Here is a 230,686-nt window from a genome sequence, read left to right as displayed (position 1 = left end):
GGTGGTCCATGCCGCTGTTGTTGACGATCTCCCAGACCTCGTATGTGCCGACTTCTGAGTGGATCATGGCGGCACTGGTCATGCTCTGGAACGAGATGCCGTTGATGTACCCCCTCCCCTGCCCCATGCTGAGGGTGAGGCTCTGCTTCTTGAGCATGGCGGTGTTCATGACGACCCGACTGGCGCCCGGATTGATGACGGAGGGGATGGTGTCCTTCACCGGGGCGCCCTCGCACTTCATGGTGAGGAGCGTGATGGTCGGCGACGACATCATTCCCTGCCGGGCATAGGGGAGGGAGAGGAGGCGGTAGGTTCCCGCAGTCGCCGATGCCTTCACGAGGATATCAAGCCGTTCGCCCGGCGAAAGGAGGATCCGGGAGAGGGGATAGGGACGGTCGAGGAGCCCCCCTTCGGTCCCGATGACCTGGAGCGCGTGCCCTTCGAGGGAGAGGTTGTAGAAGCGGGCGTTGCTGGCGTTGAGAAGCCGCAGCCGCCGCACCTCGCCGGGCCGGACCGAGAGGACCGGATTCACCTGGCCGTTCACCATGACGGTGTTTCCCTCCTTGCCGTGCATGAACTCCATCGTGGAGGTATACGGCTCGGGGACGCCGCCGGAGATGGTAATATCCTTGAGGATCAACGTATGGGTTGTGATGCCGGCCAGCACGTTCGTCTCATCGGCCACGATGAGGGCTCCCACCATGCCGCCCCAGTACTGTTCAGAGACGGCGCCATGCACATGGGGATGATAGAAGTTGAAGGTCCCGCCCGGCTGCTTCGTCAGGTTGTACTCGTAATAATCCGACTCCCCCGGCATGAACATCCGCATGACGTTGTCGGCATACCCCTGGGGGGAGACATGGAGACCGTGGGTGTGAATGTTGGTGTGGTAGCGCGGATGGCCAAGGATATTAGTACCGCCGTTCATCGGGAGGGAATTCTTAAAATTGATCCGGAGGATATCCCCCCTCGCCACCGTGATGGTGGGGCCGGGAAAGATGCCGTTGTAGGTGAGAAGCTGCGCCGTGGTGCCGTTGATGCTGACCGGGGCCTGACACGCCTCCAGGGAGATCACCCCCGCGCGGCCGTCCAGCACCGGCGGCTCCTTAAGCGTCCCTCCCGGCGGGGGATTGATGGTGCCGCTCCCCGAACCCATCATCCCCCCTCCCCCCATCATGGCGGCGCGGGCAAGACCGCTGCCAAACGTCACGGCACCCGCAGTGCCGACGGCTGCACCGACGATGAACTCTCTGCGCGTGATTTTTCTGGTCGCCATAATTTCCCCCTCTGCGTGCGTTAATAATGCCTAATTATACATGGCACATTTCCACAAACAACCAAACGAGAAAGAAAAACCGTCCGGCAGCTTCAGCCACCGGACGGCTTCAATTGGCAGGAAATCGGGAGAGGGTGCTACTCGCCGCTCACGTCGAGGGCGGCGATTCGCAGCGACGGTGCCCCCACGCTGCCATAGAACCGGAGATCGTTGCCGACCGCTTCGACGCTTCGAAAGAGATCGAGGATGTTCCCGGCGATGGCGACCCCCTTGACGGGGCGGGCGACCCGGCCATTCTCGATGAGGAAACCGGAGGCCCCCACGGAGAAATCGCCAGAGATGGGATTAGCCGTGTGCATCCCCATGACGTCGGTGACGAGGATTCCCCGGTCGATGCCGGCACAGAGCCCCTCCAGCGGCATCGTTCCGTTCTCGATGAAGAGGTTGGAAATCCCCATGTGCGGCGGCGACTTGATCCCGCCACGGCTGGCGTTGCCGGTGGACTCACACCCCTCCTTCATGGCCCGGAGGGTATCGTAGAGGTAGCCGCGGAGCACGCCATCCTCCACAAGGACGGTGTTGCGCCGCGGAACTCCTTCGGCATCGAACGGAGCGGTGCCGGCGCCGCCGGGAAGGGTGCCGTCGTCGCGGATGCGGAGCAGCGGCGCAAAGAGCCGCTCCCCCTTCTTGCCGGCCAGGAGCGACTTCCCCTTCTGGACGTTCTCGGCCAGAAACGCCGGGGCGAGGATCTCCAGGATCTCGGATGCGACGTAGCTGTCGAGAACCGCTGGGCAGCGCATGGTCGGGATCTTCCCGGCGCCGAGGAGCCCCGTTGCCTTCGCCGCCGCCCGCGCGGCGATCGGCTCCACGGCCAGGTCGGCAAACCGGTTGCGGAAGTCGAAATCCCACCCCATCTGGGACTGGCCGTCCTCTTCGGCGATGGCCGAAACGCTCGCCGAGACCGAGGTCCCGCGGTAACTCCCATCCACGCCGCAGGAGTTGACGATCCGCATCGCCACCGTCGACTCGCTGTAGGCGGCCTTGCGGACCTTCCTTACCCGCGGGTCGGCCGCCAGGACCAGCCGCTCCAGCGTCAGGGCGCGCCCCACCTTCTCTTCTTCCGCAACGGCGGCCAGCCCCTCGTCGAAGAGGTCGGAAATCTCGGGATAGTCGGCCGGAGACGGGAATCCGTGGAATTCGTCGGGGGTCTGGGCCGCTGCCCCCACTAGGGCGTTCTCCACCATGCGGGTCAGGTCCGCCTCGTCCATGCTCGTGGAAAAGGAGAACCCCATCCCCCCCCCCTTGAGCACCCGGATGCTCACCCCCACCGGCTCCGCGCACTTGAACGAGTCGACCTTCTGCTCCTTCACCTCGATGCTCAAGGTCCGCGACGACGCCGCGGTGATCTCCCAGCCGTCCAGCGGACGGGCCTCCAGCAGGGCCCTGACCGTATCGATTATCCGACTCGTCTCCATTGGATCTCCCTTCTCGCGTCTCTTGCGCCGTTCACAGGTCCAGGATCATGGCGATCTCGTCGCAGTCGGGGAACTTCACGCATTTCATGCAGTCGCCCCAGACCTTGTGGGGGAGTTCCGACTTGTCGACGATCCTCATGCCGAACTTGGCAAAAAAATTCGGTTTGTAAGTGAGGCAGAAGAGCCGCTTGAGCCCCAGGGTCCGCGCCTCGTCGATGCATGCCTGCACCACCGTGGTTCCCACCCCCTTGCGCCCCGCATCCTCGGCCACCGCCACGGAGCGGATCTCCGCCAGGTCTTCCCACATGATATGGAGGGCCGCCGCGCCAAGGAGCCGTCCCTCCTCCTCCCAGACGTAGAAATCGCGTATCGACTCGTAGAGTTCGGAGAGGGAGCGGGAGAGCATGTCACCCTTGCTGGCGAAGTGGGTGAGGAGTTTCTGGATCTCCTTGACGTCGTGAATCTGGGCCTTGCGAAGCATGGCGGAGGATCTCCTTCCGTATGAAGAGGGGGGATTTGCGGTGACTAGTGGCGGCGGTCGACGACGTAGCAGCTCTGCGGGGATTTCTTGGCGAGTTTCTTGAGCTCCGCCGCCACCTCGGCAACCTTGGCATAATGCTCGATCTTCGGGGAATCGGTCGGGACGATGGCGACGGCGACGCCCATGAGGGGGATCTTCTCCTCATTCCCCTTCCGGTCGTGGGCCACGTAAAATCCGTTGAGCTTCTCGACCTCGTCGAAGAGCTCGGAGGCGATGGCGGCGAAGTTGTCGATGATCCGCTGGGCAACCGCCTCCGCCTGCTCCTCCGGCACGATGAAGACGAAGTCGTCGCCGCCGATGTGGCCGGCAAACCCTTCTCCGGCCTCCTTCACCGCGTTGGCCATGATCCGGCCGAGCATCCGGAGCACCTCGTCGCCATGGGCGAAGCCGTAGACGTCATTGTACTGCTTGAAGTGGTTGATGTCCACGTAACAGACCGCCATCGGCCTGCCAACCGCCTGCTGGATGGCCCGCTGGATCGAGGTGTTGCCCGGAAGCCGCGTGAGGGGGTTGTTGTCGAAGACCCGCCGCAGCCGCCGGAGCGAGAGTGTTATCCGGGTGAAGAGTTCCCGCGCGTTCAGGGGGAGACTCACGTAATCGTCGAGGGGATATTCCTCCCAGTCGAACGCCTCGGCAAAGGGCTCGGGGATCATCCCGATGACCGGGATGGTGCTGAAGAAAAAATCCTCCTTGAGGCTGTGGATGACCGCCATGAGCGCCTCGTCCGGCGCCGACAGGTCCACGAGGACCACGTCGGGGGGATCGGAGTAGATGAGCCCCATGACGCTCGCCGGCGCGGTGAGGGTAACCGCCTGGTATCCCTTGCTCTGGAGGCGGAGCGCGACGTTGCCGTCCACCCCCCGCTCCCCCGCCACGATGATGATCCGCAGGCTATTCCTCATCGGCCGATTGTATCTCCAGGCTGAAGTTTCTCGTTTCCACCAGCTTTTCCTCGAACTCTTCCACGATGGCCGCCAGCCCCTCTTCGGTGAGTCCGAGCCGCTCCCACGCCGCCGGCTGGATGCGGGGGACGTACTCGTCGCCGCTGAAACCGAAGCCGCTGGCCTTCACGAGGACATCGGCACAATGCACCACGGCGGTCTTCACATGGTGGGTGGCGGCGCGGGCCACGTCGTGATGGCACGCCACCGGCTCGCTCAGCTTGTCGGGAAGGTACCAGCTCCGCACGAGCCACTCCCCGATCTCGGCATGGTCGGTGCCGAGGTGCTCCCGTTCCGCCTCCAGCATCGTCAGATTGCGCTCCGCCATGAGCCGTTCGATGGCGGCGTAGTCGTTCGGGCATTTCTCCTTGATGATCACCTTGCCGATGTCATGGAGAAGGGCCGCGGTGGATATCTCCTCCACCTCGGGGAGCTTCAGATGACGGGCGATGACGTTGGCCGCCACCCCCGCCCCCAGGGAATGCTCCCAGAGCCCGACGATGCTCTTCCCCATGATCTCGAAGATGGATGAGCTGAGGGCCAGACTCTTGATGACGTTCACCCCGAGGAGGATCAGGGCATTAGAGATGGTGGAGACCCGGTAAAAGCCGTAGGATGGGGAGTTGACGAGCCTCAGCACGCGGGCCGAGAGGATCTGGTCCGAGGAGACGAGACGCGCCATCTCCTCGATGGTGGACCTGCGGTTCTCCGAGAGGGCCTGGAGCCGGGAGACCACGCCCGGAATCGTCGGGAGGGAACTCGTCTCGGCGATGATCTCGAAGATCATGGTCCGCTTGTCAGTCAATCCCGCCTCCCATTGAACGGATGATGAGGGTGCGGTACATCCCCTTGAGGCGCTGCATCAGGGGAACCGTCTCCACCTTGCTGAAACGCCGGTCCAGCTCGGCCAGCAGCTCGTCGAGGCTTTTCTCCCCCTCCATCGCCACCGGCCGTCCTTCGACGGTCAGCATCCGGATCCCCTGGTTCCGGAGACGCTCGATGAGGGATACGGTCAGGACGGTCCCCTTGCCGCAGATCGGCGGTCCCTGGGGAGCGTCGACGCGCGTTACCGGCCGGGCGAGGACCATGTCAGGCTCGGCGAGGGCTATGGGAATGGTCTGCATCGCGCGTCTCCTTGGCGGAGAGAAAGTCCGGGCAACCTACACCGCGGCCTTTCGCCCTTCTTCGATCATTTCGCGGGCGTGCTCCCGGGTCCGGTCGGTGATGGTGACCCCGCCGAGCATGCGGGCCATCTCGGCCACCCGCTCCTCGTCCTCAAGCGGCGTGACGGCGGTGGCGGTGCGCCCCTCCGCCACCTGCTTCTCCACCTTGTAATGGTGGTCGGCAAAGGCCGCCACCTGGGGAAGGTGGGTGATGCAGAGCACCTGCTGCCTGCGGCTCACCCGCTTGAGCTTTTCGCCGACAAGAGCCGAGGTGGCGCCGCCGATGCCGGTGTCGACCTCGTCGAAGATCAGGGTCGGCACGTCGCTCTCGGGAAGGATCTGCTTGAGCGCCAGCATCAGGCGCGACAGCTCGCCGCCGGAGGCGATGCGCGACAGGGGCTTGGGAGTCTCGCCGGGGTTGGGGGAGAAGAGGAACTCCACCCGCTCCATCCCCGTGGCCCGGGGTTCCGGGTATTCCTCGAAGGCGGCCTCGAACAGGGCGTGCTTCATGGCGAGCTGGTGGATCTCCCGCTCCATGGCCTCCTTGAGTTCCCGGGCCGCGGCGCGGCGCCTCGCCGAGATTTCCCTCCCCTTCTCCGCAAGCTCCGCCTTCAGCCGCGCCAGGGCCGCATCGAGCTCTCCCCGGGCCTGTTCGCGGTTGGCGAGCGCGTCGAGCTCGCGGGTAACCTCCTCGCCGTAGGCGATGATCTCCGCCACCGAAGGGGCATACTTTTTCTTGAGGCGGCGGATCAGGTCGAGCCGCTCCTCCAGCCGTTCCAGCCGTGCCGGGTCGGCCTCGACCCGGGCGGCGTAATCCCGCAGGGTCAGGGCCGCGTCCTCAAGCTGTGCCGTGGCGGTTTCAAGGGTTTCAAGCAGCGGCCCCAGCGTCGGGTCCACAGAAGTTATTTCGGCAATCCCCGCCTTGACTTCAGCCAATTTATCGAGGACCGCCCCGTCTCCGCCATAGAGGATCTCGAAGGACTCCTGGCTGCTCCGCAGGAGCTTCTCGCCATGGACGAGGAGGCTCCTCTCCCGCTCCAGCTCCTCGTCCTCGCCGGGAGAAAGGGCCGCCGCCCGGATCTCCTCCGCCTGGAACGAAAGCAGGTCGAGTCGCCGGGCCACCTCCCGCTCCCCCTCCTCCATCTCCCGGAGACGGGCCTCGATGGCCCGGTACTCGTCGAAGAGCGCCGTGTAGGCGCCCCGCAGCGGCTGAAGCCCCGCGAAGCCATCCAACAGCGTCAGGTGGTTTTCGGGGCGAAGCAGCGTCTGGGACTCGTGCTGACCGTAGATATTGACCAGGTCCCGGGCGATCTCCGCAAGCATGCCGAGGGTCGAAAGCCCTCCTCCGACGAAGACCCGGTTGCGCCCGGAGCGTGACACGATCCGCTTCACGAGGAGTTCCCCGTCGCACTCGATCCCCATCTCCTCCAGCCGCAGCGACAGCCGCGAGTCGGAGGGAAGGAGAAAGAGCGCCTCCACGGTCGCCTCCTCCTCGCCGGTACGGATCAGATCGGCCGAGGCACGCCCCCCCATGATGAGGGTGACCGCGTCGATAATGATCGACTTTCCCGCCCCGGTCTCTCCGGTCAGGATGGTCAGTCCATCGCGGAACGGGACGTGGAGCGAATCGATGATGGCGAGATTCTTGATGGAAAGGTCTGTGAGCATGGGAACAATTCGCGGAAACACGGATGTAGGGGCAATTCATGAATTGCCCCTACCCTGGTCACCTTTCCCCCCATTTCAATTTCGTCCTGAGCACCTCGAAGTAGTCCTTGCTCCCCGACATCACGAGCCGCGTCCGGTGCTCGGCCCGGCGCACCCGGATGACATCGCCGCACTTCAGCTTCACCCCCACCTGGCCGTCGAGGGTAAGAAAGACATCCTCGTGCTGCGAGATGAGGCGCACCGTTACCTCACCATCGGCCTCCAGTACGATGGGGCGGTTGGTAAGGGTATGGGGGCAGATGGGGGTGAGGGTCAGGCACTCGAGGGCGGGGTGGACGATGGGGCCGTTGGCCGACAGGGAATAGCCGGTGGAGCCGGTGGGGCTCGAAATGATGAGCCCGTCGGCCTTGAAGGTGGTGAGATAGCGGCCGTTCACCACCGTTTCCAGGTCGACGATCCGGGCGAGGGCCCCCTTGTTGATCACGACATCGTTCAGCACCCGGTGGCAGGAGATTTCCCTCCCGTCCCGCTCGACGGTGGATACGAGCATCATCCGGTGCGAAACGCGGTAGTCACCCGAAAGGCACGCCTCGAGGGAAGGGTATAGTTCGTCGAGGGTGATTTCCGTCAGGAAGCCGAGGCTCCCGAGGTTGACGCCGAGGATGGGTATTTCGCGGGAGCCGATGAGCCGGGCCGCGGAGATGAGGGTTCCGTCGCCCCCCAGCACCACTGCCATGTCGGCCAGGGCCGGGATCTCTTCGGCGGCGATCCCCGACCTCCCCCCCAGGTGGCGGGAGAGATGGCCCTCCACGAGGGGGACCAGCCCGCGCCCTTCCAGCCAGGTGATCAGCTCGTCGGCAACCCCCTGGCAGCGGGGGTCGTGAACCTTGGCGAAGATGGCGATTTTTTTCATCGTCCCGGCCCTTTGATTATGGTATAAGAATGGAATTTACTAGCACAGTTTAGGGGGCATGTCCAATGGAAATTCCCCCGTCTGGCAGGCCGCCAGTGCGGCGTTCAGCGCCCCTCCGACGTCTCTCTTTTCCACCAAGGTGACCCCATGCACGATGACGCGCTCCTCAACTCTCCCGACCCTGCCGAACTCGACGCCCTGATGCTCATCATAAAGTCATTCCTTGAGCATCTGGAGTACACCCTTGGCAAAGACAAGTACTCCGCCACCCGGCACGACATCTTCAACGCCCTCTCCTACGCCGTCCGCGACCGGATGGTGGAACGGTGGCTCGACACCCAGCAGGCCTACTACAACGAAGATCCGAAACGGGTCTACTACGTCTCCATGGAGTTCCTGATGGGGCGGACCCTGGAGAACAGCCTCGTGAATCTCGGGCTCCTCGAGCAGTTCCGCGAGGCGATGAACTCCCTGGGGTACGATCTGGACCAGCTCTTCGATCAGGAACAGGACGCGGGCCTCGGCAACGGCGGCCTCGGACGGCTCGCCGCATGCTTCCTCGACTCCATGGCCACCAAGGGAATCCCCGGCTACGGCTACGGCATCCGCTACGAATACGGCATCTTCCGCCAGAACATCGTTGACGGCTCCCAGGTGGAGATTCCCGACAACTGGCTCCGCTACCGCAACCCCTGGGAACTCGACCGGCAGGAGCATCTCCACCCGGTGAAGTTCTACGGCCGGGTCGTGGAGCGGAAGGATGCCGGGGGGAAACCGGTCTTCGACTGGGTCGACACCGAGGACGTCATGGCCATGGCCTACGATACCCCCACCCCCGGCTACGGCACCAACACCGTCAACACCATGCGGCTCTGGACCGCCAAGTCGACCCGGGAATTCGACCTCGCCTTCTTCAATGAGGGGAACTACATCCGGGCCGTCGAGAAGAAGATGGTCACCGAAAACATCTCCAAGGTCCTCTATCCGGCCGACAACGTGCCGGAAGGAAAGGAGCTCCGCTTCAAGCAGGAGTATTTCCTCGCCTGCGCCACGGTCTACGACGTCATCTACCGCTTCCGCAAGACCCACGACGACCTGCGGCTCCTCCCGACCAAGGTGGCGATCCAGCTGAACGACACCCACCCCGCCCTCTGCATTCCGGAGATGATGCGGCTGCTGCTGGACCACTACCGGCTCGACTGGGACACCGCCTGGGAGATCACCACGAAGACCTTCGCCTACACCAACCACACCATCCTCCCCGAGGCGCTGGAGAAATGGCCGGTCTGGTTCTTCGAGCATATCCTGCCGCGGCATATCCAGATCATCTACGAGATCAACGACCGGTTCCTGGCCGAGGTCCGCAAGCGGTTTCCCGGTGACACCGGCAAGCTCCAGCGGATGTCCCTCATCGAGGAGCACTGGGAGCGCAAGGTGCGCATGGCCAATCTCGCCATCGTCGGCAGCCATTCGGTGAACGGGGTGGCGGCGCTCCACACCGAGATCCTCAAGGAGAGCGTCTTCCGCGATTTCTACGAGATGTTCCCCGGACGGTTCAACAACAAGACCAACGGCATCACCCAGCGCCGCTGGCTCAAGTGCGCGAACCCCGGCCAGGCGGCACTCATCACCGACGTCATCGGCGACGGATGGGTAAAGGAGCTCTACGAGCTCACGAGGCTTGGCGACCATGCCGCCGACCCCGCCTTCGTGGCACAGTGGCGCCAGGTGAAGCGGGAGAACAAGGAGCGGCTCGCCCGCTACATCCTGGACCACAACTGCGTGCAGGTGAACGTCGATTCCCTCTTCGACTGCCAGGTGAAGCGGATCCACGAATACAAGCGGCAGCTGCTCAACGTGCTCCACGTCATCACCCTCTACAACCGGATTAAGGCGAACCCGGCCGGCGATTTCGTCCCCCGCACCGTCATCTTCAGCGGCAAGGCGGCCCCCGCCTATTTCATCGCCAAGCTGGTCATCAGGCTCATCAACGCCGTAGGGGATGTGGTCAACAACGATCCCGAGATCGGCGACCGCCTCAAGGTCGTCTTCCTCGCCAACTACAGCGTCTCGCTGGCCGAGAGGATCTTCCCCGCCGCCGACCTGTCGGAGCAGATCTCCACCGCCGGCACCGAGGCGTCGGGAACGGGGAACATGAAATTCGCCCTCAACGGCGCCCTCACCATCGGCACCCTGGACGGCGCCAACATCGAGATCATGGAAGAGGTGGGACGCGACAACATCTTCATCTTCGGCATGAACGCCGCCGAGGTGGAAGAGCTGCGCCGCAAGGGGTACAATCCCCGCGACTGGTACGGCCGCAACGCGGAGCTCAAGAAGGTCCTCGACATGATCGCCGAGGGGCGCTTCTCCCCCGACAACCACGACCTCTTCCGCCCCATCGTCGACACCCTCCTCAACCAGGGTGACTACTACATGCTCCTTGCCGACTACGCCTCCTACATCGCTGCCCAGGAAGAGGTGGCCCGCCTCTATCTGGACCAGGACGAATGGGCCCGCAAGGCGATCCTCAACTGCGCGGGGATGGGGAAATTCTCCAGCGACCGGACCATCGCCGAATACGCCCGCGAGATCTGGGAGGTGGAGCCGATGGAAATCCGCCCCGTCCTTGAGTTCCGTCAGCACGACGGCGTGACGGAGAGCTAAACGGCCGCCCCGATGATGGACCTCTTCGACACCAGCGCCGCCGCTGCAACGGCCAAGGACGCGCCGCTCGCCGAACGGATGCGCCCGAGGACCCTCGACGAGTACGTGGGGCAGGCGCACCTGCTGGGGGAGGGGAAGCTGCTGCGCCGCCTCATCGAGTCGGACACCCTCACGTCGCTCATCTTCTGGGGCCCTCCCGGCTCCGGCAAGACGACCCTCGCCCGGATCATCGCCAACGCCACCAAGTCCCACTTCATCTTCTTCTCCGCCATCCTTTCGGGGGTGAAGGAGATTCGTGAGATCGTCAAGGAGGCCGAGGAGGAGAAGAAGTACCGGGGACGCAACACCATCCTCTTCGTCGACGAGATCCACCGTTTCAACAAGAGCCAGCAGGACGCCTTCCTCCCTTACGTGGAAAAGGGGACCTTCACCATCATCGGCGCCACCACGGAGAACCCCTCCTTCGAGGTGGTGGCGCCGCTCCTTTCCCGCTGCAAGGTCCTCGTCCTCAATCCGCTTGCTCCCGAAGAGATCGAAGCGATCCTGCGCCATGCCCTGCAGGACGAAGAGCGGGGGCTGGGCAGCGCCAGCCTTGCGGCAAGCGACGAGGCCATCGCCTTCATGGCCGAACAGGCCGGAGGCGACGGGCGGGTGGCACTCAACACGCTGGAGACGGCGGCGCGGCTGGCAAAGGACAACGCCATCGACCTCGAGACCGTCCGCGAGGCGCTGCAGAAGAAACCGCTCCTCTACGACAAGGGGGGGGAGGAGCATTACAACGTCATCTCCGCCTTCATCAAGTCGATGCGCGGCAGCGACCCCGACGGCGCCCTCTACTGGCTCGCCCGGATGATCGAGGCGGGGGAGGACCCACTTTTCATCCTCCGGCGGATGGTGATCCTGGCCAGCGAGGATATCGGCAACGCCGATCCCCGGGCGCTCCAGGTGGCGGTGGCGGCGCTGCAGGGATTCCAGTTTATCGGGCTGCCCGAGGGGCGCATCATCATGGCCCAGGCCGTGACCTATCTCGCCACGGCACCCAAGTCCAACGCCTCCTACGCCGGGATCAACGCCGCCCAGGCGGAGGTCAGAAAGAGCGGCGCCCTCCCCGTGCCGATGCACGTCCGCAACGCCCCCACGAAGCTCATGAATGAACTGGGCTACGGCAAAGGCTACCGCTACGCCCACGACTACGAGGAGGGATACGCCTTCCAGGAGTATCTCCCGGAGCGGCTGGCCGGGACGGAGTTTTACTCCCCCCGAGGACACGGCTATGAAAAAACGATCAAGGAACGCATGGAATATATTCGCGGGATGAAAGAGAGGGACGAGGGATGAAACGAATCGGGATTCTGACAAGCGGCGGCGACTGCTCCGGCATGAACGCCGCGATCCGGGCGGCGGCACGGACGGCGCTCCGCATGAACATCGAAATGGTCGGTTTCCGCAAGGGGTACCTGGGGCTCATGAAGGGGGATTGCCTCACCCTCGACAACAAGGCGGTATCGGGCATCCTCCATCGCGGCGGCACATTCCTCCAGTCGGCCCGCTCCCCCGAATTCCGCACCCCGGAGGGTCAGCAGCAGGCCCTTGCCATCCTGAAAGAGCTCGGCGTCGAGGGGCTCGTGGTGCTCGGCGGCGACGGCTCGCTCACGGGGGCCCTGGCGCTCCACCGGCTCGGCTTTCCCGTGGTCGGCATCCCCGCCAGCATCGACAACGACATCCCCTACACCGATATGGCCATCGGCGTCGACACCGCCCTCAACAACATCATCTACTCAGTCGACTGCATCAAGGACACCGCCAGCTCCCACGCCCGGGCCTTCGTCATCGAGGTGATGGGGCGCAACTCCGGCTACCTCGCCTCCATCGCCGCCATCGCCACCGGCGCCGAATACGCCCTGGTCCCGGAGCGCGCATACAACCTGACGGAGATCTGCCAGCAGCTCCGCGCCCGTTACGAAGAGGGGCGGGACAACGCCATCATCATCGTTGCCGAGGGGGCGGGGCATGCCCAGGAGGTCGCCGACAGCATCAAGGACGCCATCGGCTTCGAGACCAGAGTGACGGTCCTCGGCCACTACCAGCGGGGGGGAGCACCCACCGTCTTCGACCGGCTCCTGGCGAGCCGCTTCGGCAAGAAGGCGGTGGAACTCCTCGTTTCGGGGACCAGCGGGATCATGGTCGGGCTCTCCTGCAACTCAATGCTCGCTACCCCCCTGGAGGATGTGATCAGGGGAGAAAAGCGCCCCCAGGACGAGGTGCTGCGGCTGGCAGAGGTACTGGGAATCTGATCCGCAGGGACTCTCAGCTCCGGAATGCGAAACGGGCGACTCAAGGTCGCCCGTTTTTTAGTATCAGCACTTCCGTCTCTTCTTTCAGAGGAGTCCGAGAATTTCGCCATGCCCCTCCAGCCGGGCCAGTGCCGGCAAGTCGGCGCGATAGGCCACAAACGGAACCCCGGCAGCAGCGGCAGCCTGGCAGTCCACGGCCGAGTCCCCCACGAAAAGGGCCTCGCGGGGAGCTATGCCGAAGTGATCGAGAACCTTCAGCAAAGGTTCGGGATGGGGTTTCGGCTTTGCCACCTTGGCGGCGGTCATAACGACGTCGAAATAGGAGTCGAGATGGAACGACTGCAGCACCATCTCCATGGAGGTCGAACGGTTGGTGCAGACCCCGAGCCCTACCCTTCCCTGCAAGGCGTCAAGGGTTTCGCGAAACCCCTCTTCCATGACCATGAGGGGGACGAGGTCAAGGTAATCGATCTCTCCGGCGCAGCGTAGGGCTGCCTCAAATTCCTTCGCGTCGGGGAAAAGGTAGGCGAGCACCTCGCGATTCGCGTAGGTGTGGAGGACCCGCATCTGCTCCTCGTTCCGCCGGTCGAGGGGCGCCCGGTCCATCATCGCCATGATCCGCTGGTAAAAGGCCAGATTGGCCTCAAAGGAGTCGAACATGACCCCGTCGCAATCGTAGATTACCGTCTTGTATCGCTGCACAGAAACCTCAAAAACCGTCGACGGGATACGGAGTGCGGAGTGCAAAACAAAGGAGCTCTAGTGCTCCCCCTCGCCCCCGTCCTCTGGTCCCCTGCCCATTTTCTCAAGATATTCCTCCCACTCCATGGGAAGAAGGTATTTCTTCCGGTTGTTGCACTCCTTGCAGGCCGGCACCACGTTGCCGCGGGTGCTCGTGCCGCCGCGCACGATCGGCACCAGATGATCCATGGTCAGCTCATCCGGCGGGAAGCTCATGCCGCAGTAGTGGCAGAGGCCGCGGGCGACGCGGTTTTTCCACCACTGGCTCCGCCGCAGTTCCCGGGCCTTCTCCTTTTCCCGTTTTACCTGCTGTTCAGAAATCTCGACAATAAAGTAACTCACGTGCTCCGCTTCCCGATATTCGCCGGCTTGGCCGTGGTGCCCGTAAATGCCCGCGCTCTGCGCTATCGGCGCATCAACCGCTCGGCCTCCCGACGGAAGTCGTCGATGGCTCCGCGGGCAAGGGCATCGCACCGCTCGTTTTCTGCGTGGCCGTTATGCCCCCTGATCCAGGCCCACTCCACCTGATGACGTGCCGTCAACTCCAGGAGCCGTTCCCACAGGTCACGGTTCACAACCGGCTCCTTCTTGCTGTTGACCCACCCCTTGCGGATCCACCCCCGAAGCCACTCCGTCATCCCCTTTACCAGATACTGCGAGTCGGTAGTGACAACAACCCGGCACGGTCGGCTGAGGGCCTCCAGCCCCTTGATGGCGCCAGTCAGCTCCATCCGGTTGTTGGTTGTCATCCCCTCCGCGCCGGACAGTTCCTTTTCCGTGGTCCCGTACCGGAGAATGGTTCCCCAGCCACCGACTCCCGGATTGCCGCTGCAGGCGCCGTCGCAGAATATCTCAACCTTTGCTGACATAAGCCCCCTCAGTCTTCAGGAGGTCCGCTATGGCGGTCATCACCCGCTCCACGATCAACTGGTGGGTCTCTTTGCAATCCTCACGCTCGTAGAGATCGAAAAAATCGAGAGGAGCCCCGAAACAAACCGCTGCGTCCTGGCCAACGCCGGGAAACTTCCAGCGGTTAAGCCCCACGAGCGCCGTCGGAATGACGACGGGGCGGGTATCGTAAATGATCTTGCCAACCCCCCGGTTTCCGGGACCGAGCACACCGTCCTTGTGGCGCGTCCCTTCAGGGAAGAGCATCACCTTCTCATGTTCGAGGAGCTCATTGATGACCTTGCCGGCCCGGACGTCCCGCCCCCGCTTGACAGGGAAGGCCCCCCACGATGAATAGAGCCATCCCTGGAAACGCTTGCGGAAGAGCTCCTCCTTTGCCGGAGCCCATAGCATCTGCATCGGATAGGACCTGAGAATTGCCCAGGGGAGAAAGATGGTTTCGTAGGCAGAGATGTGATTGGACGCAATCAGGACGCCCCCCTCCCGGGGGACATTTTCGATTCCCTTGATGCGGAAGCCGTTGATGGTTGATGCATAGAAACCGACAACGTGAGCGGAAAAAGTAACCCAGATGCGGCGAAAGAATGAAGCGTTCAAGAAAACCTCGGCAGAATTGAATGCTCTGTTTATAGCATTTTTCCCGAAAAACGGGCAACAGGGAACATGCGCCCATCCAGACAAGCGGTTACGGGCCCTATCCATAAAAAAGGGGGAGATGTTGCCATCTCCCCTCTACAGGACTGCTTCTTTTCGCCATTATTGTTCGGAATAAACGGGAGGCTACCCCTTTGCCTTGTTTTTCAGGAAACTACCGAAGACGAGAGATACATACTCTTGCATCGAGAAGCGTCACAACACCATCCCTATCGATATCGAGCACGGGATTCTTGCTCCCCCTCCCGGCCAGGATCAGGTTAATGTCATCAACTGTGACAACCCCATCACCATTAACGTCACAGGCTCCCGCCGGCGATGCTCCCGCAGCGTTCCCCCCCACACTGAGTTGGACCGCCGTCAGGCTCTCCACCACCGTGATGGTGAATGTCTGATATGCTGACAATCCTTTCGAATCCCGCGCCCTCACGGTTACCTGGTATTTTCCGCTGTTGCGGGGCGTCCAGGTGATGAGCCCCGTCGTGGAATTGATCGACATTCCATCCGGCGAGGAAGTGAGAGAATAGGTAATAACGCCTCCGTTGGAAGCGACCGCCTCGACGTCATACCGATAGGTCTGATCTTTCACCGCGATGGTGACAGGGTTTGAGGTAATCATAGGGGCATTGTTACTGTTCGAGGACCTCTCCGTAATGACCAAATTGTAGCTCTGGGTGGCAGAGAGCCCGGCCGAATTCGTAACTTTCACTGTCACCGGATAGGTTTCCGTCCTGGTCGGTCTCCAGTAAATCAGGCCGCTCGTCGGATTAATGACCATTCCGGATGGCTTCATAATCAGAGAATAGCTCAAGCTATTACCGCCAGGGTCAGACGCCTTCACCTGATAGTAGTAATAACCCTCTTCATAGCCGATGGTTACCGGAACGCTGGTTATAACCGGTGCCTGATTTGCCGCCGCGCTATTGACCGTCAAAGTAAAGGTTTGGCTTGCGGTGAGGGCACCGGGGTCCGTCGCCGTAACCGTCACCGTATAGGTTCCAGCCACGGAGGTTGGCCACGAGATCAGGCCGGTGCTGTTGACTGTCATCCCAGGAGGATTGCCCGACAATGTGTAGCTCAAGGGTTGATTTTCCGGATCAGATGCCATCACCTGGTAGCTGAAGGCTGTCGGGGCAGTGATGGTAGCAGCAGGGATTGCTGTCATGCTCGGAGCAAGGTTGGATGCTGCGTTCACCGTGAGGCTTACCGTGGCGCTGGCGCCGCTGTAGTTGGTGCTGTCCGTCGGCGCAAAGCTGACGATCAGAGTCTGCGTCCCGGCGGTGTTCATAACGGCGCCGGAGGCCGGGGTGTAGGTGTAGGTCCCACCAACGCTTGCTGTGGCATTGAGCTGTGTGGCGGAAAGGACCGTGCCGACTATTACCGGCGAAGGGGTGGCCCAGGTAATGGTCGGGGTGGCCTTGTTCACCGTGAGAGTGACGCTCGCGGTGGCGCTGTTGTAAGTCGTGGTGTCAGTCGGCGTGAAGGTGACGCTCAGGGTTTGCGTCCCGGCGTTAAGCACCGTCCCCGCTGCCGGGGTGTAGGTAAAGGTCCCCGCCACGCTCGGAATAGCGCCCACGGCCGGGGTGTAGACGAAGGTTCCCGGAACGCTCGCCGTGGCGGCAAGCTGCGTTGCCGTGAGCGACGTCCCATAGGTGATCGCAGCCGGCGCCGCCCACGTGATAGTCGGCGTCTGCTTGTTGTTCACCGTGAGGCTTACCGTGGCGCTGGCCGTGGTGTAGTTGGCGCTGTCGGTCGGCGCGAAGCTGACGCTCAGGGTCTGCAGCCCGGCGGTGTTCATGACGGCACCGGAGGCCGGGGTGTAGGTGTAGGTCCCTGGAACGCTTGCCGTGGCGTTAAGTTGCGCCGTGGAAAGGGCCGTGCCGACTATGATCGGAGACGGAGTGCCCCACGTGATGGTCGGGGTGCCCTTGGCGATTACCAGGGTGCCCGTGACGCTCCCCGTGTAGTTCGCGTCGGTCACGGTGGCCACGACGGGGTAGCTTCCCGCAGCGGTCGGGGCCGTGCTGCTCCCGTTATAGGTGATGCTGACGCTCTTGCCCGCCGGGTTGGTGGTGGCGGTGACGCTCTTCGCCGTGCCATCGTAGGTGGCGCTCAGTCCGCCGAGGGTGACGGTGGCCGCAGCCGGGTTCACCGTCAGGGTGACGTTTGCGCTGGTTGTGTTGTAGTTTGCCGCGTCGGTCGGCGTGAAGCTGACGCTCAGGGTCTGCGGCCCGGCGTTCAGGGAGGCGCCCACGGCCGGCGTATAGACGAAGGTTCCCGGAACGCTCGCCGTGGCGTTAAGTTGTGTGGCGCTCAACGCCGTGCCGTAGGTGATCGCCGTCGGCGCCGCCCAGGTGATAGTCGGCGTCTGCTTGTTGTTCACCGTGAGGCTTACCGTGGCGCTGGCGCTGCTGTAGTTGGTGCTGTCCGTCGGCGCAAAGCTGACGCTCAGGGTCTGCGGCCCGGCGGTGTTCATAACGGCGCCGGAGGCCGGGGTGTAGGTGTAGGTCCCTGGAACGCTTGCCGTGGCGTTAAGTTGCGTGGCGCTCAACGCCGTGCCGACTACGACCGCGGAGGGGGTGCCCCAGGTGATGCTTGGGGTGGCCTTGGCGATTACCAGGGTTCCCGTGGCGCTCCCCGTGTAGTTCGGGTCGCTGACGCTGGCCACGACGGGGTAGCTCCCCGCCGCGGTCGGGGCCGTGCTGCTCCCGTTGTAGGTGATGCTGACGCTCTTGCCCGCCGGGTTGGTGGCGGCCGTGGCGCTCTTCGCCGTGCCATCGTAGGTGGCGCTCAGACCCCCTAGGGTGACGGTGGCGGCGGCTTTGTTCACAACCAGACTCACCGTGGCGCTGGTGCTGCTGTAGGTCGCCGTGTCCGTCGGCGTGAAGGTGACGCTCAGAGTCTGTGTCCCGGCGTTAAGAACCGTGCCCGCGGCCGGGGTGTAGGCAAAGCTCCCCGCGACGCTTGCCGTGGCGTTAAGTTGTGTGGCGCTCAACGCCGTGCCGTAGGTGATCGCCGTCGGCGCCGCCCAGGTGATCGTCGGGGTCTGCTTGTTGTTCACCGTGAGGCTTACCGTGGCGCTGGCGCTGCTGTAGTTGGTGCTGTCCGTCGGCGCAAAGCTGACGCTCAGGGTCTGCGGCCCGGCGGTGTTCATAACGGCGCCGGAGGCCGGGGTGTAGGTGTAGGTCCCTGGAACGCTTGCCGTGGCGTTAAGTTGCGTGGCGCTCAACGCCGTGCCGACTACGACCGCGGAGGGGGTGCCCCAGGTGATGCTTGGGGTGGCCTTGGCGATTACCAGGGTTCCCGTGGCGCTCCCCGTGTAGTTCGGGTCGCTGACGCTGGCCACGACGGGGTAGCTCCCCGCCGCGGTCGGGGTCGTGCTGCTCCCGTTGTAGGTGATGCTGACGCTCTTGCCCGCCGGGTTGGTGGCGGCCGTGGCGCTCTTCGCCGTGCCATCGTAGGTGGCGCTCAGCCCCCCTAGGGTGACGGTGGCGGCGGCTTTGTTCACAACCAGACTCACCGTGGCGCTGGTGCTGCTGTAGGTCGCCGTGTCCGTCGGCGTGAAGGTGACGCTCAGAGTCTGTGTCCCGGCGTTAAGAACCGTGCCCGCGGCCGGGGTGTAGGTGAAGCTCCCCGCTACGCTCGCCGTGGCGTTAAGCTGTGTGGCGCTCAACGCCGTGCCGTAAGTGATCGCCGTCGGCGCCGCCCAGGTGATAGTCGGCGTCTGCTTGTTGTTCACCGTGAGGCTTACCGTGGCGCTGGCGCTGCTGTAGTTGGTGCTGTCCGTCGGCGCAAAGCTGACGCTCAGGGTCTGCGGCCCGGCGGTGTTCATAACGGCGCCGGAGGCCGGGGTGTAGGTGTAGGTCCCTGGAACGCTTGCCGTGGCGTTAAGTTGCGTGGCGCTCAACGCCGTGCCGACTACGACCGCGGAGGGGGTGCCCCAGGTGATGGTCGGGGTGCCCTTGGCGATTACCAGGGTTCCCGTGGCGCTCCCCGTGTAGTTCGCGTCGGTCACGGTGGCCACGACGGGGTAGCTCCCCGCCGCGGTCGGGGCCGTGCTGCTCCCGTTATAGGTGATGCTGACGCTCTTGCCTGCCGGGTTGGTGGTGGCCGTGGCGCTCTTCGCCGTGCCATCGTAGGTGGCGCTCAGACCCCCAAGGGTGACGGTGGCCACGGCCGCGTTCACCGTCAGGGTGACGTTTGCGTTGGTTGCGTTGTAGTTTGCCGTGTCGGTCGGCGTGAAGATGACGCTCAGAGTCTGTGTCCCGGCGTTAAGCATCGTGCCCACGGCCGGGGTGTAGGTGAAGCTCCCCGCTACGCTCGCCGTGGCGTTAAGCTGTGTGGCGCTCAACGCCGTGCCGTAAGTGATCGCCGTCGGCGCCGCCCAGGTGATCGTCGGGGTCTGCTTGTTGTTCACCGTGAGGCTTACCGTGGCGCTGGCGCTGCTGTAGTTGGTGCTGTCCGTCGGCGCAAAGCTGACGCTCAGGGTCTGCGGCCCGGCGGTGTTCATAACGGCGCCGGAGGCCGGGGTGTAGGTGTAGGTCCCTGGAACGCTTGCCGTGGCGTTAAGTTGCGTGGCGCTCAACGCCGTGCCGACTACGACCGCGGAGGGGGTGCCCCAGGTGATGCTTGGGGTGGCCTTGGCGATTACCAGGGTGCCCGTGGCGCTCCCCGTGTAGTTCGCGTCGGTCACGGTGGCTACGACGACGTAGCTTCCTGCCGCGGTCGGCGCGGTGGCACTGCCGTTGTAGGTGACGGTGACGGTCTTGCCTGCCGGCGTGGTGGTGGCGGTGACGCTCTTCGCCGTGCCATCGTAGGTGGCGCTCAGTCCGCCGAGGGTGACGGTGGCCGCGGCCGCGTTCACCGTCAGGGTGACGTTTGCGTTGGTTGCGTTGTAGTTTGCCGCGTCGGTCGGCGTGAAGATGACGCTCAGAGTCTGTGTCCCGGCGTTAAGCATCGTGCCCACGGCCGGGGTGTAGGTGAAGCTCCCCGCTACGCTCGCCGTGGCGTTAAGCTGTGTGGCGCTCAACGCCGTGCCGTAGGTGATCGCCGTCGGCGCCGCCCAGGTGATCGTCGGAGTCTGCTTGTTGGCTGTCAGTGTGAGAGTCTGGCTGGCACTCAGGTTGCTCGTGTTAGTCGCTGTTACCGTAACGTTGTACGTTCCCGCTACGGTCGCCGCCCAACTGATGAGACCGGTGCTGCTTACGGTCATCCCGGCAGGATTGCCGGCCAGACTGTAGGTCAACGTCTGGGCCTGGGGATCACTCGCCACCACCTGATAGCTGAATGCCGCCCCCGCGTTGACAGTGCTCGGAGTAATCGCGTTCATGGTCGGAGGCAATGAGGATGCTTGGCTGACAGTTACCGTAAAGCTTTGCTGGGCAAAAAGACCCAGAAGATCCGTAACCTGGACTACAACGTTCTGCGGGCCGACCTGCGCTGCGGTGGGAATCCAGCTAATCGCCCCCGTCGTTGGGTTAATCACCATCCCTGCCGGTGCCACCGGCAAACCAAAGACAATCTTGTCTCCCTGAGCAAGGTTCGCGTCGGTTGCGGTAGCGGTGTAGGGATAGGAAACGCCAACATAGGCACTCGTAACCGGAGACGACGTGATGACAGGGGCAACATTAACGTAGGCAATAAAGAGATTGTAGGTCTGGGTAGTGCTTAATGATCCGTCGCTCACCCTGATGGTTACCGTATTATTACCGGTCTGATTCGACGCGGGGGTCCAGGCAATGAGGCCGGTTGAACTGATCGTCATACCGGCGGGAGCAACATCGAGAAAATACGTCAGTTTGGTACCAGCATCCGGGTCCACGGCGGTCACCTGATAGCTGTAAGGTTGCCCTTCCGTGCCATTCTTGCCAGGAAACGAGGTGATGACGGGGGGATGGTTGCAGAGCACCAGCTTTGCGCTGATGCTAGAAGGGAATGCCTCGTCGCTGCCTAGCTGGCTTGTCATGCTGAAGTCAGCGACAGAATTGACCAAGTAGGTCCCCTGGACCGTCTGCTGCACTGCGCCGGCTGCAAGCTGGGGGATGCTCCAGTTCACGGTACCGGTGACGGCATCGTACGCCCCCCCGTTCGTCGCCGACGCAAGTGATATATTAGAAGCAAGTTTTTCGGATATCTGAAGGTTATCAAGGGTAGTGACTGAGTTTCGCGTATTGTCAAACGTGTAGGTGTTGGTGAAGTTCTGTCCGTAGTTGACACAGGTACCGACTGTCCCCTTTGCCAAGTAAGGAGACTTGGTCGGGTAAAAATCGTCGGTAATCGTAAACGAGGTCGGCGTCGTGGGGGCAATGGTCAGGTCCCACTGAAGAGCGAATTGCTTGTCGCCGTTATCGAAGGCGCCGCCGGCGACGGTGTAGGGTCCCGCAAAATTGTCGAGGTTGTAGGGGGTGGTTCCGTTGGCTAGGTTCGGCTTGAACTGGGCGTTGTCAACACCGTAGCGGCTGGGGGGGACCGTTGCACGCTCCACAAGCGTCGTCCCGGCCCCAATCGCGTCGGTGGCAGTGGCAAAACTGGACTGGTACGCCCTGCCGTTGACGATCGTCGCGTTCTCGAAGAGATAGGCGCCGGTCTTGAGATCGTAATCCGAGTAGCTGAAGAGATGGAGGTCGAGGGGGGCCGCCGTGAGGTTGGTGATGACCACTTTTTTGGTGAGCGTCGAGCGCCCCGTAGTCCCGCCCATCAGCCCATAGGTCACGGCCATCGTGAACCGGCCGGCCTTTTCGGTAAAGGTCAGGGTCACGGAAGAAGCCGTCTGGTTACTGGCAACGACGGTGAAGGGAGCCGCAGCATCAAGTGCATCGCCGCTCACTTTCACCTCGGGCGAGGTCGTCCCGACCCGGTAGTAGAACGCCTGCTGACTTATCCGTTCGGCGTTGTCGAATACCCAGGAGTAGACGCCGGGACTCGATCCGGCCAGCGAGGAGTCATTCAGTGTCACCGTCGAATTTACACTGCTGAGAGTCCAGTCGGCAGCTTGTGCCGTTGGGACAAACACCGCCACCAGCAGGAGGCAGAGCGCCACAAGCATCCATTTAATTTTCTGTGCACAGTCCATGATTTGAGTACCTTCTTCCTTTCAAGACCTCGAACGAATCATGCTATTACCAGTCGTATGTCATCCGCGAACTGCTGTGGTCTCCACATTGTCTGGCAGAGGACCAGCAATTCCCTTCGTTGTAACTGAAGGGAGTGCTCGCCTTTTTGAATCCCCTGAGAAGAGCGGTATTGGTATTGATGATATACGGATAGGGGTCCGGAGTAGAGGAACCGTACCCGTAGGCGATGAGCCGCGACCTCTTGTTGCCGTGCGGAATGACCGAATGGCATGACACGCAGGGGACACCGGAATAGCTCTTTCCATCAACGGTATAGGAGTCTTGATGATCGCCCTCGGCATGAACGTTGTTTTTCCAGCTCCCTCCCGAATAGAGGGGGTGACAGTTCACGCAGAAGAGGTCAGTGGACCAGGTGTTCGTGCCGCTTCGCAGGTCGCCGAGGGACCAGAGCTTCCCGTTCCGGTCATAGGGCCAGTAGACCCGAGGACCGTTGAGAAGATATTGGGTCGGCGTCACCCCTGCCGTTGTCGGGGTTGCATGGCAGTCGCCACAGGCCATGGTCTGGTTCCCCACGCTGCTCCACGTCGTGGTCATCTGCTGGATCGTCAGATTTTTAGGAGCGTAGGAACCGGCCTGAGCGTTGAGCGAAACCTGGACCGGATGGGCCGAGAGGTTATTGGGATTGAGCTCCATCGGTTGATCAGTAAGGGGAATGTTCGATTTGCTGATTACAGGGCTGACACCGGTCGGCGCGGCTCCGAAAGCATTGTAGGAGTGGCACCGGTAGCACGCCTGATACTGTTTGGCCGCAGGATTCACTGGTGTGAACGCCGTGATCTGGGTCCAGAGGGGGGCGTTTCCGGGCTGGACACCGGCAAGCATCATCCAGCTGGCAAGATAGGAGCCGTGCTTGTCGTAATGGACGGTGGTCTTATGGCAATTCAGACAATCCCTGAAGGGGGCAAAGACATAGGTATTGGAGACCGGATCAAGCACCATTTGGTGGCAACCGGTAACCGGTTGGGCGCCCGGGTCACCGTAACAGCTCAACTGCCGGGGAGCCAGGGTAAGGTTATGGTGCCGTGTCACGTTATTTGTCGAAGGGTGACACGTACTGCAGTCGTTAAATGTGAGGGCTTGGGTTTCCGTGCTCCCAAGCACACCGAAGAGTGCTGCGACCATCAAACCGAGACCGACCGATGCACTCACCCTCTCTAGCAGATTTGCCTTCATATCGCCTCCTTATTTAATCAAGCAGGATCTTGATGGTTGCCTTCTTCCGCAATTCCATGGTGTGAACATTCAAGCGTCTTTCATCGTCAAAACGTTGCAGGTAGCGGGCAATAAACTCCCTCACTTCCGGCAGTGGCCGTACCGCTCCCGGCTTCCTCTCCAGCACCTCTATGAGGTGGAAGCCGTACTTGGTTCTGACCGGCTCGCTCACAGCACCGATTTTAAGGGAAAAGGCAGCGTTGTCGAACTCGGGAGGCATGTAACCGCGGGCAACATAGCCCAGCTCTCCCCCCGCTGAAGCTGAAGCGCACGCCGATGCCTCCTTGGCTACCGCGGCAAAGTCCTTCTCCCGGACAAGCCGGTTACGGATTTCCCGAGCTTTTTCCGCGGCCCGTTCAACGGCATCGGAGGTACTGCCATCAAGCGTGATCAGGATATGCCTCACCTTAATCTGTTCCGGGACGAAAAAGCTTTTCTGATTTTCCCGGAAGAACTTCTCCACTTCTTTATCAGACACGGGAATGCCGATGATCTTGCTGCTTGCGAGGTATTCGTCGTAACGGACCCCGTCGCGCAATTCAGCCATGTAGACATCGAGGGTCTTGCCCCTCATCTGGGGGCCTTTGAGAAACGCCTCTTCGCTGGGAAACTTTCCCTTGAGCTCCTGCAGCTTCCTGTCCGCCTTGGCGTCAAGATCGGCGACAGGAAACCGACCACTTACCTGCCGAAGCAGTTCTGCATCGATGAGGGCATCGAGCGCCTTTCTCCTCTGGCGTTCCCCGATCTTCTTCGGGTTCTGTGCAAAACCTGTTGCCTTTCCTTTGTTCGTCAATGCGGCCAGGTGAGCCACCAGAGTCTCTTCGTAAATCGGCGCGTCATTGACGATAGCAACAACTTTCTTCGCATCCTTTCCCTCATCCGCACCGGCAGGCGCCGGGACGAGATTGGACACCGCCAGCACCAACATCATGAAGAATCCATATACAAACAATCGTCGCAGTCGCATCGTTCTCTTCCTACCCGTTCTCGTTACGGGGCAAGCTTCGTAATGGTAATGTCGGCCGTGGTCCCAACCTCACCGCGCGGAGTGAATGCGAGCGTCGTTTGCGCTTCGTTAAGAGTAACCGCGACGCCCAGGTCCTGGAGAGAAGAGGTGAACGAGTAGGCAAAAACCCGTTCGAAATCCCTACTATTCCCCTCGGGAGCATTTACCACTACCCGTTCCAGGCCGTTGTTCTTGACCTGTACCGAATAACTTCCCTTGCCGAGCATGATTGATTGCATATCGAAACGGGGCGGACCATTTTTCCTCACGAGATGGAGCTTGCGGGTTTCTACCGTAGCGGCCGCGAGATCAACCAACCCCCAGCCGAAGTACTTGTCGCGCCCGGGATTACCCAGATCCTTGGCGGTGTCGTCAAGTTTCAACCTTACTTCATCGGCACGACTACCATCACCGTTCGCGTCAGCGATGCCGGTGGAGAGAAGCACCGCAGCAGCCCCTGCAACGTGGGCTGCCGCTTGGGAAGTGCCTTCAAGGAATCCATAGCCGCCTCCCCTAACCGTCGACCTGATGACGGTACCCGGTGCGGCAAGTTCGACTTTTGCGCCGTAGCTGGATGCTAGGGGAGACTGGACATTATTCATTCGAAATATGGCACGCTGATCATTCTGGTCTGTGGCCGCAACGGCAATGACGGAATCGAATGCAGCCGGAACAGAAACGATTTCCCGGTCGTCATTCCCTGCAGCAGCCACCAGGACAATACCTGCCTTGTAGGCCTTGTCGCACACGTCATGGAGCGGCTTGAAAATACCGGGATAGACAGAATAGATGTCGCCAGAGAATCCTAAGCTAAGATTGACCACGTCCATCTTGTTCTCGATGGCCCATTCAATTCCCGCGACCAGCGTAGCCATATCCCCACCGGTATCGTTGGCACCATAAACCTTAACGGCATAGAGCGACGCTTCCGGCGCCACGCCGACAACGCCGGTGCCGTTGTCCCGCGCCGCGATGATACCGGCCACGTGAGTACCGTGGCTCTGGGAATCGTCATCATAAGGATCAGCATTGTTTGCGACAAAATTGTATCCACCCCGGTAATTGTCCTTGAGGTCGGGATGGTTGTAGTCAATTCCGGAGTCGACAATGGCGACCTTGATCCCCGCCCCTTTGAATCCGCGGGCGGCGGCGACATCGGAGCCGATCCGCAACACTCCCCACGAATCGACGTATTCAGGAGGGGGGGCGCTGGTCGGCTCGGTCGGCCGGATCAGGGTAAACTTAATATTGTCGACGACATATGCAACCGAGGGATCTTTCTTGAGACGTGTAATCTCCTCCTCGGGAAGTTCCGCCGAAATGGCGTGGATCTGCCGGTGCGTCCGGTTAATACGGCCTTTGGCAGCATATACCAGGTTTTCTTCATGATCCGCAGGGGGACGATGGAATCCGACGATCACTTTCTTTGTGGCTGCAGAAACATTCAGCGGCAGGAGGAGCAATACACCCGTTACTGCCACGAGCAAGGCGCGTAAAACGTTCATATGTGTACCTCATAATCGATACGATACAGCCATCAACCAGAAAAAATGGGGATAGGGAGGTTTCCCTCCCTATCCCGGGGATAACAGAAGTTACCGCTTCGTCTTCTTACCTGCAGCGGTGACCAAGTTGCTGACCGGTCCGTACAGAGTCTGGACGGTAACCGTGCTGCCGGCCTTAAGGACAGGATTCGTCACAACGATCTTCGTATCACTCCAGAACGAGATCGCGCACGCGCTGCCGTCGGCGGCAAAGACACCGAGACCGGTGGTTGCGTCGGTGGGCGGAGCCTGACCGAAGCCGCTGCCGGTGATGGTGACGGTGCTGCCGATGAGGGTAACCGACTTGATGGCAAGCGCCGGAACAACGGTGACTCTCGTCAGGTTGCTCTGTTTGTCCCCCTTAACTACGAGCAGGTCATAGGTACCGACCGGAAGGGCCGGGATGGTGGCCTGGATCTCGCTCACGGTGATCGAGGTCGGCTGAACGGTGACGGTGGTGGTACCGTTCGTCAGGGTAACGGATGAAGTAAAGTCGACGCCGTTGCTCTGGTTGGTGAAGCTTCCACCGGTGATGGTGATGGCGTTCGCCTGGTTGGCGGTAAGGACCCTGGTGCTCAGATCGGTAATGAACGGAACGACGGCACCAGCCGGCGACGGATCGGTCGCATACTTCTTGAACGTACCATGGCAACCCCAGCAATCGAAGTCAGCGCCGACGTGGCCGTAGCCAAGCGGCATGGCGCCCGGAATAACGTTCGCTCCGGTCACGGTGCCAGAGGGGCCAGCACCGGAAGGATTCTCGATGTTGTGGAGCGACTTGACGCCATGGCAGCGCTCGCAGGTCCGGATATCGAGGAAGTTGGCATCGCCGGGAGCACCACCGTGACACCAGGTGCAGAGGCCGACAGAAATCGGCTGACCGGTGACGGTGGTCGGAGCGCCCAGGCCCGTCCCATGGTGGTTGTCAGCGTTGCTCTTGATATCCTTGGGTCCCACAGTCGGAGATGCCGCCGCTGCCTGGTGGCACGCCGCACAACCACCGTAATTCTGCGGGGCGGTAGGATTGTTGCCACGCCACTTCGTCTCGGGAGTCACCGAGGACTTGGCGTAGGTCGGAATGTAATGGCCGTCAAGCGGATTGTCGATGAAGCTGCCGTGGCAGAACTTGCAGTCTTGATTCTGGGCGGCAACCGTGATGTGGTGCGGAGTTTTGGAGTGACAACGGAGACAGTCCCTGAAATCGGCAAAAGTGAACCCACCCGCACCGTCGGGAATCAGCTGGTGACAGCCGGTAACCGGGTTAGCGGTGGGATCGCCATAACAGCTCAGCTGACGCGGCGGCAGCGTCAGGTTGTGGTGCCGGGGGACCACGACCGTATCACTGATGTGACAGGGGGCTGCCTGAAGACAGTCCGAACGGGTCAGGGCTGAGAATGTAGTGTCGTAAATACCCCCATTCTGGTTCACTGGCGGGGGGGGCACTACGGCCCAGTTGACAGCGGCAAAACCCAAAATTGCCGTTGCGGCGAGTGACAAGCTAATCAACGCCTTTCTTTTCATCCTTTCTGCTCCTTTCGTTAATGTGCTGCAAACCAATACAACGAGGTACGAACGCTCCTTTCTGACTATCACCTCCCTTACCTTGGTTTGACGTACGGTCCCGACTCGGGCACTCAAATAATTCCATCGCATACTTCAGCGGAAAGCATTCGAGCTGAGGGAACCAGCCCCTTCCGCTCCAAAGTCACAATCCCCTGGAAATGAACCGGGGAACACTACGGTTTGCGCAACACGGGCGCAGGGTCGAGACAAGCCCGGAGTTTGAATGGAGATCAGCACAGGAAGAACAAGCGACATGAGGGCAACAGCAAAAACAACATGTAATCAAATCATAGGGAACAGACAGCGCGTGATTTTCCCGGAAAGCCCGAGTCAATGAGCAACCTCACACTGCTTAAAAGTATACGCATTTTAAACACCGCTTCCAAATTATCAACAAAAAATTTAACACTACAAATGTCGGTTCTTTGACCAGCCACCACTCCATCACCCCCAACATTCCGGTATCGTTAAACTTTGCATGGTTAACCATAAAGACAGCCAGAGAAAATATAATTTCAGCCTGTCATAATTCTGTCATTTAACGATATGCGCCGCCAAATAACGGCATGTCGAGCACCCATAGCGTATGGGCAGAAACGAAATAAATAAGCAAACACTAATTATCTCAGGGTCTTTTCCGGGTACGGTAATTTATTAGACATCACTAACCTGCAACAACCACGCCCACTAACAAAGTGCAGCCTGGAGCAAATACAAGAATGAACGCTCCGTCAGGGAAATCCGATACCGTCAAGCACCGCCAGGCATCTCGGACAACGGCTATTTTCGACGTTAATGGATTCGACGAGGAAGCCGAAGCGGGAAACAAGGAGTTCGCCACACGCAGCACAGAAGGTGTTTTCGCCGCGCAATCCAGGAACATTCCCTTCATAGACATAACGCAGTCCCGCATCCAAGCCGGACTGCCGGGCTTTTTGGAGGGTTTCGGACGGAGTTCTCGGAAGATCGGTCAACCGGTAGGTGGGATAAAACTGGGTTACATGCCAGGGAGTCTCTGCACCGACCTTGTCTACAATGAAGTTGGCCAGCGATTTCAGTTCATCGTCAGAGTCATTGAGGTTGGGAATGATCAGGGTGGTCAGCTCGACCCAGATGCCGAGTCGTTTGTATTCGAGGATCGAGGCAAGCACCTCGTCGAGCATCGCATGAACGACTTCGCGGTAGAAACGATCGGAAAACCCTTTGAGATCGATGTTGGCCGCATCAAGATACGGGGCGATATGGGCAAGTGCCTCGGGTGTGATGTAACCATTGGTCACAAAAACATTCTTAAGGCCGTGACGGTGGGCGAGAACCGACGTATCGTAGGCATATTCGAAGAAAATGGTTGGTTCGGTGTAGGTGTACGAGATCGATCGGCATCCGGCGGCCAATGCCCTGCTGACGATCTGTTCGGGGGAAAGGTCGTTTCCTGCGACGGGAAACGTGTTTTGCGTTACCTGCGAAATCGAGTAGTTCTGGCAGTGAAGACAACGGAAATTGCACCCGACGGTGGCGATGGAGTACGTACGGCTTCCGGGCAGAAAATGAAAAAGCGGCTTCTTTTCTATGGGGTCGATGTGCTCCGCCACCGCTTTGCCGTAAACCAGAGAATACAGTACCCCCCCACGGTTTTCTCTCACACCGCATATGCCGCGTCCCCCGTCTCGAATCCGGCAGCGAAAGCGGCACAGGGCACAATCGACGCCCCCCTCCCCCACCTTGGAGTAAAAGCTGGCTTCTTTCATCCCGGCCTCGCGACATGAATCTCTATTGGAGGAGTATAACAGGTCAAGGAAAGGAGACAACGGAGGCCACGCACAAACCTCGGTTGGAGATTGGTGGACTGGATCCAATTTCGGGGGCCTATGACGAAAAAAAGCGGGTGTGCGCTTGAAGACTCCCGGTGAGGACAAACTTCGTTATAGCCAAACAACCACCCCGTTTACCATCGATTGCACGATGGTTGATCGTATCGCATCTCCCATCTTCCCTCCTCCATTCAAATAGCGATTTAACATAAGCCGCCCAGAGTCTTGCAAACTACTGTTTTAGCGCATCTTTTAACGCAAAAACTGCTTGCAACGCACCTCCGCGTTTCCTATAGTTACAGTACATGAAGAAATCATTCGGAAAGGAGCAGACGCGATGAAATGCCCTATCTGCAACGATTGCACGGGGATCGAAATCGACATGCACGCGGACGGCTATGCCGACAACCTGCTTGAATGCACGCGCTGTGGCACCATGTGGATCGAAGCGTTCGAGGAGAAGATACTGCTGAACAGCAAGGTTGCCTGAGGAAAGGCAACCCGAGGAGGGGTGAGAGGTGGACTCCGAACGAAAAGGCCGGGCGCCGGCTCACCTCTCCGGCAGAGGGAAGAGACAGCTAAAACATGAACCTTCGCATGCTGATGTTAAGCAGGATCCCCACCCCGACCATGGAAGTAATCATGGAGGTTCCGCCGTACGAAAACAGCGGGAGCGGGACGCCAACGACCGGGAATATCCCTATCACCATCCCGATGTTGATGACGATATGCCAGAAGAGCATGGCGGTGACCCCGACCGCCATGAGGCTCCCGAACCGGTCGTTGCAGCGGCTGGCAATGTGGAGCCCCCAGAATACCAGGAAGAGATAAAAGAGGAGTAATACCAGACACCCGATGAACCCCCACTCCTCTGCAAAGACCGAAAAGGCGAAATCGGTGTGCTGCTCGGGGAGAAACCGAAGCTGTGCCTGTGTCCCCTGCATGAACCCCTTCCCCAACACCCCGCCGGAACCGATGGCTATCTTGCTCTGAATGAGGTGGTACCCGCTGCCGAGAGGGTCGCGCTCGGGATCGAGAAAATTGAGTATCCGGTTCTTCTGGTAATCCCGCAGATAATAGTGCCAAGCCAGATAGATGGCAGGCACGGCCGAAACCAGGCACGTAACAAGCGCCGAGAGCCTTACACCCACATAGGCGAACATGGAGCAGGCGATGAGGATGACGAGGATCGCCGTGCCGAGGTCCGGCTGTTTCATGATCAGCAGGGCCGGAATCCCGAGAAAAAAGGATGGATACGCAAAATCCTTCAGGGTCACCCCCCCCGCGGTCGAGTAGTTCGAGAAAAAGCGGGCCAGAGTCATGATAGTGACGATTTTCATCGGCTCCGACGGTTGGATGCTGAAAAAACCGAGATGGAGCCACCGGGTGGCCCCCATGGAGGTTTTGCCCACCACCAGCACAATCAGGAGCAGGAAGCAGAGCAGTCCATAGAACCAGTAGGAGACATCCTCCAGCAGGTGATAGTCGAGGCTGCAAACCACCACTACCAGAAAGAGTCCGGCCACGATCCAGTACAACTGTTTTACGAAAAACGGCGTACCGGCTACGGCGTAGGACGCCGATGCGCTGTAGATATTGACGACCCCTGCGGCACAGACGACGAGCACTATGCCAAGAAGGGTCCAGTCGAAGTTGGTTATCAGTCTCCTGTCGATCATCGCTTACTCTTCCTTTGACGCCGGGGGAGACGTCTGCTCTTCACCCGCCTGCTCCGCCCCGTCCCCCTCCTCGGACGCCGGGGCCTTTCCCGCCTTGACCGGTTTCGAGGCGGCCTTTTTACCCTCAAAGTATGCCCGCAGGATATTTCCCGCAATGGGGGCGGCGGCAGAGCCCCCGTGCTCGCCGTGCTCCACCACCACCGCCACGGCTATTTCCGGCTTGTCATAGGGGGCAAAGGCGACGAACAGGGCGTGGTCGCGGTACTGATAGGGGATCGCCCCTTTCTTGTCCCGCTGTTTGACCACCTGCGAAGTCCCGGTCTTTCCCGCCACCCGCACATCATAGAGCCGGGCCTGGCCGCCGGTCCCTCCCCCTTCGTTGACCACGGCAAGGAGCCCCTCTTTCACAAGACGGATACTGCGTGGGCTGATGCCCGTCCGGGTCACGACCTCCGGCTTGAACTCCTGGAGAATTCTCCCCTCCTGATCAATGATCCGCTTCACCAGATGGGGGCGATAGACGGTGCCATCGTTGGCCACGGCACCGATCATGGCCGCAAGCTGAACCGGCGTCATCAGGACGTACCCCTGCCCGATCGCCGCCGGCAGCGTGTCGCCCTGGAACCATTTTTTCCCAAAGCGCTTTTCCTTCCAGGCGCTGTCCGGAATCAGGCCGGCCTTTTCGTTTTCAAGACCGATCCCCAAGGGGGCTCCAAGGGCAAACTTGCGGGCGTAAGCGGCAATACGGTCGATGCCGAGCTTTTCACCGAGCTGGTAAAAGTAGACATCGCACGACTCCTTCAAGGCCCGCTTCAGGTTAACGGTCCCGTGGCCCCTCTTTTCCCAGCAGCGAAACGTGTTATTGCCGAGGACATAGGCCCCCCTGCAGACCGATGAGGTATGATCGTCGACGACCCCCTCCTCCAGGCCGGCAAGGGCAGTGATGATCTTGAATGTCGAACCGGGAGGGTACTGCCCCTTGAGAGCCTTGTTTTCCAGCGGATGGCGTTTATCCTCGAGATACTCCTTCCACTTGTCCGGCGGCATCCTGCCGGCGAAGAGCGCCGGATCGAAACCGGGATTGCTCACGAAGGCGAGAATCTCGCCAGTATTGACATCCATGGCGACGGCGGCGCCGGCCTGTTCGCCGAACCCCTTCTCCGCCGCCGTCTGAAGGGCCGTATCGATGGTCAGGACGAGGCTGGAGCCCCCCACGGGAGCAGTCTCAGAAATGGTCCTCAGAACACGGCCACGGGCATCCACCTCGATCTGGCGCCCCCCGTCCCGGCCATGCAGCAGCGTCTCCCAACTCCGCTCGATGCCGCTCTTGCCGATATAGTCGCCGGAATTGTAGCCGCTGGTGGTATCCTTCTTCAGCTCTTCCTCGGAAACCTCCCCGATGTACCCGAGGAGATGGGCCGCGAGGGTGCCGCTTTCGTACTGACGAACCGGCTTCATCTCGATCTCGATGCCCGGAAGCCAGAGGCGGTTTTCCTCCAGCAGTTCCAGTTGGTCGCGGGTGATGCCCGATGCCAGTACGATCGGAAAATACCGCGCCCTTCCCTTCCCCTTTTCCCACTTGTCGAGGAGTTCGGAACGGTCAATATCGAGATATTTCGACAAACGGTCGAGAAGGGCGTCGCGGTCCTTGACCTCCTGGGGGATGACGGCAACGCTGAAGGACGGCCGGTTGGTCACGAGGACCCCCCCATTGCGGTCGAAAATCGTCCCGCGGGACGCAGCCACCGGAACCAGCCGCAGCCGGTTGCTTTCGGACTGGCTCTGGAGCTCGTCGGATTTGACGATCTGCAGATACCACAGGCGGGTCAGAAGAAGGAAAAAGAGTGCCGCCGCGAAGATGGAGAGATAGGCAATATGCCGCTTCGCCCCCTGGCTTTCGTGAATCAGGCGATGACCATTCATCGGATGTCCCCCGTGCGCGCCAGGGGCGAAAAGGTGAACACGACCGAGGCAACGAGGGCGTTAACGAGTCCCTGGGGGACAAGGCTCTGCAGGAGGGTTTCGTAAATTCCCTCGGCAGCGGAGAAGAGGGCGAGGAGCAGCAGGTTGAGCAGAGCGTTGCCGATGGTTGCCGCAAAAACCCCGAGGATCATGAGGGAGCGGCGGTCGGTGAAGAGCCGGTCGGCAACGGTGCGCAGCACCAGGAAGATAATGAGATAGGAAAAACCGTTGAGCCCCAGATAGAGGCCGCTGAAGCTGTCGTGGACAAGACCCAGAAAATACGCCGCGACTCCCCACCCGACCGACTCGCGCAGCCCCATGTAAACGATGAAGATGATCAGGAGGTTCGGCTGGAAGGGGTCCGCCACGAATGCGGGAAGGAGCGTAATCTGCAGCACGAGGGCCGCAAAGACAAGAATGGTATACCAGATGTATTTAATCATGGCCGTTCTGCATGAGAACAAGGACTTCTTCGAGTTTTGCCATATTGACGGCCGGTTTCACATCGATGGTCTGGAAGATGCCGTACTCTCCCTTCTTGACCATGGAGACTTCGCCGATAACGAGCCCCTTGGGGAATATCCCCCCCATCCCGGAGGTGACGAGGGTGTCGCCCACCTTCACATCCTCCTCGCGCAGCGAAAACTCCAGCGAACAGAGCCCTCCACCCTTCCCCTTCACCACCCCCCGCGCCCGGGAACGCTGGACAACGGCGGCGATGCCGCTGGCGTGATCGGTCAGGAGCAACACCCGGGCACTCCCCGAAGCAACCTTCACCACCTGTCCCACCACGCCGCTGGCCGCGACCACCGGCATCCCCTCCTGAAGTCCGTCGACGGCTCCCCGGTTGATGACGAGGGTCTTGAACCAGGGAGAGCTGTCCTCCCCGATGACCGCCGCCGCCACGGAAGAGGTCCTGAGGGTTCCCTTGAGGTCGAGCAGTGCCCTCAGGCGGCTGTTCTCCTGGGCAGTCTCACGCCCTTCAAGAATCCGGACATTGAGGAGCTTCACCGACTGGCGCAGCTGCTTGTTTTCTCTCCTGACATCGACCAGATCGACGTAGTCGCTCCAGACCCCTCCGACGGCAGCGCCAATCCTCTCCCCGACGTTGTGCACCGGGGCAAAGATGTCCATGACGGTCCGCTCGAAGGCATTGGCATGGTCCCGGTCCCGCAGGTTGAGGGAATAGAAGGCAAGGGCGACCACAAGGGCCACCCCGGTGATGATGGGAAAACGGTATCGTTTGATCAGTTCCAGCATGGGGCTCAAGGGACCGGCGGGCTTGGCGGAAAGGGGAGCTCCGCCGCGCTAGTCGAGGCAGAAGGGCGATCCCTCAACCTCCTCGTGGCGAATCTCGTCCACCGGCGACTTTTTCCCTTCGCCGGCATAGAGTCTGTTGGGTGCATTGAAGACGATGCCGTCCACCGTCCCGATGTTCTTGTACGCATGCACCACTCCCGGCGGAACGATCACGGCAAGCGGGGCGTCCACACCGGCGTAGATGGTCTGGCGAATCCCGAAGGTGGGCGAATCCCGCCGCGCATCCCAGAGATAGACCTTGAAGTTGGCGGGGCCGATGAAGCAGAACCAGTCGGTCTGGTCGACATGCTCATGGGGGCCACGGGCCACCCCCGGCTGGGTCATGGAGAGATACGCCATGGCCGGCATGGTCTGGGGATCGGTCTCATCGCTGCGGAACAGCTCGGCGAGCCATCCCCGTTCATCAAGATACTTGGCAAGGGGACGGACGGTGACGTCGTGGATCTTCCCCTTCGCAAACCCGGTTCTCTCGGACATCAGCTTCTTCCTCCGCACAGTTCGGTTTCGTTATGGACCCGGACCAGATAATCCCGGTATGAAGATTTCGGGGTGTTGGCAATGGCGGCAGCCATCCCCTGGCAGTCGATGTATCCCATCCGGAGCGCTATTTCCTCCAGACAGGCGATCTTGAGCCCCTGGCGCGCCTCCAGTGTCCCGATGAAGTGCGACGCCTCCAGGAGGCTCTGATGGGTTCCCGTGTCGAGCCAGGCGATTCCGCGGCCGAGTTTCTGCACCATCAACTCCCCCCGTGTCAGGTACTCCAGGTTCACGTCGGTGATCTCCAACTCCCCGCGGGCCGACGGCTTCAGGTTCCGGGCGATGGTGCTGACCCTGCCATCGTAGAGGTAGAGCCCCGGCACGGCATAGTTGCTCCGCGGATCCGCCGGCTTTTCCTCGATGCCGATGGCCCTGCCGGCGCCGTCGAACTCCACCACGCCATAGCGATGGGGGTCGTTCACGTAGTAGCCGAATATCATCGCCCCGCTGGAGAAATCGGCCATGGCGCGGTCGAGCTCCATCTTTCCGTAAAAGATGTTGTCCCCCAGGATGAGGCAGACGGGGTCGCCGGCGATGAATTCCTCGCCGACGAGAAATGCCTGGGCGATCCCCTTGGGCTCGGGCTGAACCTGGTAGCTGATGCTGATCCCCCAGCGGGAACCGTCACCGAGGAGCGCCTGGAACCGCGGGGTGTCGTGGGGGGTAGAGATGATCAGGATTTCGTTGATCCCGGCCATCATCAGAGTGGCCAGGGGGTAGTAGATCATCGGCTTGTCGTAAACCGGCTGGAGCTGTTTGCTGGCAACGAGCGTAAGAGGATAGAGGCGGCTCCCCGCCCCGCCGGCGAGAACAATGCCTTTCTTGATGGCCATCACGAATCTCCGGAATGGGAAAATTGGACCAAAAACGTACTTGGAACGGTCAGTTATAGCACGGCTGCCGGAAAAGCGTCAAACGGTATCTCCCCCCGCCGCTTCACCGGCGCGGTCACCACCCTCTTCGGCAAGGATCAGCTGGGCGGCGGCGAGCAGATCGTCGCAGACCGGCACCTGAGGAGGCACCAGGGAGGCCTCTGTCACGCCGTAGCCGGTCCGCACGAGGATCGGCCGGCAACCAGCGGCCAGCCCGGCCTCGACGTCGATCGCCTTGTCACCCACGAGCCACGACCGTCCGAGATCGATGCCGTGGGCCGCGGCGGCGGCAAGGATCATGCCGGGAAGAGGCTTGCGGCAGGCGCAGTCGACCCGGTAAGGCCCGACGCCGTGGAGGGGGTGATGGGGACAGAGGTAGTAGGCGTCGATACTGGCGCCCGCCGCGGCCAGCTCCCTGTCCACGAAGCGGTGCAGCCGGTGAACCGCCTCCTCGTCGTAGTAGCCCCGGGCGACCCCCGACTGGTTCGTCACCACGACCACGAAAAAACCGTCATCCTTGAGGAGCCGGATCGCCTCGGGAGCGCCAGGGATGAACTCGAATTCTTCCGGCTGGTGGAGATACGCCTTCTCCACGTTGACGGTGCCGTCGCGGTCAAGGAAGACGGCCCGTCGCAACTCCTCGCTCCTCACGTCTCACTCCTGGCCGTAACAGTTAAGAATCTTCTCGATGATGGTGGTCGTCGAACGGCCGTCAACAAACTGCACGAGCTCCACCCGACCGCCGTAAGACTCCACCACATCCTTGCCAACCACCCCTTCGGGGGTGTAATCCCCCCCCTTGACAAGCACCGCCGGCCGGAGGGTCTCGATGAGCCGAAGCGGCGTATCCTCGTCGAAGATCACCACGAAGTCGATGCAGTCCAGCGCCGCCAGGATGTGAGCCCGCTCGGCCTCGCCGATGAGAGGGCGCTTCTCCCCCTTGAGGCGGCGCACCGAGGCATCGCTGTTGAGCCCCAGAACCAGTATATCCCCGAAGCTCTTGGCCTTCTGCAGGTATTTCACGTGCCCCACGTGGAGCAGGTCGAAACAGCCGTTGGTGAAGACGATCCGCCGGCCCAGCCCCTTTGCCGTCGCAATGATCTCCGCGAGGACATCAAGGTTCTTGATCTTGGAGTCGCTGTCGCCGTGGAGGTAACCGAGGGAGCCGACGATCTCGGCAGGAGAGACCGTGGAGGTCCCCACCTTGCCGACCGCCACCCCCGCCGCCACATTGGCCAGCCGGGCGGCGTCGGCAAACGTGGCCTTGCCGGCCAGGGCCATCCCCAGAAGCGCCAGCACCGTATCGCCGGCGCCGGTCACATCGAAGACCTCCCGGGCGAAGGTCGGGATATGGACCACCGCTCCCCCCCTCAGGAAGAGCGACATCCCCTCCTCGCTGCGGGTGATCACGAGAGCCGTCAGGTCGGCCGTCTCCAGAAGCCGCGCTCCGGCCCGGCAGAGGCTCTCCTCGTCCCGGATGGCGATTCCCGACGCCACCTCGGCCTCCTTGCGGTTGGGGGTAAGGAGGGTGGCGCCCCGGTACTTGGCGTAGTCGTTCCCCTTCGGGTCGATCACGACGGGGATTCCCCGTTCTTTGGAAAACGCGATGATGGCGGCGAGGAGCGACGGGGTGAGAACCCCCTTCAGGTAATCGGAGATGAGAATGACGGCAAACTCATCCCCCCGTTCCTCCAGAAAGCCGACGATCCTGCGCTCGTAGTCGGCACCGATATCCTCCCGCGATTCCCGGTCGATCCGGACAATCTGCTGATTGGCGGCCAGCACCCGGGTCTTGCGGCTCGTGGTCCGCTGCGGATCCTCGAAGACTCCCCCTACATCGACCCCCTTGCCGGAAAAGGCGTGGAGGAGGATCGTACCGTTCTCGTCCCCTCCGACGACGCTGGCCACACTGACCCTGCAACCCAAGGCGACGAGGTTGTTGGCCACGTTCCCCGCCCCCCCGATCCGGATCTCCTCACGGGTGACATCCACCACCTGCACCGGCGCCTCGGGGGAGATCCGCTCCGCCTTCCCCCATAGGTACTCGTCGAGCATCAGATCGCCGATGACCAGGGCCTTGATCCCCCCGGCATGGGCGAAGAGCGATTCAACGTCTTTGCGTTCCATGGATAGCTCCGTCTCCGCGCTACCGGCCGAGCCGGTCCAGTATCCCCGCCGCAAAGAGCGGGATCATGATCTCGTGGTGTCCGGTGATGGTGTAGCCGCGCCCCATCCCCGACGTGGGCCGTTTCACCACGTTCTGGAGGGGGCGGTAATGCTGCTGCATGTCGAAGTTGGCGGTGGAGAAGTGGTCCACGTGGTGCCCCAGGTTCTGGGCGATGGAGAGGGCCTTGAGGAAGACCTCCGGCAGGAGCACGGCGCTCCCCACATTCAGGTAGACGCCGCCGTCGCCCAGATCCGCCACCACCGAGGTGAGGAGCCGGAAGTCCCGGAAGGTCGCCTCGCCGATGACGGCGCCGTCGGCCTCGGGGTGCTGATGGATAATGTCGGTGCCAACGGCCACGTGGACCGTGACCGGGATGTCCCGCTCAACGCAGGTGGCGAGAAGGCTCCACTCCCGGTGGGGGTTTCCGTTTTCGATGATGAAGCGCCCCACCGCCTCGCCGTACCCCATCCCCCGGGCGATCCCCGCCTTGAGGGCCCGGTTGATGTCGCGCCCGGTCTCCTCGGCCATGCCGAAGGTGCCGCAGTGGAGCACCGCCCCCACGTCCTCGCTCGTCTCGCCGATGAGCGACAGTTCGTAGTCGTGGATCGAACCGGCTCCGTTGAGGGCGACGGCGGTGATGACGTCCGCTTCGATCAGGGTCTTCAGGACCGGCTGGAGCCCGCACTTGATGACATGGGCCCCCATGGCGAGGATCACCGGTTTCCCCTTTGCCCGGGCACCGACCACCGCCTCGATGACGCCGGTCAGGGCTTCGGCGCCAAGCTGCGCCGGCATCGCTGCCAGCAGGTCGGCAACGCCCATCCCCGCCGAGACCGGACGGGCAAAATCCCGCGCAATGCTCACCTTGTTCTTTCGCTCGGCGAGGGGATAGGTCTGGACTCCGGAGAGATCAACGGGACGGTATTTCATGGAAAGAGCCCCTTTTCTACGAGGTCGCAGACGATGTGGATCAGGGTGATATGCCCCTCCTGGACCCGGGGGGTGTCCAGGGTCGGCACGGTCAGCTCCAGGTCGACCAGATCCTTGATGGTGCCGCCGTCGCGCCCCAGGAGCCCGACGGTCAGGCAGCCCCGCTCATTGGCCAGATCCAGCGCCAGATTGACGTTTTTCGACGAACCGCTCGTGGAGATTCCCACCACCACATCCCCCTCGTCCGCCAGGGCCTCCACCTGGCGGCGGAAGACGGCGTCAAACCCGTAATCGTTACCGATGGCGGTGAGGATCGAGGTATCGGTGGTGAGGGCGATGGCCGGCAGCCCCCGGCGCTCCATCTTGAAGCGGCCGACGATCTCTGCAGCGAAGTGCTGGGCATCGGCCGCCGAGCCGCCGTTTCCCATGACGAGGAGCTTCTTGCCGGCGCGAAACGCGTCGATGAGCATACCGGCAAAAACGGCCACCCGCGGCGCCAGTTCCCGCTCCACTATTTCCATCACCTCGCGGTGGGTACGGAGCTGGTTCGTGATTTCTTCAAGCATCGCATCCTCCTCGTATCTCGCCTACTGTAGCTGAAACGGGATGACCATGTCACCCCGGTATTCAGGCGACGTCTCCGGCGCGGTAGCAACTCTCCTCCCGCCAGCGGATCGCCTCCTCAAGCCAGCTGAACGGCCGGGCTCCCTCTACCCCGGGCACGGCGAGGCCGTCGACCCCGGCCACGATGGTCGTCTCACCCTCGTCCGCCACTGCCCGCGCCATCACCCGGCGGAGTTCCCCCGCGGCGAAGAACCGGGGAAGCGTCTCGATGGCGATGCTGCGATGAAGAGAGTGGTATCCCGCCTGAAGGAGCGCCTTGTGCAACGCTCCGTGGACAACGACGGTGAAGCGGTGCCCCATGCGGGCGCCGCGCAGGAGCACAGAGAACCTGGCCCGGACCGCCTCGGGGTCGGCATCCTTGGGCCAGTAGACGCAGAACGCCTCCTCGCGCCCCCAGCGGTCCTCGTAGGTCGCGGCGCTTCGGCGCACGGTCTCCTCGCGTCGCGCCGCGGAACCGAGGGGGACATCGTCGACATAGGTCACCGTCACCCCTTCGGCCGCACAGGTCAAGAATCCGCGGCGCAACGCCCGGCGGGAATAATCCTTGAGGCACCAGACGCCGCCGTCCAGCTCCTCGTCGAATCCCCCCTGGCGCGTCACAAGCTCCTTCTTGACGAGAAGCGCCGCAAACGAACCGTGGGCAACCTCGACCTCCACCGGCGCGGTGCGCCCGTTCCTCTCCCGTTTCTGGCCGGAGGCGTGCTCCAGCCGCGGCACCACCAGCCCCACCTCGGGGCGGGCGGCGGCAAGCTCCAGCATCGGTTCCAGCCACCCTTCGGCAACGACGGTAGTGTTGCGCACGATGACCACACAGGAGGCCTCAGCCCGCTCCAGACCACGGTTCACCGCCTTGATCAGCCCCTGATTGGCGGTGGTCTTCAGGAAAAGCGCCCGCTCTCCCAGCACCTCGGCGAACTCTTCCAGGAGCCGCTCGGTTTCCCGGTCGCTGCCGTTGTCGAGAAGGATGATGCGGGCCGTCGGTGCCGTCGCCATGAGGGTGACCAGGCAATTGCGGGTTTCCACCGGCCGGTTCCAGACCGGCAGAAGTATGTCGACGTCAAAAGGTTCCATGGAGCGGGGGTGCGTCCGGGACGGCACGGGGTGGAGCGGGTATGGTCGCGAAACGGATGAACCGCATGGACGGAACCGCGGCGGAAGGATCATCCCTCCACCGCGGCGTCGATGCGGTTCCCAAATCAAATCGGCCGGGTGCTGTCCGGCCTGGTGCGGAGTATCAGGAAGAGACGGCCACCCGCCGGAGCAGGTTCAGCTCGTCGAGCACCTTGCCGGAGCCGAGGACAACGCAGGAAAGGGGGTCCTCGGCGGTCACCACCGGCAGTCCCGTCTCTTCGCGGAGGAGCGCGTCCAGATTGCGGAGCAGGGCGCCGCCGCCGGCGAGCACGATCCCCTTGTCGACGATATCGGCCGCCAGTTCGGGGGGGGTTCGCTCAAGACAGATCTTCACCGCCTCCACGATGGCATTCACCGGCTCGGAGAGCGCCTCGCGGATCTCGTCGGAATTGATCTCCACCGTCTTCGGGATGCCGGAGACGAGATCGCGCCCCTTGACCTCCATCGGCCGGACGTCGCCGCCGGAGTAGGCCTCGCCGATCTCGATCTTGATCAGCTCGGCGGTCCGGTCGCCGATCAGGAGATTGTACTTGCGCTTGATGTACTGGACGATGGCTTCATCCATCTTGTCGCCACCCACCCGGACGCTCTTGGTGTAGACGATCCCCGCCAGGGAGATGACCGCCACCTCAGTGGTGCCACCGCCGATGTCGACGATCATGTTGCCGCTGGCCTCGGTGATGGGAAGTCCCGCACCGATGGCGGCCGCCATGGGCTCCTCGATGAGGTAGACCTCCCGGGCGCCGGCAGACTCGGCCGACTCCTTCACCGCCCGCTTCTCCACCTGGGTGATGCCGGAGGGGACGCAGATGACGATCCGAGGCCGGACCAGGGTCTTGCGGTTGTGGACTTTGTGGATGAAGTAGCGGAGCATCTCCTCGGTGATGTCGAAGTCGGCGATGACCCCGTCCTTCATGGGACGGATGGCAGTGATGCTCCCCGGCGTGCGGCCGAGCATCTTCTTGGCCTCCATACCGACCGCCAGCACCTTCTGACTGCCGCCATTCATCTTCTGGACCGCCACTACCGACGGCTCGCGGACCACAATCCCCTTTCCCTTGAGATAGACGAGGGTATTGGCGGTGCCGAGGTCGATGGCGAGGTCGTTGGAGAAGAGCCCGAACAGCGCATCGAATATTTTAAGCATGGGTTAATCCTTTCATTCATGCAGATACATGAGCTTTTTCGAAGCGTTGGATGGTAACAGAAAGGCTCCGGCCATGCAAGGGGGAAAACGGCAGGATATTGTATATATTGCTTTTGCGCACCGACTTATAGTAGTATGCTGACCCGTTATTTTCAGGGGTTTTCACCGAAATCACCCGCCACAAAAGGAGTCCTCGCGAATGCTCGGCATCATGCGGAAGTACAAACAATCCATCGTCATCAAGGTCGTCTTCGGCATCATCGTCCTCTCCTTCATCGGTACCATTTTCCTGGTATGGGGGAAAGGCGACCAGGCCCTCACGCCGTCGAGCTATGCCATCAAGGTCGACCGGACGAAGATCAATTACGAGGAGTTCCAGCGGACCTACTACCGGCTGCGCGACATCTACGCCCAGATCTACGGCGGAGCCATGACCCCCGAGGTGGAGAAGCAGCTCAACCTCAAGAAGCAGGCTATCGACACCATCATCGAAACCACGCTGGTGCGCAACGCCGCCAAGAACATGGGGATAAGCGTCTCCAAGGACGAGGTTCAGAAGGCGGTTGCCGCCATCCCGAACTTCCAGAAGAACGGCTCCTTCGACTTCAGCCAGTACCTCCAGATCCTGAGCGCCAGCCGCATCACCCCGAAGGACTTCGAAGAGAGCCAGAAGGAAGAGCTCATGGTCCGCAAGGCCCAGGAGAAGATCAAGGCACGGGCCCAGGTCTCCGACGACGAAGCCCTGAAGCTCTTCAGGAAGAAGAATGATACCGTCGACCTCCTCGTGGCCGCCGTCTCCCCCGACGACGTGAAGGGAGAGATCAAGCTCACCGACCAGGAGTTGACCGACTTTCTCGCCAAAAACGCCCTCGAATTCAAAAGCTCCGAAAAGATCAGCCTGGCCTATGTCCGCGTGGAACCCACCAAGGGGGCCGGAAACGTGAGCGTTTCGGAAGCGGATATCCAGTCGTGGTACCAGAAGCACATCGACCGCTACCAGGGCAAGAACGGCATCCTCCCCCTCACCGAGGTGAAGGACAAGGTAACGGAAGACGCCCGGCGCTTCAAGGCCGGCCAGCAGGCCTACGAGACAGCGGCAGAGGCCGTGAACAAGAGCAAGGCGGCGGGTGACCTCGCCGCGGTGGCCCGTGCCCTTGGCGCCAGGGTCGAGGAGACGGCCCCCTTCACCGCCCAGCAGCCGGTCCCGGCACTGGCGGACGATGCGGAAGTGGTGAAACGGGCATTCCTCCTCAAGCAGAACGAGCTCGGCGGCCCGGTGGAGACGCCGAAGGGGATCTACATCCTGAAAATAAAGGAGCGCCAGCCCGCCGAAGTTCCTCCCCTTGCCCAGATCCGCGCCCGGGTCGAGGAGAAGGCAAAGGCGGCGCGGGCCGTGGAGCTTGCCAAAAAACGGGCCGAAGAGATCCAGACAAAGCTTGCCAAGGGGGATACGGCGGGGCTGAAACTCCAGCAGACCGGAAGCTTCGTCTTCGATCCCAAGGGGAGCGTGCCGAACGCCGCCCCTTCCGCCGACCTCATGGAAGCCGCCTTTACCCTCACCGACAAGACTCCCGCCCCGTCGGCACCGGTGAAGGTGGGGGGACGGTGGATCGCCTTCCGGCTCAAGCAGCGCACCGAGCGCAACGCGGCGGCCTTCGCCGGCGAAAAGGAAAAGATCAAGCAGCAGATTCTGCCGCAGAAGCAGGAAGAGGAGCTCCAGAAATGGATCAAGGAGCTCCGGGCCAAGGCCAAGATCGAGATCAACCCCGCCCTGAAAGAACAGTAGCCTTCGGCGGCGCCGCGTCCCCTGCCGGGCGCGGCGCCCCCCCCGCTTCCACTGATACCGCCTCAGTCAACACAACCGGAAAAAAGGAGTCACCACCATGGCAAACCTGGTTCTCACCACCGACTTCCCCGACCTGACGCTCGCCGGCCGCGGCAAGGTCCGCGACATCTACGACCTCGGGGATGCGCTGCTCATCGTCACCACTGACCGGATTTCCGCCTTCGACGTCATCATGAACGAAGGGATTCCCGACAAGGGATATGTCCTCACCCAGATCTCCGCCTTCTGGTTCCGCCAGATGGAGGACATCATCCCGAACCATATCATCTCCACCGACGTGAAGGACTTCCCGTCCCCGTGCCAGAAGTACGCCGACATCCTCGAGGGGCGCTCCATGCTCGTGAAAAAGGCGACTCCCCTGCCGGCCGAGTGCATCGTCCGCGGCTACATCTCCGGCTCCGGGTGGAAGGATTACAAGGCGACCGGCGCCATCTGCGGCATCCGCCTCCCGGCGGGGCTTGTGGAGTCGGACAAGCTCGAAGAGCCGATCTTCACCCCCTCCACCAAGGCCGAGCTCGGCACCCACGACGAGAACATCTCCTTCGACAGAATGGTGGAGCTGGTGGGTAAAGAGACCGCCGAGAAGGTACGGGACATCACCATCGCCATCTACAAGCGGGCCCGCGACATCGCCGCCACCAAGGGGATCATCATCGCCGACACCAAGTTCGAGTACGGCATCTACAACGGCGAGCTGATCATCATCGACGAGTGCATGACCCCTGACTCCTCCCGGTTCTGGCCCAAGGAGAGCTACCGGCCGGGGGGGGCGCAGCCGTCGTTCGACAAGCAGTTCCTGCGGGACTACCTCGAAACCCTCGACTGGAACAAGACCGCCCCCGCGCCGCCGCTCCCCGCCGAGATCGTGCGAAAGACCGGGGAGAAGTACATGGAAGCCCTCGTCAAGCTGACGGGAAAGGGGAAGTAGCCGCCACCGGCTCCTCCCTGAGCATGACCGAAAAAGCCCCGACCGTTGCCGGTCGGGGCTTTTTTGCGTGCGACAGTCCGGGCGGCTACTCCCCGGCAGTGCCGAGAACCTCCCGCAGCGCCCGTCCCAGCTGCTCGACGTTATAGGGTTTGCTGACGGCGCCGCTGAAGCCGTAGTCGGCATAGCGCGCCATGATCGGATCGCTCGAATAGCCGCTCGAAACGATCACCTTCGCGGCGGGGGCCAGTTCCCGCACCTTGGCCACCGCCTCTTTTCCCCCCATCCCGCCGGGGATCGTCAGGTCCATGATGACGGCAGCGAACGGCGCCCCCTTCTCCAGCTCCTGCCGATAAAGCCGCACCGCCTCGACACCATCGCGACAGGTGACCGCCTCGTAGCCGAGAAGCTTCAGGGCAACTTCGACCATGTCGAGGATAAAGTCGTCGTCGTCCATCACCAGTATGCGCCCCGCATCAGGCGTTCGACCGGCCGGTGCCGGTTTCTCCGACGGGGTCGATTTCTCCACGGCGGGGAGCTCAACGACGAAGAGGGTTCCCCGCCCCGGCTGGGAATCGACCCGAATCACGCCATCGTGGTTCCTGACGATTGAGTAGACCGTGGCGAGCCCGAGGCCACTCCCCTGCTGCTTGGTGGAGAAATAGGGATCGAAAATCCGCGGGAGATACTTCTCCGGGATGCCGACTCCCGTGTCCTCGAAGGAAATCCTGACCTTTCTCCCCGCTTCGGCCGTCCTGTCGACGTTTTCCGCCGTGATGGCGACGACGCCGCCGTCCGGCATGGCCTGGTCGGCATTGAGCACCAGATTGTTGATAACCTGGCTGAACTGGCCGACATCGGCATCCACCAGCCAGAGATCGTCGGAGATGGAAAACGTGCAGCGGACATTGGAGCCCCGGAGCGCAAAGCTGGCCGACTCCCTGATCAGTTGCGCCAGTGACGTCACCTTCTTTACCGGCGCCCCTCCTCGGGAGAAGGTAAGCAATTGCTGGGTCAGGTCGCGGGCCCGTTCCGAGGCCTTTTGGGCCCGTTCGAGGAGGGGGTGGGCCTCATGGTCTGACGTGACGATCATTCGGGCCAGGGATATGTTACCGAGGATGCCGGTTAGCATATTGTTGAAATCATGGGCGATTCCCCCGGCGAGAACCCCGAGGGATTCGAGTTTGCGCGCCCGGAAGAGCTCCTCTTCGGCCTCCTTCTTCTCCGTCATGTCCCGGAAGACGAGCACCACGCCGAGAATTGCCCCCGAGCGGTCGCAGATCGGGGCGGCGGAATCGGCGATGACCCGCTCGGTGCCGTCGCGGCCGATGAGCACCGTGTGGTTTGCCAGCTCCACCACCCGGCCGGTCCTGAGGACCTCGTCCACCGGGTTCACCAACGACTCACGGCTCTTTTCGTTGATGATCGGGAAGACCTCACTCAGGGGGCGGCCGGCCGCTTCCTCCTGCTTCCAACCGCACAACTGCTCGGCAACCGCGTTGAGCAGCACCACCCGCCCCGCCGTGTCGACCGAAATGACCCCGTCGCCGATGGAGCGGAGCGTCACCGCGAGAAGCTCCTTTTCCTGCTCCAGGGCACGCTGGGCTTCCTTCAGTTCGGTGACGTCCGCAATGATCCCGACCAGCGCATGGAGGGAGCCATCGGGATTCTCGAGCCTCTTGCCGGAGAGGTACCCCCAGAAATCGCTCCCGTCGGCCCGAAGGTAATGCCGTTCGGTGGCGACATGATCAATCTCGCCGGCGATGAGCCGCCTCATCCGGCAATCGCCGACCTCCCGCTCGGCGGAATGAAGCCGGTCGTGATAGCGGCTGCCGACCAGCTCCTCGAAGGGGCAGCCGAACATTTCCGCCATTTTCCGGTTGGCAAACGTGATGGTGCCATCGGCGCCGACGATGATAATTCCCGCCTGGGAGGTCTCGAAGATGACCCGGAGTTGCCGCTCGCTCTCCCGCAGGGCATCCTCGGCGCGGATCCGATCGGTGATGTCGAGCATCACCCCCACGAGACCCCGGAGCGTACCGCCGTTCTGCAGGATGACGGACTTGTAGAAGATCACCTCGTGGAGCAGGCCGTCGGCGTAGCGGACCTTGGCCTCATAGACCTGGGTGCCGCGCTCCGCCATCAGCTCCAGGTCCGCCCGGTGGTAGATCTCGGCAAGCTCGGGAGGAGCTATGTCGTGGACCGTCGCGCCGATGATCCGCTCCTTCGGGATGCCGAGAAAGTCGCTGAACGCCCGGTTGCAGTTCTCGTAGGCCCCTGCGGAATTTTTGAAAAAAATCGGGGTTGGGATCGACTCGATGATGGAGTTGAGCAACTCCCTGCTCTCGTAGAGTTCCCGGTTGGCCACGGCGAGGGAGGCCTTGGTCTCCTCAAGTTCCCGCAGCCGCTCCTGCAGCTCCGGGTAACAGCTCGGAAACGCACCCGTGCCGAAACCGTGCGGGCTCTTCTTTTCCGTGTTCTCACCATCAGGGAGTTTCTGCATAGGTCCTCGCAATTTTCACTGGCGGGGGCAACGGCATCGTGCCCGCGCGATTGCGGCAGCACTTTGGAACGCCGAACAAATATGATACACTCATCGGGAACATTGGGCATCCGTTGCAGTTATTTTTTCGGTCCGCAACAAATTCATCCGCTTCTCCGCCCGTCACCGGGCGATGGGAGCCGAGACGGAGTTCACACGCTGGTGAAACAGACTGTTCTGGTTGTCGACGACGACGATGATGTCCTTTTTCTTGTGGAATATGCCCTCAAACGCCTCGACTTCGACGTCACCTGCATGTCCGACGCCGCGCAGGCCCTTGAGGCCTACCGGCGGGAACTTGCCGACGGCCATCCCTTCGACGCCGTCATCATGGATCTGAACATCCCCGGCAGCATCGGCGGCAAGGAACTCGTCGCGCGGCTGCGGGAGCTGGACCCGACGGCCCGGGCCTTCGTATCGAGCGGCTACCCTGACGATCCCTGCATGACCGACTATCAGCGCTTCGGTTTTACCGGCGCCATTTCCAAGCCGGTGACGTACGAGGAACTGCTCGCGTCGTTCGTTCCCGCCATGCGCCCGATGGCGGAATAAATTCATACCTCCCTCGATCCGGCGACTCATCCCCTGCCGCGGAGCCGTTCCGGAGCCCCACCCTATCTGTTCTTGCGCCCGTTTTCCCCCTGCAGGTAGTCGCCGAGGAGGGAGCGGCTGTGCTCGTCCTCGTGGCAGTAGACACAGAGGTTTTCCCAGTTGCTCCCGTCGGGGGGGTTGAAATCGTGGTTGCCGTCCCGGTGGTGCACCGTCAGCAGGTGCAGATTGTGGAGCTCGAACTCCCGCCCGCATTTGGCACAGATCCAGCCGTGGATCTTGAGGGACTGCTCCCGGTAGTTGGCCGGTGCCGTTTGCTCCCCCTTCATGCGGCGCACCATCTCGTCCAGTTCGGCCTGGGACTTTTCCGTCGGCTTTCCCGGCCGCCGGGGCCTGAATGACATCCCCATTAGAGCTCCTCCCCCGCCGAGTGCCTCGCCACCCCCCCCTGCTCCGCAAAGTTCGCCAGCACCGACCGGGCCGTGTACAGGGTCAAAAAAGCCAGCGGCGTCTCCCAATCCTTATTTCAGAACCGCCCGATACAGGGCTTCGTACGCCACCGCCTCCCGGTGGGGGGCGTACTGCTCGCGAACGACCTGCTGGCCGTTGGCGCCGAGGTGTCGCCGCAGAGACTCGTCCCGGGCCAGCAGCCGCGCCTTTTCGAGAAATTCGGCCTCACCGCGGTAGAGAAGCCCCGTTTTCCCCTCCTTGACCACCGACATGTTGCCGTCGATGAACGACGCGAGGACCGGCTTGCCGAAGGCCATCGCCTCCAGGACGCTGTTGGCCATTCCCCCCTCGAACTGGGAGGTGTTGAGCACCACATCGGCCCGCCGATACAGGGCACCGATGGAGTTGTGGGAGACCTCGCCGAGATAGCGGGCGAAGGGGGTGTGCCCGATCTCCGCCAGCACCCGGCTGCCGTAGGTACCATCGAGGATCGGTCCGGCCACGAGGAGCCTGACCGCCGGCGTCTCCCGGTGGAGATCCCTCAGGGGGGGGAGGGAAAACATGACATTTTTTACCGGACGGATTCCCGCCGGAAGGAAAAACACGAGCTCTTCCCCATCAAGGCGCTCCCCTCCCCACGAGAATTCTTCCCCCGGCAGCTCCACCCCCTGGGGAATGACATGGGTTTTGTCGGCCAAAGGGGGGTGGTGGTCCGCGAGGCGGCATCGGACGCACTTGTGGAAGGCGACGATGGCGGCTGCATCGCGAAGCACGTCGAGCGTCTCGCCACGGCGTCCATCCTCCAGAGCCTCATAGACATCGGAGCCGGTAAGGGTGACCACAAACGGAACGCCGGCGGCCCGAGCGCTCTCCCGCGCCACCCGCCCCCCGTGGTAGGCGTGGAAGGCGTGGATGATGTCCGGCTGCGTGCGGCGCAGCTCCCGCGCCATCTCTTCGGCCAGCATGACATCGAGGGCAAGGACCTGCGCCGTGCAGCCGACGTCGGCAAGGTGGCGGGCGATCCGGTCGACGGTGACCGCATTGCCCCGGACGGGGGGATGGTAGTAGGGGGTGATCAGAGCGGCGTTCATCGGCCCGGGGCTCTCCTTTCGAGCCGTTGATACTAACGCGGAGCGCCTGCCCAACGCAAGGACAAAGACCTTGCGCGACCGCTTCCGCCCATGCTATTTTTGCCGATATTTCAAGGGGAATCACCATGAAGATCACCATCCTCGGCAGCGGCACCTCCACCGGCATCCCGATGGTCGGCTGCCACTGCCCCGTCTGCTCGTCCACCGACCCGCGCGACAAGCGGACCCGGGCCTCCCTTCTGGTCGAAACGGAGGGGAAATACATCCTGATCGACACCTCCCCCGACCTGCGGCGCCAGGCGCTCCGGCACCACATTCCCCATATCGATGCCGTCCTCCTCACCCACCCCCATGCCGATCACATCAACGGCATTGACGACCTGCGCGGCTTTCACTTCATCCACCGGCGCGTCGTTCCGTGCTACGGTAGCGGCGAAACCATGAAGGCGGTGCAGCGGAGCTTCTCCTACATCTTCCGGGGACAGGAAGCGGCGGGCTATGCGCCGCTCCTCGACCCCCACGTGGTCCATGAGCCATTCTCGCTCTTCGGCCGGAGAATCATGCCGATCCACCTCTACCACGGGACCATGCACGCCACGGGATACCGGATCGGCGCTGCCGCCTACCTCACCGACTGCAGCCGCATCCCCGAATCGTCCCTCGCACTGCTGGAGGGGCTCGAACTCCTCATCATCGACGGACTCCGCTACACCCCCCACGAAAACCACTTCAACATCGACGGAGCCCTCAACGTGATAGGGCGGCTGCGGCCGAAGCGGTCAATCATCACCCACCTCACCCACGAGGTTTCCCACGCCGACGGAGCACGACTTCCGGTCGGGGTGGAGCTGGCATACGACGGAATGGATCTGGTCGTGTAGTGACCTCTTGAAAAAGCGGGACGTTGCCGCTATAAGTGACAAAATTGCGTTTACGCACGGGGCCCCATGTACAAAGATATCCGTCTCCACGGCCAGATCTTCGACCGCTTCGAGTACTACGCCATCGTGGCGGGGGAAGATGCCCACCAGCGCTATTTCTTCAATGCCGCTGACGGAGCTGATGGAGAGCTCCGCTTCTTCTCACCGGGGAACGAGTTCGTCATCAGCCGGGAGGGGATCCGCCACGCGGGCAACGGCGGCTCCTTCTGCGAATACATGTTCGGCGTCGACCAGCCGCTGGCCGATCTCGCCAAGGCCGAGGTCATCAACCGGCTCATCGTCTACGGCGCCCACGCCGGAGAAGAGAGCGGCCCCCTCCTCTTCAGCGAGCGAACTGGCGGAGAGCTTGGCTTCGAGAAAATATTCTTCGAGGGGAACGCGGTAGTAAACTACTTCTTCTTCCTCTCGTCGACGCGCCTCCCCGGCTCCCTCCCCCACCAGCAGGAAGCCCTTGTCCGGACCATCGGCAAGGCCCTCAAGCGCTCGCCGGCAGTGGGGAACCAGAACGAAAACGCCCTGATCGCCGAGGTACTCGGGCTCCTTGACGACCCGAAGGCCCTCTTTTTCCTCTTCAAGTTGATCAACACCCCTCACCGGGAGTATTACGAAGCCTTCCGCCACCTTTACTTCAAGAACAAGAAGATTGCCGACCACGACTTCGCTATTCTGACCGGGATCGCCGCCCGTCACGACATCGACCGCTATCAGCAGGAGCGGATCCGCATCGACGTCATGTACAAGCACCAGGCCAACCGGCGCATCGTGGACGAGTACAAGAACATTTTGATCGACTGCCAGCGCAGGAGGGAGATCACCAGCCTGGAAAACGCCCGGCTCACGCGACTCAAGACGCTGTCGGTCCGCAACAAGATTCCCGGTGCCCTCTTCTACGCCCTCGACGAGGTGCTCAAGGAAGACAAGAAGCTCGTGGGCCCCGAAGAGCAGGACTACATTGCCGAGACCCGGCAGGTGCTGGAGGGACTCTTCCTGGGGGAACGGGAGATCGAGAGCGCCATCGACAACGAGGATGCCGTCAAGCTCCTTTTCGCCAAGAAGCGGGCCGCCGAGAACCGCGACCACACCTTCGAGGAAATCCTCCTCGAAGCCAGCAAGGCATGCGACGAAAAGATCCGCGACGGAGCCGACATTTCGCTGCTGGAGGGATTCTCCCGGATCATCACCTACTTCGACCGCTACGACGCCACGTCCCAGGTGGTAAACCAGCTGGCCTTCATGGAGAACGTGCGGATCACGGAAGAGATGCTGCGGAGCCTTCTCGGCAACCGGGAGGCCTTCGAAGAGCTGCGGCCGGGGCTCTTCGGGGAGATCTTCATCGCAGATCTGCTGGACAACAAGTACCTGGGGAAATACGGGAGACAGAAGGTGACGACCCTGGTGAGCGGACTGCGCCTCGTCAAGGAGAACCGGCTCGCCGTCTCGGATCTCCTGGAGCGGCTGCATGCCACCGACCGGGAGGAGCGCCTCGCCATCACCCTTCTGGAATGCGTCCGCGACCGGATCAGAAACTTCTACTCCAAGTATGCCACCAGGGCCGACCAGGAGACCCTGCATCGCGAGGTGAGCGAAGACCTGCGCAACCGCAAGGTTATCAGCGACGAGATTCCGGAGCGGATCTTCGCCGAGACGATTCTCACCATCAAGAAAGAAGCCATCTATCTCCACAGCCTCCTCCCCCGCATCGTCGCCGACCGCGACATCGCCCTGCGGGAGGACTTCCTGGAGAACTCCGGCCTCGACCGGTTCTACGTCGAGGAACTGGAGCGCGAATACTTCGAGCTGAACGAACTCGACATGGAACAGCTCTACCAGATCCGCAAGGGACTCAGCTGATCACCCCCTCGTCCCCCTTGACTTCCCTTCCCCCCATCACCTACACTGCCTCTGAGTATATTTTCTACACTTAGAGGTTCCCATGGAAACCCCGCAGACCCACCTTGCCGCGTATGCCGAGCGGATTGCCGGCTATGGCAAGGAAAACCTGGAAGAGATGCTCCATGCGCTGGCGGAGGGTGTCCGCCTCGTCACCGGGCAGGACCGCGTCAGGATCTACCTGGAAGACCTGACCCGCGGGGTGCTTGCCTGCGTGTACGCCTCGGGCCCCCTGGCGGAGGAGATCCGGGGAGTGAGCTTCCCGATCATCTCCCGGGAGGTGACGGTCTCCAGCGTCTTCGTCGCCCAGTACGCCACCGACCTCCGCCACGATCCGGGCCGGGGGAGCACCTTCGACAAAGGCTTTGCCGAGCGGTTCGCCATCGGCACCTCCTACCTCCTCCCCATCGTCAGCCAGGGGAAATCGATCGGCGTGGTCTGCATCGACCGCTTCCAGACCGGGGAATTGCTCACGGGAAAAGACAAGGCGCTTCTCGGCGAATTCGTCACCTCCGTGGCCGACCGGCTCGACTTTGCCCGCATCTACCACCAGCAGCTCCTCCTCGCCCGACGGGTCGAGGAATACAAGAAGCGCGAGGCCGCCTCCTTCATGGTCCAGTCGGCGGTGCGGCTCATCGACAAGCTGATCCTCGCCTCCGTACTGGTGCCGGTCACCGCAGCCGACGGCACCGCCCACCTCGCCGTCCTGGCAAGCCACTCGGAGGATCCCCGGATCAAGGGGCGCTACGAAGCCGAGGGAAAGATCGACCTGCAACCGGGAAAGTCCCTCGTTTCCCGCTACATTGACGGCAGCGCGGTCATAACCGACGAGCGCTTCCTGCGCCCCCTCTTCATCCCCGATCTCACCGAACAGTCGCTCCAGAAGCGCGCCATCATCGAGGAGATGGCGCTGCGCTCCCTCTACATGGTCCCCCGCTACGACCCGTCGAGCCGCCGGCTGATCTGCCTCGTAAACTACTTCACCCGCGAGCTCTACCGCTTCTCCGACTTCGAGATGGGATTGCTGCAGACCCACGCCGAGATGGCCGAGCGGGTGATGAACGAAATCGGCGGCGAACACCTGGAAATCCGGGTCCTGGCCGAGATTACCGAACTGCTCCAGGAGCGGAACGAGGAGCTTTCCCCCTTCCTCACCAAGGTTCTGTCGAAGGCGACCGAACTGATCGGCGCCGACACGGGGAGCATCGCCATCGTGCAGGAGCGGGACGGGGAAAAGTGGCTCGTGGTGGAAGACGAGAACGGCACCATCGTCGGGGCGAAGAACAAGGAGTGGCTCAAGAAGTACATCCCTCCCTTCCGGGTCGGCGGCCACGAACTCCCCCCCGAAGAGCGGAGCCTCACCGGCTTTGTCGCCTGGGCGAAGCAGCCGCGGAGCATCGCCCAGGTGGACGAAGAGCAGCAGGGAGAGGGATTCCACCGCTCGATGCACGAACTGATCAGGAGCGAGATCGCCGTGCCGATCATCTGCGACGACGAGGTGATCGCCGTCATCTGCCTCAATTCCCTCAAACCCGCCTATTTCACCGAGGAACACACACGGATCCTCCAGATCGTCGACCGGCTCACGGCGCGGCACATCTCTGACCTGCAGCGCATCGAGCGGCTCCAGAGCGAGGTGACGCGGCTGAAATCCGATGTCGCCTACAAGGACCCGCAGGTCTCCTCCTACCGGCTCGGCAACATCATCGGCAACAGCCGCAAGGCCCAGGAGATCGTCGACTTCATCGAGACCGTCTCCGGCCCCCTCTTCAACCGGATCACCCTCTGGAGCAAGAACGTCCTGCAGGAGGCGACCATCGGCCTCCCCTCGATCCTCGTCCTCGGCCAGACCGGAGCCGGCAAGGAATTCTTCTTCAACAACCTCTACAACAAGCTGAACGAGATGTACCGGGAGAAGCTGAACCCCAACGGCCAGCTCCCGGTAAAAAAGACCAACATCGCCGCCTACAGCGGAGAGCTGACCTATTCCGAGCTGTTCGGCCACAAGAAGGGGGCCTTCACCGGCGCCTACAACGACCGCAAAGGGATTCTCGAAGAGGCGGCGGGAGGGATCGTCTTTCTGGACGAGATCGGCGATGCCGATCCCAAGACCCAGGTGCAGCTGCTGCGCTTTCTCGACAACGGCGGATTCGTGCGCCTCGGCGACAACCAGGAGCGCTACAGCCGGGTGCTGCTGGTGGCCGCCACCAACCGGGACCTGATGGAGGAGATCCGGAAGGGAAACTTCCGGGAAGACCTCTATCACCGCCTCTCGGAGCTCTCGATGCGGGTGCCGTCCCTGAACGAGCGGCGGGAGGACATTCCGGACCTCGCCACCCACTTCCTCGGCAAGCTTTTCCGCACCTACCGGGGCGAAGAGCCGAAGGAGGATGCCCCGACCCTGACGGTCGACGCAAAACGGCTCCTGATGAACCATCACTACCAGGGGAATATCCGGGAACTCCGCAGCATCCTGCTGCGGGCGCTCTTTTTCCGCACCGGGAAAGTACTGACCGCCGACGACATCCGTCGCGCCCTCGCCGCCGGCATGCGGGAACTGCCGGCAGCCAACGCCGCCGAAGAGTTGAACGAACGGCTCGCCACGGAAATCATCCGCAAGATCGAAGGGGGAGAAAACTTCTGGGAGGCGGTCTACGAACCATACTCCCGGAGCGCCATCCCGCGGGACGCGGTGCGGCTCGTCATCGAGCGGAGCAAGGCCGTGGCAGGAGGAAGCATGCCCCAGGTGGCCCGGCACCTGAAGGCGGTCAACGGCGAGGTGGAAGGAAACGACGAAGAACGGAAGCGGTTCTACAAGTTCAAGAATTTTCTCTACAAGACGGTGAGGATTTGATGGGCCTCCGAGCCGCCACCTGAACAGGGACAGCCCACGGCTGCCGGACACGAAAAATGCCCCGGAACCTATCGATCCGGGGCATTTTTCTTCTCAAACAAATTTGTATTTGTCGTTTAGCTATTTCTCTTCCGTGCGTAGCCGTACCCTGCCAATCCGAGGAGGCCGACGCCGAGAAGCACAACCGTCCCCGGTTCCGGAACGGGGGCCGCGTTCGGCGTCACGTCGACCACCATCCGGCCGAAGGAGAAGTCAACTTTAGAAGAAAGCAGGACGGAAGAGATCGCCACGTCCGAATCGATGCCGAAGAATTTCGCCCCGCCGATGCCGCTGACCTTCTGGTAGAGGGCGGTGCCGTCCGTACGGAGCATCATGAGGAAGATATTAAACGGCTCCGGCTCCATCTCGAGACCGAAACCGTACACCGGACCGGCGAAGGTTCCCGTGACGGATTTCGCCCCGTTGGTATAGAGGATCCGCGGAGTTTCGCCGCCGGACCAGGTCGCCCAGCTGGTGGGAACCTGGCGCCCCTCCAGGGCCTTGTCAAAGGAGAGAGTTCTCCCCGCCGGAGGCCCCGGAAGCGAGATCGGACTCCCCGCCGAGAGCGTTGCCCTATTCGCGACCTGACCTGCTAGATCGACATCCGCAAAGTTCCCGACCACCGCTTCCCAGGTGGGACGGTCGCTGAAGGTGACGATCAGCGCGTTCCCCTGGGAAGGGATCAAACAGGTCGCCACCGCGACCGCCATCAGTAATGTCATTAAAGTCTTTTTCATTTCCGTTCCCTCCTCACCCCGATTAAAGCTTCACTGCCAAGATAAAGCAGCTTTAATGCCAACGCATAACCATATGTTTTTGTGTGACATTTACAAATATCACCAAAACAGTGCATGGTGATTGTGTAAACTTTTTCCCAATGTGTCCACCTCTTCCACACCGGACAACCCATAAAAAACCATCGATATTAAAAGATGTTACCGTCTCTCTCATGCATAACTTGACAACAAGGCGCTTGTTGTCGAAATATTTTACAACAGAACGCAAAAGCGCCCCGTGCCGGTCGGCACGGGGCGCTTGACATCAGCACGCCTCTCCTTCAATCACCCCCGTCGCCGCAGGTACGCCACAAACTCGTCCCGGGAAATCTCCTTTTTCCTCACCAGGTGTTCCACCTGGCGGCTCAAGGCAATCCGCTCGCCATCCTTCATGGCATCCTTCACCATGACAAAGAAGGGGACATTGCGGACCTGGGGGAAGAGCCGGAATCGCTCCATCAGTTCGAAGGCCGACATATCTGGAAGCATCACGGAACAGAAGACCAGGTAGGGGCGGCCCGTGGTGGCAAGCGCCACGGCCTCCTTGCCGGTGTAGGCGTTCACCACCTCGAAACCGAGGGAAGTGATCGCCTTGGCAACGTTTTCCTCGCCCCGCTTGGAGACCACCATTACCTGGAGGTCCCAGGTATCGACATCATCGGTCAGGCCAAGGACCGTCAATTTCTTCATCAGGTAGTCGGGGTCGATGGGAAGGGTGAAAAAGCCGGCGACCGGAAAAATCCCGCCGACCTTTCCTTCCTGGCTGAGGTAGACCGGCAGCACCGGGACGTCGCGGGTTGCGGGGTTCCCCTTGAGATCGAGGAGAATCCCCCATCCGTCATTGGCAAAGGGGGATACGTCGAGCACTGCGCCAAGGGGCTTCACATCTCCGAATTCGGCAATAGCACGGCAGACCACGCGGTATCCCGCATGCTGCAGATAGGCACGCACCGTGGCCGAACGCTCTTCCTCGCACCCCAACCCCATCAGCCAGATTTCAGGTTGTCGCTCCGTATCGCTCATGGCATCTCCTGCATGTGCACCAAACAATGAATTTGAATGCCTTTTCTTAATGAATAAAGTAGCAAATTTTGTCCTCTCTGCAAGGGGGAAAGAGCAGTCTCGTTGAAAATATGCGTTTCTTGTGCTAGCGTCACCCGAACACAGGAACGACGTTCACGGGAGGAACCCATTATGCCAAGCACCGTTTACTTCGCCGACATGCGCGCAGGTCACAAGGAAAACCTCTTCGCCAAGATCTCGAAGCTCATGCTGCTTGCGGGAGTGAAGGAACGGATCGCAGCGGGGGACCTGGTGGCGGTCAAGGTACATTTCGGCGAACGGGGAAACCACACCTTCATCCGTCCCATCTTCGTCCGCCGGGCGGTGGATGAGATCAAGGGGTGTGGCGGCAGGCCCTTTCTCACCGACTCGTCCACCCTCTACCCTGGCGAGCGGAAGGAAGCGGTCTCGGCTCTCTCCTGCGCCATCGAGAACGGGTTCGCCTACGCGGTGGTCGGCGCCCCTCTCATCATGTGCGACGGGCTGCGGGGAAACGCGGCGACCATGGTTGAGGTGAACGGCGAGATCCTGAAACAGGTCCCCATCGGGAGTGAAGTGGCGGAGGCCGATGCCCTGGTGGCGCTCTCCCATTTCAAATGCCACGAGCTCACCGGCTTCGGAGGGACGCTCAAGAACCTCGGGATGGGATGCTCCAGCCGCGAGGGAAAGATGACCCAGCACTCCACCGTGGCTCCGAAGGTTGCGGAAAAGTACTGCACCGCCTGCGGCCTCTGCCTGAAGGCCTGCGCCCACGACGCCATCGCCATCATTGAAGGGAAAGCCCAGATCGACCCGACGGCCTGCGCCGGCTGCAGCCGCTGCATCACCGTCTGCCCCACCAAAGCGGTCCAGATTCAGTGGAACGAAGCAGCCGATCTGGTCATGAAAAAGATGGCCGAGTTCGCCAAGGGGGCGGTTGCCGGCAAGGAGCGGAAGACCCTCTTCCTCAACTTCATCACCCAGGTCTCGCCAGCCTGCGACTGCTACGGTCATGCCGACGCCCCCATCGTGAACGACATCGGCATCTGCGCCTCCACCGACCCGGTGGCCCTGGACCAGGCGTGCGCCGATCTGGTCAACAACGCCCAGGGAAACCAGAACACGGCCCTGGAAAGCGGCCATGAGCCGGGAGGCGACAAGTTCCGCGGCGTTCATCCGGACATCGACTGGGAGGTGCAGCTGGAGCACGCCGAGAAGATCGGCATGGGGACGCGGGAGTATGAGCTGGTGAGGGTCTGAGAGCGCCCTGAACCACACCGGAAACGAAAAAAGCAGCCTCCTGACAGGGGCTGCTTTTTTCGTTTCCGGCAGAAGACACCTTACGCCTTGGACCAGGCCAGATCGTGCACGGCAATCGGCAGTGCAACGTCATTCTCCGTCCGCTCCACGAGTTCCACGAGCTTCCAGCAGTCGGTGCGGGCAAGGAGTTCCCTGACGAGCTTGTGGTTCATGTCGTGGCCGCTCCGGATGGCCTTCACATGGCCGAGGATCGGGCAGCCGGCAAGGGAGAGGTCGCCCACGGTGTCGAGGATCTTGTGGCGAACGAATTCGTCGTTGAAGCGCAGACCTTCGGGGTTCAGGACCCCCTCGTCGCCGATGACCACGGCGTTATCCAGGGAACCCCCGCGGGCAAGGCCGTTGGCCTTGAGGGTCTCGACCTCGGCAAGGAAGCCGAAAGTGCGCGCCGGTGCGAACTCTGCGGCGAACTCATCCTCGGCAAGGGTCATGCTCCGGAACTGGCTCGCCACCGCCGGATGGCTGAACTGCATGGCGAAAGAGACCTTGAAGAAACGGGACGGGATGATGGTGACCTTTTTCTCACCTTCTGTGACGGTGACCGGTTTCTTCACGACCAGGTACTTCTTCGGCCGGGCAAGGGTCTTCACCCCGGCGGAACGGACCGCCTCGACGAAGGGAGCAGCGCTCCCGTCCATGATCGGAACCTCCGGACCGTCGATGTCGATGTGGGCATTGTCGACGCCGAAGCAGCGCAGGGCCGCCATCAGGTGCTCGACGGTGGAGACGACAGCGCCGTTCTTGCCGATGGTGGTATTAAGCCGGGTGTTGACCACGTTGGCAGCCACCGCCTCGATGGAAACCGGCGGCACAAGGTCGACCCGGTGGAAGATGATACCGGTCCCGGCTTCGGCCGGGCGCAGGGTAATGGTAGCCTCCCGCCCCGAGTGGACTCCGATGCCGGCGAGAGTGATCTTGTTCTTGACTGTTTTCTGCATGGCCATGGCTGGCTCCTTGGGCATTGTCAGCATACGTATTATCATACCCATGAGCAAAGAACGGGCCAAACGATGACTTATGAATTTATCACTGTATATTCAACACATTGAGAGAGAGCGACACCCTAACGTCTCCCATCTGAGAGATGGCGGTGTGGCACAGCGACCACGACTTATGTTGCAGAAATGCAACAATAATCAGAGTCGACCGGAGCGAATGATGGCCACCACCCACCAGAGTCCGATGAAGCCGGCGATGGTGTAGCCGAGGAAGGCAAACACGGGGAACCCCATCAGCTTCGGTCCCTTGTCGGTCTGCATGACGATGGAGGAACCGACGATGAGGGCGGCGATGATGAGACTGGAGGAGAGACGGTTGATGGATTTGTCGAAGTCCCGGAGCGCGCGGTCGAGTCCCCGGTGTTCCAGGTCGATCTTGAACTTGTTGCGGTTGATCCGGTTGAGGAACTCCTTGAGATCCCGCGGCAGGTTGCGGGCGAGCGTCACGTAGGAAAGGAAATGGGAGCCCATCTCCCGCATGACCTGGCGGGGAGAGACCCGGTCCTTGACCGCCTTTTTCATGAACGGTCGCAGGTGCTCCACCATGTCGAAGCAGGGATCCAGCTCCCGCCCCATTCCTTCGATGGCCACCAGCGCCTTGGAGAGGAGCATGAGATCGGGCTGGAACTTGATACGGTAGGTGGTGATGATCTCCAGAAACTCGCGGAGCATCCGCCCCACTTCGATCTCGTGAAGGGGAAGCTCGTAGTAGCTGTCGATGAAGGCCGAGAGGTCGCGCCGCAGCGCCCGGGTGTCGAGGGAATCGGTGATCTCCCCCGAGTAGAGAAGCAGCGAGATCACCTCGTCCACATCCCGCTGGACGATTGCCAGGAGAATGTCGGTCAGGTACCCCTTGAGCTGGGCATCGAGGCGTCCCACCATCCCGTAGTCGAGGAGGCAGATGACGTTGTCGGGGAGGATCAGGACGTTCCCCGGATGGGGGTCGCCGTGGAAGAAGCCGTGGGTGAGTACCATCTTCAGGAAGGCATCGGCGCCACGTCGGGCGATGAGCCGCCGGTCGAGCCCCGCGGCATCCAGGGCCGCGGTGTCCGAGACCTTGATCCCGTTGATGTACTCCATGGCCAGGACGCCGCGGGCGGTCTGGTCCCAGTGAACCCTCGGGAAGTGGAGGGTGGGGTCGCCGGTGAAGTTCTCGGCGAACTTCTCGATGGTATGCCCCTCCCGGGCGAAATCCATCTCGCGCCTGATGGTGCGGGCGAACTCCTTTACGAGCCCCACGGGGTCATAGATTTCGCTCTGGGGGAGGTGCCGCTCGGCCAGGGTGGCGATCCCCATCATGGCGTCGATGTCGGTCTCCACGAACTCCACCACGCCGGGGCGCCGGACCTTGACCACCACCTCCTCGCCGGAGAGGAGCCGTGCCCGATGGACCTGGGCGATGGAAGCGGCGGCGAGAGGTTCGGGATCGATGAACGAGAAGCACTCTTCCGGTTCGCGCTTCAGTTCGGCGCGGATCTGCTCCAGCACCGCCTCGAAAGGAAACGAGGGAACCTGGTCCTGCAGCTTGGCGAACTCCAGGATGAAATGCCGGGGGATGACATCGGGGCGGGTGGAGAGAATCTGGCCGAGCTTAACGAAGGTCGGCCCCAGCTCCTCCAGCGCAAGCCGCAGCCGCTCGGCCGGCGAGAGAAGCGCGATCTCCGGCTCGGAGCGACGGACGAGTTTGCGCCACCGGGCAACGAACTGAGAGAGCCCCATCATTTCCAGGGCGTGATCGAAACCGTATTTGAAAAGGACCCGAACGATCTGGCGGTAGCGCCGCAGACTCCGGATGTTGCGGTTGAGCTGGATGAAGCTCAGCATTCGCATCCCGGGTCGGTGATGTTCAGCTTTGCCTCCAGAGCCTCCACCCTCCTGGCGAGGCGATCGTACTCCTCGCGGGGGACGAGGCCGAAACGGTCGATGGCCCGCTTCACTTCCACGTCAGCCATCTCGGCGACCCGCTCTTTCGTCTCGGCAGCCATCTTCTGAAGCTTGTCGAGGAAGACCTTTCCCTCGTCCTCGCCCACCTTGTACTTTTCCTTGAGATCCGTCAGAAGCTCCTCGGCCTTCTTCTGGGAGAGGGACATGACGCCGAGGCCGGTCAGGACCGCCTTTTCAATGAGTTCGATCATGGGGATTTCCTCCGGGGAGTGGGAATATGCATCGTCATAAAAATAGCAGGGAATGGCCGAAAGACAAGCGCTCGCTGGCGGGTGCCGCTTATTTCCTGAGCAGCCAAAGGATGAACGAGAGGAGCACCGAAACGATGATACTGGTGGCAAGGGGGAAGTAGAAGGTGAAGTTGCTGCGCCTGATGTAGATGTCGCCGGGAAGCCGCCCGAGCCAGGGGATCTTGCCGGCGAAGGTGAGCACGACGCCGATCAGGGCGATGACAAGCCCCATGGCGATGAGGGATCTGCCGAAACCGTGCATCAGCGCTTCTCCCCCCGGGGGTGGTAGCGGTCCTTCTCGCTGTAGATGCAGCCGCAGTACTGCTGGCGATAGAGCCCCATCTCCCTGGAGATGCGGATTCCCTCCTGCCAGCCGCGACGGTAGTCGTCGTAATGGAACGCCACGCCGTGGCGCGCCGCCGCCCGCTCGGCGCAGGCTATGATGTCGTCGTGCCGCTGGTAGCGGCTGTAGAGGAGGGTGGAAGAAAACGCCCCGTAGCCGAGTTCCGCCGCAGCGGCCGCCACGGCGTCCAGGCGGGAGAAATAACAGTAAAGACAGCGCTGGGCCGGATCCTGGGCCACGGCGCCCAGAAACTCCTCCAGCCGGTATTCGTCGCGGTACACGATATCGAGTCCGACCCCGGCGGCATATTCCCGGACGGTATCGAGGCGCCGCCGGTACTCCAGATAGGGGTGGATGTTGTGGTTGAACCAGAATCCCGTCACCGCCTTTCCCTGGTCACGCAACTGACCGACGGGGTAGATGGCGCACGGGGCGCAGCAGATATGGAGCAGAAGCTTCATCGTCATGTCACCGGTACGTTGTGTTTTCGCCCATCTTACCCTACTGGCCCAACGGGACTCAACCCCGGATTTCATGGAGGACCGACGCAGGGAGAATTTCCAGAAAAAAAGGGAGACAGCACCGCTGCCCCCCTCTCGATCTCTCTCGTATAACGCGCCGCTATCGACGACTTACCTGCGTACCCTTCTCCAAAGCCCTGCGCCCAGCAAACCGGTCCCCACGAGTAACAGAGTCGCCGGCTCGGGAACCGGGGTGTTGCTCGGTGTATCGGCTATCCAGCCGCTCCCGCACTTAATACCTTGGACATGGGCCGCCGTGTGAAATGCCTGGGCATTCTTAACCGTGCTCAGGAAGTTGAAATCACCCGCCACCAGATCGCTAATTCCGGTGATCGTGTAGATCGCGTCCTGTCCACCCTTGAAGCGGCTTCCCGGTTTCTGATCCCACGCGAACAGGATATCGAACAGTCCGCCCCCGCCAGCCTTGAACTTGTCGCTTCCCCATACCACAACATCTGCAGCGTTGCTGCCGGACTGGAACGCGATGTCAAGATCAGACAGGTTTTTGGAAGGATTGAAGTTGAACGCCCATCCTTCCTGGGATCTTGAGGGTTTCTTCACATTGGCACCGGCAACGAATTCGGTCTGCGACTTGAGGAGATTCTCCAGCTTGAGGGTAACGGTGCCGGGAGTTCCGAGATCGTCGAAGGTCGCCCGCAGCCATGGAGCGGAGCCCGACGGAGTGACCCCGTCGTAGACAAGATTCAGATCGTAGCTGATGACCGTCGCAAAACCCGGAACGGCAGATACCGCCAACAACATCGCAACAACGAGAGAGATGCAGAGCATGATGCGCGTCTTCATGACTTACCTCCTTTCACTACCTGTGCGGCTTCCGCAGAGTTTATTGCTATACCGGTACTTCTCTGACCCTGCCAACTTGTACACAGTTCAAGCAACTTAAATGCCACGAGGCAACACACCGTAATAATTACAATTTTTATCAGGGCATAAATAAATATGTAATTTTTATCGACACAATCCGCAAAATCAGGCGCCGGCCCGGGGGATACACGGCAACAAAAGAGCCGTGGTAGCGGGTCTGCCATTTGTCAGATAATCCGACACGAATGCCGACAACTCAGCGTAAAGGGAATTTAGTGGCTGGCGCTACGGAATTCGAAGCGCCAGCGCCTCGCGCGCCAGACGCACCGAGATCTTCCGCTTGGTGGAAAAGGCGAAGCGCTTGATCTCTTCCAACGCCTCGATGAGGGAGGGGACGTCGCGGCGGACGTGGAAGAGGAGATAGTCGATGACATCGGCCGGGAGGATTATCTGCCGGTCCTCGGCGAGCTTTTTCATGATCAGGCGCCGGGAGTCCTCGTCGGAGATGTCGACCCGCGCCACGAGCCCCCAGAGGAGCCGGGAGATCAGGTGACCGTCCAGATGGGGAAGTTCCTTGGGGGAGTAGAGGCCGGTTACGACGATGGGGCGGCCGGCCTGGTAGAAATCGTTGAAAAGCTGCCAGAGCTCGATCCGGACGCTCTGCTGGTCAGGTATCAGGTGCAGGTCGTCCACCAGCAGAGCCGGGGCATTACGAAACCGCTCCGCCAGCAGCGACACCTCCTCGGCCGGATACTCGCCGCCGTAGATCTCGTCCACATCCTTGAAGGAGATGCATGGCACGGTGGCGAGCCCCCCCCGCGTACTGCAGGCCGAGCCGACGGCCATCAGAAGGTGGGTCTTGCCGGAGCCGGACGGTCCGTGGAGGTAGAGGAGGTTCTCGGTCCCCCCCGGATCGACGAGCCGGTGGGCAAACTGCAGCGCGGTGGCATTGCCGGAGCAGACGACGAAGTTGTCGAAGCGGTACTTTTCGTGGACGGGAAAATCGAATACCAGTTGCATGGAATACAGCTCTAGAAGAGGGTGTCCTGGGGAGATTGCGGCGCCACGCGGCCGAAATGCTCATAGGCGGCCTTCGTGGCCACCCGCCCCCGGGGGGTGCGGTTGATGAAACCGTGCTGGATGAGGAACGGCTCGTAGACATCCTCGATGGTGTCGCGCTCTTCGCCGATGGCGGCGGCGATGGTGTCGAGCCCCACGGGGCCGCCTCCGAACTTGTCGATGATCGTCAGCATGATGGTCCGGTCCATCAGATCGAATCCCATCCGGTCGATCTCCAGCAGCGCCAGGGCATCGTCCACCACCGCGGAGGTGATGACTCCATCGGCCCGCACCTGGGCGAAGTCGCGGACGCGGCGCAGGAGGCGGTTGGCGATGCGCGGCGTCCCACGGCTGCGACGGGCGAGCTCCGCCGCCCCTTCAGGCTCGATGCCGATGTTCATGATGCGGGCCGAGCGGCTGATGATCGTGCCGAGCTCGGCGTCGGTATAGAATTCGAGCCGCGAGATGACCCCGAACCGGTCGCGCAGCGGCGAGGAAAGGAGGCCCGCCCGAGTGGTGGCCCCCACAAGGGTGAACGTGGGAAGGTCGAGCTTGATGGTCCGGGCGCTCGGTCCCTGGCCGATGATGATGTCGAGCTGGAAATCCTCCATGGCCGGGTAGAGGATCTCCTCCACCACGTGGGAGAGGCGGTGGATCTCGTCGATGAAGAGAACGTCGTGGGGTTCCAGGTTGGTGAGGATCGCCGCCAGGTCCCCCGGCCGCTCGATGACCGGGCCGGAGGTGGATTTGATGTTCACCCCCATCTCGCAGGCGATGATGTTGGCAAGCGTCGTCTTGCCGAGTCCGGGGGGACCGTAGAGCAGGACGTGGTCCAGGGCCTCGCCGCGTTTGCGGGCCGCGTCGATGAAGACCCGCAGGTTTCCCTTGGCCTTCTCCTGCCCGACGTAATCGTCAAGGGCGCGGGGGCGCAGGGAACTCTCGGCGAGGAGTTCCTCATCGGTCGGTTCAGGTGAAATGAGTCTGGTCATGACGGGAAATACCGCTCCGGAAAAGTTGCCCCACGGTATACCAGTTGGGGCGAAAGGTCAAGGAAGGCGAAGGCCGGAAGAATCAGCGCATGAGCCTCTTGAGGGCCAGCTTGAGTACGGTCTCCATCGGGGTTTCCGCCGGGATGTCCAGCTCCCCCATGACCTTCGCCACCACTGCCTCCTTGTAGCCGAGGTTCACGAGTGCTGAGATGACGTCATCGACAATCCCCGCGGCGGCAGGAACTGAAGGTGCCGTCTGGGCCTGCGCCGGTTCCAGGCCGAGCTTGCGCACCTTCTCCCTCAGTTCGAGGATGAGCCGCTCGGCACTCTTCTTGCCGATCCCCGGAATGGCGGAAAGGCGGTTCTGGTCACCGTTCATGAGGGCGCCGGCCAGCTCTTCGGCCTGAACGTTGGAGAGGATGTCGCGGGCAAGCTTCGGCCCGATGCCCGACACGGTGAGCAGGAGCTGGAAGAACTGCTTTTCGAGGGGGGTCCGGAAACCGTAGAGGTGAATTGCATCTTCCTTGACGTGGGTGTGGATATGGAGAGTCACCTCCGCCCCCTCGCCGGGAAGATCGAAATAGGTGGAAAAGGGGACCTGCACCCGGTATCCCACCCCCCGGACATCGATTATGAGATGGTCCGGTGCCTTGAGGGCGAGTTTTCCGCTGAGGAGTGCTATCATCGTCTTCTCCTGACGTTGCTCTGCAGCAGGGTGCCGGTCATGGTCCTGAGCAGCGCCGAATTGGCATGGCAGATGGCCACGGCGAGGGCGTCGGAGGCATCGGCCTGGGCAATCTCGGGGAGCCCCAAGAGCGCCTTCACCATCTGCTGTACCTGGTCCTTGCCGGCATGGCCGTACCCGACCACCGCCTGTTTCACCTGCATGGCGGTATACTCGGCAACGGGGAGGCCGGCATTCACCCCGGCGACGATGGCAGCCCCCCGCGCCTGCCCCAGCTTCAGGGCGCTCTGGGCGTTGCGGGCGAGGAAGACCTGTTCCACCGCCATGGCGTCGGGGCGGTATTCTTCGACGACTGCCGTCAGCCCCCGGTAGATCTTCTGGAGGCGGATGGCGAATTCGTCATGGCTGTCGGTGAAAATGGCGCCGTTGTCCACATGGGTGAAGCGGTTGCCGATCTTCTCGATGATGCCGTAGCCGGTGATGCGCGAACCGGGGTCGATGCCGAGGACTCTCATGGGAAACCATTCTGCCACAGAGGGGATGGGGAACACATCGAAAAAAGCGCGGAAGGAAAGTCCGGGCTTTCACTTCCGCGCTCGTTTCCGCGGGCTGACGGAAAGGGAGACCTCCCTTTCGCCTCATCTACATGAGCTTTTCCATCTCCTCCACCGAGATGTCGAAGTTTGCGTAGACGTTCTGGACGTCATCATTGTCTTCCATGCGGTCCATCAGCTTCAGCATGTTCTCGGCGTTCTTGCCGTCGAGCTTCACCATCGTCTGGGGGATCATGGTGATCTCGGCAGACTCGTACTTGAAGTCGGCATTTTCGAGCGCGGTGCGGACCTCTATGAAGCTTGATGGGTCGGTGAGGACCTCGTACTGCTCTTCCTCGTCGGACACATCCTCGGCCCCGGCCTCCAGCGCCGTTTCGAAGAGCGTATCGAAGTCAACCGCCTTGCCGAAGACGATCAGCCCCTTCTTGTCGAACATCCAGGAAACGCAACCAGTCTCCCCCATGTTGCCGTTGCACTTGGTGAAGATGCTGCGGACCTCGCCCACGGTACGGTTGCGGTTGTCGGTCATGCACTCCACGAGGACCGCCACGCCGCCGGGGCCGTACCCCTCGTAGACGATCTCCTCGTAGTTCACCCCCTCCAGTTCGCCGGTCCCCTTCTTGATGGCCCGTTCGATATTGTCCTTGGGCATGTTCTCGGCCTTGGCCTTGTCCACGGCGGAGCGCAGACGCGGATTGCCGTTCGGATCGCCACCGCCGAGCTTGGCTGCCACGGTGATCTCCTTGATGATCTTGGTGAAGATCTTTCCCCGCTTGGCGTCGGCGGCGCCCTTCTTATGCTTGATGGTACTCCATTTATTATGTCCCGACATTCGTGCTGCTCCTCCTGAAAACGGTGTGGGGCCTGAAACCGGCAGATACTACCACGGGAAAATCTTGGTTGTAAAGGGCGAAAGTTCGTGCAAAAATAGGCGAAATGCAGTTTCGGCACCACCCCATTTCCTGCCAGCGAGGTGATCCGTCATGTCCCTGTTCGTCCGCATTTCCCGTCTGAGCCTCCCGCTTCTTGTCATGGGTGCGGCAGCATGCGCCACGGTGCCCCCCTCAGCCACCAACGGACGGGAGCTCCCGCCAATCCTGGCCCAGGACGAAATTTTCCGCCCCTATGTCAAGCTCGGCACCGTTGAGGTAACCCGCGAACGCTTCGGTGCCATCGACGATCTCCGCAACGAGGCGGACGACTGGGCCAACGAGGCCCTGGAGACCGAAGCGGCCAAACTCGGCGCCGATGCCGTCATCCTCCCCGAGATCCGCGGCGAGAAAAGCTCCTACCTCTTCTTCCCCGTAACCGAGATCAAGGCAAAGGGGGTTGCGATCAAGTTTCGCTGATCGCACCTCCCCTCCTCTTCCGGAACAACCGCTTCCGGGAAACCTGCGCCTTTAAACCTTCCCCTTCGGCACACCACTCGAACTGAACCCGCCGCATCAATAAACCACGTTTTACATTTTATCACGACAGTACAACAACAAACACATCATCGACACGCGTCACCCAACATACTGTTTTGATTGGAAAATATACGTGTCACGATTTTTTATTATTTTTATTGCTTGACGACTATAAAACATGGTGTTAAAAATTATTTCAAAATATAACAACGTTTATAAAACGTCATCATCCCTCTCGATCAAGAAGGGACATCATGAACAGGGAAAAGAGTTCATACGCGGTTCAAACGGTAGAAAAGGCGCTGGACATCCTTGAGGCGCTCACGGAAGAGAGCCGCCACGCTACCCTTCCGTACCTCGCCGAACGACTGGAACTCTCCCGAAACAAAGCGTTCCGCCTCCTGGCAACCCTCGAAAGCAAGGGGCTGGTCGAGCGGGACGACACCACCGGCATCTACCGCCTCGGCATCTCGTCGGTAGAGCTGGCCCAACGACTCCTCAACAGCACCAGCCTCATCCGTCACGCCCACCCCGTCATGGAAAAACTGGCGCGCCGACACGACGAAGCAGTATACATTGCGGTCCTCAAGGGAGAAGAGGTCCTCTTCCTCGACATGGTCGACTGCGAGCAGGCGATCAAGACCGCCCCCCTCGTCGGCAAGCGCTTCCCCTTCTTCACCAATGCCGCCGGCAAGGCCATCAAGGCCCTTGAATCGGTGGATCTTCTCGAAAAACTCCTCAAGAAACGCGGCAAGAATAACGGCATACCCGACCCCGTCCGATTCCAGTCCGAACTGACCAACGTCCGGGAGCGCGGCTTCGCCGTCGACGTTGACGGCCTCGGCGACGGGATCGTCAGCGTCGCCGTGGCGGTGAGAGATTATGCCGGCAAGGTGATCGGAGCACTCACCGTGCTCGGGCCATCATTCCGGATGATAACCTCCCGCCTCGAAGGCGAGCTCATCCCCTCCCTCAAGGAGGGCGCGGAGACACTTTCCCTCAAGTTCGGCTACGCCAAGCTGTAGGTATCGCAAGGAATTGCAGGGACACAAAATCATCGAAAGGAGGGGTGCACGGGAAGAGAAGGCTGGACATCGACAATGGTAGCGAGCGGGACGCCGCTCAGCGCGATGAGATTCATTGGAGAAAGGAGTAACAAACCATGGCAGACAAACAGTACGACTGGGCGGCAATCGCCAAGAATCCCAAGTTCGTCGAGCTCCACCGCAAAAAAACGACCTTCCTTATCGGCTGGTGGGTGTTCTCGACCGTCTTCTACTTCCTCCTCCCCATCGGGGCGGCCTACGCTCCGGGGCTCTTCAAGATCAAGATCATTGGCAACATCAACTTCGGGTATCTCTTCGCCCTCTCCCAGTTCTTCGTCTCCTGGGGGATCGCCATGTACTACGCCCATGTGGCCAACAAAGACTTCGACCGGCTCACCCGTGAGTTGGTGGATGAACTCAGGTAAGGGAGGAGGATCGCGATGAAGAAACTGATTGCTGGCATTACACTGGCCCTCTCGCTGGGTTCCTTCGCCTTCGCCCAGGAACCGGCCAAGGCTCCCACCGGCGCCGCGGGTGCTCCCGCAGTCGCCGCACCGGCCACGGCGCCGGCCGCCCCCGCGGCCACCGCTCCCGCACCGGCGGCACCACTCGCCAAGGCAGCCGCACCGGCCGAGAAGAAGAGCGAACTCAAGGCCAACCCCTATGTCACCATCCCGATCTTCCTGATCATCATCGGCGTCACCATGTGCGTCGTCGTCTGGTCGGCCAAGAAGACCAAGTCCGCCGCCGACTTCTACACTGCCGGCGGCGGCATCACCGGCACCCAGAACGGCTGGGCCATCGCCGGCGACTACATGTCGGCCGCTTCCTTCCTCGGCATCTCCGGCATGATCTCACTCTACGGCTATGACGGCTTCATGTACTCCGTCGGCTGGCTCGTCGCCTACATCACGGTCCTCCTCATCGTGGCCGAGCCCTGCCGCAACGCCGGCAAGTTCACCCTGGGCGACATCCTCTCCTTCCGCACCGAGCCGAAGCCGGTCCGCGCCGTCTGTGCCCTCTCCGTCGTCGCCGTCTCCACCTTCTACCTCACCGCCCAGATGGTCGGCGCCGGAAAACTGATGCAGCTCCTCCTCGGCATCCCGTACAAAACCGCCATCATCGGCGTCGGCATCCTGATGGTGGGCTACGTCGTCTTCGGCGGCATGACCGCCACCACCTGGGTCCAGATCATCAAGGCCGGCCTCCTCATGTCCGGCGCCGGCGTCCTCTCGGTCCTCGTCGGGATCAAGTCCGGCATGAGCCCGCTCCAGTTCTTCACCGACATCGCCACCAACCCCAACATCGCGGAGCACGTCCAGAAGGTGGTCCTGAAAGACCCCGTCGCCGTGGCCGGCTTCGACTACGGCCAGCGCTTCCTCGAGCCGGGGCTCTTCCTCAAGAACCCCCTCGACCAGATCTCCCTCGGCATGGCGCTCGTGCTCGGCACCGCCGGCATGCCCCACATCCTGATGCGCTTCTTCACCGTCCCCACCGCCCAGGCCGCCAGAAAGTCCGTCATCGTCGCCATGTTCATCATCGGCACCTTCTACATCCTGACCACGCTGCTCGGCTTCGGCGCCGCCATCCACCTCTCGCCCCAGGGGATCCAGAAGGTCGACAAGGGTGGCAACATGGCCGCCATGATGCTTGCCCAGAAAATGGGGGGTGACATCTCCCCCTTCCTCGGCGACCTGCTCCTGGCCTTCCTCTGCGCCGTCGCCTTCGCCACCATCCTCGCCGTCGTCTCGGGCCTGGTCCTGGCAGCCTCCGCCGCCATCGCCCACGACATCTACGTCAACGTCATCAAGGATGGCCACGCCGACCAGCACGAGCAGGTCATGGCCGCCCGGATCACCTCGCTCTGCGTCGGCGCCGCCGGCATCCTGATCGGCATCGCCGCCGAGAAGCAGAACGTCGCCCACCTGGTGGCCCTCGCCTTCGCCGTCGCCTCCTCCGGCAACCTCCCGGTGGTCGTGATGTCGCTCTTCTGGAAGAAGTTCAACACCGCCGGCGTCATCGCGGGGCTGGTGACCGGCACCGTCATCTCCATCGTCCTGGTGATGGTGTCGCCCAACATGACCTATCCGAAGAAGGTCGCCGCCGACGCCCAGAAGGTGGTCGCCACCCTGGAGAAGAAGCAGGCCGGCGGAACCATCCTCTCCGAGAAGGAGACGAAGGAACTCGCCAAGGCCCGGACCGATTACGAGACCAACAAGGACGGCACGTCGATCATCGGCCTCGACAAGCCGCTCATCGACCTGAAGAACCCAGGCATCATCTCGATCCCCATCGGCTTCCTGGCCGCCATCCTCGGCTGCCTCGCCTTCCCGAGCCGCCGCTCCGAGGAGATGTTCGACGAAATCTACGTCCGCCAGAACACCGGCATCGGCATCGCCAAGGCGGTCGATCACTAAGATCATCTCACTCTTTCTGTGCTGCGATCCGGGGGGAAGGGAAACCTTCCCCCCCTTTTTATCTCTGTTCTAATTTCACCTCCCAACCACCATGAACGCCCCCACCAAACCCTCCTCCGAACACCGCAACGCGCACGCCGTCATAAAACAGACAAATCAATATCATCTCAAACGTAAATAAACATGCATTTTGTCATTGGTTGATATTTTTATTATTAATTTTGAAGTGTTATATGTTTTTTCCGGCATAATAAATATTTTTCTTGCATCAAAATATACAAGCGTTATATTTTATGCATAATCAAAACTATAAAATATTGTTATTTTTATGCGTCTACGCGCCACATCAGCATCACGAGCACAGCTCGGCGATCATTTACCCATCACGAAAGGAGGAGTTTTACCGGCAGGTTGAAATGAATGGGGCGGGACGCCGCTCCAGAATTGGATTGCACACAGAAAGGAGTAACTACCATGGCGGAAAAAACCTACGATTGGAGCGCCATCGCCAAGAACCCCAAGTTCATCGAGCTCCACCGCAAAAAGTCCACCTTCCTTATCGGCTGGTGGGTCTTTTCGACTGTATTCTACTTCCTCCTCCCCATCGGCTCGGCGTACGCCCCCGGCCTCTTCAAGATCAAGATCCTCGGCCGGATCAACTTCGGGTACCTCTTCGCCCTCTCCCAGTTCTTCGTCTCCTGGGGGATTGCCATGTACTACGCCCATGTGGCCAACAAAGACTTCGACCGGCTCACCCGTGAGCTGGTGGATGAGCTGAAGTAAGGAGGAAGATCATGAAAAAGCTGCTTGCAGGATTAACCCTTGCCCTCTCCCTGGGCTCCTTCGCCTTCGCCGCCGAGCCGGCCAAGGCCCCGGCAGCCCCGCAGACCATGGCGCCCGCAGCCGCCCCCGTGGCAGGCCAGGCGGCCACCGCCGTCCCGACGGCCCCCCTCGCCCAGAAGGCAGCCGCACCGACCGAGAAGAAGAGCGAACTCAAGGCCAACCCCTATGTCACCATCCCGATCTTCCTGATCATCATCGGCGCCACCATGTGCGTCGTCGTCTGGTCGGCCAAGAAGACCAAGTCCGCCGCCGACTTCTACACTGCCGGCGGCGGCATCACCGGAACCCAGAACGGCTGGGCCATCGCCGGCGACTACATGTCGGCCGCTTCCTTCCTCGGCATCTCCGGCATGATCTCACTCTACGGCTATGACGGCTTCATGTACTCCGTCGGATGGCTCGTCGCCTACATCACGGTCCTCCTCATCGTGGCCGAGCCTTGCCGCAACGCCGGCAAGTTCACCCTGGGCGACATCCTCTCCTTCCGCACCGAGCCGAAGCCGGTCCGCGCCGCGGCGGCCCTCTCCACCGTTGCCGTCTCCACCTTCTACCTCACCGCCCAGATGGTCGGCGCCGGAAAACTGATGCAGCTCCTCCTCGGCGTTCCCTACAAGAGTGCCATCATCGGCGTCGGCATCCTGATGGTGGGCTACGTCGTCTTCGGCGGCATGACCGCCACCACCTGGGTCCAGATCATCAAGGCCGGCCTCCTCATGTCCGGCGCGACGCTTCTCTCGATCCTCGTCGGGATCAAGTCCGGCATGAGTCCGCTCCAGTTCTTCACCGACATCGCCACCAACCCCAACATCGCGGAGCATGTCCAGAAGGTGGTCCTGAAAGACCCCGTCGCCGTGGCCGGCTTCGACTACGGCCAGCGCTTCCTCGAGCCGGGGCTCTTCCTCAAGAACCCCCTCGACCAGATCTCCCTCGGCATGGCCCTCGTACTCGGCACCGCCGGCATGCCCCACATCCTGATGCGCTTCTTCACCGTCCCCACCGCCCAGGCCGCCAGAAAGTCCGTCATCGTCGCCATGTTCATCATCGGCCTCTTCTACATCCTGACCACGCTGCTCGGCTTCGGCGCCGCCATCCACCTCTCGCCGCAGGGGATCCAGAAGATCGACAAGGGTGGCAACATGGCCGCCATGATGCTTGCCCAGAAAATGGGGGGCGACATCTCCCCCTTCATCGGCGACCTGCTCCTGGCCTTCCTCTGCGCCGTTGCCTTCGCCACCATCCTCGCCGTCGTCTCGGGTCTGGTCCTGGCAGCCTCCGCCGCCATCGCCCACGACATCTACGTCAACGTCATCAAGGATGGCCACGCCGACCAGCACGAGCAGGTTAAGGCCGCCCGGATCACCTCCTTCTGCGTCGGCGCCGCCGGCATCCTGATCGGCATCGCCGCCGAGAAGCAGAACGTCGCCCACCTGGTGGCCCTCGCCTTCGCCGTCGCCTCCTCCGGCAACCTCCCGGTGGTCGTGATGTCGCTCTTCTGGAAGAAGTTCAACACCGCCGGCGTCATTGCGGGGCTGGTGACCGGCACCGTCATCTCCATCGCCCTGGTGATGGTGTCGCCCAACATGACCTATCCGAAGAAGGTTGCCGCCGACGCCCAGAAGGTGGTCACCACCCTGGAGAAGAAGCAGGCCGGCGGGGCGGTCCTCTCCGAGAAGGAGACGAAGGAACTCGCCAAGGCCCGGACCGATTACGAGACCAACAAGGACGGCAAGTCGATCATCGGCCTCGACAAGCCGCTCATCGACCTGAAGAACCCGGGCATCATCTCGATCCCCATCGGATTTCTGGCCGCCATCCTTGGCTGCCTCGCCTTCCCGAGCCGCCGTTCCGAGGAGATGTTCGACGAGCTTTATGTCCGCCAGAACACCGGCATCGGCATCGCTCAGGCGGTCGACCACTAACAATCGCAGCAGATATGGTACAATCGGGGAAGGTTCGCCTTCCCCGATTTTTTTGTCCCATCGTACTCCATGGCAGGAGGTCCCAGCGCCCGATGCAGACCGCAACCGAGAACTCAGCCAATGCGCTCCTGGAGCAGGTACGCGACTTCGTCCGGTTCCTGGATCGCGACGAAATCGTCCGCGTCCTCTCCGCCGTCCGGGACGAGTTCGTCCGGGAGATGGAGTCGGCCCGGGAGCTGGCCGACCGGGAGCGGCGTCTTCTCACTGAAGCCGCTTCAGAGGCGGAGTACGGTCGGCTGCGCGGAATCCACGACGAACTGAACGCCCTGGAAATGGAGCGGTTTCTGCGGATAAGCTCGGTGGCGAACCTCCACACCAACTGCACCGAGTACCGCGACCGTCTGGCAGGGCGGGCGCTCCACCTGGTGGAACGGGAGATGGAGGAAATTGGGAGGGGAGAACCGCCGCGCCCCTACGCCCTCTGCAGCATGGGGAGCGACGGTCGTGCCGAGCAGACGCTCATCACCGACCAGGATTACCTGATCGTCTACGGCGATGGCGGCGGGGAGGCGTCCGACGGATGGTTTCGGGAGTTTTCGGAACTGCTCGTGGAACGGATGGCGGAGATCGGGTTCAAGAAATGCACCGGCGACATCATGCCGTCGAACCCGACGTGGCGCGGCTCGCTGGCGCAGTGGAACCGAAAGCTCCTCGCCATCGTCCGCTACGAATACGAAGACTACGCCAAGAACCTCATGGACCTCATCGTCCTCTCCGACGCCCGGTTCGTCTCGGGCGACCGGGGACTGGCGGACGCTCTGGTCGGCACCATCCGTTCGCTGGAGCAGGATTACTTTCAGGTCTTGTGGGGAATGGCCAAGGCGGCCACGGAGATGAAGCTCGCCCTCGGCTTCCTGAAACGGCTCTGGACCGAAGGATCGGGCGAACACAAGGGGGAATTCAATCTAAAACTTCTCGCCTGGGCGCCGCTGGTCATGAACGTCCGGATTCTCGCCATCAACCAGGGGATTCCGGCCACGAACACCGTGGAGCGGATCGCCCTCCTGCAGCGGGAGGGGAGCTTCTCGCCGGCCTTCGCCCAGGGGCTCAGCGACGCCTACGAAATCCTCACCCGCCACCGGATTCTCCTCCAGATCAAGGTAATCAAGGGGATCCAGGACAGCTCCTACTACCTGAACCCCTACACCCTCTCTCCCGACGAGCGGGAAGCGATCCGTCAGGCGCTCCTGCGGATCGAAGACCTGCAGCGGACAATCCATACAAATTTTTCGATCATGTAGGAGAGAGTCCGGCAGATCATCACTTGACCTGCTTCCAGCTCCTCAAGCCGAACAGCCCTCCCCCTCCGGCCTCCAGAACCTTCGTGATGACCCCCGATGATTTGGTAATATACTTGTATTCCAACTCCGAACTCCCCCCTGCCCTTACAATGGCGGGAGCCGACGCAATACCATCCCCCAGTGACATCCCCGATGGCGATACCTGCTGCCCGCCGGAACTCACCGTATCGTTGCTCGCGACCATGCCGTCGCCGTTCACGTCAAAAACCGGCCGGGGCGGGGTGCCACCGGTATCCATGTTCAATTCCATCAGCCAGCTTGTGCCGCCATAACCGCAGGGGGTCGTGTTGGGAGAAAAGCTGGTGAATATGATTTTTCTGGATCGTGCGATGGAGTCGGTGATTACCCGTTCTCCGGCCGGCAGATCGACGTACCAACCACTATTCGTGCCTATCGGATTATTGGTCACGACGCGCCAACTGTTCCCTCCAAGGTCGACCTGGGAGAGGGCCTGAGCGGTCAGGTCGCTACGTGCGAGCATCGCTCCATTTGCCTTCTGGGTATTATTGGGATTCACCGTCAGGTTATAATCATACACCCCATAAAAGCTCTGCGTGTCGGTATTGGTGAGATCCCCCGCCTCGTAGTACTTCCCCGTACCGAAGAAGACGATCTGAAACCCACCGCGCAGCACCACGTCAGGCGCGGTCGTAATCGGCTGCGTTCGACTAAAGCCGTTGATCGCCCGGAAAAGGGCAACCGGTGAATTCCCCGATTTCCAGGGGACATCCCACTTGCCCGGATCGGAATTCGTGACATCGAATTTCCAGAGATCGCCCGTAAGATCCCCCGCGTAGAGATAATCGACATAGCCGTCGCCATCCACGTCGATGGCGGCGGGGGTAGCAAGGCCGTTTGGCGAGACGCCGCTGAAGGGAGAGGTATCAACCACGATTTCACTGACGATTGCCCCAGTGGCAATATCGACGAAAATCAAGGATGCGGCCTTTCCGGACGTGGTCCCTTCGTAACCGTTGGCCAGTGCGGCCACCCACCGGAATCCCTCGGGCTGGGACTTATCTCTGACCTTTATGATCAGCGGAGTGGCGAACGAATAGCCCAGCCCGTTGGAAGAAGAGGCATTAAATTCCCACAATGGTACCGGGTTCGCCGGGTCGGTGATATCAAGGGCAAAATAACTCTTCCCCCCCTCGCGGAGTCCGACAACGGCCACGCTATGCCAGTTGGGGGTGGAATCGGGGGTCCCGCTCAGGTTTTTCGAGGCGAAATAGGCATCGCCGATGGTGATCGGGCCGTTGACATAGTTGGTGTGGCTATAGGGAACATTTCTCAGGAGCTTCAGCTTCGGCAGCAGACTGTTCGGAATGAAGGCCCACTGCTCGTTGCCATTGTCGGCGTTGAAGGCATGCAGCATCCCGTCGTTGGCGCCGGCAAGAACGAGCGACTGCCGGGAAGCATTGTTCCTCTTGAAAGTCGAATAGTTATGATCGGTATAGAAACCGTCCGGCGCCCCATAGACCACCGGCGAGGAATAGGTGATATCGCCGAGCTTGCTGGGGCGATTCCGGTATCCGGCCGGATTGGTGTCGCCACGCACGTAGCCGATCATGGTGGCGGTGCGCGAGGAAGAAAAATTCATGAAGCCGGCGGGCGAGAGGGTCGCCGCGTTGCCGGTGGTAAAATCGATCCGCCTGGAGCCGCCGGTGCTCGCCGTATAGATATTTCGGGATGTGTTGCCGTTGAGAAGCGATGCGGCGTCCCAGCTGCGGGTGCCGACATCGCCGGTTGTCTGGTTGATATTGAATGCTTCCAGGTTGCCGCTCCAGTCGCTGGAATTGAAGCTGGCCCGGTACAGCTTGGTGCTGGTCGTCAGATATGCCGTGTTGACCGCCGCGGCGCTTGCAGACGACACCATGCCGATAATGCTGGTGACAACCGTGTTCAGGGCGCTGGCAAGGGCGGCCTCGTTGGCGGCCGTGAAATACTGCCCCCCGCCGTTTGCCGCCGTGGTCTGCAAAATCGGGGAGTTGACGTCGAATCCGACGGTGTAGGTGGTGATGGTGGAATTGGGAAATGCGGCCACGGCGGGATGGGTATGCATGTACTGCGCGACATCCGGAAGATGGGTCGTGGTGAGCCTCACGTCATCGTTGGGATTCCAGCCGTAGGAGCTGAAATCATCCTTGTAGCGGTTGTCCCCCGTCGGTTCGCCATCGGTCACGATGATGGTGAAGCTTTGCTGGCAGCTGGCAGTGATGGGGCTCGTATAGGTAACTCCGCTGTTATAGGAAGATTTCCCCCCCTTGAAATACTGCCATATCTCGGCAAGTGTTTCTCCCAGCGGGGTGTAGCTGTCCGCCGAAATGCCCTGCATGGTTGCATCAACGTTTGCCGCGGTGAGGCCGCCGCATGGCATGACAACCTTGCCGCCATCGGCGTTAAGACCAACATAGGGGTTGAAAACCGTCAAGCCGAACCTGATCCCGGGGAACGACTTGACCAGGTTGCTGACAACGGTTCGCGCGGATTGGATTTTTGGTGTTCCATTCACGTTCTCCGTCATGCTCAGGGAGTTGTCGAGCAGAATCATAATGTTGAGCTGATTATTGGTGGTCAGATAGAGGGGTATCTGAGATACCGCCGCCAGGGCAACGGCCGCCGCTATGAAGAGAAAAACAACCACGGTCATCACGCAGGTGCTTTTCCTGAAAAGATTGGATCCGGTTCCCATCCCGCTCTCCCGTCAGTATGCCGCCGTCGTCACGACCTGAACCTGCCTCGTGACCGTCCCGTCCTTGTTTATCCCCTCGGCCGTGATCCGGTAATAGTGAACTTTCGCACCAGCCGCCGCGGAAAAGCCCAGCTTGGCGCTCTCTCCTCCCGCATATGATGGCGGGCCATCCTTGAGGTGCTCGATGTAGTAGCGGTACGAGCATTCACCCGACGAGCTGTCGCTGGTGGCGATCGACCACGTGGCAGCGTCAGGCGTTGTCGGTGTCAGGTAGAAATAGGGAGGGGGATTCGCCATGTTCTCGGGAGGACCGTTGCCAAGCTCGCCAAGTGCGGCCCTCACCCCTGCCTCGGCGGCATAGAAAGACTTTTGCGACTCCTGGTAGCTCCGGCTCAGGAACATCTCGAACAGGGTGGTCCTGTGGAGGATCGCCACCAGGATCGACAGGACCATCAGAAAGATGAGCGCCATGACCAGGGCCACACCCCGCTCGTTACGCGCGGGGGACTTCATTGCAGCTTGTCCCGCATGACCAGGTTGCGCAGGGAAATCGTGCTGCTCATCGTCATCCTGCGATACCCGCCACCGCTGTAAACCACGCCATCCCCCTGGGGACCCGTCAGCTGGAACGGCTGCGATCCGCCATAGCGGGGATCGGGGTTGGCCGTCCGTGCGATGATGCTCACCTTCAGGGCCCTAAGGTTGTTGATGTCGTGATTGGCATCATCTTTAACCGGGGCGTTGAGCCATACGCCATCCTTGAACTGGTACCTGATCTGCAGATCCTCGATGCCGGTGGCGACGATGTGGGCTTGCGGTGCCGTTGAAGACTCTTTGATCAGGTTGCTATTGCTATCGACATGGTATTGCACCCACTTGACCCCCAAAGTGCTGAGATTCACCACCTTGCAGCCCACCCCGTACCCACCTGGCGGGAAGATGTTGATGCCGGCATTTGGCGGATTATACTCCCAATTGCTGCCGGAGCTGTGCTTCAACGTGTCGTTTTTGGAACTTGGGGTAGTGGAAACCTGCAGCATTGACGCCGGCTTGGTCAGATCGGTGGGGTCGTAGATGAAAAAGAGGTCTCCCTGAGCGAATCCTGAGGCATCGCTGACCGGCGTGTTGACGGATGAGTCCGGATGGTTGGTGGCAATGGTCACATCGGGGACCGTTGCGGGATCAACGGTCTGGTAACGGATGAGGATGCTGTCCGTATTGCTGGCAGCACCGGTCACACTGTTCGCCTCGACTATCGCCCAGGAAACGACGGCATTGGCGGATTTTGAATAGACATTGATCTTCAGGTTGCCGAAATCCATGAAGCCGTAACCGGCCAGCTTCAGCTCCCGCTCCAGGTCGTACATGGCCAGCCGCGCCTGCTGCTGCATCCGGATGGTCACTTCGCGCACGCCATACTCGGTCAGGCCGGTGATGAATACCGTCGTTATCCCGGCGGAGACTATCGCGAGAATGACGATCACGACCAGTATCTCGACGAGAGTGTATCCCTTTTCGGAGGAGAAATCCGGCATGCTCACCACTCTCACCTTAGTAGTCGGTCCGCTTGACGGCGGTAAATGTCCTTGTGCGGGTTCTGCCGCCATCGCTCCAGCTGACGGTGGCGGTTATGGTCTTTACCCCGCCGTTTTCCGTAATTCTCCACTGCCTGGCAAAACCGGTAGCGGAAATGTTAGATGACGTGTAATCCACGAAGCCCGTCGTCGCTCCCAATCCGTTATAGCTCACGGTGCTGACACGTTCCAGCATGTCCTGGCCGAGGGTTGCGGCAGTAGTCATGTTTCTGGTGAAGGTCCCTGAAAAGGCGGATGCCCAGAACACCACAAAGACACCGAGGAATCCCACCACCAGCAACACCATGGCAATCAGCAGTTCCAGCAGGGTGAACCCCTGCTGGCCTGCCAGTGCGTTATGAGTCGCCCCTCTCGACCGCATCATTTCAACGTGTTGGCAACTCATACGAGGCACATTTCAGCTCCGCGGCAGTCAACTGGTCCATCATCTCCTCTGCTGAAGCCGGCGATGGTACGTCCACAAACTGCCGTTCCATGCACTCTTCATGACTGCGATACGTTTCAGCCTTTTGGGCCACGGAAACGAGATTCTTGACGTGCGGCTGCCGTTCCGCTGCCGACTTCCCTCCCGTCCCCTTGGCCGCGCGAGTCTTCATTACCCTCACCGGCAGCTTTCGCCTCACAGACCTCTCCTTCTCACCGGAGACGAAATCCTTCCGGTCAGGATTATCCGTGTAATAGACGCTGCCATCCCGGGAACTCCCCTTGTAGACTACCGTCGGCGGCGTTTCCTTGACCGGAGGGATCGCAGGGGGCGTGTCGACAGCTTCACCTTCTTCCCCTCTGTCAGACTTGGCATTTTTGTCAACATCGGACGGCTCGGTCTGAAGCTTCACCTCGACCTTGGGCAATTTAACCGGTTCTGTCCCTGCGGTCCCCGTTTCCTTGCTCCCCTGCGGTTCAGCCAGTCTCACCTTTATTTTCTGACCCGGGATCACAAAACCGTTTTTCCTGAAAGCCATCCCGAACTCGTTCAATTGCGGAATCTTACTGTGGCACATATCGCAGTTCACATTGTACTTACGGGCAAATGCCGACATGGCGTCCGCCGTTCCACCACAGCAGATCAACGCAAGTGCCAGCACCATGGCCGAACCGAATGTCAAATACTTGCCCATCACCCCTCTATCCTTGCCGCCGTCGCCGAACTCCGGCGAGGTCAGGAGCCTTCTCTCTCGCCCCTGACCTATTGACGTCATTTAATGCAATATCTTTACCTTATATAACCCAAACCGTCACAATTTTGTATTCATTTCTGGCTTTTCCGACCGGGTCCGACCGTGCCTCCGGGATGATCCGGCGGCAACCAGACTCTTGCCCTCAGCCCCCCCCTGTGCTACAAAAATGAAACACTATTTCGAGCGAGGTACCACCCCCATGCCCATCGCCACCAAGATCGCCGGTTTCATCTCCAAATCGTCCTGGATCAGAAAGATGTTCGAGGAGGGAGAGCGGCTGCGCCAGATTCACGGCGCCGACAGCGTTTTCGACTTCACCATCGGCAATCCGGACGTGGAGCCCCCCCGGGAGTTCCAGGAGGAGTTCCGCCGGCTCGCCGAGAACCCCATCCCCGGCATGCACCGTTACATGAGCAATGCCGGCTACCAGGAGACCCGGACCGCGGTGGCGGAGGTCCTGGCGGAGGCCGCCGGCTTCGCCGTGGGCGCGGAGCACGTGGTGATGACCTGCGGGGCGGGCGGCGCCCTGAACGTGGTCCTGAAGACGATCCTCAACCCGGGGGAGGAGGTGATCATCCTCACCCCCTACTTCGTGGAGTACAAGTTCTACATCGACAACCACGGCGGCGTGCCGGTGGAGGTCTGGACCGACCGGACCACCTTCCAGCTCGACCTTGCCGCCATCGAGGCGGCCATTACGCGGAAGACCCGGGCGATCATCATCTGCTCGCCCAACAATCCCACCGGCGTCATCTACCCCGCCGAAAGCCTTGAGGCCCTCGGCGGCATCGTGGCGAAAAAGGGACGGGAGTTCGACCGGCAGATCTACGTCGTCTCCGACGAGCCCTACGCCCGCATCTCCTACGACGGCAAACACGTCCCGAACATCTTCCGGCATATCGAGAGCTCGGTCATCGTCACCTCCCACAGCAAGGACCTGGCCCTCCCCGGCGAGCGGATCGGCTACCTCGCCGCCAACCCCCGGTCGCGCAACGTGACGCAGTTCATGGAGGGAGCGGTCTTCTCTAACCGCGTCCTCGGCTTCGTCAACGCCCCGGCCCTCATGCAGCGGCTCGTGGCGAAGCTCCAGCGCGCCTCCGTCGACATCGGCGAGTACGAGGCGAAGCGCAACCTCTTCTGCGACAGCCTCACGGCGATGGGATTCGAGCTGGTTCGCCCTGACGGCGCCTTCTACCTCTTCCCCAAATCCCCCCTCGCGGACGATGTGGAGTTCGTGAAGCTCGCCCAGAAGCACCTGATCCTTCTCGTTCCCGGCGCCGGCTTCGGCGCCCCCGGCTATTTCCGGGTCGCCTACTGCGTGGACAAGGCGATGATCGAGCGGAGCCTCCCCGCCTGGCGGGCACTGGCACAGGATGCCGGACTGAAGGGGTAGAAGTCCCGTCTCTCCAGCACCGCTGACAAAAATAAAGGCCGCCTGCCGTAATGACACGACAGGCGGCCTTTGTTATCTGCCGGGAAAGGAGCCCCTTACCCCCGACCGAGGGCCTCCAGCATCGCCGCCCCCATCTTCGTCGGGCTGGTGGAGACCACCACGCCGCATTCGGAGAGGGTGCGGATCTTGTCCTCGGCCTTCCCCTTGCCGCCGGTGATGATGGCGCCGGCGTGCCCCATCCGCTTCCCCGGAGGGGCGGTGACCCCGGCGATGAACGACGCCACCGGCTTTTTCATGTTCTCCTTGATCCAGTGGGCCGCATCCTCCTCCGCCGTCCCGCCGATCTCCCCGATCATGAAGACCGCCTCGGTATCCTTGTCCTCGTTGAAGAGCGTGAGGGTATCGATGAAGTTCATCCCGATGATCGGGTCTCCGCCGATGCCGACACAGGTCGACTGGCCGAGCCCCGCCTCGGTGATCTGCTTCACCGCCTCGTAGGTGAGGGTACCGCTGCGGGAGACGACGCCGATCTTTCCCGGCTTGTGGATGTAGCCAGGCATGATCCCCACCTTGCACTCGCCCGGGGTGATGACGCCGGGGCAGTTGGGCCCCACGAGCCGCGTCCTGCTCCCCTGCAGGATCCGCTTCACCGGCACCATGTCGCGCACCGGGATCCCCTCGGTGATGCAGACGGCCAGCTCCACCCCCGCATCGGCCGCCTCCAGGATGGCATCGGCGGCCCCCGGCGGCGGCACGAAGATCATGGAGACGTTGGCGCCGGTGTACCGCACCGCCTCCTCGACGGAGTTGAACACCGGAATCCCCTCGATGTGGATCCCCCCCTTGCCCGGGGTGACGCCGGCCACGATCTTGCTCCCGTAATCGCGGCACTGCTGGGTATGGAAGAGGCCGCTGCGGCCCGTGATCCCCTGGACGACTATCTTCGAATTCTTGTTGATGAGTATGGACATGTGGATTCTCCGTGGCTTGAAGTTGTAGGGGGACCCTATCCCACCAGCATCTTGACGATCCGCTCCGCCCCTTCGCCGAGGTTGTCGGCGGTCTGGACGTTGAGCCCCGATTCCACCAGCAGCTGCTTCCCTTCCTCGACCTTGCTGCCGTCCATCCGGACGACGATGGGGAGGGTGCAGTGGACCTCGGAGGCCGCCTCGATGATCCCCTGGGCGATGACGTCGCAGCGCATGATCCCGCCGAAGATGTTGACGAAGACCCCTTTCACGTCGTCATCCTCCAGGATGATCTTGAACGCCTCGGCAACCTTCTCGCGGGTCGCCCCGCCGCCGACGTCGAGGAAGTTGGCCGGCTCGCCGCCATATTCCTTCAGGACGTCGAGGGTCGCCATGGCGAGGCCGGCGCCGTTCACCATGCAGCCGATGTTGCCGGTAAGCTTGATGTAGGAGAGATCATACTTGCCGGCGTTGATCTCCAGGGTGTCGAGCTGGGAATAATCCATCATGTCGGGATATTCGCGGTGGCGGAAGATGGCGTTGTCGTCGAAGTTGATCTTGGCGTCCATCGCCATGAGCCATCCCGCCCTGGTGACGACGAGGGGGTTGATCTCCACCAGGGAACAGTCCTTCTCCAGGACCACCTTGTAGAGGTTGAGCATCAGCTCCACGCAATCCTCGCAGAGGCTACCGGAGAGCCCCAGGGCCAGGGCGATCTTGCGGGCCTGGTAGGGACGGAGCCCGGTGTACGGGTCGATGGTGAGGACGTGGATCTTCTCGGGGGATTTCTGGGCCACCTCCTCGATATCCACCCCCCCCTCGGCGGAGGCGATGAGGCAGTAGCGCGAAGTGGCGCGGTCGAGGGTGATGGAGAGGTAAAACTCCCGGGCGATCTCCACCGCCTCCTCCACGAGAATCCGGCGGACCTTCAGCCCCTCGGCGCCGGTCTGGGGGGTCACGAGCCGCTTGCCGAAGAGCTCCTTGCCGTAATCCTGGGCCTGCTCCGGGTGATGGACGAGCCGCACTCCCCCCGCCTTGCCGCGCCCCCCCGCGTAGATCTGGGCCTTGATGACGCAGCGCCCCCCCATCTCCTTGGCGGCGCGCTCGACCTGGTCGGACGTGAGCGCCACCCGCCCCCGCGGCACCGGGATGCCGTAGGAGCTCAGGATTTCCTTCGCCTGGTATTCGTGGATGTTCATGCTACCCCCCTTTTAGTGGTAGTAAAGTTTTTTATGTATACCATAAATTAAAACGGATCGGTAAGACATTTTGTTCGGACCGCATATCCCGACAAAACAGTTTACAGAGCCTGCCGCAGCCTCTACTATACTACCAGATTATCGAACGGGAGGGAGCCGTGACCGGCACCGACGTCGACGGGCTCGTCGCCCGCGGAATCAAGGCCGCCAATGGCGGCAACACCACCCTCGCCCTCGAATGCCTCGAACAGGCGGTGAAGCTGCGGAGCACCCCCGTGGCCTGGACCTATCTCGCCTACTGCCTGGCCCGGGAGCGGCAGCAGGTCGATCACGCCATCAGGATCTGCGAGGAAGCGATCCGGAAAGACCCCCGCTCTTCCTCCCATTACCTCAACCTGGGGAGGATCCACCTGCTGGCGGGACGGAGAACCGATGCCATCCGGCTCTTCCGCCAGGGGATGCTCTACGAAAGGAATCCCCACATCGAGGCGGAACTGCGCCGCCTCGGCCTCCGCAAACCACCGCTCCTCGGGTTCCTCGGGCGCGAGCACCCTCTCAACAAATATCTCGGCATCATCCTGGCGAAGTTGCGGCTCAGGTAACGGAGGTCACCGCCATGGTCAGTTATCTGGAGATAACGAGCAGGAGCCGGAGAAAATTCGTAAAGTGTACCCGCGCTCATGCCGATATGAATAGGGGACAATTGATACGTCAGAGGAGTACGATCGGGTGTTCCCCGCGAATCTCCCCCTCATAGCCATGGGACTGCTCCTCGGTGGAGTCGCGGGTTTTGCGATGCACCGCGCCGACTTCTGCATGGCGGGAGCATTCCGGGATATCTTTCTCTTTCGGCGCACCGTCATGCTCCGCCCGCTCCTCCTTCTCGTGACGGCGAGCATGGTGCTGTTCGAGGTGGCGCGGCTTGCGGGGTGGCTCCCCCTCTATCCCTTCCCGCTCCTCGGTACCCCGTCGGTGGCCAATCTGGCGGGGGGATTCGCCTTCGGCATCGGCATGGTGCTGGCGGGAGGGTGCGTCGCGGGGACCCTGTACCGGGCCGGTGCCGGAAGCGTGACGGCGGTGGCGGCCCTGGTCGGGCTGGTAACGGGAAGCGCCCTGTTCGCCGCGATTCACCCCTGGTGGAAACGGTTCGCCGATGCCACCGCCCTGCCGGCCCTCGATGTGACGATCCCCCGTCTGGCCGGCGTCGAGCCGTACCGGGTGATCGTCCCCCTTGCCGCAGCGGCGGCGCTCCTCTTTCTCCACTGGCGGCGCAAGGGGCTCTGGAGCCGGCCGGCGATCGTAGAAGGATATCTGCAGCCGTGGAAAGCGGCGCTGATCCTGGCGGTCATCGGGCTCTGTTCCGCCGTAGCCACCACCATGCCGCTCGGCATCACCACCTCCTACGCCAAGGGGGGGGCCTGGCTGGCATCGCTCTGGATTCCCGGCTGGGTCGAGGGTGCGGGGTATTTCCGTACCCTTCCCCTCGACCTCGCTGCCGTTACCCCCCTGGGGCACGTGCCGCTGCGGGGAGGACCGGCACCGGTCACGGACGCCCTGGCCCTTGTGCAGATCCCGGTCATTGCCGGCATCGTCGGGGGGAGCGCCCTTTCGGCGCTTCTCATCGGCGAGTTCCGGCTCTACGTCCGCCTCCCCGCCCGCCACTACCTTTCGGCTCTGGCGGGGGGAACCGTCATGGGGGTGGCGGCGCGCATGGCTCCCTCGTGCAACATCTGGCACCTGGCGGGAGGGGTGCCGATCCTGGCCTGGCAGAGCATCCTGTTCACCGGCGGACTGCTCCCCGGGGCGTGGCTGGGAGGAGTCATCCTTACCCGTTTTGTCACGAAGCGATAGTTCGGAGCGTACTTATTCAGACAGGACAGCGCATGGAAACGATCGAATTCGACATCCGGGGGCAGGTCTGCCCCTCCACACTCCTGACGGCCCTCAGGGAGATCAACCGGTATCGGAACGCCCTCAGAGAGGGAAAGTGCCGGGTGGCCTTTCTGACCGACAACCGGGACGCCACCATCACCATCCCCGAAACGGCGGGAAGCATGGGCTACCATGTCCGCGTGACGAAGGAAGCGGGGCACTACCTCGTGACCGTCGGCCGGACGGAATAGAAGGGAGACGCAGATGGGGTTCGTAAAAGTTCTTGAAACGCTTCTCGGCGATCCCTTCGGGACCGCCGAGATCCGGCGGCTCACGCGGGAAAACGCGGAGCTTGCCGAGCGCGAGCGGAGGGCCACCGGCTACATCCGCGAGAAGACCAACCAGCTGCTGACCACCATCGGGACCCTTCCCCTGCGCCACGAAGAGCTCGACAACGCCAGCCTCATCGAGACCGACCCCATCGGCATCGTCTGCCAATCGTTCGAACAGATCCTCGAACACCTCAAGGAGATGAACGTGGAGTTGTCTCTGGCCCACGACGAGATCCAGGGGGTCTTCGACTGTGCCGGCGCGGCGATCCTCGTCATCGACAACACCATGCGGATCCAGGCCTTCAACTCCCGGGCGCGGGAGATCTTCGCCCTGGACGGCGAGGAGTTGCGCGGCAGAAAGTGCGCGGAGCTCATCTGCGGGGACACCGTCCCCTCCCGGGAGTGCCTGTTCAACAAGATCATGCGGAGCAGACGCCCCGAGCACCTGGACGATCTGGAGTGCAGGGGACGCTGGTTCAACGTGAGCGGTTCCCCCCTCAAGGACCGCTTCGGCGACGTGAAACAGATGGTTCTCATCTACAACGAGATTACCGAACAGAAGCGGATGCTCGAGGCGCTCCGGGACAAGGAAGGGATCTACCAGCTGATCCTCGACAGCTCCGCCGAGCTCTTCCAGAGTGTCGCCCCCGACGGGTCGCTCATCTACGTGAACCGGGCGTGGCGCGAGGCCCTCGGTTACTCTGAGGACGAGATTGCACTCCTGTCGGTATTCGACATCGTCCACCCCGACTCCCACCCCCACTGCCGGGAGCTGTTCATCCGTCTCCTCCAGGGGAGCCGGCCCGAACAGACCACCCTGACCCTCGTCTCGAAGGACGGAACCCCCGTGACGCTGGAGGGATCGGTTTCCTGCAGCTTCCGAAACGGAAGGCCCTGCGCGACCTGCGGCATCTTCCGCCTGGCTGCGACCGGTGCGCTCGCTGAAGATCCCCCCCGGAGCATCCCCTCCTTCGTGCGGAACGGCTCCTGACCGCGGCACAAGCCCCATGACGGTCCCCCGGTCGCCATCTCCCACCGGCAGCCTTTCCGCCGACCGCTTCTTCACCCACTCCCCCGGGACGGTGATCCGTTACCGACTCCATGGCACCGGCCCCCAGCCGGTGCTCTTCGTCCATGGTTTCGCCGCCGCCCTTACCACCTGGGACGACATCGTTCCTCTCTTCCCGCCGCACCGCTTCACCCTCTACCTCATGGACCTCAAGGGGTTCGGCTTCTCCTCCAAACCGCGGAGGGGCTCCTACGCACCGGAGGAGCAGGCCGCCGTGCTCCTCTCCTTCATGGAGGCGGTGGCGGTCGACGGAGCCGTGCTTGTGGGGCACTCCCTCGGCGGCGGCATCGCCCTCCTGGCCCTCCTCAGGGCGATGACGGAGGGGCGGGCGCGCCTCGTCTCCCGCCTCATCCTCCTCGACTGCGCCGCCTATCCCCAGCGGCTTCCCCGCTTCATGCGCTGGCTGAAGATTCCGCTGATCGGCCGTCTCGGCATGGCGCTGCTCCCGCTCCGGACACTGGTCCTCGCCTCGCTCCGCGCGGTGTTCCACGACGAGCGCGCCATCACGCCCGAGCGGATCAGGCGCTACGAGGGGTGCTTCGGCCGGAGCGGCATGGCCCGGGTGCTGATCCGGACCGTGCAGGAGCTGGACCGCGACGGCTACCAGGGGGTCGTCGCCCGGTTTCGCGAGATAGCGGTACCGACCCTCATCATCTGGGGGAGCGAAGACCGGATCATCCGGCTGGCAAACGGAAAGCGGCTGCAGCGGGAGATTCCGGGGGCACGGCTCGCGATCATCCCGGAATGCGGCCACAACCCCCACGAGGAACGGCCGCGGGAGACCTACGGGGCGATTGCGGATTTTCTGGGCGGGGACGAAAAGGAAACGGCGGAGAGATAATGAGTGGGGGAAGCGGCAACCGCGGGGGTGTGTCGCTACCTGGCGTGGAGCTCGGCGATGAAATGGCGGAACGCCTCTTCGCCGGCAATGAACTTCATGATCTGGATCCCCATGCCGCTCTTTTTCACCAGATGGATCACCTGGGGGGGGACTTTCTTGGTCCACCGGACCATACCCTCGCAGAAGACCGATTCGTCCCCCGGCAGGGTCAGCTCGATCTGGATGCGGGTACCGGGGGGGCAGAGGTTGGTGGTCTTGATGAAGAGGCCGTGGGCCGAGACATCCTCGGTGAAGGCGAGCCGGCTCGGCTGGTCGGTTCCGAAACGGAGCGACAGCCGTTTCTTGTGTCTCGTGATGTCCCGCTTGTCCGCCATGCTGGCCTCCGCTCACCGGTAAAATGGCTATCGGCGTATGCTAGCACAGCTTTATGGCGTCTACACGCAAAAAAACGGGCTTCCTTCCCCTCCGGTCCGCCTCAGTGCATTCTGGCCCATCCCACGCACTCCCCTCACCCGGCCTTCGGCCACCCTCTCCCGCCGGGAGAGGGTTTGACTATCCCTCGCTCTTAGGGAAAGCACGCCATTCATCAGAATCAGTCCACATCCGCGAACTTCACGAGGGTTCCCCGCTTCGAGCCGTAACGGAAGACGGTGATCCCCTTGCACCCGCGGGCGTAGGCGCGGAGAAACGCCCGCTCCACCTCCTGCGGCGTGGCGCGGCGGGGGAGGTTGATGGTCTTGGAGACGGCGTTGTCAGTGAACTCCTGGAAGGCTGCCTGCATCTCGATGTGGTCCTCTGGGGGGATCTCCAGGGCGGTGCGGAAGAGCCGCTTCACCTCCGCCGGCACCCCCGTCACCCGCCCCACGCTCCCCCGCCGCTCCACCTCCCGCATCAGCTCCTCCGAATAAAAACCGCGCTCCCGCGCCATCCGGACAAAGTGCCGGCTGACCTCGGAGAGTTCCGTGTCGAGGACAAGCCGCTTGTAGGCCACGGCAAAGAGCGGCTCGATGCCGCTGGAGCAGTCGGCGATGGTGGCCAGCGTCCCCGTGGGGGCGATGGTGGTGACGGTGGCGTTGCGCAGCCGCGGCATCCCCGGCCCATCGTAGATGCTCCCGCCGAAATTCGGGAAGGCTCCCCGCTCCCCCGCCAGGGCGGCCGACGCGGCCCGGGCCGTGTCACTCACGAAGCGCATCGTCTCCCGGGCCAGGGCGAAGGCCCGCCGGTGATTGTAGGGGATGCCGAGGAGGATGAGGGTGTCGGCCCACCCCATGACGCCGAGGCCAATCTTGCGGTTCCCCGTGTGCATCGCCTCGATGGCGGGGAGCGGGTAGACGCTGGCGTCGATGGTGTCGTCGAGGAACCGGACCGCCGTGCGGATATCGGCGGAAAGGAGGGTGCGGTCGATCTCGCCCTCCCGCACGAAGCGGGAGAGGTCCAGGGAGCCGAGGACACACGCCTCGTAGGGGAGGAGCGGCTGCTCGCCGCAGGGGTTGGTGCTCTCGAAGGGACCGAGGAGCGGCGTGGGGTTCGCCGCGTTGATCCGGTCGATGAAGACGAGCCCCGGATCACCGCTCTCCCAGGCGCTCGTGGCGATCTCGGCGAAGACCTCCCGGGCCCGGAGCCGCCCCGCCTCCCTGCCGGTGCGGGGGTTGACGAGGCCGTACTCCCGGTCGTCGAGCACCGCCGTCATGAACGCGTCGGTGGCGGCCACCGAGATATTGAAGTTGGCCAGCTCGGCGGCGGCCCGCTTCACCCGGATGAAGTCGAGGACGTCGGGGTGGTCGACCCGCAGGATTCCCATGTTCGCCCCCCGCCGCGCCCCTCCCTGCTTGATGACGTCGGTGGCGGTGTTGTAGATCTTCATAAAGGAGACCGGACCGCTGGCAATGCCGCCGGTGGAGCGGACGATGTCGGCCCGGGGGCGCAGCCGCGAGAAGGAGAAACCGGTGCCGCCGCCGCTCTGGAGGATGAGGGCGGCGTTCTTGAGGGTATCGAAGATCCCCTGCATCGAATCCTCCACCGGGAGGACGAAGCAGGCGGCCAGCTGGCCGGAAGGCTTGCCGGCGTTCATGATGGTGGGGGAGTTGGGGAGGAAGCGAAGATCGGAGACAAGTTCGAAGAACCGCTCTTCCCACCGGGCGGTATCGCCGCCGTAGCGGGGCTCGACCGCGGCAACGGTGCGGGCGATGCGGCCGAACATCTCCGCCGGGGTCTCCACGACCCGCCCGTCGGCATCTTTCAGCAGATAGCGGGCCCGGAGCACTCTGAGGGCGTTTGCCGTGAGTTCCATGGAAGAGAGTATACTGCACTTTTCGGAAAACTCTGTGGCGGGGTGAGGGGTAACTACCGGAGAGTAAAGGTGAAGGTGGCGCCGTGGTCCGGCATGCTGTGGGCGGTGATGGTTCCGCCGTGCCGTTCGATGATCCGCTGCACCGTGGCGAGCCCGATGCCGGTGCCGGGGAACTCCTCCTGGTCGTGGAGCCTCTGGAACGGCTTGAAGAGCCGGCCGAGATCCTTCATATCGAAGCCGGCGCCGTTGTCGCGGACGAAATAGGTCGTGGTCCCGTCGTTCACCAGGGCGCCGAACTCCACCCGCGGTTCGGGAGCGCGGCGGGTGTACTTCCAGGCGTTGGCGAAGAGGTTGTGGAGCGCCACCCGGAGCAGCGCCGGGTCCCCCGTTGCCGAGAGGCCGGAGGCGATCACGGGCTCCACCTGCCGCTGCGGCTCGGCCTGGCGCAGCTCGCTGGCAACCTCCGCCGCCAGTGCACTCAGATCGACCTCGTCGCGGCGCAGCTCGCGGCGGGCCACCCGCGACAGGACCAGCATGGCATCGATCAGCTGCTCCATCCGCTCGCTCCCCTCGACGATGCTCCGGACAAAAAACCGGCCGGTGTCGTCGAGGCGCTCGCCATAGCTGTCCTGAAGCGTCTGCACGGCAACGGAGACCTTGGTGAGGGGGGTATTGAGGTCGTGGGAGAGGGAGTAACTGAACGCCTCCAGTTCGCGGTTCTTCGCCGCCAGGTCGGCCGCCCGCCGCTCCAGTGCGGCATTGAGCTGCCGGATCTCCTCCTCCAGTCGCCTGCTCGCGCGGACGTGACGCCAGACATACATGATGAGGAGCATCTGGACGCCGAAGAGGACGAAGTGGGTGCCAACCTCCAGCAGATGCGGCATCCCCCTGTCGCGGACAAAGTTCATCCTGACGACGACCGTGTCATAAACCGTGTCGATCAGCCAAAACAATGAGAGCAGCATGAGGGTCGCGAAGACCAGGGACTCTGCCCTTTTTCGTCGTGCTATTCCGTCTTTTGGCACTGGAATGGATCTCCCCCTTTGCATTGCAGCCGAGGTGAACGCCGCCGCCACCCCGCACGATGCGGGACTTCCGCTTCCATTCACGTCAAGGCAAATTAAACAACATACATAATACATGCCAGTTTGGCCGTGGAGGACCGTCCCGTTCAGAACCGGCTCCCCCCTGCTTTTTCAGTCCGCCGTGGTACACTGGGTGAAATCCCCGCGGGAGCGATTCCATGACACCGCAGTTTCACCCGAGTCTCGTGAACGGCCCCTTCGACGACCCGGCGCTCTATGTCGACTTTCTCTTCGAGCGGCGCGCCCTCCTCTTCGACCTGGGCGACATCACCCCCCTCTCGCCGCGGAAGGTGCTCCGCATCTCCCATATCTTCGTCTCCCACACCCATGTGGACCACTTCATCGGCTTCGACCGGCTGGTGCGGCTCTGCCTCGGCCGGGAAAAGGAGCTCCACCTCTTCGGCCCCCCCGGCTTCGTCGGCCAGGTGGGGCACCGGCTCGCCGGCTATACCTGGAATCTCGTCGAGAGCTACCCCACCGACTTCACCGTCGTCGCCACCGAACTCCACGTCGACGGCACCTTCCTGACCGATTCGTTCCGCTGCCGGAAGATGTTCGCGCCGGAAGGCGAACGCCACGGCCGCCATGAGGAGGGTGTCATCCTCGACGAGGAGGGTTTTCTGGTGCGGGCCGCATTCCTCGACCACGGCATCCCCTGCCTCGCCTTCGCCCTGGAGGAGAAGAACCACGTGAACATCATGAAGAACCGGCTGGACGAACTGGGATTGCCGACGGGGGCGTGGCTGAAGGAGCTGAAACGGGCGATCCTGGCCGGAAATGAGGATGGGGAAGCGGTGACGGCCCGATGGCGGGAGGGGGACGGCTGGCGGGAGCGGACCCTTTCGCTGGGCGAGTTGCGGCGGCAGGTCGCCCGCGTCGTCGCCGGCCAGAAGGTCGCCTACGTGACCGACGCCGCCCCGACGCGGGAAAACGGGGAGGCGATCGTCGCCCTGGCGGGGGGAGCGGACCATCTCTTCATCGAGACGACGTTTCTCCACCACGAGGCGGAGCGGGCGGGCGAACGACGCCACCTCACCGCCCGGCTGGCCGGCGAGCTCGGCCGGCGTGCCGGTGCCGCCCGGGTGATTCCGTTTCATTTCTCGCCGAAGTATCGGGATAGGGAAGAAGCGGTGCGGCGGGAGGTGGCGGAAGCGTTCAATGACGAGGGATGAGGCGGGAAGGGGTCAGCGTGGCGAATCGGCGAGGCTGATGCGGGGAATGAGGCTTCGGTCCAGTTCCTCCATCCGCTCCGCCCCCAGGTGCACGAGGGTTTCGTGGATCTTTCGGGCCGACTCCGCCAGGGCAGCGGCATCCACCCCCCGGCAGACCGGCGCCACCTGATCCAGCAGACGCGCGGCGGAATCGAGCAGGAAGAGCGCCCCGCGGTAATTCCCTTCGCGCCAGTGGTGGAGCGCCACCGCCACCTGCAGAACCCCCTGGTAGAGGGAGCGCACCGCACGCTGCTCGCCGGCCCAGAGCTCCTCCAACGTTTCGTGGCAGTCGAACCACTCCCCCCGGTTGAACTCCTCGATCCCCCGCCGCAACTCCTCCGGCGGCGGGCCGGCACAGCTCTCGTCGCAAAATCCGTCGTTCATGGCCATCCCCTTCGGTACACGGTCACGTCGATCATACTGAGGAGATACCAGGAGATGGCACTTTTGCAAGGAAGGGAAAAACCGGGGGAAAGCTCGACCCCGGCACCACGCCGGGAAGGCGCGGTGCCGGGGAGAAACGGAGGGGGATCACTTGCCGCAGCACTTCTTGTACTTCTGGCCGCTGCCGCAGGTGCACGGATCGTTGCGTCCCACCTTGGTGCTCGTGGCGGGGCGGGACTTGACGCCGACACCATCCACGAAGTACCAGGCGCCGTCGAGCTTTGCGAACTCGGCAAGCTCGTGGTGGGTCCGCCGCACCTCGCCGTCACGGTAGCGGGCGACGAACTCCACCTTCCCCGCGGTATCGTCGGGGCCGCCGGCCTGCGTGGCGACGATCTCCAGTCCCTCCCACTGGGAGCTCTCGGCCCACTGCCGGGTCCCCTTCTCGTCGAAATCGGCGCGGTGGTCGGGGTGGGTGGTCTCGAAGATGTAGCCGGTCGCAACCGTGGCATAGGCGGAGTAGCGGGAGCGCATCAGCTCCTCGGCGGTGAGGGCCGCGCGCGCTCCGGTAACAAGCGGTTCGCAGCAGTCGCCGAAACTCTTGCCGGTGCCGCAGGGGCATAAGGTCGTCATGGGTAACTCCTCGTATTTGTTGTGATCGGCACCCCACGCTTCCAGATGGCGGCGGGCGCCGGGAGTAATACATACCGTGCCATCCCACTCCGTGTCAACCGTTTAGCAGGTGCCCCCTTTCAACGGAACGGCACCAGAAAGAGCGCGTCGAGAAACGGCCCGACCCGCTCCCGCTCCACGGTTGAGAGTGCTGCAACCGGCACCGGCCGGACAAACCGCCGCAGGAAGCGCTTCTCCCCGAAGCCAAGGGGAGGATTGGGGCGGCCGAGGCGCGGGGGGATCACGTCCCGGGCGATCCGCAGCCTCCCGACGCAGGAGCGGAGCGCCGGATTGAGCATGAGGGAGGCATCGGGGGCCAGGCCGCAGCCGCCGGCGGTCTCCCGGCCGAGGTAGAGGACGAAGTTCGGCTCGTCGTCCCCCCCTGCCGCCAGCTGCCGCAGCCGCTCCACCTCCGCCGGGACATCGGGCAGGGCCCCGCGGTGCGCGAAGAGGAGCGGCCGGAGGGAGCTCTCCCCCACCAGCGCCATCAGCTCGTCGATCCGGTAGGTCCGCGCCCGGGGGTGGAGCAGGGCATCGGCGATGCCGCTCTCGAAGGAGAGTTCCGGCGCGTCACTTACGTAACTCCCAAACCGGGAATCCCGGTCGGCGCGCCGCAGGAGGCGCTTCACCGCCGGCACATCCTTCACCCCCAGCAGCCGCAGCGCCTTGCGGATCGACTCGGCCCCCCGCCGCGCCCCCCGGGCATAGACCATGATCCGGAGAATCCCCCCCGGCGCCAGCCGTCGCTCCAGCGCCCGCAACCCCGCCAGCGGCTCCTCCAGATGGTGGAGCACCCCGAAGCAGTCGATGAATCCGTACTCCCCCGAGGCCGCTGCCGGATCGAGGATGTCACCCCGCTCCCAACCGATGCCGAAGCGGCCGTGGAGGAGGGCATGGAGCCTCGCCCGCCGCAGGTTCGCCCGGGAAAGGTCCAGGGCGGTGATCGGCACGCCGGGGTTGGCGACGGAAGTCGGATAGGGGGAAAAGCTTCCGCACCCGGCCAGGAGGATGCGCCGGGCGGCCGCAGGCGGCAGGACGCCGTTGAAGCGGGCGTAGAGAGAATCGAGGTTCAGGGCGTAGGTGTCGCAGGGGCGCACCGACGCCAGGAGGGGATAGCGGGGATAGGGGTAGCGCTCGTAGTGCCGGCGGATATCGTCGTTCATCGGTTGCAGGTCCCGTCACTCTACCATGTCATGAGGTTCAGGGCTTTCTTGAGAATCAGCAGTACATCCTGAATGGTGATCGCCCCCTTCGGGGTGGGGGTCGGTTTGCCGTTCACCAGGGGGTAGACGTCTCCCTCCGCCAGCAGGTCAGGCGTCGGCGTCTGAAGTCCCACCGCCACCCTGAGGGCCAGGATGACGTCGGCGACGGTCACCTGCCGGTCGTGGTTCAGATCGCCCGAGTGGGGGCCGGGATAGACATAGATGGTAACATCCTTCGTGGCGACAAGGGCGCCGTCGCTCACCGCCACCGTCACCGGGACGGTGCCGATGAAGGGAGAGAAGGGGGTCCAGGAGATGACGCCGGCAGGGGAAACCGTCATCCCCGGCGGAGCCTTGGGAAGGGTATAGGAAAGGGTTGTTCCGGGGTCCCGGTCGCTGGCGTTGATCTGCCACGAGGCCGGCTGGGCCTCCATCACGAAACCGGAAAGCGACGTGACCGACGCGATGACCGGCGGATGGTTGCAGAGCGTCAGCGTCGCGCTGGTGCGGGACGGAAACGCCTCGTTGCAGACGAGTTGGGACGCCATGGTGAAATCCGCGGCAGAATTTACCAGAAACGTCCCCTCCACCGTCTGCTGCACCGCACCGGCTGCAAGCTGAGGGATGCTCCAGTTCACGGTGCCGGTGGCGGCATCGTAGGTTCCCCCGTTCGTCGCCGACGCAAGGGATATGTTGGGGAGGAGTTTTTCGGATACCTGAACGTTATCGAGGGGGGTGGCTGTGTTGCGGGTGTTGTCGAACGCAGAGGTGGTGGTGAAGGTCTGACCGTAGGAGACGCAGCTGCCGGTTGTGCTCTTGGCGAAGTAAGGTGCCTTGGTCGGGTAAAATTCGTCGGTGATCGCAAGGGAGGTCGGCGTCGCGGGGTCGATGGTCAGGTCCCACTGGAGGGCGAACTGCTTGTCGCCGTTATCGAAGGCGCCGCCGGCTACGGTGTAGGGTCCCGCAAAATTGTCGAGGTTGTACGGGGTGGCTCCGTTGGCCAGGGAGCCCAGGAACTGGGCGTTGTCGACGCCGTAGCGGCTGGGGGGGAGCGTTGCACCCTCCACGAGCGTCGTCCCGGCACCGATCGCGTCGGTGGCGGTGGCGAAGCTGGATTGGTACGCCCTGCCGTTGGCGATCGTCGCGTTCTCGAAGAGATAGGCGCCGGTCTTGAGATCGTAATCCGAATAGCTGAAAAGGTGAAAGTCCAGGGGAGCCGTCGTGAGGTTGGTGATGACCACCTTCTTGGTGAGCGTCGACCGCCCCGTCCCGGCACCACCGCCGGCCAGATCGTAGGTCACGGCCATCGTGAACCGGCCGGCCTTTTCGGTAAAGGTCAGGGTCACGGAAGAAGCAGTCTGGTTGCTGACGGCAACGGTGAAGGGAGCCGTGGAATCAAGCGCATCGCCGCTCACCTTCACCTCGGGCGATGTGGTTCCGACCCGGCAGTAGAACGCCTGCTGGTTCATCCGTTCGGCGTTGTCGAGCATCCAGGAATAGACGCCGGGGCTCGATCCGGGAAGTGATGAGTCGTTGAGAACCACCGTGGAATTCCCGCTGGCAAGGGTCCAGTCGGCGGCAAACACCGGAGCCCCTCTCCCGACCAGCCAAAGAACCATGATTGGTGCAAAAACGGAGCGCCTCATCCCAGACCTCCCCCTGCAGAATCGTTCACAATCTTTAGGTGATACCACAGGACACCGCTGGATTGCACGGCATTAATCTTAAGCCTGCAGCGGCAGGCGCCGCACCCGGAACTTCCTGACCAACTCCGCCGGATGGTAGGAGAGCTTGGCGTCCCGCAGCCCCGGCACTCCCAGGTCCTGCTCGCGGTTGGTCCAGGTGCAGTCGGTGAACAGGAGCCGGTTGAACTCGCGGTCCACGAGCTGCGCAGCCCCCTCCATGAAGGGATCGGCCTTCTCGAAGTGACAGACCGCCGTCTGGCGGTTGAGCCGTTCGCCGAGGGCAAAAGCGGCCACCCTCCCCTCCACCAGTACCACCACCCCTTCGAGCCCCAGGCCGCCGGCCAGGGCCAGAGCCTCCTCCGCGGCCGCCGTTTCCGGATCGACGGAGGAACTTCCCATCTCCGTTCGAACCCGGTGCCACTCTTGCAGGAGGTTCAGGCAATCCTCCCGGAACCCCTCGCGGTAGAGTTCCACGGTGTAGGGATGCCGGACGGCAAAGTAACTGATCCGGTTTCTTTTTTTGTGGAAGCGGTTGCCGGGGAGCTCGGCCAACTCCTGCCGCCGGTGGAGGTAGTCGAAACTGTCCCGGTCCTCCGTGACCTGATACCCGCCGCCGGCGAGATGGCGCTCGACGAACTCCCCGTCGGCACCGTAGAGGGTCATGCCGTCATCGAGCAGGGTCTGTGTCGCAACGGAGACGGTGCCGGTGAGGGGGGGAAGGAAGTATGGCGCGCCGTCGTACCCCTGGCCGATTACCACGACCGCATCGCCCACCATGGTCAGCCGATAGGCGTGGGGGGCACGGAAGAGGTAGAGGTTGGCGAAGGTAAGCTCGGAAACCCGCGGCTGGAGCAGGGCAAAGACGGCATCCAGCAACGGCTTGTCGGTGAGCGCCAGCGGACGTGCCGCGGGGTAGTCGGGGATATTGGTCGGGGTCTCCATGAGGTGAGTATACCATCGATACCTCCGGCGCCAAAAGACTGAGAAGACTCTCACCATAAACAACAACAATTTTACAAGGTTATATGGTAAGGTAACAAACAGGTTTTATCACTATCACAGTATCAAAACAGAAAAAGGCAAACCATCCTAAAGGGTGGGACGCAAAGCCGACGGCCTACGTCACGCGAATCGTGATATGGCGGCAGGGTTGCCAGGCGCAGGACACCACCACGGGATGCCGTTCGCATTGAATGCCTTCGGGGGGTGCCGGCCGCCACCACACCATGCTGGACGCTGCTTCGAACTCCCCTCTGTCTCGTCCCCGTCTCATGTTCCCCTCGTGCCTGCCACGTCCCCCCCGTGATGCGTTCTGCCGCCCATCCGCTGCCGCGATGATCCATCCGCTTCCCCACGGCCGCAGCGGACGCCATCGAAACAAAAAAGGAGTCGCATCATGGGGAGTTTTCGTAAGGCAGTCATTGGAGCAGTCACCATCCTCTTCGTGGCACTGGCGGCAGGGGGGGCCGGCGCCACGGACATCTATGTCGACACCAATAATCCGCAGGCCCGCGATGCCAATCCCGGCACCCAGGCCTTGCCGCTGAAAACGGTGTCGACAGGGGCGTCCCGGGCCAACGCCGGCGACACGGTCTGGGTCTCCTCCGGCACCTACCGGGAGTACGTCTACCTGCCGCGAAGCGGCACCGATGCCAGTCACCCCATCGTCGTCCGCGGCATGCCGGAGGCAACCGTGGAGCTGAAGGGATCGGACCTGGTAACGGGGTGGGAATCCTTCAGCGGCACGATCTGGCGCAAGTCGAGCTGGACGGTGAACAGCCAGCAGGTTTTCGCCGACGGGGTCCCCCTCCAGCAGATCGGCACCACCTCCCCCTTCAACACCATCTTCTGGGGAACGACCCCCATCCTGCCGCCGACGGGGACCGGCACCGCCGACATGCCCCCCGGCTCCTTCTACTACGACCAGGCCGCGAAGATCCTCTACGTCCGGCTGGCTGACGGCTCCAGCCCCGCCGGCCACACGATGGAGGCATCAACCCGCAACACCATCCTCTCCGGGGCGGACGTGAGCTTCATCGAACTCCACGGGTTGAAGTTCTCCCATTCCAACGTCTCGTCGGTCCCCTACATGATGGGGATGGTGAACGTATCGGGGCAGTCGTGGGTGATCGCCGACTGCTCCTTCACCTACGGCGATTTCGCCGGCCTGAACATCACGGGGAACGGGCACCGGATCCTGAACAACGTCTGCAACCATAACGGAGACGTGGGGATATCCATCAACGGCTCGGACAATGCCCACAACTGGGCCGCCTACGCGGGGCGCCCCCCCCAGGACCTCGTACTCGACGGTAACGAGACCAGCTCCAACAACTACCGCGGGTTCTACGTCTACTACCAGTCCGGCGGGATCAAGGCCGCCACCTCGTGCAACGGGGTGCGCATCTCCCGGCACACCTCTCTCTCCAACGGCGGACCGGGGATCTGGATCGACATCTCCTGCCAGAACATGACCATCGAGCGCTCCGTGCTCAAGAACAACACCCGGGGGATCGAGTTCGAGATCTCCGATCAGGGGCTCATCGCCAACAACCTGATCGCGGGGAACGCCAACCAGGGAATCTACGTATCGGCCTCCAACAGCGTCACGGTCATCAACAACACGGTGGACGGCAACGGCTACGGCATCGTCCTCCACGGCATGCCCCGCCCGGAGCACCCTGAGCTCAAGAACAACACGGTGCTCAACAACATCATCAGCAACAGCGGCACGGCCGACCTCGTGATGTACGCCGATCCCGTGGCGGCAACCGGCAACAGCTCGGACTACAACCTCTTCTACCGCGCTGGCGGCGGCGTGGCGGTCTCCGTCACGTCAACCACCTCCTATGGCGTCAATTACCGCTCCCTCGGCGCGTATATCGCCGCCACCGGCCAGGATCCCCACTCGCTGAACGCCGACCCGCTCTTCGCGGCGAGGGCCGGCGGCGACTTTACGCTCCAGGCGGCATCGCCGGCGATCGATTCCGGCAGCAACAATCCGCTGGCGGGAACCCTGGATCTGCCGGGGAATCCGAGAATCATCGCGGCCAACGGAGGCGCGACACCGGTCATCGACCGGGGAGCCTATGAAACCGCGGCGACGCCGGCCCTGGCGGCTCCCACGTCATTGCGGATCGTGAGCGTCAACTGAAGCACGCCATCCCGGTGCCTCATGGTCGAGGTTCCCGCCGGATTGACAAACGGTTGACACGGCCCATACTGGGTAGCGGAATCTGCGGGGAGCGCGGCCGACCTTCTTCTCTTCCGGCCGCGCCCCCCCTATTTTCGGCGATTACCTGGGGGTGCCGTGCGCAAACGGTTGCTGCTCATCACTGCCATCACCCTGCTCCCCTGTGGCATGGCCGCCGCCGGCGACCTCTACGTCGACGCCGGCCACCGGCGGGCCAGCGACCGCAACGGCGGGACGAAGCGCACCCTCCCCTGCAGGACCATCTCCGCCGCCGTGGCACGGGCCGGCCCCGGCGACACCGTCTGGATAGCCGGCGGCACCTACCGGGAGACGATCACCCTCCCGCGGAGCGGAAGGGGCCCCCGCTCGCGGATCAGGCTCTGCGCCGCGCCGGGGGCGGAGGTGACCATCAAGGGGTCCGATCCGGTCACCGGTTGGCTCCCCCAGGGAAGGGGTATCTGGAAGAGGAACGGGTGGCCCGTGAACAGCCAGCAGCTCTTCGTTGACGGCGCCCCCCTTTCCCAGACCGGCGCAACCTCGCCGTTCAACACGATCCGGCGGGGAAACCAACCGATCCTCCCCACCCGGGGAAAGGGAGCCGGCGACATGGCGGCCGGCTCGTTCTTCTACGACGTGAGGGAACGGGTCCTCTACCTCCGCCTCTCCGACGGCTCCGACCCCAACCGCCGCCTGGTGGAAGCGTCCGTCAGAGATCATATCATCCCCGCCGGCGACGCCAGCTTCATCGAGCTGCGCAACCTGAAATTCTCCCATTCGAACATAAGTTCCGTGCCGCGCATGATGGGGATGGTGAACGTGGGCGGGAAATCGTGGGTGGTGGCGGGATGTTCCTTCACCTACGGCGATTTTGCCGGGCTGAACATCACCGGGGAGGGTCACCGGATCATCGGCAACGTCTGCAACCATAACGGCAATGTGGGGATCTCCCTCAACGGCTCCGACGGGGCCCACGGCTGGAGGCCCTACCCGGGGCGACCGCCCCAGGATATCGTGCTGGAGGGGAACGAGACCAGCTACAACAACTACCGGGGATTCTACCCCTTCTTCCAGGGGGGAGGACTCAAGGGGGCCAACTCGTGCACCGGCATCCGCATCTCGCGGCACACCGCCGTCGGGAACAACGGAACCGGTCTCTGGTTCGACATCTTCTGCCGGGAGATCACGGTGGAAGCGTCTCTCGTGAAACGCAACCTGCGGGGGATCGAGTTCGAAATCTCCGACGGGGCGCTCCTCGCCGGCAACCTCATCACCGGCAACACGCTCCAGGGAATTTACATCTCGGCCTCCAGCGGTGTCACCGTGGAGAACAACACCCTCACCGGCAACGGGTACGGAATCGTCGTCCACGGCCTGCCGCGACCGGAACACCCGGAACTCCGCAACAACCGGCTGCGCAACAACATCATCGCTGAAAGCGTGACTGCGGAGCTGGTGATCTACCACCACCCTCCCGAGACGGCCGGCAACAGCTCCGATTACAACCGCTACTACCGGCGCGGGGGATCGGCGAGAATCTCCTGGACCCACACCCCCCGCTACGACATCACCCACCACACCCTTGAGTCGTTTTCCCGGGAAACGGGGCTGGAGGCCCATTCGCGCTGGGATGGTCCGCTCCTGCCGGAGACGGCTCCAACGCCCTGACTGCGGTAGACTGCTACCCTCCTTCCCCGCGGGAGAAAAGCCTGCTCTTGCGGACCCTCGCCAGGCGCTTGGCCAGAGTGTACATCGGCTCGCTCAGGGAGACCACACCGCGGCTCAAGGCGTTTCGGCACTCCTCGAACGTTCCGATGAAGGTGACGTCCTTGCCGCCGAACCCTTTCTTGAACTGGTACCCCCCGGGATTACCCTCCGGATCGATCCCCCCCATGTCGTAGGTACGGCACCCCTCCCCTTTAAGCCATTCCAGCGCCCGCCAGTACAGAAGCGGCGAGGCGTTGGCCTTGAGCCCCGCTTCGGTGGCGGCCACCGCGATGGGAAAACTGGTCCCCCCCAGGCACGAGACGACGAATGCGCCAACCGCCTCACCCCTGTCGCAGGCCACTAAAATCTGCGGCTTCTCGATTTCGGGCAGTGTCTCCTGGAGCTTTTCCCACCGGCCGATATCCACATCGGTCAGCAGTCCCTTGCGGCTGAGATGGGCGCGGTAGACCGTCTTGAACTTTTCGTAGTAGTCGAGCGCCGTCCCCTGCCGGACTTCAAGGGCGGTACGCTCCGCGTTGGCCAGGTGCTGGCGTCTCGTCCTCTCCAGATTCCCGCGGACCTCCGGCAGGGGGACCGAAATGTCGATCATGATGGTTCGGTAGTCCCCTGCCTGCCGGGCCTTGGAAAAGCCCCGTTCCGCCAGCATCCGCCGCGCCTCGGGGAATTCGCTCCCCACGATGTTGGGGGAGATCCGCAGAAGCAGCTTCCGGCGCTCCACAAATTCGTTCTGCAGAGCCGCCAGCGCCGCATCGAAAATCTCAAGGGACGGCGCCCTCCCCTGCCGGCGCCAGAGAGGCCCCCAAGCCACGTAGGCGATGCCGCGGGCGATGAGCGGGGTCGCGACGATCCGGGCCTGGGCCAGCGCCACCACCTCTTCCCCGCGGCGCAGGACGAGGCGGCTCACCTGCTGGCCCGGACAGACGCTTTCCGGGAAATCCCACGTCTGGATGATCGTGGCGTCGTCGAAGAGCCTGAGCAGCGACGACCACTCCTCCCGCGTGACCCGGTCAAACTCTGCCGTGTATCCGCTGCACCGCGTCACGGCCACTCCCCCTCCTTGGCGGACCAGACGACGATGTATCTCCCCAGCACCTTCAGGTAACGGGCGGTCCCCACCCTCTGCATCCCGGACTTGACGAGGCCGTGGTAGCTGGCGGTATTCCAGGTTTTGCAGGAGGCATAGACGTACTGCATCCCCTCCCTCTTCGCCACCCTGAAGCCAAAGCGGTTCAGGGTGGCGAACACCCCCCTGCCACGGAACTCCGGACGGGTGAATGCCGCGCAAAGAACGCCGTCCCGCGGCGTAATGGTAAAAAACTGAAAGTATTCCCGGCAGTTGTCGGATGCCCGAAAAATCCAGATAAAGCCCGCCACCTCATCGTTGCAGAGGGCCAGGCAGAGCTCTCCGCCGTCGCTGAACATCCTGAGAAGGTAGTCGAGGTAGTGCTGCACCACCTCTTCCGGCATGTGGCGCTTCCTCACGATGGACCGCAACTGCTCCAGATGCCTCGCCGGGATATCCTCGCGCCGGACATGGTGCGCAATCGCGATCCCGCTCTCCGTCGGCACGGCCTCCTCCGGCATGGCATCGACGTCGAAACACAACACGTGCTCGCTTCCGTAAAAGAGTTCCTGCCGGATCATCCCGGCACCGCGACGCACCGTCTCCGCCACGCCGTCTTCCCGGACATTCCAGAGCAGCTTCTGCAACATAAGGCGGTATCGATTCATCGTTGTCTCCCGTAACCGGCAGCATCCGCCGTCATCCTTCCCCTCCCGGCGGGCTGTCGGTGGCGGCAAAAAGCCTCCCCCTGATGGTTCGCGTCACGCACTTGACGAGGTCGTACATCGGCTCGGCCACGGTCATCACCCCCTTGCTGAGCAGATTCCGGCTATCCTCGAACGTCCCGGGGAACGAGACGTCCCGCGCCCGAAACCCCTTCTTGAACTGATACACCGCCGGATTATGCTCGGGGTCGATCCCCCCCAGGTCGTAGGCGCGGCACCCTCGCTCCCGAAGCCACTCGATGGTGCGCCAGTGCATGAGATACGACGCGTACAGCGGCCGGCCGGCCTCCGCGGTCGCGGCCAGGATCGGGAAACTGGTCTCGCCCAGGGCGGAAACGATCAGCCCGGAAACCGCCCCCCCCTCGGGACCCACCAGGAAGACCTCCGGCTTCTCCCCCTCGGGGAGCACCTCCTGAAGTTTTCCCCAGCGCTCCAGGTCCAGATCGGCCCGCAACCCCTTTCGCCGGAGCATGTCGCGGTAAACCGGCAGGAATTCCCGGTAGTAACCGGGCGACGTGCCATGCCGCACCTCCAGGCCACGCATCTCCGCACTGGAGAGATGCTGGCGCCATTTCTTCTCCAGATTCCTGCGGATGTTCTGGAGAGGAGCGGCGATGTCGAGCATCAGGGTCCGGTACTCGCGAACCCGCGCGACCTTGCCGAATCCGCGCCGCTTCAGGATCTCCATTGCCCTGGGCCACTCGCTCACCACGATGTTCGGGGCAACCCGCAGCAGCAGCCCGCGGTCCGCCGCATATTCGTGCTGCAGCGCCGCCAGGACCGCGTCCAGCACCGCCGGGTCCGGCGGCACCCCCCGCCGGCACCAGAGAGGACCCCAGGCCACATGGGCCATGCCGCACCCCACTCCCGGTATGGCCTTGATCCTGACCTGGGCCAGGGCCGCCACCTTTCCCTGATGGCGCAGGACGAGACGGCTCGCCTGCTGGGCGGGGCAGATGGTTTCCGCGAAATCCCAGGCGTGGATGAGCGTCGCATCGGCAAAGAGCCGGAGAAGCTCCCCCCATTCGTCCCTGCCGAAGCGGTCGACCTCCACCGTGAATCCTGACGGAATGCTCATCGGGAGCCTCTCCCCCATTCCCCGCCGCGCCCTACCCGCTGCCGGACGAGCTGGCCGCAGAGTTTCGCCACGAACACCGAATTCGTCACGACGTAGCGTCGCCAGAGCCTCCCCGGCTCCTGGCAGAGCCGGAACAGCCACTCCAGTCCGTGACGCTGCATCCAGGCGGGGGCCATCTTCTTGTGGCCCGAGATGAAGTCGAAGGCCGCACCGACGCAGACCTGGACCCCGTCGATGCTCTCCCGGTGGGCGAAGGCGAACTGGTCCTGGAGGGGACAGCCGAGCCCCAGGAAGACCAGCCCGGCGCCGCTGCCGTTGATGCGCGCCACCGTCTCCCGGTCCTCCTCCGGGGTCAGGGGGCGGAACGGAGGGGATTCGCCGCCGGCAATCCGCAGGGAGGGGAAGCGCTCGCGAAGGCGGGCCTGCAGCGCCTCCACCACCGCCGGGAGGCTTCCGTACAGATAGATCCCGACCCCCTCGGCGGCGGCGCGGCCGCAGAGCCGCAGCATCAGCTCCGGGCCGTAGACCCGGTCGGAAAGACGGGTGCCGTGGAGGAGGTTCAGCGACCAGCGCACCGGCTGCCCGTCCGGCGCCACCAGGCTGAAACTGTTGACCTTCTCCCGGAGCTGCGGGTCGCCGGCGGCCGTGACAACGCCATGCACCGGGAGGGCGGTCACGATGGCCCCGGCTCTCTCCCGCGCGGAGGCCATGATGACCTCCGCCGCCTCATCGTAGGTGGTGGCGCTCACCCCGACACCCAACACGGGATATTTGACCGGCCATGAATGCAACGCCGTCATCGCTTCCATCCTCCTGCGACAGATTCACGCATCGCCCACCCCGAGGGAGCGGTACACCGCCCGGGTCTTCTCGGCAAGCCGCGGCCAGGCATACTGCTCCTGCACCTTGCGCCATCCGGCGTTCCCCATCGCCTCGCACGCGGCGGGGTCGGCCAGCAGGCGAGCAACGGCGTCCGCCAGCTCCCGGGGGTCCTGGCTCGACAGGAGCCCATTTTCCCCCTCGTCCACGACGCAGGCGATGGGGCCGATCCGGCCGCCGATCACCGCCTTGCGCTGGCTCCACGCCTCGACGAACACGCCGCCGAAGCTCTCCTGGGCGGAGGGGAGGCAGAGAAACTCACAGGCGGCCAGCGCCGCGGTCTTGGTCTCCAGGTCCACTGCGCCGAGATTCAGGTACCGGGGGTCGTGGAGGGTCCCGAACAGTTTCCGCGATTCGGCAGTGGGAGGCCCTATGAAGACGAACCTCACGTCGGGGTGCTTCTCCCAGACCCGGGGGGCGGCGGCAGCCAGGGCGGCGATCCCCTTGTACCGGCACTGCTGGCCGAGATAGAGCACGAAACGCCCCTTGATGCCGTAGCGTTCCCGGAACTCCTCCGCCGAAAAGCGGTCCGCCAGGAGGGGACCGATGCCGGTCACGTGGACCCGCTCCCCGTCGACGCCGAATTCCCTCACCAGCGTCTCCCGCTCGAAGGCCGTCAGCGCCACCAGGGCGTCCGCCTCCCGGTAGATCCGGGCGTATTCCCGGTAGCGGGGACCCTTCCACCGGGGGTGGTGATTGGGGGTGAGGACGAACGGGACCCCGTGGCGGCGGGCGAAATCGAGGGCGGCCCGGGCGATGAACTCCCTCCCGATCCTCGTGGCGTGCACCAGGGTCGGGACCTCGACCCTCCGCTCCATGAACTCCTCCATGAAGCCGGCGAGGTTGCGCACGGCCGGTCCCATGAGCAGGTAGTAGCTCAAGGCCCAGGGGAGCATCCGCAGGCGGGTCGCCTGGGAGAATCCCATCCTGAGCACGTCGATCCCCTCCACGTCGCAGCGCGCCTCATCCTCGGAGAGGACCGTGCTGAACCGGAGCCAGTCCCTGCGGTTGCGCCAGGTATGGGTCACGACCCGGACCCCGTGGCCGCTCCCCTGCATCTCCTTGGCAAGATGATGGAGATGCACCTGGGCCCCCCCGAGGGACGGGGGGTACATGCTGCTGACGTAGAGTATGTTCATAGCGCTTCCTGCCGGGATTGCGGCATCGGCTCCCCCCTCACGAAAAGCTCTGCCGCTCGCCCCGGAAGTCGAGGCGGTCGAAAAAGCGCGTCTGGGGAAAGAGGGTGGGGGAAAGGAGGAAAAGGCTCTCCCGCGTGTAGCCGGCGGCCTTGGCAAGGAGACAGCGCCGCCCCTCGGCGTCGGCCCGGTTGCCGGTCAACCGCGACCAGAGCAGGCACGGCACGTTGACCGCCAGGGCCTGCCCGATCCTCCCGAGACAGGCGGGAAGCGTCGCGGCCAGCCCCCCCGCCTTGTGGTCCAGACAGGCATAGTTGACCCCCTGCCGCAGGGAGACCCACCGCAGGTACTCGCCGGTCAGGCGGTAGGGGGGGATGACGTGATGGACCACGGCCTGCGGCGCGTACCACATCTCGTACCCCTTCGCCTTCACCCTCCTGAAGAAGTCGGTGTCCTCGCACCCCTTCGACAGCGATTCATCGAACATCCCGACCTCGGTAAAGATCGTGCGGTCGAGGAGGACATTCCCGGTCCCCGGCAGGCTCTTTCCCGTCAGCTTTGCCGCTCCCGTGCCATGGTCCGCTTCTCCCAGAAGGGAGCGGCAGTGGGGCGAAAGCGCCGCCGCCGTGCCGGCGGCCAGGTCGAGGATCACCCGTCCCCCCACGCAGGAGGCTCCGGCGGCGGTGGGGCGCACGAGCTCGCCGAGCCAGCGGGGGTCTGCCCGCTGATCGTCGTCGAAAAAGGCAAGCCAGGTGCCGGCCGCTTCCCTCACCCCCCGGTTCCGGGCGGCGGCCACCCCCTGCACCGGCTCGAACAGATACCTGACGGGGCACCCGTCCGTGGCGAAGCGGCGGACGACCGCCGCCGTCTCGTCGGTGGAGGCGTTGTCGACGACGATGATCTCGTGCGGAAACGCCCCCCCCCGATCCTGGGCCGCCAGGCTGGCAAGGGCGTCGTGCAGGAGCCCCGCCCGGTTGTAGGTTGTGACGATGACGCTTATCTCCATCCCGTCACCCCTCTGCCGCCACCGGCCTGCGGAAGGCCAGATAGGCCATCGCCCAGAAGATCGTGAAGGTTGTGAGGCTCGGATAGGGGGTGACCGTTTCGAGGATCCCCCCCAGGATGGCGAAGATCACCACGGAAAAGATGAAGGCGTAGCCGGTGTCGCCGCTTCTCAGCGCGTAGACGGCCGAGCGCCGGAGCGCCTCCCCCAGCATCAGCAGGTGAACGGCAAGCCCGGCGATTCCCAGTTCGAGGACCTGATCGATATAGGTCGAGTGTCCGATCCCCACGGACCACCCCTGGCTCGCTGACACCTCGTAGACGTGGCGGACCCCCCAGAATCCCCCGAACCCGTAGCCGAGCAGCGGACGCTGCCGGGCGTAGAAGAGGAGCTCCTCCCACAGGTCGGTCCGGCCGGTCAGGGTGCGCACGTCGCTGTCGCCTCTTCCCAGGAGAAACATCTTGCCGATGGCCGGGAAGAGGGCATCGCCGAAAACGAGAAACACGACGCAGAGGAGCCACCCCGAGAGCCCCAGGAAGATCAGCTTGCGGGAAAGCCGCGCGGTCAGAAGCCAGCGGGCGGCAAGGGCCACCAGGGCGCATGCCAGGGAGGTCCGCGACCTAGAGAGGATGAGCAGCGCGAAGCCGGCCGCACCCGCCCCCCACAGGAGCCACCGGCGCCGTCCCCGGCATTCGGCGGAGAAGGCGGCAATGATGAGGAAGGCGCAGTCCACCCCCACGGCATTGGGATGGTACAGCCCGGAAAAGCGGTACCCCGCCTGAAACGGATGAAAGGCGCCGCTGGCAAGCTCGGCACAGAGCCCGACCGCCATGTACGCGGAGGTGACCGCGACCAGAAACTCCATCATCGTGGTGGCCGGCAGGCGCGACACCACCGCCACGATGGCAATGAACATCATGGCGAAGGCGATGAAGCGCCGCACCGTCAGGGCCGGGTCCTCCGCCCAGGCCACGCTGGCCAGGGCCAGAACGAGGTAGAGCACCATGGTCCCGCCGAGCACCCCCCGCACACCCAGGGGCTCCCCCCGGTTGCGGCAGAGGCTGAAAAGGCCGGTCAGCCCGAGGGAGACCAGCAGAAACTGGCGGAGGGCATTCCCCGTCTCGTACCCCTTGGCCACGTCGGAAACTTCCTGGGAGAACCCCTCGATCATGCCGGAGCGGTACTGCAGGGCGAAAAAGACGATGGTGATGAGCAGGAGCATCACCCACGGAAAGCGCTTCTCCCTGGTGACGCCATCGATCGTGACGGAATTTCCTCCGCTCATGGGCCGCCCCCCGCTTCGTTCCCGGCCGGCACCGCTCCCCCCGTCGCAGTGAAGCTGCCGATGCGCCGCAGGTACTCCACCCAGCGGTACAGGGACGACAGGAGATTGCCGAGCAGCAGCCCCCACGCCACCCCCAGGGGGCCCAGCAGGCGCATGAGCCAGAAACCGGCCGTCACGGTCACCAGCAGGACGATGACGTTTGCCCGGAAGATGACGTCGAGCCGCTCCATGAGGAAAAGCCCGCAGTTGGGGGGGAGAGAGAAGACCTCGAACGTCTGGCTCAGGGAAAGGAGGGCAACGACGAGGCCAAACCCTGCGTACCGGGCGCCGTAGATGAGCCGGAGCAGCTCGTCCCCCCAGGCGAACATCGTGACGCAGAGCAGGGTCATGCCGGCCGCCAGGACGAGGGTGCTCCTCGCCAGCAGGCGGCGTACCGCCGGGACTCCGTCCGTGGTGAATGAATGCATGGTCTGGGGCGCCAGGAAATTGCCCACCCCGATGATCAGGGGATTGGCCAGGAACGCCACCCCCATGCAGGCGGCAAGGATCCCGGCCGCCTCCACCCCGCGGGAGACGGTGATGAGCCAGGGATAGAGTTGGGCGCCGGCCAGGGAGGCAACGCCGCTGGCCAGGGACCACTTCCCGATCGCCCAGTTCATCCGGAGGTCCGGCAGGATTCTTGTCCGGTCGAAGGAGTAGTACTGCCGCGCCGTTGCCCCCCACACCGCCACGGCCCCCCCGCACGCCAGGGCGACCGCCCCGTAGGCGCCGGCTGCCGACAACTTCCCCATTCCCGCGAGGAGCAGAAGCGCCGTCATCTGCACGCCGGCCACCACCAGGTCCATCAGGAGGGCCGCAGAGAACCGGAGCCGGGAGAAGAAGATCTGCCGCCCGTACTCCCGCACGAGGACGAAGGGGGTGGCCAGGGCGAGCAGCGGCATCACCGCAACCATTCCGGGGCTCCCCAGGCCACGGGCGAGCAGCGCCCCCGACACCGCCAGCAGCAGCGCCGCCGCAGCGGCGAGGTGGAGTTGGTGAACCAGGCTGCTGCCGGTGTATGCCGCCCGTTCCCCTTCGGCAAAGCGGACGTTGAAAAAGGTGTAGGGGGAGGAGATGGCGGAGCTCTGCACCGCCTGCAGGACGATGAGAACGGTGAACCCAAGCGAATAGAGACCGAGCTCTTCCCGGGAACCGCTCCGCGCCACGATGACGCCGGTGAGGAAGTTGGTGACGCTGACGACCCCCTGGTCGGCAAGGGTCACCCCCCCTTTGCGGGCCACCGCCCCCGCCACCCTCCCCCACCACGACCGGAGACGGATGCCGGCAGGAAGGACGGCGATATAGCCGGTCTCGCTTTTCATCGGTCAGGCACCCCTTCGAGCCGGGGCGGGGCGTCAGCGGCGGCGCTTTCCCCTTCCGCCAGCACCTCGCGGTAGATCCCGAAAATCCGTTCTCCCTTCCGCGCCCAGAGGTACTCCCCGGCCCGGGCCAGCGCCCCTTCCGACAGCCGGTCGAGACGGCTCCGGTCCCGGGCCAGCGAGACGATGGTCTCGCGCAGCCGCCGGACCGTCTCGCCGGGACGGGTAACGGGGATCTTGACCCCGCACTCCGGCGTAACCATATCGGCGCACCCCTGGTGGTCGAAGCAGAGCACCGGCAGGCCGTGGCTCAGGGCTTCCAGCACCACGGAACCGGTGGAATCGCGCATGGAGGTGAAGACCTGGAGATCCGCCCACGAATAGAGCGCCTGGAATTCATCGTAGGGGAGCCACGGGACCCAGCGGCAGAGGTGGTCAACGCCCCAGGTCTGCGCCTGCCGCCGCCACCGCCGCTCCAGGGGCCCCCGCCCCACGATGCGAAGCTCCACCGGACAGTCGCCGGGAACCTCCCGCAGCGCCTCCAGCAGCAGATGGAGCGCTTTCTTGTGGATAAACGAGCCGCTCCAGAGCATCCGCAGCGCCCCCTGACGGTTGTTTGTGCGGGGGGAAGCGGCGGATACCGAGGTCGTCCCCAGTTCGTTCATCGGAATGGCGCTGACCCCGTACTGCTGCTCGAACTCCGCGCGGGCCAGCGAATTCCCCGTGATCAGCGCGGCGGCCCGGCGTGCCGCCAGGGCGATCCGGCGGCCGAACCGCAGCTGCACCAGATTGCCGGCCGCGCGCGCCCCTTCGCTCACGGCGCCGCACAGTCCTGCCCGAGGGAGAAAGCGCCACGGGTAATTCTCCACCCCCCCCACCGGCCCCCAGACAAAGGGGATGCCGAGCCGCCAGAGGTAGCCCGGCTCCCGATACGAGGTGAGGGTCACCTGGTGGGCAAGATCGAAATGGATCTCGTCATGGAGCTTCGCGGCGAGGTGCCAGGCCCGCCGCTGCCAGAGGGTGTAGGCCAGATACGCCAGGAGGCGGGTCCGGAACAGGAGGAGCTCGAACCGCGTGTATCCCAGAGGGCAGAAGTGGAGGGAGGGGATTTCGCCGTGCTCGGCCAGCCACCGCTCCATGGCCTCCACCGGCGCATGGATAGCCCAGACGTCGCAATGCCGGGCGATGGCCCGGGCATGGTGCCACCCGACGCCGAGCTCCGAGCCGGCGTCGGGACTGCAGGAGTAGGCCCCCAGCAGGACCCGGAGACGCCGGGCGGGGTCCGGACGGTCCCCCCTGTCCACCGCCTGACCGCTCTCCTCTTCCCTGTCAGCCGTTTCCTGCTCCGGCGGGCAGACGGCCGTCCGAACGCCATGCATCAGAGGCTCCCTCCCCACCACGCCAGGTGTCTGAGTTTTCTCACCACCCCTCCCCACCCGCTCGCCTTGAGGGCGAAGAGCGGCAGTCCGTCTCCGGAGGTGACCTGAAGCCGCTCCCCGGCGAACCGCCCTCCCGCCGTCATGCCGGCCCCCCACGCCGACCGGTAGCCGGCCTCCTCTGCCAGATGGCCGGAGCGCCGGTCGAAGCGGCCGTAAGGATAGGCCAGTGCCCGGACCGGCCGGCCGAGGCGGTTTTCGAGCGTCTCCCGGGAGCGGACCAGCTCGTCGAGGGCGGCCCGCCTGCCGCAGCGGCTCAGGTCGGGGTGGGTGCAGGTGTGGCTCTGGAACGAGATGCCGTAGCGGGACATCTCCTCCGCCTGGGACCACGTCAGGAGGGGGACGGGACGGGCGGGCTCCCAGCGGCGCAGGGCTCCGGGGTAATCGGTCACCAGGAAGACCGTGGCCGTAAAGCGGTACTTCTGGAGGATCGGGAAGGCCTCGGTGTAGTTGTCGAGGTAGCCGTCATCGAAGGTTATGGCGATGCGGCGACCGGGGGCGGGACTCTCCGCCGCTGCCCCGCTGCCGTCGAGCGTGACAGTCGTGAAGCCGTGGTCGTGGAGATATTTCATCTGGGCGGCGAAGGTTTCCGGCGCGACGGCCAGCCCCGCCGGGTCCTCATCGCGGGTCGTCCGGGCCACCTGATGATAGAGCAGCACCGGCAGGTCGTCCCGCCGGGGCAGAAACGCTCTCGCACGACTCATTGGACGCCCCCCCGTCGCATCAAATTCTTCACCACGGACAAAATCAAGCGGCCCCCACCCCTCTCAGCACCGCGGGGATCGTCTTGACCAGGATTTTGATGTCGAGCCAGAGGGACCACCGGTCGATGTATTCCATATCGAGCTCCATCCAACGGTCGAAGGAGATGTTGCTCCTGCCGCTGATCTGCCAGAGGCAGGTGATCCCGGGACGGACGCTGAAGCGGCGCCGGTGCCAATCCTGATCGAACCCCTCGTAATCCCTCACCGGAAGGGGGCGGGGCCCCACGAGGCTGATATCCCCCCGGAGGACGTTGAACAGCTGGGGCAATTCGTCGATACTCGTCTTTCTGAGAAATTTTCCGAGAGGGGTAATGCGCGGATCGTTCCTGATCTTGAACACCGGCCCCCCTGCCTCGTTCAGATGTTCGAGGCAGGCCTGCCGCCGTTCGGCGTCCGCCACCATGGTCCGGAACTTGTACATCCGGAATCGCCGCTTGTTGTGCCCCAGGCGTTCCTGGGCAAAGAAGACCGGGCCGGGCGAGGTGATCTTGATGGTTGCGGCAACCAGTGCCAGAAGCGGCGCGAGCACGAGGAGCAGCGCCGTGGAGGCCAGCAGATCCAGGAACCGCTTCGCGACGATCGGCCACCCTTCCATGGCACCGGTGGCGAAGGTGATGACCGGATCGCTCTGCAGTTCCTCCGTCGTGGCGTGGGCTACCTTCAGACTGAAGAGATCCGGGGGGATGCGGACGATTATCCCCTGCTCCTCGCACTGGCTGACCACCAGAGACCCCTGCTGGTAGAGGGATTTCAGGGGGAGAAAGATCGCCACCTCGTCAACCACGGTGCTGCGGAGGAAACCGGGGAGTTCCCGGAAGTCGGCGACCAGCGGGTACCCCGAATCCCGGAATTCGCTGCTCCGGGGCCAGTCGCCGCCGTCGACGAAGCCGATGATCCGGTACCCCAGTTCCGGCTCCCCCTCGATCTTCCGGGCAAAGGCGACCGCCCGCCGGTTCGTGCCGACGATGACGACATGGCGCAGATTCCTGCCGCGCACCCTCAACCGTTCGAGCAGGCTCCTCATGAGCAGCCGACTGGCCACCGTCGCGGCGGCGCTTGCGGACCAGAAGGCAAAGGCGAAGGGGATGGTGATGAGAGAGATATTGAAGAGGACTCCGAGCAGATAAATCACAGCCGACCCGACGGAGACCGCTTTCAGGACATCCAGGACTTCGCTGTCGCGGGTCGCGAGGCGTTTCGAGGAGTAGATGTCGAAACCCTTGAAAACGAGGCTCCAGACGGCCATGAAGCCGGCAAAGCCGATGGCATTCTGGACCTTGACCCTCATGGCGAAAAACTCTTCGACAGAGAGCTCCGGGATGGGCCAGGCCACCATGGCGGCCGCAGTCATGAAACTGCCGACAAAGACAAGGAGGTCGAACCCCTTCAGCAGGTTCGCCAGAATCAGTCGTTTCGTCGAAGTCATGGTGGCACCTCCTGTTGATTCGCTGCCACAGCGGAGCGCCCCCATTGCCAGACCGGCCCGCAAAGGAAAGGTCTGCCGTTGTTAGTCGCCGATAAAGCCGATATCGACAGCGGGGGGGTGACGTTCCTGCACCGGTTTCGTACTCCGCAGCATGCCCGGCAGATACTCGTTCCCGAACGCCGCCCCGATCCCGCTCAGAAGCCCGAGCACGACGCCGGCCAGAAGGTTGAGCGCCACGTGCGGCTTCACTGGCCTGGGAAGGACCGAGGGGGGCTGGATCATGCTGATGTTGGCGATCTTCTGCTGGTTCAGGTCGGACGAGATGCGCGTCTCCTCAAACTTCCCCCGATAGAGCTGGTAGTTTCTCTCGTTTTCCGCCAGCTCCCGCTTCAGGTCCAGAAATCCCTTTTCACGCCGGTCAAGGCGCCTGATCTCATCGTTAAGCTGCCCCAGCAGGAGCATGGCCGTCTTATGACGCGACTCCAGGGAACGGCGTTCGGCTTCGCTCCTGATGATCTCCTTGTTGACGTCCAGGTAGACCGTGTTGCCGGTCCTCACCTTGCGGCGGATATCGTTCTCCTCCTGGGCCAGGTACTCTTTCACCAATTGCACCTGCCGACGAATGTCCTGCACCTGACCGTTATTCTCGCTGTACTTTTGCAGCAGCTCCTGCTCCCGCAACTGCAGGGAGAGCAGCTTCATCTTCCCCTCGGTGACGGCCCTTCCCCGCTCAGTCTCGGTGTGGAGATCGGGATTGTCGGTAAAGCTCCCCAACTCCGCCCGGAGAGCGCCAAGCCGCTTCTGCAGCTCGCCGATCTTGATGGCGGAGTCTTTCAGCACGGCATCCATCTCCGCCCGCTGCCGAAGCAGCAGCGTCATCTGTTCATCGTACGAGAAGACGCCGTTGCTCTGCCGATAGGCTTCCAGCCGCTCTTCCGAGCGATGGAGGCTTTTTTCATAGTCCTTCAACTGCCTGTCAAGGAAGCCGGTCTGACCGTCGCTCAGGACCTTCAGATGCTTCTCCTTGTACAGCTCCACCAGCAGGTTGAGCGCCCGGACCGCGAGCTTGGGGTCGCGGTGGCGGAAAGAAAGCTGGATGACATTGGATTTTCGGACGGCTTCCACGGAAAGGCTCCGGGCAAATCTCTGGCGGGCATCGTCGAGGGAAAGCGCCGATCCGGCCTGGAACCGCCGCGGATACAGCGCGGAAATGGTGAGGGTCTCTATGACCCGTTCGATGAGGTCGGTGCTGTTGAGAATCTGAATTTCCGAATTCAGCACCTCTTCGGGGGTGAGCGCAATGGCGGGTTTCAGTTCGCCGACTTCGGGATGGTAGGCATACTCCCTCCCGAACTTCACCAGAAGGGTCGTTCGGGCCTCGTACGTCGGGGGGGTGAGGACGGTGACGGTCGCCACGACCAGCACCACCGCCACCAGAACGGATACGAGGAGACGTTGCTGCCGGAAAAGTACGGCAAGAAGCTCGCGAGCGGTAATGTCCTGCAGGTTCTGGCGCACTCGGCCTCCATGCATGTTCGCCCGTGCGAGGTCAGTTCAGCGGCAGATAGAGGGGAAGCGGGATGTTTCTCCGGAGGTACTGATCGACCCACTGGTTCACGTTGGCTATGGTTGATTTTGGAACGTACACGATGTCATAGGGGTGGAGGACGATGTCCTGGCTCAACTCCGTGCCGTCCAGCACCCTGTCGATGTTCAGGGTCATGATGGCGGGCCGGTTGTCGGCGCCGCGCCGGATGACGAGGACCTCGGCGGAGCCGGCGGTCTCCTTGAGCCCTCCCGCCTGGGAGATCGCCTGCATGGCGGTCATGCTCCCCACCAGGGGAAACACCCCCGGTTTGTTGAGCTCGCCGTCCACATACACCCGCTGGTCGCTGAACGAGCGGACGATCACGACCACCTCCGGATTTTTGAGTTCCTTCCGGTAGAGCTCCGCAAGGCGGCCCATCAACTCCGCGGGGGTCAGGCCGGCCGCGGGGGTATCGTGGATGAGCTGGAGTGAAATCTTGCCGTCGGGGCGGACCGTCATCTGCTCATTCAACTCGGGATTGTAAAAGAACTTGATGTCGAGCTGGTCGCCGGCCTGGATGCGGTAATCTCCCCTTGCAGGAGACTCCCCCGTTTCTCTCGCGGAGACGGGAGGGATGCGGGAGGGGGGTGAGGCGCAGGCTCCCAGCAAGAGGGAGAGGATAAACGTCGACCACAGACTTTTTTGAAGAGCCGCTATCTGCATAGAAATCCGAATCGCCATTGCTGCAGGTTGTGTTCAAACGGAAGACTGCCAGCCAAACTCCCGTGCCCGTCGCAATCTGCGGCTGGAACAATGGGACTGTGGCAGAAACTGGCGCCGACCAAACGGGTCGGCGTGTGTGATTATGTGCCCGCAAAACTTAATTCATATCAATTAGCAATTTATTAATTTTATACAGCACAGCCGGAGCGAGTCAAGATTGCGAACCTAAAAACAACAACAAAGAAACAAAAAAGAGAACTAATCGCGGCATGTTACCAACAGACTTGCGACCTAATTTGAACTACGTCATCCGTCGGCACACGCAGGCGGGGAGAGAGGCGGAAATAAATGCCCGTAAGGAGTCTATCTGCTCGAAAAAGGATGCAACGTGAGGGGAGTGTCGGTTGTCCGTGAATTCGGCATCCGGAGGATGAACAAGATCAACTGGGTGAAATGCCGATACCAATTCGCCCATGTATTACGCCGATGGTAAAGGCAACCTTCGAAAAGGGGAGAAGATACCCCTGGGGGGACGGTACGGCGTCCCAACGAACCTTCTCTTTCAACAGGGCTCGAAGATGCTCATTGTCCGTTGCGATATCGAAGGAGTCGGGACCGTTACCCTTTCCGTAGGTTACCACGATCGTCCCCGTGTACCCTTCCAACTGAGCGGCGTCCTCCGGCGTCAGTGAGCTCTCCACCATCCCCTTCAGGGCCTTCGCGGCAACTGAATAGTACTGGCGCGTCTTGACAATGATCGACTGCATATTCATGGTGTTCATGAAGGCATGGTTCATCTGCATCATCTGGTTTGTCCCGGCCGAGAGAGATGGCTCCGCCTGCAGGGAAGCGCCAGGATCGGTTCCGGCAGTGGCCGGTTCCGGCGCTGAAGGCGTCTGGTGTTTGGTATCGGCATCGGGAGAAGAGAGCGTCTCTGGGGGTGAGGGCAGATCATCATGGAGCACCGGACCGGTACTGGGCGTAGGGATGTCGGTGGGGGGGGATACGGGAGCATCGTCCGCAAGGAGTGAAGTATTCAGGTCCACAATCCAACGGTTGGTCTGAATATCGGCGACAGGCCGCGTGGACGCAAAGCGAGAGAGCAGCAGCGCAACTGCCACGTGCAGGATAACCGAGGCGATGAAAGTCCTCTGAAACGTCATGGGCCCAAGGGATTGACGGCGGGGGCGCCCCCCGCCGTCTTCGTGTCGGTTCAACCGCTAATCGGCATGGGGTTGCAGCATCAGCTTGACCATCGCCTCCTTTTCCGCATCGGTTACCGCCATCCCGGCGGCATTTTTTGTCGCCACAAAGTTCCCCTGGATGGTCATCAGGGCGGCGATAAAGCTCAATTCCGCCGTCTGGCGCTGGGTTGAGGTGGGCTGGGCATTGTTGTCCCAGATGGAGAACTTAGTCATTTCGGCAATGCTCACATCCTCCTGCAGACCGAGATAGGAGTTGAATGCAGCAGACGGTGTCATGTGACTGTAATCGCGACGCTGGGATGTCCAGGTTCCACCATTCTGCTGGCAATGCATCATGTCCCAGTACTGGGTATTAGAGCAGGTGCCAAGCCAGTTTTGCATCATGGTCGGAATCGGTGGCGTCGTCCGGGTGTACGTGACGATGCCGCCGTTAGCGATGAGCCCCACCAGCCATTTCACCATGACGACCTGTTGCACCGGCCAGTTTTTCTGGGTTCCGGTCGTATCGCGGAACGTTCCGAAATCGGTGGGGAGGACGATACCCGAAAGGGTGGTTGTAATGGCAGCTTTCAGGGCGGCAATGTCTGCTCCTGATGCGGCGATGGCACTCTGGAAGGTGGTCCAGGCATTCTGGTAAAGGGTGTCGATGGCCTGCTTGATCGTAGTCAGGTTGGAGCCGGGGTGACTGGAGAGGTAGGCATCGGGATCCGAGTAGAAATCCTTATACTGGGTGTCGATTGCCGCCGATGCCTGGGCCAGGGCCGTGGCGGCGGCGACAAATTGGTCCACCTGGGTACCGGTGGCACCAAGGACCTTCAGCGCGTCAGTGTACTCGGCGACCATCTTGACCATGCCAACCTTCCGGTGAAATGCCGACATGGAACTATCGAGGGATTTCATGACAGTTGAGGAAATGCCACCCATATAGCCGCTGGCCTGGGCGGCGTCGCCAGCCGCCTCGTGGGCATTGGTGATGACTCCCAGTTCGATATCGGCACAGGCAGCGGCGTCCATGAACACATCTGCCATGAGCCCGCCTGCCTTTTGCATCTCGTCCTGGGCGGCACCGGCGGTGGTGCTTTCGACGGCATTGAAAAAGCCTTCAGCAAAATGCTTCAGGGTCTTCTTCGTTCCGTCGGGGTTATAAACCAGGCACTTCTTGAGCGCAGCAAGCTTGGCGGGGGTAGCGCCGTTGGTGGCCACATACCCCTCAAAGCCACTCCCCCCCAGGATTGCGGCTTTGCCGAGGTTTCCAAGGGCAACTATGTCCGAAGGAGTTACCTGGGGAGAGCGAAGGAGCACGAGGAGATAGGCGGCAAGGACCGGATCGTCGCTCCCGGCCAGTTCGGCTCCTTTAAGGAATGCGTCGGCCTGGACCGTGGCCAGGTCATTGATGCCGATCTTGTTGGCGTTGCCGGCCGGCGGAGCGGGAACGAGCCCCTTGCGGACAATCACACCGTTTGCATCCTTGATCGTGAAGACGAGAAAATTGACATCGGCATTCGTCGGCAGCGTCGAGAGCGTAAACGACAGCTTACCGGAGGTATCGGCCGTGGCCGACACGGTCTGAAGATCGGAGAGGGTGCCGTTACCGTTGAGCTTGCTGACGGTAACACTGTAAGAACCAGCGGTAAGGGCCAGTGCGCCCTGCACCCCCGCCACAAGGAGTGCTGCGGCGGCACCGATGACCCTGATGATGTTTCTCTTCATAGTGATCCCTCCAAAACTGTTAATTCAGTCCGCTACTTGGCACTCCCCTGGACGGTTCCCGCGGGACCACTCCCGCCGGAACTGCTGCCGGAACTGCCGCCGCACCCCGCCGTAAGCATGAGCACACCGAGAAGACAGGCGTAACCAGCTGCAACCACAATCCTTTTCTTCATCGTTTACCTCCATTTATTGGATTATCCGGTTCAGTCGGATGGGGGAACACAGGGGGGGCATGGCAGAAAACGGCTGGCTGCAATGCGACTCCTTGCAGCCACGCCGCGGTCGGATAGTTACTCTTTCGGATTGGGCCGAAAAAACTTTAGTTAATTTGTGGGGAACAGACAAAAAAAGGATACGGCAGGGTTACTAGATCAACAGCGAAAAGGAATGGCGTTTTCTCCTGGGGTCAGAGCAGCACCACCAGCACCACCCCGCCGGCGATGACCGAGAGGTTGCAGACGGCGGAGATGCCGTGGAGACGGGAGAATTCCCGGCGCAGGGGGTGATCCTTGGGGGTGGTTTCGAAGGAGGGGATCTGCTGCTTGAGGACGGCGGCCTTCGGCTCGACGTAAAAAGCCTGGAACGCCGTGACGGCGAGCATGAGGAGAAGGAGGGCGGCGCCGGGAATCCAGTGCCGGCCGCGCACGACAAGGAGCGCAGCCAGGGCGGCACAGCCGCAGGCGAGCCCCCAGCGAAAGTAGCCGGGGAAGAGGTAACCGACGATCCGGCCGGCAGCGTCGCGGTTTTCGACCTTGAAGATGATCGGCGTCAGCAGGAACGTGAAGAGGGCGGCGCCCCCCACCCAGAAGGAGACGGCGAGGCGGCAGAGGGAGACGAGAATGGTCGAACTCATGGGGCTTCCCCTTCCAGGGCGTAGGTGTCGATGATCCACCGGGCGATGCTGCGTCGGCCGGGGAGAGAGGCGGGCATGTCGGCGGCGCAGAACCAGCGGGCGTCCTCGATTTCCGTCGGATCGCAGCGCAGCTCGCCGCCGGCGTAGTCGGCCACGAACCCGGCCATGAGCTGGCTCGGGAAGGGCCAGCACTGGCTTCCGACGTACCGGATGTTCGTCACCTCCACCCCCGTCTCCTCCCGCACCTCGCGGCGGGCGCACTCCTCCAGCGACTCGCCGAAGTCGAGGAAGCCGGCGACGAGGCCGTAGCGTCCTTCGGGCCACTCGGGCTTGCGGGCCAGGAGGAATTCGTCGCCGCGGCGCACCAGGATGATGGCACAGGGGTGGATGTGGGGAAAGTGTTCGGCGCGGCAGGGGGTGCACCGCTTCCCCCAGGTGCCGGGAATCGGCTCCAGGGGGCCGCCGCAGCGGGGGCAGCAGCGGCTGTTGCCGCTCCAGTGGAGAAGCTGGCTGGCCATCCCCCCCAGGGTGAGGGAGACGTCGTCGAGGTGGTCCGCCGCGGAGTTGAACGGCTCCAGCACCAGCGGCGCCGGAAGCACCTCCTTGGCGGACATCCGGACGGCACGCAGCGGCTTCCCCCCCCACATCCCGAAACGGATCGGTTCATGCTCGGTGGTGAGCCACTGGGGACGTTCTCCCTCGGGGAGGAGAAAACGGCCCCCCCGCTCTTCCACCACCAGGGCGCTCCCCCGGATGACGAGCCAGAGGCCCGGTTCGCCGTCGTCGGGGAGGCCGGGGGGGGTGGGGACAAAGCCGTCGGCGAGAAGCGTGGCATTGAAGGGAAGATTGACCGTTTCGGGGTAGCGCATGGGATGCCCTCCTGGGAAAAATCAAGGATACCCTCCGCGCGACGGCCTTGCAACATGAACTTGGCGCACTACAACTCGATCTCGGCGCCGGCGCCGGCGAGCGCCTCGATGCGCTCCGCCCCTCCCCCTCTCAAGAATTCGCCGAAATGCCGGTCCCTGCCGCAGACATGGTCGACGAGCCAGTTGAAAAGGGTCCGGCCGGTCTGGATCACCATGAGGTTCGATATGCCGCTGGTCTCGATCTCCCCCCGGAGGGTGGCCAGCTTCCGCTGTAAGACGGCGTGGGCCTCGCGATGGAACCCCGCGTCGGGATAGTGGTGGGTCCGGTGCAGCTCCTCTTCGTCGCGGAAGTGGGCAATGACATAGTCATCGAGAAACCCGAGCAGGGACAACAGCTCCTCTTTCCCCTTCCCCGCCCCGATGGCATTCATCAACGTCTCGAACCGGGCGAAGAGCTCCCGGTGCTGGCGGTCCACCTCGTCGATCCCCACCGCGTAAGACTCTTTCCATTCCACAAACATATGTTCTCCCCCTCCCGGCACGGGACCAGTTATTTACGGATAAAGTTCTTACTGTTTCATATCGGAGGAAACGGCACAATCTTGACCCGGCACGATGAAGAATCCGCCGGCTGAGGTAAGGGAGGAAGACCGGAAATCAGAGCGTGAAGAAAAAGGTTGCCCCGGCGTCGGGCGCGGACTCGGCCCAGATGCGGCCGCCGTGGCGGTGGACGATCCGCTGGACCGTGGCGAGGCCGATGCCGGTCCCGTCGAAGTCGGCCTGGTTGTGGAGACGCTGGAAGGGGTTGAAAAGCCGGTCGGCATGAGCCATGTCGAAGCCGACGCCGTTGTCGCGAACGAAGAAGACGCGCTCCTCCCCATCCCGCACGCCGAATTCCACCACGGCGCCATCCCTCTTGCCGGTATATTTCCAGGCGTTCCCCACGAGGTTCTCCAGTGCGATCCGGAGCAGATGCTCGTCCCCGAAGACCTGCGCCTCCCGGGAGACGACAAATTCCACGTGCCTCCCCTGCCGGTTCTGCCGGAGTTCCTCGGCGACTTCCCGGGCAAGGTCGCTCAGGTTGACGCTGCGGCAGTGGATTCCCGCCCGGGTGACCCGGGCCAGCTTCAGCAGATCGTCGATGAGAGATTCCATCCGTGCGCAGGAGGCAACCACCCGTTCCAGTTGCACCACCCCCTCGGGAGGAACCGTTTCGCCAAAATCCTCCAGGAATGCCTGGGAGAACCCCTTGGCGTGGCGCAGCGGCGCCCGCAGGTCGTGGGAGACGGAGGAACTGAACGACTCCAGTTCATGGTTGGCTGCCTCCAGGGCCTCCTTCTGCAGCTCCAGGTCGGCGGCGAGCCAGGAAATCTCCTCCTGGGCCTGCTTGCGCTGCTGGATCTCCAGCGTGAGCGACTGGTTGACAAGAGCGAGCTCGGCGGTCCGCTCCGCGACGCGGGACTCCAGCTCGGCATTGAGGCGCCTGATCTCCTCTTCGCTCCGCCGGCGTTCGCGTTCCGCCGCCGCTCCCGAACGGCGCCGGCGGCACAGGACCCCGGCCGCGCCGGCCGCCACCGCACAGCCCAGGGTAAAAGAAACGAGTTGATTAACCGGAAACGTCATGCTGCTCCCTTGCAGGAACGGGGGGCCGGCACCCCTTCGGCGCCGGCCCCGCCGGTCGTCAGAGTCGGAAGGCGGAAACCGCGGCCTTCAGGTCGTCGGCCACGGCGCGCAGCTCCGCCGCCGAGTCGTTGATAAGCTCCAGTTGCCGGGCGTTGGCGTCGGTGATGCCGCTGATGTAGTCGACGCTGGTGGAGATCTCGTTGGTGGTGGCCGACTGCTGCTCCGCCGCCGTGGCGATCTGGATCACCATGCCGCTGGTGGCGTTGGTGTGGTCGATGATGGTCATGAGCTTGCGGCTCGCCTCGCCGGCCATCGTGCTGCCGGTGGTCACATCGCTCACCACGCCGTCGATAGAGGTGACGGCGGTATCGGTCTCCCGCTGGAGGTCGCGGATCATGTCGTTGATCTCCTTCGTCGCCTTCTGGGTCCGTTCCGCCAGGGCCCGCACCTCGTCGGCAACCACCGCAAAACCGCGCCCCTGCTCCCCGGCCCGGGCCGCCTCGATGGCGGCGTTCAGCGCCAGGAGGTTCGTCTGGTCGGCGATGTCGTTGATGACGTTGGTGATCTGGCCGATCTCCGTGGCCGACGAGCCGAGCTTGCGGATCACCCCGGAAAACCGTCCCACGTTGTCGGATATCTCTCCCATCTTGTCGATGGTGGCGGTGAAGGCTGCATGGCTGTCGTTGGCGATGTCCGCCGTCTCGTTCGCCTTGGCGGCCGCCATCTGGCAGTTCTCGGCGATCTGGGCGATGGTGGCGTTCATCTCGGTGATGGCGGTGGCCAGTTCCGTGGTCTGGTGGGTCTGCTCGCCGATCCCCTGGGCGATGCTGGAGACGCTGCCGGCGAGGTCGCTGCTGGAGGCGGCCACCTGCTCGGTCCGCTGGAAGACCCCGAGGAGGATCGTCCGGATCTTGTCGGTAAAGGAGTTGAAGTGCCGGGCCACGGCGCCGAGTTCGTCGTTGGTGTCCACGGCCAGGGTCCGGCTCAGGTCGCCACTGCCGTCGGTCACCTCCTCCAGGCGGCCGATCAGGGTGCCGATGGGACGCAGCAGCACCCGGAGCAGCACCACGAGCACGCCAACGCCCACCGCCAGGAAGAGGGCGGCCGTGACGACCATGGTGGCGAGCTGCCGGTTGAGGGGGGCGTAGACCTCATCCTTCTTCACGGTGACGCAGAGGTACCAGCCCGCCGCCGGAATCGGGGCGTAGGAGAGGAGCCAGGTCCCCTCTTTGCCATCATACTCGGTATGGCCGGCCCCCTCGCCGAAGCCGGCGAAACCGGGGACCAGATCCTGGATCTTCTTCTTGAGCACCAGCTCCTTGTCGGGATGGATCAGGATCTTGCCGTTCCTGTCGGCGACGAAGGCGTGGCCGCTCGTGCCGATCTTCATCGCCAGCACCTTCTGGACGATGGAATCGAGCGTGATGTCGGAGCTGAGGACGCCGGTGAACCTCCCGCCGGGGGTGATGGGCGCCATGAACGAAATGATCATCTTGCCGGTCTGGGCATCCACGTAGGGCTCGGTCTGGCCGCTCTTCATCTCCCGCTTCGCCTGCTCGTACCACGGACGTTTGCGGTGGTCGTAGTCGGCGGCGGGGACCCATCCGTCGGAGGAGACGAAGTAGCCGTCCTCGTACCCGGGGTAGACCGTGGCGAACCCCCCGGTCTCCTGGAGCAGCTTGATGACCCCCGTTGCATGCTCCTTCGGCACCGACGCGAACTGGGACAGCTCCTTGGCGCCGGTGCCGATGAGCTGCTGCTTCGCGTGCACCCAGCCGTCAACGCCGGCGGCGTTGTCGCGGGCCATGCGAAGCTGGTCGCCGGTGACGAGGTCGGTCATGAGGCGCCTGGTGCTCGTGAACGTAACGCAGATCAGCGCCGCCACCGCCACAGTGAAGAGCGCGATGACCGTTGCATAGACTTTGGACCTGATGCTCATCGGGTTCTGCCTCCTTTTTTATCCCTCGCCCTCAGGGAGAGGGGACGGGGTGAGGGGAAATTTGTCAACGTGAAAGCACGGTGGAATCAGTAGCTGAAATTCACCGCCGCGGCGGCAAACGCCTCCTCCCCACGGGTGAGACGACGGGCGATGAGCCGCGGGATCTCGTCCACCGTGGCAACGGCGGCCACCCCGCCGGCCGCCGCTTCGCGCGGCATCTCGGGGGCGAGACATTCGTCCTGCGGCTGGGCAATGGTGAATGCGCCGCACCGGCGCAGCTCCGCCACCCCCTCCCGGCCGTCGCTCCCCTGGCCGGCCAGGACCACCCCGGTGGCATCCTCACCCGCCGACCGGGCAGCCGACCGGAAGAGGAGGTTCACCGGAGAGCGGCTGCCGCCGCCGGGCGCGACTCCGACCGTTCTCGCCACGAAGCAGGAGCCGCACCGCTCGATGGCGAGGGGACGGTCTCCCGACGAGAGATAGACATGGCGGGAAAGGAGGGGAACCCCCTCGAGGGCCTCGCGGACGGAGGCGGTGCCGAGATGATCGAGGCGCCGGGCGAGCACTGTGCTGAACGGCGCCGGCATCGGCTGGGCGACGACGACGGGCGGAAAGTTGGAGGGAAGGCCGGAGACGAACTCCACCAGGGACTCGGTGCCGCCGGCGGCGCTGCCGACCACGATGATCTTTCCGGCCACCGCTGCCGCCGGCAGGGAGGGAAGCACCGGCAGGGTGCCGTGCATCCCCGCAGAGCGGGTGCCCCGCCGCCGTGCCGCCACGCTGAGCCTGACCCGGACTGCTCCGCGGATCGCCGCGGCGACCGTCTCGCCGTAGGAGGAGAGGTCCCCCTCCTCCCCGGGAAACGGCACCGGGATGAAGTCCGCCGCCCCGATCTCCAGCGCCCGGAGCGTGAGGTAAGCGCTCTTCTCCGTCAAAGGGGCCGCCACCACCACCGACATCGGCCGCTGCCGCATCAACTGCTCGATGAAGACGACGCTGTCGCGGTGGGGCATCTCCATGTCCAGCAGCAGCACGTCCGGCCGCTGGTGGCGAAGGGCCGACCTGACCTGGCGCAGGTCCGGAAAGGCGGCCGTAACCGCCAGGCCGGGCTGGGATGCGACTGTTTCGGTGAGAAGGCTGCGGAGCCAGGGAGAATATGCCGCGATGAGAACGCCGAGCGGCGCCGATGCACGATCCGTTGTCATGTCTCTCGGGGTAGCAGAGACAGTGCCAAAGTGGCCTTACCACTTTTTGTCAGCATTTTCGAGCCGATAGAACTTCGACGCTGCCCGCATGGGTGCGACAGCCGTTGCGACCGGGGAGCGCCCGACACCTAACAGGCTGAAATCGCGTGACATGGCCGGTGCAAATCATGGGACCGCTGCAACAAGTGTCGCAGGGGTGGGGAACGGCACGGTAGAGACCGGCGCTATCCGGACTCGCCGCGCCGGATGAGGCGTTTGTTGAGCGCCTGCCGGGTGATGCCGAGGTAGGAGGCGGCGAGCCCCTGGTTGCCGCCGGCAAGGCGAAGGGCCTCGGCAATGAGGGCATCTTCGGCCTCCTTGAGGGTCGGAATGCGGTCGGAGGCGCCGACGATCCCCGCGATCTGCCGGGGAACCTCGCCGAGATCGGCGCAGTGGGAAACGCCGGTCACCTCCCTGAAGCTCTCCAGCGAGAGGACCCCCTGCCGGTGGCGGGCCACGGCGTCGGCCACCAGGGCCTGGAGCTCGCGGATGTTGCCGGGGAAGGAGTAGGCGGAGAGATACTGGAAGAGTTCCGGCGGCGGGGTCGGCTTCTTCTTCCGCATCGCCGCGGCGCTCTGTTCCAGAAAGTGGTCGACCAGCAGCGGGACGTCCTCCCGCCGCTCACGCAGCGGAGGGAGCGTCACCCGGTGGGCAGAGAGGCGGAAGAAGAGGTCACGGCGGAAGGTGCCGGCCGCCATCATCTGCTGCAGGTCGCGATTGGTGGCGACCACGATCCGGGCGTCACTCTTGCGGGGGATGTCGGAACCGAGGGGGTAGTACTCGTGCTCCTGCAGCAGCCGCAGCAGCTTCACCTGCGACGCCTCGGCCAGATCGCCGATCTCGTCGAGGAAGAGGGTCCCCCCCGCCGCCTGGGCGATGAGCCCCTCGCGCTTCTGGTCGGCGCCGGTGTAGGCGCCGCGGCGGTGGCCGAAGAGGGTGTCGGAGAACATGATGTCGTCCAGGCCGGCGGCATTCACCGCCACGAACGCCCCCTTGCGACCGCTGGCGTCGTGGACGGCCCGGGCTGCCAGCTCCTTGCCGGTGCCGGTTTCGCCGGTGACCAGCACCGGCTGGTCGGTGGCCGCCACCGCCTCCAGATAGTGGAAGATCCCCTGCATGCCGTCGCTGCAGGTGATGATCGGGGCGAAGGCCTCCGCGTGGGTGAGGCGGCCGGCCATAAGCTGCCGCGACAGGGTCGACACTTCCTGCCGGAGGCCGTTCAGCTCCCGCGCCCGCTGGACGCTGGCCAGCAGGCGGCTCCGCTCCACCGGCTTCACGAAATAGTCGAACGCCCCGCTCCTCATGCATTCCACCGCCATCTCCAGCTCGTTGGCCGCGGTGACGATGATGATCGGCACCTGGGGGAAGCGGGGGGCGATCTGCCGGAGCAGGTCGAAGCCGGAGACGAACGGCATGGAGAGGTCGAGCAGGATGAGCGACGCCGGCTGGCGCTCGAGGAGCGGCATCACCCGGCGGCTGTCGCTCTCGGTGAGGACCTCCGGGTAGCCGGCGCTGCGGAACAGGGTCCGCATGCTGAAGAGGATCTCCTCCTCGTCGTCCACGAGGAGGATCGTGAAGGTGGTGGGGTGTGAGTCCATTGCTGCTCCTGAATCGAAGGCCGGGTGAGGGGTGGATGAAGCACGGGCAATTGCAGCGTGAAATCAGTCCGCTTTGTGTACCGGCAGCCGCACGATGGCGGTGGTCCCCTGGCGGGGGAGGCTTTCGAACTCCAGGGTCCCGCGATGCTCCTTGACGATGGAGGCGGAGATGGAGAGCCCGAGTCCCGTCCCCCCCTGGTCGAGGCGGGTGGAGAAAAACGGTTCGGTGATCCGCTCCATCACTCGGCGGCTCATCCCCTTCCCTTCGTCGCGCACCGTGATTACCACCTGCTGGCGCTCCGCATCGTGGCGGGTGGCGACCTCGATGCCGCGGCTCCGCTCCGGCAGGGACTGCAGGGCGTTCATCAACAGGTTGATGATCACCTGCTCGATCTGCTGCTGGTTCCCCCGCACCGGCGGCAGGGAGTCGGCGTAGGAGGCGGCGAAGCGGTCGGAGAGCTTGTGGATATGGTGATCGAGGATCGTGACCGCGTCGTGGAGCACCCGGTTCACGTCCACCGTCCGGGAGAGCCCGCCGGTGTCCTCCCGGGCGAACTCCTTGAGGTTGCTGACGATGGCGCTGATGCGCCGCGACCCCTCCACGAGGCCGGTGAAGAGTTTCGGCACCGTCTCTCGCATCTCGGAGAACGGGAGGCCGCCGAGGGAAAAGTCCCCCTGTTCCTCAGCATACTCGTCGAGCACCGGCGTGGCGTCGCGCCAGACGTCGCGCAGCAGCGTGGCGTTCACCGAGACGTAGCTGTTGGGGTTGTTGATCTCGTGGGCGATGCCGGAGACCAGCACCCCCAGCGACGCCATCTTGTTGGCGTGAATGAGCCGCGACTGGTTGCTCTTCATCTCCTCCTCCATCCTGACCCGCTCGGTTATGTCCCGGATGGAGCAGTAGATGACCTCCTTCTCCCGCAGCCGGACCGTTTTCCCCCAGATCGACACGAAAATGCGGGTCCCGTCCATCCTGAGGGCGTTCAGGCGGTCGAGGTGGAACGGCCGGTCGCTCAGGCGGGGGACCGCCTGGATGAACGACCGGTAGTCGTCCGGCGCGATAAACGACCAGGGGCCGAGCCGCACCAGCTCCTCCCGCTGGAAGCCGAGGAGCTCCTCCGCCGCCGGGTTGGCGTCGATGACGTCGAAGCTCTCCGGAGTCAGGAGGACGATGGCGTCCTCGTTCTGGGTAAAGAGCTGGCGAAAGAGCTCCTCGCTCTCCCGCAGCGCCTGCTCGGCGGCCCGGCGGCCGGAGATGTCGGTGGCGAAGGAGCAGAAATACTCCTCCCCCTCGTAGGAGAAATAGGTGGCGGTGACCTCAACGGGGACCATGCTCCCGTCCCGGCGGCGCCGCTCCACCTCGAAAACCAGCGAGCCGTCGCGGCGGACCTGGTTGAAGCGCCGCTGCCACAGTTCCGGGGTGAGCGCGGGGTCGATATCGAGGACGGTCATGGCCCGGAGCTCGTCCCGTCCGTAGTCGAGGACCCGGCACATCGTATCGTTGACCTGGACGAGCCGCCCGTCCCGCGCGATGATGCCGATGCCGGCGGCGGCATGGTCCACCGAGAACTGGGTCAGCTCCAGGTTCCGCTCCAACTCCTGGTGCTCCGACCAGTCGGCCAGGGCGACGACGGCGCCGCAGACGGTATCGGCCTCGTCGAAGAGCGGTGCCGAGGCGAGCTCCACCTCGATGAGTGCGCCGCTCTTGGTCATCCGCCGCTGGCGGGAGAGCTCCAGGGAATCCCCCTGGAGGGTCCGTTCGAGCCGGTGCCGGAAGGTCGCCAGTTCGGAGGGGGGAAGGAGGGGGTACTGCTGGCCGATCACCTCATCCTCCCGCCAGCCGAACAGCCGCTGGGCGGTATTGTTCCAGAGGGTGACGAAACCGTCGGTATCGACGGCGACGATGGCGACGGGCGAGGCCTGGAAAAGCGCCTGGAGGGTCTGGGTGGAGTCGTGGAGCTCCCGCTGGCTGCGGCGGAGCTCCTCCATCTGCCGGATGAGCTCCTCTTCGGTCTCCGTCAACTCCTCGTTGCGCCTGCACAACTCCTGCTTGGCACAGAGGATTGTCTTCACGTGACGGGAAACGAGGCCAAAGAGGAGCGCCGCCGTGACGGCGATATAGATCCACCCCTTGACCATGCTGATGGCGGCTGCCGACCTCACGTCGGTGGCGACGAGCGCCAGCAGCTGATCCGAGAAGAGGATCCAGAGGGCCCCGACCACGGCGTAGGTGGCGGCGATTCTGAGAGCGATTCTGCGGTCCGGAGTCATGAAAGAACCTTGCCGGAACCGGCGGCTATGCCACCGGCCATCGTGATTTTCTGGAGGAGAACATGCGGTGCTCTTTCTGTATGTATCGGTTTTCAGCCGTCAGACTTGAGCGGAAGTATAACGTGGCATACAATGAGGTAAAGGTAAAGAAACAAAAACGGGCCGGCTTCATGCCGACCCGTTTCACCTGCAAACTGTGGAGCGCTGCCCGCCGGGAGCCCGGACTCGCCAGGGGGCTATCCAGCCAGCCGGAACTGCCCGACGAGGCGCTGGAGATCCTCGGCCAGGCGGTTGAGCTGGTTGGCTGCCTCCGCCGTCTCCTGGGCGCCCCGGGCGGTATGGTGGACCACGTCGGTGATCTCCTGCATGTTGCGGCTGATCTCGCTGGTGGTGGCGGTCTGTTCTTCGGCGGCGGTGGCAATCTGGTTCACCTGCATCGCCACGGAGTTTATCTGCGCCAGGATCTCCCGAAGCGCCTCCCCCGACTTGCCGGCTTCCGCGGTGCCGCGCCCCACCTCCTGCACCCCCTCCTCCATGGAGGCGACCGCCCCCCGCGTTTCGGCCTGGATCGACTTGATCATCTCGCCGATCTCCCGCGTCGCCCGGGTGGTCCGCTCCGCCAGGGCCCGCACCTCGTCGGCCACCACGGCGAACCCGCGCCCCTGTTCCCCGGCCCGGGCCGCCTCGATGGCGGCGTTCAGCGCCAGGAGATTGGTCTGGTCGGCGATATCCTCTATGGTGCCGATGATGGCGCCGATCTGGTCGCTCCGGCTCCCGAGGCTCTCGACGGTGCGGGCCGACTCCGTCACCCGCTCGGCAATGCGGGTCATGACCACCACCGTCCCCTCCACCACCGCCACCCCGCCAGTGGCAGAAGATGTGGCGTGCCGGGCCCCGTCCGCCGCCATGGCGCAGTTCTGGGCGATCTCCGCAGAGGTCGCCGCCATCTCCTCTCCGGCGATGGCGACGGTTCCCGCCTGGGAGGCGACCTCCTCGGCCCCGGTGGCCATCTGCTCCGAGGTGCCGTAGACCTGGGATGCGGCGGTCGCCAGTTGGGCCGTGTTCTGGGCGACCCGCAGGATGATTCCGTGGAGCTTCTCGATGAAGATATTGAAGAGCGAGCAGATCTCGCCCAGTTCGTCACGGCTGCCGGCATCGAGGCGCTTGGTCAGGTCTCCCTCCCCCTCGGCCACGTCCTTCAGCATGACGAGGATGCCGTTGAGGGGGCGCATGATGCTCGCCACCAGGAAGAGCCCCCCGATCCCCGCCAGCAGGAGCAGGACCGTCGAAATGGCAATGCTGGCCACCAGTTTGTTCCGGGCCTCGCCGGCGAGCCTGGTCGCCGTCTCCTTCAGGCTGGCGGAGAGGAGATCATCCACCTCCTTCATGGAGTCGATCTTCCGGGTGATGGCGGCGAACCACGCCTGGGGCTCGACGCCGAAGTTCCCCGTGGCATGCCTGTCGATGGCGATGCGGCGCATCTCCTCCACCGGCCGGCTGACCTCCCCCCCCACCTTCTCCCGGAATGCGGTCCGGAAGCGTTCCGAGGCGTAGAAATTGAACTGGTTCAGGTAGGTTTCCTGGGCGGCGAGGACCGAGACGAAACGCCGGTAGCTTTCATCATCGAAGCCGTTGGCGGTGAACACGCCGTTGAGGGTCGCCCGCTCCCGCCCAGCCTGTTCCTTGGCCGAAAGGAGGGCCACGTAGGCGGCCGCCTGGCTCGTCAGTTCATGGTGGTCGCTCGCCTCGACGACGGTATTCGCCACATCGATGAGGGTGCCGATGGTTCCCGAATAGTAGGCAACGGCGTCCTTCACCGGAAGGGCGAGGGAGGAAACCGCCGTCCGGGTCTCCTCCAGCTTACCGAGCCGGCCGGCAGCCGCCTGGAGCGGCTCCCTCAGCATCGCCAGACGCTCCACGCCGGCGGCGGCCTCCCCCTTGAACGCGGCAATCCGGGCATCGGTCACCCGGCGCTGGAGCGGGAGCTCTTCGCGGAACGTCGCTCCCCCCGAGGCGAGATAACCGGCCGTCATCCCCCGCTCCTTCTGGAGCTCGTGAATAGCGGCGCTCGCCTTCACCGTCAGTTCCGCCACGGCAGCTACCGTCTTAATCCTGGTCATGAGCCGGTACGCCGAAACGATCTCCTTCGCCGCGAAATAAAGCAGTCCGACCGCCGGCAGCAGAAGTATCAGCAGCAGCTTTACCCTGATTTTCATGGATCCCTCCTTAGGGGCAACGGCATCGCATCGGATAAGTACTCTTTCATCTCATCGGAATTTTCCCGGCAAACTTTAGAGAGAGAGGCGCCGCCGGCTCCTCCGCGTAAAAAAAGAGGCCCGCGGAAAACCGACGGGCCCCGTACCCCGGCGAAGCCGGAGGAGCGAAGGATGCCGTTACGCCAGCCGGAACTGCCCCACGAGCTGCCTGAGTTCCTCGGCCAGGCTGCTGAGCTGGCTCGCTGCGGCGGCCGACTCCAGGGCGCCCTGGGCCGTATGCTTCACGACGCCGTTGATCTCCTGCATGGTTGCGCTGATCTCGCAGGTGGTGGCGGTCTGCTCCTCGGCGGCGACGGAGATCTGGTTCACCTGGAGGGCGACGGCGCTGATCTGGTCGAGAATGCTCCGGAGCGCCTCCCCCGAGCGGGCAGCCTCGGTGGTGCCGGTCTCCACGTCGTGCACCCCCTCCTCCATGGCGGAAACCGCCAACCGGGTCTCCGCCTGGATCCCCTTGATCATCTGGGCGATCTCCTTGGTGGCCGTGGTGGTCCGCTCGGCCAGGGCCCGCACCTCGTCGGCAACCACGGCGAAGCCCCGTCCCTGCTCTCCGGCCCGGGCCGCCTCGATGGCGGCGTTCAGCGCCAGGAGGTTCGTCTGGTCGGCAATCTCCTCGATGGTGCCGACAATCTCGCCGATCTGGTCGCTCCGGCTCCCAAGGCTCTCCACCTTTCGGGCCGACCCCTTCACCCGGTCGGCGATCCGGTTCATGACCGTGACGGTATGCTCCACCACGGTGGTGCCGTCCGTGGCCGCATCGGCGGCCTGCTGGGCACCCTCGGCGGCCACGGCGCAGTTGCGGGCGATGTCGGCGGAGGTCGCCGCCATCTCCTCCCCGGCCGTGGCGGCGGTCCCCGCCTGGTCGGCAACCTGCTCGGCGCCGCCGGCCATGATCTCGGATGAGCCGCGGACCTGGGTCGAGGCCGCCGCCAGCTGCGCCACCGTCTGGGAAACCACGGAAATTATCCCGTGGAGCTTGTCCATGAAGGTGTTGAACGACCGGCTCATCTCCCCCACCTCGTTCGCTTCCAGATAGTCGAGCCGCTTGGTCAGGTCCCCCTCCCCTTCGGCCACGTCGCGGAGCATGTCGTGCATCCGGTCGAGGGGCCTGAACAGGTGATGGACCACAAACCGGGCGATAATCCCCGCCACCAGGATGATCAGGAGGGCGATGCCGGCGACGACCCACTTGAGATTGTCATAGGAGGCGAAGAACTCGCTCTTCCTGACCCCGACGTAGAGGGCGCCGATCACCTCCCCCTGGGGGTTCCTGATGGGGTCGTAGGCGGCGAAGTAGGGGACGTCGAGGACCTCCACCTCTCCCCGGAACGGTTTCCCCTCGCGAAGGACCGTTTCGTAGGCGGGACCCTGGAGTCTGGTCCCCACCGCCCGGGAGCCGTCGGGCTTCAGCACGTTGGTGGAGACCCGGGTATCCCCCAGAAAGATGGTGGCGGTCCCCCCCGCCAGCTCCTTCAGCTTGTCGGGAAGCTCGTAGTTGCCGTTGACGACGTACTCTCCCGCCTTCAGCTTCCCGTCGGCCGCCGAAAAGGTCCCTCCCTTTTGTCGCAGCAACTCCCAGAGCGTCTTGAGGCGCGTCTCCTGGGAGATCATCGCCTGATGCCGCAGTTCGCGGTTGAACTCGAAGAGGCAGGCCGCCGTCACGCTCGCCAGGGCGAGACCCACCACCATCACGTTCACCGCTATGAATTTCGTTCTGATCTTCATCCATGCTCTCCTTCGACACCGCAGAATCTGCGACCGCGCCGACCGGCCTGGTTCGGACAACGACCGCATTTACCGTTATCGGAGCAGACGGCGTTACACTTTAATGTATACGCCGTAACATAACGTATACATTATTACGTCACCATGGAGGGCAGCTGCGACGGCTTTCAAGAAGATCCAACCGCGCGAAGAGTGCCGTCCAAACGCGAGAAGGCCCCGGACTGCTCCGGGGCCTTCTCGACCACTGCCAAATGTTTGCGGCGGACGTCACTCCTCCCCCTTCTCCAGGGTGAGGACGTAGTAGCCGTCGGTCTCCTTGAGGCCGAGGAGCTTGTGCCCCTCCGCCTTGAGGCTCCGGGGGACGTTTTTCACCGGCTCGCCGTCGTCGAGGAGGAACTCGATCACCGCGCCGGTGTCGACCATCTCCAGCGCCAGCTTGGCCTTGACGAAGTTGGTGGGGCAGGTCACCCCGCGCAGATCGACCGTCGTCATGGTGCTCACCTCTCCTTTCCGATCTGGGTTGCAATGGCCTGAGGGGGGATGGTGGCGTCCACCACGAAGCCGGGAAACCGCTCCCGCAGATGGCCCAGAAGCGCAGCGGCCCCTTCGGCGCGGATCACGTCGCCGAGCCTGATCCTCCCCTCCCCTTCGGCCTTCTCCTTGTACCAGTCGAGCACCGCGGTGATGAAGTCGACCACCCGATCCTCCGGCAGGAACTCGGCGAAGAGGGTGCCCACCAGGGGGCGCCGCCCCCACTTGCCGCCGATCCGCACCGTGTACCCCTTCTTCTCCGTCTTCCACGCCTCGGTGGGGCAGACCTTGACGCAGTCGCCGCAGTAGAGGCAGTTGTCGCCGGTGAAGACGGGGCGCTTCGCGTCGTCCATGGCGATGGCCCCCTCGGTGCACGACTTGGCGCAGAGGCCGCAGCCGATGCAGTCGTCCTGCTCCAGCACCGGCCAGATGGCTCCCTGGAACCCGACGTCGTTGGTGGCCGACTTGGGACAGTCGAAGGGGCAGCCGGCAAAGCCGACCTTGAACTTGTGGTGGCCGGTGGGGGTCCCGAAGAGCTTCTCGTCCACCTCCAGGGCCGACTTCTGGGTGTCGACAAGGCCGTTGGGGTTGTACTCGCAGCCGCCACAGGCGGTGGGGACCCGGACCCGGGCGCCGCAGGAGGCGACCTTCTGGGTCCCTTCCCCCAGCTCCGCCACCACGGCGTCGAAATCCTTGAAGTTGATGTTGATCAGCTCCACCGACTGGCGGACCGAGAGATGCACCATCCCCTGGCCGTACTTCTCCGCCACCTCGGCGATCTTCTTCAGCCGCCCCACCGGCAGCCGCCCGCCGGGTACCCGCAGCCGCACGGTGAAGAGGTCTTTCCCCCGCTCCTTGATGAAGCCGCCGGCCTTGAGGTTCTTCAGGTCGATGGCGGTGCTCTTTTTCTCGTCAGACATGGGTAAATCTCCTTTCAGCCCGAAAGGAACAATCTGCCACAGAGACACGGAGACACAGAGATCTTATTCTTGTGAGTAAAAATCTCTCTGTGATTTCCTCCGTGTCTCTGTGCCTCTGTGGCGGAAGTTCCGTCTTCGTATTTATTCCACGATCTCGATCGGCTCCGGCTCCACCACCCCGTCGACGATGCGGAACGACTTCACGTCGGGCTCCGCCCCGGCCAGGGAGACGATGACGTAAGAAACGCCGGGGGTGAGGGCCAGGCGGATATCCTCCTCCGACGGCCGGGCCGGGCTCTCCGGGTGGGAGTGGTAGACGGCGAGCATCGCAAGCCCCCGGCTGCGGAGCTCCTTCACCACGGCGAACTGCTCCTTCGGATCCATCATGAAGTGCTCGTTGCTCCGGTCGGTGTTGGCCATCCGGAAGATGGCCGAAACGGCGCCGTCGATGCCGCCGAGGATGCCGCACGCCTCGATGGGGAAGTCGGCCCGGGCGTGGGCGATGAGGTCGTCGTAAATGTTGTGCGGAATTTTCAGCATCGCAAAACCTCCAAATCTGTCACGGAGACACAGAGATCAGCCTAACCCATGTTCAATCTTCTCTGTGTCTCTGTGTCTCCGTGGCAAAAATTCATGCTTTCTCCAGGTCGCAGACGTTCAGCGCATCGAGCTCGTCCACCAGCTCCGTCACGGTGGGGTTCTCGCCGCAGACCGGGCAGGTGGCGCTCTTCTTCACCGGCACCTCGCGGAAGCGCATCCGCAGGGCGTTGTAGGTGAGGAGCCGGCCGGTGAGGAGCTCCCCCTGGCCGAGCAGGTGCTTGATCGCCTCGGTGGCCTGGATGGTGCCGAGCACCCCGGGGAGGACGCCGATGACCCCAGCCTGGGAGCAGGTGGGGATGGCATCCTTGGGGGGCGGAGCCGGGAAGATGCAGCGGTAGCAGGGGGATTCCCCCGGCTTCACCGTCATGGTCTGGCCGTCGAACTGGAGGATGCCGCCGTGGGAGTACGGTTTCCCCGCCATGACGCAGGCGTCGTTGATGAGGAACTTGGCGGCGAAGTTGTCGGTGCCGTCGATGACGAAGTCGTAGTCGGCGATGATCCGGGCGATGTTGGCGGCGGAGATCCACTCCTGGTAGGTCCGCACCGTCACGTCGGGGTTCATGGCCTCCATCTTCTCCCGGGCCGACTCCACCTTCGGCTTCCCTACGTCGGCGGTGAAGTGGATCACCTGCCGCTGGAGGTTGGAGAGGTCCACCACGTCGGCGTCGGCGATGCCGATGGTGCCGACCCCGGCCGCGGCCAGGTAGAGGGCGATGGGGGCCCCGAGGCCGCCGGCGCCGATCACCATCACCTTCCCGTCCAGGAGCTTCTTCTGCCCCTTTCCGCCTACCTCCTTCAGGATGATGTGGCGGGAGTAGCGCTCGATCTGCTGGTCAGTGAACATCTAGTGTCCCCCGCCCATAAAGTAAAGAAACTCCACGCTGTCACCATCTTTCACTGTGGTGGCGTCAAACGCCTCCCGCTCCAGCACCTCGCCGTTCAGCTCCACCGTCACGTACTCGGCCTGGGCCACCGTGAGCGCCGAGAGGAGCTCGGTCACGTTCAGGCTTTCCGCGCCATCCACCGTGGAAGGTTTTCCGTTTACCGTCAGGTTCATATCGATCTCCTTTACGTTAGTGTTCAAAAAACAATACTTCTGCCACAGAGACACAGAGCCACGGAGAAAATCGCAGAGAGGCTCTTATTCATAAAATCTCTGTGTCTCCGTGACTCTGTGGCAGATTGCTTTTTTCCGTTTCAACAGCCTGCCAACGCTTCCCCGAAGTCCTCGATGATGTCGTCAATGGCCTCGATGCCGACGGAGACGCGGATCATCTCCTCGCTCACCCCCATGAGGGCTTTCTCCTCGGGACCGAAGTCGGCGCAGATGGTGCTGGCGGGGTGGATCACCAGGGTCTTGGCATCGCCGATGTTGGCCAGGTTCTTGGCCAGGCGCAGGCCGTCGATGCAGCGGAAGGCGGCCCCCTTGTCGGCCAGGCCGAAGGTGAGGAGCGCCCCGTAGCGGCCGCCGAACTGCGCTTTGGCGGTCTCGTGCCACGGCGAGCTGGCAAGGCCGGGATAGTTGACCCACGCCACCGTGGGGTGGGCGGCCAGGAACTCCGCCAGGCGCTGGGCGTTTGCGCAGTGGCGCTCCATCCGCAGCGCCATGGTCTCGATCCCCTCGGAGAAGAGGTAGGAGTTCATGGGGGCGGGACAGGCGCCGAGATCTTTGTGGATGAGCTTCCGGGCCCGGGCGGTGAAGGCGAACTGGCGGAACTTCTTCACGAACGGCTCGAAGTGGGGATAGCTCGCCCGCTTCCAGTCGAAGGTGCCGCAGTCGATGATCGCCCCGCCGATGGCGCTGCCGGTGCCGTTGATGTACTTGCTGGTGGAGTGGACGACGATGTCGGCCCCCAGTTCCTTCACCCGGCCGAGGACCGGGGTGGTAACGGTGGCGTCCACCACAAGGGGAACGCCGGCCTCCCGGGCGATCTCCGCCAGGGCCGCCAGGTCGGGGACGTCGAGCCGCGGGTTCCCCATGGTTTCCACGAAGATGAGGCGGGTTCGCTCGGTGACGGCGGCGCGCATGGCGCCGAGGTCGCTCGGGTCGACGAAGCGGGTGGCGATGCCGTAGTTGGAGAGGGTGTCGCGGAAGAGGGAAAAGGTGCCGCCGAAGAGCGAGGCGGAGGAGAGGATCTCGTCGCCGCTGCGGACGATGGTCAGCACCGCCAGGGTGATGGCCGCCATCCCCGACGAGGTGGCGATGGCCGAGATCCCCCCTTCCAGCAGCGTCAGACGGCGCTCCAGGCTCTCGGTGGTCGGGTTGTTGATCCGGGTGTAGACGTGCCCCACCTGCCGGCCGCGGAAGATGTCTTCCAGGTCTTCGGCGGTGTCATGGGCGAAGGAGGAGGACTGGACGATGGGAACCGTGGTGGCCCCCGCCGGGCCGGGCTCCAGGCCGCCGTGGATCAGCAGCGTGTCGAGGCGAAATTCCCGTTTCATGACCTTATTCTCCCCCCTGCACTGACGGTCTCCCGGCGGTCGGCTGGCCGCCGTAATGTCCACTGAATCAATTTGCATCAAAAAATATATTATTTGACCATACGAGTCAAGATAAAACCCACAAATACCCCGCACATATTACCGCACAAAACAGAGGACAATTCCGACAAGCATGACTTTAATTATCAAAAACCACATTTCCGCCACAGAGCCACGAAGACACAGAGGAAATCACCGGGAATCGGTTCGTTTCGCCGTGTCCCCCAGGGGTGCCGGGGAATCTCCCGGGAAAGAAGTCCCGCAAAAAAGCAGGGTGTCGGTGCGACAGGAGATCGGCTCCAGAGGCTGCCCGGGTGAATCGGGGAACGCGGGCGATAAAAAAAGGGGAACCGTTCGGTCCCCCCTCGTGCAGGCTGGTGCGCCAATTTTTTACCGTCAGACGCGTCCGGCTCCCCTGAGCGGCAGCCGCCGGACCCGCGTCCCGGTGGCCGCGAAAAACGCGTTGCAGATGGCGGGAACCACCGGCGGCACCCCCGGCTCCCCCACCCCGGTCGGCAGATCGTCGCTCGCCACCAGGTGGACGTGGGTTTCGACGGGAGCATCACCCATGCGCGCCACGGGGTAGTCGTGGTAGTTGCTCTGCCGGACCGCGCCGTTGGCGGCGGTGATCTCCCCCATGAGGGCGATGCTCGCGGCAAAGACCGCGGCCCCCTCGAACTGGGCCCGCACCCGCTCGGGATGCACCACCCGCCCCGCATCCAGGGCCACATCGACCCGGGGGATCCGGATTCCTCCCTTGTCGTCCACCTCCAGCTCCACCACCACCGCGACGGAGGTAAGGAAGCTGCGGTGGGCGGCAAAGCCGAAGCCATGCCCCGGAGCCGGCTTCTTCTTTCCCCACCCCGAGCGCTCCGCCACCAGCTCCACCACCCGCCGCAGGCGTCCCGTGTCCCACGGGTAGCGGTCCAGGGGCTTGCCGTAGTTGACGTTTTTCGTCCCCTCAGACCCGAAGTCGATCCGCCGCTGCGGGCCGAGCAGCTGCAGGAAGTAGTCGACCCGGTCCCGCCCTGCGGCGGCGGCCAGCTCGTCGAAGAACGACTGGACCCCGAAGCAGTGGTAGATGTTGGCCACGGAGCGGAGCCAGCCGATCCGGACGTGGCTCTGTGCCGGCCCGTTCTCGGCCCGGAGGTTCGGGATGGCGAAGGGGACGTCGATCCATCCCTGGGCCAGCTCGCCGTCGCCGCCGTAACGCTGGGCGGCATCGAAGGTGGAGCCGATGGGGGGGAAGACGCAGCGCTGGAGCCAGGCGGTCGGGATCCCCGCGGCGTCGGTGGCCGCCTTGAAATACATGGCCGCCACCGAGTGGTAGTAATCGAAGCGGATGTCGTCCTCGCGGCTCCAGGCCACCTTCACCGGCTTCCCGAGCTTCTTCGAGAGGATCGCCGCCTCGGCCACGTAATCGGGCTTCGATTTGCGGCCGAAGGCCCCGCCAAGGAGCGTCACGTGGCAGATCACGTCCTTCTTGCCGATGCCGAGCGCCTTTGCCACCGTATCCTGGACCGCCTGGGGATTCTGGGTGGCGGTCCAGACCGTGACCGCGCCGCTGCGGTAGTCGGCCACCGCCGCCGGCGGCTCCATGGAGGCGTGGGCCAGGTGCGGAAGATAGTACTCCGCCTCGTGCAGCCGGGCAGCCCGGGCGAAAGCGGCATCCACGTCGCCGATGTTCCGCACGACCTTCTGCGGCTTGCGCGCCGCCTCCTGCAGCGATTTCCGGAAGGCTTCCGAGTCATAGCCGGCGTTGGGACCCGGCTCCCACGTCGCCTTCAGCTTCCGGCGCCCCTGAAGGGCAGCCCACGAGCTGTCGGCAATCACCGCCACTCCCCCCAGCGCCTGAAAGCCGTAGGGGGGGCGGGCCGCGTCGATCACCGCCGTCCCCCGCACCCCGGCCACCCGCCGGGCCTGCCTGTCGTCGAACGACGCGAGCCTCCCCCCCAGGACCGGCGACCGCTCGATGGCCGCATGAACCATCCCCGGAATCCGGGCGTCGTAGCCGAAGATGGCCTTGCCGGTGCAGATATCCACCATATCCACGATCGGCACCCCCTTCCCGATATAGCGGAACTCGGCCGGCGTCTTGAACCGCAGTTCTCCCGCGGCCGGCACCGCCTGCCGGGAAGCGTCGGCCACCAGCTCGCCGTAGCCGAGGCGCCGGCCACTGGCGGCGTGGACGACCTCGTGCCGCTCGCCCCGGCATTGCGCGGCGGGCACCCCCCACCGGGCCGCGGCGGCCCGCTCCAGCATCAGCCGCCCCGTGGCCCCCACGGTGCGGAAGGCGTCATAGAAGTCGCGGATCGACTTGGAGCCGTCCGTATTCTGGTCCCCGTAGCGCGGATCGCCGAGCGCCTGCTCGACCCTCACCCGCTGCCAGTCGGCATCCAACTCGTCGGCCGCCACCATCGGCAGCGCGGTCCGGATTCCGGTCCCCATCTCCGACCGGTGGGTGATGATGATGACGGTGCCGCCGGGCTCGATCCCGAGATAGACGCCAGGGTGCCAGAGGGCGCCCCCCGCGGCGGCAGCGTCGGCTGGCCCGCCGGGGAAAAGCCGGGCAGAGAGGACGAAGGCGCCGGCCGAGACCAGGGTCCCCAGGAATTCACGCCGGGTGACGACTACCACGCCGCTCATGGCTTCCCTCCCTTCGCCGCCAGGACGATGGCCTGGCGGATCCGCTGGTAGGTCCCGCAGCGGCAGATGTTCCCCTGCATCGCCTCCTCGATGTCGCGCTCCGTCGGATGCGGCTTCTGTCGCAGCAGCGACGCCGCCTGCATGATCTGCCCCCCCTGGCAGTAGCCGCACTGGGGAACGTCGCACGCCTGCCACGCCTTCTGCACCGGATGATCGCCGTGGGGGCTCAACCCTTCGATGGTGACCACCCGTTTGCCGGCCATGCTCCCCATCTTCGTGATGCAGCTGCGCGTCGCCACACCGTCCAGGTGCACCGTGCAGGCGCCGCAGACCCCGGCGCCGCAGCCGTACTTCGTCCCGGTCAGCTGCAGCAGGTCGCGCAGATACCAGAGCAGCGGCATTTCCGGATCGCCGCCGTACCGGTGCTGAACTCCGTTCACGGTGAATGAAATCCGTTTCATGGCGTCTCCTTTCCGTTTTCGGGGATGGCGGAAGGGCCGGCACGCTTCACGGGGAGGGGGGGGAAATCGCAGAGATCAGGGAGGATTGGAGGAGGAAATAATGCAGTGGAGAGCCGGCCGTTTTTCCGGCAATTGTATCGCAGATTTCTTCCGGTGCACGGCGGCCATGAACCGGAAGACGATTTCGGGGGGGGCTGTTCCGTCAGCAGCCGTCGGCGCCGGACCAGCGGATGTTCCGCTCCCGGAGCCATTCGGTGATCATCCCGGAGGCGCAGCCGACGCCGGCATCCACCCTGATGGCCGCCACGGGGCAGTTCCGGGCGCAGGCGCCGCACTCCATGCAGAGGTCCCGGTCCGCCAGCGCGGCCTTCCCTCCGTCCAGCCAGAACACCCCGTGGGGGCAGACCTCCGGGCAGCGGCCGCAGCCGATGCAGGCAGCACGGTCCAGTTCCAGCGTCGCCACGTTTTTCAGATGCGAAAAGCCTCTCATCCCTTCTCTCCTCTCAGACGAACCGCCCCGCCAGCCAGACGATGATGCCGGCCAGGACGGCGAGCCCCATGGCCGGCAGGGAACGCCGCATCTCCTTCTTCACCCCGGAACGGGAGGTGAAGGGGGTGCTCCCGGTGAAGTTCAGGGCGTAGAACGAACTCACCGCCGGGAGGCAGAGAAAGGCCGCCACCGCCGTCGTCCGGTCCCAGCCGCTGCCGCCGGCGAGGAGGTACCAGAGGAGGCTCCACGCCATCCCCGCCGCCACCCCCTTCACCGCAAAGCTCCGGGTCGGGAGCCAGGGGAGGAGCAACGGCGTCACGGCAGCCCCCGCCGCGACCCCCCCGAGGTAGGCCGCTGCCGGCGCCAGCGGGGAGCCGGCGAGCAACCCGGCCGCCACGAGGACCGCCACGATCGCCAGCGTCGCCGGCAGGGAGCTCACCAGCTCCACCGGCACCAGCACGAGCCGCTCCCGGAGGGTGAAGGTCAGCTCCCGCATGGCCGGCGTGGTGACCATGCCGTTATCGAGAAACTCCGGGAGGTCCGTGGCACGGATCGTCGCGTACCGGACCCCGAACCCCGTCCCCTGCTTTATGACGTGGGCCGCCACCCCCGGCGCCCCGAGGATCGGCAGGAGGAGGAGCCGATGCTGCACCACCTGGTGGAGTCCGGTCTGCCAGATCCGCTGCACCAGCTCCACGGTGCCGAAGGTCCCCTTCCCCGCCGCGCACCAGACGTTGATCCCGTGGGTCTCCAGGACGAGGAGCCAGACGCGGCGGCCGGCAAGGGCCCGCCGGACGAGGTCGTAGCTCATCTTGTAGTTGGCGGTCACCACCACCGGATCGTCCGCGCCGGGATCTCCTATGGCGTACAGCCCGGGCGGCACCAGGTACGACATCCGGCCGATCCCCCAGCGGGCCTTCCAGGCGCCGAGGCGGTCCGCGAACCCCAGCTCCGACGAAACCTGGGGCACCCGGCCGGCAGGGGTCGCGAGCCACTGCACGAAGCCGGGGACGTTCTCATTGATCTCCCCGCCGACCGCGAGGGTTTTCGGGCCTCAGCAGGGTGGCGCGTCGCCGGCGGCTCCGCCGCCGCAGCCGGAAGCACCGGTCCCTTCGGCCTTTTCCCGGCTCTCATCTCCACACGTCTGGCGTTCCATGATTTTCTCCTTGACCGTTACCATTAGCTTATCGAATTTTCCGCACCACTGATGACGGGCACCACCGTTACTCCGCCTCCGCGGCCCCCGCCACGGGAAGCGACCGCTCGTCCGCCGGGAGGCGGATGCACTGGGCAAAGAGGAGCGATACCCCGCCGAGGACGGCGCCGGCCAGGAACGGAATCCGGTAGTCGATCATCCAGAGGTAGCCGCCGAGGGCGGGGAGGAAGACCGCGGCGATGTGGTTGATGGTGAAGCCGACGGCGCTGCTCGGGGCGATGTCCTGGGGGTCGGCGATCTTCTGGAAGTAGGTCCGGATCGCCACGGCGAAGTTGAAGAGGATGGAATCGAGGATGTACATCCCCGCCACCATCCCCTTGGAGGTGGCGTAGGCGTAGGTGATGAAGACGAGGATCACCCCCAGGTATTCGAGGCTGCAGAGGGCGCGCTCGCCGAAGAAGTTGATGGCCCGGCCGATGAGGGGGTTCAGGAACCAGTTGATGCCGTTGTTGATGAGGAAGAGGATCGTCATCTCCTGCATGGAGAAGTGGAAGATCTTCACCAGGAGGAACATGGAGAAGACCATGAAGATCTGCCGCCGCGCCCCGGAGAGGAAGGTGAGGAGGTAATAGAGCCAGTACTGCCGCCGGACGACCATCCGCAGCCGCTGCGGCGGGACGCTCTCGTGGGTCGGGTCCTGGAAGAGTCCCCAGAGCCCGAAGAGCAGGACGATGGCGCCGATGACAATAAAGATCCCCCGGTAGTCGAGGAACCAGGCGAGGAGCCAGATGAGGCCCGCCGCGGCGATGCTGGAGATGGCGGCGAGGCTGCGGAGCTTCCCCATGACAAGGGGGGAGAGGTGGGTCGAGAAGTACTGCAGGGTCAGGGACTGGTTGGTGGTCTCGTAGTAGTGGAACCCGAAGCTCATGACGAGGGTGGTGAGGGCGACCCCGGCAAAGCTGGGGAAGATGCCGGTGAGGGCGACCCCGAACCCCAGCAGCGCGATGGAGAAGGCCGAGAGCCGGTGCTCCTTCACCACCATCATGACGTAGACCGCCAGGAGCGCGAGGAACCCCGGCACCTCCCGGACCGACTGGATGATCCCCACGTGGCGCCCTTCGAGATGGACCGTCTCCACGGCGAAGTTGTTGAAGAGGATGGTGTACCCCTGGAGCCCCACCATGGAGGCGGCGGTCATGACCGCCAGAAAGCGGAACATCGGGCGTTGCTCGGCGTTGATCATCGGATTCCTTCCGCAGAAAATCGACCTCCCCCGGTATGGCGGGGGGATCGACGAAATGATACCATTTTGTCCGAAGGGAGCGCCTCATTTTTTTCCGTGTCCCCTCCCCTGCGGCCAACGGCCCGTGACAACCGCGCGGCATGCTGGTAGCATGAATGGACTCACCCCGATCAAAGGCGCCAAGGAGAACCACCCCGGATGCTCGCACGCGGAAGCCACGAAAATACCGGAGAGCGCCTGCGCCTCACCCTGCGCGCGCTTCAGTCGCGCAACTACCGCCTCTTTTTCGCCGGCCAGAGCGTCTCGCTGGTCGGAACATGGATGCAGCAGGTCGCCATGAGCTGGCTCGTCTACCGGTTGACCGGATCGGCGCTCCTTCTGGGGGTAGTCGGCTTCGCCAGCCAGATCCCGACCTTCCTCCTCGCCCCCGTGGCCGGGGTGCTGGCCGACCGCTGGAACCGGCGCCGGCTCCTCATCGCCACCCAGTCCCTCGCCATGCTCCAGGCGGCGCTGCTGGCCGCCGCCGTCCTGACGGGGGTGGTGCAGGTATGGCAGATCATCGCCCTCAGTGTGGTGCTCGGCTGCGTCAACGCCTTCGACATCCCGATCCGCCAGTCCTTCGTGGTGGAGCTGGTGGGGCGGAAGGAAGACCTCAGCAACGCCATCGCCCTCAACTCCTCCATGGTCAACGGCGCCCGTCTGGTGGGGCCATCCATTGCAGGGGTGCTGGTCGCCACCGTGGGGGAAGGGGTCTGCTTCATCCTGAACGCCGCGAGCTACCTGGCGGTGATCGCCGCCATAACGGCGATGAGGATCACCCCGGCACGGCGCCATGGCGCCCGCAAGCATATCCTGCACGAACTCCGCGAGGGATTCACCTACGCCTTCGGTTTCCCCCCGATCCGCTCCATCCTCTCCCTGCTCGCGGTCGTCAGCCTGATGGGGATGCCGTACACGGTCCTGCTCCCGGTCTTCGCCAAGGAGATCCTCAAAGGAGGCGCCCACACCTTCGGCTTCCTGATGGCGGCGGCCGGGGTCGGTTCCCTCGGCAGCACCCTCTACCTCGCCTCCCGTCGGAGCGTCGTCGGCCTCGGCCGGGTCATTGCCGCAGCCGCCAGCATCTTTGGCGTCGGCGTGGCCGGATTCGCCCTCTCCCGCGAGCTCCCCCTCTCCCTCGCCTGCCTCTGCCTGTCGGGCTTCGGCGCCATGGCCCTGGTGGCCTCCAGCAACACGATCCTCCAGACCATCGTGGAGGATGACAAGCGAGGTCGCGTAATGAGCCTCTTCACCATGTCGTTCATGGGGATGACGCCGTTCGGCAGCCTCATGGCCGGCTCGGTGGCCAGCTGGCTCGGCGCCCGCGACACCCTCCTCGTGGGGGCGGTGGCGTGCCTCGCCGCGGGACTCCACTTTTCCCGGCAGCTTCCGAGGCTCCGGGAGATGGTCCGCCCCCTCTACCGGCAGATGGGAATCATTCCCGAAGTGGCCACCGGCATCCAGAGCGCATCGGAGCCGACCCCTCCCCCGGAGAAGTAACCCCCTGCTGGCGCGCCGCCCGACGAAACGGAACCGTTGCCGTATACTGGCATGATACTTGTTCCGCTCTGGGAGGCGAAACGAAGGGGTCGACGGACGGCAAATCCCGGAAATAGTGCTCTATCGAGGCGTTGCGGCGGTGGAGCCCCCTCCGAAGGGGAAGGGAAACCTCCGCCCCTGTGACTTTTTGTCCCGCCAGCGGTCCGCAATGACACACGGTGCAGGGAGAACACTCCATGAACGCGAAGATCGTCCTGATCTGTGACGACGAGGAAGGGATGCGGCGGTATCTGAAGAAGATGCTGGAAGCGGCGGGGCTTGCGGTGGAGACCTTCGCCTGCGGCGCGAGCCTGCTGCGGCGGATCGAGGGGGGCTCTCCGGGGGATGCGGGGCTCCTGCTGCAGGACATGATGCTTCCCGACACCGACGGCATCAGCATCCTGAAGCGGGTCCGGGAGCTGCGGCCGGCGCTGCCGGTGGTGCTGATGACCGCCTACGCCAACGGCGAGGCCGCCGCTGCCGCCCGGACCGGCGGCGCCTGCGACTTCCTCTCCAAGCCGTTCACCCGCGAGGCGATCTTGGAGGTGATCCGGAGCACCGTCGGCCCTGCCGGCTGACGAATCTAGGCTATTCGCCCCCTCATCCGGCCTTCGGCCACCTTCTCCCTCAGGGAGAAGGGTCCAGCGGAAGATTAGCGCTAATCAGGATGCGGAATGAATCCTCTCTGCAGAAACGAAAAAAGGAGCCGACTGGCTCCTTTTTTCGTTTTCACGGTTTCACCCGGACGCCCCCCCTGCGGGGTGACAGCGCCCGGCGCCGGCGATCAGGCCTCGTTGACCTTGTTGATCACCTTGACGTCCTCTTCGTGCATCCCCTTTTTGAAGCCCCTGATGGCGCTGCCGAGGGACTGGCCGAGCTGGGGGATCTTCGCCGGGCCGACCACGACCAGGGCGAGGACCAGGACGATGATGAGTTCAGGCATGCCGAATCCGAACATAGTGTTTCACTCCTCGTGCCGGGGTGCCCCGGCGGTTTCGCGCTCCGTCAGTTGAGGGCGCTCGATTGCTTCTCGCCGATCTCGTACCCCATCCCCCGCAGTTCCTCCACCAGGAGGCGCGCCACCTGCGGCAGCTTTTCGTTCAGGGATGGGGAGAGCTCGTTCCCCGGATCGAAGGATTTGGGAATGACCCCCAGGAGGCTGATGGCATCGGGACACCCGCCCCGCATCTCGCTGATGTAGAGCATCTCCTGGATGCCGATCTGGTGAGGCGAGAGCTTCACCGGCAGGCGGTTCAGCATGATGTCTTCCTTCTCGTAGCGGAAGACATCCCCCGGCTCGCCGGCGGTGTCGAGGGTGTCGACGATGTAGACCCGCTCGGCCTCCTCGATCTTGTGGGTGACCATGATGCCGAGGGTGCCGCCGTCGAAAAGCTCCACCTCCTCGGGGAAGGTGTAGTTGTCTTCAAGATACTTGACCACGTGGACGCCGAACCCCTCGTCCGAGAGGATCAGGTTGCCGGCGCCGAAAATAAGGGTTCTCATATAAATCCTCAGGTGTAGGGGCAATTCATGAATTGCCCCTACGTTTGAATTGCCCCTACGTACCAATTGCCTACAGCACCTTGACCTTGGTGATCTCTTTCCCCTCCGGGTCGACCGTGTGGACCGCGCAGGCGATGCAGGGGTCGAAGGAGTGGATGGTCCGCAACACTTCCAGCGGCTTCTCGGGCTGGGCCACCGGGTTCCCCACGAGGCATGCCTCGTAAGGGCCGGGCTGGCCGTGCTCGTCGCGGGGAGAGGCGTTCCAGGTGGAGGGGACCACCGCCTGGTAGTTCTTGATCTTCTTCCCTTCGATGACGATCCAGTGGGAGAGGGTCCCGCGGGGCGCCTCGTGGAAGCCGACCCCCTTGTACTCGCCGCTCGGGATCTCGGTGGGGTTGGCGTAGGTGGTGTCACCCTTGCCGATGTTGGCCACCAGCTTGTCGAGGTAGTCGAGGGAGAGGTCGGCCATGACGTGGGCCCGGACGCCGCGGGCGAAGAGCCGCCCCATGGTGGAGTGGATATCCTTCAGGCCGATGCCGAGCTTGGCGGCAGCGTCGTCCACCAGTTTCTTGACCTTCGGGTTGCCGGTGGCGTAGGCGGCCATGACCTGGGCCGGCGGCCCGACCTGCATCGCCTTGCCGTTGAAGCGCGGCGACTTGCACCACGAGTACTTGCCGTTCTCCTGGAAGTCGGTGTACTCGGGCTTGGTCTCCCCTTCCCACGGATGGAGGGACTGGGCCCCTTCGTACCAGGCGTGGGCCACCCCTTCGGTGATCCCCTGGATGAGCGCCTGGTCCTGGTGGGTGGTGATCGGCTTGAAGGTGGCGAGGTCGCCGTTGTAGATCATCCCCCCCGCCAGGGCGAACTTGGTGTTCTTGGTGTCTTCGGCGAACTCGGGGACCGCCAGGTAGTTGGTGACGCCGGCGCCGTACTTGAACCAGTCCTTGTAGAAGGAGGCGATGGCGATGAGGTCCGGGTAGTAGACCTTCTGGACGAAGTCGCGGGTCTCGGTCATGAGCTGGCGCAGGTAGGCGATCCGCTCCATGTTGAGGGTGGCGAGGTTCTCCATGTTGATGGCGGTGGCGACGCCACCCACCACCAGGTTCTGGATGTGGGGGTTCTTGCCGCCGAGGACCGCCACGGCCTGGGCCGCCTTGCGCTGGTAGTCGAGGGCCTTCAGGTAGTGGGCCACGGCGATGAGGTTCACCTCGGGGGGCAGCTTCATGGCCGGGTGACCCCAGTAGCCGGAGGCGAAGATGCCGAGCTGTCCACCCTCGACGAAGGCCTTCAGCTTGTCCTGGACCGCCTTGAACTCCTTCTCGCTGTTCCCCGGCCAGTCGGAGAGGCTCTGGGCGATTGCCGCGGCCTTCTTCGGATCGGCCTTCAGCGCCGAGACGATGTCGACCCAGTCCAGGGCCGAGAGGTGGTAGAAGTGGACGATGTGATCCTGCACCGAGTGCTGGGCGATCATGATGTTGCGGATGTACTGGGCGTTGAGCGGCACCTCCACGTTCAGGGCGTGCTCAACGGCGCGGATGGAGGAGATGGCGTGGACCGTGGTGCAGACGCCGCAGAAGCGCTGGACGTAGGACCAGGCGTCCTGGGGGTCGCGCCCCTTCAGGATGGTCTCGATGCCGCGCCACATCTGGGCCGACGACCAGGCTTTCGAAACCTGTCCGCCGTTCACTTCCACGTCGATTCTCAGGTGACCCTCGATCCGGGTGATGGGGTCGATGGTGATGCGTTTAGACATGTATTTCCTCCGAAAATATTTTTGATTCTATGCAGGGGCGCTGCGTGCGGCACACTTGCCGCTTGCGGCGCCCCTGCAGGATAGGTCATGGACGGGCGCAGCAAGCGGCGCCCCTACTTTCCCGCGTACACCTTGACCGGCACGGTATCGCCGACCAGACTTTCTTCCTCTTCCTCAGCCTCCGCAAAGTGCTTCTTCGGATTCGGCATGACCGGGAAGATCTTGACCAGCACCAGGTAGCCGAGGATTTCCAGAGCGATGATCCCGACGGTGATCATGAACTCGGCGAAGGAGGGGAAGTAGCTCCACCCCGCCCCCGGGTTGAACCCGATGAGGTAGACGTTGAAGCGGAAGAGCCCGCCGCCGAGCATCAGGATCGCGCCGCTGATGAAGAGCATCCGCGGGGAGAGGCGGTTCTTCTTCGACAGCAGCATGAAGGCGCCGCCGCCGATGAGGAGGACCTCCAGGAGGAAGAAGCAGGAGTTCTTGTCGAAGGCGAAGATGGCCGGAATCTGGTGGCGCCAGATGAGGTCGCCGAAGCGGACCGCCATCCAGAGTCCGGCAACCATCGGGACGATCTTGGCGATGCCGGCGATCTCGTGTACCTCATAGGCCCGCTTGAAGCCGTAGGAGGAGACGATGGACTCGAACATCACCGTGGCGTAGCCGATGAAGATGCAGTTGATGAGGAAGAGCAGCGGCAGGAAACCGGTCTGCCAGAGGGGGTTCAGCTTCTCTCCCGCCACGATCATCATGGAGCCGAGGGACGACTGGTGCATGGACGGCAGCGTAATGCCGAGGACGATGAAGAAGATCAGCACCTTGTCGAGCCGCACCTGCATGTGCCCCGCCACCTTGCTCACCACCGTGAGCCCGGAGTGGAGCGCCTCGCGGTCGGGGAGAAGCCGCGGGTAGAGCCAGTGGGCCGACTCCCGCACCCATCTCCACTTGCTGTGCTCCAGGGTGTAGAGGACCGCCGGGAGGAACTCGATGATGAGAACCATGGAGTAGGTCATGACGCAGAGCGCCACCTCGAACATGATGGAGTTCGGCTGCCACCGGGTCGGAAGGAAGAAGCTGTAGGCGTTCCAGTAGCGGCCGAGGTCCACCATGACCGAGAAGCCGGCGAGGCAGTAACCGAAGACGCTGGTGAGGAGCGCCGAGCGGATCAGCGGGTGGTACTTCCACCGGTTCATGATGTAGATGAGGAGCGCCAGGGCGTAGCCGCCGCAGGCAAACGCCGTGCCGGTAGCGACGTCGTAGGCGATCCAGATCCCCCACGGATAGCCGTCGGAGAGCCCCGTCACGGCGCCGACGCCGGCGAAGAACCGGTAGGCGATGAGGCCGAAGCCGAACACCACCAGGGCGAGCAGGATGAAGAACGGTTTGGTGAAGATCTTACCAGGCTGGACCTGATATTCGTCGTGATGAGATCCCATCTTAGTCGTCCTCCCCGTGTCCGAGTTTTTCCTGGGCCTTCTTGTTCTTCATGGCGACCACGCAGAGGGCGCCGTAGAGGGCCACCGGCGCGGCAAACCCCTTGTAGATGGTGTGCTGGATATGCTCCGAGAGGGCCGCGGGGGACTCCTCCTTCAGCTCCGGCAATCCCAGCTTCTTGAAGGGGAAGGCGGCCAGGTAGAGGTGGTTGGCCCCACCCACTTCCTTCTCGCCGTAGACCTTGGGGAGATACCGGTCGGGGCTCGCCTTGATCCGGTCGTGGGCTTCGGCCAGCAGCTCCTTCCGCTTGCCGAAGGTGATGGCGCCGGCGGGACAGGTCTCGCCGCAGGCGGGGACCCCTTTGCTCTTCAGGTTCGTCTCCTTGCAGAAGTCGCACTTGACGATCTGGGGGATCGCCTTGTCCCACTGGAAGCGGGGGATGTTGTAGGGGCAGGCCACCTGGCAGTAGCGGCAGCCGATGCAGCGGTTCTTGTCGTAGGCCACCACGCCGGTCACCGGGTCCTTGGTCATCGCCTTCACCGGGCAGGCGGAGACGCACCCCGGCTTCGTGCAGTGCATGCAGGAGTGCTTCACGTAGGAGAAGCGGGTGTCGCTCTCCTTGTAGAGCTTGATGACCGTCCGGGTGCTCCCCGACAGGTCCTTGGGGGCATCCCAGAGCTGGTCCTTGTCGGAGGGGAGCCGCTCGTAGGAGAGGTTGTTCTGGTCCATGTTCACCCGCTTGCAGGCCGCCATGCACGCCTTGCAGCCGACGCACTTGGTGGCGTCGTAGAGCATGGCGATGGCGGTTTCGCTGTCGGCAGCGGGTCCGGTGGAGGCGCAGAGGGGAGCGGCGCTCGCCAGGCAGGCGGCGCCGGTGAGCCCCATCATCTTGAGAAAGTCGCGTCTAGTCGTGCTTTTCATGACCTTCCTCCCCGCTGGGCAGCTTTTTCGCCAGCATGGCGCCAGCGCCCAGGGCCACGCCGCCGGCGATGCCGACGACACCCGTTGCGAGCGGGCTCACGCCGGGGCCCTTCTGTCCCAGGTCGGCCGGCGCGTAGGTATCGGGGGGCGTCGGCAGGTGGATCTGGAGCTTCTCGGCGATGGGCTTGCGGAAGAGGATCTCCGGCTCGGTGCAGCCGATGCAGGGGTGCCCCACGGAGACCGGCCAGACGCCGGCGTCGTTGAAGCGCTGCACGGAACAGTTGGCGAAGGTCGCCGGCCCCTTGCAGCCGAGCTTGTAGAGGCAGTACCCCTCGGCGTGGGTCTTGTCGCCGTAGGCGGTGGCGAAGCGCCCCGCGTCGAAGTGGGGGCGGCGCTCGCAGTGCTCGTGGATCTTGCGGCCGTAGGCGAACTTCGGACGGCCGAGGGAATCGAGCTCGGGGAGCTTGTTGAAGGTCAGGAAGTAGAGGACCGTGGAGAGGAAGTTGTACGGGTTCGGCGGACAGCCCGGGATGTTGACGATCGGCTTGTTCTTGATGATGTCGCGGACCCCCACGGCGCCGGTCGGGTTCGGCGGCGACGACTGGATTCCGCCGTAGGCGGCGCAGGTGCCGATGGTGATGATGGCGGCGGCACCCTCGGCGGCCCGGGTGAGGGAGTCGATGGCGGTGGTTCCGCCCACCTTGCAGTAGATCCCCTTGTCCTTGGTCGGGATTGCCCCTTCCACCACCAGGATGTACTTGCCGTGGTTGGCCTTCATGGAATCGTGGAGCGACTGCTCCGCCTGGTGCCCCGAACCGATCATGAGGGTCTCATGGTAGTCCAGGGAGATCATGTCGAGGATCAGCGAGGCGACATCGGGGTGGCCGGCGCGGAGCAGCGACTCGGAACAGCCGGTGCACTCCTGGAAGTGGAGCCAGATCACCGGCGGCTTGTTTGCCCTCTGGGCCGCCTCGGCGACCTTGGTGTGCATGCTGTACGGCAACCCCATAACGGCCGTGGCAGCGACGCACGTCTTGATGAAATCCCTTCGTGAAACGCCGTCACGAAGAAAAGCCTCTTTTCCCATACAACCCCCTAACATGTGATTTTGCGCGTTCTGACCGGCATCTGCCCTGGCAGTAACTACCGGCGCACGCTTTGATTAATAATTACAAATCATTCGCAAAACATCTCCACGTATACATCAACATATGTGCCAACCCGGTTTTTTTCGCCAGGGCCGGCCAACAGCACCGTAACAGAGCGATATCACGAACAGTGAGCGGGCCGAAGACACACATTCCGACCACTCTTTCGACCCGCACCATGTATCATTTTGTCCCACACTGTATCATTATGTCCCGGGCGGCGGGTCATTTTGTCCCTTGATTACCCCAAAAAGATTTTTCCTGCAAGATTAAAAACGTGGCTATCACGAAGGAGGGCGTGGGCATGGTCGCCAAAAATTGCTTATAAAACCAGCTATCATCGCAAAATCAGGTCGAGACTGGCGAGGAAACGACCGAGCGACTCATCCCATTAATAAAGATTAAAAAGCGGTCGTCCGCTTCTTCCGTCTTCACCGCCCTCGTCTTTCAGATTCCTCTTCCCCTGAATCCGTGTCGAATGGTACCCTCACCCTACCAACAACCAGTGAGCGTGATGAACCATGGGTACCCGATCAAAACGAACCGAACGCTGCCGGCGATGCCGCCTGCACCTCCCCCTCTGCCTCTGTTCCTCCATCCCCCGCCACGACCTCGGGACCCGTCTCGTCCTCGTGATGCACCACCGCGAATGGATCAAGACCACCGCCACCGGCCCCCTGGCCCTGACGGCGCTTCCCAACAGCGAACTGCGCATCCACGGCCATCGGGAACGCCCCCTCGACTTTCGCGACCTCGACACCCCCCACCGCCGGACCCTTCTCCTCTACCCCGGCGACGACGTCCCCGTGCTGGACGGCGCGCTCCTGGCGGCGGACCGCCGACCGGTGACCCTGGTGGTGCCCGACGGCACCTGGCGCCAGGCGTCCCGCATGGGAAGAAGGCTCCCCGGGCTCGAGCACGCCGAAATGGTCCGGCTCCCCGCCGGCCCTCCGACCCGCTGGGGGATCCGCCGCGAATGCCATCCCGAAGGGGTGGCCACCTTCGAGGCCATCGCCCGGGCCCTCGGCATCATCGAATCGGCCGCCGTCCAGTCGGACCTGGAGGAGCTCTTCGACCTCATGGTCCATCGGACCCTTCTGGCGCGGGGGCAATAGCAAGGCCCCCATCCTCAGGAAAATCCCCCGACGCCTGACCCGCACCGACCGGACAGAAGCAGGATTACGCCGCCAGGGCACTGCTTGAACTTGGCCCGGAACGTGATAAGGTTAGTTGCACACCATTAGCAGCCATCAACGCACCCGCAGACATCTCCATCAGGAGAACAAAAGATGCTCTTTCTGAAGGCCGGGTACCTCTGAAACGACCGGTCACGCCTGCATCTCCCCCGACCAGCCTTCATGATCGTCCCCAGGAGCGAATGTTTCAGCAACGGGGTGGTAGGGAGGATTAATGGGGAATCCCCCAAAGGGACTCAAAAGGCTCTACGGCTTTCCCTTTCGGCTGGTCGTCGTCATTGCTCTTGGGATATCCTCCGCCGAAGCCCTGGTAATGGTCATTCTGGCGCACCTGCCGCCTCTCCCTCTCTGGCTCACGACCATCATCGATTCGCTCTTCCTGCTCCTCCTGCTGATCCCTGTGTTCATCCATCTGATTTTTCGCCCGCTGGTCATGCAGACCACCGAGCGCAACCGGACCGCGGAGGCCCTGAAACTCGAACGGAACAAGCTCAGAGGAATCCTCGACGCCATGGAGGACGGCGTCTATATTGTTAACCAGCGCTACGAGATCGAATACATCAACAGCGCCCTTGAACGGGAGTTCGGACCGGTTGCCGGACGCAAGTGCTACGAGTATTTCTCCGGCAGTACGGAGCTCTGCCCCTGGTGCCGCCATCACGTCTTCATTTCCGGCAAACCGCAGAAGGTGGAGTGGCAGTCGCTCAGGAGCGGTCGTTACTTCGAAATCTCCGCCTCGCCGGTCGCAGGGGAGAACGGCACCCTCGCCATGCTTGAGGTTCTCCACGATGTCACTGAGCGGCGGCGGACGGAGGAGAAGGTCCGCACGCTATCCCGTGCCGTGGAGCAGAGCCCGAGCTGCATAGTCATCGCCGACAAGGCCGGCACCATTGAGTACGTGAACCCCAAGTTCTCGGAGTTGACCGGCTATTCCCTGGAAGAGGCTGTCGGCAAAAATCCGAACATCCTGAAAACCGGCTACACAACCGCCGAGGAATATCGGCAGCTCTGGGGGACGATTCTGTCGGGTCGGGAATGGCGCGGCGAGTTTGTCAACCGGAAGAAGAATGGTGAGATCTATTGGGAGTCTGCATCCATTGCGCCGGTGGTGAATGCGAAAGGGGTCATTACCAATTTCGTTGCGGTCAAGGAGGATATTACCGAGAGAAAACGCTTCGAAGTGGAGCTGTTCACGTCGCGGGAACAACTTCGTAATCTCTCCAATCACCTCCAGAGGGTCAGGGAAGAGGAACGGGCCGCCATTACCCGGGAAATACATGATGAACTCGGGCAGACCCTGGCGACACTGCAGCTTTCGGTGGCGCTCATCGAGCGGGAACTGCGGCCGAACCAGACATATCTCCACCGTCAGACCCAGGAGATGTCCCTGCTGATCAGCGACACCGTCAAGACCGTCCAGCGGCTCTGTGCCGCGTTGCGCCCCCTCATGCTCGACGAGCTGGGGCTTGCGGATGCACTGGAGTGGCAGGCGCGAGAGGTCGAAAAGAAGAGCGGAATCCGCTGCGAGATGACCGTGGCCCCGGACATCTCCGATCCGGGCCAGGAGATGTCCATCGCGCTTTTCCGGATATTCCAGGAGTCCCTGACCAACGTCCTGCGCCACGCCGGGGCTACCATGGTGAAGGCACGTCTCACCCGGAGACGAAACAGGATGGTGCTTGCGGTACGGGACAACGGCAAGGGGATCGCCCGAAACCAGCTGAACTCGACCATCTCATTCGGCCTGATCGGCATGCGGGAGCGGGCCGCCGCTCTTGGTGGAAAGGTGAGAATCTGCGGCGGTCCCGGCCGGGGTACCGTCGTGCTGGCACGGATCCCGCTGAAGATGGGGGAGGTACACAATGGGACTGCTCAGAAGAATCCTCATAGCTGACGATCATGCTATCTTTCGGGAAGGGCTGAAACAGGTCCTGGCCAAGACCCTCAATCCCGCAACGGTTGATGAGGCCGATACCGCCCAGGACGTGCTGGAGAGGATCAAGGCTCAAGATTACGACCTGCTGCTGCTCGACATCTCGATGCCTGGCCGCAGCGGCCTGGAGGTGCTGGCAGAGGTAAAGGCCCTGAAGCCGACCCTCCCGGTCCTGGTGCTCAGCATGCACCCCGAGGAGCAGTATGCACTTCGTGCCTTCCGTCTCGGTGCCGCAGGCTACGTGACCAAGGGGAGTCCGTCCCGCGAGCTCATGAAAGCCCTGGATCGCCTGAGCCTCGGCAAGAAATACATCAGCCCCACCGTGGCGGAATGTCTCGTCACCTCCCTGGAATCCCCATCGAACAAGCCCCTTCACACCCTCCTCTCCAACCGGGAGTTCCAGGTGCTCTGCTTCATCGCGGCGGGCAAGACGGTCGGCAAGATCGCGGATGAACTCTGCCTGAGCGTGAAGACCATCAGTACCCACCGCTCCCATATTCTCAGGAAGATGAACATGCGGAACAACGCCGAACTTACCCGTTATGCACTGGAGCATCGTCTTGCCTGACGCCCCCCCCGCCATCGACTGATGGGGGCATTGCCCCGTTAGTCGCCGGTTCAATCCCCCCCGTAGGACAAACCCCGATAGTCCCTCCGCCATTTTCTTAAATCATTTTCAGACAGAGCCCATCATGCCCGAGGCCGTTCATCTGGTAAAAGTTTTCTAACAAAATACAACTGCCGTTCGGAGGAGTCGTCCCCGCCGTGAACCGCGAGGCGAAGAGTTCTCCATTGCGCAGAGGCGCGATGATGAACGAAGCGGGTCGGTCATCGGCATGACCCGATACCGCTCTCTGGTTTTGCTGAGCCCCGGAGGAGATGAGGCGAGAAAGGAGAACAAGGATGATCCCCTACCGCCAGACGGTGCGCGTGACCGGATTTTTCCTTCCCCTGCTGGCTTGTATCGCCGCAGTTGTCGGCGCCACTGAACCACCGGCGCCCCCGATGCGGCAGGCTGCTCCTCAGGAGGTGAGCTGGCAGCTGACCAACGCCAAAGTGGTGCGGAGCGGCCAGAGCAGCGAGACCGGCGAGGGGACCCTGAACAGCGGCTATACGGTGGAGGCTGACGCCGTCGCCGTGGGGGAGGATGTCCCCGTTCCGCAGGGGAAGTTCCGGCTCATACTGACTGCCATCTCTCCACACCGGGACACCCCGGACCAGAAGGGGGGGCGCTGGTATCTCCAGGGGAGCTGGACCCTTGCCGGCTCGCCGTCGGTGAAGACCCGCCACGTCCCGGCGGTCATCAGGGGAGACCTCACTGCCGATCTCTCCTTCAACCCGGCGACCGCCCAGGGTGAGCTCGATGCCAGGATGACGGCGCCGCGATTGACTCCCCCCAGCCGGTGGGTGTCGGGAGAGGGGGTTTTTACCGGCAACGAGCGATTCGAGGGAAAACTCACCCTCACCCTCCACCCCCGGCAGGCGACCGTGCAGAAAAAAGGGACGGAGCCGTGAGAACCGCACGATATGTGCCTCAGGGAGGGATACGTAACCACTGGCGACCCGTGGCACAGATCTGCTTTTGTCCAACAGGTCGACGAGGATCGATGTCCAGAGCAGGTGAAGAACGCAAAGGGGGAACGACCATGAATAACCAGAGCAATTCCGTGGGAGGTACGACGGCCTGGGGGCGGGTGTCCGCGACGTTCCTGGTTTTCCTGACCGTCCTGGTCCTGACCGGGATCGCCTCTGCCGACGTCCCCGGCAGGCGCTCGCCAGCCGGCACGTCGGTGCCGAATCCGGGAGCGCAGCAGCAGGAACTCCCCAACATCACCTTCCCCGCCCCGTACAACGTCTTCGAGTTCCCGGTCACCTGCATGGCCTGCCACGGAGGGACCATCGACCAGCAGGCAGGACACGGAGGCAACTGGGCCGGGACGACCATGGCCAGCGCCATGCGGGACCCGGTGTTCCGGGCGAACCAGATCATAGCCAACAGCACCGTCAAGAATAGCGGCGCCGGCGACGGTGCCGGCAATCTCTGCTACCGCTGCCACTCCCCCAACGGCTGGCTGTCGGGCCGCTTCGACCCGAAGCTCGGCGGGGCGGCCGACGGAACCGACACCATCCATAGCATCATTCTCTCGACCGACGACGAAGGGGTCATGTGCGAGACCTGCCATCGCGCCATCGGCGCGGTGACCATGAAGCGGCCCGACCTGAACCAGACCGACCCGGTGTGGAACATGCTCTCCGGCATCTCCGACTGGCCCCACGCCGGTTCTCCCTTCCCGCAGGGGCCGGGGGCGGGGAACCCCTATGGCGAGGCGACCCTCCAGTTCCATGACGGCATGTCCTATGGGGCCAAATACGGCGGAAACATGGAACTCAGCTTCAGCGATCTGCTTCTCACCGGCACCGCCTACACCGGCCAGACCTACGGGGTCTATCCATGGTGGTACACCGGGCTGATCCACCCTCCCCCGCCGGGCATGCCGGCGACCAACACGAATGGGGACGTGATCCAGTACAACCCCGACGGCTCCCTCTCCTTCCAGACCGAGGCGGGGGTGACTCCCGACGCCATCTGGGGGGCCATCTCGCCGGAGCATTCGACGCGGATCAGCGATTTCGTCAAATCCTCCGAATTCTGCGGCGCCTGCCACGAAGTGACGATCCCGGTTCTGAACCACGGCATGCCTGAGCAGCGGACCTTCACCGAATGGAAGTACAGCGCCTTCGGCCGGGGAGCGGTCCCCGGCATGACCGACACCCGCTGCCAGGGGTGCCACATGCCGGTGGCAAAGCACGAGTATGCGGACAACGCCCAGGTGTCGCTCAACCCCGACCCCCTCCTCTCCGGCTGGTCCCCCTACGCCAAGGACCGGAACATCGGCGGCGGGACCTCGTTCCACAAATTTGCCGGCGCCAACCGCGACCTCCCCCAGATGATGAAGGTCCTCTATCCCGAGGTCGACCTGGAGGTGGTCGGCGCCCCCACCGGCCACGACCCGCGCGTCTTCCCCGGCATGCTCTCCGACCGGAGCACCATGTGGGACCGGGCCCAGCGCAATACCGAGATCTCGCTCCGGGACGCGGTGAGCGTCCAGGTCACGACCCCTCCCACCTTGACGGGCACCAATATTACCGGCAACGGCATCTGGAGGGTCAGGGTCAGGGTGACCAACAACACCGGCCACAAGTTCCCTTCAGGCTATCCTGACGGCCGCCGGATGTGGGTGAGCCTTGCGGTAAAGGACGCCGGCGGAAGCGTGGTCTACCAGTCCGGCTACTATGACGGAAATTCGGCACGACTCTACAACGACGCCACGAAGAGGGGGCTTGCCCGCGCCCGGACCCGCTCCATCAACAGCGCCAGCAACGCCGTCATGATCTACGAAAAGGCCACCTGCAACGACGCTAACGGCGATGGGGCCTGCGACGCGCCGGTCCAGCCGAGCGTCCTCAACAACCGGATCATGTTCGACAACCGAATCCCCCCCCTGGGGTTCACCTCTGCCGACTACCGGGCAAACGGCGCCAAGTTCTGGAGCTACACCCCCGGCACCCTGAAACCATTCGAGGACCTCACCCGCTACCCCAACGGTCAGAACTGGGACGAGATCACCTACACGTTCACCGCCCCCCCGAACGCAACGCTTACCGCCCGGGCCGAAGCCAGATATGAGTCCCATTCCCGGGAATTCATGGATTACCTGAAGAACGCCATGGCCGCCCTTCCCGCCGCCGATCGGGGTCCGCGCCCCGAAGGGCCGCCGAACCCCCTCGACCCCAACTATCCGCTCACTCCCACCTTCCTGAGCGACCAGATCGCGGTCACGACCGGCACCAACTTCGCCACCATGACCGACCTCGGCGGGGCTCCCCTGCAGGACAACTGGAGTGGGGTCGCCTATGCGGCCTGGCTCCTGACCGGCAAGGGTGCTCCGTTCGTCATGGCGGCGGCGGACACGGCGGTGACGGCGGCGCCTGCCGCGCCGGCCACTGTTACGGTCACCTCTCCCCTCAATCCCGCCACCGGCCTCACCGACCCGAACGCCCAGCTGGTGCAGTGGAGTCCCGTGGCCGGTGCTGACGGCTACGTGGTCTGGATCCGCTACGGGGCGAACCCCCTCACCTCGGACTGGAGCCGGCTCGCCGTGGTCTCCGCGCCGCAGACCCAGCTCCTGAACGAGGCGCTCAACGTGGCCAAGACGTACGTCTACCAGGTACAGGCGTTCAACGCGTTCGGGACCAGCGCGAGCCCGCTGGTCGACCCGACCGGTGCGGTGACGGCCAAGACCCCCGTCGACCTGCCGCTGCCGCCGCTGAACACGAAGGTTCTCGGCGTGACCGATCACACCGTGGCCCTCACCTGGTACGATGAGGCGGACAACGAGATCGGCTTCATCGTCGAGCGGCAGGATGTCCCCCTCGACCGGACCATCCCCCTGCCGAACTTCCGGGAAGTGGCCCGCTTCACCTCGCCGAACGCCGGACCACCGCCGGGCTATCTCAATCTGAGCGGCTTCGGCGGCATCACCTTCACCGACGGCACCACCCTGCCGGTCTGCACCCCGCTGCCGCTGGATCCGGCCCTTTCCGGGCATCCGAACGGCTGCTACTCCGCCGCCTGGACGGCGCTGCTGCCGGGACGCACCTACAACTACCGGATCTCGGCCTACAACGCCTCCGGCGCCTCCGTGCCCGACCTGCCGGTGGCGGCCACCCTCCTCGGGCTGCCACCCGCTCCGACCGCCCTGACGGCCGTTGTGTTCAATTCGAGGCGCGTCGATCTCTCATGGACCGACAATTCCGGCAGTGAAACGGGCTTCCGCATCGAGCGGGCGACCGACGCCGCCTTTACCGCCAACCGGACCGCCTTCACGGTGGGGCCGAACATCACCACGTACAGCGACGTGACGGTCCTTCCGAGCTCGACCTACTACTATCGCGTGGTGGCCTTTAACGCCAACGGCAGTTCCGCCCCCTCCAACACGGCAACCGTCACGACCCCCAAGGACCCGCCGCCGCTGGCACCGGGCAACCTGAAAGCCGCCGTGACTCCACCGGCGCCGACTCCGCCACGCGTGAGCCTGACCTGGACCGACAACGCCACCAACGAGACCGGCTTCACCCTTCAACGGGCGACCGATCCCACGTTCCCCGCGGGGGGCATAACCTCCTTCACCGTGGGGCCGAACGTCACCGCCTTCACCGACACGACCGTGACACCCAAGGCCACTTACTACTACCGGCTGTTCGCGTTCAACGGCGGCGGGCCTTCGGCATTCTCGAACATGGTGATGGCGGTCACCCCCGGCCAGATCCCGGAGGCGCCAACCCTGCTGAAGGCGCTCCTGATCACCTCCACTTCCGTGACCCTCGGCTGGGTGGACAATTCAACCAATGAACAGGGGTTCTACGTGGAGCGGAGCCTTGACGGGGTAACCTTCACGAGGATCGGCACGACGGCGGCAAACTTCCCCCGGTTCACCAACACCGCCCTCAAGACCATGACTAACTACTGGTACCGCGTCCAGGCGTTCAATGCCGACGGCGTGTCGGCCTTCACCGACACCATCCAGGTGGTGACCAGATAGGAAATCTCTATCCAATGAGCGGGGAAGGGGCGACCCTTCCCCGCCGGGAATGAGAGGGATACCATGAAATGGTTAAACAGAATCGCGGCGTTTCTTCTCCTCGCCTCCCTGCTGGCGCTTCCGCAGAAGGCTCCCGCCACCATCATCACCTTCGACGGGATCCCTCCGACAATGGTCGACGGCTCCGGTGTCACCATCGGCGGCGTAACCATCCGTTACGAGGGGTTCGGCCTCGGCGCGGCAGCCATCGCCGACTTCGGGCCGATCCTCAACAGCCCCTTTCTCCTGGGGGACACGGTGGGGACCCTCATGCTGGACTTTGCCATCCCCGTCTCCAGGCTCGGGTTTACGTTTGCCCTGGACGCCGTCGATCCTTCCGGCGCGCCGGTGAATGTGAATCCCGGCGTATTTGCGGAGCTGATCCCCCCCGGCCAGCAGTTCGGGGACTTTTTCACCGCGGCGGCATCTCTGACCGCGAACACGGCCATGACGGGCCTGGTGGAAGGAACGTTCTCCCACGCGGGGCAACCGATCTCCCAGGCGTTTCTCACCTTCGACAGCGGCAACTCGACGGTCTTCGTCTTCGACAACCTCAATTTTCAGCCGGTCCCCGAACCCTCGACCCTCCTTCTCGTCGCGGCAGGGGTTGTGGGTGCGGCCCTCATACGGAAAAAGGTAACGGGATGACCTTCTCCGGGACGGTTGCCGCCACCACGGATTGAGAACATCGGCGCCGGAGAAAGGCTTCCCATCACTTTCCCATCGCCTTGGGGCCAGGGGAGGAATGACATGAAAGACCTAACGCGACGGCAGTTTCTGAAGATAACCGGAGTGGCGGCGGGGACCCTGGCAGCCACGGATGCCCTCGCCCTCGACCTGCTGAAACCGGTTCTCGATCCGACGGGGGCCTACCCCTACCGGGGGTGGGAGACGCTCTACCGTAACGAGTGGAGCTTCGACTACCGGGGACGCAGTACGCACTCGGTGAACTGCACCGGTTCCTGCACCTGGCAGGGGTTCGTCAAGAACGGCATCCTCTTCAAGGAGGAACAGGCCGCCGACTATCCCGACATCAATCCGGGGGTCCTTCCCACCTACAATCCCCGGGGGTGCCAGAAGGGGGCCAACCACAAGGAGTACGTCTACGGTCCCCAGCGGGTGAAATATCCCCTGATCCGGGTGGGAGCCCGGGGAGAGGGGAAATGGCAGCGGGTCTCGTGGAATACGGCGCTCCAGTACATCGCCGGCAAGGTCGTCAACGCAATAACGACTGCCGGCCCGGACACGGTGACCTTCTACTCCGCCATCCCGGCCAAGCACCATATCACCCTCGCCGGCGGATTCCGGCTGGCAAACCTGATCGGCGGGGTGGTCTGCAGCTTCTACGACTGGTACTGCGACCTCCCGCCGGGTGAGCCGCTCACCTGGGGGGTGCAGACCGACTCGTGCGAGTCTGCCGACTGGTTCAACTCCAAGTACATCATGCTGATGGGGGCGAACCTCCTGGAGACCCGGATCCCCGATTCCCATTTCTACACCGAGGCACGGCAGAACGGCGCCAGGATAGTGGCGGTCTTCCCGGAGTACAACCCCGCCTCCATCCATGCCGACGAATATGTCCCGGTGAAGCCCGGGACCGACGGGGCGCTCTGCCTCGGCATGGTCAACGTGATCGTCAACGAGGGGCGCTATGATGCGGCCTACATAAAACAGTTCACCGACATGCCGTTCCTGGTCCGGACCGATACCGGCAAGTTCCTGCGCGAGAGCGACATGGTGGCAGGCGGAAGCCCGGACCGGTTCTACGTCTGGGACCTGGCCGCAAAGCCGAACGGACCGGTGCTCGCCCCCGGCACCATGGGGGCGGGGGCGCCGGTAAACGGGGCTCTGGCTCTGGGGGCCATCAACCCTGCCCTGGAAGGGACCTTCACGGCCACGACCCTCGCCGGCAGAGTCCCGGTCACCACGGTATTCTCGCTTTTGCGGCTGAAACTGGCCGACTACTCGCCGACCGCCGTGGCCGGCATCACCGGCATCGACGCCCCCCGCATCGCCCGCCTCGCCCGGGAGTTCGCCACCACGAAGCCGGCCCGGATCATCGAGGGGGCCGGGACGAATCACTACTACCACAACGATCTCATCAACCGGGCACAGATCCTCCTCGTGGCCCTCACCGGCAACGTGGGGAAACCGGGAGGGGGGTTCGACCACTACGTGGGGCAGGAAAAGCTCTGGGCCGAACAGGGGTTCTTCCGGTTGTCGTACCCCCTGGGGCGGCCGAAGCAGCGGTTCCAGAACACCACCATCTGGACCTACGTCCATGCCGGCGTCACCTCCGATGTGGACTCCCTCTGGCCACGGACGATCGGCTCCTATCTCAACGATAGCGTCACCAACGGCTGGATGCCCCTCTACCCCAAGGGGACCCTTACCACCGGCAGGACGCCGAAGGTCCTCTTCATCTGGGGGGCCAACTACCTGAACCAGGCCAAGGGGTACGGCGACGTTATCCGAAACCTCTGGCCGAAGCTCGACCTGATCGTCTCCGTCAACTTCCGCATGGACACCTCCGCCCTCCATGCGGACGTGGTGCTGCCGGCGGCGAGCATGTTCGAGAAGTGGGACCTGAGCACCACCGACCTCCACTCCTATATCCACCCCTTCACCCCGGTCCTCACCCCCCAGTTCGAGAGCAGGCCCGACTGGGAGATCTGGCGCAGCCTGGCCGGTGCCCTGCAGGCCACCGGTCTGAACTTCAGCGACGCTCTCCCCGACGGCACCACGATCAACCGGAATTTCGGCACGCTGCTCCAGAATTTCGACCGACTGAACATCGGCGGGACCTCGGTGTTGTCGGTGGCGGACCAGAAGGCGGCCTGCCAGTTCCTCCTGGACGCCTCGCCCGAGACCAGCGGACTGACCGTGGATCAGTTGAAGGCCCAGCCGCGCCGCTTCCTCCAGACCAGCGAGGAGTGGACGAGCGACCTTCTGCCGGGTGTGGCCTACTACGGCTTCCAGCGGATGACGGCGCGCCTGCGCCCGCTCCCCACGCTCACCGGCCGCCAGCAGTTCTACATCGACCACGACTGGTTCCTGAAGGAGTTCCACGAGGAGCTGCCGGTCTACAAACCGCCGGTGAACGCGGATCTCTATCCGCTGCGCTGGATCACCCCCCATGGCCGCTGGAGCATCCACTCCACCTGGCGGGACGCCAAGTACCAACTCCGGCTCCAGAGGGGACGCCCCATCGTCTACCTCTCCCCCGGGGAGGCAACGGCCCGCGGCCTTGCGGACAACGACAAGGTGGAGATCTACAACGGCCACGGCAGCCTCGTGGCGCATCTCTGCATATCTCCGCGACTCCCCGCCGGCATGGCGATGATGTACCACGGCTGGGAACGGTATACCCTTGCCGGCGGCTGGCAGAGCCCGTCCACCATCCGGATCAAGCCGACCCAGCTGGTCGGCGGGTACGGGCACGTGCGGTTCCGGCTCAACTACTGGGGCCCCACCGGCAACCAGAAGGATACGCGGGTGCAGATCCGCAAGTCGCCTGTGTGATGAGGACAGCAGGTCGCCCCGTCCCGCGTTCGTGCAACGGGCTGTTTCTGCAACACGCCGCACGGTGCACGACAATGAATGGAGGTAACTGACATGGCGACAATCATGAAACAGGTCAGGATGGTGTTCGACCTCAACAAGTGCCTCGGCTGCCATACCTGCAGCATGGCCTGCAAGACCGTCTGGACCGACCGGAACCAGGGACAGCAGTACATGTACTGGAACAACGTGGAGACCCGCCCCGGCAGCGGCTACCCCAAGGGGTGGGAAACCATGGGGGGGGGCTTTCCGGGGTGCGGCAACCAGGTGTCGCTGACCAGCCCGATCCCCTCCATCGCCACGGAGTACGGCGCCCCCTGGGAGTACAACTATGGGGAGGTCCTTACCACCACCCTTGCCAACGTGGGCGACGTGAGCGCCCCCATCTCCTCGCAGATAGTGCCCTCCCCCGACCCCGCCGGCCCGACCGCATACTCCTCCAACTGGGACGAGGATGTGGGAGGGGGGACCTTTCCCGACTCCTACTACTTCTATCTCCCCCGGATCTGCAACCACTGCACGAAGCCGGCATGCCTGGCGGCCTGTACGCGCAAGGCGATCTACAAGCGGGAAGAGGACGGTATCGTCCTCGTGGACCAGAACCGCTGCCGGGGGTACCGCCACTGCATCAAGGGGTGTCCCTACAAGAAGGTCTACTGGAATCAGGTGGAAGAGGTTTCACAGAAATGCATCTTCTGCTACCCGCGAAGGACGGACAAGCTGCAGACGAGCGACCCGCAACCGGGGATGGATCCCCCCTTCAGGGCGAACTTCTGTTTCACCCAGTGCCCCGGCCGCATCCGCTACGTCGGGTACAGCGACAACCCCAACGCCAACGTCAACAAACTCATCGATGTCTACCAGGTCGCCCTGCGACTCCACCCGGAATTCGGCACCGACCCGAACCTCTGGTACATACCGCCGCTCTCCCCGCCGGTGGACGGTGGGACCGACCGGCGCATTCCCGTTGATTTCCTGGCGAACCTGTTTGGTGACAACTGCGCCCAGACCCACATCGACCGGGTCGCCCGGATCAACCAGATCTTCACGACCATCGAGAGCGCCCGGACCGGGGGGAACCCCGGACTGGCCGGCATTCTGACGGCGTATGCGGAGGCCGACCGGCTCCAGCTGTAACAGGTTTCCTTCCGCGATCCATTGAAGGAGTTGACCCATGATGAGACGATTTCTGAATCTCGTGACGGTTCTTGCCCTGCTGCTGGCGGCACTGGCAGCCCCTTCCCCCGGCCACTGCGCGGTCACCATAACGGCGGCATACGTCGCTACCGCGGGCGGCGGTCTCAACCCCAACGATCCCGACTGGAATTCGGCCACGCAGTATACCGTCCCCCTCGACACGGTCATCAGCGCGAGCGGGATGCCGCAAATGCTTCCCTCGGCAAGGTGGCGATACCTGAAGGTCACGGTAATGCACGACGGCACCAGCATCTTCTTCCGCTACCAATGGCCGGACGCCACCCAGGACATCTCGGTGGCCGACGGCCCCCTGTTCGCCGATGCCTTCGCCATGCAGATCCCCTATACGGGCATGTCCAGCATCGCCATGGGAAACCAGTTCGAACCGGTGAACATGATCTACTGGCGGGCGAATCTCGCGGCGCCGCAGAATATCGTTTCCGGAGGCGCGGGAACGGTGCAGAAGAGTCCCGACTCGGCCACCCTTCCCATCAGCCAGTCCCAGATCTGGGCAAACGGGACCTGGACGCTGGTGATCAAGCGCCCCCTGAGCGGCGCCGCCTCCCTGGCCGGAAACATGGTCCCACTGGCGCGGGGAAAATACTACCGGATCACCTTCGCCCAGTGGGACGGCGGGAACCAGGAACGGAACGGGGTCAAGCTGGTGGCGGGGAGCTGGCAGACGCTCTTCGTCCAGTAGCGCCGGACGGGTTGGCCCTGGCAACGACACTTTCACGTCAAGGAGAGGATAATATGACCCACGCTACCGCACCCCCCACGTCTCACCCCGAGCCCCTCGTCCGCAGCCGACTCTACAAACTCCTTTCTCTCGGGTTCCGCTATCCCGACGCCGAGGGGTTCGAAACCCTGCAGTCGGGGGAGTACCTGAACGCCGTGTGGGAATGCGTAACCGCCGTCCCCCACCTTGAACGCCTGGCGACGGAGAAGCCCCAAATAGAGCAGACGATCCGTAACTCCCTGAACGGGGTCAGCCTCCTCGACCTGGAGGTGGGCTTCAACCAGACTTTCGAGGTGGGTGCCCCCGAACCTCCCTGCCCCCCGTACGAGGGGGTATACCGGCAGGAGGAGACGAGAACCTCGCTCATGGTGGAGATAGCCGAATTCTACAAGCACTTCGGCCTGCACGTGAGCCAGGAAGAGGGGAAGCGCGACCTCCCCGACCATCTCTGCGCCGAGCTGGAGTTCCTCCACTTCCTCACCTTCAAGGAGGCCCAGGCGCGACATGAGGAGAACACCGAACTTCTCGACGGATACCTCCTGGCGCAGAAAGACTTCCTGGAGCGGCATCTGGCGAAGTGGCTGCCGACTTACAGCGAAAAGATGCGGAGTTCGTCGACGGTCCCCTTCTACACCCAGCTGGCCCGAATCGCCGCCGGGTACGTGGCGAACGAACTGGAGTGGGTCCAGACTACCTGTCCACCTCCTTCCTGAGGCGAAGGGGGAGCTGTCATCGGGCGACCTCAGATACGCGCGGAGCGTCGGATGAAGCACACAAGCAAAAGGAGGAAAGGGATATGAAAAAGTTTTTTCTGCTGTTTGCGGTGCTCGTTCTGATGACGGGTGGGCTGGTCGAGGTATCGGAGGCGCTTCTCTTCAGCAACCCCGGTTTTGAGAGCGGGGATCTCACGGGGTGGACCGTTGACACCGGTTTCAACGGCGTCGGATCAGCCGATGTGGTCCAGCTCCATATCGGCAGTGATCGGGGAACCGTCTATCGCCCCAGGGAAGGACGCTACTTCGCCGTGCTCACGTCAGGCGACATCGTAACGGACAACCTCGGTCAGGCAGTGCCGGGCAGCCGCCCCACGACGATCTCCCAATCCTTCAGCGTCGGGGCGGGGACCAGGATTAGGGGGTGGGCCGCCTTCGATGCGGGAGACTTTGCGGGGTTCGGGGATTACGGCTTCGTGCGGATCTTCGACAGCATGATGAATCAGGTGGCTGAGCCGTTCTTCGCCCAGATCCCCCCGGACACCTCGAAGTCGTTTTTCGACGGCCCCTGGACGCGATGGTTCTGGACAGCCCCCCTCGGCGGGATCTACACGCTGGCTTACGGCGTTGCGGACGTGGGCGATGATCCCCTTGCCCTGGGAAACACCATTGGCTATCTCCACAGCCAGCTCCTGACCGATCAGGTAGAGGTCGCTCCCGTTCCCGAACCCTCGACCTTCCTGCTGCTGGGGGCCGGGCTTGGCGGAATTGTCTTCATGAGAAAGAAGCTCAGCCGGCGCCGGGGCATCTGAGGAGGTGACGCTCCGGTCAAGCGTGAGCATCCCCACGACCAATCGAACTGCACACTACCAACCGATTACGGAGGACCTCCATGAAAGAGTGGACAAGAAGGGAATTCCTGAAAGCCGGTATCGTAGCGACAGGGACTCTGGCGGCTTCGGAGCTCCTGGCCTTCGATGTCCTGAATCCGGTGGCCGACCCCTACGGGGCCTATCCCTATCGAGGATGGGAGCCGACGTATCGTAACCAGTGGAAGTTCGACTACTTCGGTCGCTCGGCCCACTCGGTGAACTGCACCGGTTCCTGCACGTGGCGGGCATTCGTCAAGAACGGCATCATCTTCAAGGAAGAGCAGTTTGCCGACTACCCGGAAATCAATCCGAAAATCCCCGTGCACAACCCGCGCGGCTGCCAGAAGGGGGCCAACCACAAGGAGTACGTCTACGGGGCGATGCGGACGAAATACCCCTTGATCCGGGCCGACTACCCGGGGAACAACCAGAACAGGGGGAAGGGGAACTGGCGCCGGGCCACCTGGGATGAGGCCCTGGGCCTCATCGCCAACAAGATCCGGGATACCATCCAGAGCTCCGGCCCGGACACGGTGAACTTCTACGCCGCCATCCCGGCCAAGCACTTCATCACCGTGGCAGGCGGTTTCCGCCTGGCGAACCTGATCGGCGCCACCGCCATGAGCTTCTACGACTGGTACTGCGACCTGCCGCCCGGCTCCCCCCAGACCTGGGGGGTACAGACCGACTCCTGCGAGTCCGCGGACTGGTTCAACTCCAAGTACCTCATCCTCTGGGGGGCGAACCTGCTGGAGACCCGCATCCCCGACGCCCATTTCTTCACCGAGGCCCGCATGAACGGGACCAAGGTCGTCGCCATCTTCCCCGACTACAACCCGGTCTCCATCCATGCCGACATCCATGTGCCGGTGAAACCGGGCACCGACGCACTGCTGGCGATGGGGATGGTGAAGATAATCATCGACAACGGCCTGCACGACGTACCGTACATCAAGCAGTACACCGACATGCCCTTCCTGGTCCGCAACGACACCAACAGGTTTCTCCGCGAGAGCGACATGGTGGACGGCGGCAGTGACGCGAAATTCTACCTCTGGGACACGGTGACCGGTAAAGCGGTTCTGGCTCCCGGCACCATGGGAATGGGTCCCCCGGTGGACGGCGCTCTGACCCTGGGCGCCATCAACCCCGCCCTGGAGGGGACGTACCCGGTCGGAACCCTGACGGGCAACATCACGGTCAGCACCGTCTTCAGCAGGCTCAAGCTGAAGCTCATGGCCCCGCAGTACGGTCTCGCCAGCGTGGCGGCGGAAACGGGCCTCGACGCCAACCTCATCAGGCAGATCGCCATCGATTTCGCCACCACCAAGCCGGCCCGCATCATCGAGGGGGCCGGCGTCAACCACTGGTTCCACAACGACCTCAACAACCGCACCGAGATCCTGATGCTGGCCCTGACCGGCAACGTGGGGAAACCGGGGAGCGGCTGGGACCATTACGTGGGGCAGGAGAAGATCTGGCCGGAGGCCTCCTTCTTCAAGCTCGCCTTCCCGCTGGGGCGGCCCAGGCAGCGGTTCCAGAACACGACGCTCTGGACCTACGTCCATGCCGACGTCGTCTCCGACGTGGACCATCTCTATCCGCGCACCATCAACCAGTACATCAAGGAGAGCGTCGACAACGGCTGGATGCCGCTCTGGCCCAAGGGGACCCTCGACAACGGCCGACAGCCGAAGGTGCTCTTCATCTGGGGGGCAAACTACATAAACCAGTCCAAGGGGTGGAACGATCTGACCAAGAACCTCCTGCCGAAGCTCGACCTGATCGTCGACCTCAACTTCCGGATGGACACCTCGGCCCTCCATGCCGACGTGGTGCTCCCGGCGGCGAGCATGTTCGAGAAGTGGGACCTGAACTCCACCGACCTCCACTCGTACATCATCCCCTTCACCCCGGTCATCAACCCCCTGCACCAGAGCAGGACCGACTGGCAGATCTGGCGCAGCCTGGCCGCCGCCCTCCAGGCCACCGGCTTCTCATTCAACGACACCACGGCGCCGTTCAGCCCCGCAAACCCCCAGCTCCGCAACTTCTCCACGCTCCTGAACGACTTCGACACCATGAACACCCACAACACGAACCCGAACATTCCGGGCGATCCGGGCCCCTTCAGCCTGGCCAACGACAAGGACGCCGCGCAGTTCATGCTGAACCAGGCGGAGGAGACCAGCGGCATGACCATGGACCAGCTCGTGGCCCAGCCCCGGCGATTCCCGAAGACCAGCGAAGCCTGGACCAGCGATCTCAAGGCGGGGGAGGCGTACCACAACTTCCAGCGGCTGGTGGAGCGGAAACGGCCGCTCGGGACGCTGGTGGGCCGCCAGCAGTTCTACATCGACCACCCCACCTACCTGGGGGTCCGGGAGGAACTGCCGGTCTACAAGCCGCCGGTGGATGCGCCGACCCAGGGGCAGTATCCGCTGCGCTGGATCACCCCCCACGGCCGCTGGAGCATCCATTCCACCTGGCGCGATGCCAAGTTCCAGCTCCGGATGCAGAGAGGGAGGACCGTCGTTTACCTGAATCCGAAGGAGGCGGCAAACCGCGGCCTGCAAGACAACGACGAGGTGGTGATCTTCAACAATCACGGGTCGGAAATCGCACGCCTCGACATCTCGTCGCGGATCCCGGTGGGGATGGCCCTGATGTACCACGGCTGGGAAAAATTCATGAACACCACCGGCTGGCAGGAGGTAACCAACGTCCGGATCAACCCGACCCAACTGGCAGGCGGATACGGGCAGCTCACCTTCCGGCTCAATTACTGGGGGCCGACCGGGAGCCAGAAGGATACCCGGGTCGAAATCAAGAAGAAGGTCTAGAGGGTTCAGCCCGGCGTGTCCGGCCAACGGTAAATTAAGGAGGTCATATGGCTCTCACCAATATTCAGAAACAGGTCCGAATGGTCTTTGACCTCAACAAGTGCCTGGGGTGCCAGACCTGCACCAGCGCTTGCAAGACCCAGTGGACCGACAGGAACCAGGGGCAGCAGTACATGTACTGGAACAACGTGGAGACCCAACCGGGCAGAGGCTACCCCAAGTACTACGACATGATGGGAGGGGGATGGGACGTGAAGAATCCGACCTACGCCTCCGGCTTGACGGAGCCCCTCAGCGCCCTGCGGTTCAATTCGCCGCTGCCGAAGGTGAACGAGAGTTACGGCGCACCCTGGGAATACAACTATGACCAGGTGCTCAAGACGTCGGGCGGCACCCCGACGAAGACGCAGGTGGTCCCCTCACCCGACCCCTCCGGGGCGAACGCCTACGGCATGAACTGGGACGAAGACGTGGCCACGGGCAATTACCCCAACGCCTACTACTTCTATCTGCCGCGGATCTGCAACCACTGCACGACCCCCGCATGTCTGGCCGCATGTCCGCGCAAGGCGATCTACAAGCGCCAGGAAGACGGCATCGTGCTGGTTGACCAGAACCGCTGCCGCGGCTTCCGCTACTGCGTGAAGGGGTGCCCGTACAAGAAGACCTATTTCAACCACCTGGAAAACAAGTCGCAGAAATGCATCTTCTGTTACCCCCGAAGGACCGACTCGTTAGAGGCGACGGATCCGCAGCCGCAACTGGCGCCGACCTTCCAGTCCAATTTCTGCTTCACCCAATGCGTCGGCCGGATCCGCTTCGTGGGGTTCAGCGGCAATCCGGCGGCCAACGTCAACAAGCTGATCGACACCTGGAGAGTGGCGCTTCGGCTCCACCCCGAGTGGGGAACCGAGCCGAACCTGTACTACATCCCCCCCCTGAGCCCGCCGGGCGGAGGTACGTCAACCGAGGCTCTCGGGACTCAGAATCGCATACCGGTCGATGTTCTGGCCTCGATGTTCGGCGACGACCACCTCCAGACCCACGCCCAGCGCGTCGCCAGGATCGAGGAAATCTTCGCCACGCTGGCGAGCGAGCGGGCCAAGGTGGCGGCAGGGGGGGGATCGGAACTGATCGCCATCCTCACCGCACACTCTGAAGCCGACAGACTTCAGCTCCACCTGGGATAGGAGGGAAGCCATGGACAGAAGCGTATTTCTGAACGGTCATAAATTTATGTGCCTCACCCTGGCACTGATGGCGTTCATCCTCCTCCCTTCCACCGGCAGGAGCGCCGATCTCACGGTGGTCAAGGTCGCGGGCATCACCAACGGCCTCGACCCCGCAGACCCCGCATGGGGGGGGGTGGCGAGCGTCCCCCTTGCGCTTCAGAACCGGATGGACTGGCCGGACCGCCACGTCTTTCCTACAACCGCGCCCCGGATCTTCACCATGAAGGCGATCCACGACGGGACCACCATCTATTTCCGTTTCGAGTGGAGCGACAGCAGCCAGAACACCACCATCACCGACGTTCCCACCTACCCGGACGGCTGCGCCATCATGTTCCCCATGTGGGACTGGACCAATCCCTGCACACCGGCATTTGCGGACAACATGTTCATGGGGTTCTTCCAGTGGAACCCCCTCGACTTCGTCGCAGTCCTTCCCCCTTACAACTACACCACCTGCACCCCCCCCTACAACCTGGTGACCAACATCATCATGTGGAAGGCGAACCTCAAAAACAAACCGCAGAACCTCATGGCCATGGGGGAACTGGGCACCGTCCACAAGACCGGCACCGGCAACGGAACGACGTTCACCAATCAGGCCGAGGGGGTCCAGGCCCCGTCGACACCGGCGCTCCCCCTGCCCCGAACACCGCCCGCCACGGCATCGGCATTTCCCGCCCCGACCCTGGCGCCTGTCCCGAGCCAGAATATCACCAGCTCCCAGCGGTGGGCTGCAGGGGTCTGGACGGTGATCATCAAGCGGCCGATGTCTTCGGCAGACCCGAACGCCCAGTTCGACTTTGCCAACGCCGTCAGTCGCACCGGCATCCCCTTCGCCCTGGCCAACTGGGACGGCCAGCTCCAGGAGAGGGCCAACCGGAAGTTCGCCACGGCAGACTGGCTGAGAATGGACATCCAGCCGTGACCGCTCTTTCGGTCCCGCTTCCGGACGGCAGATTCCATTTGAAACGGCGCAGGAGCACGGGGCGCGGCTGATCCGTGAAGCATGAGCTCGTTTCCCACTGACGCACAAAGACCCGCCTCCCAGGGGGAGAGCGGGTCTTTGTGCGTCGGAGCGTATGGATCGGGTGGCGGCTAGGCGGCCCCCTCCTCCTTTTCCTTCACGGGGATTTTCTCGGCCTCGTCCAGCGACGCCTTCTTGAAGTTTCTGATGCCGGCGCCGAGGGATTGGCCGAGCTGGGGAAGCTTGGCGGGGCCGAAGACGACGAGGGCGATGACGAGGACGATGATCATTTCGGGCATGCCGAATCCGAACATGGTGAACTCCTTTCACTGCTGCGATAACGATTGGGTACGGTGCCGGCCTGGAACTATCCCGCCGCGCCGGCCAGCTCGGCTGCGGGGTGATGGTCGTCCCCCCGCTCGCCGTCCCGCAGCCGGTAGTAGTCGGCCGGGGTGTTGATGTTGCTGAAGGTATCGAAACCCGGGTCGAAGAGGGCCACCTCTTCGGCGTTGACCCGGTTGACGTTGGTCCGGGCGAAGAAGGAGACGATGCGCCGCTGCCCCGAGAGGAGCGTCGCCTCGATGGCGGCAAGGCACCCCTTGCCGTAGACCGCGTGGAGCGGCTCCAGCCCCTGGGGGCTCTCGGGGATCAGCACCCCTCCCGGATCGGCCCTGGTGGCCAGGTGCCGGACCAGGTCGCTGTTGAGGTACGGCATGTCGCACGCCGCCACGAAGACCGCCTGGTTCGCCGCATGGTGAAGCCCCGCGTGGATGCCGGCGAGGGCCCCCATTCCCGGGTAGACGTCCCCCACCTTCCGGCAGGGGAGGAAGTCGTACTGCTCCGGGTTGTTGGTGACGAGGATGACCTCGTCGAAGAGCTCGGAGAACTGGCGGTGGATCGCCTCGATGAAGCGCCCCCCCTTGTACGGCAGGAGCGCCTTGTTGCTCCCCATCCGGCTCGACTGCCCGCCGGCGAGGATGACCCCGGTGACGCCGGGGATGCGCCCCTTGGCCTGTCGTAGGGGCAATTCATGAATTGCCCTTCCATGCGTCGCAACTGTCATCCGCTCGCGGTGGGCATAGACGGTGAACTTCCCGCCGCGGACGTAGCCGACGAGGCAGATGCCTGCCTTCTCGCAGACGGTGACCGCCATGTCGGTGGCGGAGGTCCGCGACGCCACAAGGGCAATGCCGAGCCGCGCGCACTTGGCCGCCATCTCGGTGGAGACCCGACCGGAGGTAACGAGGATCTTCCCGGCGAGGTCGATTCCCTTGAAGAGCGCCTCCCCGGCGATGCGGTCCAGCGTGTTGTGCCGGCCGATATCCTCGGCGAAGAGGATCAGGTTCCCCTCCCCGTCCCCCACCGCGGCGGAGTGGATCCCGCCGTGGCTCCGGTAGCTGTCGGCCCGGTGGGCGAGCTCCTCCATGAGGCGGAAGACGGCGTCGGGGGCCACCGGCGGCGCCGCGGCCACCGCCCCCCCTTCGCTCCCATCCTCCAGGGTGAAGGTAATTCCGGTGCCGCAGCCGCTGGTGAGGACCGGCTTCAGCCGCTCGGGGAGCTCGTTTTTGATCCTGACGTTGGCGATGCCGAAGTCGTCGCAGACCGCGAACATGTGAAAGTCGGCCAGCGACTCCACGAACCCCTGGAGCCGGAGGAACCCCGCCACCAGGAAGCGGAGGTCGTGGGGGGAGGTGATGAGGGTGGCGATCTCCCGGCCGTTCACGTGCAGGACGAGCGGAAATTCGCGGACGATGGGGGTCTGCTTCTCTTCGAAACGGCCGTTTGTGTAGATGTGAATGGTGTTCATATGGTCTCTTGCTGTAGGGGCAATTCATGAATTGCCCCTACGCTGTTGAATTACATGAACTACGCCTCGCTCACCGCGCCGGGGCCGTGGCCGTCCTTCTCGATCCGGCGGAAACGGTCGGGGATCGAGTAGTCGGTCACTTCCGGGTGGTGCTCGAAGACCGGGAAGTACTTGGCGACCAGCACGAAGAAGAGGATGTGGGCGGCGATGATGCCGATGGTCACCACCGACTCGATGAATGACGGGACGTAGATCTGCTGGTTGGCCTGCTCCATCCCGAACATGGAGACGTTGAAGCGGTTGAGCACGAGGCCGAAGATGACCAGGCTCGCGGCCCGCAGCTGCATCTTCTTGTCGGTCTTGATCCGCTTCGTGAGGTACATGAAGAACGGGATGAAGACCCCCACGATCATCTCGGTGGCGAAGAGCGCCGTCAGCACCGGCCGGTCAAAGAGCGGGCCGTGGCTGAGGAAGGCCAGGGCGAGGAACTTCACCGCGATGTAGACCCCCATGACCCAGGGGATGATCTTGGTGAGGGTTGCCAGGAGGTCCGACTCGTCGGGCTGCCCCATGTACTTGTGGACGAGGCTCGCCTCGAAGATGACGATGGAGAGGCCGGTAAAGATCGCCGAAAGCCAGAACTGGAGCGGCAGCAGCGGATTGTACCAGAGGTTGTGCAGCTTGTCGACGGCGATGAGGAAGAAGGTCCCGAGGGTCGACTGGTGCAGGGTGGAGATCATGGCCGCCAGGATGGCGAAGGGGATCTCCAGGGTCCGCAGGAGCCGCAGCGGGATGTGCCAGCCGAACTTCTCCGATACCGGGTGGAGGAACTCCAGCGTCAGGACCGTGGTGTAGGCCATGACGCACATGGAGACCTCGAACATCGGCGAGTGGACGTTCCAGTAGCGCAGAACGTTGATCCCCCGCTGGGGCTGCCCCAGGTCGAGGAGCAGCCCGACGCAGACCAGGGAGTAGCCGAGGAAGCCGGTGACGATGGCCGGCCGGACCAGGGGCTCCAGCTTCTTGATGTGGAAGACGTGGGCCACGATGCCGATGGTGAAGGCGCCGGCCGCCAGCGGCACGGCGGTGACGACGTCGAAGGAGATCCAGAGTCCCCACGGGTAGGTGTCGTTCAGGTTGGTGGTGACCCCGAGGCCGAAGATGAAGCGGATGAGGGAGGCGAGTGCCGCCGCCCCCACGAGGACCATCAGAAACTTGATGAAGCGATGGTACCCACTGATTTCGTTCATGATGATTTTAGCGGCGGTCATTGATTCCCCTCCTTGCGGTTCTTCTCGGCGTTCTCCTCGGCCTTGATCCGGTCCTTGCGGTGCTGGAACCAGGAGATGGCGGAGAGGGTTCCGCCGACGGTGAGGAAGATCCCCGGCACGAGCCGCAGGGCCTGCCAGGTGTAGGACGGGAGCGGCCGCTTGGTGATCTTTTTGAAGCCGAGCTCGTCCAGGGGCTGCTGGGTCAGGTAGAGGACGCTGGTGCCGCCCGCCTCTTCCTTGCCGTAGATCACCTTGAAGTAGCGGTCGGGTTTGGCGGCCATCCGCTTCTCGGCCTCTTTCAGCATCTCGTCACGGCTGCCGTAGGTGATGGCGGTGGGGCAGGCGGTGGCGCAGGCGGGCTCCAGACCGTTTTTCACCCGGCCGTAGCAGCCGGTGCACTTCTTCACCAGCGGGAACGCCTTGCTCCACTCGTACTTGGGAACGCCGAAGGGGCAGGCCACCATGCAGAAGCGGCAGCCGATGCACTTCTTGGAGTCGTAGACCACCGGCCCTTCCGGGGTCTTGTGGAAGGCGCCGACGGGGCAGACGGAGGCGCATGCGGGGTCGTTGCAGTGCATGCACATCTCCTTGTAGAAGGCGAACTCGTTCTGCCCGTTTTTCTCGTAGTCCTTGAACTTCACCCGGGTAAAGGTGAACTCGGACATCTGCGGCGGGTTCTGGTACCCTTCGCCGGTGAAGAACTGCGTCTTCTCCGCCTTCAGCTGGTTCCACTGCTTGCAGGCCACCTGGCAGCCGCGGCAGCCGGTGCACTTGGTGGTGTCGATCAAAAACGCCCTGGTCTTGCCGTAGTCGATGGTCGAGGAGCTCATGCGCCTTTACCCCCTTTCTCGATGTTGCAGAGGAACGCCTTGAACTCCGGAATGCCGGTGTTGGCGCAGCCGACCGTGGGGGTGAGGACGTTGCCGCTGTCCCCCTTGGCGAGCCCCGCGTAGCCGAAGTGCCACGGCATCCCCACCTGCTCGACCATCTTCCCCTGGACGTTGAAGGGCTTGAGGCGGCTGGTTACCAGGGCCACCGCTTCGATGGAGCCCCGCTCGGTGGTCACCTTCACCTTGTCCCCCTGCACGATCCCCTTCTGCTTGGCCAGGGTCTCGGAGAGTTCCACGAACATGTCGGGGACCAGCTCCACGAGCCACGGAAGGCTCCGGGTCATGGCGCCGGCCTGCCAGTGTTCGGTCACCCGGTAGGTGGTGCCGACGTAGGGGAACTTGGTGGTGTCGCTGGAGACGTTCTTCGGCACCTTGACCACCGGGTTGCTCTGCACCTTGGAGAGGAGGTTCTTGGCCGGGCTCTCCACCGGCTCGTAGTGCTCGGGGAACGGGCCGTCCTTCATGTCGAGGGCGTAGAGGCGGCCGTGCCCCTCGGGGAGCATGATGAAGGGGTACTTCCCTTCCTTGTCGTCCTTCATCGGCGGCCACGGTCCGTCGGGGACATCCCCCTTCCACTTCTTCTCCAGGGCGTCCCAGGCGATGACCGGACGCTTCGGGTTGAACGGCTCCCCCGCCGGGTTGACGGAGGCGCGGTTGTAGATGATCCGGCGGTTCACCGGCCAGCACCAGGACCACTTGGGGAAGAGGCCGAGGCCGGTGGGGTCGCTGGCGTCCCTGCGGGCCATCTGGTTGCCGTCCTTGGTGTAGGAGCCGCAGTAGATCCAGCAGCCGGAGACGGTGGAGCCGTCGTCCTGCAGGTACTTGAACATCGGGACCTGGTCGCCCGCCTTGAATTCCAGGGTCTTGTCCTTGTCGACGATGGTCATGTCCTTGGTGAAGTAGCCGTTGATCTCCTTGGCCACCATGTGGACGTCGGGCTCGTGACCGGTGCCGTAGTTCCAGGAGAGCTTCGTGATCGGCTCGGGGAACGCCCCCCCTTCCTTGGCATAGAGCGCCTTCACCCGCTTGCAGAACTCGTCGATGATGTGGAGGTCGCTGCGGGAATCACCCAGCGGGTGGACGGCGGCGTAACGCCACTGGGTCCAGCGTCCCGAGTTGGAGATGGAGCCTTCCTTCTCGATGGACGAGGCAGCCGGGAGCATGAAGACCTCGGTCTGGATCTTCTTCGGGTCGACGCCGGGGCGCTTCCAGAAGATGGAGGACTCGGTCTCCCAGAGGTCGGCGGTGACGAGCCACTTGAGCTTGCCGAGGGCCTCCCGGGCCTTGCCGGAATCGGGCCCCCCCACGGCCGGGTTCATCCCCATGCAGACGAGCCCTTCCAGTTCCCCCTTCCCCATCTTCTCCATGATCTTCACGTAGGAGTAGTTCCCCGACCGCTTGGGGAGGTAGTCGTAGCAGAAGTCGTTTTCCTTGGTGGCGTTCTCGCCGTACCAGGCCTTAAGGAGACTGGTGATGTACTTGGGGGTGTTCCCCCACCAGTTGGCGCTCTTGGGGTCCTTGGTCTTGGGAGTCCACTTCTCGTTGTAGGCCTTCAGGTCCACGTTGTCGAACTCCGGCGACTTCAGGTAGCCGGGGAGGATGTGGAAGAGGAGCCCGTAGTCGGTGGAGCCCTGGACGTTGGACTCGCCCCGCAGGGCGTTCACGCCGCCGCCGGCGATGCCGATGTTGCCGAGGAGCATCTGGAGGAGCGCCACGGCCCGGACGTTCTGGCTGCCGTGGGTCGACTGGGTGATCCCCATGGCATAGAGGATGGTCCCCGCCTTGTCGGCGCGGCCGGTGCCGCAGTACGCCTTGGCCACCTTGAGGTAGTCTTCCTTCTTGGTGCCGGTGATGGCGCAGACGGTGTCCACGTCATAACGCTTGTAGTGGTTCTTCATGAGCTGGTAGACGCACTTGGGGTCCTTCATGCCCATGTCGCGCTTCGGCTTGCCGTCGCCGGTGGTGGCGTAGGCCCAGGATTTCAGGTCGTAGGTCTTCTCCTGGTCGTCGAAGGCGCAGAACATCCCGTCCTGGAAGTCGAACTGCTCGGAGACGATGAACGTGGCGTTGGTGTACTCGCGGACGTACTCCTCGTGGATCAGGTTGTTCTGGAGGGCGTAGTTCATCAGGCCGCCAAGGAAGGCGATGTCGGTTCCCGGGCGGATCTGGGCGTAGATGTCGGACTTGGAGGCGGTGCGGGTATAGCGCGGATCGACGGCGATGAGCTTCGCGCCGCTGTCCAGAGCCTTCTCGATCCATTTGAACGAAACGGGGTGGTTCTCGGCCGGGTTGCAGCCGATGGCCAGGATTACATCGGAGTTCTTCAGGTCAATCCAGTGGTTGGTCATGGCACCACGACCGAATGAAGCCGCCAGACCGGCGACTGTTGACGAGTGTCAAAGTCGGGCCTGGTGTTCGAGCTGGCTCACCCCCATGGCGCGGGCGAACTTGGTCCAAAGGTAGCACTCCTCGTTGTCGAGGCCGGCGCCGCCGAAGAAGGCCATGCCGTCGGTGCGGTTCACCACGTACTCTTTGTTGTCCTTCTTGTTGAGCTCGCTCTTCTTGAAGCTCTTGTCGCGGGTCTCCTTCATCCGCCGCGCGATGCGGTCCATCGCCCACTCCCACGACTTCTCTTCCCACGTATCGGAGCCGGGCGCCCGGTACTTCACCCTCTGGAGCCGGTTCTCGTTGTTGGCGATCTGGAAGAGCGCGCCCCCCTTCGGGCAGAGCGCCCCCTGGTTGATCGGGTGCTGCGGGTCCCCTTCGGTGTTGACCACCTTGCCATCCTTGGTGTGGACGATCAGACCGCACCCCACCGAACAGAACGGACAGATGGTGGTCGTGCTCTTGAGCCCTTTGGTCCGGAGCTCGGGAGCATCGACGCTCGCCTCCCCCGGCTTGCCGGAGAGAGCCAGGGCCGCACCGGCCAATGCTCCCCCCTGCAAAAACTGCCTGCGTGAAATACCCATTTCACCAACCCCCTTTAGAGTCGGGCCGTAACTAACCCGTTGTGTGAATGTACCGGGACTGTTTACGGCAACCTCCGTGCCAAACCGTTTACGGCTTTCCATAACGACCCACTCATCAGTAACACTTCAATATGGCTAGGCTTTTTTGGAATGGCCATTTTACCAAAGCCGTAGTTGGGGAAACTTGTCTTGCAGAATTCTGGCCGCCTGTGTATCATTTTGTCCATCGGGACAGACCGATAATCGATGAATTTTGCGACTGTTTACGGACGGAAAAAGACTATGCTCAAAGCACGAATTCTGATCTGCGACGACGAGGAGGGGATCAGGCGCTACCTCCAGAAACTCCTCCAGGCGAAGGAGTACGAGGTGGAGACCTTCGCCGACGGAGCGAGCCTCCTGGCGCGGCTCGAAGGGGGGACGGACGGGGACGCCGACATGCTCCTGCAGGATGTGCGGATGCCGGACATGGACGGGATCGAGGTCCTGAAGCGGGCGAAGAAGCTCCGCCCCAACCTCCCGGTGATGGTGATGACCGCCTTCGGCACCATCGATTCGGCGGTGGATGCCATCAAGCACGGGGCCTACGACTACGTGACCAAGCCGTTCCCCAAGGAGAAGATCCTCGGCGTCATCGAGAACGCCCTGGAGCTGGACCTCCTGATGAAGGAGAACCGGGTCCTGAAGGAAGAGCTGAACCGAACCGACACCCCCGACAACATCATCTTCACCAGCGAGAAGTTCCGGGCGGTGTACGAGCTGACCCTGCAGGTGGCGGCCAGCGACGCCAACATCCTCGTCCTCGGCGAATCGGGGACCGGCAAGGAGCTCATCGCCGGCGCCGTCCACTACAACAGCTCCCGGCGGGGGAAGCGCTTCCTCTCCATCAACTGCGCCGTCCTCTCCGACACCCTGCTGGAGAGCCAGCTCTTCGGCCACGTGCGCGGCGCCTTCACCGGCGCCATCACCACCCAGAAGGGGCTCCTGGAGGAGGCCGACGGCGGCACCCTCTTCCTGGACGAGATCGGCGACGTCTCCGCCGCGGTCCAGGCGAAGCTGCTGCGGGTGATCCAGGAGCGGAGCTTCATCCCCGTGGGGGCCACCAAGTCGAAGAGCGTCGACATCCGCTTCGTGGCCGCCACCAACAAGGAGCTGGAGAAGGAAGTCCAGGAGGGGCGGTTCCGGGAAGACCTCTACTACCGCCTCAACGTCATCACCATCGACCTCCCGCCGCTGCGCGAGCGCCCCGAGGACATCGAGCCCCTGGCCGACCACTTCATGAAAAAGTACTCGCGGCGAATCCGGAAGGAGATTAAGGGGTTCGCCCCGGAGGCCCTGCAGCTGATGCACGGCTACCGCTGGCCCGGCAACGTCCGGGAGCTGGAGAACGTCATGGAGCGGGCGGTGATCCTCACCCGCGGCGACGTCATCACCGCGGAGGTCCTTCCGATCCGGCAGCGGGAGCCCGCCGCCCCCGCCGCGGACAACCGGCTCATCTCCCTGGAGCATATCGAGCGGGAGCACATCGAGCGGGTGCTGCGCCAGACAGGGTTCCACAAGAGCCGCTCCGCCGAGATCCTCGGCATCTCCCGCAAGACCCTCGACCGCAAGATCGCTGAATACGGCTTCGCCATCCCGGGCCAGAGCGGGTCGTCCGCAGGAGACCCGGACGCTTGAGCCCGGAACGAATTCTGCACCGCGGATTCACGAGAGTGCCATGATCCAGCGCCGTTTCCCCATTCGCCTCAAGCTCATCGTGGCCACCCTCCTCCCCCTCTTCGTCGCGTCGGTCATCTGCTGGGTGATCGGGGTCTACATCATCAACTCCCGCATCGTCAACCAGGCCCAGGAAAAGGTCCGGACCGACCTGAACGCGGCCCGGGCCGTCTATCAGAGCGAGCTTGACCACATCCGCGACGTGGTCAAGTTCACCGCCACCAACCCCTTCACCTCCATGATCATCGAGCGGAGCGACCGGACGACCCTCAGGAACCTCCTCGTGCCGCGCATGGCGAGCGAAGGGCTCGACATCCTCACCGCCGTGGACCGGTCGGGCCAGGTTGTCTTCCGGGCCAGCAACCCCGCGGCCTTCGGCGACAGCAAGATCAGCGACCAGATCGTCTCCCGGGCCCTGCGGGGCGAGCAAATCTCCGGCACCGAGGTCATCCCCCCCGAGGAACTGATCAAGGAGGGAAAGGGACTGGCAGCCAAGGCCGCCATCCAGATCCTCCCCACCCTCCACGCCCGGGAACGGGACGAGACCGTCGAGCGCTCCGGCATGGCCATGGTGGTGTCGGTGCCGGTGCGGGACCAGGCCGGCAGGATCGTCGGCGCCCTCTACGGCGGAGTGCTCCTCAACGGCAACAACGAACTGGTGGACCGGATCAAGAAGATCGTCTTCGAGGCGGTGAACTATCAGGGACTGGACGTGGGAACAGCCACCATCTTCCTGGGCGACCTGCGGATCGCCACCAACGTGCTCCGCGCCCCCGGGCAACGCGCCATCGGCACCCGGCTCTCGGAAGAGGTCTACAACCGGGTCATCCTGGCCCGCGAGAAATGGGTGGGCCGGGCCTTCGTGGTCAACGACTGGTACTACTCCTCCTACGAGCCGATCCTGAACCTGCGGGGAGTCCCCATCGGCTCCCTCTACGTGGGAATCATGGAGCGCCCCTTCCTGGAGATGAAGCGGGAAATCTCTCTCATCTTCGGGGTGATCCTCTTCTGCGGCTCCTTCATCGGGCTCGCCATCTCCAGCTTCGTCAGCTCCCGTCTCGCCCGCCCCATCAAGGAACTGGAGACCGTGGCCCGCCGGGTCACCGCCGGCGAGCGCGACCTCCGGATCGCCGTGGAGAGCCGCGACGAGATCGGCGACCTGGCCCACGAAATCGCCACCATGACCTCCACCCTCACCCAGCGGGAGGACGACATCCGCACCCTGAACCGGGAGCTGGAGCAGAAGGTCTTCGACCGGACCGCCCAGCTTGAGGAGAAGAACCTCCTCCTCGTCAAGACCCAGGAGGAGCTGGTGCGGGCGGCGAAACTGGCCGACATCGGGATGCTGGCCGCCGGCGTGGCCCACGAGATCAACAACCCGATGGCGATCATCCGGGGGAACACCGAGCTCCTCCAGATGGCGATCCCCGAGGACGACCCCAACCGCGAGGAGGTGGACACCATCGCCCAGCAGGTGGGGCGGGTGGAGCGGATCGTCGGCAGCCTCCTCAAGTTCGCCCGCCAGCAGCAGCAGCGCCTCGGCACGGTGGCGCTCCACCCGCTGCTGGACGAGATCCTCAAGCAGGTGGGGCACCAGATCCCCCTCGCCGGCATCGAGATCCAGACGCAGTACGCGCCGCTCCTCCCCGAGATCGGCGGCGACGGCGACCAGCTCCGCCAGGTCTTCACCAACCTGATCCTCAACGCCATCCAGGCGATGAAGGAGGGAGGGGCCCTGACGGTGACGACCTCCTTCGACGAGGCGGCAGGGACCTGCACCGCCTCGGTGAGCGATACGGGGTGCGGCATCCCGCCGGAGAACCTGAAGCGGATCTTCAGCCCCTTCTTCACCACCAAGGGTGAAGGGACCGGCCTCGGCCTCTCGGTCTCCTACGGCATCATCAAGGACCACGGCGGCAACATCGCCGTGGCGAGCGAGGTGGGGCACGGCACCACCTTCCGGGTGGTGCTGCCGCTGCGGCAGGGGGAACCGGAGGAGGCTCCCCCTCCCCCCCTCCCGTGATCCCATCGCCGGAACGCAAAAAGGCCATCTCCTGTCGGGATGGCCTTTTCGCATTCCGGGGGGCTCTCTCCCCCCCACCCTCTTGCCCCTTCAGGGATTGAGCAGGTTGAACTGCCTGATCTTGCGGTAGAGGGTATTCCTGCCGATTCCCAGGACCTTCGCCGTCTCGGTGATGTTCCACCGGCACTGCTCCAGCGCCCTCCTGATGGTCTCCTCCTCCGTCTCCTTGAGGCCGCGCCGCGGGGACACGCCCCCCTTCCCCCCCATGGCCGCCACGAGCCTCGTCTCCAGGACGCGCACGGCGTCGAGCATCCGCTTCAGTTCATCGGCCTCCAGCCTCTCCAGGGCATCGGAGCGGCCGTACTGCTCCAGCAGCCGCTCGGGAGGGATGACCGCGCCCCCCTCCCCGCCGTTGGGGAGTGACGGGCAGGCAGCGGCGGCCCCGTTCAGGAGCGTATTCCCCAGGTGCTCGGGAAGGATGGTGCCGTCGCTGCACAGCACCACCGCCCGCCGCATGACGTTGGCCAGCTGGCGGATGTTTCCCGGCCAGCCGTACCCCTGCAGGAGGCGCAGCGCCGGGGGGGAGATCCGGAGATCGGGATTGAAGAGACGGACGAAGTGCTCCGCCAGTTGGGGGATGTCTTCGGTGCGGGAGCGGAGCGGCGGGATCTCCAGCCGCACCACGTTGAGCCGGTAGAAGAGGTCCTCGCGGAAGGTCTTCTCGCGGATCGCCTGCTCCAGGTCGACGTTGGTGGCGGCGATGACCCGCACATCGGTCTTGATCGGCTTTTCGCCGCCGACCCGCATGAATTCGCCGGTCTCCAGCACCCGCAGCAGCTTCACCTGGATCTGGGGGCTGGCGTCGCCGATCTCGTCCAGGAGGAGGGTGCCGTGGTTGGCCAGTTCGAAGATCCCCCGGCGGGGCTGGTTGGCGCCGGTGAAGGCCCCCTTCTCGTGGCCGAAGAGCTCGCTCTCCAGGAGGTTCTCCGGCAGGGCGCCACAGTTCACCGGGATGAACGGCTGGCCGGCCCGCCCCGAGGCGGCGTGGATGAACCGGGCCAGGACCTCCTTGCCGGTGCCGGTGTTCCCCTGGATCAGGACGGTGACATTCTTGGTGGCGATCTTGTGGGCCAGGGAGACGAGGCGCCGCATGGCCGGGGAGGTGCCGACCAGGAACCCCACCCCCTGGGCCACCTCGACCCACTCCTCCCGCGCGTCATTCCCCTGCAGCGCGGTCAGGCCGTGGGTGGCCGCCTTCTCGATGAGCGATTCGATCTCACCGATGTCGTCGAAGGGTTTCTCCAGATACTCGTAGGCGCCGAGCTGCATCGCCGTCACCGCCGTCTTGATGGTGCTGTAGCCGGTCATGATGATCACTTCGCAGCCGGGCTGGCGGGCCTTGATCGCCTGGAGGAGGGTCAGGCCGTCGGTATCCGGCAGCTTCAGGTCCACCATCGCCACGTTGAAGCTGTTTTCGCCGAGGGCCCGCAGCGCCTCCGGTTCGTTCGATGCGGTGACGACGCCGTACCCTTTCCTCGTCAGCAGGCGCCGGAAAAAGGTGCAGACGTCCGTCTCGTCGTCGATGATAAGTATCTGAATCTGGGCCATTATGTACTCCGTCAATGCTCGGTTATTCTAAAAAAACGGAACGTCCGCCACAGAGTCACAGAGACACGGAGAAAATCACCAGGTGAAGTCCAGGAAACAAGTGAAGCCTGAAACTCGTCGGATTTGTTGAATATTGACCTCTGTGTCTCGGTGTCTCTGTGGCAAAACGTTTTCGGGGGTTATTCTCCCTTCCCGTTACTGCTCGATGGGGAGCAGCAGCGAGAAGGTGCTCCCCTCCCCCTCCCGGCTCTCCACCTCGATGGTGCCGTTGTGGGACTCGGCAATCCCGAGGCTGACCGAGAGGCCGAGGCCGGTCCCCTTGGTCGCCTCCTTGCTGGTGTAGAAGGGGGTGAAGATCTTCGAGAGGTTCTCCGGCGGGATGCCGACGCCGTTGTCCCCCACGCTGAGCACGGCCCACTTCCGTCCCCCCTTCACCAGCAGGGCGGTGGCCACCGTGATCACCTTCTCCTTCCGCTCCACCTCGGCCAGGGCATCCCGGGCATTGATCAGGAAATTGGTCAGCACCTGCTGGATCTGGGGGCCGTTGGCGGTGAGCCGTGGCAGGAAGGGGGCGAGCTGCTCCACGATCCGGATCTGGCTCCGGTTGATCTGGTACTGGATCATGCTCAGCACCCGCTCCACCTCGCCGTTGAGGTCGATGTCGGTCACCGGCGGCTGGTTCTGCCGCGAGAAGGTCAGCAGGTTCTGGATGATCCGCTTGCAGCGCAGTCCCGAGTTGATGATGTCTTCCAGCACCTCGGCCTTTTCGTACTGGGCCTCCAGCTGGAGGTCCCGGGCCAGCAGCTGGGCGGTGCCGATGATGACCGTCATGGGGCTGTTCAGCTCGTGGGCCACCCCGGCCGCCATCTCCCCCAGGGCCGCCAGCTTGGCCGTCTGGACGAGCTGCGCCTCCATCTTGGTCTTCTCGGTGACGTCCTTGATGATGATCGTCACCGCGGAGAGCCGCTTGTCCTCGTTGAGGACCGGGTAGTAGGAGAGGTCCAGGAGGAGCCCCGCGTCGGTCTGCCAGCGCTGGAATACCGGCTTGCCGGTCCGCTGGACCTCCCTGATGGGGCAGTTCTCGCAGGGGTGGGTGCGGCCGTGGAGCCGGGCAAAGCACTTGTTGCTCACCGCCTGGTTCCAGAAGCCGCTCATCTCCGGCGAAAGCCGGTTGTTGTGGAGCAGAACGTTGTAGTCGGTATCGACCAGGAAGATCGGGTCGGTGACCGCCAGGAAGGTCTCCTCCCACTCCTTCTTGGCCCGGGAAACCTGCTTGTAGAGCCGGGCGTTCTGGATGCTGATGGAGAGCTGGTCGGCCAGATGCTGGACAAAGCTGAGATCCGCCTCGCTGTAGGCGGCGTCGGCGACGCTGGCGACGATGAGGGCGCCGATCACCTCGTCCCGCTTGAACATCGGCGCCACCGCCAGCGCCCGCAGCGGCCCCGGATAGCGGGGGTTGATCTGGACGTGGCTCAACTCCTCCGCCGTCAGGTTGAAGATGCCGGCCTTCTTCTCCCGGATGACGTTCAGCGCGGGAGAGTGCGCCGGGAAATTGTCGATCCGGCAGAAATCCCGCGGCATCAGCGCCTTGAGCCGCAGGGAGCCGCTGCGCATCGTCACCAGGCCGAGGAAGTCGCAGGAGAGGGTCTGAGGGAATTTGATGAAGGCCCGCTCGAGGATATCCTCGATGGACATGTCGATGTTGATGTCCCGGGTGAGTTGCTGCAGGATCTCCAGGCGGCTGTTCTGCTTGAGGATCTCCTGGTTGCGCTTCTTCAGCTCGATATAGTAGTTGAGCTTGGAGGAGTCGACCCCGGTCAGCTGTTCGAGGAGCTTTTCCCTGTTGTTCATCGTATTCCCCGGTTACATGGCCTTACGGAAAATAGCCTCAATGTCCTCCACCGTGGCATTGCGCGGATTGGTCACCAGACAGGCATCGTTGAGGGCGTTGCGGCTCAGCAGCGGGATGAACTCCTCCCGCAGCCCCATGGCGCCGAGCCCCTTGGCAAGGCCGATGTCGGCGATCAGCTCCCGGATCCCCTCGATGGCCAGCCAGGCCCCCTCCTCCGCGCTGGTGTTGCGCACGTCCTTCCCCAGGGACCAGGCGATGTGCTTGAAGCGCTCCGGGGAAGCCGGGAGATTGAACTCCATGACGTGGGGGAGGATCGAGGCGTTGGCCTCACCGTGGTGCTGGTCCAGGAGACCGTCCACCTGGTGGGTCATGGCGTGGGTGGCGCCGAGGATGGCGTTGGAGAAGGCGATGCCGGCGGTGAGGCTCGCCATCGCCATGTTGGTGTTGGCCTCCGCGTCCCGGCGGTCCGCCACCGCCCGGCGGAGGTTGGCCGCGATGAGCTGGATCGCCTTGCAGGCGTGGATGTCGGTGAGGGGGGTCGCCGCCAGGGAGACGTAGGATTCGATGCCGTGGGTGAGGGCGTCCATGCCGGTGGCGGCCGCCAGCTTGGCGTTCTTGGTGCTGAGAAGCTCCGGGTCGACGATGGCGATGTCCGGCACCAGGGACTTGGAGATGATCGACATCTTCAGCTTGCGCTCGGTGTCGACGATAATGGCGAACTGGCTCACCTCGGAGCCGGCGCCGGCGGTGGAGGGGGCGATCACCATGGGGGGGAGCGGCCGGGCAATCTTGTTGATCCCCTCGTAATCGCGCAACTGGCCGCCGTTGCTGGCGAGGATGGCCACCGCCTTGGCCACGTCGGTGGGACTGCCCCCCCCACGGCGACGATGGCGTCGCACCCCGAGGCCTGGTACTGGCGCGCCCCCTCCATCACCTCGAAATCCTTCGGGTTGGAGGTAAGCGAGGAGTAGATCTCCGTTTCGAGGCCGACGGCGTGGAGGTAGTGCAGCGCCTGATCCACCCAGCCGGCATTGATCACGTCCTCGTCGCTGACCAGGAACACCTTGGAAGCGCCGATGCGCGCGGCGCTCTCGCCGATCTGGCTCAGGGAGCCGCGGCCGAAGATTATTTCCGGGGCCACGAATTTGCTGATATTCATGGTGCCTCCTTGATGGGAACATTACCGTATACAACCGTATACGTGTGCAATTCCCGTGCAAAAGCTGCAAACCAACCGTTTACGGCATTCTGCGCCACAATGGGCCACCGGCACTGCTCCATTTCAGGACAAAAGCCTTTGTTCCATTTTAGCGCATTATGTTCCACTGTGGCACGAAGAATATCTTCCGGGTGGACTGGCGCCTCGGGTCATTGATGTGGCCTCCCCAGAGATGCCCTCCCCCACTTTACGTGAAATTATTAATTTACAGCCTTTCAAAGTCTGCGTATATTTTGAAAAAAATTCCAGAAATCAGTAGTGCAATGAACTTGTCCAGCGCTTACCGGGGACAGGTGAGCAGCCTGAGGCGATGGGCCCAGATGATCATCCAAACCCTTAGACGCCGACCGGGACAAAAAGACGACCCAGTGCGGGTCAAGGCCCGGCCCGTTGTTCGCTTAACAGTAAAGAGTCCCATTGAATCTCTTGATTTGAGGTCATTATGTCAGAAAACGATCCCTTTTCAGAAGAGGCAAAACAGCGGCATTGGGAAAAAACCCAGGATGCAGCAAACTGGTCTGCATATCAAAAGTATCAGCTTGAAATGAGGAATCGCAGGTTTGACTCAGAACAAAGAAGTCGAATTGAAAAAGATTATAGCCAGACTTCATCTGTACGTTGCTATATATGCGGCGAAAAGGGAGCTATTTACCGAAGAAGGGTATATGTTGGTGACAATGTCCGGGTTTATTTCGGCAGGAGAATAGGAGTATCGTCAGGAGTGAGCTACGGCATACGCTCCTTGTGTCCTGCCTGTGCCTCCCGTCACTCTAGCTCTAATAGCACAGGCGGAATGGTCGCGCTAATCGTAGTTGCATTCATTGTATTCTTGGCTGCAATTGGTGCCTTTTCAAATTCTTCAGAAAACTCTTCCCATGTTGCCGTCGAAGATATCGTAACAACCACTGACGCTGTAAATGTTAGGTCTGCTGCGTCAGCTTCCCAACCAATTGTCGGAACAGTGCAAGACGGAACAAAATTGAAAGTGCAAAGCCGTCAGGGTAATTGGATAAAAATCAGTTACAGTGATAACGGAAAAAACATTACTGGTTGGATTTCCTCCCGATTCGTAGCAAAAACCAATTGATATTTGTCCGCCAGTGGGGGGGACGCCCATGATTTCATGCGTTTCTCTACATTGGGGCGCCTCGGGGTGTCGTAGCGTGCCTCCATGGTGTCGCGTCTACACATTGCCAGAAGCCTTGCCTCGAAGAGACGGGCCAACCTTTCCTGTCCACTCATCCCACCCTCACAACCTAGGAGGGCAACGCGGGACGCCCATGAAATTATGCTTTTCCCTGGGAAGGTCCTCAGGGGTGGCTGCTTGCTATTTTTCTTGATAAGCAGAAAGCCCGCTTAAAGGCCCACCCTCCACCCCCTCGAAGGCAAACGGATTCAGCACCTGATTCCGCCACAAAAGGTTGCGATCCACCTCGTTCAAAGCGGCCTCATCGCAAACCCTTGACCAATTCTCTTCGATGCAGTTGAGCTGCCCTTCAACAATCCGGGCAGCCTCCGCATCGCGAAGAAGGAAATGCGGAGCGGCCTCTAGACAGGTGACGATCCTGCTTGAGTTGTCAGCACCGGTTATCCGCATGGCCTGCGAGGCAGTCCGCCCATGGCGGGGTTGGGGGCAAATGTCGTAGGCTGGGGTCAGCTGCAGCATGCGGCCATCCCAGAAAGCAGCATGGTTACGGGCGTGATCGTCGGTGTTACCGATCAGAATATTGAAAACGATGCGGGAAAAGAGCTCCCGAAGCGTTCCCGGGGCGTTCGTGAACTTTTCCCGCACCAGATTCGCCAGATCATGGTAGCTGGCGTATCGCGCCATCATTTCGTCCAACTGCAGCATGGTCAGTGCCGAGACAATCCCCTTTCGCTGCCAGCCGGCAGATGCGGGGACGCGATCGAAGCGGGTCACCATCAGCACATCTTTCCCGGCGACGTTCAACAGCGATACCGGGGCCACATCCAGTCCCGCCAGAGCCGCAAGCCTCATGGCAACGAACTCGGACTTGACGATGGAGTACAGGTCAGTCGAAGCCGAAAATTTGGCGATGTATTTGCGGGAATTGCTTTCCACCAGGGCCTTCGGCCGCGCTCCGCCGATGGAGGTGCCATGCTGTAGCGCCTGGGCGAGCTCGGGAGTCAGAGGCACCCCCCTCTCGATCAACTCCGCGGCTTCCATCAACTCCTCGAGGGGGGCGCCGGCGGCATGCCTGGGGACGTACTCCGTCGGTGAAAGCTGAAAATCGAGCGCGCCGATCCGGTCCGAGCCGGACTCGATCAGATAGGTCAGTTCATCGACAGCGCCAGGATCGACCTCTGAGGCTGCCCTGCCGAACCTCTTGTTCAAGATCACTTTGCGCCCCCAGGCATCAGGGGCTGCGTCTCTCAGGCAGCCCGGCATGCCGAGACCGGGGAGCAGAGGGATCAGCCCCTGGCGGAGCGACAGTTCTGCATCGTAAATGGAGATGGCATTGTCACGGTCGAGGTAACTGCGACCATAGTTGAAGAGGTACGTCGTTCCTTGGGTGGTCAGCTTTCCCGCCACAACCGGCTCTGTCTCGCCGGGAAGCCATATCCAGACATACAGCTCTTTGAGGGGGTGGTTAGAATTCATCGTCAACTCTCGTTGAAGTGCGGATGCGGTGGGGCAAAACGGCGAGCCTGTCGTTCACCCGACCAAGGTGCAGGGCGAGAGTAGCGCGGTCGTCGGCATCGAACAGCTTCACCCCGACCAGGACAGCCAGTTCGAAGAACAGCCCGATTGCGCACCGGGGATCTCCGCGCTCGATCCTCTGCAGCGTCCGCCTGCTTATGCCGGCGCGTCCAGCCAGCTCATCTTCGGACATTCTGCGCTCCCGCCGCTCCAGCCTGATAAGTTTGCCCAGGAGCTCCGTTGCCTCGCGGGTCGCCGGGAGAAATGTTCTGTCTTGTGGAGATGGCATAAACCCTACCAATGGATACTATAGTAACTTTTAGATACCTAATGGATATTATAGTATCCATTTGACAAAAAACTGTCAACGTCGTTTAAAGGATAAAACAGAGTGCCCCCAGCTATTACTTTGCCGCCAGGGAGCGACTGTCTTTTGCGCCAACAACCGGCGATGCGGGAAAACTAGGGGAGGTGAATGAGGTCGCACCCGCGGCACTTTCCGTACCGCTGGGCCGGGAGGAAAAAGTTGATGGTGAGACAGTGGGGGCACTGCCAGAAATCGAAGCTGGAGACTTCACGCCCCGCAAGGGTGCTGAACAGCCAGCGATAGTAGGCCTCCCAGTCGTACTTCGGAGGCTGCGCGGCCTGTTCAACCAGTTGCTCCAACAGCATGGAGAACCTCCCTTTGTCGTCTGGCATTAAAGTGTACACCACAACGGCTGAGAGAAAACATTCCGTCTTTGCTTTCAGACTGAACTTTAGAGTTTAGACCACCCCAGCCCCTTGTCGTAAAAGGGTCCTTATGAGCTACGCCTGAAGACATTGGCAAGTATACCTGATTTTCAGACAGTTTCACCAAAGCGCTTCTGCCTGAAGCTCAACCGGTTGAGGGCGTTAACGTAGGCCTTGGCCGACGCCTCGACGATGTCCGTTGAAGCACCCTTGCCCACCACGGCGTTACCCCCCTCGGCAACCCGCACGGTGACCTCCCCCTGGGCGTCGGAGCCGCCGGTTATGGAACCGACGTTGTACTGCAACAGCTTCGCTTTCCCCTTGACCAGCCTGTTGATGGCCTTGATGGCGGCATCCACCGGACCGTCTCCCAGCTCGGCCGAGCGCGCCGGTCTGCCGTCAATGGCAAGCTGCACCGTTGCAGTAGCCACGGCAGGGGAGCCGCAGGTCACGGTAATCTGCTCCAGCCGGTATTTCGCTTCCTGACGGGATTCGTCGAGGACGAGGGCGTCCAGGTCTTCGTCAAATACCTCCTTTTTCAGGTCAGCCAGGGCCTTGAAGCGCTCGAAGGCACGGTTGAGCCGCTCCTCGTCCAGGTGGTGCCCCAGGGACTCCAGGCGCTTCTTGAAGGCGTGACGGCCTGAGTGCTTTCCGAGCACGAGGGCGCTTGATGAGAGCCCGACCGATTCCGGCGTCATGATCTCGTAGGTGGACTTGTCCATGAGCATGCCGTGCTGGTGGATACCGGCCTCGTGGGCGAAGGCGTTGGCCCCCACAATCGCCTTGTTGGGCTGAACCCCTATGCCGGTGATGGCGGTGAGGAGCCTACTGGCGGTGGTAAGCTGTTCGGTGACCACGTTCGTGGCAAAGGGAAGGATGTCGTGACGGGTGCGGAGCGCCATGACGAACTCTTCCAGCGAGCAGTTGCCGGCTCGCTCGCCGATGCCGTTGATGGCGCACTCCACCTGGCGGGCACCGGCCTGCACGGCGGCGATGGAGTTGGCGACTGCAAGCCCCAGATCGTTGTGGCAGTGGACCGAGATTACGGCCCGGTCGATGTTCCTCACGTTCTCCTTCAGATGGCGGATGATGCTGAAGTACTCGAAGGGGATGGTGTAGCCGACCGTATCGGGAATATTGACCGTCGTGGCGCCGGCATCGATGACCGCCTCGACCACCTCGGCCAGAAACGGCAGGCGGGTCCGCACCGCATCCTCGCAGGCGAACTCCACGTTGGGGGTATAGGAAGCGGCCCGCCTGACCGCCTTGACCGCGGCATCCAGCACCCTGGCCGGCTCCATCTTGAGCTTGTACTTCATGTGGATATCGGAGGTGGCAATGAAGGTATGGATCCGGGCGTTCTCGCCGGCATACTGCAGCGCCTCCCATGCCCGGTCGATGTCCGCGTCGAGTGCCCGACAAAAACCCGCGATCTGCGGCCCCCTGATCTGCCGGGCAATGAGCCTGACCGCCTCGAAATCACCATCCGAGGCAATGGGGAAGCCGGCCTCAATCACATCGACCCGCAGCTTCTCCAGCTGCCGTGCCACCCTCAGCTTTTCCTCGATATTCATGCTGTTGCCGGGCGACTGCTCACCATCGCGCAACGTGGTGTCAAAAATCCTGACAATCTGCCGCTCATCCCCGTTTGGTGCCGTTGCCATGTCCGTGGTCCTCTCTCTCCCCTTCCTTTGAAGAGGCCGCCACAGAAGCCCCGGGCTCCCCCGGAGCTTCTGTGGCGCGTTTCGACTCCTCGACCCGCGTTTACTCGCAGAGGTCGATCTTCACGTCCCAGTTCTTGATCTTCATGGTGCCGTTCTGGGCCAGGTTCAGGTGCATCTTGAAGGCGCGATCCCACAGCTGGGGCTCATGGCCCACCTTTCTGGCAAGGCACTCCCGGGAGGCGATCTCCAGGTATTCGCTCAGGATCGGCTTGTAGTCGGGGTGGGCGCACTTCTCGATGATGCGCCGCGCCCGCTCCTTCGGCGCCACTCCCCGCAGATCGGCCAGCCCCTGCTCGGTAACTACGCAGTCCAGGTCGTGCTCGGTGTGGTCGATGTGGGAGCAGTGGGGCACAACGCAGGAGATACCCGTCGGATCGTTCTTGGTGGGACGGGATGAGGGGGTGTGCATGATCTTCAGGTAGCCGTTGCGGAGAAAGTCGCCGGAACCGCCGAGGCCGTTGATCATCCGGGTGCCGCCGACGAGGGTGGAGTTGGCGTGGGCGTAGATGTCGATCTCAACCGGAGTGTTCATGGCGATGACGCCAAGCCGGCGGATCGGTTCCGGGGCGTTGGAGATGGAGAGGGGACGCAGAACAATCTTGTCGGCGTACTTGTCCATGTTGGCGAAGAAACGGGGGAAGCCCGGCTCCTCAGAGAGGGAGAGGGAGCAGGACGACGCAGCATCGAGCTTGCCGGAATCGAAGAGGTCGAGCATCGTGTCCTGAAGGACCTCGGTGAATACGGTCAGGTTCTCGAAGGGAGCCTTCGCCAGGCCGCCGATGACCGCGTTGGCGATGGAACCGACACCGGACTGGAGCGGCAGGAGGTTTTTCGGCAGGCGGCCGGCCTTCACTTCATGGGTAAAGAAGTCGATGATGTTGTTGGCGATGGCCTCGGAGGTGTCGTCCTGCTCGGCAAAGGCGCGCCCCTTGTCACGATAGCGGGACTCGACCACGGCAACGATCTTGCTCGGATCGCAGGGGACGTAGGTGGTGCCGATCCGCTCGCCGGCATGGGTGATGCCGAGGATCTGCCGCTTCGGCGGGTGGTTGCAGACCACCATGTCGTGCATCCCCTCGAAGGAGGGCTGGCCGACGTTCACCTCCAGGATGACCTTGTCGCAGATCATGAGGATTTCGGGAACCACCCCGCCGGAGGAGGTCAGCACGAGCCCGCCGTCTTCGGTGACGGCCGAGACCTCGATGATGGCCAGGTCGAGCTTGCCGCTCTCGGTATCCTTGGTATAGAAGCCGTAGCCCAGATCCTGGGCGAAGAGGGAGAGGTGCTTGTCTCCCATGCGGATCCGCCCCTCGTTGATGCCGGCGGCGATGTTCTTGCCGGTCTGGTAGGGCCAGCGGCGGTCGATCATATCGAGGGAGGCCCAGCGGTCCTCGGTCTCGGCACCGACGGAGGCGCCGATGAAGAGGTTGAACTTCCATTTCCCCTGGAGGCTGTTCTTCTCCACATGGTCGGCCAGGGCGATGGGGACGGCTTTCGGGTAACCGGCGGGGGTAAAGCCGGACCAGCCCAGGTTCATGCCGGGCTTGAAGAACTGAATGGTCTGCTCGGCGGTCATCACCTTGCCGAGCAGGGACTTGCACCGTACGCGGTCCTGCAGTGTTCCGTATTCAGACATCACATTTCTCCTTATTGGTTCTCTGTGGTGGAAAGGGTTAGATCTTCCGGCCGCCTTCAGCCGCCCACTTCTCGAGCATCGGGGTCGTGACCGACTTGGGCCGCTCGATGGCATAGCCGAGCCCGCGATCCCAGGTGATGTTGGCCATGCAGCCGAGGGCCCGGCCGACGCCGAACAGAACGGTGTAGAAGTCCCACTCCTTGACACCGTAGTGCCACTGGATCACCCCCGACTGGGCATCCACGTTGGGCCAGGGGTTCTTGGTCTTGCCGTGCTCGGTAAGGACGCCGGGAGCCACTTCGAAGATCATCGCCACCAGCTTGAAAAGGGGATCGTTCGGGAGGTGCTTCTGGCAGAACTCCCGCTGCGAGGTGTAGCGGGGGTCGGTCTTGCGGAGGACGGCATGGCCGTACCCCGGAATGACCTGACCGGAGTTGAGGGTGTCCCAGAGGGCTTTGGTGATGAGTTCCCGGGTCGGCTCCTGGTCCTTGCAGTACTTCTCCTGGAACTTGATGGTCCAGTCGAGCACTTCCTGGTTGGCGCGGCCGTGGAGGGGGCCCGCCAGGCCGTTGAGCCCCGCGGCGTAGGAGTAGTAGGGATCGGAGAGGGCTGAATGCACCAGGTGGGTGGTGTGGGCCGAGACGTTGCCGGACTCGTGGTCGGAGTGGAGGATGAAGTACATGCGGGCCACATCCTTGTACTCTTCACCCTGGCCGATCATGTGGGCAAAGTTGGCCCCCATGTCGAGCGCCGGATCGATGGCGATCTGCTTGTCTCCCCGGTACTTGAGGTTGTAGATGAAGGCCGCCAGGACCGGGATGCGGGCAACGATGTCGCAGGCGTCTTCGTAGACATATTCCCAGGCGACCGTCTTGTTGAACTTGCCCGACTCATAGAAGGCGGCGAACTTGGACTCCCGCTGCATGGCAGTGATGCCGGTGGAGAGCATCGCCATGGGATGGCTGTCCCGCGGCATGGCGCGGATGATGTCGAACACGTACTGGGGAACCGCCTGGCGGGTTTTCCAGTCAGCCAGGACCGCGTCCACCTGTTCCTGGGTCGGGACGTCGCCGGTGAGAAGGAAATACCAGAACGCTTCAACGGTCGGATAGTCTGAACCGGCGGCCTTCGGCAGGCAGGCAAAGGTTTCGGGAATGGTCTTACCCCGGAAGCGGATCCCTTCCTGCGGATCGAGGTAGGAGATGTCGGTGACCAGACAGCGGACGTCACGGGCACCGCCAATGCACTGATCGATGGTGACCTCGTCGATTTTCACCTTGCCGAACTCCTTGACGAGCCTGGTTGTACGGGGACGGAACTCCTCCAGCTTCTGCTTGAGTGTTTCTTTCAATGCCATGCTTCTCTCCTTTGTGTGGGGTGTGATAACGCTGCTCAGATGAGTAACAGCGACATGAGGTTTCTCCAGAACTTTTTCTCCAAAAGCGGGATGGTCTCTACGCGCCGGCGGCGGTGCCCGATTGGGTTCTCCACCTCGACCCGCGACTGCATCCCGCCCAGTGCCGACTCCTGGCTCCCTCGCAGGAAATCATCTCGTACACCGTCAAGACAGCCCGGCTCATGGCTCAAAGGCACTCAGGGGATAGAGCGCCATGGCGACCCCCACGTCGGCCAGCTGTTGTTTCGTGAACAGTGGGGTCTTGCCGAACTCGGCCATATTGGCCAGGAGCGGCACCCCCACCACATCGGCGAACATCCGGTACATCACCAGCTCGGTCATGGCCTCGCCAAAGACGCAGTCCGCGCCGGCCTGCACGCAGAGATAGGCCCGCTCGAGGGCGGCGCTCAACCCCTCGGACGCCAGGGCGCCGGTCCGGGCCATAATGACGAAATCGGAATCTGTCCGGGCGTCGACTGCCGCCTTGATCCGGTCCACCATCTTCTCTTTGGAAACGAGCGCCTTGTTGGGGCGATGGCCGCAGCGCTTGGGGGATACCTGGTCATCGATGTGGACGGCGGCAACGCCGGCGCGGATCATCTCCTTAACGGTGCGCTCGATGGAGAACGCCTCACCCCACCCCGTATCGATGTCCACCAGGAGCGGCAGGTCGCAGGCGCCGGTAATGCAGCGGGCATCCTCAAGGACATCGTTTCGGCACGTGATCCCAAAATCGGGAAGCCCGAAGGAGGCATTGGCCACACCGGCCCCGGAGAGGTAGATCGCCCTGTGCCCAGCCTGCCGGGCCAGGAGGGCACAGTAGGCATTGATGGTGCCGACAATCTGCAGTGGCCGTTCAGAGGCAACCGCCTCGCGGAACATCCTTCCCGGTGACACCCTGTCGCACATGGGGGCTACTCCTCCTGCTCCCGGGATTTCCTGTGCCGCTCCTCGATGCTCTTGCGGGCAGAGCGGATGTGGCGGCGCATCAGCAAGTCTGCAAGTTCTGCGTCCCGCTCCGCGAGGGCCTCAACGATCCGGCGATGCTCCTTGAGGGCCTGGAGCGGACGCTGGCTTGAAATGCTGAACTGGTAGCGGTACATGCGCATCAGCTGATAGAGCCCCCCTTCCAGCACACTCAGGATTTTCCTGTTTCGGCTCCCTTGGAGGATCCGGTAGTGGAAATCCAGCTCCCCCTCCTGCTGGTAGTAGGAGAGCCCCTGATCTTCGCTTATGCTCTGTTCATGATCGTCGAGCAGCCGCTTCAGATCGGCGATCTCGGCATCGCTCATCCGCTCCGCCGCAAGGCCGCACGCCATACCGCCCAGCGCCTCCCGCACCTGGTAGATATCGATCAGCTCCTCATAGGAAAGTGTGATGACCCGAGCACCGTGGTTCGGCGAGCGGACCACGAGATGCCGCTCCTCGAGGCGGCTCAGGGCCTCCCTCAAGGTCCCGCGGCTAACGCCGTAGGCCTTGGCCAGTTCCGGTTCCGAAATCTTGCTACCGGCCGGAATCTCACCTTTCACGATAGCAGTCTGGAGTTGTTCAAATATGCGGTCGGACAGGGTCAATGACGTGGTTTCAGATAATTGCACGAAATGTTTCTCCCGCTGATTATGTCGACACATTTTGTGTATACAAGGTTTATATTTCGTATCTATGCCCACAAAGTGTATTTGTCAAATTAAAAGTGTCGACAGATTTAATATTGATAAAATTTTGTCCAAACTTTATTAGCCATGCTAACGCATACATCCTGCCGCTGCGGGTGTGAAAGGCACACGCAAGTCCCGACCCTGCACTCCACCCCGGCTCTTTCTCTGTCACCTACAATAAGCCAGACCAGAAAAACTAACGTCTTGCTTTCAGGCAAAATTACCACAAAAAAAAGCCGCCCCGTCGCACGATGCGGACGGGGGCGGCTTTATTGCGCCAAGTCAGGCGGAATCTCAGGCCAAGTGGTTGTTGATGGCAGCGGCGGCACCTTTGCCGTCACCCATGGCGAGGATGACGGTGGCCCCGCCGCGCACCATGTCACCCCCCGCGTAGACGCCGGGGATGCTGGTGGCGCCGGCTTCGTCCGCCACGATGTTCCCCCAGCGGTTCAGCTCCAGTGCAGGGGCGGTGGCGGTGAGAAGCGGGTTGGCGCTGGTGCCGACGGCGTTCACCACCACCTCCGCCGGCAGGTCGAACTCCGACCCGGCCACGGCCTCCGGCTTGCGGCGCCCCGACTCGTCCGGCGGCCCCAGTTCCATCCGCTGGCAGCGGAGCGCCGCGACCCATCCCGCGTCGTTGCCGATGATCTCCAGCGGCGCGGTGAGCATGACGAACTCCACCCCCTCCTCCTTGGCGTGCTTGATCTCCTCCACCCGGGCCGGCATCTCGGCCTCGCCGCGGCGGTAGACGATCATGGCCCGCTCCGCGCCGAGCCTGCGGGCGGTCCGGACGCAGTCCATGGCGGTGTTGCCGCCGCCGATGACCGCCACCTGGCGCCCGGCGATGATCGGCGTCGAGGCATTGGGGTTTCTCCCCGCCTCCATCAGGTTCACCCGGGTCAGGAATTCGTTGGCCGAGTAGACCCCCTTCAGGTTCTCCCCCGGAATGTTGAGCATGGTGGGGAGCCCGGCGCCGTTGGCGATGAAGAGCGCGTCGAACTCCTCCCGGAGCTGCCCCAGGGTGAGGGTCTTACCGACGATGACGTTGCACTCGATCTCCACCCCCATGGCAACAAGGCGGGAGACCTCCACGTCGATGATCTCCTTGGGGAGGCGGAACTCGGGGATGCCGTAGCGGAGCACCCCGCCGGTGTCGTGGAGCGCCTCGAAGATGGTGACGCCGTGTCCGGCCCGGGCCAGTTCGCCGGCGGCGGTGAGCCCGGCCGGGCCGCAGCCGACCACCGCCACCCGCTTGCCGGTGGAGGGGGGAAGCCCGGTCTTCGCGAGCTTCTCCGCGTTGCACATGGCCCAGTCGGCCACGAAGCGCTCCAGGTAGCCGATGGCCACCGGCTCCCCCTTCACCCCGCGGACGCACTTCGCCTCGCACTGGGTCTCCTGGGGGCAGACCCGGCCGCAGACCGCCGGCAGGGCGTTGTCACCCTGGAGGATGCGGGCCGACTCGGGGAGGTTTTCCGCCGCCAGGGCGTCGAGGAACTCGGGGATGGAGACCCCCACCGGGCAGCCCTCCACGCAGGGGCGGTGCTTGCACTGGATGCAGCGCTTCGCCTCCTGCACCGCCTCATCCAGGCCCAAGCCCCGGTTCACCTCCTCGAAGTTCCGGCTCCGGACGGCTGCGTCCAGTTCCGGCATGTGGACCCGGCCGAGGGCGAGGCGCTCTTTCATGCTGAGATCGTTAGCCATTGGCCACCTCCTTCGCAAGCCGGCACTCGGTGGCGGCATGGCGGGCCTGCTCCTCGAAGCTGCGGTACGTGGTGAGCCGGTCGCTCAGGCCGGCGAAATCCACCAGGTGGCCGTCGAACTCCGGCCCGTCGACGCAGGCGAACTTCGACTCTCCCCCCACCACCACGCGGCAGCCGCCGCACATGCCGGTGCCGTCGATCATGATCGGGTTCAGGCTCACCACGGTCTCGATGCCGTGGGGGCGGGTCAGTTCCGCCACCGCCCGCATCATCGGCACCGGTCCGATGGCGACGACCATCGCGGGCTTGCGGGCCGGATCGGCGATCAGATCGTTCAGCGCGTGGGTTACGAACCCCGTGCGGCCGCGGCTCCCGTCCTCGGTGGTAATGAGGACCTCGGAGGAGAAAGCCGCCAGCTCGTCGGCCAGGATCACATACTTGTCGGAACGGCCGCCGATGATGGTGGTCACCTCGTTCCCCGCCTCGGCCAGGGCCCGGGCCAGGGGGAAGAGGACCGCCGTCCCGACCCCGCCGCCGATGCAGGCTACCCGGCCCCACTTCTCGATGTGGGTCGGCTGCCCCAGGGGGCCGGCCACGTCGCGGAGCGCCCCCCCCACGGGGATGTCGACGATCTTGCGGGTGGAGGCCCCGATGGCCTGGATGAAGAGAGTGACGGTCCCGGCGGCCGGATCGGCGTCGCCGATGGTCAGCGGGATCCGCTCGTCACCCCGGTCGGCCCGGACGATGACGAACTGCCCCGGCTTGCGGGCGCTCGCCACGCGCGGCGCCTTCACCACCAGCCGGTGGAGATTCGGCGCCAGGATTTCGTTTTCGAGGATTTCGAACATTGGATGAAACCTTTCAGCAGTGGGATGGCGGCGGAAGGACCGCCGCAAAAACGCGTAGCATTACAAAAGCACAGGCTATAACGTAAACGAATTGCTTTCTTCGGAAAAAATGTGGCCGCTCACGACTTTCGCCGGGACATCTCTCCGTCCCCTCACCCCCAGCCCCTCTCCCTCAGGGCGAGGGGAGCACTCTAACCCTCTCCCGCGGGGAGAGGGTGGCCGATGGCCGGGTGAGGGGAAGATCTACGGACGCCCAGGATGATGCGAATCCGATTGCTCCGGGTTCAGGTCAAGCCCCGCTCACGACAGGCATTGGAACATCCCCGCGCTCCAGAGGCAGCTCCCGCACGGCTCGGTGTTCACGTAGCAGTCCTGCTCGAAGTTCTCGGCCTGGACGTAGTCGCAGGGGGCGAAGGAGCAGCCGGGGCAGTAGGGGTAGTCGTAGCGCAGGACGTTCTCCCGGTAGGCGCGGAACTCCGCGCCGTTCCAGATATCGAGGATCCCCCGCTCGACCAGGTTCCCGAAGAGCCGCGGCCGGACCGGGTGGAGCCAGCCCGTGGCCCAGGAGCGGCAGGGGTGCCAGAGGTAGTAGCAGGGGTGCACCCCGCCGTCCCAGGAGACGAAGGCCCCACCCTGCTCCACGAAGTGGCACTGTTTGCGCTCCCGCGGCGCCGCCTGGGGGAGCCGGAGATCCAGCCCGGTCTCCCGCGCCACCTCCCGCGCCTCCTCGAAGACCTCGGCCAGGTCGGCGAGCCGTCCGTAGTCCAGGGCGAAGAGCCGTTTCAGGTCGAGCGTGATGCCACGGTTCTGGGCATCGGTTCGGATCGCCTCCACGAAGCTGACGATCCGCTGCTCCTCGGGGGTGCGGTCGAAGCGGAAGAGGAGTTCGTAGTAGCGGTGGATCGCCACCCCGGCGAGTTCGGCCTTGTCCTTCCAGACGTGGAACAGGGAGAGGGCCTCGTCGGTGCAGAGGTCGTAGGCACACTCCCCCGCATGGGCCTCGTCGTAGGGAAGGACATGGGAGACCAGGGCGAAGGTGACCCCGCGGGCGGCGGCCCACCGGAGCGCTGCCGGCAGCTCCCGCAGGTTCTCGCGCATGAGGACGAACTCCACCCCGATCTCCAGGTCGGGCCGGCCGCACCCCACCTTGGCGGAGGTCAGGGCGGAGAGGGCCCATTCGAGATCGTTCAGCTTCCCCCCCTCGCGGATCGCCCGGAACGTGTCGGGGGAGGCGCCGTCCATGGAGAGGCAGACCCGGTCGACTCCGGCATTGACCAGGGAGACTGCCCTGATATTCGTCATCAGGAGCCCGTTGCTCTGGAACCCGATCCAGCCATAGGCCGGCATGAGCGTGCGGGCGCGGGAGATGAACTGCTCCAGCCCGGGGGTGAGGAGCGGCTCGCCGACACCGTTCAGCACCAGCGCCTCCAGGTTGGGGAACGCGGGCTCCAGGGCCGCGAAGGTGGCCGGCTGGAGATCGCCGTCGGTGATGCCGCACCCGGGCGCCTGTTTCATGCACATCACGCACCCCAGGTTGCAGCGGCTGGTGGACTCGACGAAGAGCCTTGTGGGGTGCTCGCGAAACGCGGGGGCGACGGTCGGCGCATCCATTGGAGATGCCGCCAGGTTGTTCACGGTCATGTCGCCTCCTTCCGCAGCCCCTCGGCCACCACCTCGGCGATGTCCCTCACCCGGGTCTGCCCCGCCTGCCGGTCCTTGAGGCCGTCTTCGAGCATGGTCATACAGTAGGGGCAGGAAACGCAGATGGTATCGGGCGAAACGCGGAGCGCCTCGTCGATCCGGTTGTGGTTGATGCGGCTCCCGGACCGCTCTTCCATCCACATCCGGCCGCCGCCGGCGCCGCAGCAGAACGATTTCTCCCGGTTGCGCTCCAGTTCAGCGGGGGGGGCACCCGTCACCCGGCGGATCACCTCCCGCGGCGCCCCGTAGACGCCGTTGTGCCGCCCCAGGTAGCAGGAGTCGTGGAACACCACGGTGCCGAGGCCGGCGAATCCGCCCTCCAGGGGAAGCCGTCCCTCGGCGATGAGCCCCTGGAGGAACTCGGCGTGGGGGATCACCTCCAGTTCCGCCCCGTACTGACGGTAGTCGTTCCTGAGCGTCGTGAAGCAGTGGGGACATTGGGTGATGACCCTGGTCACCCCCCGCTCCCTGAACAGGGCCACGTTCTCCCGGGCCATCCGGTCGAAGACGTACTCGTTGCCGAGCCGCCGCAGGCTGTCGCCGCAGCACTTCTCGTCCTTGCCGAGGATCCCCCACGACACCCCGGCCCGGTCAAGGATCTGCGCCAGGGCCACCGTCACCTGCCTGCTCCGGGAGTCGAAGGAGCCGGCACACCCCACGTAGAGAAGATATTCCGTCTTCCCCGCCTCGAACGGCTTCACGTCCAGGTGGGAAGTCCACTTGGTCCGCTCCGTGGGGGCGATCCCCCACGGGTTCGAACGCCCCTCCACGTTCTCGAAGAGGTTCAGGAGCTCTTCGGGGAACTTCGCCTCCATCTCCACCAGGTGGCGCCGCATCCCCACCAGCTTCGGCAGGTGCTCGACGAAGACCGGGCATGCCTCCCGGCAGGCGCCGCAGGAGGTGCAGGACCAGACGGCATCATCGGCGACGCTCCCCTCCCCATCCCCCCCCACGAGGGGAACCGTCGCCACGCCTCCCCGCTTCAGGAGCGCCCCGTTGGCCAGGAGATTCAGACGGATATCCTCCACGACCCGCCGCGGATTGAGGGGTTTGCCGGTGGCGGCGGCGGGGCAGACTTCCTGACAGCGGCCGCATTTGGCGCAGGCGAAGGTGTCGAGGAGGTCCCGGCGGGAGAGCCGGGTCACCTCCCCCGCCCCGAAGGTGTTTCCCTCCGCGAACGCTTCCGCCGCCGGCACGGAGGGGCCGGGGTGACGAAGGAAGCAGTTGACCATGGCGGTGACGATGTGGAGGTGCTTGCTGTAGGGGATCAGGACGGTGATGAAGAGCAGGAGCGCGGCGGCGTGGGTCCACCACGCGGCGAGGCCGAGAATCTCGATCTCCTCCGGTGCCAGGGTGTCGAGCCCCACTGCCAGCAGCGACGACACGGGCATGAACGGCGCCGCCGGCTGCCGCTCCAGGGCGATGGCCGCGCCGTTCACCCCGAAGAAGCCGAGCATGTGGAGGGCGATCAGAATGAGGATGGCGTAGGCCTCCAGGCTCTTTCCCCCGGGATAGGGGGGGGCCGTGGTCCGGCGCACCAGGGCCACGATGACCGCCCCGAGGGTCGCCAGGGATGCCAGGTCGCAGAGCCCCAGAAAGGGGCGGGCAAGGAAGGGCGGCAGCCGCTCCAGCCCCAGGGAGGGGAAGGCGCCCGCCAGCATGAAGTCGATATTGGCGGCGAAGAGGATGACGAACGACCAGAAGATGACGAGGTGGTTCACGCCGAAGGGACGGCTCACGACCCGCTTCTGGGCAAAGGCGTAGAGGAGGAGCTCCCGGACTCCCCGGAGGATCTCCACCCCACCTCCGCCAGGACGCCCCAGGGCGACGAGGCCGAGCCGGCGGTAGAGGCTCCAGCAGAAGAAGAGGATGGATACGATGAGAATCGGTGTGAAGACGACGGAATTCGGCTGCATGATGAAAACCTCGGTCTAGTGGTTGGCTGGTTGTCTCAGCTGCTTGAGCTGTGAGGTGATGGCCGGGACGATCTGGAAGAGATCCCCCACGATGCCGTAGGTGGCCACGTCGAAGATCGGGGCCTCACGGTCACGGTTGATGGCGATGACCAGGTCCGAGTCCTGCATTCCCACCAGGTGCTGGATCGCTCCCGAGATCCCGCAGGCGATGTAGATCTTCGGACGCACCGTCTTCCCCGTCTGCCCAACCTGCCGCTCGTGGGGCATCCACCCCGCGTCAACGGCGCTGCGCGACGCACCCACCACGCCACCCAGTTCGTCGGCCAGCTCCTGCAGCATCCCGAAGTTCTCCTTCGCCATCATCCCCCGCCCTCCGGAGACGATGAACTCCGCCCCGGCGATGTCCACCTCCCCCGCTTTTTTGTCCCGGATGATCTCCAGCACCTTGGTCAGGATGTCGGCCTCGGCGAGGGGGATCTCCTCCCGCACGATCTCCCCCGTGGCCCCTGCCTGCCGCTCGGGGAGCGGCATCACGTGGGGACGAACGGTGGCCATCTGGGGACGGAACCGGTCGCACATGATGGTGGCCATGATGTTCCCCCCAAAGGCGGGGCGGGTCTGGCGCAGGTTGCGCCTGTCGTCCACGTCGAGCCCGGTGCAGTCGGCGGTGAGGCCGGTCTTGACCCGCGTGGCCACGGCGCCGGCCAGGTCGCGCCCCATGCCGGTGGCACCCATGAGGACGATCTCCGGCTGGTACGTGCCGATCAGGGTGCAGCACGCCTCCAGGTACGCCTCGGTCCGGTAGTGCCGGAAGACCGGCTGGTCCAGCAGGTAGGCCTTCGAGGCGCCGTGGGCGAAGGCCTCGTGGCAGAGGTGTTCGACGTTTTCGCCGATGACCACGGCGCAGAGTTCCGTCTGGAGGCTCTGCGCCAGCTGGGCTCCGACCCCCATCAGCTCCCAGGAGACCCGCGCCGGCTCCCCCTCGGTCTGCTCCACGAAGACCCAGACCCCGTGGTAGGCGGCAATCGCCTCACGCCGGAGCCGCTCGTCCTCGTCCGCCTCTTCGACCTCTCCCGCCCCCTTCTCGAAGGTGGCGAGGATTGCCAGCTCTTCGGGGGTGTAGAACATCTCCAGGGCGTTCCCCGGGCAGCCCTTCACGCACTTGACGCAGCCGATGCATTTGTCCGGGTGGATCCGTGGTTCTCCGGAATCGTCCATCTCGATGCCGTCCACCGGGCAGACGCTCTGGCAGCGGGCGCCGCAGGCGATGCACTTCCCGGCGACGAGGCAGGCCCTGCCGCGTGGTCTCTTCGGTTTCTTCGGTTCGCTCATGTCCCTTCCCCCTACACCGCCAGCAGGTCCTTCGCCAGCAGCTGTTCGATCAGAAGCCGCGCCGTCCCTTCCGGGTCGCCGATCCCGTCGCCGACGATCTCCCCCTTGTCGCGCTGGGGGGAGAAGATCCGGCTCACCCAGGTGGGGGAACCCTTGAGGCCGACGCTGCTCACATCCAGTTGCAGCATCCCGTTGTCCCAGACCTTCACCGCCCCCTTCTGCGCCGCGAGCCGCATGGGGACGCTCGGGTAGCGGGGGCGGTTCAGCTCCCGCACCACGGTGATCAGCACCGGCAGCGGCGCCTCCACGATCTCGTACCGCCCTTCCAGTTTGCGCCGCACCCGGATCCGCCGCGCCGCCACGTCCAGCGCCTCGATCCGGTCCACCAGCGTCAGCTGGGTGAAGCCGAGCCGCACCGCGATCCCCGGCCCCACCTGGGCGGTGTCGCCGTCGATGGTCTGCTTGCCGCAGAAGACGATCCCCACCTCCTCGCCGCTCTCCTCGCCGATCTTCCGGATGGCCGCCGCCAGCACGTTGCTCGTGGAGAGGGTGTCGGCACCCCCGAAACAGCGGTCGGAGCAGAGAATCGCCTCGTCGACGCCGAGGCCGAGGGCCTTGCGCAGCGCCGCCTCGGCGTTGGGGGGGCCCATGGAGAGCGCCACGGAGCGAAAGCCGTAGCGGTCCTTCACCCGCAGGCTCTCCTCCAGGGCGTGGGTGTCGTAGGGGTTGACGATGAACGGGATCCCCTCCCGCACCAGGGTGTTGGTAACCGGGTCGATCTGAACCTGGGTCGTGTCGGGTACCTGCTTGATGCAGGCGATGGCGAGCATGAATGAACCTCCCTTGCGATGCGAATCCGCGGGCGAGTGGCGATGCTACGGAATCAGGATTCCCGGCGGGCCTCGGCGTACTTCGCGGCCGCGGTCCGGATGGCATCGAGCCGCTCCGACCGCTCCAGCTTCTCCGCAAGCATGCCGAAGGCCTCGCGCATGATGTCGGAGGCACTCTTCTTCGTTGTCTCCATGAGCCGCCTGATCCCCTCCATCTGCTCGTCGGTGACCCGCACCGAGACGATCGTCGGCTTGGTGTTCACGTAAACCGATTTCCCCATTGTTTCCTCCCCGATTTGTATCTAGTGGAGCCCGACGCCCCGGCGGCCGGCCTTCCTGCGCCAGCCGGTGACAGGGCCTTGGCAAGTTCAGTACCAATGCCGCTGTCGACGCGGCGCAACGCTCCCCCTGTAGCGGGGCAACCCCGCAGACGGCAAGGCTTTTCGGATTCTGTGGAAGTGGGGCGAAGACGCGGGGGACCGGGGTGGGGAGAGCGGCGGATGCCGTTCCAAAACGTCACAGCCGTTCCAGGACGGAACATTCGTATGCGTCAATGCAGAACGGCGTTAAAAAAATGCGTATTCGTTATTCGGAGCTATCTCGTCGATTTTAACCTGCAATTTCGAACAAATTCAAAGCATTAGCTCGAATCGCCAGAGCGACTCGAATCAGTTGGTATGCGACTTGCCAAAGCAATAAAACAATCGTTCTACAAAGCCGTATGCACAACCGTCATCCGCAGCATCGGTCGAACCAACCACCGCGGCGGCACCGCCGCCCACAACACAAAGGAGGAAGTACACATGGCACTGGCAGATCAAACGTTCGGTTTCTTCATCCCCACGGTAACCCTCATGGGGGTCGGCTCCTCCAAGGAGACCGGCGCCCAGGTGAAGGCGCTCGGCGCGAAGAAAGCACTCCTGGTGACCGACAAGGGGATCTCGGCCATGGGGATGGCCGACCAGATCAAGCAGCAGGTGGAAGCCGCCGGCGTTGCGGTCGTCATCTTCGACGGCGCCGAGCCGAACCCGACCGACACCAACGTCCACGACGGCGTCAAGGTCTACCAGGAGAACGGCTGCGACTCCATCATCTCCCTCGGCGGCGGCAGCTCCCACGACTGCGCCAAGGGGGTCGGCCTCGTGATGGGCAACGGCGGCAACATCCGTGACTTCGAAGGGGTTAACAAGTCCACCAAGCCGATGCCTCCCTTCGTCGCCATCAACACCACCGCCGGCACCGCATCCGAGATGACCCGCTTCTGCATCATCACCAACACCGACACCCACGTGAAGATGGCCATCGTCGACTGGCGCTGCACCCCGAACATCGCCATCAACGACCCGGTCCTGATGGTCGGCAAGCCGGCACCGCTGACCGCCGCCACCGGCATGGACGCCCTCACCCACGCGGTCGAGGCCTACGTCTCCACCATCGCCACCCCCATCACCGACGCCTGCGCCCTTCAGGCAATCCGCCTCATCGCCGACTACCTCCGCCCGGCGGTGGCCAACGGCAAGAACCTCGAAGCCCGCGACAAGATGGCCTATGCCGAGTACCTGGCCGGCATGGCCTTCAACAACGCCAGCCTCGGCTACGTCCACGCCATGGCTCACCAGCTCGGCGGCTTCTACAACCTCCCCCACGGCGTCTGCAACGCCATCCTGCTTCCGTCGGTCTGCGAGTTCAACATGATCTCCAACCCGAAGCGCTTTGCCGACATCGCCGTTGCCATGGGCGAGAACATCGACGGGCTCTCCGACGTTGATGCCGCAGCCAAGGGTATCGCCGCCATCCGCAAGCTCTCCAGCGACATCGGCATCCCCGCGGGACTCACGGCGCTCAACGTGAAGGAAACCGACCTCCGCATCATGGCCGAAAACGCCATGAAGGACGCCTGCATGCTGACCAACCCCCGCATCGCCACCCTGGACTGCGTGGTCGGCATCTACAAGGCGGCAATGTAAGAACGGCTGCCGCTTTCGCGCACCGGAGCAGCGGCAGATACAAGCACACTCTCCGAGCCTGCCGAGCCTAACAGGAGATCCTCACGGCTCAAGGCCACTGGGTGCCGCCGGAAACGGCGGCGCCTCCCTTTCGGAAAGGAGAACAATTATGACTAACCGCATCGAGAGAAAGGGAGATATCGTTCATGGATAAGATCATTCGCGTCAACATGGCCGACCTGAGCACCAGGACCGAGGCGGTGCCCGCCGCCTGGGCGGGGCTCGGCGGCCGCGGCCTCACCTCCACCATCGTCGCCGCAGAAGTCCCACCCACCTGTCATCCGCTGGGGCCGAGCAACAAGCTGGTCTTCGCCCCGGGGCTCCTGACCGGCACACCGGCCGCCAACTCCGGCCGCCTCTCCGCCGGGGCCAAGAGCCCCCTGACCGGCACCATCAAGGAGAGCAACGCCGGCGGCACCGCGGCCCAGATGCTCGCCCGCCTCGGCATCAAGGCGCTCATCATCGAGGGAATTCCCAAGGCCGACGCCTGGTACAGCCTCCACGTCTCCCTGGACGGCGTCGCCATCCAGGAAGAGACGGAGCTGCTCGGCAAGGGAAATTTCGCCGTCATCGAGGCCCTGGAGGCCCGTCTCGGGAAGAAGACCGGCATCCTCACCATCGGCCCGGCCGGCGAGCTGAAAATGACCGCCGCCAACATCTCCGTCAAGGACCCGGACAGCAAGATCCGCAGCCACGGCCGCGGCGGCCTCGGCGCCGTCATGGGTTCCAAGAAGATCAAGTTCATCACCATCGACGACCAGGGTGCTCCCAAGGTTCCCATCGCCGATCCGGAGAAGTTCAAGACCGCCGCCCGGGCCTTCGCCAAGGCGCTCCTGGATCACCCGGTGAGCGGCGAGGGACTCCCCACCTACGGCACCAACGTCCTGGTGAACATCCTCCACGAGGCGGGGGGGCTGCCGACCCGCAACTTCACCGCGGGCCAGTTCGACGGCCACGACAAGATCTCCGGCGAGACCATGCACGACACCATCGTCGCCCGCGGCGGCAAGCCGAAGCACGGCTGCCACGCCGGCTGCATCATCCAGTGCTCCCAGGTCTACCACGACAAGGAGGGGAAATACGTCACCTCCGGCTTCGAGTACGAGACCATCTGGGGGCTCGGCGCCGACTGCTGCATCGACGACCTGGACGACATCGCCGTGGCCGACAACCTCATGGACGACATCGGCATCGACTCCATCGAGACCGCCGTCATGTTCGGCGTGGCCATGGAGGCCGGCATCCTCCCCTTCGGCGACAGCAAGGGGATCATTCGCATCCTCACGGAGGAAATCGGCAGGGGGACCCCCCTCGGCCGGATCCTCGGCGGCGGGGCGGGCGCCGTCGGCAGGGCCTACGGCGTCACCCGGGTGCCGGTGGTGAAGAACCAGGGGATTCCGGCCTACGACCCCCGTTCGGTGAAGGGGATCGGCATCACCTACGCCACCAGCACCATGGGGGCCGACCACACCGCCGGCTACACCATCGCCACCAACATCCTCAACGTCGGCGGCTTCGTGGACCCGCTGAAGAAGGAGGGGCAGGTGGAGCTCTCCCGCAACCTCCAGATCGCCACGGCGGCGGTGGACTCCACCGGCATGTGCATCTTCGTCGCCTTCCCGGCCCTGGACATCCCGGAGTGCCTCCCGGCCCTGATCGACATGATCAACGCCCGCTTCGGCATCAACCTCACCGGCGACGATGTGACCAACCTCGGCAAGCATATCCTGAAGGTGGAGCACCAGTTCAACATCGAGGCCGGGTTCACCAAGGAGCACGACCGCCTGCCGGAGTTTTTCAGGCTCGAGCCGGTGGCCCCCCACAACGCGGTGTGGGACTTCACCGACGCAGAGATCGACGAGTTCTGGAACTTCTAACCCCCTCCCCCCTCTCCCGCAGGGCGAGGGGGTAACAGTAAAAAATCAGCCCCCCGGCTATCGAGGTAAAAGCCATGGAGATCACCGTAAAACTTTTCGCCATGTTCCGTGTCGGGCGTTTTGCCGCGACAACCAATAAGTACCGGGACGGAATCACCCCGGCAGACATCGCCGGCGAGCTGAAGATCCCGGAACGGGAGGTCGGCATCGTGCTGGTCAACAGCCGGCATGCCAAGCTCGATCATCGGCTGTTCGACGGCGACATCCTGTCGCTCTTCCCCCTGGTGGGAGGGGGGTAGCGCCATGGATCTCCACGACTTCATCACGGCAGCGGCCACGGCGGACCTTCTCCCCTGGGCGGCCCAGGCGACGGCAGCCGCGCGGTTCGGCCTCACCGTCGGCCAGGTGGAGGAGGCGGCCCTCGCCCGTGGCCTCATGCCGGCCCGCTACCAGCGCAACCGCCAGACCATCACCGTGGAAAAGCAGCTGCGCCTGTTCCGCAGCCGGGCGGTCATCATCGGCAGCGGCGGCCTGGGGGGGTACCTGGTGGAGGAACTGGCCCGTCTCGGAGTCGGAAACCTGGTGGTTATTGATCCCGACATCTTCGAGGAGCATAACCTGAACCGCCAGATCCTCTCCTCCCCCGCCCTCCTCGGCCGGCCCAAGGCGGCGGTCGCCGCGGCCCGGGTGGCCGAGATCAACCCCGCCGTCACCGTCACCGCGCGCCAGGAGGCGTTCTCCCGCGACAACGGCCACGAACTGCTTGCCGGCGCCCAGATCGTGATGGACGGCCTCGACAGCATCGCCACCCGCCTGGAGCTGGCGGAGAGCTGCCGCACGCTCTCCATCCCCCTGGTACACGGCGCCATCGGCGGCTGGTACGGACAGGTCGCCTCCCAACTTCCGGGGGACGACCTCTCGCCCTACCTCTTCGGCGGCTGGTCGGAGCCGAAAGGGGTGGAAACGCGGCTCGGCAACCCCTCGTTCACCCCGGCCACGGTGGCGAGCCTCCAGGTGGCCGAGGCGTGCAAGATCCTCCTGGGGGAAGGCGAATCGCTCCGCAACCGGATGATCTTCATGAACCTTCTCGACATGGAATTCAGCGAGGTGCCGCTCGAACCGGCGCCGGCGGCGGTGGGGGCGTGAGGCCACCCTGCGATGCAACCCACCGTCGATAGTGGCATTTCCCAGTTTTGAATTGACAGGGCGCGCCGAAGACGGCATAAGCAGGATTCATAGAAAATCAATTAATTTCATTCTCCGAGCCGTCACACCTACCGGGCACCAGCCCCACGGTCTGCGGCCAACGGGTGCCGCTGGAAACGGCGGGGCCTCCCTTCTGGAAAGGAGAACGCTTGATACGCCTTCGTGGGGTATGGGGCCTCTTTCCATCTGGGAGAGAGGCCCTTTTTTCGGCCGTCGGCAGACGATCCTTCGCCGGTCACGGCTTCCGCTGCTTCAAGAAACTGAAAACAATGGTATAGTTCCAACCGCGGGAGACACCATCATGATCTGCGTGACCTCGACCCCCATCAATCCTTCGGAGCTCTATGACGCCATCGGGAAGGACCGTTCCGGATCGGTGGTGTTTCACTACGCGGTGGTCAAGGAAGCCAACGGCGACCGGCCGACCACCTGCATCGACTACCGGGCTGAGGGGGACACCGAGGGAGAACTGGCAGTAATTGCCGCCGAGCTCCAGGGGAAGTGGACGCTGGAAGACGTGCTCCTGGTCCGGCGGACCGGCCGCCTCCGGGTGGGGGAGATCATCTCCCTGGTGGCAGCCAGCTCCCCCAACAGCTCCGATGCCTTTGGCGCATGCCAGGACGGCATCGCCCGGCTCAAAAAAATGACAACCATCAAGAAGGAAGAACAACGCGACTGAGAAGATACGGAGGTTTCATGAAATCGCTACGCACCCTATTCCTCTCCATCGTCACGCTGGTGGTCCTCTGCGGCGCGGCCTCTGCGGAAGAGCGCCTCAAGATGTCCACCACCACCTCCACCCAGGACTCGGGACTCCTGTCGGTGCTCCTTCCACCCTTCGAGCAGAAGAACCACTGCAAGGTGGACGTGGTGGCCGTCGGCACCGGACAGGCGCTGAAGCTCGGCGAGGCGGGGGACGTGGACGTGGTCTTCGTCCATGCCCGCAAGCTGGAGGACAAGTTCGTGGCCGACGGCTTCGGCGTGAACCGCCGGGATGTCATGTACAACGACTTCGTCATCATCGGTCCGAAGAGCGACCCGGCCGGCATCGCCACGGCGAAGACCGCGGCCGAGGCGCTGAAGCTCATCGCCGCAAAGGGGGCCACCTTCATCTCCCGGGGGGACAAGTCGGGGACCCACATCAAGGAGAAGGAGCTGTGGCAGGCCGCCGGCGTCCAGCCGAAGGGGGGATGGTACATCGAGGCGGGCCAAGGAATGGGGCCGGTCATTACCATGGCGACCGAGCGGCAGGGGTACACCTTGGCCGACCGCGGGACCTACAACGCCTACAAGGGAAAGAAGACCGATCTCGTCATTGCCTTCCAGGGGGAGAAGGGACTCTTCAATCCCTACGGGGTCATTGCCGTGAACCCGAAGAAGTTCCCCCACGTGAAGCATGACCTGGCCATGAAATTCATCGACTACGTCACCGGCCCCGAGGGGCAGAAGATCATCACCGGCTACAAGGCCCACGGCGAGCCAGTCTTCTTCGTCTACAAGAAGTAGGGAGCAGGGGTGGCGTTTCTTTCCGACACCTTCCGCACCGCCCTCGACCTGATCGCCTCCCTCGACCCGGAGGTGCTCAACGCCGTTTCGACGTCACTGAGCGTGGCCCTCTGGTCGATCCTCTTCGCCACCCTGGCCGGCGTGCCGGTCGGGGTGGCCGTCGGGATCACCGAGTTCACCGGCAGGCGCGCGGTCATCACGCTGCTCAACACCCTCATGGCGCTGCCGACGGTGGTGGTGGGGCTGGCGGTCTACGGCATCATCAGCCGGCAGGGCCCCCTGGGGGAACTGGGAATCCTCTTCACCCCCAAGGCGATGGTTATCGGCCAGACCATCCTCGCCATCCCGATCGTAGCCAACTACACCCTGGGGACCGTCAAGGGGGCCGATCCCCGCATCGTCCCCACCGCCCTCACCCTGGGGGCGGGTCCCTTCCAGAGCGTCCGCCTGCTGGTGCGGGAGCTCCGCTTCGGGATCATGGCGGCGGTCATCGCCGGCTTCGGACGGGTGGTGGCGGAGGTGGGGGTGGCGATGATGCTCGGCGGGAACATCCGCGGCTACACCCGGACCATGACCACCGCCATCGCCATGGAGACCGGCAAGGGGGAATTCGCCCTGGGGCTCGCCCTCGGGCTCATCCTGATGGGGGTGGCGCTCCTCGTGAACCTCTTCCTCAACCTCCTCCAGCAGAGGTGACCGCCATGCCCCCCCTCTACCGCCTGAACGCCATCCGCAAAAAGCACGGGGAACGCACCGTCCTCGCCATCGACGACCTTGCGCTCGCCGCGGGAAAACTCTACACTCTTACCGGGGCCAACGGCTCGGGGAAGACCACCCTCCTCACCCTTCTCGCCTTCCTCGATCCCCCCACGTCCGGGGAGCTCCATTTCGGCGGCGAACCGGTCCGCTGGACCAACGGAACGCTTCTCCCCCTGCGCCGGCAGGTGACGCTGCTGCACCAGTCGCCGTACCTCTTCAACGGCAGCGTCTTCGCCAACGTCGCCTTCGGGCTGAAGGTGCGGGGGATCCGGGGAGACGAGCGGCGCCGGCGGGTGGAGGAGGCCCTGGCCCTCGTGGGGCTGACTGGGTTCGACCACCGCCGCGCGCGGGAACTCTCCGGCGGCGAGTGCCAGCGGGTCGCCATGGCCCGCGCCCTGGTGCTGAAGCCGACGGTGCTCCTGCTGGACGAGCCCCTGGCCAACGTGGACCGGGAAACCTGCGAGCTCCTCGAACGGGTCATCGTCTCGCTTCCCGGCAGTGGAACCACGGTCATCATGACCACCCACGACCCGGAGCATCCCGGCCGCCTCGGGGGGGAGCGGCTCCACCTGGTGGGGGGAGAGTTCGCCTGACCGGCCGGATAATCGGCAGTCGAACACTGCCTTCACTCGTACTAATGGCCTATTTCTGTAATTCTAGGCTCATTTCGCTGCAGCCGATCAACTCACCCTGCGGGTTCGGACAGGATCGACTGCGGACGCTACATTTCGCCAAGAATTACGACGAAATATGCCTCATGTACTCCCTGCGACAGTGTTCGACTGCCGCATCACGTTCATCGACAAAGGAGTCCGCAAGCCGTGCCAACCTTTGAGGAAGCCCGCCGCATCATCCTCGGCCGCGTCGCCCCCCTGGGGGTCGAGCGGGTCGGGGTGCTGGAATCCCTCGGCCGCGTCATCGCTGAGGATATCGTCGCGCCTTGGGAGATGCCTCTCTGCGACAACTCGGCCATGGACGGCTTTGCCGTGCGCGCCGCCGACTGCACCGTCACCCCCCTCTCCCTGAAGGTGACGGGATACATCCCGGCCGGCGGCGAGGTCTGCGGCGCCGTGGAGCCGGGGTGCGCCATCCGGATCATGACCGGGGCCCCCCTCCCCCCCGGCTGCGACGCCGTGGTCCCCGTGGAGGAGACCGAAGGGAGCGGCGAGACCGTGACGGTGACCGCCCCGGTCTCCCCCCGTCAGCATATCCGCTTCAAGGGGGAGGACGTGGCGACCGGCGAGGTGATCATCCCGGCCGGCACCCTCATCCGCCCCCCCGAGATCAGCATGCTCGCCTCCTTCGGCAAGGCGATCGTCCCGGTCTACCGCAGGGCGCGGGTCGCCATCCTCTCCACCGGTGACGAACTGATCGAGCTGGGAGAGCCGCCGGTGCCGGGAAAAATCGTCAACTCCAACACCCTGTCGCTGGCGGCCGCCGTCCGCGAATGCGGCGCCGAACCGGTCATCCTCGGCATCGCCCGCGACAACCGGGAGAGCCACCGGGAAAAGATGACCGAGGGGCTCCGGGCCGATGCCCTCATCACCTCCGCCGGGGTCTCCGCCGGCGACCGGGACCTGGTCCGCGACGTCCTGGCCGAACTGGGGGTGGAGCAGGTCTTCTGGAAGATCGACATCAAGCCGGGAGGCCCCACCGCCTTTGCCATCTTCGGGGCGAAGCCGGTCTTCTCCCTCCCTGGCAACCCGGTCTCCACCATGGTCACCTTCGAGGAGTTCGTCCGGCCGGCCCTGCTGAAGATGATGGGACACCGCCGGGTGCTGAAGCCGTTCGTGAAGGCGGTCCTCAAGGAAGAGGCGCGCAAAAAACCGGGGAAGATCAACTTCCTCCGGGTGCGGGTGACGGTGGAAAACGGCACCTACGTCGCCTCCACCTCCGGCGATCAGCATACCGGCATCCTCAAGACCATGGTCCGCGCCAACGGCCTCGTCGTCCTCCCCGGGGAGGCGTCCCGCGTGCCGGCCGGCACCGAGGTCGAGATGCACCTCCTCGGCAACGAAGTAGAGATGCTGGAAGGATAAGAAAGGAGCCCCCATGTCGTTCAACCATTTCGATGACAAGGGGCGGGCCGTTATGGTGGACGTGAGCGGCAAGTTGCCGACCCTGCGCACCGCCACCGCCGCCGCCACCGTCGCCATGAAGCCGGAGACGCTGGCAGACCTCCTGGCCGGCCGGACCACCAAGGGGGACGTCCTGGGGGTGGCGCGCCTCGCCGGCATCGCCGCCGCCAAGCGGACCCCGGAGCTGATCCCCCTCTCCCATCCGCTGGCGATCCACCATGCCGCGGTGGAGTTCGATACCGACCCCGCCACCGGTACCGTTACGGTGAAGGCGACGGTGCGGGCCTTCGAACGGACCGGGGTGGAGATGGAGGCGATGACCTCGGCTGCGGTGGCGGCCCTCACCATCTACGACATGTGCAAGGGTGCCGACAAGGGGATCACCATCGGCGAGATCCGCCTCCTCTTCAAGGAAGGGGGGAAGAGCGGCACCTGGCAACGGGAGGAACCGGCATGAAGACAGCAATCCTCACCCTGAGCGACAAGGGCTCCCGCGGCGAACGGACCGACGCCAGCGGCCCGGCGCTCGTCTCCTGGCTGGCGGAACGGGGTGCCGAAACCGTCCGGACCGCCATCATCCCCGACGAAGCGGCGCTGATCGAGGAGACGCTCCGGAACTGGGCCGACTCGGGAGAATTCGACCTGATTCTCACCACCGGCGGCACCGGCGTCTCCCCCCGGGACGTCACCCCCGACGCCACGGTGAAGATCCTGGACCGCCTCATCCCCGGCTTCGGCGAGGTGATGCGGATGCGCAGCCTCCAGAAGACCCCCCATGCCATGATCTCCCGGGCGGTGGCCGGCATCCGCAAGGCGACCCTCATCATCAACCTGCCGGGGAGCCCCCGGGGGGCCGTGGAGAACCTGGAGGCGGTCTGGCCGGCGGTTCCTCACGCCGTGGAGAAGATCCAGGGGGACACCCGCGACTGCGCTCCGCCGGCGACGGATTCGGCCAAATAACCGGGGAGCGCGGCCAATCCCCTCTTTTCCGCCCTCCCCCTTCACCCTCTCCCTCTCACCCCAACGCGCACCGGACGCCCTGTCCCCCGAAATCCTCGGGGGATTTTTTTTTATTTCATCACGATCGACTCTCCCCGCCCATCACACTTTTCAGTCATCCGTAACCCTTTAGGCTAGAATTTATCAAACCAAGTTTTATTTTTGATGACTTTTTTTGACATTATTGGTAAACAACTTGCTAGCAACTGGCCAGACCTCTTCCCATTCAAGGAATAGGGGTACACGGTCATTCACAAACCGAATATTATTACGTGCTCGACAACGGCAGATCATAAACCATGGGATGACGGAGGAGGCAGCGTACGCACATGAAATTGAGAAACCTGAAGGTCCGGAAAAAGCTCTGGATGATCATCCTGAGCGCCCTTGCGGGGATCGCCGTCCTCGTCGCCATGTCGCTCATCTTTCTCAAGCAGGACATGACGCGGGAAAAGGAGCTCAAGACCCGTCACCTCGTGGAGACAGCCCACTCGCTCCTCGGCCACTTCCAGAAGCTGGCGGCGGAGGGGAAGCTTTCGGAACAGGATGCCAAGAACGCCGCCATTGCCGCCATCAGGGGCATGCGCTACCAGGAAAAGGAGTACTTCTGGATCAACGACATGCAGCCGACCATGGTGATGCACCCGTACAAACCGGAGCTGGACGGCAAGAATCTCTCCGACTTCAAGGACCCGAAGGGGAAAAAGCTCTTCGTCGAGTTTGTCGATACCGTCAGGAGCAAGAAAGAGGGGTTCGTCTACTACCTCTGGCCCAAGCCGGGCTTTTCCGAGCCGGTGCTGAAGGTCTCCTATGTGAAGGGGTTCGCGCCGTGGGGATGGATCATCGGCAGCGGCATCTACCTCGATGACGTCAACGCCTTCTTCTGGAAGAACGCGATCCGCTTCGCCGTGGCCGCCACGGCGATCTTCCTGCTGATACTCCTCACCTCATGGATCGTCGCGAAGAACATCACCCGCAACCTGGCCGACCTGGCCGGGAAGGTGAACCTGGTGGCCAACGGCAATCTCCGCGTCCACATCGACGACGAGAGCAGCGACGAGTTCGGCCAGCTCGCCCGGGACGTCAACACGATGGCCCGCTCCCTCAACGAGATGATCAACAAGATCTTCGCCTCCATCAACCACGTCGTCTCCATCGTCGACACGGTCAAGGAGAAGGCCGAGCAGACGGCCCTCGCCACTCGGGAGCAGTCGCTCCAGGCATCCCAGATCGCCACCGCCGCCGAGGAGATGAGCCAGACCATCAACGACGTGGCCGGCAACGCCGTCGTCGCCTCCGAAACCTCCGCGGAGGCCATGAAAACCGCCCTGGAGGGGAAGGAGCGGGCCGATGGCGCCGTGGAAACGATCGAACGGGTCCACAACGCCACCGCCGGACTGTCGGCGATGATCGACCGGCTCAACGGCAGCGCCGCCGAGATCGGCGACATCGTCACGGTCATCAACGACATCGCCGACCAGACCAACCTCCTCGCCCTCAACGCCTCCATCGAGGCGGCCCGCGCCGGCGAGCGCGGCCGGGGGTTCTCGGTGGTGGCCGACGAGGTCCGCAAGCTGGCCGAGCGGACCATCAAGGCCACCGCGGAGATCTCCGCCAAGATCGGCACCGTGCAGAAGGAATCGGAGCTGACCCGGCGCTCCATGTCCGAGGCGTCGGGCGAGGTGGGGCGCGCCACTGAGTACATCCGGGAGGTGGGGGCATCGCTGCGCCACATTCTCGACGAGGCGAGCACCGCCCGCGACCAGATCACCCGCATCGCCACGGCGGTGGAACAACAGTCGGCCACCGCCCAGGAGATGGCGCAGAACATCGAGAAGACCTCCGCCTCGGCGGCCGCCATGGAGCGGATGTCCACCGAGGTCAAGGACGCCGTCTACCGCCTCTCGGGGATCGACGAGGAGATCCGCAACAGCACCGTCGGGTTCAAGACCGAGGTGAGCGGGCTGCTCATGCTCGAACTGGCTAAGACCGACCACCGGATCTTCGTCAACAAGCTCGGCTCCTGCCTCAATGGCGGCAAGAAGATCGACGTGGGACAGATTCCGGACCACCACACCTGCCGCTTCGGCACGTGGTACGACGGCGAAGGAAAGACCCTGTGCGGCGCAGCGCCGAGCTTCCGGGCCATCGACGCGCCCCACGAGCGGATCCACGCCCTCGCCCGCGAGGCGGCAACCGCCTGCAACTCCGGGGACAAGGCGCGCGCGGGGAAGATCTACGAAGAGATGGAGGAGATCTCCGGAACCATCGTCACCCTGCTCGACCATATCAGAAACGAATGCACCCACCCCCATTGAGCTGACAGGCTCGAAAACGCCCCTTCGCACGGCACGGGAACGCCGGCAAAGGGGCGTTTTTTGTTGACCCCTTTCTCCCACTTGCGCTATACAGTATAATCTTGTTTTAACCCAATATCAGGAGGATAGCCATGAACTTGATGGAGCAAATAAGGGCCAAGGCCCGAAAAAATCTGCAGACCATCGTTCTGCCCGAGAGCTATGACGATCGGATGTACGCCGCCGCCCAGCAGATTGTGGAACAAGGTTTGGCCAAAGTCGTCATGCTCGGAGACCCCGCCGTGATCGCCGGCAAGTCTGCTCAACTGGGCGCCGACATCTCCCGGGTGGAGGTGATCGATCCGGCTACCTCGCCAAAGCTGCAGGAATACGCCGATGCGCTGGTGGAACTGCGCAAGAGCAAGGGGCTCTCGAAAGAGGAGGCGCTCACGCTCCTCACCGCCCCCGACTATCTCTACTTTGCCGGGATGATGGTCCGCCAGGGCGACGCGGGAGGTGAGGTGGCCGGCGCCACCGGCACCACCGGCAACGTCCTGAAGGCGGCCTTCCAGACCGTCGGCCCCGCCGCCGGCATCAAGACCGTCTCCTCGTTCTTCTTCATGGCGACCAAGACGCCGGCCTTTGGCGAAAACGGCATCATCCTCTTCGCCGACTGCGCCGTGAACCCCAACCCGGACTCCCAGGCCCTGGCGGAGATCGCCGTGGCCACCGCCACCAACTGCCGCTCATTCCTCGACGTGGACGCCCGGGTGGCCATGCTCTCGTTCTCCACCAAGGGGAGCGCCACGCACCCGGACGTGGACAAGGTCCTTGCGGCGATCAAGATCGCCCGGGGGATCGCCCCAAACCTTCAGATCGACGGCGAACTCCAGGCCGATGCGGCGCTCCTCCCCACGGTCGGCGAGCGCAAGGCCCCCGGCAGCGCCGTGGCGGGCAAGGCCAACGTTCTCGTCTTCCCGGACCTGGACGCCGGCAACATTGCCTACAAGCTCGTGGAGCGCGTCGCCGGCGCCGAGGCGATCGGCCCCATCATCCAGGGGCTCGCAAAGCCGGTCAACGACCTCTCCCGCGGCTGCTCCGTGGAAGACATCGTCAACGTGGCCGCCATCACGGCGGTTCAGGCCCAGGGATAGAGAAAATACGGGCGAGACGCAAAAAGGCCGCCGGGTCATGCCTCGGCGGCCTTTTTGCGTCTCCTGCAACCCCGGCGGGCTATTTCCTGACGAAATCGGCCCGGCCGAAGGAGTAGTCGAACTGCATGTGGTCGGTATAGGTGCCATCGAGGATGGCGACCACGTCTTCGGTGAAGACCAGCTCCTCGTCGGTGGGGATGACGTAGACCTTGATGGGGGAATCGTCGGTGGTGATGAGGGTCTCGCGCTTGCGGGTCATGGCCGATTTGTTCCGTTCCTTGTCGAGCCTGATGCCGATCCCCTCCAGCCCCTCGAGGGTCCGCTCCCGGATCGGCCACCCCATCTCGCCGACGCCGGCGGTGAAGACGACCGCGTCGAGACGCCCCAGGGCGGCCATATAGGTGCCGATATACTTCTTGAGCCGGTACGCCTCGATGTCGAGGGCCACCCGGCACCGCTTGTCGCCGTTGGCGGCGTTTTCGATCACGTCGCGGCGGTCGGTGTAGCGTCCGGTGATACCGAGCACCCCGCTCTTCTTGTTGAGGATGCTGTCGATCTCCTTGGCCGAGAGGTTTTCCTTCTGCATCATGAAGGCGGGAATGGCGGGGTCGATATCACCGCACCGCGTCCCCATCATCGCCCCTTCGAGGGGGGTGAGCCCCATACTCGTATCGACGGAGACTCCCCCTTTGATGGCGCAATGGGAGACGCCGTTGCCGATATGCATGGTGATGATGTTGCACTCCGCCGGCTTCTTGTCGAGGAGCACCGCAGCCCGCTTCGAAACGTAGAGGTGGGAGGTGCCGTGGAACCCGTAGCGCCGCACCCCGTAATTCTCGTACCACTCGTAGGGGAGCGGATAGAGATAGGCATGCTCGGGCATGGTCTGATGGAAGGCCGTGTCGAAGATCGCCACGTGGGGGACATCGGGAAGCACCGCCTGGGCGGCCTCGATCCCGGCGATGTTGGGGGGATTGTGGAGCGGTGCCAGGTGCTGGACTTCCTTGACCGCATCGAGCACCTTCTCGTCGATGAGGACCGAGCGGGTGAACATTTCTCCCCCGTGCACCACCCGGTGACCGACGGCCGAGATGCCGTTGATCTCCTTCAGGACCCCCTGCTCGGGGTCGACGAGGGTCTTGATGATCAGGTCAATGGCGATCTTGTGGTCGGGGCACTCGGAGTCCTTGCGGTAGGTCTCGCGCCCCGGCACCTCGTGCATGATGAACGAGTCGCCGATGATCACCCGCTCCACCATCCCCTTGGCCACGACCTCCTTCCGTTCCCAGTCGAACAGCTGGTATTTCACCGAAGAGCTGCCGCAGTTGAGGGCAAGTATGACCATCACATCCTCCTGACCGTTGAGCGAAAATAAAAATCGTTAAACAGGATTAAAACCAAAGATTTCAAGATGATTTCGAATGCATTCGGGCAACTGAAGAGCAAAAATAAAACTGTTTTTTACATATACAATAGCAATGGGTTAAATTCAAGATTATTTTATCCGACGGCAATCCGGTTCACAACCTTTCGGCTAGACTTTTAAAAATGCGCATGTTATGTTTACGGGAAACTGTCTTCGGACAGAATCTTACAAGGAGGTTGAACCGTGGCCCATTCCATTACCGACGATTGCACCAATTGCGGCGCCTGCGACGATTCCTGCCCCGTAAACGCCATCAGCGAGCAGGGCGGCAAGCATGCCATTGACGCCGACACCTGCATCGACTGCGGCGCCTGCGTGGACACCTGCCCCGTCAGCGCTATCCACGCCTAAGCATCATTTATGCAGAGGGTAAAGCCGGTCGGAAAAATTCCGACCGGCTTTATTTTTTCATCCTTATCACGCAAAAAAGGCCGGCATACCCGGCCTTTTTTGCGTATCTTCACAGTCACACCGATGCCGGCTACTGGCTGGCGACCGTGGAACCGACCATCTCCACACTGTAATCAACCGCGTCCTTCGGCACATTCCGCAGAACTACGACGAACGGTATCCGCTTGCCGGGCGGGACGCCGAGATTGGCCAGGGAGTCGCCGAACTGGTTATTCATCGCCGCGTCGATCTTGGCCACCGGCAAGGTCTGAACCTGCTCGTCGGTGAGATTGTTGCCGCAGAAAGCGATCTTCTGCAGCAGGACCTGCCCGCCGCTGCCGAGCAGAGCTCCCTTCACCTGGATTGACGCCCGCGGTTTGCGGTAGTTGTTGACGGCCTCCCCCCTGATGACGAAGACCTCTCCCACCTCCACATTCTTGAGGTAGGCGCCCCGAACCTTGTCGATGCCGATTCCGCCCTCCTCGCGGGTTTCCATACCGAGCCACTGCGCCACAAAACCGATGCCGAGGCGATCAAGGGCCGCGGGTCCCTCCTTGAAGAAGTAGAATCCACCTCCCGCCAAGGCGATTATCACAAGAACGGAGACGGCTATCACTACTGCGGGCAAGAACGACGACCCCTTTTTCCGCGAACTGATGGTAAGGGGGGGAAGATCGTCCTCTCCGAAGGGAACGGCGACCGGTGGCACCTCCTCGGGAACCGGCGCAACAGGAGGCGGCACCTCCTCCGCCGGGGCGACGGAGTCGCGTTTCTCCGGAGAGGGGAATTCCAGAGAAGGGGTCGAGACATCGGTCGACTCTCCCTCGCCGGAATCCTCGATACCGAAATCGATCTCTCCGAAATCGAAGGATTCCTCAACCTTCTCGTCGGGTGCGAGCCCCAGGGAATCGGCATCCGTTTCATCTTCGAATTCGAAGGTGATCTCGGCAGACTCTCCCCCCTCCTCATGACGGGAAGTATCGACTGCCGTGGCGGCGGCGAAGACCTCAGGGCTCACGTCACCGAAAACGTTCTCTTCTTCATAGGAAAAAGCGGGCTCTTCCGGCACTGCCCCCCCGGGGACAGCCTCTTCGGCAACCCCGGAAGCGACACCGGGAGTTTCGCCGAAAAACCCATCTTCCTGCCGCGGCGCGGCAAACGATACGAACTCGTCTTCCGCAGCAGGCGAGGGAAGGACCGGCGCCGGTTCCCGCTCCTGCGGCGCGGCGGGGGGAATTCCGAAAGAAACACCCTCTTCCTCGGCTGCGAATGAAAAAGGGCCGGCATCATCAGCGGGAAGCGGAGTCGGTGCCGGAGCTTCAGCCGTCGGGGTGGCCGCCTCGGGAGCCGCGGCGGAACGCTCCTCGCTGCCCGCCGTCTGAAGTCCCTGGAGTATCCGGTCGAGATCAGGCTCTTCTGCGGGAACGTCCTTCTTTACGACAAAGATATGCTTGCACTTGGAGCACCGGACCTTGATCCCGGACTCGGTGACCTTCGAATCGTCGAGCCTGAACTTGCTGCTGCACTGGGCACATTGAATGATCATGCGTCACTCCGCGGGGAGAGGGTTCCACCGGGACGGCTGCGGTAAAAACCCGCGTCCCGGCTACCTTTTCGGCTATTTTCTATAGCAGAAGAAGCAAGTGAGTGTCAATTCAATATGGCCTCACCGTCACCTTTTATGCTATAGGAAACAGAGATGATTCCAACCTTAACGCTTCGAGGACCAGGCCATGTATCGTCGCTCATTTCTGCCCACGCTCGTCATTGCACTTTTCACCGCCGTCGCTCCTGCCCTGGCGGCTCCGGTAATCTCGGCCGACCGGCCCGTTTTCGACTTCGGCACAATCACTGCCGGGAAGAAGGTTGACCACGTCTTTACCCTGAAGAACAGGGGGGACGCCCCCCTCGCGATCCTGAAGACCAAGACCTCCTGCGGCTGCACCGTCGCCAATGTTTCGACCAAATCCATCGAACCGGGCAGAACCGCCGAGTTGAAAACGACCTTCGATTCGGCAAACTTCAGCGGCAAGATCACCAAGACCATCACCGTCGAGACCAACGATCCGGCCACGCCGTCCTTCACCCTCACCGTGAAGGGGACCATTCGGGAAGAGCTTGTGGTATCGCCCCGCCAGTTGAATCTGGGGGTGATAAAGGTTGGGGGGAGCAAAGAAGTCCAGCTAACGGTGGAAAACCACGGGGAACGGCCGGTGAAGATCGTCTCCGTTACGACTCCCATGCCCCAGGTAAAGGCCGCCGCCAGAAGGACCGCCCTGAAACCGGGGGAGAACGCCACCATCACCGTAACCGTTACCCCGCGTAACGAAGACCGCTTCCTCAGCGGATACCTCGCCATCGGCACCGACATCCCGGGAAGACCGGAGATCAGCGTACCGCTCTACGGCTCGGTCGGGAAGTAGCCCCTCAGGGGGCGATCCCTTCCTTCAGATCGAGGTAGGCCCGCTCGACATTGACGTCGAAAAACGTCTTGTATCCCGGCAGATTCTCGTGACGGGGGAGATGGAACTGCTTCTTCGTTTCCGCCAGAGCATGACCGGCCTCGATGTGGCGGAGCACCTCGGTCAGAAAATCCTTGAAAAAGAGGGTGAAACGCCGCAGACCCGAGCGGTCGGTCGGCTGGCCGAGCCCCGGAACCACGTGCTTCGCCCCCACCCCTTCCAGCGTCTCCAGGGTGATGATCCAGTCCCGCATGTGCCCATCCCCCATATACCCGACCACGTCGTTGAAAAACAGGTCCGAGGTAAAAAGAACCCCCTCGTTCGGCAGATAGACGAAGACATCCCCCTCGCTGTGGCCGTTTTCCGTATTGTTGAGCACGATCACCACGTCGCCGCGCAACAGGGTCATCCCCTTGTCGAAAAAGGTTACGTGGTTGCGCAGCGGGCGCGACTCCCCCTTGAGCGCCTGCCAGGTCTGCCACGAGGTGAGGATCTCGACGTTGGCGGGGAAGTCGAAGTCGACATAGTTGAAGCCCCGGTGATGATGGGTCAGAATGACATACCGCAGCGGTATCGGGGTAATCTCCGCAATGTCGGCGACCAGCTCCTTGATCCCCTCCGGGACGAAGTGGGCCCCCGCCAGAATCACCTGATAGGGAGTAACGATGATCAGGGCATTACTGACCGCCTTCCCCTCCGGGAGGGCGACGGCCGCATAGACCCCCTCCTCCAGCTTCTTCACCTCGTAGTTTGCCGCCCCTGCCGGCCGACAGAGAAGTCCCGCAAGCATCAACAACGTCAGAAATATCGGAATCGGCCTCATTGATCGCACACCTTGAATAAATTTGTGTCCAGTGTACCAAAACCGCGCCCCAAATAACAACCTCTGCAGACCCCACCTCCGGACCATAAAGTTTCAGCTTGAGATAATCGAACAAATAGTGTATTGATAGAAGTTCGCGGGCGGTTAGCTCAGTTGGATAGAGCGCAGGCCTCCGAAGCCTGAGGTCGGGAGTTCGAGCCTCCTGCCGCCCGCCATTTAAAAGTCAAAGGCCTACGCCACCACGCGTAGGCCTTTTCTCATTTCTCACATTACATCCAACAACCGACCACGTTGCAGACCTCGGCCTGCCCCCACCTCCCTCACTCCTCCCGAGCCCCGTTTCTGTCATGCGTTCTTTTCGCACGCCCCCCTTTGTCCCCGTCCGCGGGAGGAGGGGAGGATCCGGGGCTGGCCACCGGGCCAGCGGGGGGCACGGATTGGGGAGCGGTCCCCGTCACACCCTCCCCCCGAGGCGGTTGCGTCCCCCCCTGCGACGGTGGCGGCGCTGCCTTCGTGCCTATCCCCAAGTCGAGAACTTTTGCCTTTTTCCGGTATCGCTCGGGAATCTCGTACTCGCTGTTGGTATAGTGCCTTACCCCCTTCGAATCGCGCCAGGTGTAAATTTCCCCATACGCTGAAGACGCCAGCAGAAGCAGCAGCAAAAGCACTCTTTTCATCGTCTCCTCCCGGTAACGCCCGCGGCCACTCTATTGGTTATGGAGCCTCGGACGCCACCGAGTCAAGCCATTTTCAACATCCGTTGTACCCGGAATGCAATCCGACCTTTTCCATAACCCCCCAATTTCATTGACTTCATATGGCAAACATACGTCTCGGTTTCCAAAACCGCGTTCTTCGTCGCATATTCAAATAAATTCAAATAGTTACAGTTTGGATAAAATTTTATTTTTATAAAAAACAAAAAAACGGATTAACCAATAGCACATCGAATACACAACATGCTGTTTTATTGCATCTTTTTTTAAATTACCGCTTGCAATCCACAGAAACGGCACTTATAGTTTTACTAAATCAACGATCAATGGAGGAGCAGAAAGAAGCATTCACAACGCTCCGCAAACGTGAACGAAAGGAAGAAACATCATGAAATGTCCGGTATGCAAGACCCACGAAGAACAAGAGAGCATCAACCTCAGCTCCGAAGGCTTCTCCGAGGCGATCAGCACGTGCAGCATCTGCGGCACCGTCTGGTCGGTCAACCACGGCGTAACCGAAATCGTTGCAGACCCCCAGGAAAAGTCGTTCCTGGAAGCGCTCTCCGAATGCGTCGAGGGTGACGATTACAGCTTCGCCGCCTGATTCCCGGCCAAGCCCATCCTGGTAACAAGAGATGCGAGGGATCCCGCCGGCTCCCTCGCGGTGATCTCTTTTTATCCTTCAGTGGTCGCGGGGTCAGAGGCGGGTCAACTCCTGAACTTTAAGCTCGATGTCGTCACCGTTGACCCGAACGACCTTCCCGTTGGCATCCTCCGTCCGAACGATCCCTTCCTCAACCCAGTGCAGAATCGCTCCCTTCTCCACACCGAATTTCGCCACTGCCTCTTCCAGGGTGTACCAGGTTTTCACGAATGACATGGCCGCCTCTCCTTTCCCCGTAAACGCTCTCCATCTTCATCCACAGGAAAAAGTCTACCACAGAAAGTCATGAGAGCCGTACGTCACTCCGCAGTACACGCCATACAAAAAAGGGATGCCACGTGGCATCCCTTTTCCCGACCCTGAATTCCTCAATTGCCCGTCCGTCGCGATTGTCTGCCGCGAGGCCCCGCGGGCCCTCCCGCGGAACGTGCCCCGTGGCCGGGCTGATGCCGGTGTCGCGCGGCATCCTTTGCGCCTTTCGGGCCTGCCGGGGAATCACCCTTCCCTGCTCCGGCCGGTTTGCGGCCCGGCATCGGCTGGCGGGGCGGGCGGGCAAACTCGGTGTCCTTCTTCGGTGCGGGAACGCTGTAATCGAAACCGTCCATGGTGCGGCGCTCCAGCGTTGCGTTGAGGGTCCGCTCGATGGTGCGGACCATGGCGGCATCATCCCGCGTCACCATGGTGAAGGCGTCACCGCTGCGGGCCGCCCGACCGGTGCGGCCGATACGGTGGATATAGGCCTCGGCCGTGTCGGGGATGTCGTAGTTGATGACGTGGGACACCTGGGAGACATCGATGCCGCGGGCGGCGATGTCGGTAGCGACCAGGATCTGGAAGGTGCCGTCGCGGAAACCGTCCAGTGCCGCCTGGCGCCGGTTCTGCGAAAGGTTCCCCTGGAGTGACGCCGCCCGGTATCCCGCCTTCTCCAGCTGTTCGCCGAGGCGCTTGGCCCGGTGCTTGGTGCGGGTGAAGACGAGCACCGACTCGGTGTCGGTATGGTGAAGCAGCTCCAGGAGCAGCGGCGTCTTCAGGTGCTGCTCCACGGGGTAGAGGGCGTGGGTGACGGTGACCGCCGGCGCCACGTTTCCAACCTGGACCGTCACCGGATCCCGCAGGATGTCGTGGGCGAGGGTCCGGATGTCCGGCGGCATGGTGGCCGAGAAGAGGAGCGTCTGCCGCTTTGCCGGCAGGTGCTTCAGGATTCGCCGGATGTCGGGGAGAAACCCCATGTCGAACATCTGGTCGGCCTCGTCCAGGACGAGCACCTCCAGGTGCGAGAGGTCGATGGTCCCCTGGTTGATGTGGTCGAGAAGCCGGCCGGGGCAGGCGACGACGATCTCGGCGCCGGCCTTCAGCTTCTGCACCTGGGGATTGACCCCGACGCCGCCATAGACCGTGACGCTCCGCAGGCGGCTCTTATGGCCGAGGGTCTGGATGCTCTGGTGGATCTGCTCCGCCAGCTCGCGGGTCGGGGCGACGACGAGGGCACGGACGCGCCCCCGTTCTCCCGTCATGAGCCGGTGCAGGATCGGCAGGGCAAAGGCCGCGGTCTTGCCGGTGCCGGTCTGGGCCAGGCCCATGACATCGCGTCCCGCCATGACCGGCGGAATGGCCTGGGCCTGGATCGGCGTGGGGGAGGTGTAGCCTGCTTCCTGGACGCCGGCAGCGATCTGGGGATGGAGATTGAATGCAGTGAATTCCATGAAAATCCTTTACTGTTCGTGGTGAAGAAAAAAAGCCCCGGCAGGAACCGGGGCTCGAGAACGTCTGGAGATGCCCCACCGTAACACAACGGACTCTGCAGCGTCCAGAAAATAAAATCACCGGCGGGGAAGCCCTTGACCTCCGCCCGAAACCGCCTTGCCGGAGATTCCGGTGACGGCAGAAGGCGGAACCCCGCGGCAGAGCGGCGTCGGAAGCCATTCCGCAACCGGCTGCAATCCCTTGTGCCGCAACGCTTTCCCGGGGGTCCTCCTTTGCTTTTTTCTCCCCTCGGGCATATTCTATACTCAAAAGGAAGGTGAAAAAGGGAACGTGTCTCCGCTCCCCCGATGATCACCGAATAAACCGCGAGATCGCGCGAAGAACCTGGCAACGGGTTCATCGGAGACATACTGAAATGAAAAACAAAACCGAGGTGAATACCTGAAGAGCCGACATTCGCGATGCCGGCTCTTATCGTATCCACCCTCGGGAGTCCCTTGCATGGCCCGTCAACCCTGCTACCTTTAAGGGAGAAGGAGGGGGCGCCCCATGAAATTCAGCCCATCGTTCGGCTACCCGACGGAAGCCCGCATCCTCGCGTTCCGGATCACCGCCATCTACGCCATTGCCGGTGGGGTGTGGATTCTTTTTTCGGACGAACTCCTCGCACTCTTCGTCACCGACCCGGCCGCCTCGGTCCGGCTCCAGACCCTGAAGGGGTGGCTCTTCATCGCCCTGACGGCCATCCTCCTCTTTCGGCTCCTGACGCGGAGTCTCCACGAGGTCGTGCGGGCCTCCCGGGCGGCGGGCGTCAGTGAAGACCGGTTCCAGCTCCTTTTCCACGGGGTGCCGGTATCGCTGTGGGAGCTGGACCTCTCCGCCGTCAAGGACGAGATCGACTCCCTGAAGATGATCGAGAAGCGGAACCTCGCGACCTATCTGGCGGAGCAGCCGGCGTACGTCGCGCAACTCCTTGCCATGGTCCGGGTTCTGGCGGTGAACGAGACCACACTGGCGCTCTTCGGGGCCCGGCAGACGGACGAGCTCCTGGGGGCCCTGGACCGGCTCGTGGCCCCCGATGCAATGCCGGTTTTCCGTTCCGCCCTGGTGGCCCTGGCGGGGGAGCCGGGGGAGTTCCGCGAGGAGTTTTTCGCCCTTACCCTCGGCGGCGAGTGCAAGACCCTGCTGGCGACGGTCTCCATCCCCGCGGAGCGGGAAAAGTTCGATGCCGTGCCGGTCTGCCTCATGGACATCACCGAGCGGAAACAGACCGACGAGCGGCTCCGGCTCCTGGAATCGGCCATCGAGCAGACGAGCGAGGCGGTCACCATCACCACCGCCGACCTTGCGCTCCCCGGACCGCGCATCGTCTTCGTCAACCAGGCCTTCACCCGGATGACCGGCTACGAGGCCGAAGAGGTCCTGGGAGAGACACCGCGCATCCTGCAGGGACCAAAGACCGAACGGGAAGTCCTCGACCGGATGAAACGGGAGCTCTTCCAGCGGCAGAGTTTCCGCGGCGAAACCGTCAACTACCGCAAGGACGGGCGCGAGTTCGTGATGGAGTGGTTCGTCACCCCCATCGTCAATCGCGATTTCCAGGTGACCCATTTCGTCGCCATCCAGCGCGACGTCACCGAGCGGTGGCGGGAGGAGGAACGGCTGCGGCAGCGGCTGGCCGAGCTCGAAACGGAGGGGTGAGGGAGGAGGGAGCCCCCGCAGACCTTGACGGCGGCGCCCACCCTGCGTATCGTACCGCAAGCAACACCTGAAAGGAGCCTCCAT

At 63.3% G+C, this 230,686-nt stretch carries 197 protein-coding genes, 1 tRNA gene, 1 pseudogene and 3 riboswitches (2 of these 202 running past the window's edge); of the genes and pseudogenes, 65 read left to right on the top strand and 134 right to left on the bottom strand.

The genetic code is table 11. The features are described 5' to 3' along the window. The 8 genes from GPICK_RS05425 to GPICK_RS05390 all read right to left on the bottom strand — a co-directional run. On the bottom strand, window positions 1–1,276 hold the 5' portion of the coding sequence (locus GPICK_RS05425; protein ID WP_039741154.1) for a multicopper oxidase family protein. 245 nt of this gene lie to the left of the window's left edge; only the first 1,276 of its 1,521 coding nucleotides appear in the window; its start codon is at window positions 1,274–1,276; the stop codon falls past the left edge of the window. A gap of 137 nt (window positions 1,277–1,413) precedes the next feature. Next, window positions 1,414–2,751, bottom strand: a complete 1,338-nt coding sequence (locus GPICK_RS05420; RefSeq protein ID WP_039741152.1) for a TldD/PmbA family protein — start codon at window positions 2,749–2,751, stop codon at window positions 1,414–1,416. 31 nt (window positions 2,752–2,782) lie between these two features. Further along, window positions 2,783–3,232, bottom strand: coding sequence for an N-acetyltransferase (locus tag GPICK_RS05415; RefSeq protein ID WP_039741150.1), 450 nt, complete (start codon window positions 3,230–3,232; stop codon window positions 2,783–2,785). Between the two features lie 44 nt (window positions 3,233–3,276). After that, window positions 3,277–4,194: a GGDEF domain-containing protein gene (locus GPICK_RS05410; RefSeq protein ID WP_039741148.1), complete on the bottom strand. Its 918-nt coding sequence runs from the start codon at window positions 4,192–4,194 to the stop codon at window positions 3,277–3,279. Continuing rightward, window positions 4,184–5,038, bottom strand: coding sequence for an HDOD domain-containing protein (locus GPICK_RS05405; RefSeq protein ID WP_039741146.1), 855 nt, complete (start codon window positions 5,036–5,038; stop codon window positions 4,184–4,186). Before GPICK_RS05405 ends, GPICK_RS05410 begins: the two co-directional genes overlap by 11 nt. Then, window positions 5,031–5,357: a hypothetical protein gene (locus GPICK_RS05400; protein ID WP_039741144.1), complete on the bottom strand. Its 327-nt coding sequence runs from the start codon at window positions 5,355–5,357 to the stop codon at window positions 5,031–5,033. The genes GPICK_RS05405 and GPICK_RS05400 overlap by 8 nt, the downstream gene beginning before the upstream one ends. Before the next feature lie 36 nt (window positions 5,358–5,393). Next, the gene (gene recN / locus GPICK_RS05395; RefSeq protein ID WP_039741142.1) at window positions 5,394–7,064 is read right to left on the bottom strand and encodes a DNA repair protein RecN; all 1,671 of its coding nucleotides are present in this window, start codon (window positions 7,062–7,064) and stop codon (window positions 5,394–5,396) included. A gap of 58 nt (window positions 7,065–7,122) precedes the next feature. Then, complete coding sequence (locus GPICK_RS05390; RefSeq protein ID WP_039741140.1) at window positions 7,123–7,977, bottom strand: NAD(+)/NADH kinase; 855 nt, start codon at window positions 7,975–7,977, stop codon at window positions 7,123–7,125. A gap of 147 nt (window positions 7,978–8,124) precedes the next feature. Between GPICK_RS05390 and GPICK_RS05385 the strand changes: the two genes are divergently transcribed. From GPICK_RS05385 to pfkA, 3 genes are read left to right on the top strand one after another with little or no spacing between them, the layout of a single operon-like run. Then, window positions 8,125–10,644, top strand: coding sequence for a glycogen/starch/alpha-glucan phosphorylase (locus GPICK_RS05385; protein ID WP_039741139.1), 2,520 nt, complete (start codon window positions 8,125–8,127; stop codon window positions 10,642–10,644). 15 nt (window positions 10,645–10,659) lie between these two features. Continuing rightward, complete coding sequence (locus tag GPICK_RS05380; RefSeq protein WP_084201481.1) at window positions 10,660–11,982, top strand: replication-associated recombination protein A; 1,323 nt, start codon at window positions 10,660–10,662, stop codon at window positions 11,980–11,982. Then, window positions 11,979–12,938 carry a 6-phosphofructokinase gene (gene pfkA / locus GPICK_RS05375; RefSeq protein WP_039741136.1) on the top strand — a complete coding sequence of 320 codons (960 nt, stop codon included), beginning with the start codon at window positions 11,979–11,981 and terminating at the stop codon, window positions 12,936–12,938. Before GPICK_RS05380 ends, pfkA begins: the two co-directional genes overlap by 4 nt. A gap of 84 nt (window positions 12,939–13,022) precedes the next feature. On the opposite strand, the gene GPICK_RS05370 is transcribed toward pfkA, so the two are convergent. The 10 genes from GPICK_RS05370 to amrS all read right to left on the bottom strand — a co-directional run bounded on the left by GPICK_RS05370 (window position 13,023) and on the right by amrS (window position 29,448). Next, the gene (locus tag GPICK_RS05370) at window positions 13,023–13,640 is read right to left on the bottom strand and encodes an HAD family hydrolase (protein WP_039741134.1); all 618 of its coding nucleotides are present in this window, start codon (window positions 13,638–13,640) and stop codon (window positions 13,023–13,025) included. A gap of 57 nt (window positions 13,641–13,697) precedes the next feature. Further along, window positions 13,698–14,021, bottom strand: coding sequence for an HNH endonuclease (locus tag GPICK_RS05365; protein ID WP_039741132.1), 324 nt, complete (start codon window positions 14,019–14,021; stop codon window positions 13,698–13,700). A 62-nt stretch (window positions 14,022–14,083) separates the two neighbouring features. Then, complete coding sequence (gene rnhA, locus GPICK_RS05360; protein ID WP_039741130.1) at window positions 14,084–14,548, bottom strand: ribonuclease HI; 465 nt, start codon at window positions 14,546–14,548, stop codon at window positions 14,084–14,086. Then, window positions 14,532–15,185, bottom strand: a complete 654-nt coding sequence (locus GPICK_RS05355) for a lysophospholipid acyltransferase family protein (protein ID WP_039741128.1) — start codon at window positions 15,183–15,185, stop codon at window positions 14,532–14,534. Before GPICK_RS05355 ends, rnhA begins: the two co-directional genes overlap by 17 nt. Window positions 15,186–15,396: 211 nt before the next feature. Further along, window positions 15,397–22,314, bottom strand: coding sequence for an MBG domain-containing protein (locus GPICK_RS16585; RefSeq protein WP_052263304.1), 6,918 nt, complete (start codon window positions 22,312–22,314; stop codon window positions 15,397–15,399). 46 nt (window positions 22,315–22,360) lie between these two features. Then, window positions 22,361–23,314 (bottom strand): cytochrome C, encoded by a 954-nt coding sequence (locus GPICK_RS05345; RefSeq protein WP_236685653.1) that lies wholly within the window; start codon window positions 23,312–23,314, stop codon window positions 22,361–22,363. A gap of 247 nt (window positions 23,315–23,561) precedes the next feature. Further along, complete coding sequence (locus GPICK_RS05340) at window positions 23,562–24,554, bottom strand: peptidylprolyl isomerase (protein ID WP_039741124.1); 993 nt, start codon at window positions 24,552–24,554, stop codon at window positions 23,562–23,564. A gap of 23 nt (window positions 24,555–24,577) precedes the next feature. After that, entirely contained in the window at window positions 24,578–26,098 is a 1,521-nt protein-coding gene (locus tag GPICK_RS05335; RefSeq protein ID WP_039741122.1) for a S8 family peptidase, read from the bottom strand. A gap of 90 nt (window positions 26,099–26,188) precedes the next feature. Then, window positions 26,189–27,565: an IPT/TIG domain-containing protein gene (locus GPICK_RS05330; RefSeq protein ID WP_236685652.1), complete on the bottom strand. Its 1,377-nt coding sequence runs from the start codon at window positions 27,563–27,565 to the stop codon at window positions 26,189–26,191. Window positions 27,566–28,431: 866 nt separating this feature from the next. Continuing rightward, on the bottom strand, window positions 28,432–29,448 hold the full coding sequence (amrS, locus tag GPICK_RS05325; RefSeq protein ID WP_039741118.1) for an AmmeMemoRadiSam system radical SAM enzyme: 1,017 nt from the start codon (window positions 29,446–29,448) through the stop codon (window positions 28,432–28,434). 400 nt (window positions 29,449–29,848) lie between these two features. Between amrS and GPICK_RS17545 the strand changes: the two genes are divergently transcribed. Then, the gene (locus GPICK_RS17545) at window positions 29,849–30,001 is read left to right on the top strand and encodes a hypothetical protein (RefSeq protein WP_144400046.1); all 153 of its coding nucleotides are present in this window, start codon (window positions 29,849–29,851) and stop codon (window positions 29,999–30,001) included. Between the two features lie 88 nt (window positions 30,002–30,089). On the opposite strand, the gene rodA is transcribed toward GPICK_RS17545, so the two are convergent. From rodA to GPICK_RS05265, 12 genes are all read right to left on the bottom strand, one after another. Continuing rightward, complete coding sequence (gene rodA, locus GPICK_RS05320) at window positions 30,090–31,190, bottom strand: rod shape-determining protein RodA (protein WP_039741115.1); 1,101 nt, start codon at window positions 31,188–31,190, stop codon at window positions 30,090–30,092. A gap of 3 nt (window positions 31,191–31,193) precedes the next feature. Further along, entirely contained in the window at window positions 31,194–33,113 is a 1,920-nt protein-coding gene (gene mrdA / locus GPICK_RS05315; protein ID WP_039741114.1) for a penicillin-binding protein 2, read from the bottom strand. After that, on the bottom strand, window positions 33,110–33,595 hold the full coding sequence (gene mreD, locus GPICK_RS05310) for a rod shape-determining protein MreD (protein ID WP_039741112.1): 486 nt from the start codon (window positions 33,593–33,595) through the stop codon (window positions 33,110–33,112). Before mreD ends, mrdA begins: the two co-directional genes overlap by 4 nt. Next, entirely contained in the window at window positions 33,588–34,412 is an 825-nt protein-coding gene (mreC, locus tag GPICK_RS05305; RefSeq protein ID WP_039745348.1) for a rod shape-determining protein MreC, read from the bottom strand. The genes mreD and mreC overlap by 8 nt, the downstream gene beginning before the upstream one ends. A gap of 48 nt (window positions 34,413–34,460) precedes the next feature. Further along, the gene (locus GPICK_RS05300) at window positions 34,461–34,949 is read right to left on the bottom strand and encodes a dTDP-4-dehydrorhamnose 3,5-epimerase family protein (protein ID WP_039741110.1); all 489 of its coding nucleotides are present in this window, start codon (window positions 34,947–34,949) and stop codon (window positions 34,461–34,463) included. Further along, window positions 34,949–35,842 carry a glucose-1-phosphate thymidylyltransferase RfbA gene (rfbA, locus tag GPICK_RS05295; protein WP_039741108.1) on the bottom strand — a complete coding sequence of 298 codons (894 nt, stop codon included), beginning with the start codon at window positions 35,840–35,842 and terminating at the stop codon, window positions 34,949–34,951. The genes GPICK_RS05300 and rfbA overlap by 1 nt, the downstream gene beginning before the upstream one ends. Window positions 35,843–35,920: 78 nt before the next feature. Continuing rightward, entirely contained in the window at window positions 35,921–36,532 is a 612-nt protein-coding gene (gene gmhB / locus GPICK_RS05290; protein ID WP_039741106.1) for a D-glycero-beta-D-manno-heptose 1,7-bisphosphate 7-phosphatase, read from the bottom strand. Window positions 36,533–36,535: 3 nt separating this feature from the next. Further along, complete coding sequence (rfaE1, locus tag GPICK_RS05285; protein ID WP_039741104.1) at window positions 36,536–38,008, bottom strand: D-glycero-beta-D-manno-heptose-7-phosphate kinase; 1,473 nt, start codon at window positions 38,006–38,008, stop codon at window positions 36,536–36,538. A 19-nt stretch (window positions 38,009–38,027) separates the two neighbouring features. Beyond that, window positions 38,028–38,978, bottom strand: coding sequence for a hypothetical protein (locus GPICK_RS05280; RefSeq protein WP_039741102.1), 951 nt, complete (start codon window positions 38,976–38,978; stop codon window positions 38,028–38,030). Next, window positions 38,975–39,544 carry a D-sedoheptulose 7-phosphate isomerase gene (locus tag GPICK_RS05275; protein ID WP_039741100.1) on the bottom strand — a complete coding sequence of 190 codons (570 nt, stop codon included), beginning with the start codon at window positions 39,542–39,544 and terminating at the stop codon, window positions 38,975–38,977. The genes GPICK_RS05280 and GPICK_RS05275 overlap by 4 nt, the downstream gene beginning before the upstream one ends. Before the next feature lie 61 nt (window positions 39,545–39,605). After that, window positions 39,606–40,673 carry a glycosyltransferase family 2 protein gene (locus GPICK_RS05270; RefSeq protein WP_039741098.1) on the bottom strand — a complete coding sequence of 356 codons (1,068 nt, stop codon included), beginning with the start codon at window positions 40,671–40,673 and terminating at the stop codon, window positions 39,606–39,608. A 163-nt stretch (window positions 40,674–40,836) separates the two neighbouring features. After that, on the bottom strand, window positions 40,837–41,880 hold the full coding sequence (locus GPICK_RS05265; RefSeq protein ID WP_039741096.1) for a rod shape-determining protein: 1,044 nt from the start codon (window positions 41,878–41,880) through the stop codon (window positions 40,837–40,839). A 199-nt stretch (window positions 41,881–42,079) separates the two neighbouring features. On the opposite strand from GPICK_RS05265, the gene GPICK_RS05260 reads away from it, so the two are divergent. Together GPICK_RS05260 and GPICK_RS05255 are read left to right on the top strand one after the other, a co-directional pair. Then, window positions 42,080–43,666, top strand: coding sequence for a peptidylprolyl isomerase (locus GPICK_RS05260; RefSeq protein ID WP_039741094.1), 1,587 nt, complete (start codon window positions 42,080–42,082; stop codon window positions 43,664–43,666). Between the two features lie 97 nt (window positions 43,667–43,763). Then, window positions 43,764–44,654: a phosphoribosylaminoimidazolesuccinocarboxamide synthase gene (locus tag GPICK_RS05255; RefSeq protein WP_039741093.1), complete on the top strand. Its 891-nt coding sequence runs from the start codon at window positions 43,764–43,766 to the stop codon at window positions 44,652–44,654. A gap of 85 nt (window positions 44,655–44,739) precedes the next feature. Here the strand turns inward: GPICK_RS05255 and GPICK_RS16580 are convergent, their stop codons facing one another. Beyond that, complete coding sequence (locus GPICK_RS16580) at window positions 44,740–47,154, bottom strand: PAS domain-containing hybrid sensor histidine kinase/response regulator (protein ID WP_052263303.1); 2,415 nt, start codon at window positions 47,152–47,154, stop codon at window positions 44,740–44,742. Between the two features lie 201 nt (window positions 47,155–47,355). Here GPICK_RS16580 and GPICK_RS05245 point away from each other — a divergent pair, with 201 nt between their 5' ends. Further along, window positions 47,356–47,745, top strand: a complete 390-nt coding sequence (locus GPICK_RS05245; protein ID WP_052263302.1) for a response regulator — start codon at window positions 47,356–47,358, stop codon at window positions 47,743–47,745. A gap of 62 nt (window positions 47,746–47,807) precedes the next feature. On the opposite strand, the gene GPICK_RS05240 is transcribed toward GPICK_RS05245, so the two are convergent. Together GPICK_RS05240 and GPICK_RS05235 are read right to left on the bottom strand one after the other, a co-directional pair. Continuing rightward, a complete protein-coding gene (locus GPICK_RS05240) occupies window positions 47,808–48,152 on the bottom strand; it encodes a YajD family HNH nuclease (RefSeq protein WP_039741090.1) in 345 nt (114 codons plus the stop codon). Between the two features lie 111 nt (window positions 48,153–48,263). Beyond that, window positions 48,264–49,283, bottom strand: a complete 1,020-nt coding sequence (locus GPICK_RS05235; RefSeq protein ID WP_039741088.1) for a GPMC system family 4 glycosyltransferase — start codon at window positions 49,281–49,283, stop codon at window positions 48,264–48,266. 125 nt (window positions 49,284–49,408) lie between these two features. Between GPICK_RS05235 and GPICK_RS05230 the strand changes: the two genes are divergently transcribed. The 3 genes from GPICK_RS05230 to GPICK_RS05220 all read left to right on the top strand — a co-directional run bounded on the left by GPICK_RS05230 (window position 49,409) and on the right by GPICK_RS05220 (window position 54,968). Further along, window positions 49,409–50,164 (top strand): GPMC system MBL fold metallohydrolase, encoded by a 756-nt coding sequence (locus GPICK_RS05230; protein ID WP_039741086.1) that lies wholly within the window; start codon window positions 49,409–49,411, stop codon window positions 50,162–50,164. Window positions 50,165–50,230: 66 nt separating this feature from the next. Next, entirely contained in the window at window positions 50,231–52,075 is a 1,845-nt protein-coding gene (locus tag GPICK_RS05225; protein ID WP_039741085.1) for a TIGR04442 family protein, read from the top strand. Between the two features lie 82 nt (window positions 52,076–52,157). Beyond that, window positions 52,158–54,968: a GPMC system transcriptional regulator gene (locus tag GPICK_RS05220; protein WP_039741083.1), complete on the top strand. Its 2,811-nt coding sequence runs from the start codon at window positions 52,158–52,160 to the stop codon at window positions 54,966–54,968. Between the two features lie 116 nt (window positions 54,969–55,084). On the opposite strand, the gene GPICK_RS17770 is transcribed toward GPICK_RS05220, so the two are convergent. Both GPICK_RS17770 and GPICK_RS05210 read right to left on the bottom strand, forming a co-directional pair. Further along, entirely contained in the window at window positions 55,085–55,744 is a 660-nt protein-coding gene (locus tag GPICK_RS17770) for a PEP-CTERM sorting domain-containing protein (RefSeq protein WP_084201346.1), read from the bottom strand. Between the two features lie 324 nt (window positions 55,745–56,068). Next, on the bottom strand, window positions 56,069–56,806 hold the full coding sequence (locus GPICK_RS05210; RefSeq protein WP_039741079.1) for a response regulator: 738 nt from the start codon (window positions 56,804–56,806) through the stop codon (window positions 56,069–56,071). A 171-nt stretch (window positions 56,807–56,977) separates the two neighbouring features. On the opposite strand from GPICK_RS05210, the gene GPICK_RS05205 reads away from it, so the two are divergent. Beyond that, a complete protein-coding gene (locus GPICK_RS05205; protein ID WP_039741077.1) occupies window positions 56,978–58,084 on the top strand; it encodes a DUF362 domain-containing protein in 1,107 nt (368 codons plus the stop codon). An 80-nt stretch (window positions 58,085–58,164) separates the two neighbouring features. On the opposite strand, the gene lpxC is transcribed toward GPICK_RS05205, so the two are convergent. From lpxC to GPICK_RS05150, 11 genes are all read right to left on the bottom strand, one after another. Beyond that, window positions 58,165–59,085, bottom strand: a complete 921-nt coding sequence (lpxC, locus tag GPICK_RS05200) for a UDP-3-O-acyl-N-acetylglucosamine deacetylase (RefSeq protein ID WP_039741075.1) — start codon at window positions 59,083–59,085, stop codon at window positions 58,165–58,167. Window positions 59,086–59,277: 192 nt separating this feature from the next. Beyond that, complete coding sequence (gene ubiB, locus GPICK_RS05195; RefSeq protein WP_039741073.1) at window positions 59,278–60,963, bottom strand: 2-polyprenylphenol 6-hydroxylase; 1,686 nt, start codon at window positions 60,961–60,963, stop codon at window positions 59,278–59,280. Beyond that, window positions 60,957–61,274: a phasin family protein gene (locus GPICK_RS05190; protein WP_039741071.1), complete on the bottom strand. Its 318-nt coding sequence runs from the start codon at window positions 61,272–61,274 to the stop codon at window positions 60,957–60,959. The genes ubiB and GPICK_RS05190 overlap by 7 nt, the downstream gene beginning before the upstream one ends. An 88-nt stretch (window positions 61,275–61,362) precedes the next feature. Further along, window positions 61,363–61,575: a DUF2905 domain-containing protein gene (locus tag GPICK_RS05185; protein WP_039741069.1), complete on the bottom strand. Its 213-nt coding sequence runs from the start codon at window positions 61,573–61,575 to the stop codon at window positions 61,363–61,365. Continuing rightward, window positions 61,575–62,117: an epoxyqueuosine reductase QueH gene (locus GPICK_RS05180; RefSeq protein WP_039741067.1), complete on the bottom strand. Its 543-nt coding sequence runs from the start codon at window positions 62,115–62,117 to the stop codon at window positions 61,575–61,577. The genes GPICK_RS05185 and GPICK_RS05180 overlap by 1 nt, the downstream gene beginning before the upstream one ends. A 171-nt stretch (window positions 62,118–62,288) precedes the next feature. After that, the gene (locus GPICK_RS05175) at window positions 62,289–62,981 is read right to left on the bottom strand and encodes a PEP-CTERM sorting domain-containing protein (RefSeq protein WP_039741065.1); all 693 of its coding nucleotides are present in this window, start codon (window positions 62,979–62,981) and stop codon (window positions 62,289–62,291) included. Window positions 62,982–63,287: 306 nt separating this feature from the next. Further along, window positions 63,288–64,022, bottom strand: coding sequence for a DnaA/Hda family protein (locus GPICK_RS05170; RefSeq protein ID WP_039741064.1), 735 nt, complete (start codon window positions 64,020–64,022; stop codon window positions 63,288–63,290). A gap of 11 nt (window positions 64,023–64,033) precedes the next feature. Beyond that, on the bottom strand, window positions 64,034–65,050 hold the full coding sequence (gene ruvB, locus GPICK_RS05165; RefSeq protein WP_039741062.1) for a Holliday junction branch migration DNA helicase RuvB: 1,017 nt from the start codon (window positions 65,048–65,050) through the stop codon (window positions 64,034–64,036). 82 nt (window positions 65,051–65,132) lie between these two features. Continuing rightward, window positions 65,133–65,735 carry a Holliday junction branch migration protein RuvA gene (gene ruvA, locus GPICK_RS05160; RefSeq protein WP_039741061.1) on the bottom strand — a complete coding sequence of 201 codons (603 nt, stop codon included), beginning with the start codon at window positions 65,733–65,735 and terminating at the stop codon, window positions 65,133–65,135. Beyond that, complete coding sequence (gene ruvC, locus GPICK_RS05155; protein WP_039741059.1) at window positions 65,732–66,250, bottom strand: crossover junction endodeoxyribonuclease RuvC; 519 nt, start codon at window positions 66,248–66,250, stop codon at window positions 65,732–65,734. Before ruvC ends, ruvA begins: the two co-directional genes overlap by 4 nt. Before the next feature lie 127 nt (window positions 66,251–66,377). Beyond that, a complete protein-coding gene (locus GPICK_RS05150; protein WP_039741057.1) occupies window positions 66,378–67,121 on the bottom strand; it encodes a YebC/PmpR family DNA-binding transcriptional regulator in 744 nt (247 codons plus the stop codon). Between the two features lie 151 nt (window positions 67,122–67,272). Between GPICK_RS05150 and GPICK_RS05145 the strand changes: the two genes are divergently transcribed. The 7 genes from GPICK_RS05145 (at window position 67,273) to GPICK_RS05115 (ending at window position 75,224) form a co-directional block, all read left to right on the top strand. Beyond that, window positions 67,273–67,638, top strand: coding sequence for a hypothetical protein (locus GPICK_RS05145; RefSeq protein ID WP_039741055.1), 366 nt, complete (start codon window positions 67,273–67,275; stop codon window positions 67,636–67,638). A gap of 314 nt (window positions 67,639–67,952) precedes the next feature. Further along, window positions 67,953–68,723: an IclR family transcriptional regulator gene (locus GPICK_RS05140; protein WP_039741053.1), complete on the top strand. Its 771-nt coding sequence runs from the start codon at window positions 67,953–67,955 to the stop codon at window positions 68,721–68,723. 137 nt (window positions 68,724–68,860) lie between these two features. Continuing rightward, window positions 68,861–69,169 (top strand): DUF485 domain-containing protein, encoded by a 309-nt coding sequence (locus tag GPICK_RS05135; RefSeq protein WP_039741052.1) that lies wholly within the window; start codon window positions 68,861–68,863, stop codon window positions 69,167–69,169. Between the two features lie 15 nt (window positions 69,170–69,184). Then, window positions 69,185–71,161, top strand: coding sequence for a solute symporter family protein (locus GPICK_RS05130; RefSeq protein ID WP_039741050.1), 1,977 nt, complete (start codon window positions 69,185–69,187; stop codon window positions 71,159–71,161). A 474-nt stretch (window positions 71,162–71,635) separates the two neighbouring features. Beyond that, window positions 71,636–71,944 carry a DUF485 domain-containing protein gene (locus GPICK_RS05125; protein WP_039741048.1) on the top strand — a complete coding sequence of 103 codons (309 nt, stop codon included), beginning with the start codon at window positions 71,636–71,638 and terminating at the stop codon, window positions 71,942–71,944. An 11-nt stretch (window positions 71,945–71,955) separates the two neighbouring features. Then, window positions 71,956–73,923, top strand: a complete 1,968-nt coding sequence (locus tag GPICK_RS05120) for a solute symporter family protein (RefSeq protein WP_039741046.1) — start codon at window positions 71,956–71,958, stop codon at window positions 73,921–73,923. 92 nt (window positions 73,924–74,015) lie between these two features. After that, a complete protein-coding gene (locus GPICK_RS05115) occupies window positions 74,016–75,224 on the top strand; it encodes a putative nucleotidyltransferase substrate binding domain-containing protein (protein ID WP_039741045.1) in 1,209 nt (402 codons plus the stop codon). Window positions 75,225–75,243: 19 nt separating this feature from the next. Here the strand turns inward: GPICK_RS05115 and GPICK_RS05110 are convergent, their stop codons facing one another. The 5 genes from GPICK_RS05110 to GPICK_RS05090 are packed head-to-tail and all read right to left on the bottom strand — an operon-like array spanning window position 75,244 to window position 80,770. Next, entirely contained in the window at window positions 75,244–77,976 is a 2,733-nt protein-coding gene (locus tag GPICK_RS05110; RefSeq protein ID WP_039741043.1) for a pilus assembly protein, read from the bottom strand. Between the two features lie 12 nt (window positions 77,977–77,988). Beyond that, the gene (locus tag GPICK_RS05105) at window positions 77,989–78,489 is read right to left on the bottom strand and encodes a pilus assembly PilX family protein (RefSeq protein ID WP_039741041.1); all 501 of its coding nucleotides are present in this window, start codon (window positions 78,487–78,489) and stop codon (window positions 77,989–77,991) included. Beyond that, a complete protein-coding gene (locus GPICK_RS05100; protein ID WP_039745342.1) occupies window positions 78,486–79,511 on the bottom strand; it encodes a PilW family protein in 1,026 nt (341 codons plus the stop codon). Before GPICK_RS05100 ends, GPICK_RS05105 begins: the two co-directional genes overlap by 4 nt. Window positions 79,512–79,527: 16 nt before the next feature. Further along, complete coding sequence (locus GPICK_RS05095) at window positions 79,528–79,935, bottom strand: type IV pilus modification PilV family protein (protein ID WP_236685651.1); 408 nt, start codon at window positions 79,933–79,935, stop codon at window positions 79,528–79,530. Window position 79,936: 1 nt separating this feature from the next. Further along, a complete protein-coding gene (locus GPICK_RS05090) occupies window positions 79,937–80,770 on the bottom strand; it encodes a hypothetical protein (protein WP_052263300.1) in 834 nt (277 codons plus the stop codon). 178 nt (window positions 80,771–80,948) lie between these two features. Here GPICK_RS05090 and GPICK_RS05085 point away from each other — a divergent pair, with 178 nt between their 5' ends. Next, window positions 80,949–82,142 (top strand): pyridoxal phosphate-dependent aminotransferase, encoded by a 1,194-nt coding sequence (locus GPICK_RS05085; protein ID WP_039741039.1) that lies wholly within the window; start codon window positions 80,949–80,951, stop codon window positions 82,140–82,142. Between the two features lie 95 nt (window positions 82,143–82,237). Here the strand turns inward: GPICK_RS05085 and sucD are convergent, their stop codons facing one another. Together sucD and sucC are read right to left on the bottom strand one after the other, a co-directional pair. Further along, complete coding sequence (gene sucD, locus GPICK_RS05080) at window positions 82,238–83,113, bottom strand: succinate--CoA ligase subunit alpha (RefSeq protein ID WP_039741037.1); 876 nt, start codon at window positions 83,111–83,113, stop codon at window positions 82,238–82,240. 35 nt (window positions 83,114–83,148) lie between these two features. After that, window positions 83,149–84,309, bottom strand: coding sequence for an ADP-forming succinate--CoA ligase subunit beta (gene sucC / locus GPICK_RS05075; protein ID WP_039741035.1), 1,161 nt, complete (start codon window positions 84,307–84,309; stop codon window positions 83,149–83,151). Between the two features lie 158 nt (window positions 84,310–84,467). Between sucC and GPICK_RS05070 the strand changes: the two genes are divergently transcribed. The 5 genes from GPICK_RS05070 (at window position 84,468) to GPICK_RS05050 (ending at window position 88,423) form a co-directional block, all read left to right on the top strand. Next, window positions 84,468–84,911: a tetratricopeptide repeat protein gene (locus GPICK_RS05070; protein ID WP_039741034.1), complete on the top strand. Its 444-nt coding sequence runs from the start codon at window positions 84,468–84,470 to the stop codon at window positions 84,909–84,911. A gap of 127 nt (window positions 84,912–85,038) precedes the next feature. After that, window positions 85,039–86,160: a YeeE/YedE family protein gene (locus tag GPICK_RS05065; protein ID WP_039741032.1), complete on the top strand. Its 1,122-nt coding sequence runs from the start codon at window positions 85,039–85,041 to the stop codon at window positions 86,158–86,160. A gap of 32 nt (window positions 86,161–86,192) precedes the next feature. Then, on the top strand, window positions 86,193–86,432 hold the full coding sequence (locus GPICK_RS05060; RefSeq protein ID WP_039741030.1) for a sulfurtransferase TusA family protein: 240 nt from the start codon (window positions 86,193–86,195) through the stop codon (window positions 86,430–86,432). A gap of 13 nt (window positions 86,433–86,445) precedes the next feature. Beyond that, the gene (locus tag GPICK_RS05055) at window positions 86,446–87,504 is read left to right on the top strand and encodes a PAS domain-containing protein (RefSeq protein ID WP_052263299.1); all 1,059 of its coding nucleotides are present in this window, start codon (window positions 86,446–86,448) and stop codon (window positions 87,502–87,504) included. 16 nt (window positions 87,505–87,520) lie between these two features. Next, on the top strand, window positions 87,521–88,423 hold the full coding sequence (locus GPICK_RS05050; RefSeq protein WP_052263298.1) for an alpha/beta fold hydrolase: 903 nt from the start codon (window positions 87,521–87,523) through the stop codon (window positions 88,421–88,423). A gap of 35 nt (window positions 88,424–88,458) precedes the next feature. On the opposite strand, the gene GPICK_RS05045 is transcribed toward GPICK_RS05050, so the two are convergent. The 3 genes from GPICK_RS05045 to GPICK_RS05035 form a co-directional block, all read right to left on the bottom strand. Continuing rightward, a complete protein-coding gene (locus tag GPICK_RS05045) occupies window positions 88,459–88,797 on the bottom strand; it encodes a PilZ domain-containing protein (protein WP_039741028.1) in 339 nt (112 codons plus the stop codon). A 218-nt stretch (window positions 88,798–89,015) separates the two neighbouring features. Beyond that, window positions 89,016–90,713, bottom strand: a complete 1,698-nt coding sequence (locus tag GPICK_RS05040) for an adenosylcobalamin-dependent ribonucleoside-diphosphate reductase (RefSeq protein WP_039741027.1) — start codon at window positions 90,711–90,713, stop codon at window positions 89,016–89,018. 53 nt (window positions 90,714–90,766) lie between these two features. Beyond that, a complete protein-coding gene (locus tag GPICK_RS05035; RefSeq protein WP_052263297.1) occupies window positions 90,767–91,678 on the bottom strand; it encodes a sensor histidine kinase in 912 nt (303 codons plus the stop codon). A gap of 278 nt (window positions 91,679–91,956) precedes the next feature. Here GPICK_RS05035 and GPICK_RS05030 point away from each other — a divergent pair, with 278 nt between their 5' ends. Beyond that, window positions 91,957–92,970: a ribonuclease Z gene (locus GPICK_RS05030; RefSeq protein ID WP_039741025.1), complete on the top strand. Its 1,014-nt coding sequence runs from the start codon at window positions 91,957–91,959 to the stop codon at window positions 92,968–92,970. Between the two features lie 12 nt (window positions 92,971–92,982). Here the strand turns inward: GPICK_RS05030 and GPICK_RS05025 are convergent, their stop codons facing one another. The 5 genes from GPICK_RS05025 to GPICK_RS05005 all read right to left on the bottom strand — a co-directional run bounded on the left by GPICK_RS05025 (window position 92,983) and on the right by GPICK_RS05005 (window position 97,894). Continuing rightward, window positions 92,983–93,393, bottom strand: coding sequence for a DUF309 domain-containing protein (locus GPICK_RS05025; RefSeq protein ID WP_039741023.1), 411 nt, complete (start codon window positions 93,391–93,393; stop codon window positions 92,983–92,985). Between the two features lie 147 nt (window positions 93,394–93,540). Further along, a complete protein-coding gene (locus GPICK_RS05020) occupies window positions 93,541–94,026 on the bottom strand; it encodes a YchJ family protein (RefSeq protein ID WP_039741022.1) in 486 nt (161 codons plus the stop codon). A gap of 119 nt (window positions 94,027–94,145) precedes the next feature. After that, window positions 94,146–95,228, bottom strand: coding sequence for a class I SAM-dependent methyltransferase (locus GPICK_RS05015; RefSeq protein ID WP_039741020.1), 1,083 nt, complete (start codon window positions 95,226–95,228; stop codon window positions 94,146–94,148). A gap of 20 nt (window positions 95,229–95,248) precedes the next feature. Next, a complete protein-coding gene (locus tag GPICK_RS16575; RefSeq protein WP_144400045.1) occupies window positions 95,249–96,913 on the bottom strand; it encodes an Ig-like domain-containing protein in 1,665 nt (554 codons plus the stop codon). A 78-nt stretch (window positions 96,914–96,991) separates the two neighbouring features. Beyond that, a complete protein-coding gene (locus GPICK_RS05005) occupies window positions 96,992–97,894 on the bottom strand; it encodes a DUF2156 domain-containing protein (protein WP_039741018.1) in 903 nt (300 codons plus the stop codon). A gap of 126 nt (window positions 97,895–98,020) precedes the next feature. Continuing rightward, a riboswitch (cyclic di-GMP riboswitch) is annotated at window positions 98,021–98,110 on the top strand. A 238-nt stretch (window positions 98,111–98,348) separates the two neighbouring features. Here GPICK_RS05005 and GPICK_RS05000 point away from each other — a divergent pair. Both GPICK_RS05000 and GPICK_RS04995 read left to right on the top strand, forming a co-directional pair. Next, the gene (locus tag GPICK_RS05000; RefSeq protein WP_039741016.1) at window positions 98,349–100,106 is read left to right on the top strand and encodes a right-handed parallel beta-helix repeat-containing protein; all 1,758 of its coding nucleotides are present in this window, start codon (window positions 98,349–98,351) and stop codon (window positions 100,104–100,106) included. 156 nt (window positions 100,107–100,262) lie between these two features. Then, window positions 100,263–101,810, top strand: coding sequence for a right-handed parallel beta-helix repeat-containing protein (locus GPICK_RS04995; protein WP_144400044.1), 1,548 nt, complete (start codon window positions 100,263–100,265; stop codon window positions 101,808–101,810). A 13-nt stretch (window positions 101,811–101,823) separates the two neighbouring features. Here the strand turns inward: GPICK_RS04995 and GPICK_RS04990 are convergent, their stop codons facing one another. The 37 genes from GPICK_RS04990 to GPICK_RS04810 form a co-directional block, all read right to left on the bottom strand. Continuing rightward, a complete protein-coding gene (locus tag GPICK_RS04990) occupies window positions 101,824–102,918 on the bottom strand; it encodes a lipid II:glycine glycyltransferase FemX (protein WP_039741012.1) in 1,095 nt (364 codons plus the stop codon). Then, window positions 102,909–103,583 (bottom strand): GNAT family N-acetyltransferase, encoded by a 675-nt coding sequence (locus tag GPICK_RS04985; RefSeq protein WP_039741010.1) that lies wholly within the window; start codon window positions 103,581–103,583, stop codon window positions 102,909–102,911. The genes GPICK_RS04990 and GPICK_RS04985 overlap by 10 nt, the downstream gene beginning before the upstream one ends. Window positions 103,584–103,632: 49 nt before the next feature. Next, entirely contained in the window at window positions 103,633–104,736 is a 1,104-nt protein-coding gene (locus GPICK_RS04980; protein ID WP_039741007.1) for a lipid II:glycine glycyltransferase FemX, read from the bottom strand. Next, the gene (locus tag GPICK_RS04975; RefSeq protein WP_039741004.1) at window positions 104,733–105,536 is read right to left on the bottom strand and encodes a WecB/TagA/CpsF family glycosyltransferase; all 804 of its coding nucleotides are present in this window, start codon (window positions 105,534–105,536) and stop codon (window positions 104,733–104,735) included. The genes GPICK_RS04980 and GPICK_RS04975 overlap by 4 nt, the downstream gene beginning before the upstream one ends. Before the next feature lie 24 nt (window positions 105,537–105,560). Next, complete coding sequence (locus GPICK_RS04970) at window positions 105,561–106,754, bottom strand: glycosyltransferase family 4 protein (RefSeq protein ID WP_039741001.1); 1,194 nt, start codon at window positions 106,752–106,754, stop codon at window positions 105,561–105,563. Between the two features lie 37 nt (window positions 106,755–106,791). Then, entirely contained in the window at window positions 106,792–107,757 is a 966-nt protein-coding gene (locus GPICK_RS04965) for a glycosyltransferase family 2 protein (RefSeq protein WP_039740999.1), read from the bottom strand. Window positions 107,758–107,761: 4 nt separating this feature from the next. After that, complete coding sequence (locus GPICK_RS04960; protein ID WP_039740997.1) at window positions 107,762–109,039, bottom strand: O-antigen ligase family protein; 1,278 nt, start codon at window positions 109,037–109,039, stop codon at window positions 107,762–107,764. Then, window positions 109,036–110,400, bottom strand: a complete 1,365-nt coding sequence (locus tag GPICK_RS04955) for a lipopolysaccharide biosynthesis protein (protein ID WP_039740995.1) — start codon at window positions 110,398–110,400, stop codon at window positions 109,036–109,038. Before GPICK_RS04955 ends, GPICK_RS04960 begins: the two co-directional genes overlap by 4 nt. After that, the gene (locus GPICK_RS16570) at window positions 110,397–111,776 is read right to left on the bottom strand and encodes a glycosyltransferase family 4 protein (protein WP_052263295.1); all 1,380 of its coding nucleotides are present in this window, start codon (window positions 111,774–111,776) and stop codon (window positions 110,397–110,399) included. The genes GPICK_RS04955 and GPICK_RS16570 overlap by 4 nt, the downstream gene beginning before the upstream one ends. Further along, window positions 111,776–112,537, bottom strand: a complete 762-nt coding sequence (locus GPICK_RS04940; RefSeq protein WP_052263294.1) for a polysaccharide deacetylase family protein — start codon at window positions 112,535–112,537, stop codon at window positions 111,776–111,778. The genes GPICK_RS16570 and GPICK_RS04940 overlap by 1 nt, the downstream gene beginning before the upstream one ends. 43 nt (window positions 112,538–112,580) lie before the next feature. Further along, window positions 112,581–114,023, bottom strand: a complete 1,443-nt coding sequence (locus GPICK_RS04935) for a sugar transferase (RefSeq protein ID WP_052263293.1) — start codon at window positions 114,021–114,023, stop codon at window positions 112,581–112,583. 81 nt (window positions 114,024–114,104) lie between these two features. Next, complete coding sequence (locus GPICK_RS04930; protein WP_052263292.1) at window positions 114,105–115,541, bottom strand: GumC family protein; 1,437 nt, start codon at window positions 115,539–115,541, stop codon at window positions 114,105–114,107. Between the two features lie 31 nt (window positions 115,542–115,572). Continuing rightward, complete coding sequence (locus tag GPICK_RS04925; RefSeq protein WP_052263291.1) at window positions 115,573–116,274, bottom strand: polysaccharide biosynthesis/export family protein; 702 nt, start codon at window positions 116,272–116,274, stop codon at window positions 115,573–115,575. Between the two features lie 440 nt (window positions 116,275–116,714). Further along, window positions 116,715–117,437 carry a hypothetical protein gene (locus tag GPICK_RS17765; protein WP_039740987.1) on the bottom strand — a complete coding sequence of 241 codons (723 nt, stop codon included), beginning with the start codon at window positions 117,435–117,437 and terminating at the stop codon, window positions 116,715–116,717. Window positions 117,438–117,494: 57 nt separating this feature from the next. After that, the gene (locus tag GPICK_RS04915; protein ID WP_039740985.1) at window positions 117,495–119,189 is read right to left on the bottom strand and encodes a hypothetical protein; all 1,695 of its coding nucleotides are present in this window, start codon (window positions 119,187–119,189) and stop codon (window positions 117,495–117,497) included. Between the two features lie 32 nt (window positions 119,190–119,221). Next, on the bottom strand, window positions 119,222–119,362 hold the full coding sequence (locus tag GPICK_RS17490; RefSeq protein WP_158414157.1) for a hypothetical protein: 141 nt from the start codon (window positions 119,360–119,362) through the stop codon (window positions 119,222–119,224). A gap of 233 nt (window positions 119,363–119,595) precedes the next feature. Continuing rightward, complete coding sequence (locus tag GPICK_RS04910; protein ID WP_039740983.1) at window positions 119,596–120,042, bottom strand: DUF4149 domain-containing protein; 447 nt, start codon at window positions 120,040–120,042, stop codon at window positions 119,596–119,598. Beyond that, the gene (nudC, locus tag GPICK_RS04905) at window positions 120,039–120,911 is read right to left on the bottom strand and encodes an NAD(+) diphosphatase (protein ID WP_039740980.1); all 873 of its coding nucleotides are present in this window, start codon (window positions 120,909–120,911) and stop codon (window positions 120,039–120,041) included. The genes GPICK_RS04910 and nudC overlap by 4 nt, the downstream gene beginning before the upstream one ends. 68 nt (window positions 120,912–120,979) lie before the next feature. Continuing rightward, on the bottom strand, window positions 120,980–121,432 hold the full coding sequence (locus tag GPICK_RS04900; protein WP_052263290.1) for a bacteriohemerythrin: 453 nt from the start codon (window positions 121,430–121,432) through the stop codon (window positions 120,980–120,982). Window positions 121,433–121,568: 136 nt separating this feature from the next. After that, window positions 121,569–122,534 carry a sensor histidine kinase gene (locus GPICK_RS04895; protein ID WP_052263289.1) on the bottom strand — a complete coding sequence of 322 codons (966 nt, stop codon included), beginning with the start codon at window positions 122,532–122,534 and terminating at the stop codon, window positions 121,569–121,571. Window positions 122,535–122,592: 58 nt separating this feature from the next. After that, a complete protein-coding gene (locus GPICK_RS04890; protein WP_039740978.1) occupies window positions 122,593–124,473 on the bottom strand; it encodes a methyl-accepting chemotaxis protein in 1,881 nt (626 codons plus the stop codon). Between the two features lie 86 nt (window positions 124,474–124,559). Further along, window positions 124,560–125,678 carry a chemotaxis protein CheB gene (locus GPICK_RS04885; protein WP_052263288.1) on the bottom strand — a complete coding sequence of 373 codons (1,119 nt, stop codon included), beginning with the start codon at window positions 125,676–125,678 and terminating at the stop codon, window positions 124,560–124,562. A gap of 224 nt (window positions 125,679–125,902) precedes the next feature. Beyond that, entirely contained in the window at window positions 125,903–127,315 is a 1,413-nt protein-coding gene (locus GPICK_RS04880; protein ID WP_039740976.1) for a sigma-54-dependent transcriptional regulator, read from the bottom strand. Window positions 127,316–127,378: 63 nt separating this feature from the next. Further along, complete coding sequence (locus tag GPICK_RS16855) at window positions 127,379–129,586, bottom strand: PAS domain-containing sensor histidine kinase (RefSeq protein ID WP_084201341.1); 2,208 nt, start codon at window positions 129,584–129,586, stop codon at window positions 127,379–127,381. A 236-nt stretch (window positions 129,587–129,822) separates the two neighbouring features. Further along, complete coding sequence (locus GPICK_RS04870) at window positions 129,823–131,802, bottom strand: methyl-accepting chemotaxis protein (protein ID WP_039740974.1); 1,980 nt, start codon at window positions 131,800–131,802, stop codon at window positions 129,823–129,825. A gap of 177 nt (window positions 131,803–131,979) precedes the next feature. After that, window positions 131,980–133,584: a methyl-accepting chemotaxis protein gene (locus tag GPICK_RS04865; RefSeq protein ID WP_039740972.1), complete on the bottom strand. Its 1,605-nt coding sequence runs from the start codon at window positions 133,582–133,584 to the stop codon at window positions 131,980–131,982. Between the two features lie 267 nt (window positions 133,585–133,851). Continuing rightward, window positions 133,852–134,076 carry a sulfurtransferase TusA family protein gene (locus GPICK_RS04860; RefSeq protein WP_039740971.1) on the bottom strand — a complete coding sequence of 75 codons (225 nt, stop codon included), beginning with the start codon at window positions 134,074–134,076 and terminating at the stop codon, window positions 133,852–133,854. Between the two features lie 5 nt (window positions 134,077–134,081). Then, entirely contained in the window at window positions 134,082–135,035 is a 954-nt protein-coding gene (locus tag GPICK_RS04855) for a 4Fe-4S dicluster domain-containing protein (RefSeq protein ID WP_039740968.1), read from the bottom strand. A gap of 141 nt (window positions 135,036–135,176) precedes the next feature. Further along, window positions 135,177–135,575, bottom strand: a complete 399-nt coding sequence (locus GPICK_RS04850; protein ID WP_039740965.1) for a M67 family metallopeptidase — start codon at window positions 135,573–135,575, stop codon at window positions 135,177–135,179. 91 nt (window positions 135,576–135,666) lie between these two features. Next, entirely contained in the window at window positions 135,667–136,479 is an 813-nt protein-coding gene (locus tag GPICK_RS04845; protein WP_039740963.1) for a HesA/MoeB/ThiF family protein, read from the bottom strand. Further along, the gene (gene thiS / locus GPICK_RS04840) at window positions 136,480–136,692 is read right to left on the bottom strand and encodes a sulfur carrier protein ThiS (protein ID WP_039740961.1); all 213 of its coding nucleotides are present in this window, start codon (window positions 136,690–136,692) and stop codon (window positions 136,480–136,482) included. It abuts the gene before it with no gap. Between the two features lie 140 nt (window positions 136,693–136,832). Then, on the bottom strand, window positions 136,833–138,077 hold the full coding sequence (locus GPICK_RS04835; protein WP_039740959.1) for an O-acetylhomoserine aminocarboxypropyltransferase/cysteine synthase family protein: 1,245 nt from the start codon (window positions 138,075–138,077) through the stop codon (window positions 136,833–136,835). Window positions 138,078–138,512: 435 nt separating this feature from the next. Next, entirely contained in the window at window positions 138,513–140,762 is a 2,250-nt protein-coding gene (locus GPICK_RS04830) for a xanthine dehydrogenase family protein molybdopterin-binding subunit (RefSeq protein WP_039740957.1), read from the bottom strand. Next, window positions 140,759–141,223, bottom strand: a complete 465-nt coding sequence (locus GPICK_RS04825) for a (2Fe-2S)-binding protein (protein WP_039740955.1) — start codon at window positions 141,221–141,223, stop codon at window positions 140,759–140,761. Before GPICK_RS04825 ends, GPICK_RS04830 begins: the two co-directional genes overlap by 4 nt. 202 nt (window positions 141,224–141,425) lie before the next feature. After that, window positions 141,426–141,713, bottom strand: a complete 288-nt coding sequence (gene hgcB, locus GPICK_RS04820; protein ID WP_039740952.1) for a mercury methylation ferredoxin HgcB — start codon at window positions 141,711–141,713, stop codon at window positions 141,426–141,428. 13 nt (window positions 141,714–141,726) lie between these two features. After that, window positions 141,727–142,893: a mercury methylation corrinoid protein HgcA gene (gene hgcA / locus GPICK_RS04815; protein WP_250697413.1), complete on the bottom strand. Its 1,167-nt coding sequence runs from the start codon at window positions 142,891–142,893 to the stop codon at window positions 141,727–141,729. A 43-nt stretch (window positions 142,894–142,936) separates the two neighbouring features. Next, on the bottom strand, window positions 142,937–144,112 hold the full coding sequence (locus GPICK_RS04810; protein ID WP_039740949.1) for an MFS transporter: 1,176 nt from the start codon (window positions 144,110–144,112) through the stop codon (window positions 142,937–142,939). Between the two features lie 198 nt (window positions 144,113–144,310). Between GPICK_RS04810 and GPICK_RS04805 the strand changes: the two genes are divergently transcribed. Then, entirely contained in the window at window positions 144,311–145,648 is a 1,338-nt protein-coding gene (locus tag GPICK_RS04805; protein ID WP_039740948.1) for an MFS transporter, read from the top strand. 236 nt (window positions 145,649–145,884) lie between these two features. Continuing rightward, window positions 145,885–146,265, top strand: coding sequence for a response regulator (locus GPICK_RS04800; RefSeq protein WP_039740945.1), 381 nt, complete (start codon window positions 145,885–145,887; stop codon window positions 146,263–146,265). A 206-nt stretch (window positions 146,266–146,471) separates the two neighbouring features. On the opposite strand, the gene tatA is transcribed toward GPICK_RS04800, so the two are convergent. From tatA to GPICK_RS04770, 6 genes are all read right to left on the bottom strand, one after another. Continuing rightward, window positions 146,472–146,645, bottom strand: a complete 174-nt coding sequence (gene tatA, locus GPICK_RS04795; protein ID WP_039740942.1) for a twin-arginine translocase TatA/TatE family subunit — start codon at window positions 146,643–146,645, stop codon at window positions 146,472–146,474. Window positions 146,646–146,692: 47 nt separating this feature from the next. Beyond that, on the bottom strand, window positions 146,693–147,190 hold the full coding sequence (locus GPICK_RS04790; protein ID WP_039740940.1) for a HyaD/HybD family hydrogenase maturation endopeptidase: 498 nt from the start codon (window positions 147,188–147,190) through the stop codon (window positions 146,693–146,695). Window positions 147,191–147,260: 70 nt separating this feature from the next. After that, window positions 147,261–148,943: a nickel-dependent hydrogenase large subunit gene (locus GPICK_RS04785; protein ID WP_039740937.1), complete on the bottom strand. Its 1,683-nt coding sequence runs from the start codon at window positions 148,941–148,943 to the stop codon at window positions 147,261–147,263. A gap of 113 nt (window positions 148,944–149,056) precedes the next feature. Beyond that, entirely contained in the window at window positions 149,057–150,382 is a 1,326-nt protein-coding gene (gene hybB / locus GPICK_RS04780) for a Ni/Fe-hydrogenase cytochrome b subunit (RefSeq protein WP_039740935.1), read from the bottom strand. A 1-nt stretch (window position 150,383) separates the two neighbouring features. Next, window positions 150,384–151,301 (bottom strand): hydrogenase 2 operon protein HybA, encoded by a 918-nt coding sequence (gene hybA / locus GPICK_RS04775; RefSeq protein ID WP_039740934.1) that lies wholly within the window; start codon window positions 151,299–151,301, stop codon window positions 150,384–150,386. Next, the gene (locus GPICK_RS04770) at window positions 151,285–152,388 is read right to left on the bottom strand and encodes a hydrogenase small subunit (protein ID WP_039740931.1); all 1,104 of its coding nucleotides are present in this window, start codon (window positions 152,386–152,388) and stop codon (window positions 151,285–151,287) included. The genes hybA and GPICK_RS04770 overlap by 17 nt, the downstream gene beginning before the upstream one ends. 582 nt (window positions 152,389–152,970) lie before the next feature. Between GPICK_RS04770 and GPICK_RS04765 the strand changes: the two genes are divergently transcribed. From GPICK_RS04765 to GPICK_RS04700, 14 genes are all read left to right on the top strand, one after another. Continuing rightward, entirely contained in the window at window positions 152,971–153,564 is a 594-nt protein-coding gene (locus GPICK_RS04765) for a tRNA-uridine aminocarboxypropyltransferase (protein WP_039740930.1), read from the top strand. 295 nt (window positions 153,565–153,859) lie between these two features. After that, on the top strand, window positions 153,860–155,539 hold the full coding sequence (locus tag GPICK_RS16565) for a PAS domain-containing sensor histidine kinase (RefSeq protein ID WP_052263286.1): 1,680 nt from the start codon (window positions 153,860–153,862) through the stop codon (window positions 155,537–155,539). Further along, complete coding sequence (locus tag GPICK_RS04755; protein ID WP_039740928.1) at window positions 155,508–156,146, top strand: response regulator; 639 nt, start codon at window positions 155,508–155,510, stop codon at window positions 156,144–156,146. Before GPICK_RS16565 ends, GPICK_RS04755 begins: the two co-directional genes overlap by 32 nt. Before the next feature lie 335 nt (window positions 156,147–156,481). After that, on the top strand, window positions 156,482–157,093 hold the full coding sequence (locus GPICK_RS04750) for a hypothetical protein (RefSeq protein WP_039740926.1): 612 nt from the start codon (window positions 156,482–156,484) through the stop codon (window positions 157,091–157,093). A 131-nt stretch (window positions 157,094–157,224) separates the two neighbouring features. Next, a complete protein-coding gene (locus tag GPICK_RS16560) occupies window positions 157,225–161,181 on the top strand; it encodes a fibronectin type III domain-containing protein (protein WP_052263285.1) in 3,957 nt (1,318 codons plus the stop codon). Between the two features lie 63 nt (window positions 161,182–161,244). Next, window positions 161,245–161,868, top strand: coding sequence for a PEP-CTERM sorting domain-containing protein (locus tag GPICK_RS04740; RefSeq protein ID WP_039740924.1), 624 nt, complete (start codon window positions 161,245–161,247; stop codon window positions 161,866–161,868). A 102-nt stretch (window positions 161,869–161,970) separates the two neighbouring features. Beyond that, window positions 161,971–164,742: a molybdopterin-dependent oxidoreductase gene (locus tag GPICK_RS04735; RefSeq protein ID WP_039740922.1), complete on the top strand. Its 2,772-nt coding sequence runs from the start codon at window positions 161,971–161,973 to the stop codon at window positions 164,740–164,742. Window positions 164,743–164,835: 93 nt separating this feature from the next. Beyond that, window positions 164,836–165,918, top strand: a complete 1,083-nt coding sequence (locus GPICK_RS04730; RefSeq protein ID WP_052263284.1) for a 4Fe-4S dicluster domain-containing protein — start codon at window positions 164,836–164,838, stop codon at window positions 165,916–165,918. Between the two features lie 37 nt (window positions 165,919–165,955). Further along, window positions 165,956–166,678, top strand: a complete 723-nt coding sequence (locus tag GPICK_RS04725; protein WP_039740919.1) for an ethylbenzene dehydrogenase-related protein — start codon at window positions 165,956–165,958, stop codon at window positions 166,676–166,678. 53 nt (window positions 166,679–166,731) lie between these two features. Continuing rightward, a complete protein-coding gene (locus GPICK_RS16555; protein ID WP_052263283.1) occupies window positions 166,732–167,430 on the top strand; it encodes a molecular chaperone TorD family protein in 699 nt (232 codons plus the stop codon). An 83-nt stretch (window positions 167,431–167,513) separates the two neighbouring features. After that, a complete protein-coding gene (locus GPICK_RS04715; RefSeq protein ID WP_039740916.1) occupies window positions 167,514–168,242 on the top strand; it encodes a PEP-CTERM sorting domain-containing protein in 729 nt (242 codons plus the stop codon). Between the two features lie 80 nt (window positions 168,243–168,322). Beyond that, window positions 168,323–171,145 carry a molybdopterin-dependent oxidoreductase gene (locus tag GPICK_RS04710; protein ID WP_039740914.1) on the top strand — a complete coding sequence of 941 codons (2,823 nt, stop codon included), beginning with the start codon at window positions 168,323–168,325 and terminating at the stop codon, window positions 171,143–171,145. A gap of 47 nt (window positions 171,146–171,192) precedes the next feature. Next, window positions 171,193–172,335 (top strand): 4Fe-4S dicluster domain-containing protein, encoded by a 1,143-nt coding sequence (locus tag GPICK_RS04705; protein WP_039740912.1) that lies wholly within the window; start codon window positions 171,193–171,195, stop codon window positions 172,333–172,335. A gap of 10 nt (window positions 172,336–172,345) precedes the next feature. Next, window positions 172,346–173,305 carry an ethylbenzene dehydrogenase-related protein gene (locus tag GPICK_RS04700; RefSeq protein WP_084201339.1) on the top strand — a complete coding sequence of 320 codons (960 nt, stop codon included), beginning with the start codon at window positions 172,346–172,348 and terminating at the stop codon, window positions 173,303–173,305. Window positions 173,306–173,475: 170 nt separating this feature from the next. Here GPICK_RS04700 and GPICK_RS04695 read toward each other — a convergent pair whose 3' ends face one another. Genes GPICK_RS04695 through fdnG form a run of 5 tightly spaced genes read right to left on the bottom strand, consistent with a single transcriptional unit; the run spans window position 173,476 to window position 180,281 of the window. Then, window positions 173,476–173,658, bottom strand: coding sequence for a twin-arginine translocase TatA/TatE family subunit (locus GPICK_RS04695; protein ID WP_039740906.1), 183 nt, complete (start codon window positions 173,656–173,658; stop codon window positions 173,476–173,478). 53 nt (window positions 173,659–173,711) lie between these two features. Next, window positions 173,712–175,151 carry a formate dehydrogenase accessory sulfurtransferase FdhD gene (gene fdhD, locus GPICK_RS04690; protein ID WP_039740903.1) on the bottom strand — a complete coding sequence of 480 codons (1,440 nt, stop codon included), beginning with the start codon at window positions 175,149–175,151 and terminating at the stop codon, window positions 173,712–173,714. A gap of 59 nt (window positions 175,152–175,210) precedes the next feature. Next, window positions 175,211–176,422 carry an NrfD/PsrC family molybdoenzyme membrane anchor subunit gene (gene nrfD / locus GPICK_RS04685; protein ID WP_039740901.1) on the bottom strand — a complete coding sequence of 404 codons (1,212 nt, stop codon included), beginning with the start codon at window positions 176,420–176,422 and terminating at the stop codon, window positions 175,211–175,213. Continuing rightward, window positions 176,419–177,252: a 4Fe-4S dicluster domain-containing protein gene (locus tag GPICK_RS04680; protein ID WP_039740900.1), complete on the bottom strand. Its 834-nt coding sequence runs from the start codon at window positions 177,250–177,252 to the stop codon at window positions 176,419–176,421. Before GPICK_RS04680 ends, nrfD begins: the two co-directional genes overlap by 4 nt. After that, window positions 177,249–180,281, bottom strand: a complete 3,033-nt coding sequence (fdnG, locus tag GPICK_RS04675; protein ID WP_084201338.1) for a formate dehydrogenase-N subunit alpha — start codon at window positions 180,279–180,281, stop codon at window positions 177,249–177,251. The genes GPICK_RS04680 and fdnG overlap by 4 nt, the downstream gene beginning before the upstream one ends. A 282-nt stretch (window positions 180,282–180,563) precedes the next feature. Between fdnG and GPICK_RS04665 the strand changes: the two genes are divergently transcribed. Both GPICK_RS04665 and GPICK_RS04660 read left to right on the top strand, forming a co-directional pair. Continuing rightward, window positions 180,564–181,958, top strand: a complete 1,395-nt coding sequence (locus GPICK_RS04665) for a sigma-54-dependent transcriptional regulator (RefSeq protein WP_039740894.1) — start codon at window positions 180,564–180,566, stop codon at window positions 181,956–181,958. A 40-nt stretch (window positions 181,959–181,998) separates the two neighbouring features. Next, complete coding sequence (locus GPICK_RS04660) at window positions 181,999–184,020, top strand: cache domain-containing protein (protein ID WP_039740892.1); 2,022 nt, start codon at window positions 181,999–182,001, stop codon at window positions 184,018–184,020. A 90-nt stretch (window positions 184,021–184,110) separates the two neighbouring features. Here the strand turns inward: GPICK_RS04660 and GPICK_RS04655 are convergent, their stop codons facing one another. The 4 genes and pseudogenes from GPICK_RS04655 to GPICK_RS18215 form a co-directional block, all read right to left on the bottom strand. Then, window positions 184,111–185,628 (bottom strand): sigma-54-dependent transcriptional regulator, encoded by a 1,518-nt coding sequence (locus GPICK_RS04655; RefSeq protein ID WP_039740890.1) that lies wholly within the window; start codon window positions 185,626–185,628, stop codon window positions 184,111–184,113. 195 nt (window positions 185,629–185,823) lie between these two features. Continuing rightward, window positions 185,824–187,479 carry a GAF domain-containing sensor histidine kinase gene (locus GPICK_RS04650; RefSeq protein ID WP_039740889.1) on the bottom strand — a complete coding sequence of 552 codons (1,656 nt, stop codon included), beginning with the start codon at window positions 187,477–187,479 and terminating at the stop codon, window positions 185,824–185,826. Window positions 187,480–187,491: 12 nt separating this feature from the next. Then, the gene (locus GPICK_RS18220; RefSeq protein WP_456236261.1) at window positions 187,492–188,067 is read right to left on the bottom strand and encodes a hypothetical protein; all 576 of its coding nucleotides are present in this window, start codon (window positions 188,065–188,067) and stop codon (window positions 187,492–187,494) included. A gap of 105 nt (window positions 188,068–188,172) precedes the next feature. Next, a pseudogene (locus GPICK_RS18215) lies at window positions 188,173–188,639 on the bottom strand (iron-containing alcohol dehydrogenase); the annotation flags it as partial. 502 nt (window positions 188,640–189,141) lie between these two features. Between GPICK_RS18215 and GPICK_RS16850 the strand changes: the two are divergent. Then, window positions 189,142–189,786, top strand: a complete 645-nt coding sequence (locus GPICK_RS16850; RefSeq protein WP_084201337.1) for an SH3 domain-containing protein — start codon at window positions 189,142–189,144, stop codon at window positions 189,784–189,786. Between the two features lie 240 nt (window positions 189,787–190,026). On the opposite strand, the gene GPICK_RS04640 is transcribed toward GPICK_RS16850, so the two are convergent. From GPICK_RS04640 to GPICK_RS04570, 15 genes are all read right to left on the bottom strand, one after another. After that, window positions 190,027–191,322 carry a type II toxin-antitoxin system HipA family toxin gene (locus GPICK_RS04640; protein ID WP_039740887.1) on the bottom strand — a complete coding sequence of 432 codons (1,296 nt, stop codon included), beginning with the start codon at window positions 191,320–191,322 and terminating at the stop codon, window positions 190,027–190,029. Beyond that, window positions 191,312–191,650 carry a helix-turn-helix domain-containing protein gene (locus GPICK_RS04635; RefSeq protein WP_039740885.1) on the bottom strand — a complete coding sequence of 113 codons (339 nt, stop codon included), beginning with the start codon at window positions 191,648–191,650 and terminating at the stop codon, window positions 191,312–191,314. Before GPICK_RS04635 ends, GPICK_RS04640 begins: the two co-directional genes overlap by 11 nt. Before the next feature lie 173 nt (window positions 191,651–191,823). Then, a complete protein-coding gene (locus GPICK_RS04630) occupies window positions 191,824–192,033 on the bottom strand; it encodes a hypothetical protein (protein WP_039740883.1) in 210 nt (69 codons plus the stop codon). A 170-nt stretch (window positions 192,034–192,203) separates the two neighbouring features. Further along, window positions 192,204–193,757, bottom strand: coding sequence for a 2-isopropylmalate synthase (locus GPICK_RS04625; RefSeq protein WP_039740881.1), 1,554 nt, complete (start codon window positions 193,755–193,757; stop codon window positions 192,204–192,206). 100 nt (window positions 193,758–193,857) lie between these two features. Further along, window positions 193,858–195,453 (bottom strand): acetyl-CoA hydrolase/transferase C-terminal domain-containing protein, encoded by a 1,596-nt coding sequence (locus GPICK_RS04620; protein WP_039740879.1) that lies wholly within the window; start codon window positions 195,451–195,453, stop codon window positions 193,858–193,860. Between the two features lie 37 nt (window positions 195,454–195,490). Further along, window positions 195,491–196,810, bottom strand: coding sequence for a citrate (Si)-synthase (locus GPICK_RS04615; RefSeq protein ID WP_039740878.1), 1,320 nt, complete (start codon window positions 196,808–196,810; stop codon window positions 195,491–195,493). 219 nt (window positions 196,811–197,029) lie between these two features. Continuing rightward, the gene (gene prpB / locus GPICK_RS04610) at window positions 197,030–197,758 is read right to left on the bottom strand and encodes a methylisocitrate lyase (RefSeq protein ID WP_052263282.1); all 729 of its coding nucleotides are present in this window, start codon (window positions 197,756–197,758) and stop codon (window positions 197,030–197,032) included. A 5-nt stretch (window positions 197,759–197,763) separates the two neighbouring features. Further along, window positions 197,764–198,480 (bottom strand): GntR family transcriptional regulator, encoded by a 717-nt coding sequence (locus tag GPICK_RS04605; RefSeq protein WP_039740876.1) that lies wholly within the window; start codon window positions 198,478–198,480, stop codon window positions 197,764–197,766. A 321-nt stretch (window positions 198,481–198,801) separates the two neighbouring features. After that, complete coding sequence (gltA, locus tag GPICK_RS04600; protein WP_039740873.1) at window positions 198,802–200,208, bottom strand: NADPH-dependent glutamate synthase; 1,407 nt, start codon at window positions 200,206–200,208, stop codon at window positions 198,802–198,804. Then, on the bottom strand, window positions 200,201–201,055 hold the full coding sequence (locus tag GPICK_RS04595) for a sulfide/dihydroorotate dehydrogenase-like FAD/NAD-binding protein (RefSeq protein ID WP_039740870.1): 855 nt from the start codon (window positions 201,053–201,055) through the stop codon (window positions 200,201–200,203). Before GPICK_RS04595 ends, gltA begins: the two co-directional genes overlap by 8 nt. A gap of 300 nt (window positions 201,056–201,355) precedes the next feature. Continuing rightward, window positions 201,356–202,696 (bottom strand): radical SAM/SPASM domain-containing protein, encoded by a 1,341-nt coding sequence (locus GPICK_RS04590; RefSeq protein WP_052263281.1) that lies wholly within the window; start codon window positions 202,694–202,696, stop codon window positions 201,356–201,358. Then, window positions 202,693–204,672, bottom strand: a complete 1,980-nt coding sequence (locus GPICK_RS04585; RefSeq protein ID WP_039740868.1) for a (Fe-S)-binding protein — start codon at window positions 204,670–204,672, stop codon at window positions 202,693–202,695. Before GPICK_RS04585 ends, GPICK_RS04590 begins: the two co-directional genes overlap by 4 nt. Window positions 204,673–204,687: 15 nt before the next feature. Continuing rightward, window positions 204,688–206,004 (bottom strand): electron transfer flavoprotein subunit alpha, encoded by a 1,317-nt coding sequence (locus tag GPICK_RS04580; protein ID WP_039740867.1) that lies wholly within the window; start codon window positions 206,002–206,004, stop codon window positions 204,688–204,690. 11 nt (window positions 206,005–206,015) lie between these two features. Beyond that, window positions 206,016–206,834 (bottom strand): electron transfer flavoprotein subunit beta/FixA family protein, encoded by an 819-nt coding sequence (locus GPICK_RS04575; protein WP_039740865.1) that lies wholly within the window; start codon window positions 206,832–206,834, stop codon window positions 206,016–206,018. Between the two features lie 53 nt (window positions 206,835–206,887). Beyond that, window positions 206,888–207,115: a ribbon-helix-helix protein, CopG family gene (locus GPICK_RS04570; RefSeq protein ID WP_039740864.1), complete on the bottom strand. Its 228-nt coding sequence runs from the start codon at window positions 207,113–207,115 to the stop codon at window positions 206,888–206,890. Between the two features lie 522 nt (window positions 207,116–207,637). On the opposite strand from GPICK_RS04570, the gene GPICK_RS04565 reads away from it, so the two are divergent. The 13 genes from GPICK_RS04565 (at window position 207,638) to pta (ending at window position 220,716) form a co-directional block, all read left to right on the top strand. Continuing rightward, a complete protein-coding gene (locus GPICK_RS04565) occupies window positions 207,638–208,801 on the top strand; it encodes an iron-containing alcohol dehydrogenase (protein ID WP_039740862.1) in 1,164 nt (387 codons plus the stop codon). A gap of 38 nt (window positions 208,802–208,839) precedes the next feature. Further along, a riboswitch (molybdenum cofactor riboswitch) is annotated at window positions 208,840–208,958 on the top strand. A 28-nt stretch (window positions 208,959–208,986) separates the two neighbouring features. Continuing rightward, window positions 208,987–210,717: an aldehyde ferredoxin oxidoreductase family protein gene (locus GPICK_RS04560; RefSeq protein ID WP_039740861.1), complete on the top strand. Its 1,731-nt coding sequence runs from the start codon at window positions 208,987–208,989 to the stop codon at window positions 210,715–210,717. A gap of 74 nt (window positions 210,718–210,791) precedes the next feature. Further along, a complete protein-coding gene (locus GPICK_RS04555) occupies window positions 210,792–211,016 on the top strand; it encodes a MoaD/ThiS family protein (RefSeq protein ID WP_039740860.1) in 225 nt (74 codons plus the stop codon). Window positions 211,017–211,020: 4 nt separating this feature from the next. Next, a complete protein-coding gene (locus tag GPICK_RS04550; protein WP_039740859.1) occupies window positions 211,021–211,863 on the top strand; it encodes a HesA/MoeB/ThiF family protein in 843 nt (280 codons plus the stop codon). 100 nt (window positions 211,864–211,963) lie between these two features. Further along, a riboswitch (molybdenum cofactor riboswitch) is annotated at window positions 211,964–212,084 on the top strand. 140 nt (window positions 212,085–212,224) lie between these two features. Then, the gene (locus GPICK_RS04545; RefSeq protein ID WP_039740858.1) at window positions 212,225–212,602 is read left to right on the top strand and encodes a molybdenum cofactor biosynthesis protein MoaE; all 378 of its coding nucleotides are present in this window, start codon (window positions 212,225–212,227) and stop codon (window positions 212,600–212,602) included. A gap of 17 nt (window positions 212,603–212,619) precedes the next feature. Further along, window positions 212,620–213,429 carry a substrate-binding domain-containing protein gene (locus GPICK_RS04540; protein WP_039740855.1) on the top strand — a complete coding sequence of 270 codons (810 nt, stop codon included), beginning with the start codon at window positions 212,620–212,622 and terminating at the stop codon, window positions 213,427–213,429. A gap of 9 nt (window positions 213,430–213,438) precedes the next feature. Then, complete coding sequence (locus GPICK_RS04535) at window positions 213,439–214,125, top strand: ABC transporter permease (protein WP_039740853.1); 687 nt, start codon at window positions 213,439–213,441, stop codon at window positions 214,123–214,125. Window positions 214,126–214,130: 5 nt separating this feature from the next. Beyond that, window positions 214,131–214,781, top strand: a complete 651-nt coding sequence (locus GPICK_RS04530) for an ATP-binding cassette domain-containing protein (RefSeq protein ID WP_039740850.1) — start codon at window positions 214,131–214,133, stop codon at window positions 214,779–214,781. Between the two features lie 228 nt (window positions 214,782–215,009). Beyond that, a complete protein-coding gene (locus GPICK_RS04525; RefSeq protein ID WP_039740849.1) occupies window positions 215,010–216,227 on the top strand; it encodes a molybdopterin molybdotransferase MoeA in 1,218 nt (405 codons plus the stop codon). Window positions 216,228–216,240: 13 nt separating this feature from the next. Further along, window positions 216,241–216,723 carry a cyclic pyranopterin monophosphate synthase MoaC gene (moaC, locus tag GPICK_RS04520; RefSeq protein ID WP_039740848.1) on the top strand — a complete coding sequence of 161 codons (483 nt, stop codon included), beginning with the start codon at window positions 216,241–216,243 and terminating at the stop codon, window positions 216,721–216,723. After that, the gene (mog, locus tag GPICK_RS04515) at window positions 216,720–217,226 is read left to right on the top strand and encodes a molybdopterin adenylyltransferase (protein WP_039740847.1); all 507 of its coding nucleotides are present in this window, start codon (window positions 216,720–216,722) and stop codon (window positions 217,224–217,226) included. The genes moaC and mog overlap by 4 nt, the downstream gene beginning before the upstream one ends. 368 nt (window positions 217,227–217,594) lie before the next feature. After that, window positions 217,595–219,583, top strand: coding sequence for a methyl-accepting chemotaxis protein (locus tag GPICK_RS04510; RefSeq protein WP_052263280.1), 1,989 nt, complete (start codon window positions 217,595–217,597; stop codon window positions 219,581–219,583). A gap of 131 nt (window positions 219,584–219,714) precedes the next feature. Further along, on the top strand, window positions 219,715–220,716 hold the full coding sequence (gene pta / locus GPICK_RS04505; RefSeq protein ID WP_039740844.1) for a phosphate acetyltransferase: 1,002 nt from the start codon (window positions 219,715–219,717) through the stop codon (window positions 220,714–220,716). A gap of 79 nt (window positions 220,717–220,795) precedes the next feature. Here the strand turns inward: pta and GPICK_RS04500 are convergent, their stop codons facing one another. Further along, complete coding sequence (locus GPICK_RS04500; protein ID WP_039740842.1) at window positions 220,796–222,061, bottom strand: acetate kinase; 1,266 nt, start codon at window positions 222,059–222,061, stop codon at window positions 220,796–220,798. A 264-nt stretch (window positions 222,062–222,325) separates the two neighbouring features. On the opposite strand from GPICK_RS04500, the gene GPICK_RS04495 reads away from it, so the two are divergent. After that, window positions 222,326–222,493, top strand: coding sequence for a DUF362 domain-containing protein (locus GPICK_RS04495; RefSeq protein WP_039740839.1), 168 nt, complete (start codon window positions 222,326–222,328; stop codon window positions 222,491–222,493). 130 nt (window positions 222,494–222,623) lie between these two features. Here the strand turns inward: GPICK_RS04495 and GPICK_RS04490 are convergent, their stop codons facing one another. Beyond that, window positions 222,624–224,078, bottom strand: a complete 1,455-nt coding sequence (locus GPICK_RS04490) for a DUF3426 domain-containing protein (protein ID WP_039740837.1) — start codon at window positions 224,076–224,078, stop codon at window positions 222,624–222,626. A 187-nt stretch (window positions 224,079–224,265) separates the two neighbouring features. On the opposite strand from GPICK_RS04490, the gene GPICK_RS04485 reads away from it, so the two are divergent. Beyond that, window positions 224,266–224,955, top strand: coding sequence for a DUF1573 domain-containing protein (locus tag GPICK_RS04485; RefSeq protein WP_039740836.1), 690 nt, complete (start codon window positions 224,266–224,268; stop codon window positions 224,953–224,955). A gap of 4 nt (window positions 224,956–224,959) precedes the next feature. Here GPICK_RS04485 and GPICK_RS04480 read toward each other — a convergent pair whose 3' ends face one another. Further along, window positions 224,960–225,817, bottom strand: coding sequence for an MBL fold metallo-hydrolase (locus GPICK_RS04480; RefSeq protein ID WP_039740835.1), 858 nt, complete (start codon window positions 225,815–225,817; stop codon window positions 224,960–224,962). A 138-nt stretch (window positions 225,818–225,955) separates the two neighbouring features. On the opposite strand from GPICK_RS04480, the gene GPICK_RS04475 reads away from it, so the two are divergent. After that, a tRNA-Arg gene (locus GPICK_RS04475) sits at window positions 225,956–226,032 on the top strand. 105 nt (window positions 226,033–226,137) lie between these two features. Here GPICK_RS04475 and GPICK_RS04470 read toward each other — a convergent pair. After that, the gene (locus GPICK_RS04470; protein ID WP_039740833.1) at window positions 226,138–226,494 is read right to left on the bottom strand and encodes a DUF4124 domain-containing protein; all 357 of its coding nucleotides are present in this window, start codon (window positions 226,492–226,494) and stop codon (window positions 226,138–226,140) included. Between the two features lie 427 nt (window positions 226,495–226,921). Here GPICK_RS04470 and GPICK_RS04465 point away from each other — a divergent pair, with 427 nt between their 5' ends. After that, window positions 226,922–227,137, top strand: coding sequence for a hypothetical protein (locus tag GPICK_RS04465; RefSeq protein WP_039740831.1), 216 nt, complete (start codon window positions 226,922–226,924; stop codon window positions 227,135–227,137). Window positions 227,138–227,230: 93 nt separating this feature from the next. Here GPICK_RS04465 and GPICK_RS04460 read toward each other — a convergent pair whose 3' ends face one another. Further along, on the bottom strand, window positions 227,231–227,413 hold the full coding sequence (locus tag GPICK_RS04460; RefSeq protein ID WP_039740828.1) for a MerR family transcriptional regulator: 183 nt from the start codon (window positions 227,411–227,413) through the stop codon (window positions 227,231–227,233). Window positions 227,414–227,565: 152 nt separating this feature from the next. Continuing rightward, window positions 227,566–228,900: a DEAD/DEAH box helicase gene (locus tag GPICK_RS04455; protein WP_039740826.1), complete on the bottom strand. Its 1,335-nt coding sequence runs from the start codon at window positions 228,898–228,900 to the stop codon at window positions 227,566–227,568. Between the two features lie 550 nt (window positions 228,901–229,450). On the opposite strand from GPICK_RS04455, the gene GPICK_RS16550 reads away from it, so the two are divergent. Next, entirely contained in the window at window positions 229,451–230,602 is a 1,152-nt protein-coding gene (locus GPICK_RS16550; protein WP_052263279.1) for a PAS domain-containing protein, read from the top strand. Window positions 230,603–230,684: 82 nt separating this feature from the next. After that, window positions 230,685–230,686, top strand: a 2-nt sliver of a protein-coding gene (locus tag GPICK_RS04445) for an FmdB family zinc ribbon protein (RefSeq protein ID WP_039740825.1). 487 nt of this gene lie beyond the right edge of the window; just 2 of its 489 coding nucleotides fall inside the window; the start codon is cut by the window's right edge — 2 of its three bases fall inside, at window positions 230,685–230,686; its stop codon lies beyond the right edge, outside the window.

The organism is Geobacter pickeringii (genome assembly GCF_000817955.1).
Lineage (GTDB): Bacteria > Desulfobacterota > Desulfuromonadia > Geobacterales > Geobacteraceae > Geobacter > Geobacter pickeringii.
The sequence above is the reverse complement of the archived record's forward strand: the minus strand, read 5'-3'. Positions and strand labels throughout refer to the sequence as shown.

Bases quoted from the DNA above. Each gene is read 5' to 3' on its own strand.
- GPICK_RS05420 (WP_039741152.1), bottom strand. From the start codon at position 2,751: ATGGAGACGAGTCGGATAATCGATACGGTCAGGGCCCTGCTGGAGGCC.
- GPICK_RS05415 (WP_039741150.1), bottom strand. From the start codon at position 3,232: ATGCTTCGCAAGGCCCAGATTCACGACGTCAAGGAGATCCAGAAACTC.
- GPICK_RS05410 (WP_039741148.1), bottom strand. From the start codon at position 4,194: ATGAGGAATAGCCTGCGGATCATCATCGTGGCGGGGGAGCGGGGGGTG.
- GPICK_RS05400 (WP_039741144.1), bottom strand. From the start codon at position 5,357: ATGCAGACCATTCCCATAGCCCTCGCCGAGCCTGACATGGTCCTCGCC.
- recN (WP_039741142.1), bottom strand. From the start codon at position 7,064: ATGCTCACAGACCTTTCCATCAAGAATCTCGCCATCATCGATTCGCTC.
- GPICK_RS05390 (WP_039741140.1), bottom strand. From the start codon at position 7,977: ATGAAAAAAATCGCCATCTTCGCCAAGGTTCACGACCCCCGCTGCCAG.
- GPICK_RS05385 (WP_039741139.1), top strand. From the start codon at position 8,125: ATGCACGATGACGCGCTCCTCAACTCTCCCGACCCTGCCGAACTCGAC.
- GPICK_RS05380 (WP_084201481.1), top strand. From the start codon at position 10,660: ATGGACCTCTTCGACACCAGCGCCGCCGCTGCAACGGCCAAGGACGCG.
- pfkA (WP_039741136.1), top strand. From the start codon at position 11,979: ATGAAACGAATCGGGATTCTGACAAGCGGCGGCGACTGCTCCGGCATG.
- rnhA (WP_039741130.1), bottom strand. From the start codon at position 14,548: ATGTCAGCAAAGGTTGAGATATTCTGCGACGGCGCCTGCAGCGGCAAT.
- GPICK_RS16585 (WP_052263304.1), bottom strand. From the start codon at position 22,314: ATGGACTGTGCACAGAAAATTAAATGGATGCTTGTGGCGCTCTGCCTC.
- GPICK_RS05345 (WP_236685653.1), bottom strand. From the start codon at position 23,314: ATGGTGCTTGATCCGGTCTCCAATACCTATGTCTTTGCCCCCTTCAGG.
- GPICK_RS05340 (WP_039741124.1), bottom strand. From the start codon at position 24,554: ATGCGACTGCGACGATTGTTTGTATATGGATTCTTCATGATGTTGGTG.
- GPICK_RS05335 (WP_039741122.1), bottom strand. From the start codon at position 26,098: ATGAACGTTTTACGCGCCTTGCTCGTGGCAGTAACGGGTGTATTGCTC.
- amrS (WP_039741118.1), bottom strand. From the start codon at position 29,448: ATGAAAGAAGCCAGCTTTTACTCCAAGGTGGGGGAGGGGGGCGTCGAT.
- GPICK_RS17545 (WP_144400046.1), top strand. From the start codon at position 29,849: ATGAAATGCCCTATCTGCAACGATTGCACGGGGATCGAAATCGACATG.
- rodA (WP_039741115.1), bottom strand. From the start codon at position 31,190: ATGATCGACAGGAGACTGATAACCAACTTCGACTGGACCCTTCTTGGC.
- mrdA (WP_039741114.1), bottom strand. From the start codon at position 33,113: ATGAATGGTCATCGCCTGATTCACGAAAGCCAGGGGGCGAAGCGGCAT.
- mreD (WP_039741112.1), bottom strand. From the start codon at position 33,595: ATGATTAAATACATCTGGTATACCATTCTTGTCTTTGCGGCCCTCGTG.
- mreC (WP_039745348.1), bottom strand. From the start codon at position 34,412: ATGCTGGAACTGATCAAACGATACCGTTTTCCCATCATCACCGGGGTG.
- GPICK_RS05300 (WP_039741110.1), bottom strand. From the start codon at position 34,949: ATGTCCGAGAGAACCGGGTTTGCGAAGGGGAAGATCCACGACGTCACC.
- rfbA (WP_039741108.1), bottom strand. From the start codon at position 35,842: ATGGCCATCAAGAAAGGCATTGTTCTCGCCGGCGGGGCGGGGAGCCGC.
- rfaE1 (WP_039741104.1), bottom strand. From the start codon at position 38,008: ATGGAACGCAAAGACGTTGAATCGCTCTTCGCCCATGCCGGGGGGATC.
- GPICK_RS05280 (WP_039741102.1), bottom strand. From the start codon at position 38,978: ATGAAATACCGTCCCGTTGATCTCTCCGGAGTCCAGACCTATCCCCTC.
- GPICK_RS05275 (WP_039741100.1), bottom strand. From the start codon at position 39,544: ATGCTTGAAGAAATCACGAACCAGCTCCGTACCCACCGCGAGGTGATG.
- GPICK_RS05270 (WP_039741098.1), bottom strand. From the start codon at position 40,673: ATGGAACCTTTTGACGTCGACATACTTCTGCCGGTCTGGAACCGGCCG.
- GPICK_RS05265 (WP_039741096.1), bottom strand. From the start codon at position 41,880: ATGCTTAAAATATTCGATGCGCTGTTCGGGCTCTTCTCCAACGACCTC.
- GPICK_RS05260 (WP_039741094.1), top strand. From the start codon at position 42,080: ATGCTCGGCATCATGCGGAAGTACAAACAATCCATCGTCATCAAGGTC.
- GPICK_RS05255 (WP_039741093.1), top strand. From the start codon at position 43,764: ATGGCAAACCTGGTTCTCACCACCGACTTCCCCGACCTGACGCTCGCC.
- GPICK_RS16580 (WP_052263303.1), bottom strand. From the start codon at position 47,154: ATGCAGAAACTCCCTGATGGTGAGAACACGGAAAAGAAGAGCCCGCAC.
- GPICK_RS05240 (WP_039741090.1), bottom strand. From the start codon at position 48,152: ATGGGGATGTCATTCAGGCCCCGGCGGCCGGGAAAGCCGACGGAAAAG.
- GPICK_RS05235 (WP_039741088.1), bottom strand. From the start codon at position 49,283: ATGAACGCCGCTCTGATCACCCCCTACTACCATCCCCCCGTCCGGGGC.
- GPICK_RS05230 (WP_039741086.1), top strand. From the start codon at position 49,409: ATGAAGATCACCATCCTCGGCAGCGGCACCTCCACCGGCATCCCGATG.
- GPICK_RS05225 (WP_039741085.1), top strand. From the start codon at position 50,231: ATGTACAAAGATATCCGTCTCCACGGCCAGATCTTCGACCGCTTCGAG.
- GPICK_RS05220 (WP_039741083.1), top strand. From the start codon at position 52,158: ATGGAAACCCCGCAGACCCACCTTGCCGCGTATGCCGAGCGGATTGCC.
- GPICK_RS17770 (WP_084201346.1), bottom strand. From the start codon at position 55,744: ATGAAAAAGACTTTAATGACATTACTGATGGCGGTCGCGGTGGCGACC.
- GPICK_RS05210 (WP_039741079.1), bottom strand. From the start codon at position 56,806: ATGAGCGATACGGAGCGACAACCTGAAATCTGGCTGATGGGGTTGGGG.
- GPICK_RS05205 (WP_039741077.1), top strand. From the start codon at position 56,978: ATGCCAAGCACCGTTTACTTCGCCGACATGCGCGCAGGTCACAAGGAA.
- lpxC (WP_039741075.1), bottom strand. From the start codon at position 59,085: ATGGCCATGCAGAAAACAGTCAAGAACAAGATCACTCTCGCCGGCATC.
- ubiB (WP_039741073.1), bottom strand. From the start codon at position 60,963: ATGCTGAGCTTCATCCAGCTCAACCGCAACATCCGGAGTCTGCGGCGC.
- GPICK_RS05190 (WP_039741071.1), bottom strand. From the start codon at position 61,274: ATGATCGAACTCATTGAAAAGGCGGTCCTGACCGGCCTCGGCGTCATG.
- GPICK_RS05185 (WP_039741069.1), bottom strand. From the start codon at position 61,575: ATGCACGGTTTCGGCAGATCCCTCATCGCCATGGGGCTTGTCATCGCC.
- GPICK_RS05180 (WP_039741067.1), bottom strand. From the start codon at position 62,117: ATGAAGCTTCTGCTCCATATCTGCTGCGCCCCGTGCGCCATCTACCCC.
- GPICK_RS05175 (WP_039741065.1), bottom strand. From the start codon at position 62,981: ATGAAGACGCGCATCATGCTCTGCATCTCTCTCGTTGTTGCGATGTTG.
- GPICK_RS05170 (WP_039741064.1), bottom strand. From the start codon at position 64,022: ATGCAACTGGTATTCGATTTTCCCGTCCACGAAAAGTACCGCTTCGAC.
- ruvB (WP_039741062.1), bottom strand. From the start codon at position 65,050: ATGACCAGACTCATTTCACCTGAACCGACCGATGAGGAACTCCTCGCC.
- ruvA (WP_039741061.1), bottom strand. From the start codon at position 65,735: ATGATAGCACTCCTCAGCGGAAAACTCGCCCTCAAGGCACCGGACCAT.
- ruvC (WP_039741059.1), bottom strand. From the start codon at position 66,250: ATGAGAGTCCTCGGCATCGACCCCGGTTCGCGCATCACCGGCTACGGC.
- GPICK_RS05150 (WP_039741057.1), bottom strand. From the start codon at position 67,121: ATGTCGGGACATAATAAATGGAGTACCATCAAGCATAAGAAGGGCGCC.
- GPICK_RS05145 (WP_039741055.1), top strand. From the start codon at position 67,273: ATGTCCCTGTTCGTCCGCATTTCCCGTCTGAGCCTCCCGCTTCTTGTC.
- GPICK_RS05140 (WP_039741053.1), top strand. From the start codon at position 67,953: ATGAACAGGGAAAAGAGTTCATACGCGGTTCAAACGGTAGAAAAGGCG.
- GPICK_RS05135 (WP_039741052.1), top strand. From the start codon at position 68,861: ATGGCAGACAAACAGTACGACTGGGCGGCAATCGCCAAGAATCCCAAG.
- GPICK_RS05130 (WP_039741050.1), top strand. From the start codon at position 69,185: ATGAAGAAACTGATTGCTGGCATTACACTGGCCCTCTCGCTGGGTTCC.
- GPICK_RS05125 (WP_039741048.1), top strand. From the start codon at position 71,636: ATGGCGGAAAAAACCTACGATTGGAGCGCCATCGCCAAGAACCCCAAG.
- GPICK_RS05120 (WP_039741046.1), top strand. From the start codon at position 71,956: ATGAAAAAGCTGCTTGCAGGATTAACCCTTGCCCTCTCCCTGGGCTCC.
- GPICK_RS05115 (WP_039741045.1), top strand. From the start codon at position 74,016: ATGCAGACCGCAACCGAGAACTCAGCCAATGCGCTCCTGGAGCAGGTA.
- GPICK_RS05110 (WP_039741043.1), bottom strand. From the start codon at position 77,976: ATGGGAACCGGATCCAATCTTTTCAGGAAAAGCACCTGCGTGATGACC.
- GPICK_RS05105 (WP_039741041.1), bottom strand. From the start codon at position 78,489: ATGAAGTCCCCCGCGCGTAACGAGCGGGGTGTGGCCCTGGTCATGGCG.
- GPICK_RS05100 (WP_039745342.1), bottom strand. From the start codon at position 79,511: ATGCCGGATTTCTCCTCCGAAAAGGGATACACTCTCGTCGAGATACTG.
- GPICK_RS05095 (WP_236685651.1), bottom strand. From the start codon at position 79,935: ATGATGCGGTCGAGAGGGGCGACTCATAACGCACTGGCAGGCCAGCAG.
- GPICK_RS05090 (WP_052263300.1), bottom strand. From the start codon at position 80,770: ATGACGTCAATAGGTCAGGGGCGAGAGAGAAGGCTCCTGACCTCGCCG.
- GPICK_RS05085 (WP_039741039.1), top strand. From the start codon at position 80,949: ATGCCCATCGCCACCAAGATCGCCGGTTTCATCTCCAAATCGTCCTGG.
- sucD (WP_039741037.1), bottom strand. From the start codon at position 83,113: ATGTCCATACTCATCAACAAGAATTCGAAGATAGTCGTCCAGGGGATC.
- sucC (WP_039741035.1), bottom strand. From the start codon at position 84,309: ATGAACATCCACGAATACCAGGCGAAGGAAATCCTGAGCTCCTACGGC.
- GPICK_RS05060 (WP_039741030.1), top strand. From the start codon at position 86,193: ATGGAAACGATCGAATTCGACATCCGGGGGCAGGTCTGCCCCTCCACA.
- GPICK_RS05055 (WP_052263299.1), top strand. From the start codon at position 86,446: ATGGGGTTCGTAAAAGTTCTTGAAACGCTTCTCGGCGATCCCTTCGGG.
- GPICK_RS05050 (WP_052263298.1), top strand. From the start codon at position 87,521: ATGACGGTCCCCCGGTCGCCATCTCCCACCGGCAGCCTTTCCGCCGAC.
- GPICK_RS05045 (WP_039741028.1), bottom strand. From the start codon at position 88,797: ATGGCGGACAAGCGGGACATCACGAGACACAAGAAACGGCTGTCGCTC.
- GPICK_RS05040 (WP_039741027.1), bottom strand. From the start codon at position 90,713: ATGGAACTCACGGCAAACGCCCTCAGAGTGCTCCGGGCCCGCTATCTG.
- GPICK_RS05035 (WP_052263297.1), bottom strand. From the start codon at position 91,678: ATGCTGCTCTCATTGTTTTGGCTGATCGACACGGTTTATGACACGGTC.
- GPICK_RS05030 (WP_039741025.1), top strand. From the start codon at position 91,957: ATGACACCGCAGTTTCACCCGAGTCTCGTGAACGGCCCCTTCGACGAC.
- GPICK_RS05025 (WP_039741023.1), bottom strand. From the start codon at position 93,393: ATGAACGACGGATTTTGCGACGAGAGCTGTGCCGGCCCGCCGCCGGAG.
- GPICK_RS05020 (WP_039741022.1), bottom strand. From the start codon at position 94,026: ATGACGACCTTATGCCCCTGCGGCACCGGCAAGAGTTTCGGCGACTGC.
- GPICK_RS05015 (WP_039741020.1), bottom strand. From the start codon at position 95,228: ATGAACGACGATATCCGCCGGCACTACGAGCGCTACCCCTATCCCCGC.
- GPICK_RS16575 (WP_144400045.1), bottom strand. From the start codon at position 96,913: ATGAGGCGCTCCGTTTTTGCACCAATCATGGTTCTTTGGCTGGTCGGG.
- GPICK_RS05005 (WP_039741018.1), bottom strand. From the start codon at position 97,894: ATGGAGACCCCGACCAATATCCCCGACTACCCCGCGGCACGTCCGCTG.
- GPICK_RS05000 (WP_039741016.1), top strand. From the start codon at position 98,349: ATGGGGAGTTTTCGTAAGGCAGTCATTGGAGCAGTCACCATCCTCTTC.
- GPICK_RS04985 (WP_039741010.1), bottom strand. From the start codon at position 103,583: ATGTTGCAGAAGCTGCTCTGGAATGTCCGGGAAGACGGCGTGGCGGAG.
- GPICK_RS04980 (WP_039741007.1), bottom strand. From the start codon at position 104,736: ATGAGCATTCCGTCAGGATTCACGGTGGAGGTCGACCGCTTCGGCAGG.
- GPICK_RS04975 (WP_039741004.1), bottom strand. From the start codon at position 105,536: ATGACGGCGTTGCATTCATGGCCGGTCAAATATCCCGTGTTGGGTGTC.
- GPICK_RS04970 (WP_039741001.1), bottom strand. From the start codon at position 106,754: ATGAACATACTCTACGTCAGCAGCATGTACCCCCCGTCCCTCGGGGGG.
- GPICK_RS04965 (WP_039740999.1), bottom strand. From the start codon at position 107,757: ATGGAGATAAGCGTCATCGTCACAACCTACAACCGGGCGGGGCTCCTG.
- GPICK_RS04960 (WP_039740997.1), bottom strand. From the start codon at position 109,039: ATGAGCGGAGGAAATTCCGTCACGATCGATGGCGTCACCAGGGAGAAG.
- GPICK_RS04955 (WP_039740995.1), bottom strand. From the start codon at position 110,400: ATGAAAAGCGAGACCGGCTATATCGCCGTCCTTCCTGCCGGCATCCGT.
- GPICK_RS16570 (WP_052263295.1), bottom strand. From the start codon at position 111,776: ATGCATGGCGTTCGGACGGCCGTCTGCCCGCCGGAGCAGGAAACGGCT.
- GPICK_RS04940 (WP_052263294.1), bottom strand. From the start codon at position 112,537: ATGAGTCGTGCGAGAGCGTTTCTGCCCCGGCGGGACGACCTGCCGGTG.
- GPICK_RS04935 (WP_052263293.1), bottom strand. From the start codon at position 114,023: ATGACTTCGACGAAACGACTGATTCTGGCGAACCTGCTGAAGGGGTTC.
- GPICK_RS04925 (WP_052263291.1), bottom strand. From the start codon at position 116,274: ATGCAGATAGCGGCTCTTCAAAAAAGTCTGTGGTCGACGTTTATCCTC.
- GPICK_RS17765 (WP_039740987.1), bottom strand. From the start codon at position 117,437: ATGACGTTTCAGAGGACTTTCATCGCCTCGGTTATCCTGCACGTGGCA.
- GPICK_RS04915 (WP_039740985.1), bottom strand. From the start codon at position 119,189: ATGAAGAGAAACATCATCAGGGTCATCGGTGCCGCCGCAGCACTCCTT.
- GPICK_RS17490 (WP_158414157.1), bottom strand. From the start codon at position 119,362: ATGAAGAAAAGGATTGTGGTTGCAGCTGGTTACGCCTGTCTTCTCGGT.
- GPICK_RS04910 (WP_039740983.1), bottom strand. From the start codon at position 120,042: ATGAGTTCGACCATTCTCGTCTCCCTCTGCCGCCTCGCCGTCTCCTTC.
- nudC (WP_039740980.1), bottom strand. From the start codon at position 120,911: ATGCGCTACCCCGAAACGGTCAATCTTCCCTTCAATGCCACGCTTCTC.
- GPICK_RS04900 (WP_052263290.1), bottom strand. From the start codon at position 121,432: ATGTTTGTGGAATGGAAAGAGTCTTACGCGGTGGGGATCGACGAGGTG.
- GPICK_RS04895 (WP_052263289.1), bottom strand. From the start codon at position 122,534: ATGACGTTTCCGGTTAATCAACTCGTTTCTTTTACCCTGGGCTGTGCG.
- GPICK_RS04890 (WP_039740978.1), bottom strand. From the start codon at position 124,473: ATGAGCATCAGGTCCAAAGTCTATGCAACGGTCATCGCGCTCTTCACT.
- GPICK_RS04885 (WP_052263288.1), bottom strand. From the start codon at position 125,678: ATGACAACGGATCGTGCATCGGCGCCGCTCGGCGTTCTCATCGCGGCA.
- GPICK_RS04880 (WP_039740976.1), bottom strand. From the start codon at position 127,315: ATGGACTCACACCCCACCACCTTCACGATCCTCCTCGTGGACGACGAG.
- GPICK_RS16855 (WP_084201341.1), bottom strand. From the start codon at position 129,586: ATGACTCCGGACCGCAGAATCGCTCTCAGAATCGCCGCCACCTACGCC.
- GPICK_RS04870 (WP_039740974.1), bottom strand. From the start codon at position 131,802: ATGAAAATCAGGGTAAAGCTGCTGCTGATACTTCTGCTGCCGGCGGTC.
- GPICK_RS04865 (WP_039740972.1), bottom strand. From the start codon at position 133,584: ATGAAGATCAGAACGAAATTCATAGCGGTGAACGTGATGGTGGTGGGT.
- GPICK_RS04860 (WP_039740971.1), bottom strand. From the start codon at position 134,076: ATGACGACGGTCGATCTGCGCGGGGTGACCTGCCCCACCAACTTCGTC.
- GPICK_RS04855 (WP_039740968.1), bottom strand. From the start codon at position 135,035: ATGTCTGACGAGAAAAAGAGCACCGCCATCGACCTGAAGAACCTCAAG.
- GPICK_RS04850 (WP_039740965.1), bottom strand. From the start codon at position 135,575: ATGCTGAAAATTCCGCACAACATTTACGACGACCTCATCGCCCACGCC.
- GPICK_RS04845 (WP_039740963.1), bottom strand. From the start codon at position 136,479: ATGTTCACTGACCAGCAGATCGAGCGCTACTCCCGCCACATCATCCTG.
- thiS (WP_039740961.1), bottom strand. From the start codon at position 136,692: ATGAACCTGACGGTAAACGGAAAACCTTCCACGGTGGATGGCGCGGAA.
- GPICK_RS04835 (WP_039740959.1), bottom strand. From the start codon at position 138,077: ATGAAACGGGAATTTCGCCTCGACACGCTGCTGATCCACGGCGGCCTG.
- GPICK_RS04830 (WP_039740957.1), bottom strand. From the start codon at position 140,762: ATGAGCGGCGTGGTAGTCGTCACCCGGCGTGAATTCCTGGGGACCCTG.
- GPICK_RS04825 (WP_039740955.1), bottom strand. From the start codon at position 141,223: ATGAAACGGATTTCATTCACCGTGAACGGAGTTCAGCACCGGTACGGC.
- hgcB (WP_039740952.1), bottom strand. From the start codon at position 141,713: ATGAGAGGCTTTTCGCATCTGAAAAACGTGGCGACGCTGGAACTGGAC.
- GPICK_RS04810 (WP_039740949.1), bottom strand. From the start codon at position 144,112: ATGATCAACGCCGAGCAACGCCCGATGTTCCGCTTTCTGGCGGTCATG.
- GPICK_RS04805 (WP_039740948.1), top strand. From the start codon at position 144,311: ATGCTCGCACGCGGAAGCCACGAAAATACCGGAGAGCGCCTGCGCCTC.
- GPICK_RS04800 (WP_039740945.1), top strand. From the start codon at position 145,885: ATGAACGCGAAGATCGTCCTGATCTGTGACGACGAGGAAGGGATGCGG.
- tatA (WP_039740942.1), bottom strand. From the start codon at position 146,645: ATGTTCGGATTCGGCATGCCTGAACTCATCATCGTCCTGGTCCTCGCC.
- GPICK_RS04790 (WP_039740940.1), bottom strand. From the start codon at position 147,190: ATGAGAACCCTTATTTTCGGCGCCGGCAACCTGATCCTCTCGGACGAG.
- GPICK_RS04785 (WP_039740937.1), bottom strand. From the start codon at position 148,943: ATGTCTAAACGCATCACCATCGACCCCATCACCCGGATCGAGGGTCAC.
- hybB (WP_039740935.1), bottom strand. From the start codon at position 150,382: ATGGGATCTCATCACGACGAATATCAGGTCCAGCCTGGTAAGATCTTC.
- hybA (WP_039740934.1), bottom strand. From the start codon at position 151,301: ATGAAAAGCACGACTAGACGCGACTTTCTCAAGATGATGGGGCTCACC.
- GPICK_RS04770 (WP_039740931.1), bottom strand. From the start codon at position 152,388: ATGGGAAAAGAGGCTTTTCTTCGTGACGGCGTTTCACGAAGGGATTTC.
- GPICK_RS04765 (WP_039740930.1), top strand. From the start codon at position 152,971: ATGGGTACCCGATCAAAACGAACCGAACGCTGCCGGCGATGCCGCCTG.
- GPICK_RS16565 (WP_052263286.1), top strand. From the start codon at position 153,860: ATGGGGAATCCCCCAAAGGGACTCAAAAGGCTCTACGGCTTTCCCTTT.
- GPICK_RS04755 (WP_039740928.1), top strand. From the start codon at position 155,508: ATGGGACTGCTCAGAAGAATCCTCATAGCTGACGATCATGCTATCTTT.
- GPICK_RS04750 (WP_039740926.1), top strand. From the start codon at position 156,482: ATGATCCCCTACCGCCAGACGGTGCGCGTGACCGGATTTTTCCTTCCC.
- GPICK_RS16560 (WP_052263285.1), top strand. From the start codon at position 157,225: ATGAATAACCAGAGCAATTCCGTGGGAGGTACGACGGCCTGGGGGCGG.
- GPICK_RS04740 (WP_039740924.1), top strand. From the start codon at position 161,245: ATGAAATGGTTAAACAGAATCGCGGCGTTTCTTCTCCTCGCCTCCCTG.
- GPICK_RS04735 (WP_039740922.1), top strand. From the start codon at position 161,971: ATGAAAGACCTAACGCGACGGCAGTTTCTGAAGATAACCGGAGTGGCG.
- GPICK_RS04730 (WP_052263284.1), top strand. From the start codon at position 164,836: ATGGCGACAATCATGAAACAGGTCAGGATGGTGTTCGACCTCAACAAG.
- GPICK_RS04725 (WP_039740919.1), top strand. From the start codon at position 165,956: ATGATGAGACGATTTCTGAATCTCGTGACGGTTCTTGCCCTGCTGCTG.
- GPICK_RS16555 (WP_052263283.1), top strand. From the start codon at position 166,732: ATGACCCACGCTACCGCACCCCCCACGTCTCACCCCGAGCCCCTCGTC.
- GPICK_RS04715 (WP_039740916.1), top strand. From the start codon at position 167,514: ATGAAAAAGTTTTTTCTGCTGTTTGCGGTGCTCGTTCTGATGACGGGT.
- GPICK_RS04710 (WP_039740914.1), top strand. From the start codon at position 168,323: ATGAAAGAGTGGACAAGAAGGGAATTCCTGAAAGCCGGTATCGTAGCG.
- GPICK_RS04705 (WP_039740912.1), top strand. From the start codon at position 171,193: ATGGCTCTCACCAATATTCAGAAACAGGTCCGAATGGTCTTTGACCTC.
- GPICK_RS04700 (WP_084201339.1), top strand. From the start codon at position 172,346: ATGGACAGAAGCGTATTTCTGAACGGTCATAAATTTATGTGCCTCACC.
- GPICK_RS04695 (WP_039740906.1), bottom strand. From the start codon at position 173,658: ATGTTCGGATTCGGCATGCCCGAAATGATCATCGTCCTCGTCATCGCC.
- fdhD (WP_039740903.1), bottom strand. From the start codon at position 175,151: ATGAACACCATTCACATCTACACAAACGGCCGTTTCGAAGAGAAGCAG.
- nrfD (WP_039740901.1), bottom strand. From the start codon at position 176,422: ATGACCGCCGCTAAAATCATCATGAACGAAATCAGTGGGTACCATCGC.
- GPICK_RS04680 (WP_039740900.1), bottom strand. From the start codon at position 177,252: ATGAGCTCCTCGACCATCGACTACGGCAAGACCAGGGCGTTTTTGATC.
- GPICK_RS04665 (WP_039740894.1), top strand. From the start codon at position 180,564: ATGCTCAAAGCACGAATTCTGATCTGCGACGACGAGGAGGGGATCAGG.
- GPICK_RS04660 (WP_039740892.1), top strand. From the start codon at position 181,999: ATGATCCAGCGCCGTTTCCCCATTCGCCTCAAGCTCATCGTGGCCACC.
- GPICK_RS04655 (WP_039740890.1), bottom strand. From the start codon at position 185,628: ATGGCCCAGATTCAGATACTTATCATCGACGACGAGACGGACGTCTGC.
- GPICK_RS04650 (WP_039740889.1), bottom strand. From the start codon at position 187,479: ATGAACAACAGGGAAAAGCTCCTCGAACAGCTGACCGGGGTCGACTCC.
- GPICK_RS18220 (WP_456236261.1), bottom strand. From the start codon at position 188,067: ATGGACGCCCTCACCCACGGCATCGAATCCTACGTCTCCCTGGCGGCG.
- GPICK_RS16850 (WP_084201337.1), top strand. From the start codon at position 189,142: ATGTCAGAAAACGATCCCTTTTCAGAAGAGGCAAAACAGCGGCATTGG.
- GPICK_RS04640 (WP_039740887.1), bottom strand. From the start codon at position 191,322: ATGAATTCTAACCACCCCCTCAAAGAGCTGTATGTCTGGATATGGCTT.
- GPICK_RS04635 (WP_039740885.1), bottom strand. From the start codon at position 191,650: ATGCCATCTCCACAAGACAGAACATTTCTCCCGGCGACCCGCGAGGCA.
- GPICK_RS04630 (WP_039740883.1), bottom strand. From the start codon at position 192,033: ATGCTGTTGGAGCAACTGGTTGAACAGGCCGCGCAGCCTCCGAAGTAC.
- GPICK_RS04625 (WP_039740881.1), bottom strand. From the start codon at position 193,757: ATGGCAACGGCACCAAACGGGGATGAGCGGCAGATTGTCAGGATTTTT.
- GPICK_RS04620 (WP_039740879.1), bottom strand. From the start codon at position 195,453: ATGTCTGAATACGGAACACTGCAGGACCGCGTACGGTGCAAGTCCCTG.
- GPICK_RS04615 (WP_039740878.1), bottom strand. From the start codon at position 196,810: ATGGCATTGAAAGAAACACTCAAGCAGAAGCTGGAGGAGTTCCGTCCC.
- prpB (WP_052263282.1), bottom strand. From the start codon at position 197,758: ATGTGCGACAGGGTGTCACCGGGAAGGATGTTCCGCGAGGCGGTTGCC.
- GPICK_RS04605 (WP_039740876.1), bottom strand. From the start codon at position 198,480: ATGTGTCGACATAATCAGCGGGAGAAACATTTCGTGCAATTATCTGAA.
- gltA (WP_039740873.1), bottom strand. From the start codon at position 200,208: ATGGCTAACGATCTCAGCATGAAAGAGCGCCTCGCCCTCGGCCGGGTC.
- GPICK_RS04595 (WP_039740870.1), bottom strand. From the start codon at position 201,055: ATGTTCGAAATCCTCGAAAACGAAATCCTGGCGCCGAATCTCCACCGG.
- GPICK_RS04590 (WP_052263281.1), bottom strand. From the start codon at position 202,696: ATGACCGTGAACAACCTGGCGGCATCTCCAATGGATGCGCCGACCGTC.
- GPICK_RS04585 (WP_039740868.1), bottom strand. From the start codon at position 204,672: ATGCAGCCGAATTCCGTCGTCTTCACACCGATTCTCATCGTATCCATC.
- GPICK_RS04580 (WP_039740867.1), bottom strand. From the start codon at position 206,004: ATGAGCGAACCGAAGAAACCGAAGAGACCACGCGGCAGGGCCTGCCTC.
- GPICK_RS04575 (WP_039740865.1), bottom strand. From the start codon at position 206,834: ATGCTCGCCATCGCCTGCATCAAGCAGGTACCCGACACGACCCAGGTT.
- GPICK_RS04570 (WP_039740864.1), bottom strand. From the start codon at position 207,115: ATGGGGAAATCGGTTTACGTGAACACCAAGCCGACGATCGTCTCGGTG.
- GPICK_RS04565 (WP_039740862.1), top strand. From the start codon at position 207,638: ATGGCACTGGCAGATCAAACGTTCGGTTTCTTCATCCCCACGGTAACC.
- GPICK_RS04560 (WP_039740861.1), top strand. From the start codon at position 208,987: ATGGATAAGATCATTCGCGTCAACATGGCCGACCTGAGCACCAGGACC.
- GPICK_RS04555 (WP_039740860.1), top strand. From the start codon at position 210,792: ATGGAGATCACCGTAAAACTTTTCGCCATGTTCCGTGTCGGGCGTTTT.
- GPICK_RS04550 (WP_039740859.1), top strand. From the start codon at position 211,021: ATGGATCTCCACGACTTCATCACGGCAGCGGCCACGGCGGACCTTCTC.
- GPICK_RS04545 (WP_039740858.1), top strand. From the start codon at position 212,225: ATGATCTGCGTGACCTCGACCCCCATCAATCCTTCGGAGCTCTATGAC.
- GPICK_RS04540 (WP_039740855.1), top strand. From the start codon at position 212,620: ATGAAATCGCTACGCACCCTATTCCTCTCCATCGTCACGCTGGTGGTC.
- GPICK_RS04530 (WP_039740850.1), top strand. From the start codon at position 214,131: ATGCCCCCCCTCTACCGCCTGAACGCCATCCGCAAAAAGCACGGGGAA.
- moaC (WP_039740848.1), top strand. From the start codon at position 216,241: ATGTCGTTCAACCATTTCGATGACAAGGGGCGGGCCGTTATGGTGGAC.
- mog (WP_039740847.1), top strand. From the start codon at position 216,720: ATGAAGACAGCAATCCTCACCCTGAGCGACAAGGGCTCCCGCGGCGAA.
- GPICK_RS04510 (WP_052263280.1), top strand. From the start codon at position 217,595: ATGAAATTGAGAAACCTGAAGGTCCGGAAAAAGCTCTGGATGATCATC.
- pta (WP_039740844.1), top strand. From the start codon at position 219,715: ATGAACTTGATGGAGCAAATAAGGGCCAAGGCCCGAAAAAATCTGCAG.
- GPICK_RS04500 (WP_039740842.1), bottom strand. From the start codon at position 222,061: ATGGTCATACTTGCCCTCAACTGCGGCAGCTCTTCGGTGAAATACCAG.
- GPICK_RS04490 (WP_039740837.1), bottom strand. From the start codon at position 224,078: ATGATCATTCAATGTGCCCAGTGCAGCAGCAAGTTCAGGCTCGACGAT.
- GPICK_RS04485 (WP_039740836.1), top strand. From the start codon at position 224,266: ATGTATCGTCGCTCATTTCTGCCCACGCTCGTCATTGCACTTTTCACC.
- GPICK_RS04480 (WP_039740835.1), bottom strand. From the start codon at position 225,817: ATGAGGCCGATTCCGATATTTCTGACGTTGTTGATGCTTGCGGGACTT.
- GPICK_RS04470 (WP_039740833.1), bottom strand. From the start codon at position 226,494: ATGAAAAGAGTGCTTTTGCTGCTGCTTCTGCTGGCGTCTTCAGCGTAT.
- GPICK_RS04465 (WP_039740831.1), top strand. From the start codon at position 226,922: ATGAAATGTCCGGTATGCAAGACCCACGAAGAACAAGAGAGCATCAAC.
- GPICK_RS04460 (WP_039740828.1), bottom strand. From the start codon at position 227,413: ATGTCATTCGTGAAAACCTGGTACACCCTGGAAGAGGCAGTGGCGAAA.
- GPICK_RS04455 (WP_039740826.1), bottom strand. From the start codon at position 228,900: ATGGAATTCACTGCATTCAATCTCCATCCCCAGATCGCTGCCGGCGTC.
- GPICK_RS16550 (WP_052263279.1), top strand. From the start codon at position 229,451: ATGAAATTCAGCCCATCGTTCGGCTACCCGACGGAAGCCCGCATCCTC.